This window comes from Emergencia timonensis (assembly GCF_900086585.1).
GTDB lineage: Bacteria > Bacillota > Clostridia > Peptostreptococcales > Anaerovoracaceae > Senimuribacter > Senimuribacter timonensis.
Genome location: NZ_FLKM01000008.1, coordinates 1 through 230,686 on the forward strand (window position 1 = coordinate 1; position 230,686 = coordinate 230,686).

222 protein-coding genes, 2 tRNA genes, 2 pseudogenes, 3 riboswitches and 1 other annotated feature (1 of these 230 cut by a window edge) are annotated in these 230,686 nt (G+C 45.6%); of the genes and pseudogenes, 38 read left to right on the top strand and 188 right to left on the bottom strand.

The features are described 5' to 3' along the window. Window positions 1-996: 996 nt before the first annotated feature. The 35 genes from rplQ to BN6539_RS01410 form a co-directional block, all read right to left on the bottom strand. Window positions 997-1,338 carry a 50S ribosomal protein L17 gene (rplQ, locus tag BN6539_RS01245; RefSeq protein ID WP_067532771.1) on the bottom strand — a complete coding sequence of 114 codons (342 nt, stop codon included), beginning with the start codon at window positions 1,336-1,338 and terminating at the stop codon, window positions 997-999. 23 nt (window positions 1,339-1,361) lie between these two features. Beyond that, window positions 1,362-2,306 (bottom strand): DNA-directed RNA polymerase subunit alpha, encoded by a 945-nt coding sequence (locus BN6539_RS01250; RefSeq protein ID WP_067532774.1) that lies wholly within the window; start codon window positions 2,304-2,306, stop codon window positions 1,362-1,364. Window positions 2,307-2,356: 50 nt separating this feature from the next. Next, complete coding sequence (rpsD, locus tag BN6539_RS01255) at window positions 2,357-2,977, bottom strand: 30S ribosomal protein S4 (RefSeq protein WP_067532776.1); 621 nt, start codon at window positions 2,975-2,977, stop codon at window positions 2,357-2,359. A gap of 22 nt (window positions 2,978-2,999) precedes the next feature. Beyond that, the gene (rpsK, locus tag BN6539_RS01260) at window positions 3,000-3,398 is read right to left on the bottom strand and encodes a 30S ribosomal protein S11 (RefSeq protein ID WP_067532779.1); all 399 of its coding nucleotides are present in this window, start codon (window positions 3,396-3,398) and stop codon (window positions 3,000-3,002) included. Window positions 3,399-3,415: 17 nt separating this feature from the next. Then, window positions 3,416-3,784 carry a 30S ribosomal protein S13 gene (rpsM, locus tag BN6539_RS01265; protein WP_067532782.1) on the bottom strand — a complete coding sequence of 123 codons (369 nt, stop codon included), beginning with the start codon at window positions 3,782-3,784 and terminating at the stop codon, window positions 3,416-3,418. 124 nt (window positions 3,785-3,908) lie between these two features. Continuing rightward, window positions 3,909-4,022 carry a 50S ribosomal protein L36 gene (gene rpmJ / locus BN6539_RS01270; protein ID WP_022155406.1) on the bottom strand — a complete coding sequence of 38 codons (114 nt, stop codon included), beginning with the start codon at window positions 4,020-4,022 and terminating at the stop codon, window positions 3,909-3,911. Window positions 4,023-4,142: 120 nt separating this feature from the next. Next, on the bottom strand, window positions 4,143-4,361 hold the full coding sequence (gene infA / locus BN6539_RS01275; RefSeq protein ID WP_067532786.1) for a translation initiation factor IF-1: 219 nt from the start codon (window positions 4,359-4,361) through the stop codon (window positions 4,143-4,145). Window positions 4,362-4,381: 20 nt separating this feature from the next. Then, the gene (gene map, locus BN6539_RS01280) at window positions 4,382-5,128 is read right to left on the bottom strand and encodes a type I methionyl aminopeptidase (RefSeq protein ID WP_067532789.1); all 747 of its coding nucleotides are present in this window, start codon (window positions 5,126-5,128) and stop codon (window positions 4,382-4,384) included. 1 nt (window position 5,129) lies between these two features. Then, window positions 5,130-5,777 (bottom strand): adenylate kinase, encoded by a 648-nt coding sequence (locus BN6539_RS01285; protein WP_067532792.1) that lies wholly within the window; start codon window positions 5,775-5,777, stop codon window positions 5,130-5,132. Between the two features lie 13 nt (window positions 5,778-5,790). After that, the gene (secY, locus tag BN6539_RS01290; RefSeq protein ID WP_067537956.1) at window positions 5,791-7,065 is read right to left on the bottom strand and encodes a preprotein translocase subunit SecY; all 1,275 of its coding nucleotides are present in this window, start codon (window positions 7,063-7,065) and stop codon (window positions 5,791-5,793) included. A 7-nt stretch (window positions 7,066-7,072) separates the two neighbouring features. Continuing rightward, window positions 7,073-7,513 (bottom strand): 50S ribosomal protein L15, encoded by a 441-nt coding sequence (gene rplO / locus BN6539_RS01295; protein WP_067532795.1) that lies wholly within the window; start codon window positions 7,511-7,513, stop codon window positions 7,073-7,075. Between the two features lie 20 nt (window positions 7,514-7,533). Beyond that, on the bottom strand, window positions 7,534-7,716 hold the full coding sequence (rpmD, locus tag BN6539_RS01300) for a 50S ribosomal protein L30 (protein WP_067532798.1): 183 nt from the start codon (window positions 7,714-7,716) through the stop codon (window positions 7,534-7,536). Between the two features lie 13 nt (window positions 7,717-7,729). Beyond that, window positions 7,730-8,233, bottom strand: a complete 504-nt coding sequence (rpsE, locus tag BN6539_RS01305) for a 30S ribosomal protein S5 (RefSeq protein WP_067532801.1) — start codon at window positions 8,231-8,233, stop codon at window positions 7,730-7,732. A gap of 16 nt (window positions 8,234-8,249) precedes the next feature. Beyond that, window positions 8,250-8,615: a 50S ribosomal protein L18 gene (rplR, locus tag BN6539_RS01310; RefSeq protein WP_067532803.1), complete on the bottom strand. Its 366-nt coding sequence runs from the start codon at window positions 8,613-8,615 to the stop codon at window positions 8,250-8,252. 17 nt (window positions 8,616-8,632) lie between these two features. Beyond that, window positions 8,633-9,175 (bottom strand): 50S ribosomal protein L6, encoded by a 543-nt coding sequence (rplF, locus tag BN6539_RS01315; RefSeq protein WP_067532806.1) that lies wholly within the window; start codon window positions 9,173-9,175, stop codon window positions 8,633-8,635. A 12-nt stretch (window positions 9,176-9,187) separates the two neighbouring features. Beyond that, complete coding sequence (rpsH, locus tag BN6539_RS01320; RefSeq protein WP_067532808.1) at window positions 9,188-9,586, bottom strand: 30S ribosomal protein S8; 399 nt, start codon at window positions 9,584-9,586, stop codon at window positions 9,188-9,190. A gap of 174 nt (window positions 9,587-9,760) precedes the next feature. Then, window positions 9,761-9,946, bottom strand: coding sequence for a type Z 30S ribosomal protein S14 (locus BN6539_RS21715; RefSeq protein ID WP_074038054.1), 186 nt, complete (start codon window positions 9,944-9,946; stop codon window positions 9,761-9,763). 14 nt (window positions 9,947-9,960) lie between these two features. Continuing rightward, window positions 9,961-10,503: a 50S ribosomal protein L5 gene (gene rplE / locus BN6539_RS01325; RefSeq protein WP_067532811.1), complete on the bottom strand. Its 543-nt coding sequence runs from the start codon at window positions 10,501-10,503 to the stop codon at window positions 9,961-9,963. A 17-nt stretch (window positions 10,504-10,520) separates the two neighbouring features. After that, complete coding sequence (gene rplX / locus BN6539_RS01330) at window positions 10,521-10,826, bottom strand: 50S ribosomal protein L24 (protein ID WP_067532815.1); 306 nt, start codon at window positions 10,824-10,826, stop codon at window positions 10,521-10,523. A 14-nt stretch (window positions 10,827-10,840) separates the two neighbouring features. After that, window positions 10,841-11,215, bottom strand: coding sequence for a 50S ribosomal protein L14 (gene rplN / locus BN6539_RS01335; protein ID WP_067532818.1), 375 nt, complete (start codon window positions 11,213-11,215; stop codon window positions 10,841-10,843). Between the two features lie 14 nt (window positions 11,216-11,229). After that, entirely contained in the window at window positions 11,230-11,490 is a 261-nt protein-coding gene (gene rpsQ, locus BN6539_RS01340) for a 30S ribosomal protein S17 (RefSeq protein ID WP_067532820.1), read from the bottom strand. A 19-nt stretch (window positions 11,491-11,509) separates the two neighbouring features. Beyond that, the gene (gene rpmC, locus BN6539_RS01345) at window positions 11,510-11,713 is read right to left on the bottom strand and encodes a 50S ribosomal protein L29 (protein WP_067532823.1); all 204 of its coding nucleotides are present in this window, start codon (window positions 11,711-11,713) and stop codon (window positions 11,510-11,512) included. Continuing rightward, complete coding sequence (gene rplP / locus BN6539_RS01350; protein WP_067532826.1) at window positions 11,713-12,144, bottom strand: 50S ribosomal protein L16; 432 nt, start codon at window positions 12,142-12,144, stop codon at window positions 11,713-11,715. Before rplP ends, rpmC begins: the two co-directional genes overlap by 1 nt. A gap of 26 nt (window positions 12,145-12,170) precedes the next feature. Next, window positions 12,171-13,076, bottom strand: coding sequence for a 30S ribosomal protein S3 (gene rpsC, locus BN6539_RS01355; protein WP_067532829.1), 906 nt, complete (start codon window positions 13,074-13,076; stop codon window positions 12,171-12,173). 17 nt (window positions 13,077-13,093) lie between these two features. After that, the gene (gene rplV / locus BN6539_RS01360) at window positions 13,094-13,429 is read right to left on the bottom strand and encodes a 50S ribosomal protein L22 (RefSeq protein WP_067532832.1); all 336 of its coding nucleotides are present in this window, start codon (window positions 13,427-13,429) and stop codon (window positions 13,094-13,096) included. A gap of 16 nt (window positions 13,430-13,445) precedes the next feature. Continuing rightward, window positions 13,446-13,724, bottom strand: a complete 279-nt coding sequence (rpsS, locus tag BN6539_RS01365; protein WP_067532835.1) for a 30S ribosomal protein S19 — start codon at window positions 13,722-13,724, stop codon at window positions 13,446-13,448. Between the two features lie 16 nt (window positions 13,725-13,740). Next, window positions 13,741-14,574: a 50S ribosomal protein L2 gene (rplB, locus tag BN6539_RS01370; RefSeq protein WP_067532838.1), complete on the bottom strand. Its 834-nt coding sequence runs from the start codon at window positions 14,572-14,574 to the stop codon at window positions 13,741-13,743. Window positions 14,575-14,592: 18 nt separating this feature from the next. Beyond that, the gene (rplW, locus tag BN6539_RS01375; protein ID WP_067532841.1) at window positions 14,593-14,883 is read right to left on the bottom strand and encodes a 50S ribosomal protein L23; all 291 of its coding nucleotides are present in this window, start codon (window positions 14,881-14,883) and stop codon (window positions 14,593-14,595) included. After that, on the bottom strand, window positions 14,883-15,506 hold the full coding sequence (gene rplD / locus BN6539_RS01380) for a 50S ribosomal protein L4 (RefSeq protein ID WP_067532844.1): 624 nt from the start codon (window positions 15,504-15,506) through the stop codon (window positions 14,883-14,885). Before rplD ends, rplW begins: the two co-directional genes overlap by 1 nt. A 29-nt stretch (window positions 15,507-15,535) precedes the next feature. Continuing rightward, window positions 15,536-16,171 carry a 50S ribosomal protein L3 gene (gene rplC, locus BN6539_RS01385; RefSeq protein WP_067532847.1) on the bottom strand — a complete coding sequence of 212 codons (636 nt, stop codon included), beginning with the start codon at window positions 16,169-16,171 and terminating at the stop codon, window positions 15,536-15,538. Window positions 16,172-16,294: 123 nt separating this feature from the next. Next, window positions 16,295-16,606 (bottom strand): 30S ribosomal protein S10, encoded by a 312-nt coding sequence (gene rpsJ, locus BN6539_RS01390; RefSeq protein WP_067532850.1) that lies wholly within the window; start codon window positions 16,604-16,606, stop codon window positions 16,295-16,297. A 616-nt stretch (window positions 16,607-17,222) separates the two neighbouring features. Further along, a complete protein-coding gene (locus BN6539_RS01395) occupies window positions 17,223-18,809 on the bottom strand; it encodes a putative polysaccharide biosynthesis protein (RefSeq protein ID WP_067532854.1) in 1,587 nt (528 codons plus the stop codon). Window positions 18,810-18,825: 16 nt separating this feature from the next. Beyond that, a complete protein-coding gene (locus tag BN6539_RS01400; protein ID WP_067532857.1) occupies window positions 18,826-19,371 on the bottom strand; it encodes a DUF2284 domain-containing protein in 546 nt (181 codons plus the stop codon). A 399-nt stretch (window positions 19,372-19,770) separates the two neighbouring features. Continuing rightward, a complete protein-coding gene (gene rbr, locus BN6539_RS01405; protein WP_067532860.1) occupies window positions 19,771-20,307 on the bottom strand; it encodes a rubrerythrin in 537 nt (178 codons plus the stop codon). 27 nt (window positions 20,308-20,334) lie between these two features. Then, a complete protein-coding gene (locus BN6539_RS01410) occupies window positions 20,335-20,736 on the bottom strand; it encodes a Fur family transcriptional regulator (RefSeq protein WP_067532864.1) in 402 nt (133 codons plus the stop codon). A 163-nt stretch (window positions 20,737-20,899) separates the two neighbouring features. On the opposite strand from BN6539_RS01410, the gene BN6539_RS01415 reads away from it, so the two are divergent. Beyond that, entirely contained in the window at window positions 20,900-21,277 is a 378-nt protein-coding gene (locus BN6539_RS01415; RefSeq protein ID WP_067532867.1) for a desulfoferrodoxin family protein, read from the top strand. A 63-nt stretch (window positions 21,278-21,340) separates the two neighbouring features. Here BN6539_RS01415 and BN6539_RS01420 read toward each other — a convergent pair whose 3' ends face one another. Further along, a complete protein-coding gene (locus BN6539_RS01420; RefSeq protein ID WP_067532870.1) occupies window positions 21,341-22,252 on the bottom strand; it encodes a carbohydrate kinase family protein in 912 nt (303 codons plus the stop codon). Window positions 22,253-22,266: 14 nt separating this feature from the next. Then, window positions 22,267-23,931 (bottom strand): nucleoside kinase, encoded by a 1,665-nt coding sequence (locus BN6539_RS01425; protein WP_067532873.1) that lies wholly within the window; start codon window positions 23,929-23,931, stop codon window positions 22,267-22,269. 108 nt (window positions 23,932-24,039) lie between these two features. On the opposite strand from BN6539_RS01425, the gene BN6539_RS01430 reads away from it, so the two are divergent. Continuing rightward, on the top strand, window positions 24,040-24,237 hold the full coding sequence (locus BN6539_RS01430) for a DUF378 domain-containing protein (RefSeq protein ID WP_067532876.1): 198 nt from the start codon (window positions 24,040-24,042) through the stop codon (window positions 24,235-24,237). 238 nt (window positions 24,238-24,475) lie between these two features. Here the strand turns inward: BN6539_RS01430 and BN6539_RS23375 are convergent, their stop codons facing one another. The 5 genes from BN6539_RS23375 to BN6539_RS01455 all read right to left on the bottom strand — a co-directional run bounded on the left by BN6539_RS23375 (window position 24,476) and on the right by BN6539_RS01455 (window position 28,435). Next, window positions 24,476-24,967, bottom strand: a complete 492-nt coding sequence (locus tag BN6539_RS23375; RefSeq protein ID WP_067532879.1) for a YdbC family protein — start codon at window positions 24,965-24,967, stop codon at window positions 24,476-24,478. A gap of 154 nt (window positions 24,968-25,121) precedes the next feature. Then, the gene (locus BN6539_RS01440) at window positions 25,122-26,768 is read right to left on the bottom strand and encodes a D-alanyl-D-alanine carboxypeptidase family protein (RefSeq protein WP_067532882.1); all 1,647 of its coding nucleotides are present in this window, start codon (window positions 26,766-26,768) and stop codon (window positions 25,122-25,124) included. A gap of 209 nt (window positions 26,769-26,977) precedes the next feature. Continuing rightward, complete coding sequence (locus BN6539_RS01445; RefSeq protein ID WP_067532885.1) at window positions 26,978-27,340, bottom strand: VOC family protein; 363 nt, start codon at window positions 27,338-27,340, stop codon at window positions 26,978-26,980. Further along, window positions 27,337-27,546: a hypothetical protein gene (locus BN6539_RS01450; protein ID WP_067532888.1), complete on the bottom strand. Its 210-nt coding sequence runs from the start codon at window positions 27,544-27,546 to the stop codon at window positions 27,337-27,339. Before BN6539_RS01450 ends, BN6539_RS01445 begins: the two co-directional genes overlap by 4 nt. Before the next feature lie 19 nt (window positions 27,547-27,565). After that, the gene (locus tag BN6539_RS01455; protein WP_067537959.1) at window positions 27,566-28,435 is read right to left on the bottom strand and encodes a metallophosphoesterase; all 870 of its coding nucleotides are present in this window, start codon (window positions 28,433-28,435) and stop codon (window positions 27,566-27,568) included. 92 nt (window positions 28,436-28,527) lie between these two features. Here BN6539_RS01455 and BN6539_RS01460 point away from each other — a divergent pair, with 92 nt between their 5' ends. Beyond that, complete coding sequence (locus BN6539_RS01460) at window positions 28,528-28,938, top strand: DUF3887 domain-containing protein (RefSeq protein ID WP_067532891.1); 411 nt, start codon at window positions 28,528-28,530, stop codon at window positions 28,936-28,938. A 49-nt stretch (window positions 28,939-28,987) separates the two neighbouring features. Here BN6539_RS01460 and BN6539_RS01465 read toward each other — a convergent pair whose 3' ends face one another. The 16 genes from BN6539_RS01465 to BN6539_RS01530 form a co-directional block, all read right to left on the bottom strand. Next, entirely contained in the window at window positions 28,988-30,979 is a 1,992-nt protein-coding gene (locus BN6539_RS01465) for an oxidoreductase (protein WP_067532894.1), read from the bottom strand. 446 nt (window positions 30,980-31,425) lie between these two features. Beyond that, window positions 31,426-32,331 carry a LysR family transcriptional regulator gene (locus BN6539_RS01470; RefSeq protein ID WP_067532897.1) on the bottom strand — a complete coding sequence of 302 codons (906 nt, stop codon included), beginning with the start codon at window positions 32,329-32,331 and terminating at the stop codon, window positions 31,426-31,428. A 521-nt stretch (window positions 32,332-32,852) separates the two neighbouring features. Next, complete coding sequence (locus tag BN6539_RS23075) at window positions 32,853-32,984, bottom strand: hypothetical protein (protein ID WP_276326612.1); 132 nt, start codon at window positions 32,982-32,984, stop codon at window positions 32,853-32,855. Window positions 32,985-33,080: 96 nt separating this feature from the next. Then, window positions 33,081-33,623 carry a flavodoxin family protein gene (locus tag BN6539_RS01475; RefSeq protein ID WP_067532900.1) on the bottom strand — a complete coding sequence of 181 codons (543 nt, stop codon included), beginning with the start codon at window positions 33,621-33,623 and terminating at the stop codon, window positions 33,081-33,083. A gap of 117 nt (window positions 33,624-33,740) precedes the next feature. Continuing rightward, on the bottom strand, window positions 33,741-34,466 hold the full coding sequence (locus BN6539_RS01480) for a hypothetical protein (RefSeq protein ID WP_067532903.1): 726 nt from the start codon (window positions 34,464-34,466) through the stop codon (window positions 33,741-33,743). 142 nt (window positions 34,467-34,608) lie between these two features. Then, window positions 34,609-35,523 carry an SIR2 family NAD-dependent protein deacylase gene (locus BN6539_RS01485; protein ID WP_067532906.1) on the bottom strand — a complete coding sequence of 305 codons (915 nt, stop codon included), beginning with the start codon at window positions 35,521-35,523 and terminating at the stop codon, window positions 34,609-34,611. Beyond that, window positions 35,520-36,050, bottom strand: a complete 531-nt coding sequence (locus BN6539_RS01490; RefSeq protein WP_317870629.1) for a protein-ADP-ribose hydrolase — start codon at window positions 36,048-36,050, stop codon at window positions 35,520-35,522. The genes BN6539_RS01485 and BN6539_RS01490 overlap by 4 nt, the downstream gene beginning before the upstream one ends. Before the next feature lie 17 nt (window positions 36,051-36,067). After that, window positions 36,068-36,277, bottom strand: coding sequence for a macro domain-containing protein (locus BN6539_RS23180; protein WP_317870034.1), 210 nt, complete (start codon window positions 36,275-36,277; stop codon window positions 36,068-36,070). Beyond that, on the bottom strand, window positions 36,267-37,067 hold the full coding sequence (locus BN6539_RS01495) for an ABC transporter ATP-binding protein (protein WP_067532909.1): 801 nt from the start codon (window positions 37,065-37,067) through the stop codon (window positions 36,267-36,269). The genes BN6539_RS23180 and BN6539_RS01495 overlap by 11 nt, the downstream gene beginning before the upstream one ends. A gap of 9 nt (window positions 37,068-37,076) precedes the next feature. Continuing rightward, window positions 37,077-38,612 carry an ABC transporter permease/substrate-binding protein gene (locus BN6539_RS01500; RefSeq protein ID WP_067532912.1) on the bottom strand — a complete coding sequence of 512 codons (1,536 nt, stop codon included), beginning with the start codon at window positions 38,610-38,612 and terminating at the stop codon, window positions 37,077-37,079. A gap of 3 nt (window positions 38,613-38,615) precedes the next feature. Continuing rightward, window positions 38,616-39,227, bottom strand: coding sequence for a 4Fe-4S binding protein (locus BN6539_RS01505; RefSeq protein ID WP_067532915.1), 612 nt, complete (start codon window positions 39,225-39,227; stop codon window positions 38,616-38,618). Between the two features lie 388 nt (window positions 39,228-39,615). Next, window positions 39,616-40,425 (bottom strand): Rpn family recombination-promoting nuclease/putative transposase, encoded by an 810-nt coding sequence (locus BN6539_RS01510; protein ID WP_067532918.1) that lies wholly within the window; start codon window positions 40,423-40,425, stop codon window positions 39,616-39,618. Between the two features lie 136 nt (window positions 40,426-40,561). After that, complete coding sequence (locus BN6539_RS01515; RefSeq protein ID WP_067532920.1) at window positions 40,562-41,311, bottom strand: exodeoxyribonuclease III; 750 nt, start codon at window positions 41,309-41,311, stop codon at window positions 40,562-40,564. Window positions 41,312-41,337: 26 nt separating this feature from the next. After that, entirely contained in the window at window positions 41,338-42,252 is a 915-nt protein-coding gene (locus tag BN6539_RS01520) for a pseudouridine-5'-phosphate glycosidase (RefSeq protein ID WP_067532923.1), read from the bottom strand. A gap of 39 nt (window positions 42,253-42,291) precedes the next feature. Next, entirely contained in the window at window positions 42,292-43,068 is a 777-nt protein-coding gene (locus BN6539_RS01525; protein WP_067532926.1) for an EFR1 family ferrodoxin, read from the bottom strand. Window positions 43,069-43,923: 855 nt separating this feature from the next. Continuing rightward, entirely contained in the window at window positions 43,924-45,159 is a 1,236-nt protein-coding gene (locus BN6539_RS01530; RefSeq protein ID WP_187375440.1) for a pyridoxal phosphate-dependent aminotransferase, read from the bottom strand. A 282-nt stretch (window positions 45,160-45,441) separates the two neighbouring features. Here BN6539_RS01530 and BN6539_RS01535 point away from each other — a divergent pair, with 282 nt between their 5' ends. Further along, window positions 45,442-46,131 (top strand): M23 family metallopeptidase, encoded by a 690-nt coding sequence (locus tag BN6539_RS01535; protein ID WP_067532929.1) that lies wholly within the window; start codon window positions 45,442-45,444, stop codon window positions 46,129-46,131. Window positions 46,132-46,156: 25 nt separating this feature from the next. Here the strand turns inward: BN6539_RS01535 and trmB are convergent, their stop codons facing one another. Genes trmB through BN6539_RS01555 form a run of 4 tightly spaced genes read right to left on the bottom strand, consistent with a single transcriptional unit; the run spans window position 46,157 to window position 49,276 of the window. Beyond that, complete coding sequence (gene trmB / locus BN6539_RS01540; protein ID WP_067532932.1) at window positions 46,157-46,795, bottom strand: tRNA (guanosine(46)-N7)-methyltransferase TrmB; 639 nt, start codon at window positions 46,793-46,795, stop codon at window positions 46,157-46,159. Continuing rightward, on the bottom strand, window positions 46,792-47,592 hold the full coding sequence (locus BN6539_RS01545) for an energy-coupling factor transporter transmembrane component T family protein (protein WP_067532935.1): 801 nt from the start codon (window positions 47,590-47,592) through the stop codon (window positions 46,792-46,794). The genes trmB and BN6539_RS01545 overlap by 4 nt, the downstream gene beginning before the upstream one ends. Continuing rightward, on the bottom strand, window positions 47,592-48,452 hold the full coding sequence (locus BN6539_RS01550) for an energy-coupling factor transporter ATPase (protein ID WP_067532938.1): 861 nt from the start codon (window positions 48,450-48,452) through the stop codon (window positions 47,592-47,594). The genes BN6539_RS01545 and BN6539_RS01550 overlap by 1 nt, the downstream gene beginning before the upstream one ends. After that, window positions 48,437-49,276, bottom strand: coding sequence for an energy-coupling factor transporter ATPase (locus BN6539_RS01555; RefSeq protein WP_067532941.1), 840 nt, complete (start codon window positions 49,274-49,276; stop codon window positions 48,437-48,439). Before BN6539_RS01555 ends, BN6539_RS01550 begins: the two co-directional genes overlap by 16 nt. A gap of 605 nt (window positions 49,277-49,881) precedes the next feature. On the opposite strand from BN6539_RS01555, the gene BN6539_RS23080 reads away from it, so the two are divergent. After that, window positions 49,882-50,004, top strand: a complete 123-nt coding sequence (locus BN6539_RS23080; RefSeq protein WP_264473651.1) for a hypothetical protein — start codon at window positions 49,882-49,884, stop codon at window positions 50,002-50,004. A gap of 112 nt (window positions 50,005-50,116) precedes the next feature. Here BN6539_RS23080 and BN6539_RS01560 read toward each other — a convergent pair whose 3' ends face one another. Together BN6539_RS01560 and BN6539_RS01565 are read right to left on the bottom strand one after the other, a co-directional pair. Further along, window positions 50,117-50,974 carry a YitT family protein gene (locus BN6539_RS01560; RefSeq protein WP_067532944.1) on the bottom strand — a complete coding sequence of 286 codons (858 nt, stop codon included), beginning with the start codon at window positions 50,972-50,974 and terminating at the stop codon, window positions 50,117-50,119. Window positions 50,975-51,153: 179 nt separating this feature from the next. Continuing rightward, window positions 51,154-52,266 (bottom strand): GGDEF domain-containing protein, encoded by a 1,113-nt coding sequence (locus BN6539_RS01565; RefSeq protein ID WP_067532947.1) that lies wholly within the window; start codon window positions 52,264-52,266, stop codon window positions 51,154-51,156. Window positions 52,267-52,543: 277 nt separating this feature from the next. On the opposite strand from BN6539_RS01565, the gene BN6539_RS01570 reads away from it, so the two are divergent. Further along, on the top strand, window positions 52,544-56,035 hold the full coding sequence (locus tag BN6539_RS01570) for a M14 family metallopeptidase (RefSeq protein WP_067532950.1): 3,492 nt from the start codon (window positions 52,544-52,546) through the stop codon (window positions 56,033-56,035). A 42-nt stretch (window positions 56,036-56,077) separates the two neighbouring features. Here BN6539_RS01570 and BN6539_RS01575 read toward each other — a convergent pair whose 3' ends face one another. From BN6539_RS01575 to rpsL, 6 genes are all read right to left on the bottom strand, one after another. Next, window positions 56,078-57,316, bottom strand: coding sequence for a dicarboxylate/amino acid:cation symporter (locus BN6539_RS01575; protein ID WP_067532952.1), 1,239 nt, complete (start codon window positions 57,314-57,316; stop codon window positions 56,078-56,080). A gap of 197 nt (window positions 57,317-57,513) precedes the next feature. Further along, on the bottom strand, window positions 57,514-60,237 hold the full coding sequence (locus tag BN6539_RS01580; RefSeq protein WP_067532955.1) for an InlB B-repeat-containing protein: 2,724 nt from the start codon (window positions 60,235-60,237) through the stop codon (window positions 57,514-57,516). A 146-nt stretch (window positions 60,238-60,383) separates the two neighbouring features. After that, window positions 60,384-60,471: riboswitch (cyclic di-GMP riboswitch) on the bottom strand. A gap of 520 nt (window positions 60,472-60,991) precedes the next feature. Continuing rightward, complete coding sequence (gene tuf / locus BN6539_RS01590) at window positions 60,992-62,185, bottom strand: elongation factor Tu (RefSeq protein WP_067532960.1); 1,194 nt, start codon at window positions 62,183-62,185, stop codon at window positions 60,992-60,994. Between the two features lie 17 nt (window positions 62,186-62,202). After that, window positions 62,203-64,272 (bottom strand): elongation factor G, encoded by a 2,070-nt coding sequence (fusA, locus tag BN6539_RS01595; protein ID WP_067532962.1) that lies wholly within the window; start codon window positions 64,270-64,272, stop codon window positions 62,203-62,205. Between the two features lie 44 nt (window positions 64,273-64,316). After that, on the bottom strand, window positions 64,317-64,787 hold the full coding sequence (rpsG, locus tag BN6539_RS01600; protein WP_067532963.1) for a 30S ribosomal protein S7: 471 nt from the start codon (window positions 64,785-64,787) through the stop codon (window positions 64,317-64,319). Window positions 64,788-65,294: 507 nt separating this feature from the next. Then, a complete protein-coding gene (gene rpsL / locus BN6539_RS01605) occupies window positions 65,295-65,711 on the bottom strand; it encodes a 30S ribosomal protein S12 (RefSeq protein WP_067532965.1) in 417 nt (138 codons plus the stop codon). 244 nt (window positions 65,712-65,955) lie between these two features. Between rpsL and BN6539_RS01610 the strand changes: the two genes are divergently transcribed. Further along, window positions 65,956-66,819 carry a hypothetical protein gene (locus BN6539_RS01610; RefSeq protein ID WP_067532968.1) on the top strand — a complete coding sequence of 288 codons (864 nt, stop codon included), beginning with the start codon at window positions 65,956-65,958 and terminating at the stop codon, window positions 66,817-66,819. Between the two features lie 140 nt (window positions 66,820-66,959). On the opposite strand, the gene BN6539_RS01615 is transcribed toward BN6539_RS01610, so the two are convergent. From BN6539_RS01615 to rpoB, 3 genes are all read right to left on the bottom strand, one after another. Then, the gene (locus tag BN6539_RS01615) at window positions 66,960-68,189 is read right to left on the bottom strand and encodes an IS256 family transposase (protein ID WP_242869361.1); all 1,230 of its coding nucleotides are present in this window, start codon (window positions 68,187-68,189) and stop codon (window positions 66,960-66,962) included. Window positions 68,190-68,775: 586 nt separating this feature from the next. Further along, window positions 68,776-72,477: a DNA-directed RNA polymerase subunit beta' gene (rpoC, locus tag BN6539_RS01620; protein WP_242869397.1), complete on the bottom strand. Its 3,702-nt coding sequence runs from the start codon at window positions 72,475-72,477 to the stop codon at window positions 68,776-68,778. Window positions 72,478-72,584: 107 nt separating this feature from the next. Further along, window positions 72,585-76,259 carry a DNA-directed RNA polymerase subunit beta gene (rpoB, locus tag BN6539_RS01625; protein ID WP_067532977.1) on the bottom strand — a complete coding sequence of 1,225 codons (3,675 nt, stop codon included), beginning with the start codon at window positions 76,257-76,259 and terminating at the stop codon, window positions 72,585-72,587. 241 nt (window positions 76,260-76,500) lie between these two features. On the opposite strand from rpoB, the gene BN6539_RS01630 reads away from it, so the two are divergent. Then, window positions 76,501-77,361: a LysR family transcriptional regulator gene (locus tag BN6539_RS01630; RefSeq protein ID WP_067532980.1), complete on the top strand. Its 861-nt coding sequence runs from the start codon at window positions 76,501-76,503 to the stop codon at window positions 77,359-77,361. A gap of 51 nt (window positions 77,362-77,412) precedes the next feature. On the opposite strand, the gene BN6539_RS01635 is transcribed toward BN6539_RS01630, so the two are convergent. Continuing rightward, the gene (locus BN6539_RS01635; RefSeq protein WP_067532984.1) at window positions 77,413-78,783 is read right to left on the bottom strand and encodes a Na+/H+ antiporter NhaC family protein; all 1,371 of its coding nucleotides are present in this window, start codon (window positions 78,781-78,783) and stop codon (window positions 77,413-77,415) included. Between the two features lie 224 nt (window positions 78,784-79,007). Here BN6539_RS01635 and BN6539_RS01640 point away from each other — a divergent pair, with 224 nt between their 5' ends. Further along, on the top strand, window positions 79,008-80,207 hold the full coding sequence (locus BN6539_RS01640) for a pyridoxal phosphate-dependent aminotransferase (protein ID WP_067532987.1): 1,200 nt from the start codon (window positions 79,008-79,010) through the stop codon (window positions 80,205-80,207). Further along, window positions 80,204-80,896, top strand: coding sequence for an RraA family protein (locus tag BN6539_RS01645; RefSeq protein WP_067532990.1), 693 nt, complete (start codon window positions 80,204-80,206; stop codon window positions 80,894-80,896). Before BN6539_RS01640 ends, BN6539_RS01645 begins: the two co-directional genes overlap by 4 nt. 417 nt (window positions 80,897-81,313) lie before the next feature. Here the strand turns inward: BN6539_RS01645 and rplL are convergent, their stop codons facing one another. The 30 genes and pseudogenes from rplL to BN6539_RS01800 all read right to left on the bottom strand — a co-directional run bounded on the left by rplL (window position 81,314) and on the right by BN6539_RS01800 (window position 103,827). Continuing rightward, a complete protein-coding gene (gene rplL, locus BN6539_RS01655) occupies window positions 81,314-81,676 on the bottom strand; it encodes a 50S ribosomal protein L7/L12 (RefSeq protein WP_067532996.1) in 363 nt (120 codons plus the stop codon). A gap of 144 nt (window positions 81,677-81,820) precedes the next feature. Continuing rightward, window positions 81,821-82,327 carry a 50S ribosomal protein L10 gene (rplJ, locus tag BN6539_RS01660; RefSeq protein WP_067532999.1) on the bottom strand — a complete coding sequence of 169 codons (507 nt, stop codon included), beginning with the start codon at window positions 82,325-82,327 and terminating at the stop codon, window positions 81,821-81,823. A gap of 48 nt (window positions 82,328-82,375) precedes the next feature. Beyond that, window positions 82,376-82,500, bottom strand: a sequence feature (ribosomal protein L10 leader region). Window positions 82,501-82,509: 9 nt separating this feature from the next. Beyond that, entirely contained in the window at window positions 82,510-83,205 is a 696-nt protein-coding gene (gene rplA / locus BN6539_RS01665) for a 50S ribosomal protein L1 (protein WP_067533002.1), read from the bottom strand. Between the two features lie 85 nt (window positions 83,206-83,290). Next, the gene (rplK, locus tag BN6539_RS01670) at window positions 83,291-83,716 is read right to left on the bottom strand and encodes a 50S ribosomal protein L11 (protein WP_067533006.1); all 426 of its coding nucleotides are present in this window, start codon (window positions 83,714-83,716) and stop codon (window positions 83,291-83,293) included. A 27-nt stretch (window positions 83,717-83,743) separates the two neighbouring features. Next, a complete protein-coding gene (gene nusG, locus BN6539_RS01675; protein ID WP_082907298.1) occupies window positions 83,744-84,319 on the bottom strand; it encodes a transcription termination/antitermination protein NusG in 576 nt (191 codons plus the stop codon). 21 nt (window positions 84,320-84,340) lie between these two features. Continuing rightward, the gene (secE, locus tag BN6539_RS01680; RefSeq protein WP_067533009.1) at window positions 84,341-84,583 is read right to left on the bottom strand and encodes a preprotein translocase subunit SecE; all 243 of its coding nucleotides are present in this window, start codon (window positions 84,581-84,583) and stop codon (window positions 84,341-84,343) included. Window positions 84,584-84,595: 12 nt separating this feature from the next. After that, window positions 84,596-84,745: a 50S ribosomal protein L33 gene (gene rpmG / locus BN6539_RS01685; RefSeq protein WP_067533012.1), complete on the bottom strand. Its 150-nt coding sequence runs from the start codon at window positions 84,743-84,745 to the stop codon at window positions 84,596-84,598. 130 nt (window positions 84,746-84,875) lie between these two features. Then, on the bottom strand, window positions 84,876-86,348 hold the full coding sequence (locus BN6539_RS01690) for an LCP family protein (RefSeq protein WP_067533015.1): 1,473 nt from the start codon (window positions 86,346-86,348) through the stop codon (window positions 84,876-84,878). A 138-nt stretch (window positions 86,349-86,486) separates the two neighbouring features. Further along, window positions 86,487-87,812 carry a hypothetical protein gene (locus tag BN6539_RS01695; RefSeq protein ID WP_067533018.1) on the bottom strand — a complete coding sequence of 442 codons (1,326 nt, stop codon included), beginning with the start codon at window positions 87,810-87,812 and terminating at the stop codon, window positions 86,487-86,489. Window positions 87,813-87,816: 4 nt separating this feature from the next. Then, window positions 87,817-88,332: an RNA polymerase sigma factor gene (locus tag BN6539_RS01700; protein WP_067533021.1), complete on the bottom strand. Its 516-nt coding sequence runs from the start codon at window positions 88,330-88,332 to the stop codon at window positions 87,817-87,819. Between the two features lie 809 nt (window positions 88,333-89,141). Continuing rightward, the gene (gene tuf, locus BN6539_RS01710; protein ID WP_067532960.1) at window positions 89,142-90,335 is read right to left on the bottom strand and encodes an elongation factor Tu; all 1,194 of its coding nucleotides are present in this window, start codon (window positions 90,333-90,335) and stop codon (window positions 89,142-89,144) included. 41 nt (window positions 90,336-90,376) lie between these two features. Beyond that, window positions 90,377-90,453 (bottom strand) — tRNA-Thr (locus BN6539_RS01715). Between the two features lie 114 nt (window positions 90,454-90,567). After that, window positions 90,568-91,077, bottom strand: a complete 510-nt coding sequence (locus tag BN6539_RS01720; RefSeq protein ID WP_067533026.1) for a GNAT family N-acetyltransferase — start codon at window positions 91,075-91,077, stop codon at window positions 90,568-90,570. An 88-nt stretch (window positions 91,078-91,165) separates the two neighbouring features. Continuing rightward, window positions 91,166-91,786 carry an RNA polymerase sporulation sigma factor SigH gene (gene sigH, locus BN6539_RS01725; protein ID WP_067533029.1) on the bottom strand — a complete coding sequence of 207 codons (621 nt, stop codon included), beginning with the start codon at window positions 91,784-91,786 and terminating at the stop codon, window positions 91,166-91,168. Next, window positions 91,776-92,513, bottom strand: coding sequence for a 23S rRNA (guanosine(2251)-2'-O)-methyltransferase RlmB (rlmB, locus tag BN6539_RS01730; RefSeq protein ID WP_067537969.1), 738 nt, complete (start codon window positions 92,511-92,513; stop codon window positions 91,776-91,778). Before rlmB ends, sigH begins: the two co-directional genes overlap by 11 nt. 153 nt (window positions 92,514-92,666) lie before the next feature. After that, on the bottom strand, window positions 92,667-93,155 hold the full coding sequence (locus BN6539_RS01735) for a dihydrofolate reductase (RefSeq protein ID WP_067533032.1): 489 nt from the start codon (window positions 93,153-93,155) through the stop codon (window positions 92,667-92,669). An 81-nt stretch (window positions 93,156-93,236) separates the two neighbouring features. After that, window positions 93,237-94,067, bottom strand: coding sequence for a thymidylate synthase (gene thyA, locus BN6539_RS01740; RefSeq protein ID WP_067533035.1), 831 nt, complete (start codon window positions 94,065-94,067; stop codon window positions 93,237-93,239). Window positions 94,068-94,072: 5 nt separating this feature from the next. Further along, the gene (locus tag BN6539_RS01745; RefSeq protein ID WP_067533038.1) at window positions 94,073-94,462 is read right to left on the bottom strand and encodes a Mini-ribonuclease 3; all 390 of its coding nucleotides are present in this window, start codon (window positions 94,460-94,462) and stop codon (window positions 94,073-94,075) included. A 1-nt stretch (window position 94,463) separates the two neighbouring features. Then, entirely contained in the window at window positions 94,464-95,864 is a 1,401-nt protein-coding gene (gene cysS, locus BN6539_RS01750) for a cysteine--tRNA ligase (protein WP_067533041.1), read from the bottom strand. Continuing rightward, complete coding sequence (gene cysE, locus BN6539_RS01755; protein WP_067533044.1) at window positions 95,851-96,522, bottom strand: serine O-acetyltransferase; 672 nt, start codon at window positions 96,520-96,522, stop codon at window positions 95,851-95,853. The genes cysS and cysE overlap by 14 nt, the downstream gene beginning before the upstream one ends. 74 nt (window positions 96,523-96,596) lie before the next feature. Further along, window positions 96,597-97,073, bottom strand: coding sequence for a peptidylprolyl isomerase (locus BN6539_RS01760; RefSeq protein ID WP_067533047.1), 477 nt, complete (start codon window positions 97,071-97,073; stop codon window positions 96,597-96,599). A 3-nt stretch (window positions 97,074-97,076) separates the two neighbouring features. Beyond that, complete coding sequence (locus tag BN6539_RS01765) at window positions 97,077-97,541, bottom strand: NUDIX domain-containing protein (RefSeq protein ID WP_067533050.1); 465 nt, start codon at window positions 97,539-97,541, stop codon at window positions 97,077-97,079. Continuing rightward, complete coding sequence (locus BN6539_RS01770; RefSeq protein WP_067533053.1) at window positions 97,532-98,056, bottom strand: chromate transporter; 525 nt, start codon at window positions 98,054-98,056, stop codon at window positions 97,532-97,534. The genes BN6539_RS01765 and BN6539_RS01770 overlap by 10 nt, the downstream gene beginning before the upstream one ends. Continuing rightward, the gene (locus BN6539_RS01775) at window positions 98,053-98,640 is read right to left on the bottom strand and encodes a chromate transporter (protein ID WP_067533056.1); all 588 of its coding nucleotides are present in this window, start codon (window positions 98,638-98,640) and stop codon (window positions 98,053-98,055) included. The genes BN6539_RS01770 and BN6539_RS01775 overlap by 4 nt, the downstream gene beginning before the upstream one ends. Window position 98,641: 1 nt before the next feature. After that, window positions 98,642-99,250: a trimeric intracellular cation channel family protein gene (locus tag BN6539_RS01780; protein ID WP_082907300.1), complete on the bottom strand. Its 609-nt coding sequence runs from the start codon at window positions 99,248-99,250 to the stop codon at window positions 98,642-98,644. A gap of 20 nt (window positions 99,251-99,270) precedes the next feature. Further along, window positions 99,271-101,001, bottom strand: coding sequence for a proline--tRNA ligase (locus BN6539_RS01785; protein WP_067533059.1), 1,731 nt, complete (start codon window positions 100,999-101,001; stop codon window positions 99,271-99,273). A gap of 28 nt (window positions 101,002-101,029) precedes the next feature. Beyond that, window positions 101,030-101,506, bottom strand: coding sequence for a 2-C-methyl-D-erythritol 2,4-cyclodiphosphate synthase (ispF, locus tag BN6539_RS23295; RefSeq protein ID WP_227142497.1), 477 nt, complete (start codon window positions 101,504-101,506; stop codon window positions 101,030-101,032). 9 nt (window positions 101,507-101,515) lie between these two features. After that, window positions 101,516-102,169: pseudogene (ispD, locus tag BN6539_RS23300) on the bottom strand (2-C-methyl-D-erythritol 4-phosphate cytidylyltransferase); the annotation flags it as partial. A 1-nt stretch (window position 102,170) separates the two neighbouring features. Beyond that, a complete protein-coding gene (locus BN6539_RS01795) occupies window positions 102,171-103,289 on the bottom strand; it encodes a PIN/TRAM domain-containing protein (RefSeq protein ID WP_067533065.1) in 1,119 nt (372 codons plus the stop codon). 64 nt (window positions 103,290-103,353) lie between these two features. Then, a complete protein-coding gene (locus BN6539_RS01800; protein WP_067533068.1) occupies window positions 103,354-103,827 on the bottom strand; it encodes a CarD family transcriptional regulator in 474 nt (157 codons plus the stop codon). Between the two features lie 238 nt (window positions 103,828-104,065). Between BN6539_RS01800 and BN6539_RS01805 the strand changes: the two genes are divergently transcribed. Together BN6539_RS01805 and BN6539_RS01810 are read left to right on the top strand one after the other, a co-directional pair. Then, window positions 104,066-104,743: a response regulator transcription factor gene (locus tag BN6539_RS01805; protein WP_067533071.1), complete on the top strand. Its 678-nt coding sequence runs from the start codon at window positions 104,066-104,068 to the stop codon at window positions 104,741-104,743. 118 nt (window positions 104,744-104,861) lie between these two features. Beyond that, the gene (locus BN6539_RS01810; protein WP_207645067.1) at window positions 104,862-106,202 is read left to right on the top strand and encodes a sensor histidine kinase; all 1,341 of its coding nucleotides are present in this window, start codon (window positions 104,862-104,864) and stop codon (window positions 106,200-106,202) included. Window positions 106,203-106,293: 91 nt separating this feature from the next. Here BN6539_RS01810 and radA read toward each other — a convergent pair whose 3' ends face one another. The 26 genes and pseudogenes from radA to BN6539_RS22065 form a co-directional block, all read right to left on the bottom strand. Further along, window positions 106,294-107,673, bottom strand: coding sequence for a DNA repair protein RadA (gene radA, locus BN6539_RS01815; RefSeq protein ID WP_067537975.1), 1,380 nt, complete (start codon window positions 107,671-107,673; stop codon window positions 106,294-106,296). Window positions 107,674-108,019: 346 nt separating this feature from the next. Next, window positions 108,020-108,586, bottom strand: a complete 567-nt coding sequence (locus BN6539_RS01820; protein ID WP_082907301.1) for an anthrax toxin lethal factor-related metalloendopeptidase — start codon at window positions 108,584-108,586, stop codon at window positions 108,020-108,022. 113 nt (window positions 108,587-108,699) lie between these two features. Then, window positions 108,700-108,782: riboswitch (cyclic di-GMP riboswitch) on the bottom strand. Between the two features lie 80 nt (window positions 108,783-108,862). Then, window positions 108,863-108,945, bottom strand: a riboswitch (cyclic di-GMP riboswitch). Window positions 108,946-109,332: 387 nt separating this feature from the next. After that, on the bottom strand, window positions 109,333-110,637 hold the full coding sequence (locus BN6539_RS01825; protein ID WP_067533077.1) for a Sapep family Mn(2+)-dependent dipeptidase: 1,305 nt from the start codon (window positions 110,635-110,637) through the stop codon (window positions 109,333-109,335). Then, window positions 110,621-112,168, bottom strand: coding sequence for a M20/M25/M40 family metallo-hydrolase (locus BN6539_RS01830; protein ID WP_067533080.1), 1,548 nt, complete (start codon window positions 112,166-112,168; stop codon window positions 110,621-110,623). Before BN6539_RS01830 ends, BN6539_RS01825 begins: the two co-directional genes overlap by 17 nt. After that, the gene (locus BN6539_RS01835) at window positions 112,165-113,163 is read right to left on the bottom strand and encodes an ABC transporter ATP-binding protein (protein ID WP_067533083.1); all 999 of its coding nucleotides are present in this window, start codon (window positions 113,161-113,163) and stop codon (window positions 112,165-112,167) included. Before BN6539_RS01835 ends, BN6539_RS01830 begins: the two co-directional genes overlap by 4 nt. 1 nt (window position 113,164) lies before the next feature. Then, window positions 113,165-114,121, bottom strand: coding sequence for an ABC transporter ATP-binding protein (locus tag BN6539_RS01840; protein ID WP_067533086.1), 957 nt, complete (start codon window positions 114,119-114,121; stop codon window positions 113,165-113,167). Between the two features lie 5 nt (window positions 114,122-114,126). After that, on the bottom strand, window positions 114,127-115,005 hold the full coding sequence (locus BN6539_RS01845) for an ABC transporter permease (RefSeq protein WP_067533089.1): 879 nt from the start codon (window positions 115,003-115,005) through the stop codon (window positions 114,127-114,129). A gap of 10 nt (window positions 115,006-115,015) precedes the next feature. Further along, entirely contained in the window at window positions 115,016-115,984 is a 969-nt protein-coding gene (locus BN6539_RS01850) for an ABC transporter permease (RefSeq protein WP_067533092.1), read from the bottom strand. A gap of 14 nt (window positions 115,985-115,998) precedes the next feature. Beyond that, the gene (locus BN6539_RS01855) at window positions 115,999-117,621 is read right to left on the bottom strand and encodes an ABC transporter substrate-binding protein (RefSeq protein WP_067533095.1); all 1,623 of its coding nucleotides are present in this window, start codon (window positions 117,619-117,621) and stop codon (window positions 115,999-116,001) included. Between the two features lie 17 nt (window positions 117,622-117,638). After that, the gene (locus BN6539_RS01860; RefSeq protein WP_067533098.1) at window positions 117,639-118,586 is read right to left on the bottom strand and encodes a S66 peptidase family protein; all 948 of its coding nucleotides are present in this window, start codon (window positions 118,584-118,586) and stop codon (window positions 117,639-117,641) included. A 210-nt stretch (window positions 118,587-118,796) separates the two neighbouring features. Continuing rightward, window positions 118,797-120,746, bottom strand: a complete 1,950-nt coding sequence (locus BN6539_RS01865) for an elongation factor G (RefSeq protein ID WP_067533101.1) — start codon at window positions 120,744-120,746, stop codon at window positions 118,797-118,799. Window positions 120,747-121,114: 368 nt separating this feature from the next. Beyond that, a complete protein-coding gene (locus BN6539_RS01870) occupies window positions 121,115-122,083 on the bottom strand; it encodes a diguanylate cyclase domain-containing protein (protein WP_227142493.1) in 969 nt (322 codons plus the stop codon). A 179-nt stretch (window positions 122,084-122,262) separates the two neighbouring features. Further along, a complete protein-coding gene (locus tag BN6539_RS22220; RefSeq protein WP_156524165.1) occupies window positions 122,263-122,421 on the bottom strand; it encodes a hypothetical protein in 159 nt (52 codons plus the stop codon). Window positions 122,422-122,434: 13 nt separating this feature from the next. Beyond that, window positions 122,435-122,869, bottom strand: coding sequence for a hypothetical protein (locus BN6539_RS01875; protein WP_067533107.1), 435 nt, complete (start codon window positions 122,867-122,869; stop codon window positions 122,435-122,437). A 177-nt stretch (window positions 122,870-123,046) separates the two neighbouring features. Beyond that, entirely contained in the window at window positions 123,047-123,211 is a 165-nt protein-coding gene (locus tag BN6539_RS22225; protein WP_156524166.1) for a hypothetical protein, read from the bottom strand. Between the two features lie 175 nt (window positions 123,212-123,386). Beyond that, entirely contained in the window at window positions 123,387-124,016 is a 630-nt protein-coding gene (locus BN6539_RS01880) for a hypothetical protein (protein ID WP_067533110.1), read from the bottom strand. Between the two features lie 12 nt (window positions 124,017-124,028). Then, on the bottom strand, window positions 124,029-124,733 hold the full coding sequence (locus tag BN6539_RS01885) for a flavodoxin family protein (protein ID WP_067533113.1): 705 nt from the start codon (window positions 124,731-124,733) through the stop codon (window positions 124,029-124,031). A 30-nt stretch (window positions 124,734-124,763) separates the two neighbouring features. Continuing rightward, window positions 124,764-125,723, bottom strand: a complete 960-nt coding sequence (locus tag BN6539_RS01890; RefSeq protein ID WP_067533116.1) for a lysine exporter LysO family protein — start codon at window positions 125,721-125,723, stop codon at window positions 124,764-124,766. 475 nt (window positions 125,724-126,198) lie between these two features. Beyond that, a complete protein-coding gene (locus BN6539_RS01895) occupies window positions 126,199-126,915 on the bottom strand; it encodes a type III toxin-antitoxin system ToxN/AbiQ family toxin (protein ID WP_242869362.1) in 717 nt (238 codons plus the stop codon). A 278-nt stretch (window positions 126,916-127,193) separates the two neighbouring features. Then, entirely contained in the window at window positions 127,194-128,588 is a 1,395-nt protein-coding gene (asnS, locus tag BN6539_RS01900) for an asparagine--tRNA ligase (protein WP_067533122.1), read from the bottom strand. A gap of 495 nt (window positions 128,589-129,083) precedes the next feature. Further along, complete coding sequence (locus BN6539_RS01905) at window positions 129,084-129,689, bottom strand: PDDEXK nuclease domain-containing protein (RefSeq protein WP_242869363.1); 606 nt, start codon at window positions 129,687-129,689, stop codon at window positions 129,084-129,086. Between the two features lie 12 nt (window positions 129,690-129,701). Beyond that, a pseudogene (locus tag BN6539_RS23380) lies at window positions 129,702-129,962 on the bottom strand (DUF1016 N-terminal domain-containing protein); the annotation flags it as partial. Between the two features lie 269 nt (window positions 129,963-130,231). Beyond that, window positions 130,232-132,193 carry a lysine--tRNA ligase gene (gene lysS, locus BN6539_RS01915; protein ID WP_067533128.1) on the bottom strand — a complete coding sequence of 654 codons (1,962 nt, stop codon included), beginning with the start codon at window positions 132,191-132,193 and terminating at the stop codon, window positions 130,232-130,234. A gap of 16 nt (window positions 132,194-132,209) precedes the next feature. Beyond that, on the bottom strand, window positions 132,210-132,689 hold the full coding sequence (gene greA / locus BN6539_RS01920) for a transcription elongation factor GreA (RefSeq protein WP_067533131.1): 480 nt from the start codon (window positions 132,687-132,689) through the stop codon (window positions 132,210-132,212). A gap of 71 nt (window positions 132,690-132,760) precedes the next feature. After that, complete coding sequence (locus BN6539_RS01925) at window positions 132,761-133,852, bottom strand: alanine/ornithine racemase family PLP-dependent enzyme (protein ID WP_067533134.1); 1,092 nt, start codon at window positions 133,850-133,852, stop codon at window positions 132,761-132,763. Then, the gene (locus tag BN6539_RS22065; protein WP_187375442.1) at window positions 133,852-137,409 is read right to left on the bottom strand and encodes an AMP-dependent synthetase/ligase; all 3,558 of its coding nucleotides are present in this window, start codon (window positions 137,407-137,409) and stop codon (window positions 133,852-133,854) included. The genes BN6539_RS01925 and BN6539_RS22065 overlap by 1 nt, the downstream gene beginning before the upstream one ends. Before the next feature lie 325 nt (window positions 137,410-137,734). Between BN6539_RS22065 and BN6539_RS01935 the strand changes: the two genes are divergently transcribed. Next, complete coding sequence (locus tag BN6539_RS01935; protein ID WP_067533136.1) at window positions 137,735-138,088, top strand: helix-turn-helix domain-containing protein; 354 nt, start codon at window positions 137,735-137,737, stop codon at window positions 138,086-138,088. Between the two features lie 256 nt (window positions 138,089-138,344). On the opposite strand, the gene BN6539_RS01940 is transcribed toward BN6539_RS01935, so the two are convergent. From BN6539_RS01940 to BN6539_RS01960, 5 genes are all read right to left on the bottom strand, one after another. Next, window positions 138,345-138,887 (bottom strand): beta-class carbonic anhydrase, encoded by a 543-nt coding sequence (locus tag BN6539_RS01940; protein ID WP_067533139.1) that lies wholly within the window; start codon window positions 138,885-138,887, stop codon window positions 138,345-138,347. A gap of 90 nt (window positions 138,888-138,977) precedes the next feature. After that, window positions 138,978-139,463 (bottom strand): GNAT family N-acetyltransferase, encoded by a 486-nt coding sequence (locus BN6539_RS01945; protein WP_242869364.1) that lies wholly within the window; start codon window positions 139,461-139,463, stop codon window positions 138,978-138,980. An 85-nt stretch (window positions 139,464-139,548) separates the two neighbouring features. Then, entirely contained in the window at window positions 139,549-140,256 is a 708-nt protein-coding gene (gene deoD / locus BN6539_RS01950; RefSeq protein WP_067533145.1) for a purine-nucleoside phosphorylase, read from the bottom strand. A 61-nt stretch (window positions 140,257-140,317) separates the two neighbouring features. Next, complete coding sequence (locus BN6539_RS01955) at window positions 140,318-141,379, bottom strand: fibronectin type III domain-containing protein (RefSeq protein ID WP_067533148.1); 1,062 nt, start codon at window positions 141,377-141,379, stop codon at window positions 140,318-140,320. 10 nt (window positions 141,380-141,389) lie between these two features. Beyond that, on the bottom strand, window positions 141,390-142,481 hold the full coding sequence (locus BN6539_RS01960) for a fibronectin type III domain-containing protein (RefSeq protein ID WP_148484441.1): 1,092 nt from the start codon (window positions 142,479-142,481) through the stop codon (window positions 141,390-141,392). Window positions 142,482-142,801: 320 nt separating this feature from the next. Here BN6539_RS01960 and ansA point away from each other — a divergent pair, with 320 nt between their 5' ends. Both ansA and BN6539_RS01970 read left to right on the top strand, forming a co-directional pair. Then, window positions 142,802-143,815, top strand: a complete 1,014-nt coding sequence (gene ansA, locus BN6539_RS01965; protein ID WP_067533154.1) for an asparaginase — start codon at window positions 142,802-142,804, stop codon at window positions 143,813-143,815. A 45-nt stretch (window positions 143,816-143,860) separates the two neighbouring features. After that, complete coding sequence (locus BN6539_RS01970) at window positions 143,861-145,243, top strand: hypothetical protein (protein ID WP_067533156.1); 1,383 nt, start codon at window positions 143,861-143,863, stop codon at window positions 145,241-145,243. 69 nt (window positions 145,244-145,312) lie between these two features. Here BN6539_RS01970 and BN6539_RS01975 read toward each other — a convergent pair. Together BN6539_RS01975 and BN6539_RS01980 are read right to left on the bottom strand one after the other, a co-directional pair. Continuing rightward, window positions 145,313-145,388 (bottom strand) — tRNA-Thr (locus tag BN6539_RS01975). A gap of 35 nt (window positions 145,389-145,423) precedes the next feature. Next, window positions 145,424-148,723, bottom strand: a complete 3,300-nt coding sequence (locus BN6539_RS01980) for a PD-(D/E)XK nuclease family protein (protein WP_067533159.1) — start codon at window positions 148,721-148,723, stop codon at window positions 145,424-145,426. Window positions 148,724-148,973: 250 nt separating this feature from the next. On the opposite strand from BN6539_RS01980, the gene BN6539_RS01985 reads away from it, so the two are divergent. From BN6539_RS01985 to BN6539_RS02000, 3 genes are all read left to right on the top strand, one after another. Continuing rightward, window positions 148,974-150,365, top strand: a complete 1,392-nt coding sequence (locus BN6539_RS01985) for an APC family permease (RefSeq protein WP_067533162.1) — start codon at window positions 148,974-148,976, stop codon at window positions 150,363-150,365. A 23-nt stretch (window positions 150,366-150,388) separates the two neighbouring features. After that, a complete protein-coding gene (locus BN6539_RS01990) occupies window positions 150,389-151,153 on the top strand; it encodes a serine hydrolase (protein ID WP_067533164.1) in 765 nt (254 codons plus the stop codon). 1,137 nt (window positions 151,154-152,290) lie between these two features. After that, window positions 152,291-153,511: an MFS transporter gene (locus BN6539_RS02000; protein ID WP_002584949.1), complete on the top strand. Its 1,221-nt coding sequence runs from the start codon at window positions 152,291-152,293 to the stop codon at window positions 153,509-153,511. Window positions 153,512-153,591: 80 nt separating this feature from the next. Here the strand turns inward: BN6539_RS02000 and BN6539_RS02005 are convergent, their stop codons facing one another. Together BN6539_RS02005 and BN6539_RS02010 are read right to left on the bottom strand one after the other, a co-directional pair. Next, window positions 153,592-154,392, bottom strand: a complete 801-nt coding sequence (locus BN6539_RS02005) for a helix-turn-helix domain-containing protein (protein ID WP_002575858.1) — start codon at window positions 154,390-154,392, stop codon at window positions 153,592-153,594. Between the two features lie 78 nt (window positions 154,393-154,470). Continuing rightward, entirely contained in the window at window positions 154,471-154,734 is a 264-nt protein-coding gene (locus BN6539_RS02010) for a hypothetical protein (protein ID WP_002575859.1), read from the bottom strand. A gap of 228 nt (window positions 154,735-154,962) precedes the next feature. Between BN6539_RS02010 and BN6539_RS02015 the strand changes: the two genes are divergently transcribed. The 7 genes from BN6539_RS02015 (at window position 154,963) to BN6539_RS02045 (ending at window position 161,408) form a co-directional block, all read left to right on the top strand. Next, window positions 154,963-155,376, top strand: coding sequence for a cysteine-rich VLP domain-containing protein (locus BN6539_RS02015; RefSeq protein ID WP_002575860.1), 414 nt, complete (start codon window positions 154,963-154,965; stop codon window positions 155,374-155,376). Between the two features lie 111 nt (window positions 155,377-155,487). Then, window positions 155,488-155,883, top strand: a complete 396-nt coding sequence (locus tag BN6539_RS02020) for a replication initiator protein A (RefSeq protein WP_002575861.1) — start codon at window positions 155,488-155,490, stop codon at window positions 155,881-155,883. A 173-nt stretch (window positions 155,884-156,056) separates the two neighbouring features. Next, complete coding sequence (gene mobV / locus BN6539_RS02025; protein ID WP_002575862.1) at window positions 156,057-157,001, top strand: MobV family relaxase; 945 nt, start codon at window positions 156,057-156,059, stop codon at window positions 156,999-157,001. Beyond that, window positions 156,985-157,197 (top strand): hypothetical protein, encoded by a 213-nt coding sequence (locus BN6539_RS02030; protein WP_002584948.1) that lies wholly within the window; start codon window positions 156,985-156,987, stop codon window positions 157,195-157,197. Before mobV ends, BN6539_RS02030 begins: the two co-directional genes overlap by 17 nt. Window positions 157,198-157,291: 94 nt before the next feature. Beyond that, entirely contained in the window at window positions 157,292-158,803 is a 1,512-nt protein-coding gene (locus BN6539_RS02035) for a recombinase family protein (protein WP_002575864.1), read from the top strand. A gap of 75 nt (window positions 158,804-158,878) precedes the next feature. Beyond that, window positions 158,879-160,648, top strand: coding sequence for a sigma-54 interaction domain-containing protein (locus BN6539_RS02040; protein ID WP_067533166.1), 1,770 nt, complete (start codon window positions 158,879-158,881; stop codon window positions 160,646-160,648). After that, window positions 160,629-161,408, top strand: a complete 780-nt coding sequence (locus BN6539_RS02045) for a serine hydrolase (RefSeq protein ID WP_067533169.1) — start codon at window positions 160,629-160,631, stop codon at window positions 161,406-161,408. Before BN6539_RS02040 ends, BN6539_RS02045 begins: the two co-directional genes overlap by 20 nt. 99 nt (window positions 161,409-161,507) lie before the next feature. On the opposite strand, the gene BN6539_RS02050 is transcribed toward BN6539_RS02045, so the two are convergent. From BN6539_RS02050 to prfB, 3 genes are all read right to left on the bottom strand, one after another. Then, on the bottom strand, window positions 161,508-162,149 hold the full coding sequence (locus tag BN6539_RS02050) for an HAD-IA family hydrolase (protein ID WP_067533172.1): 642 nt from the start codon (window positions 162,147-162,149) through the stop codon (window positions 161,508-161,510). Between the two features lie 17 nt (window positions 162,150-162,166). After that, window positions 162,167-164,338 carry a Tex family protein gene (locus tag BN6539_RS02055; RefSeq protein ID WP_067533174.1) on the bottom strand — a complete coding sequence of 724 codons (2,172 nt, stop codon included), beginning with the start codon at window positions 164,336-164,338 and terminating at the stop codon, window positions 162,167-162,169. Window positions 164,339-164,352: 14 nt separating this feature from the next. Beyond that, window positions 164,353-165,451, bottom strand: a protein-coding gene (gene prfB, locus BN6539_RS02060) for a peptide chain release factor 2 (protein ID WP_187375444.1) whose coding sequence is annotated in 2 segments (ribosomal slippage) — window positions 164,353-165,384 and window positions 165,386-165,451 — 1,098 coding nt in all. Because the reading frame shifts where the segments join, the coding sequence is not laid out codon by codon here. Window positions 165,452-165,670: 219 nt separating this feature from the next. Here prfB and hcp point away from each other — a divergent pair. Next, a complete protein-coding gene (hcp, locus tag BN6539_RS02065) occupies window positions 165,671-167,266 on the top strand; it encodes a hydroxylamine reductase (protein WP_187375446.1) in 1,596 nt (531 codons plus the stop codon). Window positions 167,267-167,365: 99 nt separating this feature from the next. Here the strand turns inward: hcp and BN6539_RS02070 are convergent, their stop codons facing one another. The 7 genes from BN6539_RS02070 to BN6539_RS02100 all read right to left on the bottom strand — a co-directional run bounded on the left by BN6539_RS02070 (window position 167,366) and on the right by BN6539_RS02100 (window position 176,975). Then, window positions 167,366-167,998, bottom strand: a complete 633-nt coding sequence (locus BN6539_RS02070; RefSeq protein ID WP_067533180.1) for an ATP-binding cassette domain-containing protein — start codon at window positions 167,996-167,998, stop codon at window positions 167,366-167,368. A 13-nt stretch (window positions 167,999-168,011) separates the two neighbouring features. Beyond that, window positions 168,012-169,298, bottom strand: coding sequence for an ABC transporter permease (locus BN6539_RS02075; protein ID WP_067533183.1), 1,287 nt, complete (start codon window positions 169,296-169,298; stop codon window positions 168,012-168,014). An 11-nt stretch (window positions 169,299-169,309) separates the two neighbouring features. Next, window positions 169,310-170,677, bottom strand: coding sequence for an ABC transporter permease (locus BN6539_RS02080; RefSeq protein ID WP_067533186.1), 1,368 nt, complete (start codon window positions 170,675-170,677; stop codon window positions 169,310-169,312). Window positions 170,678-170,749: 72 nt separating this feature from the next. Then, window positions 170,750-172,099, bottom strand: coding sequence for a sensor histidine kinase (locus BN6539_RS02085; protein ID WP_082907305.1), 1,350 nt, complete (start codon window positions 172,097-172,099; stop codon window positions 170,750-170,752). A gap of 13 nt (window positions 172,100-172,112) precedes the next feature. After that, window positions 172,113-172,814 carry a response regulator transcription factor gene (locus BN6539_RS02090; RefSeq protein ID WP_082907306.1) on the bottom strand — a complete coding sequence of 234 codons (702 nt, stop codon included), beginning with the start codon at window positions 172,812-172,814 and terminating at the stop codon, window positions 172,113-172,115. Between the two features lie 110 nt (window positions 172,815-172,924). Next, window positions 172,925-175,687, bottom strand: a complete 2,763-nt coding sequence (gene secA, locus BN6539_RS02095) for a preprotein translocase subunit SecA (protein ID WP_067533189.1) — start codon at window positions 175,685-175,687, stop codon at window positions 172,925-172,927. Between the two features lie 4 nt (window positions 175,688-175,691). After that, window positions 175,692-176,975: an HlyC/CorC family transporter gene (locus BN6539_RS02100; RefSeq protein ID WP_067533192.1), complete on the bottom strand. Its 1,284-nt coding sequence runs from the start codon at window positions 176,973-176,975 to the stop codon at window positions 175,692-175,694. 199 nt (window positions 176,976-177,174) lie between these two features. Here BN6539_RS02100 and BN6539_RS02105 point away from each other — a divergent pair, with 199 nt between their 5' ends. After that, a complete protein-coding gene (locus BN6539_RS02105; RefSeq protein ID WP_067533195.1) occupies window positions 177,175-178,149 on the top strand; it encodes a biotin--[acetyl-CoA-carboxylase] ligase in 975 nt (324 codons plus the stop codon). A gap of 74 nt (window positions 178,150-178,223) precedes the next feature. Here BN6539_RS02105 and BN6539_RS02110 read toward each other — a convergent pair whose 3' ends face one another. The 10 genes from BN6539_RS02110 to BN6539_RS02155 all read right to left on the bottom strand — a co-directional run bounded on the left by BN6539_RS02110 (window position 178,224) and on the right by BN6539_RS02155 (window position 189,259). Continuing rightward, window positions 178,224-179,243, bottom strand: coding sequence for a DmpA family aminopeptidase (locus tag BN6539_RS02110; protein WP_067533198.1), 1,020 nt, complete (start codon window positions 179,241-179,243; stop codon window positions 178,224-178,226). 282 nt (window positions 179,244-179,525) lie between these two features. Further along, complete coding sequence (locus BN6539_RS02115; protein ID WP_067533201.1) at window positions 179,526-181,082, bottom strand: ABC transporter substrate-binding protein; 1,557 nt, start codon at window positions 181,080-181,082, stop codon at window positions 179,526-179,528. 22 nt (window positions 181,083-181,104) lie between these two features. Continuing rightward, on the bottom strand, window positions 181,105-182,082 hold the full coding sequence (locus tag BN6539_RS02120; protein WP_067533203.1) for an ABC transporter ATP-binding protein: 978 nt from the start codon (window positions 182,080-182,082) through the stop codon (window positions 181,105-181,107). A 4-nt stretch (window positions 182,083-182,086) separates the two neighbouring features. Further along, a complete protein-coding gene (locus BN6539_RS02125; RefSeq protein WP_067533206.1) occupies window positions 182,087-183,058 on the bottom strand; it encodes an ABC transporter ATP-binding protein in 972 nt (323 codons plus the stop codon). Window positions 183,059-183,072: 14 nt separating this feature from the next. Beyond that, window positions 183,073-183,918: an ABC transporter permease gene (locus tag BN6539_RS02130; protein WP_227142489.1), complete on the bottom strand. Its 846-nt coding sequence runs from the start codon at window positions 183,916-183,918 to the stop codon at window positions 183,073-183,075. A 1-nt stretch (window position 183,919) separates the two neighbouring features. After that, window positions 183,920-184,912, bottom strand: a complete 993-nt coding sequence (locus BN6539_RS02135) for an ABC transporter permease (RefSeq protein ID WP_456318614.1) — start codon at window positions 184,910-184,912, stop codon at window positions 183,920-183,922. Further along, a complete protein-coding gene (locus tag BN6539_RS02140; RefSeq protein ID WP_067533212.1) occupies window positions 184,887-186,296 on the bottom strand; it encodes a serine hydrolase domain-containing protein in 1,410 nt (469 codons plus the stop codon). The genes BN6539_RS02135 and BN6539_RS02140 overlap by 26 nt, the downstream gene beginning before the upstream one ends. Window positions 186,297-186,806: 510 nt before the next feature. Next, window positions 186,807-187,520, bottom strand: a complete 714-nt coding sequence (locus BN6539_RS02145; protein ID WP_067533215.1) for an aspartate/glutamate racemase family protein — start codon at window positions 187,518-187,520, stop codon at window positions 186,807-186,809. A gap of 12 nt (window positions 187,521-187,532) precedes the next feature. After that, window positions 187,533-188,327 (bottom strand): M55 family metallopeptidase, encoded by a 795-nt coding sequence (locus BN6539_RS02150; RefSeq protein ID WP_067533218.1) that lies wholly within the window; start codon window positions 188,325-188,327, stop codon window positions 187,533-187,535. Between the two features lie 14 nt (window positions 188,328-188,341). Next, complete coding sequence (locus BN6539_RS02155) at window positions 188,342-189,259, bottom strand: S66 peptidase family protein (protein WP_067533221.1); 918 nt, start codon at window positions 189,257-189,259, stop codon at window positions 188,342-188,344. A gap of 445 nt (window positions 189,260-189,704) precedes the next feature. Between BN6539_RS02155 and BN6539_RS02160 the strand changes: the two genes are divergently transcribed. Continuing rightward, window positions 189,705-191,690: a sigma-54 interaction domain-containing protein gene (locus BN6539_RS02160; RefSeq protein ID WP_067533224.1), complete on the top strand. Its 1,986-nt coding sequence runs from the start codon at window positions 189,705-189,707 to the stop codon at window positions 191,688-191,690. Here the strand turns inward: BN6539_RS02160 and BN6539_RS02165 are convergent. After that, window positions 191,685-192,710 (bottom strand): DmpA family aminopeptidase, encoded by a 1,026-nt coding sequence (locus BN6539_RS02165; RefSeq protein WP_067533228.1) that lies wholly within the window; start codon window positions 192,708-192,710, stop codon window positions 191,685-191,687. The two genes, BN6539_RS02160 and BN6539_RS02165, sit on opposite strands and share 6 nt — an antisense overlap. 590 nt (window positions 192,711-193,300) lie before the next feature. Between BN6539_RS02165 and BN6539_RS02170 the strand changes: the two genes are divergently transcribed. Next, the gene (locus tag BN6539_RS02170) at window positions 193,301-193,675 is read left to right on the top strand and encodes a helix-turn-helix transcriptional regulator (RefSeq protein WP_067533231.1); all 375 of its coding nucleotides are present in this window, start codon (window positions 193,301-193,303) and stop codon (window positions 193,673-193,675) included. 39 nt (window positions 193,676-193,714) lie between these two features. Here BN6539_RS02170 and BN6539_RS23190 read toward each other — a convergent pair whose 3' ends face one another. From BN6539_RS23190 to cobT, 5 genes are read right to left on the bottom strand one after another with little or no spacing between them, the layout of a single operon-like run. Beyond that, window positions 193,715-195,436 (bottom strand): aldo/keto reductase, encoded by a 1,722-nt coding sequence (locus BN6539_RS23190; RefSeq protein ID WP_082907309.1) that lies wholly within the window; start codon window positions 195,434-195,436, stop codon window positions 193,715-193,717. 2 nt (window positions 195,437-195,438) lie between these two features. Next, window positions 195,439-195,819, bottom strand: coding sequence for a bifunctional adenosylcobinamide kinase/adenosylcobinamide-phosphate guanylyltransferase (locus tag BN6539_RS02180; protein ID WP_067533233.1), 381 nt, complete (start codon window positions 195,817-195,819; stop codon window positions 195,439-195,441). Window positions 195,820-195,857: 38 nt separating this feature from the next. Continuing rightward, complete coding sequence (locus BN6539_RS02185; RefSeq protein WP_067533236.1) at window positions 195,858-196,613, bottom strand: adenosylcobinamide-GDP ribazoletransferase; 756 nt, start codon at window positions 196,611-196,613, stop codon at window positions 195,858-195,860. 24 nt (window positions 196,614-196,637) lie between these two features. Further along, complete coding sequence (locus BN6539_RS02190; RefSeq protein WP_067533239.1) at window positions 196,638-197,180, bottom strand: bifunctional adenosylcobinamide kinase/adenosylcobinamide-phosphate guanylyltransferase; 543 nt, start codon at window positions 197,178-197,180, stop codon at window positions 196,638-196,640. After that, window positions 197,180-198,313 (bottom strand): nicotinate-nucleotide--dimethylbenzimidazole phosphoribosyltransferase, encoded by a 1,134-nt coding sequence (gene cobT / locus BN6539_RS02195; protein ID WP_067533242.1) that lies wholly within the window; start codon window positions 198,311-198,313, stop codon window positions 197,180-197,182. The genes BN6539_RS02190 and cobT overlap by 1 nt, the downstream gene beginning before the upstream one ends. A 154-nt stretch (window positions 198,314-198,467) precedes the next feature. Here cobT and BN6539_RS02200 point away from each other — a divergent pair, with 154 nt between their 5' ends. Together BN6539_RS02200 and BN6539_RS02205 are read left to right on the top strand one after the other, a co-directional pair. Further along, window positions 198,468-199,403 (top strand): DMT family transporter, encoded by a 936-nt coding sequence (locus BN6539_RS02200; protein WP_067533245.1) that lies wholly within the window; start codon window positions 198,468-198,470, stop codon window positions 199,401-199,403. Between the two features lie 63 nt (window positions 199,404-199,466). After that, the gene (locus BN6539_RS02205; protein ID WP_067533249.1) at window positions 199,467-200,036 is read left to right on the top strand and encodes an HDIG domain-containing metalloprotein; all 570 of its coding nucleotides are present in this window, start codon (window positions 199,467-199,469) and stop codon (window positions 200,034-200,036) included. Window positions 200,037-200,110: 74 nt separating this feature from the next. On the opposite strand, the gene BN6539_RS02210 is transcribed toward BN6539_RS02205, so the two are convergent. Together BN6539_RS02210 and BN6539_RS02215 are read right to left on the bottom strand one after the other, a co-directional pair. Continuing rightward, window positions 200,111-201,328 (bottom strand): GGDEF domain-containing protein, encoded by a 1,218-nt coding sequence (locus BN6539_RS02210; RefSeq protein WP_207645068.1) that lies wholly within the window; start codon window positions 201,326-201,328, stop codon window positions 200,111-200,113. Window positions 201,329-201,334: 6 nt separating this feature from the next. Next, on the bottom strand, window positions 201,335-202,552 hold the full coding sequence (locus BN6539_RS02215) for a GGDEF domain-containing protein (protein ID WP_067533255.1): 1,218 nt from the start codon (window positions 202,550-202,552) through the stop codon (window positions 201,335-201,337). Between the two features lie 188 nt (window positions 202,553-202,740). On the opposite strand from BN6539_RS02215, the gene BN6539_RS02220 reads away from it, so the two are divergent. Beyond that, a complete protein-coding gene (locus BN6539_RS02220; RefSeq protein WP_067533258.1) occupies window positions 202,741-203,292 on the top strand; it encodes a phosphoribosyltransferase family protein in 552 nt (183 codons plus the stop codon). A 130-nt stretch (window positions 203,293-203,422) separates the two neighbouring features. Beyond that, on the top strand, window positions 203,423-204,289 hold the full coding sequence (locus BN6539_RS02225; protein WP_067533261.1) for a MerR family transcriptional regulator: 867 nt from the start codon (window positions 203,423-203,425) through the stop codon (window positions 204,287-204,289). A gap of 63 nt (window positions 204,290-204,352) precedes the next feature. Here the strand turns inward: BN6539_RS02225 and BN6539_RS02230 are convergent, their stop codons facing one another. Both BN6539_RS02230 and srtB read right to left on the bottom strand, forming a co-directional pair. Beyond that, a complete protein-coding gene (locus BN6539_RS02230; RefSeq protein WP_067533264.1) occupies window positions 204,353-204,712 on the bottom strand; it encodes a hypothetical protein in 360 nt (119 codons plus the stop codon). After that, complete coding sequence (gene srtB / locus BN6539_RS02235) at window positions 204,712-205,461, bottom strand: class B sortase (protein ID WP_074038056.1); 750 nt, start codon at window positions 205,459-205,461, stop codon at window positions 204,712-204,714. Before srtB ends, BN6539_RS02230 begins: the two co-directional genes overlap by 1 nt. Window positions 205,462-205,580: 119 nt before the next feature. Between srtB and BN6539_RS02240 the strand changes: the two genes are divergently transcribed. Next, window positions 205,581-205,949, top strand: coding sequence for a putative ABC transporter permease (locus BN6539_RS02240; RefSeq protein ID WP_067533267.1), 369 nt, complete (start codon window positions 205,581-205,583; stop codon window positions 205,947-205,949). A 14-nt stretch (window positions 205,950-205,963) separates the two neighbouring features. Beyond that, entirely contained in the window at window positions 205,964-207,490 is a 1,527-nt protein-coding gene (locus tag BN6539_RS02245; RefSeq protein ID WP_067533270.1) for a phosphohexomutase domain-containing protein, read from the top strand. Window positions 207,491-207,744: 254 nt separating this feature from the next. On the opposite strand, the gene BN6539_RS02250 is transcribed toward BN6539_RS02245, so the two are convergent. The 3 genes from BN6539_RS02250 to BN6539_RS02260 all read right to left on the bottom strand — a co-directional run bounded on the left by BN6539_RS02250 (window position 207,745) and on the right by BN6539_RS02260 (window position 210,378). Further along, window positions 207,745-208,353, bottom strand: coding sequence for a hypothetical protein (locus BN6539_RS02250; RefSeq protein ID WP_067533273.1), 609 nt, complete (start codon window positions 208,351-208,353; stop codon window positions 207,745-207,747). Window positions 208,354-208,448: 95 nt separating this feature from the next. After that, window positions 208,449-209,519 carry a butyrate kinase gene (gene buk, locus BN6539_RS02255; RefSeq protein WP_067533276.1) on the bottom strand — a complete coding sequence of 357 codons (1,071 nt, stop codon included), beginning with the start codon at window positions 209,517-209,519 and terminating at the stop codon, window positions 208,449-208,451. Next, entirely contained in the window at window positions 209,509-210,378 is an 870-nt protein-coding gene (locus BN6539_RS02260; protein ID WP_067533279.1) for a deoxyribonuclease IV, read from the bottom strand. Before BN6539_RS02260 ends, buk begins: the two co-directional genes overlap by 11 nt. An 88-nt stretch (window positions 210,379-210,466) precedes the next feature. Here BN6539_RS02260 and BN6539_RS02265 point away from each other — a divergent pair, with 88 nt between their 5' ends. From BN6539_RS02265 to BN6539_RS02275, 3 genes are read left to right on the top strand one after another with little or no spacing between them, the layout of a single operon-like run. Continuing rightward, entirely contained in the window at window positions 210,467-210,835 is a 369-nt protein-coding gene (locus BN6539_RS02265; RefSeq protein WP_067533281.1) for a YkvA family protein, read from the top strand. Window positions 210,836-210,865: 30 nt separating this feature from the next. Next, entirely contained in the window at window positions 210,866-211,216 is a 351-nt protein-coding gene (locus BN6539_RS02270) for a transporter (protein ID WP_067533284.1), read from the top strand. Between the two features lie 12 nt (window positions 211,217-211,228). Next, window positions 211,229-212,263, top strand: a complete 1,035-nt coding sequence (locus tag BN6539_RS02275) for a DUF2804 domain-containing protein (RefSeq protein ID WP_067533287.1) — start codon at window positions 211,229-211,231, stop codon at window positions 212,261-212,263. 16 nt (window positions 212,264-212,279) lie between these two features. Here BN6539_RS02275 and BN6539_RS02280 read toward each other — a convergent pair whose 3' ends face one another. The 16 genes from BN6539_RS02280 to BN6539_RS02355 form a co-directional block, all read right to left on the bottom strand. Next, entirely contained in the window at window positions 212,280-213,434 is a 1,155-nt protein-coding gene (locus tag BN6539_RS02280; protein ID WP_067533290.1) for a M20 family metallopeptidase, read from the bottom strand. After that, the gene (locus tag BN6539_RS02285; RefSeq protein WP_067533293.1) at window positions 213,421-214,107 is read right to left on the bottom strand and encodes an aspartate/glutamate racemase family protein; all 687 of its coding nucleotides are present in this window, start codon (window positions 214,105-214,107) and stop codon (window positions 213,421-213,423) included. The genes BN6539_RS02280 and BN6539_RS02285 overlap by 14 nt, the downstream gene beginning before the upstream one ends. Before the next feature lie 42 nt (window positions 214,108-214,149). Next, window positions 214,150-215,706 carry an alanine/glycine:cation symporter family protein gene (locus BN6539_RS02290; RefSeq protein WP_067533296.1) on the bottom strand — a complete coding sequence of 519 codons (1,557 nt, stop codon included), beginning with the start codon at window positions 215,704-215,706 and terminating at the stop codon, window positions 214,150-214,152. A 22-nt stretch (window positions 215,707-215,728) separates the two neighbouring features. Continuing rightward, the gene (locus tag BN6539_RS02295) at window positions 215,729-217,465 is read right to left on the bottom strand and encodes a M28 family peptidase (protein WP_067533299.1); all 1,737 of its coding nucleotides are present in this window, start codon (window positions 217,463-217,465) and stop codon (window positions 215,729-215,731) included. 126 nt (window positions 217,466-217,591) lie between these two features. Beyond that, window positions 217,592-218,293, bottom strand: coding sequence for a FadR/GntR family transcriptional regulator (locus BN6539_RS02300; RefSeq protein ID WP_067533302.1), 702 nt, complete (start codon window positions 218,291-218,293; stop codon window positions 217,592-217,594). Between the two features lie 203 nt (window positions 218,294-218,496). After that, window positions 218,497-219,585: a dipeptide epimerase gene (locus BN6539_RS02305; RefSeq protein ID WP_067533305.1), complete on the bottom strand. Its 1,089-nt coding sequence runs from the start codon at window positions 219,583-219,585 to the stop codon at window positions 218,497-218,499. A 28-nt stretch (window positions 219,586-219,613) separates the two neighbouring features. Further along, complete coding sequence (locus tag BN6539_RS02310; protein WP_067533308.1) at window positions 219,614-221,563, bottom strand: OPT family oligopeptide transporter; 1,950 nt, start codon at window positions 221,561-221,563, stop codon at window positions 219,614-219,616. 25 nt (window positions 221,564-221,588) lie between these two features. Then, complete coding sequence (locus BN6539_RS02315; RefSeq protein ID WP_067533311.1) at window positions 221,589-222,359, bottom strand: serine hydrolase; 771 nt, start codon at window positions 222,357-222,359, stop codon at window positions 221,589-221,591. Window positions 222,360-222,650: 291 nt separating this feature from the next. After that, window positions 222,651-222,980, bottom strand: coding sequence for a DUF3870 domain-containing protein (locus tag BN6539_RS02320; RefSeq protein WP_067533314.1), 330 nt, complete (start codon window positions 222,978-222,980; stop codon window positions 222,651-222,653). A gap of 110 nt (window positions 222,981-223,090) precedes the next feature. Then, window positions 223,091-224,416, bottom strand: coding sequence for a Sapep family Mn(2+)-dependent dipeptidase (locus BN6539_RS02325; protein WP_067533317.1), 1,326 nt, complete (start codon window positions 224,414-224,416; stop codon window positions 223,091-223,093). Between the two features lie 305 nt (window positions 224,417-224,721). After that, window positions 224,722-226,134: an amino acid permease gene (locus BN6539_RS02330; RefSeq protein ID WP_067533320.1), complete on the bottom strand. Its 1,413-nt coding sequence runs from the start codon at window positions 226,132-226,134 to the stop codon at window positions 224,722-224,724. Window positions 226,135-226,209: 75 nt separating this feature from the next. Then, on the bottom strand, window positions 226,210-227,007 hold the full coding sequence (locus BN6539_RS02335) for a M55 family metallopeptidase (RefSeq protein WP_067533323.1): 798 nt from the start codon (window positions 227,005-227,007) through the stop codon (window positions 226,210-226,212). Window positions 227,008-227,310: 303 nt separating this feature from the next. Next, complete coding sequence (locus tag BN6539_RS02340) at window positions 227,311-227,739, bottom strand: Lrp/AsnC family transcriptional regulator (RefSeq protein WP_067533326.1); 429 nt, start codon at window positions 227,737-227,739, stop codon at window positions 227,311-227,313. A gap of 93 nt (window positions 227,740-227,832) precedes the next feature. Beyond that, window positions 227,833-229,068 carry a pyridoxal phosphate-dependent aminotransferase gene (locus BN6539_RS02345; RefSeq protein ID WP_067533329.1) on the bottom strand — a complete coding sequence of 412 codons (1,236 nt, stop codon included), beginning with the start codon at window positions 229,066-229,068 and terminating at the stop codon, window positions 227,833-227,835. 9 nt (window positions 229,069-229,077) lie between these two features. Then, complete coding sequence (locus tag BN6539_RS02350) at window positions 229,078-230,475, bottom strand: oxaloacetate decarboxylase subunit alpha (protein ID WP_067533332.1); 1,398 nt, start codon at window positions 230,473-230,475, stop codon at window positions 229,078-229,080. 13 nt (window positions 230,476-230,488) lie between these two features. After that, window positions 230,489-230,686 carry the end of a sodium ion-translocating decarboxylase subunit beta gene (locus BN6539_RS02355; RefSeq protein WP_067533335.1) on the bottom strand. Its footprint extends 927 nt past the window's final position, so 198 of the gene's 1,125 nt are visible here — the last part of the coding sequence; its start codon lies off the right edge, out of view; it ends in the stop codon at window positions 230,489-230,491.

The following is a 230,686-nucleotide window of genomic DNA, read 5'->3' on the forward strand; positions in this document are numbered from 1 at the left end:
GCACGCCGCCAGCGTTCATCCTGAGCCAGGATCAAACTCTTAATTAAATGGTATATCATAACCCGCTAGGGTTCTGAAATCTAATTAACAGATCCGATTCGGATCAAACGCTTCTGCGTTCGCAATTCATTTCTTTCGAAATTATTGTTGTTTTGTTTAGAATTGTCGGAAACTAATCATGTACATCTTGTTTACCAATCTGTGTTGATTGTTTCTTACTTTTTAGTTTTTTGAGGACCGTGGTCCTCTCTGACTAAATTTCTACACTATGAAGTTTTCTAGGTTCTTGGCAGCCCCTGTGAGGCTGCTGCCGCTGTCCGTGATGTCCGTCATCAGCTTGCCTTCCGTAAGACAGCTTGATTATTATATCACCTTGGATCCGCTCTGTCAAGCACTTTTTTCTGCAGCTTCCTGCCCGTGCCTGCCGCCTCTCTCTGACAGCTTGATTATTCTACCATCTTTTCCTTACTCTGTCAAGTGCTTTTTTCGTTTATTTACTAAAATGCACTTTTCATCGAAGGCGGATAGTTTTTACATTATACCATCTCTCTGACAGCTTGTCAACTCATTTTTCCTGTCCCCAGGTTTTGTTGACACTCTCTATTTGAGACAGCTTTAATATAATATCATTCACTCAGGGTTTTGTCAACTCTTTTTTCGACATTTTTCGCGTCATTTTAAGAATCATCCCTTTGCCCTGTCAAGCAATGGCTTATGCGCATTAATCCACATGCCTATTAAGGCTCCACAGCCCTATCAGAGGCATTTAACGTCACATCGTAGTTTTACCTAAAATATTCCATAAATGTCGTAAGAGAGGCTGTCAGCCCTTTAATATTCTCTTTCTTCTGCACCCTGCTGCTCATAGTTAAAAAGATAAGTTCTTTGAAGCTTACGTTAATTCATCCTGTGAACGCAATTTCCTATGAATTAAAAAATCCCATGGTATTCAGTTTGAATCCATGGGATTGATCCTATTTACTATCTGCGTAGGAATTATACTAACTCTAAGAATACGACCTCAGCGTTATCGCCTCTTCTAGGTCCTAATTTCAGAATTCTTGTATATCCACCATTTCTATCAGCATACTTAGGAGCTATTTCATCGAATAACTTTGAAACTACGTCTTCGTCATAAACGTAAGCCAATACCTGTCTTCTTGCGTGAAGATCGCCACGTTTAGCAAGGGTAATCATCTTTTCTGCTTCTCTTCTGGCTTCCTTCGCTCTGCAGTCAGTCGTTGAGATTCTTCCGTCTCTGAGCAAGTCAGTGACCAGATTTCTCAGCATTGCTTTTCTGTGAGCAGTCGGTCTGCCCAGTTTTCTATATCCTGGCATATCAATTCTCCTTTCATTAATACTTAATCGTCACTAGGTTTTAGTCCAAGTCCCAGTTCTTCTAATTTTGCTTTCACTTCGTCAAGAGATTTCTTACCAAGGTTTCTAACCTTCATCATATCCTCTTCGCTACGTTCTGTTAATTCCTCAACAGTGTTGATAGCTGCTCTCTTCAGGCAGTTAAAGGAACGAACGGAAAGTTCTAATTCCTCTATTGTCATCTCCAGAGCTTTTTCCTTCTGGTCTTCTTCCTTCTCAACCATGATTTCCATTCCGTCAGTGGAGTCATCCAGCTGGATAAAGAGATTCAGGTGTTCCTGCATGATCTTTGCTCCAATTGATACGCCTTCTTCTGGTGTGATTGATCCGTCAGTCCAGATTTCAAGATTTAATCTATCAAAGTCAGTTACCTGACCAACTCTCGTATTCTCTACTGTATAGTTAACTTTTCTCACTGGTGTATAGATTGAGTCAACTGGAATCACTGAAATCGGGGTGCTCTCCGTCTTGTTCTGGTCAGCAGGCACATAGCCTCTGCCTCTCGCGAGGTTGATCTCCATAACAAGGGTAGCGTTCTCCTCAAGAGTTGCGATGTGCAGTTCTGGATTGAAAATCTCCATCTCCGAATCGCCGATGATATCAGCAGCAGTGACCTCTTTTGGTCCTACAGCGTTGATAATCACTCTCTTCGTGTTCTCGCCATTCAGTCTTACAGCAAGTTTCTTTAAGTTTAAGATGATTTCTGTTACGTCTTCTTTGACACCTGGTATAGTTGAAAACTCGTGAAGTATTCCGTCGATTTTTACAGATGTTACAGCTGCCCCTGGTAATGAACTGAGTAGGATTCTCCTCATACAGTTTCCAAGAGTCGTACCATAACCTCTTTCAAGAGGTTCTACGACAAATTTGCCATAGGTACCGTCTTCATCCACAAATTTAGTTATTGTTGGTTTTTCGATTTCTATCACTAAAAAACCCTCCTTCTTCTTCCAAGTAATACCGGTTTCACGCCGCTATATTATTTGGAGTACAATTCGACGATTAAGTGCTCTGCAACAGGAGTATCGATGTCCTCTCTTCTCGGCATAGCAACAACTTTACCTTCTAGCTTTTCAACGTCTACTGTCAACCATGAAGGTACTGTGATTGACATTTCTTTGATTTCTTTAAACTTCGGTGAGTTTGTGCTCTTTTCTTTCACTTTGATCACGTCTCCAGCCTTCAGTTCCATTGCAGGAGCTGTCGCTTTCTTTCCGTTAACCGTAAAGTGTCCGTGTACGACGAGCTGTCTTGCTTCTTTTCTTGAAGATGCAAATCCAAGTCTGTAAACAGCATTGTCCAGTCTTGTCTCTAATAAGATAAGTAAGTTATCACCTGTCTTACCTTGTCTTCTTTCTGCTTTATCAAATAAATTTCTGAACTGCTTTTCCTGCATTCCATAAAATCTCTTTGTCTTCTGCTTTTCTCGTAGCTGCAGTCCGTAGTCGGAAGTCTTCTTTCTGCCCTGACCGTGCTGTCCAGGAGGGAAATTTCTCTTTTCGATAGCGCATTTGCTGCTATAGCATCTTTCACCCTTTAAGAAAAGCTTTTGGCCTTCTCTTCTGCATAGTCTGCAGTTAGCATCTGTATATCTTGCCATTTTATATTACTCCTCCTTTCAATTAGACTCTTCTTCTCTTTGGCGGTCTGCATCCATTATGTGGAATTGGCGTAATGTCTTTAATCATAGTGATTTCAAGACCAGCAGCCTGAAGCGCTCTGATAGCAGCTTCTCTTCCGGATCCCGGACCTTTTACATAAACTTCAACTGTCTTTAAACCGTGCTCCATAGCAGCCTTTGTTGCTTCTTCAGCAGCCATCTGTGCAGCAAACGGTGTGGATTTCTTAGAACCCTTGAATCCTAAAGAACCTGCACTTGACCATGAAAGTGCGTTCCCGCTCATATCTGTAAGAGTAACTAAAGTATTGTTAAAGGTGGATTGGATATGTGCCTGGCCTTTTTCAATGTTCTTACGTTCTCTTTTCTTTTTTCTAACTGTCTTCTTTACAGTCTTAGCCATTGTTTCCTACCTCCTTCTTATTTCTTTTTTCTTCCTACAGTCTTTTTAGGACCTTTACGAGTTCTAGCGTTTGTCTTTGTCTTCTGACCTCTTACTGGAAGTCCTCTTCTATGTCTGATTCCTCTGTAGCTTCCGATTTCCATAAGTCTTTTGATGTTCATGGAAACTTCTCTTCTCAGATCTCCTTCTACGAGGTAATCTTCGTCGATAATCTTTCTGATTTTACCAGCTTCATCCTCCGTCAGGTCTTTCACTCTAGTATCAGGGTTTACACCTGCTTTTTCAAGGATTGCTAGTGATGTTGGTCTACCGATACCAAAAATATAGGTTAAACCAATTTCTACTCTTTTCTCTCTTGGTAAGTCGACACCGGCTATACGAGCCATACGTTTCCTCCTTCTCCTATCTTCCGTCACGTTTCCAGGAGTGATATAGACAGGCGTTCTGCATATGCAATAATTTAAATGGATTCTGCGGTCCTGGTCCATGCAGTTCCGTTTTACTAACTAATTAACCTTGTCTCTGTTTGTGCTTTGGATTTTCACAGATAACCATTACTTTTCCGTTTCTTTTGATTACCTTGCACTTTTCACAGATTGGTTTTACGGAAGCTCTAACTTTCATTTCTGTTCCTCCATTCTGTTTGGTCTCGCTTATAATTTTCGAGCGCAGCCGAGAAAATTATATAAAATCTTCCTTGCAGCAACGCTGACGAACCGAAGGTTCACTATAATCGAGGATTTTCTACTTATCTCTCCATATAATTCTTCCTCTTGTCAGATCGTAAGGGGAAAGTTCAACCTTTACCTTATCGCCTGGGAGGATCCTTATATAGTTCATTCTTATTTTTCCTGAAATGTGTGCAAGCACTTCAAAACCGTTTTCAAGTTTTACCTTGAACATTGCGTTTGGTTGAGCATCCACAACGGTTCCCATTGCTTCGATGACGTCTTTTTTCGCCATTAATTACACCTCTCTCTTTACTATAGGGTAAGCAGCTCTGGCTCACCATCATTTATTACAACAGTATTTTCATAATGGGCTGCCAGACCGCCGTCCACTGTGACAACAGTCCAGTCATCCTGCAAGACATCCACTTCATAAGAGCCTTCTACGATCATCGGCTCAATGGCCAATGTCATACCCGTCTGAAGCCTCGGTCCTTTTCCAGCTTTGCCGTAGTTGGGAATCTGCGGTTCTTCGTGCATCTCGCTGCCGATACCGTGACCGACAAAATCTCTGATGACGCCAAATCCTTCTCCCTCAACCTTCTGCTGAATTGCGTGTGAGATATCATAGAGGCGATATCCTTCCCTCGCAAATTTTATCCCTTCAAAAAAGGCGGCTTCAGCAGTATCAATCAGGCGCTTTGCTTCTGAGCTGATTTCGCCGACGCCGTAAGTTCTTGCGGCGTCAGCCATATAGCCTTTGTACTCGACGACCAGATCGACACTGACAATATCTCCTTCCTGCAAAATCCGTTTTTTGCTTGGAATACCATGGACGACTTCTTCATTGACAGAGACGCAGGCACTGGCAGGATAATCGCAATACCCTTTTTCGGAGGCAATCATCCCGTGCTCTTTCACTGTTTTTTCAACGAACTGGTCGATATCCATCGTAGAGATACCTGGCTTTATGATATTCTTAAGCTCTCTTAAGATCAAGCTGTTCACCTTGCCGGCCGTTCTCATCATGTCAATTTCCTGCTTAGATTTGATGATGATCATACTATTCACCTATAGATTTTACTATCTCAGCAAACACTGTCTCAAGTGGAAGTGCACCGTCAATGGTAACGATATTGTCTGCTCTTTTATAATAGTCCACAAGCGGCATAGTCTGTTCGTTGTAAACTTCGATTCTGTTTTCAACAGTCTCAACAGTATCGTCAGCTCTTTGGAATAGCTCGCCTCCGCAGATATCACAAATGCCTTCTTTTTTAGGAGGAATATTTACGACGTGGTAGGATGCGCCGCATTTTTTGCAGACTCTCCTACCTGTCAGTCTTGTAATCAATTCTTCCTTCTCAACTTCGATATCAATCACCTTATCCAGCTTCATGCCGTGAGCTGTTAAAAACTCATCCAGCTTTTCTGCCTGATAAACGGTTCTCGGGAATCCATCTAACAGAAATCCGTTCTTGCAGTCGTCTTCAAGCAACCTTGAAGTGGCGAGGTCGATGACCAAATCATCGGGAACTAATTCACCTTTGTTCATATATTCCTGGGCCTTTTTACCGAGTTCGGTTCCGTTTTTGATGTTTTCTCTAAATATGTCACCAGTTGAAATGTGTGGAACGTTATACTTTTCCACAATTCTCACTGCCTGTGTACCCTTGCCAGCACCTGGAGGGCCTAACAAAACTGTTCTAAGCATTTGCTCATCTCCTCTATTTTAGAAATCCTTGATAGTTTCTCATAACCATCTGATTTTCCAGTTGTTTCATTGTGTCAAGTGCAACGCCCACTGCGATCAGAAGGGAAGTACCTCCAAATCTCATGTCAAGACCAGAGAACTGGCTGACAAGTGTAGGCATCGTTGCGATTACAGCCAGGAAGATTGCACCTACAAATGAGATTCTTGACATAACTTTGTTAAGATATTCAATTGTAGCCTTTCCCGGTCTGATACCTGGGATGAATCCGCCGTTTGCTTTCATGTTCTGTGCAACTTCTACCGGGTTAAAAGTAACCGCTGTGTAGAAATAGTTAAAGAAGATGATCAGCAATACGTTGAGTACCGCATATACCCATACTCCTGGATTTCCGGCAGGGGACAGCCACTTTGTGATAAAGTCGGTGAAACCTGAATCGGGGAAGAAGTATGTGACTGTCAGCGGGAACTGCAGGATGGACAGAGCAAAGATGACTGGAATAACTCCCGCCTGATTTACCTTTAGAGGAATATGTGTAGACTGGCCGCCATACATCTTTCTTCCTACTACTCTCTTTGCATACTGAACCGGTATTCTCCTCGTTCCCTGCTGAACCTCGATAACACCTAAAATTACAACGATTGCAAATACTGCAAACAGTAACAATGTGATGATTGAGAGGGTTCCGTCAGAGTACTGTGTCCACAGGCTGCGAAGTCCGCTCGGCAGCCTCGCAACGATACCACCGAAGATGATCAGTGAAATACCATTACCGATACCTTTTTCGTTAATCTGTTCTCCTAACCACATCAGGAATGCAGTACCAGCAGTCAACACCAAAATGATTACAACAAAGGAGAACCAACTCTGGTCGACGACTGCCTGCCTGAACAGACCAACGGTAAGGCCTAAAGCCTGTATTACTGCCAAGACGATGGTCAGATAACGAGTGATCTGTGCCATCTTCTTTCGCCCCTCCTGTCCCTCTTTTGCCAGCCTTTCGAAATACGGAAAGGCGATGGTCAAAAGCTGAATAATGATGGAAGCAGTAATGTACGGCGTAATACTCAGGGCGAATATGGTGAAGTTGCTGAATGCGCCGCCAGAGAACAAATCGAACAGGTCGAAAAGTCCTGTGTCACCAGCAAACACCTGGGCCAATGCGGATCTGTTGATTCCCGGTACAGGAATGTTGGATCCGATTCTGAATACTACCAGCATCAATAAGGTGAAAATGATCTTACTTCTTATTTCGGCGACTTTAAAGGCCTGCGAAATAGTCTTAAGCATCTCCATCTTAGATCACCTCTGCCTTTCCTCCGGCAGCCTCAATTTTTTCAACCGCAGACTTTGTAAATTTGCTCGCTTTTACTGTCAGGCTATTTTCTAAAGCTCCGTCACCCAGAACTTTGATTCCGTCTTTTACCTGTTTTACCAGTCCTGTCTCTTCCAGCAATTCTGGTGTAACTACAGTTCCTGCTTCAAATCTATTTAAATCTTTTACGTTGATTGTCGTATATTCTGTTCCAAAGATATTTGTAAATCCTCTCTTTGGAAGACGTCTGTATAGTGGCATCTGTCCGCCTTCGAAGCCGAGTCTTACTCCGCCGCCGCTTCTGGATTTCTGACCATTCATACCTCTGCCGCCAGTTTTACCCTGGCCAGTAGCTGTACCACGGCCTCTTCTCTTGCGGTTCTTAGTTGAACCTTCTGCCGCTCTTAATTCATGCAGTTTCATTATACTTTGCACCTCCTATCTTACAGTTCTTCTACAGTAACAAGATGCGCTACCTTTGCAACAGCACCACGAGTCTGAGGTGTGTCAGCCATTTCAACTGAATGATGCATCTTTTTGAGTCCTAACGCTTCGACAACTTTTCTCTGTTTAGGGGAAGCGCCAATCGTACTTTTTGTCAAAGTGATTTTTAACATTTTAGCCATTTGCGTATTCCTCCTATCCTAAAATCTCTTCAGGGGCTTTGCCTCTCAGCTTAGCAACCTTTTCAACAGTCATCAGAGATCTGAGACCCTCTAATGTTGCATAAGCCATGTTGCCTGTATTGTTTGAACCAATTGATTTTGCTCTAACGTCTTTGATTCCAGCAGCTTCCAGTACGGTACGTACAGACGAACCTGCGATTACTCCAGTACCCTGTGCAGCCGGCATGAGAAGTACTCTGCCTGCGCCGAAGATACCGATGTTTCTATGTGGTATAGTTGTTCCTACAGTTGGAACATATATTAAATTCTTCTTTGCATCTTCTGTCGCTTTTCTTACAGCTTCAGGAATTTCCTGTGCTTTTCCAAGACCAACGCCTACATATCCGTTGCCGTCTCCGACTACTACAGTTACGCTGAATCTCATGTTTCTACCACCCTTAACAGTCTTAGCAACACGTCTGATGTTAACGATAGTTTCTTTTAAGTCAAGCTTGGATGCATCAATGATATTACGCATTCCTTATCTCCTCCTGTTAGAATTTTAATCCGCCTTCACGAGCGCCGTCAGCTAATTCCTTAACTCTTCCGTGATAGAGGAATCCGCCTCTGTCAAAAGTAACCACTTCGATTCCCTTTGCAAGTGCTCTCTTTGCAATAGCTTCTCCAACTTTCTTTGCAGCTTCCTTGTTTCCGCCGTAACCGATCTCGGCTTTCAAGTCTTTATCAAGTGAAGATGCGGAAGCTAAAGTAACCATGTTTACATCGTCGATGATCTGGCAAGAAATGTTCTTGTTCGATCTAAAAACGCAAAGTCTCGGTTTCTCAGGAGTTCCAGATAAATTTTTTCTAACTCTTTCGTGTCTTTTCACACGTCTGTCGTTTCTGCTTTCTTTTGCCATTTTACTTCACTCCTTTCTTATTTAGCTCCAGCTTTTCCTTCTTTTCTGCGGATTACTTCGTTCTCATACTTGATTCCCTTGCCCTTGTATGGTTCAGGTTCTCTCCAAGCTCTGATGTTTGCCGCATAGTTTCCAACGACTGCTTTGTTGATTCCTTTTACCACAACTGTTGTTGCATCAGGCACTTCAGTTGTAATTCCTTCAGGATCTTTCATTTCTACAGGGTGTGAATATCCCAGGCCCATAACTAATGTATCGCCCTTCTTTTCAGCTCTGTAACCTACGCCTACTAACTGAAGCTTCTTCTCATATCCGTCAGTCACACCGATAACCATGTTATTTACCAGTGTTCTTGCCAGTCCGTGCTGTGATCTGTATTCTCTCGCATCGGATTCTCTGGTGAATACGACTTCGTTATCTTTGATTTCTATATTGATTAATTTGCTAACCTGTTCCTGCAGCTGACCCTTCGGTCCTTTTACTGTTACTACGTTGTTTGCATCAACGGTAACTTCTACACCGGCAGGAAGTGCCACAGGTCTATTACCTATTCTTGACATATCTATTTCCTCCTACCATACATAACAGATTACTTCTCCGCCGACACCAAGCTGTCTAGCCTTCTTGTCGCTTACAACTCCCTTTGAAGTGGAGATGATTGCGATTCCCAGGCCACCTAGTACTTTAGGTACATCGCCTGCTTTTGCATAAACCTTGAGTCCCGGTTTTGAAATCTTCTTGATTCCAGTAATTACTCTTTCTTTGTTAGCACCATACTTCATCTGAACTTTGATTGTGCCCTGTTTGTTATCATCTATAACATCAAACCCGTTAATGTAGCCTTCTTCAACTAAGATTTCTGCGATGGATTTTTTAATCTTTGACGCAGGAATCTCAACTGTTTCATGACCTACAGTATTGGCATTTCTGATTCTTGTCAGCATATCTGCTATTGGATCTGTCATTGTCATTACAGTATTTCTCCTTCCTCTTGTGCGGTATCGAGTAGCTAACGCTGTCTCTTGAATGGCTGTCTTGGCGGTAAGTTGCCACGGACTAAAGTCCTGCAACTCTCGCACGAGACCTACTCGCCAAATCAGAGATTTGGGTTAGGGCTTCGACCTACACACTGATTTAACTTAATTTTACCAGCTAGCTTTTCTTACGCCTGGGATTTCTCCTTTGTAAGCAAGCTCTCTGAAACAAATACGGCATATACCGTATTTCTTTAATACGGAGTGTGGTCTTCCACAAATTCTACATCTTGTATATGCACGTGTTGAATACTTTGGTTTTCTCTGCTGCTTTACTTTGAGAGATGTCTTAGCCATATTTTCCCTCCTACCTATTTCTCAAACGGCATGCCGAGAAGTTCCAGTAATGCTGCAGCTTCTTCGTCTGTCTTAGCCGTTGTTGTAAATACTATATTCATACCTTTGATAGTGTCAACATCATCATAGTTGATTTCAGGGAAGATTAACTGCTCTTTAACGCCCATGGAATAATTTCCTCTGCCGTCAAAGGAGTTCTTGCTAACACCCTTAAAGTCTCTTACTCTAGGAAGAGAGATATTGAAGAACTTGTCAACAAATTCATACATGTTATCTCCTCTCAGAGTAACTTTTGCTCCAACTGGCATTCCCTGTCTTACTTTGAAGTTCGCGATGGACTTCTTTGCTTTTGTAGTGACAGGTCTCTGGCCGCTGATCAAGCCCAATTCTTTTACTGCAACTTCCATGATCTTAGCGTTTTCCTTCGCTTCGCCCAGACCCATATTTATTGTAACTTTCACAAGCTTCGGTACTTCCATCACGTTTTCGTAGTTGAACTTTTCCTTCAATGCTGGGAATACTTCCTTCTTGTAAGTTTCTCTTAATCTTGCTGTCAAAATCGTCTCCTCCTTTCTTAGTCGATTACATTTCCTGTTTTTCTGTTTACTCTTACTTTTCTGTCGCCGTCAACCTTGTAGCCAATCTTGATCGCTTCTTTCGCTTTTGCGTCATAGAACATCACGTTGGAAACATCGATCGGGCCTTCGATATGTTTGATCTCAGCTTTTTCCGTTCTCGTCTGTTTCTGGTGCTTCGTCTGAACGTTTACGCCTTCAACGACAACCTTGTTTTCTTTCGGCATCGCTCTGAGAACTTTCCCAGTCTTGCCCTTATCTTTACCAGTAATTACGATTACTGTATCGTCTTTTTTAATACGCATCTGTCAACACCTCCCTATAATACTTCTGGTGCCAATGACACAATCTTCATGAAGCCTTTATCTCTGAGCTCCCTAGCAACAGGTCCGAAGATACGTGTTCCCACTGGGCTCTTGTCTTCTTTATCTTTAATGATTACTGCAGCGTTCTGGTCGAACTTCACGTAGCTGCCGTCTGCTCTTCTGGCACCTTTCTTCGTTCTAACCACTACAGCCTTGACAACGTCACCTTTTTTAACGACGCCGCCTGGTGTTGCTTCTTTAACAGCACAAACGATGATATCACCAATGTTCGCGTACTGACGGCTTGTTCCGCCGAGGATACGGATACATAAAAGTTCTTTTGCACCTGAATTGTCAGCAACTCTCAATCTTGTTTCTGTTTGAATCATGATCTGGTGCCTCCTTATTTAACTTTTTCAATGATGTTGACAAGTCTCCATCTCTTATCCTTTGATAGAGGTCTTGTTTCCATAATTCTAACTTTATCTCCGATATTGCATTCGTTGTTCTCATCGTGAGCCTTGACCTTTTTGGTTCTTTTTACAGCTTTACCATAAAGGGAATGTCTTACGAAGTCTTCGATTGCAACAACTACAGTCTTATCCATCTTATCGCTCGTTACGATGCCGACTTTCGTCTTTCTTCTATTTCTTTCAACTGCCATTAGAGCATCCTCCTTTCAATTAAGCCTGAACCTTTTCAAGTTCTTTTTCTCTTATAATAGTTTTAACTCTTGCAATATTTCTCTTAACTTCTCTCATCTTTACAGGGTTCTCAAGCTGTCCTGTTACATGCTGGAATCTCAGATTGAAAAGTTCTTTTTTCATCTTTTCCAGTTCTGTAGTAAGCTCGATATCTGTCATCTCTCTCATCTTGTTCAATTCCATTATGCTTCACCACCCTTTGCTTTTTCTTCTTTGATGGCAAACTTTGATTTGACTGGTAACTTGTGCATTGCAAGTCTCATAGCTTCTCTTGCCTGTTCTTCTGTTACACCCTCAATCTCAAACATTACTCTACCCGGTTTTACAACTGCTACCCAGTACTCAGGAGCACCTTTACCGGAACCCATACGTACTTCTGCAGGTTTCTTCGTTACTGACTTGTGTGGGAAAATCTTAATATATACTTTACCACCTCTTTTGATAGATCTTGTCATGGCAATTCTGGCTGCCTCGATCTGATTTGAGGTGATCCATCCACATTCCTGTGCTACAAGGCCGTACGCTCCGTAAGTGATGGTGTTACCCTTGGTCGCTACGCCTTTCATTCTACCTCTGTGAACTCTTCTGTGTTTAACGCGCTTTGGCATTAACATGGCTGTGTTCCTCCTTTCTCTAGTGCTTATGCTTCAGTTTCAGCAGTTTCAGCTGGTGCTGCTGCTTCTACCTGTGGTTCGCTTGCTTTTGGTGCTGCTTTCGGTGCCTTTCTGACTCTCGGGTTTACTGCAGGTGCAGCTTCAGGCGCGGCATTGCGATCGTTTCTGTTGTTTCTTCTGTCGTTCCTTCTGTTGTCATTTCCGTTTCTGCGATCGTTTCTTCTTCTGTCGCCGTCTTTTCTGCCCTTGCGGCCGTCTCTCTTGTCGCGTTTTTCTTCACGAACCGGGCTCTGCAGTCCCTTGTCTAGGATTTCACCGTGGTTAATCCATACTTTGATACCGATCTTGCCGTAAGTTGTATCTGCTTCTGCAAATCCATAATCGATGTCAGCCCGGAGAGTGTGGAGAGGAACATTACCTTCGCTGTACTTTTCGTTTCTAGCGATTTCTGCTCCGCCAAGTCTTCCTGAGCAAAGAACTTTGATACCTTTTGCATTGGCTTTCATTGTTCTGCCGATAGCCTGTTTCATTGCTCTTCTGAAAGACACACGTCTTTCCAGTGCCTGGGCAATGCTTTCAGCTGTCAGCTGTGCATCAAGTTCCGTTCTTCTGACTTCTTCGATAGAAATCTCGACTTCTTTGCCTGTCATTTTTACCAGCGCAGCCTTCAGCTGGTCGATTCCGTCTCCGGATCTTCCGATAACCATTCCCGGTCTGCCAGTTAAAATGATGACTCTGATTTTATTCTCAGCTGCTCTTTCAATTAACACCTTTGAAACACCAGCTGCATATAATTTTTTCTTAACGTACTCTCTGACTTTATTATCTTCAATCAGCATGTCTGCGAAATTGTTCTTATTTGCATACCACTTTGAGTTCCAGTCTTTGATTACGCCCACTCTCAATCCATGTGGACTTACTTTCTGACCCATTCAATGAACCTCCTATCTTAGTCTCTTTCCTTCAGAGTCACGCCAATGTGGCTAGATCTCTTCAGGATGATTGATGCTCTACCTTGTGAACCGGCTCTCCATCTCTTCATTGTAGGGCCTTGATGAGCATATACTTCTGCAACGTATAAATTATCCGGATTCATATCAAAGTTGTTCTCTGCATTTGCAGCAGCAGATTTTACAACTTTCTCGATTATTTCTGAACCTTTACCAGGTGTGAACTTCAGAATTGTAAGCGCCTCGTTTAAATCCTTACCTCTTACAAGATCTGTAACAGGCTTCAGCTTGATAGGAGACATTCTTACATATTTTGCAATTGCTTTTGCTTCCATTTTTTATCTCCTTTTCTTATCTAACTTTTGATGACTTATCTGCAGCGTGGCCTCTGTAGGTTCTGGTTGGAGCGAATTCTCCAAGTTTGTGTCCTACCATGTCTTCTGTAATATATACAGGAACATGTTTTCTACCGTCATGGACTGCAATTGTGTGACCCACCATCTGTGGGAATATAGTGGATGGTCTTGACCAAGTCTTGATAACTTTCTTTTCGTTCGCTTCGTTCATCGCTTCAATCGCTTTCAACAGCTTCACGTCTACGAAAGGACCTTTTTTAAGTGATCTACCCATTATCTATGCTCCTTCCTTATTTTTCATTTCTTCTCTTTACGATATACTGATTGGAAGCTTTGTTCTTCTTCCTTGTCTTGTAGCCAAGAGCAGGTTTACCCCAAGGAGTAACTGGACTCTTACGTCCAACTGGCGCTCTACCTTCACCACCGCCGTGTGGATGGTCGTTAGGGTTCATGACGGAACCTCTTACAGTAGGTCTCCAGCCCATGTGTCTCTTTCTACCTGCTTTACCGATCTGGATGTTGGAATGATCGATGTTGCCAACTTCTCCGATGGTTGCTCTGCACTGGATCAGAACTTTTCTTACTTCTCCGGAAGGCAGTCTTACCTGAGCATATTTATCTTCTTTTGCCATCAGCTGTGCGCCGTTACCTGCTGATCTTGCAAGCTGTCCGCCTTTGCCTGGCTTTAACTCGATATTGTGAATCATGGTACCAACTGGAATGTTGGCGATTGGAAGTGCGTTTCCAACTTTGATGTCTGCTTCAGGACCTGAGTAGATAACATCTCCTACTTTTAATTTGTTCGGAGCGATGATATATCTCTTTTCGCCGTCAGCGTAGAAAATCAATGCGATATTTGCGCTTCTGTTTGGATCGTACTCGATTGTCTTAACTGTTCCTGGAATGTCGTCTTTTCTTCTCTTAAAGTCGATGATTCTGTACTTTGGTCTAGTACCACCGCCTCTATGTCTTACAGTGATCTTACCTCTGACATTTCTTCCTGAGTGTTTCTTTAAAGTTTCCGTAAGAGATTTCTCCGGTTTGTTCGTTGTAATCTCTTCGAAAGTAGAAACCGTCATACCTCTTAAGCCAGGAGTAGTCGGATTATATTTTTTAATTCCCATTAGTGCCTACCTCCTATATTACAGACCCTGGAAGAACTCGATTTCCTTGCTTCCCTCAGTCAGCGTAATGATCGCTTTCTTGTAAGCAGGAGTCTTACCCATGGTTCTTCCCATTCTCTTCATTTTTCCGTCAACGTTCATAATGTTTACTTTTTTTACTTCAACACCAAAGATTTCTTCAACTGCTAATTTAACCTGTGTCTTGTTAGCGTCTGTTGCAACTTTGAATGTGTACTTCTTTTCTTGCGCTTGATCCATGCTCTGCTCTGAAATGACAGGCTTGATAATTACGTCGTATGCAGATCTCATTATAAGTACACCTCCTCAATTTTTTCGATAGCTTCTTTTGTTACGATGAAGCTGTTGTAGTTTACGATTTCGTAAACGTTCATGGTTCCTACAAGAGCAGTTCTTACTCCTGGAATGTTGGCTGCTGACTTTACGATGTTGTCGTCTTTTTCAGCAGTGATAATCAATGCTTTCTTATTTGCTTTGACGTTCTCTAAAACCTTTACCATTTCCTTAGTCTTAGGAGCATCAAACTTTAATTCGTCTAAAACGATGATTTCGTTATCCTGTACCTTTGCAGAAAGCGCTGACTTCATAGCCAGTCTCTTTAACTTCTTAGGCACTGTATATCTGTAATCTCTTGGCTTTGGAGCGAAAGCGATACCGCCTCCTACCTGTGAAGGGTCCGTCGTGCTTCCCTGTCTGTGGCGACCAGTTCCTTTCTGTCTAAAAGGCTTTCTTCCGCCTCCTCTGACTTCGCCTCTCGTCTTTGCTGACTGAGTGCCCTGTCTCTGGTTTGCCAGATAATTTACAACAACTGCGTGAACAGCGTTAGCATTTGGCTCGATACCAAATATTTCGTCTTTAAGCTCAATTGTTCCGGCTTCAGTTCCGGCCATGTTAAGCATAGTTACTTTTGCCATTGTGTGCTTCCTCCTTTCTGAAGTCTCTTCTATTTGTCCTGACCTTTGACAGCGTACTGGATTCTTACCAGACTGCCTTTGCCGCCGGGAACTGCACCCCTGACCAGCATCAGATTTCTGTCAGTGTCAACTTTTGCTAAAACTACGTTCTGTACTGTAACAGTTTCGCGGCCCATTCTACCTGGTCCGGCATTACCCTTGAATACTCTTGAAGGATAAGTACCAGCGGCCAATGCGCCAGCTAATCTCTTGTGTTTTGAACCGTGAGTCATCGGGCCTCTGTGGTGACCGTGTCTCTTGATGTTACCCTGAGTTCCTTTACCTTTTGAAGTACCGGTGATGTCTAACTTCTTGCCTTCTTCGAAATCAGCAACAGTGATTACCTGTCCTAATTCGTAAGTTTCACCATCTTCTACTCTGAATTCAGCTAAGTGCTTCTTCAGCGGAGCGCCGCTCTTTTCGAAGTGTCCAGTCAAAGGTTTGTTAACTCTGTGCGCTTTCTGGTCTTCAAAACCAACCTGCACTGCATTGTAACCGTCAGTTTCAACTGTCTTGATCTGTGTTACAACTTCAGGACCAGCCTGAATAACTGTTACAGGAATTACTTCTCCTGTTTCTGCGAAAATCTGAGTCATCCCGATTTTCTTTCCAAGTATTGCTTTCATATGTTTTCCTCCTAATTCTTACAGCGGATTGCCCTGGTATGGTCTGCTTTCATTCACACAGGAGAATCAAAGCACTGCCCTCTCATGCAATCTTACTAAGGGGAGTACCCTTAATACCATAATTTACAGCTTAATTTCGATGTCTACGCCTGCAGGTAAATCAAGCTTCGTTAAAGCGTCTGTCGTCTGCAGTGTAGCGTTTGTGATGTCGATCAATCTCTTGTGTGTTCTCTGTTCGAACTGTTCTCTGCTGTCCTTGTATTTGTGTACAGCTCTTAAGATTGTAACAACCTCTTTTTCTGTCGGCAGTGGAATTGGTCCGGAAACGTCTGCGCCAGTTTTCTTAGCGGTTTCCACGATCTTTGCTGCTGACTGGTCTAATAACGCGTGGTCATAGGCCTTAAGCTTAATTCTGATTTTCTGTAATTCGCTCATTTTCTTCCTCCTAATTTTTTGTACTGTTTGCGCTATGCTTGTACAAGGGGTTCTCTCATGATCGGGACATTCCGATCAAGTGCCCACTTTGTAACGTGTGCGGTGGTTTGCTTACTTTGCACACGGCTCCGTGCGTTTCTTTATTTTTTACACAGAACAAAAGCCGGCGAACACCTTCGCCCTCATCTAGTGGGGACAATTCTCCGTAGAAATTACCTGATAGCTCAGCAACTTCCTACTTCATCGCCTTAAGCAAGCCTTTTAAGTATATATGATGTTTGTCAATATTGCAAGACTTTTTTTCAAAAAGTTTCCCTGCTTTTCAAACTTTTTTACTCATCTAACAGTGTAATTGCAAGCGCTTTACTTCGCTACATCTACACACGTATCCTGGCGTTTCTAAATAAGTCGTGAAAAAAGCGGAACCGACATGACCGCTGTTTCCGCTTGCATTATAATTTTTCTGATGACTTCTTACGTATTTTTTAATAATCATCAATCAATACATCTTCCTAAATAGTTTTCTTTACATTGCTTGCACAGCGACGAAATTTTCAAACCTTTTGCAAAGGGGTTATCCGCAAAAAAGAAAACAGTTCAGCACGGGAACATCGTATTAAAGCCGAAAAAGTTTTATCATAATTTCTCCGCAAGGTACCAGTTTTAATTCATCCACCGAAATCGCTCCCAATCGGATCACCGTCACTGCATAGACTGCAATCCCTGCAAAAATACTTACTATCGTGGCAATATAATCTTTTGTATAACCCAAGAGTAATATATAGGAGGCGTAGACGCAGATTCCCATAATCAGAGATGCCGCCATCGGTTTCACATAGGTCAATACGATATCAAATTTCACACCCGTACTCTTTTTGACGGATCGCATATTGAGAAACAGAGCAATGAGATAAGCCGCGTTGGTTCCAATTGCTGCTCCCTTTACATTGATTGCTGCAACACCTACCAGCAGATAGGTGATCACTACCTTTGCGCAAGCGCCTATGGCCAGATTTTTCACCGGATTCATCTGCCTGTCGATAGATTGCAGAGCCCCGGTGGTCGTCTGCGATATGGCTAACAAAATTACACCGATGGTCATGACTCTCAACGTCGGCACAGCTGCGATAGCGCTTTCCAACTGTTCCGGATACAGCATGGTAAGAATCGGACGTGCCAATACATACAAACCTACTGCACAAGGGCAAGCCATAATCATGGTCAGCCGCATGCTGACTTTGATATTCGCATTTACCTTTTCGATTTTATTTTGCCAGAAAAATGCAGCAATAGACGGCACTAAACTTACCGCGATGGCCTGGGTAAAGGTCTGCGGTAGCGAAATCAGAGTATCACAGTAGGCGCCATATTGGCTGTAGAGGTCCAGCGCCTCGTCAGCGGTCCACCCCGTAGCCTGCAGTCTGGCAACGATAATCGTAGTATCAATGGTGGACATAATCGGCATAATCTCCGCGCCAATAATAATCGGTATCGCAATCCAAGCAATCTTCTTTAAAATTGAGCGCTGAGACTCTTCTTGTCCTGAAGTTCTGAGCAATCTCACTTCACGTCTGCGCGCATCGAGCGCATAAATGATGACAATAATCAGAATGCCTACCAGCGCGCCTGCTCCAGCGCCAAACGTAGCCCCTGCCGCGGCAACATCAAGTCCTTGGCGGAAAAGGAAGAATCCAAGGCCTAGTCCTACGACTACACGCACCACCTGTTCTCCGATTTCCGATATGGCTGTAGGCGCCATATTTTGCCGCCCCTGGAAATATCCTCTGAAAGCAGACAGCATCGGTACGATACAGAGGGCCGGAGCAATGGCTTTCAAAGATATTTCAGCATCCGGAATTTTGATTAATTCCGAAATCACGCCTGCGCCAAAATAACAAATCGCAAAAGATCCTAATCCTATGACCAGCATCAACTTCAGTGCCGTGGTAAAAACTCTATGAGCGCCTTTTCCGTTTCCCATGGAAATTCGTTCGGAAACCAGTCTGGAAATTGCGACAGGAATTCCCGCTGTTGCCAACACCAAAAAGATGGCATATATAGTGTAAGCAACATTATAATATGCCATTCCTGCTCCAAGTTTATTTGCAAGTGGGATTCTCAGGGCCGCCCCCAGCAGCTTTACAATAATGCCCGAAATGCTTAAAATCGCTGCGCCCTTGATAAAAGTTCTCTTTTCCGACATGAATTCTTGTCCCCGCTTATATTTCTCCCATCATATATATTGCAAAAAATCCGACTTTATGTACACCATAGTCCCAGGGAATACCGCACGTTTCGCACAATTTTGCCACATTGATTCCATAAGCGGACAGACAGGACGCGACGCGATGCGGAAATCTGCAGGGTTCCCCTTCTGCCTTTCCACAGATCTTGCACTGGCTGCAGGGTCCCGCCATTATCGGCAACCCTTTTATTCCCGCTTCAGCCAACTGATCCATGAATCGTCTGACCACTGCATTGTGTTTCTTTTTTAACGGACCTGTTTCCGAAGCGTCTGTGATGTCTTTTACAGGCTGTATGGTCTGCAGTACTAAAGCTTTCTGATATTTGCGCGCTTTTTGTTCCATTTCCGCCGGCGTTCCGCAATCCGGCGGACAACCGTAATTCTTCCCATAGTTTCCGCAGTTATTCATCTCACAATATTTTCTAAATTCGTATTCAAACACCAGATCATCTGCGTCCACCATTGCCGCCTTGTCGATGCCAGCGGCTGCAGCCACTTTTAAAATTTCGTTGTCTGTCACCTTCTACCCCTCTTTTCTATTTTATCAGTTATTGGAATATGCTCTTGTCATTTTCACGTTTGCATCTTCTGACTTCATTTCACTGCGTTGTGTCATGATTTTATGATAGTCTTTATCAGCCTTGTTGTCAACCGTGGTGAAAGTATTGAAAATATATCACCTTTAACAGTTGGCATCATCACGTTCGTTTTGTACTTTTGGGGTGGATTGCCCCTCTCCTGCACAAACAACCCTTCGCTGATTATCATAAAGCGGGACTCAGACGAAAGCAAAGAAAAAGGGACGCACTCTGCTCAAAGTCCATCCCTCTTTCTTTTGTGTCGATTAATTTATTTTTGGATACTAGTCGGCTTGCTTAAATAGACATACTGATTCCTACCGAAATAGGCACATCTTAGATTAGTAATTCTCAGATTTGATCTGAAAGTATGCCTGTGGGTGCTTACATACTGGGCAGATCATCGGAGCTTCTTTTCCAATTACCTGGTGTCCACAGTTGCTGCACTGCCATAATACTTCTTCGTCCTTCACAAATACTTTGCCCTCTCTTACATTCTGGGCTAATTTATTGTATCTTTCCTCATGTTCTTTTTCTACTGCTGCAACGCCTTCCATCTGAGCCGCAATTTCCGGAAAACCTTCTTCTCTTGCGGTCTTAGCCATCTCTGCGTACATCTCAGTCCACTCATAGTTTTCGCCTTCTGCTGCTGCAATCAGGTTTTCTTCTGTAGTTCCGATGCCTACAGCCAATTTAAACCAAAGTTCCGCATGCTCTTTTTCGTTAGCTGCAGTTTCTTCAAAAATTTTCTGAATCTGTACATATCCATCTTTCTTTGCCTTTGATGCATAATATGTATATTTGTTTCTTGCCTGAGATTCTCCAGCAAATGCGATCATTAAGTTTTCTAATGTTTTTGTTCCTTTTAAGTCTTTCATTGTTTCTCCTCCATACATTTCAATTAACTAATTCTCAGTGTCCGCGCACTGGTCGCACACACCTTGTAACAAAGTCGTCGTTACAGTAATGTTTTCTCCGGTCACATCAAAGGTAGTGTTAATTACCTTGCGCAGTTGTTCTACGGCCGCCGTGTCTTTGGCTTTCAGGTCTATCAATCTACCACACTTGCAACACTGCATATGATAGTGCTCTGCAGCATTACCATCGAATCTATCAATTCCATCATTTCCAGAAATTCTCTCAATCTCACCAATACTGGTCAGTGCATTCAGGTTCCGATAGACAGTTGCAATACCGATAGAAGGCATTTTTTCGCGAGCCTGCTGGTATACCCACTCCGCAGTAGGATGAACAGGATTTGATTTTACAATATCCAGAATCAGTCTACGCTGTCTCGAGTATTTCATACTAGCCCCTTTCTCGCAATATCAATAATGATTATCATTATTATAATTCTCTTTCCTCTAGTTGTCAAGCCAAAAATTGTTAATTTATTATGTTTAATTTCTATTTTTAGAGGTATAATAAACATAATCAGATATACTTAAGACAAATTGGAGGAAATTAAAAATGATAAAACTATATAAATGTAATCACTGCGGAAATATTGTTAAGATGGTAGTAGATAAGGGCGTTACACCAGTATGTTGCGGAGAACCGATGCATCTGCTTGAGCCAAACACGACAGACGCAGCAACAGAAAAGCACGTTCCACTCGTTAAAATCGACGGAAACAAAGTGATAGTTAATGTAGGAAGCGCCGAACATCCTATGTCAGAGGAGCATCATATCGCTTTCATCCTTTTAGAAACAAACAAGGGTGTACAAGAAAAGCATTTAGATCCAACCGGAAAGCCAGAGGCAGAATTTGTACTTGCTGAAGGCGAGAAAGCAGTTGCTGCTTACGAATACTGCAACCTGCACGGATTCTGGAAAGCAACAATCTAACTTAATTACGCATAGAAAAAAGCAGCTCGTTCAATTGAACGAGCTGCTTTTTATTTCTATCCATCATATGTTCATTCGGCTTATGGCTTCCTGCCAGCAAATCGCCGGGTTCACCGCGGTCTTTACTTCTAGGGCAATCGAAGCACAGGCGATGCCAAGACGCGCCGTCTCCTCTGCGTCTAAACCTTTGATGTGACCTACTAAAATCGCAGCTGAAAATGCATCTCCGGCTCCAGTGGCGCTGACGATTTCTACCGGGCTTGTCCCCACGATGCCCTCACCGTCTTCGTCCCGGTAATAAGCGCCTTTATCGCCTAAGCTAATAAAGACGCGCTTTACCCCTTGTTCACAGAACCAGGCTCCGATCCGCGTCAGCGATGCGTCATTCTCAATTTTAATGCCGCTCAAAAGTTCCGCTTCGATGCGATTTGGTTTTATGGTGTGAAAGCGCCCGATGATCGGTTTTACTCTTTCCGCCTTTGACGCAGAAACCGGATCGAGGAACAATGGCACATGCAGTCTGCTTGTGATATAATCCAGGGTCTCGAAATCCAGGTTGCAATCGAGACCGACTATGCGGGAAGAGGATAGCTGATCGAGTTTATCTTCCAAAAAAGCCGGCGTTACACGTTCCAGAATGTCCATATTGCAGATTGCTACGGCCATATCATTCTCTTGATTAAGAATAGACAGATACATTCCCGTGTTGCAGTCATTCACATGGACGATGCCCGTAACATCCACTCCCAGACCAGCGAGATGATCCCTGGCGTTATTGCCCAAAAAATCATCGCCTGTTAGTGAAATCAGCCCAACATCTGCGCCCAACCGTGCTCCATTCTCAACGATATTTCGTCCGACCCCGCCGAAAGAAATCGATATATCCCCCGGGTTAGAGTCCGATGGCAGCAAAGCCTTTCGCGGACAGCCTTCTATATCAATATTAATACCTCCGATTACAGTAATATCTGCCATGCTTCATGCCCTCTCTACTCGACGAAAATACTGCCGCCGATAAACTCTCTAATGATTGAATTGTTGACAATCACATGATCGTCATCGATCGTTTTGAAGAATCTTAAGAATTTCAGCATTCTGATTGCCTCTGCATACTCCGGCTCTTCCGGTGTTATCTGTCTGAGCAAAGGCTCAGCATACTTCTTTAAGACTGCTATTTCATAAACGTGATAGGAATTGAACAACACATCTGCCTCGCTGTTGTAAGGGAAGATGTTAACATCCTCACCAGCTCTAACCTTCGGCCAACTGTTGATGGTACTCTGCGCGTTATGTCCTCTGTAAAGATTATCTCTCACCATTCTGCGGAGCATTCTCTCATCAGTGGTGGGAATTCTGTTGTGAGCATCGATATTCAGCTGCGTCAGCGGACTAATATAGATTTTAAACTTCTCTTCCTTTGGAATGTATTCGGTCAGCTTCTCATTGAGGGCATGAATCCCTTCAATGACAATTGGCTGTACTGGTTTAATCGATGTAATTCTTTCACCGAATACCTTGTGCCCAGTCATAAAGTCGAAGGTTGGAAGATCGACTTCCTTTCCCGCCAGAAGATCATTCATATTGTCATTAAACAGATGAATATCGAGAGCACGCAGATTTTCATAATCCTTCTCCCCATGTTCATCTAAGGGTGAATTTTCTCTTTCTACAAAGTAATCATCTGTACCCATATAAAGCGGATTGAGTCCGTTGACCTTCAATTGGATGCAGAGCCGTCTGGCAAAAGTAGTTTTACCAGATGAAGAAGGACCGGCGATGAGAATAATACGCTTATGCTGTTTCTTAATCATATCGGCGATTTCAGCGATTTTCTTCTCGTGCAGCGCTTCAGATAGCTGGATTAACTCCTTGTACTGACCGTTTTCAATCTTGTCGTTGAGATCAGCAACATAATTGACATCCAGAAGCTTATCCCACTTCGTCTGCTCTCCAAAGGCCTGATACATCTTCTTCTCATCTTCATATTCCGGAATGACGTTAGGGTCAGACGGGTGCGGAAATCTTAATAAGACGCCGCGACGGTATTTCATCAACTCAAAGTATTTAATATATCCGGTGGATGGAACCATAAGTCCATAAAAAAAGTCTCTGACTCCGTTCAATGAATAGAACTTCACTTGATTCAAATCCAAAGATTCACTTAAAATGCGCTGTTTTTCTTTCAGCCCGTCTTGCGCAAGGATGTCCATCGCTTCCTCGCGAGAAACGACTTCCTTGACGAAAGGGATATCCTCTTTGACGATTTCAGTCATCCTCTTTTCGATTGCATGGACCTGTCTAGCCGTTACAGGTTTTTCGGTTTTGATTTCTGTATACAGTCCTTTGTTGAGGGAGTTTTGAATTTCTACTTTCACATTTCCCAAACAGTCGTACACGGCTTTCAAATATATCAAAGACAAGCTGTACTGATAAATCAAATTCGCAGCTTGTGTACGCATATCTAATAATTCTAAATTACAATCCTCGAAGAGCTCGTATGTAAGATCTTCAAATTTGTTGTTTACTTTCGCCGCTAAAATCGTATACGGCAAAGTTTTCTCATACTGTTTATATATTTCTTCAATCGTCGTTCCTTGATTGACTTCAATTTCTTCAAAATTTCCCCGCAGTGCGGTTCGTAACTGTATTTTCATAAATGCCTCCTATTTTGGCTAATTTGTTGATACTATTTAACATTGTACCATATTTACCGGATATTATAAATATTATTGGTTAAAATACAAGTTGAAAGGAGTGATTAGATGAAAAAATTAATCCTGGCCCTCCTGATCATCGGAGGCCTCAACTGGGGACTTATTGGTTTCTTTAAGTACAACCTTGTCGACAGCATCTTCGGTGCGGACTTATTCGTAGTTTCAAGAATTATCTATGCATTAGTCGGACTTGCCGCAATATGGGCGATTTCATTTTTGTTCAGTGACAATACAAGAGAGGGTTAAAACCCTCTCTTGTTTTACCTTAGCAACATGTAGGTTCGCATGGATCACAGCAGTCGTTATTGCCGCATCCCAAAAATCCTGAATTACAGAATAACAGAACTAACAGTAAAAAGAAAAACAGCAGACTATCGTCCATACCGCCGCCTCTATTAAAACATGACATATATTTATTCCTCCTATACTTAAATTGGGTTTGATATATAATATGTCTGCAGTTTCATTTTGGTTCATAAGCAAATTAAAAAGATTCTGCCAGCGAGGTTTCCTGCCGTTTTTCGGTTTGGTATTCTGTCAGAGGTGCAGACGGCTCTGATTCTATGCGCGATGCAGCGTCTAGGGAGTCTTCTGCAGATTCTTCCTCTGGCGGCAACGCACCTTCCAAGGCGTCTTTTTCAACCGCTTCTATGGTAGTTTCCTGCTTTTTCTCTACATAAGCTTTTCGAAATTCTGCTTGTCTTTCTCGTTTTTTCAGTTCCTGATTCTGGCCTTCTTCTACTGTCTTCCTGTTGTTGCTGGCAAAATAAAGGTCTACTAACTTTCTCATCTCTCCTGGGTGCAGCGTAATTCCCCTGCTCATTCTTTCATGATGCGGATCCCAATCTCTCAGATCGTACTTGGGTGACTGACCGTTCCAAGATATGATATTGAGTTCCTTGTTCCAGCCGGAGTCATGCTGTGAAATTACCCCTAAGTATTCCCTAATTTCAAATGTGATATTCTTGTCTGGCATGTGTAAAAATCTCCTTTCTGTTTTGATTATTCGTTATATCCATATATTACCATCTATCAAATTATTTGTCAATATTTTACTGTATATTTTTTACATAAAAATAGATCCGCAATGAAAGGCTATCGAGCCAAATTGCGGATCTTTTATTTACTTATTATTTTGCCACAGCTGTCACAACATTCGACCAGCTTGAATAAATCTTATTGCCATTTACCAACTTATAGGCTTTCACCTTATAATAGTATCGCTGTCCCTTTTTTACAGAAGCGTTCACATACGACGTTTTCGTCGTTGTCTTCTTTTTACCGTAGCCAGTCGCCTTCTTCAGCGATCTGTAAACTTCATAGCCGTCAGCATTGCCAGTGGTTTTCCATTTTACTGTAACAGAGCCTTTCTTTACCGATGTGCTCGCTTTGACTGTAATGGCCTTTGCTTCATTGTAGGAGGCGTAGTAGTTCTGCGCATACTTCAGCAGCACCGCTGATTTCTCTCCTCGCTCAGCGCTGGTCTCCGCCCCTAATTCTACTGCAATAATCATCTGCGTCTTATTTCCGACCTTCAGCGGAATCGCTGATACCAGACAGCAGCCGGCTCTATTGGTGGTTCCAGTCTTCAATCCGATAACCCCTTCCATGTTGTAGAGCAGCGGATTTGTATTGCTGGTCTGGAAGTCCAGAGACTTCAGGTCTATGGACTTCTTTGAAGTGATATCTGTGATCTTGGGATATTTTTTGACAACGTAGCTGGCTAACGTAAATAAATCCATCGCGCTCATACTGTTCTGACGTTTTGACGTCACTGCACTTGCGGTGTAATTTGGCAAACCATGTGGATTATAAAAGACAGCGGTCGTTAATCCCATTTTCTTTGCCCTTGCGTTCATCATTTTAACGAATGCTGCTTCAGATCCTGCCACATGTTCTGCCAAAGCGAGAGCCGCCTCGTTGCTGGATGGTACCAGCATCGCCTCCAAAAGATCTGTCATCGTCGCCTTCTGTCCTTCATGCATGTGGATAACATAGTCTTCAGAATATGATTCTTCTTCTACAGCTTTTGACAGCACGACGATATCATCCATGGAGATTTTTCCTGCATCTATCGCTTCCATTACCAGCAGATAAGTCATCAGCTTCGTCGTGCTGGCAATCGCCGCTTTGCTGTCCTTTTTGCTAGAATAAAGAATTTTCCCCGTGTCTCCATTGCCTAGAACGGTACCGTGTAAAAAGCTGAAATATCCGTCTTGATCAAGCTGGTCGATGTCAACGACAAAACCCTTCGCTGTATTAATCTTCAAAGTATTCTTTGCCGAATAATCGGCGTCAATATCCAAAGCCAATGAAAAGTCCACGATTTTGATGTAAAAATCATTGTCGGCTCCAGCCTTATAGCCATAATACTTAACGGACTTCCCGTCAATGGTCATCTTGGCCATCTGAAAAGAAACGTTTCCCACTTGTCCATCTCCCGGCTCATTTTCGCCTCCAACAGGCGTATATGCCTCACCTGTTTCAATAACCATCGTTCCGCTTTCTTCATCAAAGGTCATTGCAAATCCTTTCGCCGTCCCGCTGAGCGCTTTGGCCATGTCTCTCATAGACACATAGGTGTTGTAGGTATAAGATGCATTATACGCCTTGACCGTTACAGGATCTTTTGCGTCCACAATGATCTTCATATCAACAGGGTTTAGTTGGTCTCCTGCAAAGCTGATGCCAGGCATGCCGAGGCACATGGTAACGGTCACTGCCAGAATTAAAAATAAGCTGGCAAATCTCTTCCTCATGCTGTTTTGGTTTTTCATGTTTCTTTTTCGTCCTTTCTCTTCTAGTTTTCATAGGTTATTGACCTAAAGCTTTTCCTAATTAAATTAGCAAATTACATGCCATTCCAAAACTATGAAAGAAAGCCTTTAAGATTACTGAAATTTCCAAATTTATGAAGATTGCAGAGTTATGCCAGCTCTTCTATTTTCCTGTTTTCGGGATGAGTTTTCCCGATTTACGTATTCCTTTACTCTTCTACAAACTGAATATCGATGCCATTGGGGTCCTTTACGAAAAAAAACCGGCTCTTTGGGTTAGGGCTGATGACATCGCTGACTGCATACCCCTTTGCCTTTAGCTCTGCCATTTTTCCGTCTAAATCCTTCGTTTCAAAGCCCAGGGATAGGGCGGCATCCTCTCTGCGTCCGTCAAAATCAGCGCGGCATAGCAGCTCCACCTTCGTTTCAGTACCCTCAGACTTCATAAAGGCAATTTCCGTGCCCGGTCCTGCTGGAAATCGGTGTTCCAGCTGAAGTCCAACAACTTCTTCATAAAAAGCGATCGATTCTTCCAAATTCTTTACATGCATTGTCGTCCATAAATACTTCATTTTTCATTATCCTCCTCTTTATGATCCTCTGCTTTCTGACAGCAGCTTTCAATCTCTGCTTTTTCGTCTGCCTGCTCATAGGCTTTTCTTTCTGCTTCATCACAGAAATGATCGACAAACTGTCCGGCAGATGCCGCTCCCAGTGTGCCAGTCGTTTTCAAAACAGTTCTGGCTCGGTCCAAAATCGACGATTTTCTTTTCATCATTCGAAACACCCTCCTTACCTCACGATCCGCGATTCAGATCTACGACAACGATTTCCGGTCTGTTCAAAAAGCGAAAGGGAAACACGCTGTTACCCAATCCCCTGCTGATGACCATGGTCGTACCCTCTTTTTTATGCATGCCGCTGGTCAGCTTTGGCAGGGTGCCCTGTCCAGGTGCAAACAGTCCTTCTGTAAAAGGCAGTCTGATCTGGCCGCCGTGGGCATGACCGGCAAAAACCAAATCCACCTTATCATCGGCATAAGCATCGAGGAATTGAGGTTCGTGTGTCAGCATGATGGTCAATTCATCCGTTCCAATGCCCTCTGTCAGTCGATCAACCATATCGGTAATCACCGATGGATCGTAAGCAGTCGCCGTTCTCCCTATTGACGTCTTGCTCGCATAAAGGGTATATTCCGAAATGCCAATCAGATGAATCTGCTGTTTGCTTCTTTGCACGGCCGTCGTCTCATCAAAGAGAACGTTGACACCCATCTGCCGCAGTTCATCATAAAATGCCTTCATTCTTTGCTCTGGCAGGGCCAATTCGTGGTTTCCGTTCACATAATAAACCGGTGCAATTTCGACTAACCCCCTGATTGCTTCCAGACTGGCTTCGTAGCTGGTATGATTTCGATCAAGCAGATCCCCTGTAAAGACAATGATATCCGGCTTCGTCTCCGCCGTTTTGTCCAGAAGTTTCTTCTGATGCTGGCCAAAGTACTCACTTTGCAAATCAGAAATCTGTGTGATGCGAAATCCCTCAAATTGTTCCGGCACCTGCTTGTTTCGGTATTGATACTTTGTCACGACTAGAGACTTGTTGTTCCAGCAGACAAAGAGCGCCAGTGCCAACAGCACAGAAAACACGATTAAAATCTTTATCATAGTTTTATTAATTCTCATCTTTCCCCTTTTCTAAACTTGATAACATTATAAATTAAAGGTATAATGATGGCAAGACAGAAAGGGTGAGAAATATGAAAAAGAGATATATCGTGGTACCGGCCGCTATGGCTCTCCTTCTGGGGATCTGCGCCAGCTGCGCGTCAAATGAATTGCCATCGGGATTTGACAGAGATCAGGTTATTAAAACATCAGAGGGATTTATCGATCAGTTAAACGCTAAGGATTATGCGCGCTGTTACGACCAGTTCAGTGACGTGATGAAGGAATCCATGAGCCAAAAGAAGCTAGAGAATACGTTTACGTCCATCTTCGAAGGACTGGGAGGGTTTGTCCGATTTAAGTCCATATCCCTTTCCTCTTCTAAATCACTTGGTGTAGAATATGCAGTATGCATCGTCAAATGCCAATACGAAAACGAAGCCGCCACCTTTACCATATCTTTGGACAAGGACATGAAAGTCGGCGGATTATATATCAAATAAAGAAGAAGCTGCATCAGGAGAAATCATTTCCGACTGCAGCTTCTTTTGTTCATATATGATTTGCTACTTCAAATGCATCCCAGATGCCGTACATAATGTTGGACACTTTCTTTGCATCCCCCAGCAAATAAATCTCCGGAACATCAAACTCCAACTCGTGATACAGCGCATTTTCTTCTTTGTACCCTACCGCCAGGATTACACTGTCCGCTGGGATTTTCTTTGTTTCACCGGCGCTTTCTGCCGTTAAAATCCCATTTTGATAGTCTGTAACCCTTGCAGAGGTTATCACTTCTACTCCACGATATGGCACCAATTTCTCCAGCATGTCTTTATTAGCATGGCACAGCGGTCCGTTGACGGCCAGCAGCTTATCTAAAGCTTCGACGATGGTAACCTTCTTCCCTTGCTGGCTGAGCCAGAGTGCTGTTTCGCAGCCCACCAGGCCGCCGCCGATGACCACCGCCGTTTCACCACAGTCCGTTTCTTTGTTCAGTACATCTGCCGCTGTGTATACGTGCTCATCCTCTCCTAAAGAGAAAACCTTCGGTGACGATCCCGTAGCGATGATGACCGCATCAAAATCTGCTGCCAGCACGTCTTCTCGGCTGATCTTGCAGCCATAATGAACAGGAACCTCCAGTTTTGAAAGCTGTCTTTCGTACCACTTGGCAAGGGCAATGTCGTCCTCCTTAAAATCAGGCGCTCCGCCGGGAATCAGATTACCGCCCAGCTGCCGGCTCTTTTCAAATAGCTCCGGCCTGTGTCCACGAATAGCCAATACTCTGGCCGCTTCACAGCCTGCAACACCACCACCGACGACCATGACCTTTTTGCTCTTGCAGATCGGTTCATAGGCCGTCACCCGCTCTCTGGCAGCCTGCGGATTCACCGCACAGTTAATCATGGAATACTCCTGGATTCTGCCCATACAGCCCTCATGGCAGGAGATGCAAGGTCTGACATCTTCCAGCCTGCCTGACCGCAGCTTGTTGACATAGTCTGGATCGGCTAATAGCGGTCTGCCCAGACTGATGACGTCACATTCCCCATTTTCCAGAGATGCTGAAGCCATTTGCGGATCGTCCATACGGCCTGCACAGAGCACCGGCACGTCCACTACATCTTTTACCATCTTGCAGTATGGCCGGTAGAGGCCTTTTTCCTGATACATAGGCGGATGGTTCCACCACCATGCATCGTAGGTTCCAACGTCGGTATCCAGAGCGTCGTAGCCGTATTCTACCAGCAGCCTGGCCGCTTCCAGCCCCTCTTCTATATCCCGGCCTTTCTCTTCAAACTCTTCACCTGGCAGTGCACCGTCGCGCCAGTCTTTAATCATACTTTTGACGCTGAATCTGAGCGCAACAGGAAAATCGTCTCCGCAGCGCCTCTTAATTTCCTCTACCACTTCTCTGGCAAAGCGCAGGCGGTTTTCCAAACTGCCGCCGTACTCATCGTCCCTTTGATTGAACATTGAAATCGCAAACTGGTCTAAGAGATAGCCTTCGTGAACCGCGTGGATTTCCACCCCGTCAAAACCGCCTCGCTTGGCGTTGTATGCGCCGTCGCCAAAGGACTTGACGATGCTGTGAATTTCCTCTTTTGTCAATGGCCGGCAGGTCTTGTCCAGCCATCTGTGCGGAATGGGGGACGGTGCGACTGGCGGAAATTCTCCCAGGTTTGTAGGAATCGTCACTCTGCCGAACCCTCCGGACATCATGAGAAAGATTTTGCTGCCGTATGCATGTACCCGCTCCGTCATCTCTTTGCTGGTTCTGATAAAGTGTACGGGATTGAAGGTCGAGTTGGGACAATTGGGCATGCTCTGCTGTTCCACTTCGCAATCAGAAAAAGTGACCCCGGTAATGATCAGTCCAGTGCCACCCTTTGCTCTTTCTGTATAATAATCGATCCCTCTCTGGTTGAAGCCTCCCTGCGCGTCAGAAAGCCCCAGTGGTCCCATAGGCGCCATAGCGAATCGATTTTTGATTTCCACCGAACCGATTTTGATCGGTGTGAACAAGTTCTTGTACTTCATGTTAACCTCCCCAGTTCATATTCTAGTAATAGTATATGCCCTGCCTTTGTGGGAGCGTTATCAAGAATCATCTGTTACGTAGAAGAAGATTTTTTCTATGATGTTCCGTTTATTGTATTCGCACAAAGATTCTATTTTCCGTCAGTTCCTCCCGATACGCATGCCCAAATTAAAATAGATTAAAAATCGGCATATTTTCGCAAGACAGCCTCTTTATGCGCATGGCAAACAAACACATACAGCAAAATCGGCGCATTCGTGTGATTTCTAGCCGGAAATCTCCTTGCCTTGAACAAACGCGCCGATTTTTTTCTGTTAAAAGCATTACCATACGTTTTTGATTGGTACTGTCAAAAATATGCCGATTTTAAAGTGCATAGTGCCCTATCACGGCGATTAGCAGAGCAAGCGTTAAGAAAATCCCTGCCAAAACGCCCACGCTTTGGTTAGTTGCCGTTTTTGTCTGAGCAACACTCCATTAAGAAGTCCTTTTTTATGAACTCTTCAAACTTCTGAATCAGTCTGTAGGAGCCGATGGCCTTTCGATAGACGCCGTAAACTTCCCATTTCAGTTCCTCTTCAAAGGGTATTGCACGAATGCCATTCATCTGCACGTCTTCCAGAGAAAAAGCAGTCACGACAGCCAGGCCGTACCCCTGTCTGCACAGCTTATGCTGGAAGTTGGCATCTGCCGTCTTCGCAATAATAGTTGGCTCAAAACCCCTCACCTGGCAGGTTTTCTTAAAATCATGGTACAAATTGAAATGTTCATTCAAAGTGATCAGCGGCTCGCCTTCCAGCATGTCGATGTTTACTTTCTCCTTCTCATATAGAGGATGTCCTTCGTAGGCAAGGAGGTATACGTCGTTTTCTGCCAGTTTTCTGACCATGTTGTCTTCGTTGTCCCAACCGCCGACGATAAAACCGTACTCGATTTCAGATGCGTCGATCATCGCCTTCACCTCTGAATTCGCATACTCACACCACTCCACTTTCACTGGCGTATTTTCCTCAATAAAGTCCTGTATCAGCTTAAAGGGAATGACATTGAACACCCCACAGGCGCAACCGATCCGCAGCACATCTTCTCTATGGGAAAGCTGCTGCACTTCGTTTCTGATCTGTTCAAATTCTTCAATCAGAAGACCTGCCCGTTTATATAGAAGCTGCGCGCTTTCTGTCGGCGTCACGCCCTGTTTTGCCCGTTCAAACAAAACCGTGCCCAGCTCATTCTCCAGGGACCTGATGTTGCTGCCAAGGCCCTGGGGCGTGATATACAGCTGCTTGGCAGCCTTGTTGATGCTCTTCTGCTCATATACCGCCTCAAAGCACTTTAAATCCTTAATGTTCATCCTGCACCTCATTTATTTTCGTCTATTATCATGCTACAATAGTACGACAAAAAATACAAGAGGTGGAATCTGGGATTCAAAGAAAGCCGCTTCTCTAAAATCATTTCCAGCGGCTGTGTTCTTACTCGCTGACGTATTCTCTTGCAGCTTCTCGACTGAGCTGATATTTTTCTATCAATTTATCTTGAATCTGCTCTTCTGCCAGGCCCAGTTCATGGCAAACGCATGAAGTAAAATACGACCCTTGCTTTAAATCAGGCAAAAGTGCCTGAAACGAGCAATTCTAGGTGCATTTATGGCAAATTACAGCTTTCAGCAGTCTCTTCCGGGAACAAAATAGCTCAAATTTGACTGAATAAAGCTTAAAAACATGTTTTAACACAAAAGATTCCCACTATATAGATTTCTTGTCCATTCGCACTTTTTACATTTTATGGTATAATATCCAAAAAACATCTTACATTTTTCAAAAAAGTGCCTAAACTGACCAAAAAACAAGAATTTATGGCGGATTACTTGGTTCATGCGCATTTATCTGCACCATAGTCCGTATCTTCCAGTGCGTTAAATAGCGCTAAGGCAGATTCCTTATCAGAAAAAAGCATACAAAATACCGAATCCTGGTGGTTATGCAATGGCTTTCGTTCTTCCATAATATTTCCTCCTCACAAATATGGATAATTATGGCAGCATAATATCGCGCTTCATCCAAGAAATTAATGCTTTAATGTAATTTATTTGCATCATCTTTATTGTATCGTTTTCCCCATTTCAAAGGCTTCCTGCAGCGCTGGATTGTCCTTGATGTCGCCGATGGCATCGACGCCGCCGGCAAATACGCTTCCCGCCAAGCGGGCTTTCGGGAAGCATCTGATCCAGCCTTCTAACCCGTGCACCGCATACTCTGGCGTGTCAGCTCCCTCTTCCGCCGCAGCAGTCAGCATATACACATTCCGAAACTGATAATCCGCACTGTACAGCGGGTTTGCCCGGTCAAGCATGGTCTTCATCTGCCCGCACATTTCAAAATAGTAGATTGGTGTGGCAAAGGCGATGACATTGACATCCTTCATCTTCTGGGCAATCATATCAGCGTCGTCGTGGATGATGCACCTCTTTGTCTCCTGGCAGGCAAAGCATCCCTTGCAAAATCCAATCGTTTTGTCGTAGAGACAGATTTTCACAACTTCGTTCCCCGCTTCTTTTGCACCTTTTACAAATTCCTCTGCTAAAGCGTCGGAGTTGCCGCCCTTCCTCGGGCTGGTGGAGATTACTAAAACTTTTTTACTCATGGCTTTCGTTTCCTTTCATATGTATAATGTGCAGTCTTTGCTTTGTTTAAATTATTATATGTGAAGAGTATAGATATCTCAAAAGCATATCAAGTTTTCGCAGGATCAATCGTCAGGTCAGGTGAGAGGCGGTATAGCTTCTGCCTCATCGCTCTGAATCATCAGATAAATCCCATCCAGAAATCCGGCATCATTGACGCAAGGATAATGGTAGGTCAAAGGCTCTCCCTGATACTCGCCTGTAACAACTGAGACCTTCGGGATAAACAGAATCGCTCCATATTTGTAGTCTTCAGACGGCACAAGGCCTTCACCAGCGTAGGATGTCCCCTTTTTCTGCAGTCCATATGCCTGCTCGACCGCCGCATCCACATCTGACTGGTCAATTTCCTTTTCTGACAGCTCCCCGTGCGCAGTCAGCCTCCGTGTAAAATCCATGCTGCCACTGATGCCGATCAGAGACGCACGCTCAAAGAGCGCCGTAATTCTCCCGGCATAGACTTTTGCAAACTGCTCTGTCAGACCCATCGGCACAAAGTCACCGCCTTCAAACTCGCCAGTCTGCTCTTTCTCCGTTTCTCTCGTAACGATCTGCAGGAACTCTTTTTCTGTCAACGCCGTTATCACTCCATCTTCCATCAAAACAGCCTCTGTGATATGGCAGCCTTCCTCCTCCATATCAAAGACCGGTACATCTGGCAAGTCCTCTTCATTCATAGGCACTTCCCATTTGACTGCGGGCTTTTTGGGCGCTTCTGCTGAAAGCTTCTCTTTGTTACATCCGAAGAGACCAAAAATCAAAGCTGCACACAGCAGATACGTTAGCAGATGTCTTGGTTTCATGATTTCTCTCCTTGCTTTTCTTTTCCTAATTACTCTACGAATCCTTATATTTTAAATATACTTCTAAAAGGCATGTAGGTCAATCAGATTTCTAAATATTAAAAATAATTTAAAAAATGAAAATCAAGAAATTCTATGCTCTTTAAACGTGTTCACCGTCAGCTAGCGTCTTTAACACTTCCCCAACATCTCCATTAATGCAAACTGACTTTGCACCCAGCTCCGCCGGCGCATAAGCCTCCCCTAAGTTTATACAAGCATAAAACGCCTTCGGGCGCCTGCTGACCATCCGCCAAAAGCTGTACTTGATAATGGCCGGCGTATTGTACCCTGTGCCCAGTTCCAGAAACAGCGTCCGTTGGTGCTGCGCCTCGCGCAAAAACGCTGTATAACGCTCTGATGCTGTCTGCCAGCCCGCATCTTCTACAAACGTATCGTCTGCTCGCAAGTTCATAGTCAAAGTTTTACCGCACCGCGGGCAGTATGGCACCAGTTCCGTTGGAATGGACATTGCGGGACGGACACCCTGAGGCAGCGTCAACTGACCCTTTCCATCTACGGCAAAACCTTGCGCTTCTATCATCTTCCGTACCTGCTCTTCATTATCGTAGGTCAGATTATGGCAGGGCTTGCTGCACTGACAGAGGCCGTAGTCCCCCTGGGTGTAAAAGAGCCGCTCTTTATCAAACCCCGCCCTCTGAAATTGGTGATCCACATTGGTGGTCAATACGAAATACTTTTTTTCCTGCATCAACTCCAAAAGCGCATTGTAGACCGGCTTCGGCGGATTTTGATAGCGATTGATCCAGATATAACGGCTCCAATAAGCCCAATATTCTTCCAGCGTTTGATATGGATAAAATCCGCCGGAATACATATCATCAAAGCCGTACTTATCTCCGAAGTCTTGAAAATATCTGCTAAATCTCTCTCCCGTATAATCAAAGCCTGCAGAGGCTGACAAACCTGCTCCTGCGCCAACGATGACAACCTCCGCTGCAGATAGCTGTTCCTGCAGACGGCTAACTTTATTTTCTTGATTCCCTAATTTCCTCATTGTCTCTCACCCAATAGTTCCTCATAAATCTGTCGATCCAGATCTTTGAACACATTAAACACGACCTTCAGATTACTACTCTTCTGATACTCTCTCACCGTCTCCACAGCAATCTCCGCTGCCAGATGATTAGGAAAGTGAAATTCGCCAGTGGAGATACAGCAGAAGGCCACAGACTCCAGTTCGTACTGCTCCGCCAAAGCCATGGAAGACAGATAGCAGGCGCGCAGCGCGCGTCGGTCCTTTTCTTGAACCGCATCGGCTATAATCGGCCCCACCGTATGAATCACATATCTCGCAGGCAAATTATAGCCCGATGTAATCTTTGCACTGCCGGTTTGCTCCAGATGCCCCTGCCGTCTCATGATTCCTGCACATGCGTTTCTGAGCCCAACACCTGCAAAGGTATGAATGGCGTTGTCGATACATCCGTGACAGGGACAAAAACATCCCAGCATTTGACTGTTGGCTGCATTGACGATGGCGTCGATTTTTAAAGCTGTAATATCCCCCTGCCAGAGATAGATCCCATGCTCCTTCTCCTTTAAATCGTGAAATCAACGAGACCTTTATTCTCTGCCATAGTCTGCAGAAGCTGGTTTTCTTTTTTCATGTAATCAGGCGGCATTTCCCCTGGCATTTTCACGTTGACCAAAGAGCGGTACAGCCGCCAACGCTGCGTCAAGTCAGTCGGTATCTCGATCTCTGGATCTAGGCGCCTGATCAGATACTCCAAGTCTGACTCAATGTTCATGGTTCATCACCCCGCAATACTCACAAGTCAAAAGCTTCTCCTCTGGTAAACCGCAGGTACGCCGCTCTTTAGCAACCAATTGTCTGACAAAGTCTGTGGCAGGATAACGCAGCAGCGCCGTCGGCTCAGCAAATTGCTGAATCTGACCTTTGTCCATGACCAGCACTTTCGTTCCCAGCTTCAAAGCCTCTGAGATATCGTGAGTGACAAACAGAATTGTGATTCCAGTCTGTTCATAAATCTTCCGCAATTCTTCCTGCAGCTGCACGCGAGTAATTTCGTCTACTGCGCCGAAAGGTTCGTCCATCAGGAGAATGTCCGGCGATGCCGCAAGGCTGCGGGCAATACCCACTCTCTGCTGCTGTCCGCCAGATAACTCGTCTGGAAAACGTTTCAGCATCAACGGGTCAAGGCCGACGATCTTCATCCACTTCTCCACTGCTGCTCTGGTTCTGGCCTTATCGTCTTTGTTTAGCAGCTCAGGTACATAAGCGATGTTTTTTTCCACCGTCATGTGAGGAAACAGAACGCTGCCTTGAATGGAATAACCAATATTTCTGCGAAGGGCAATCAGATCTTCGTTTTTAATGTCCTTTCCTTCTACATATACCGTGCCTTCATCTGGCGCAATCAAACCGTTAATCATTTTTAGGATAGTCGTCTTGCCGCAGCCAGAGCTGCCGATAATCGTCACAAACTGCCCCCTTTCAATAGTCAAGTTGAAATGCTCCACGATTGTCTGTTGGCCGTAGGCCTTTTTAATATCTTTAAATTCGATTACTGTATTCATTCTATCCCCCTATCTGACAAAACCTTTGGCCTTCAAAAACTCATGGGCAACGTCTTTTGGTTCTTTTCCTTTGCCCTCTACCTGATAATTCAGATCTGCCATCGTTTTATCGTCTAAAATTCCCTCTAGGCCCTTGAGGACCTCTTTCAGCTCTGGATGCTTTTCCAGTGTATCCATGCGCACCACATTACCACACATATATGATGGGTAAAATTGCTTATCGTCGATGAGTACTGCAATATCTGAGACGCTCAATTGGCCATCGGTGGTGAAGATCGTCATCACATCTACTTTTCCCTGGTTGATGGCTTTGTATTTGAGACCGATATCCATGTCAGATGTTTTCTGGAAGCGAAAATCATAAGCATCGCACAGGGCGTCATAACCATCCTCCCTTTCATAGAAATCGTACTCAGCGCCGAAAGTCAAGAAATTGGATACTTTTGCCAAATCGGAATAGGTCTTCAGATGATACTTGTCTGCGATTTCTTTTCTCACTGCCAGGCCGTAGGTATTGTTAAAACCGTACATCCCGCACCAAGTTAAGCGGACATTTTTTTCGTAAGATTCTTTTAAGCTGTCAAACATGCTTTCATCATACAGGCTTTCGTTTTTCAGCACCATATTCCAACCTGTACCCGTATATTCGGGGTACAGGTCAAAGTCGCCTTTTTCAATAGCCGGCTCTATGTTAGACGTACCGCCTCCCACTCCCTGGGTCAAAACCACTTTTAAATCCGTATCCTGCTCTACGAGTTCTTTCAGCATTTCTCCAAGGATGTACTGCTCTGTCATAGGTTTTGTTGCAATCTGTATAGTCTTGTCGCCCGCGCCGCCTAATACATTACTGCCAATCAAGGCCACGCAGGCCAGAACCGCGACCATTGCAGCAAACCCTTTTCTATGCCTTTTCTCTGATTTCCTCTTTGTCAGCTTCTCGACGATTCCCAGCAAAAGATCGACGACAACTGCCAATAGGGCAATCAGGAGACTGCCAGCGATGGTCATAGCAGCGTTGTTTGTCGTAATTCCTCTATAAATTGCTACCCCTAAGCCGCCGGCGCCAATGAAAGAAGCAATACCGGCCAAAGCGATAGTCATGGTCGCCATATTACGCAGTCCAGACATGATGACCGGCATCGCGAGAGGCAGCTTGATCTTAAACAGAATCTGACTCTGGGTGCTGCCCATTCCTTTCGCAGCCTCGATAATCTGTTCGTCAATGTTGGTCATTCCTGTATGAGTATTCCTGACCATGGGCAGCAAAGCGTAGATTGTCAGGGCGATAATCGCCGTCGTATTTCCAATTCCTGAAAACGGAATTAAAAAGCCCAGCAGCGATATGGAAGGAATCGTATAAATAAAGTTGACAAACCCCAACACGTATTTAGAACTTTTTTGGTATTCGCTGATAAAGACACCCAAAACAAGACCGGCAGCAAGGGCGATCAGGATAGATACCAGCGAGATGAACAAGTGCTCCGTCAGCAAGGACAGAAAAAAAGTCCTCTTTTCAATCAATAATGAAAATATATCGTTTATCATCTGTTAACGTCCTTTCTTTTCGACTGCACCTGCCGGGCACGTCTCCATACACAATCCGCAGTGAAGACAATTTTCTTGTTGTATTCTATAAGGCTCACCTGAGCAGATACATTTTTGAGGGCAATTCTCTGTACACTTTCCGCAGCCAATGCAGGCGTCTGTAATGCAGAAGCCTTTTTTCTCCTGCCTTGCACTGCCAAACGGAAAGCTTTCCCTATGTATCGGCGTACATCCCAGATTAAAGTATTCCACAGTTCCTTTATCAATACAAAAAGGTTCCAGAACATACCTGCTGTCACCAGGATATACATCATTCATGACCGGGTTATACTCAAAAATCTTGTCAATCCAATATTTTTGTTCTTTCATTTTTATGATATCCCCATTGAGACGAATCATCTCGTAATCTTTTGTCATCGCACAGACAGCTATTTGAGCGTGCTCCGTCAATTCCTGATAAAAGTCTTTCCCCCTAGCTGTCAGGAAATACAATTTCTCCCCTTCTGCCAGCATGATATCTATGATTCGCACTTGCGGATGTCCATGTCGGTCAACCGTTGCAAAGCTAACATCCTTGATTTCTCTCAATACCTTAAAACAATCTCTTGCATCCATAATTTACCTCCTTCATGTATATAGTAGTACTATACAGCCTCATCAGGTCTTTGTAAAGAAGGCACATTTTTGTGACCTAGTATCCTTGACAAAGGAACTGCAGAATCTGTTGGCTTTGATACGACTTGCATAATTTAAAAATTAGAAAAGACTGTTCACAATCAGCTGATTCTATTTCAATCATGCAAACAGTCTTTTTTCTTTTTCTGTAGTCAATCCATTTCCTGGCAAGCTGCTTCCGCTAAAAGCATTCTGCATTTTTTCTTTTATATTTCAATATAAAAAACAACGAGCAATTCTTACAACTGGACTTACATCCTATAAGAATACTCGTTGTATTTCTACTGTAACAGATTTTTTCTGACCATGTAAGTGATTATATTGACCCTTATAGTTTTCCAATCTTCTCTGCAGAAAAACCTGTAATTCGGCAGATTATTTCAATGTCAATGCCCTCGGCCTTCATCTTTTTTGCATCCTCCAATTTCGCCTTTTCTTCACCTTTCGCTTCACCTTCTGCAAAAGCCATATCTTTTTCTATTCTCATCTTTTCTTCCAATGTCATCAACCTGCGCCTCCAGTCTGAAGTGTTATACTTCTCCACCTGTTTATGTAAAGCCTTAATGAATGTGTCGTCCTCCGGTACTTTCATATTGTTCACATAGTCAAAAAATGGGACTAATTCAGGCGGCGTGTTTTCTTTAGGACTCCTTGTATTTACTATTATTTTACGGGAATTGTCTCCGTATGGCAAGTTGTTTTTGCAGTCATAGTTTTGGAAATGATAGATTGCCTGGCCACGATTGTAGTAATCAAAGGTACAGATAAAAATAACATAATTGTTCTTTAATTGATAATAGTGACTGCCTTTATTAATCTGATCAATATCCATAGCTGCCCCATAGTAACGGCCACGCATAGGGAGATATGGGTCAGAGACATTCTGCATCTCTAAATTGTACCAATCGGGGTCATCGGTAAATAGTACGTCCAGGCGAACGCACTTAGATATAATGCCAGTGATAATTGTCTTCTGCAGGTTTGTATTAGAAGCGTCACAAACTTTCAATTCTTGAATCTTCCTTCCTGGAAGGATACGTTCCAGTAGATCTTTGCATAAAACCTGATTCTGCATGACTAAGCCAAACATCAAATCATTGTTCAGAGGATATTGGATATTCGTAGTTTGATTGCTCATAGGTTTCCTTTCGACAAACTTCATTTGTTATTTGTAATTATTTTACTGTAAATATCTTACATCACATTATTTAATTTGTCAATACCTGCCAAGAAAAAAGATGGCATTCCCTTGCCATCTTTTTATCGTTTTTCTATTATAAATTTATTTCCAGTTCCACCGGGCAATGGTCGCTGCCCATAATATCCGTATGAATTTTGGCATCTACAATCCTGTCTTTCAGACGTTCGCTGACGATAAAATAGTCAATACGCCACCCTGCATTATTCTTGCGGGCATTAAATCGATAAGACCACCAGCTGTAAATCCCGGTAGCATCTGGATACAGATATCGAAAAGTATCTACAAAACCTGCATCCAGCAATTTTCTCATCTTATCGCGTTCCTGATCAGAAAATCCAGCGTTATTTCGATTTGTCTTTGGATTCTTCAAATCAATTTCTTCTTTTGCTACATTCATATCTCCGCAGATAATGACAGGTTTTTTGTCATCCAGCTCTTTAATAAAGGCTAGAAAGTCCTCTTCCCATTTCATTCTGTAATCAATACGTTTCAACTGATCCTGCGCGTTGGGCACATAGACAGTTATCAGATAAAACTTCTCATATTCTAAAATTATGGCTCTGCCCTCATCTTGATGATCCCCAAAGTTTTTTTGTATCGCCAATGGTTTTTCTTTCGCAAAAATCGCCGTTCCAGAGTACCCCTTTTTCTCTGCGCTACAGAAGAATTCTTCATATTCCGGTAAATCAACCTCAGCTTGTCCTTCCTGCATCTTCGTCTCCTGTATGCAGATAAAGTCTGGCTCCAATTCCCGCATAGATTCTATAAAGCCTTTTCCAAGACATGCCCTCAGTCCATTCACATTCCACGATATTAATCTCATACTTCTACTCCTGTTCCTTTACAGATTTACAAATTACAAAGTTCAACCGCTGTCTGTGCCGCAATTTTGGCATTGTTATATACCAGCTGAATATTGGCTTCAAGGCTGTCGCCTCCAGTAATGTCTTTCACTTTTGCCAGCAGAAACGGCGTCGTTTCTTTGCCATGAATTCCTTTTTCAGCAGCCTCTTTGATAGCTTCGTTGATGGCTCCGTTTATTGCCTCGCCGTCCATGGAATATTCCTCTGGAATCGGGTTTGCAACCAGCATACCTGTATGCAAACCACTGCCGCGCTGTGCTGCAAAAGCCTCTGCAAGTTCCTTTGGTGTATCCAATTGGTAATCTACGCGAAAACCGCTTCTTCTTGTGTAGAAGGCCGGCAGCTCCTCAGTACCATAACCGATAACAGGAACCCCTTTTGTCTCCAGATATTCCAATGTCAAGCCTAAGTCAAGTATTGCCTTGGCGCCTGCACAAACTACCATAATTGGAGTCTGGCCCAGTTCCTCCAGGTCAGCTGAAATGTCCATAGTCTGCTCTGCTCCTCTGTGAACGCCGCCTATTCCACCTGTTGCGAAGATTTTTACACCTGCCATATTTGCAATTATCATCGTGGTTGCTACTGTTGTCGCTCCATCCAATTTTTTAGAAATAGCGACTGGGATATCACGCCTGGAGCACTTGACAATGTCTGTCCCCTTTTTTCCCAAATACTCGATTTCCTCTCTTGTCAGCCCGCATTTCAGCCTGCCTCCGATAATAGCGACTGTGGCCGGAACTGCACCATAATCTCTGATAACCTGCTCTACATGAATAGCCGTCTCTACGTTTTGCGGATAAGGCATGCCGTGAGAGATTATCGTCGACTCAAGGGCGACGACTGGCCGCCTATTCTCAAGCGCCTCTTGCACTTCAAGTGCAGTATCTAAATACTTATTCATCTGTCTTCCTCCTTGCTGGTCAATCTTTTAGAATATATGTCATACGAATAGTTCCGGCTCCTTACGTTTGCTGCAAGCGCTGGCAAAAGTTTTTGACGCGACGGCGTATTTCGGCCCGCCAAAAGACCGTGCTTTTGCTGTACAGCTTGCGATACAAGCGGTACACATAATGCACTTCTTTTTATCAGTCTTTCTTGGCGTTTCACTGTTAATCGCATGCACAGGACAAACTTTGACGCAGGTTCTGCATTTGGTACAGTTCTTATCGGCTTCCGGAGCCATAGACGGCTTCATGTGAGCCCTATATGGTCTGTTCCCCGGCAATAACAATTTTTCATTATTGTCTGGATCAAAGTCTTCCAATTTAGCGCTGCATTTCTGTATGAATTCCTCTATGTACTTTTTGTCCTCTTCATCAGGACGTCCGGCCGCCACATGATTAAAAACAGAGTGCTGCGCAATAAACGCGGCGGCGCCAATTATCCTGAAACCAACATCATCTACCAAATCTTCCATTTCAACTAAAGCGTCTTCATACTCTCGATTACCATAGACTGCTATGACGATTGCCGGTGTGTTCATTCCACGAAGATGCTTAATTGAAGAGAGGCAATATTCCGGAATTCGGCCGCCAAATACGGGCATGGCTAAAATTAGCAGTCCGTCTTCAGCGATATTGACTTTCTTCTCTATTCTGTGCTCTAAAATATCGTGATATTCCTTTTTTCCAGCAAAACCTTCGCTGATTTTTTCAGCGATTTTTTTCGTGGTCCCCGATGGACTGAAATATACGACACTTACTTTATTGACCTGCATAATACACCTCCGTAATGTTTTCTTCCTTGCGGCAACGCCGTGAGATTGTGAAAACATTATACCATGTGCATTCCGCTGAAATATAATCGCAGTACATGATTCAATGTTTTCTTCCTTGCGGCAGCGCCGTGAGATTGTGAAAACATTATACCATGTGCATTCCGCTGAAATATAATCGCAGTACATGATTCAATGTTTTCTTCCTTGCGGCAACGCCGTGAGATTGTGAAAACATTATACCATGTGCATTCCGCTGAAATATAATCGCAGTACATGATTCAATGTTTTCTTCCTTGCGGCGATGCCGTGAGATTGTGAAAACATTATACCACAATTACCTTTTTAATTACATACTTCTTCCACCCTTTTATGCGGCAAACGCAGGAAAGATCATAATACCTTCTTTGCCCTGTCCCTGGTGCCGCACGTGATCTTGCCGTCAATAGCGCTGAAGATGATATCCGGCAAGATCGTGCTTTATTAGAATACCGCTAAAATCTGAGGCCCCGTTCTAACTGTATTTTTACATTCTTACTTTTCTTGAATTTGCCATGTAATGCAGATTGCACCTCACGATGCTTTTGTACTTTTTGAGTGTTTCTGCTCATCCTGCACAAATTTCTCAAACATTTTTTGTGCAGGAAATTGAAAATAGTAGCAAAAAGTACAAACATATTGTAGCGACAAAGACATAAGGGTGACAAGGCGCCAAGATGCCCATACGCCAATGGCGATAAAGTCCCATTGTCAATATGCACGGCTCAGCTTTCTTACCCTTGCCGTACACCCATTTACACATGAAAAAAGACACGAAAAAACATTTAAAGTTCTAACGTGTCTTAGCAAATCTATTTTCTACTCTTCCATAGCGCGCTTAATTTCGGCTGGAATTCTTCTACATTTCTCCTCTGAAATCGAGGCAATGGATACTCGTAATCCCATCGCAAGAGGTACTAGGAAAATCCCTTTTTTCTCCAGCTTCGCACTGATTTCATCAGGATTATCACAAGGGATAGAAGCAAAGAATCCGGCATCAAAAGGCACGATTTTCAGCCCTGCTTTAATGGATTCCTCTTCAAATGCCTTTCCTCTGCTGAGCAGCATTTCCCGAATGTCTTTTCTCTCCTGCGTCACTTTTTTCAAAAGTTCTTCATCTGCAAAGATATTCGCAATGATGCTCTGACCAGCTTTGGCGCTGTTTGACCAAGTACCTCTCGATGAAAATTCGCAGACGCGCTTAAACTCTTCAGCGATTTCCCTTGTCGGTGCCAGACAAATCATAGCGCCGCATCTCATTCCGTAGATTGTAAAAGTCTTTGACATGCTATATGCGATAATCGGCAAAATGTTTGCCGGCAATGTTTCTAAAATCGGTAAAAATTCTCTATATTTATTCTCATCTCCAGCGAAATCAATGTAGGCTGCGTCCACCAGAAGGGCAATACGATTCTCTGGCGCAACATAACTCAGACAATCTACTACCTGCTGCCAATCCTCATTGCTGAGCGCATAACCAGTAGGATTATGTGCCGGCGTGTTGATAATGATAACCAACCGATCCTGAATTTCTAATATTTCATGCACTTTTTTAGAAAATGCCTCAATGTTAAACTGCCCGTCTTCAGTGAACAGTTGATAAGTATCAATGCTTCTGCCAATCTCTGAGGTAATTGTTCTATAAGGTGCCCAATGCCAGTCACTAGTCAAAACTTTATCACCCGGGCACGAATAATTTGCTATTGTATTTCTGATCGAACCGGTGCCGCCTGGTGTCGCTACTGCTTCTACATAACCTTTCGGTTCATATTTGCCGAGGGCTGCTTTGATTGCAGCTTTTTTATAAGCCGGCGTACCGCCAATTGGCGCATATGCCGCATATTCTTCTGGTTCCAAACCCATATAGGTATCGTCTACGGAAGAAAGAACCATTAAATCTCCATCGTCGTCCAGAAGTGTTCCTATGGTGGCATTGACAACCGCATCAGGTCCTTTTTCATTTATCATTTCGTTCGCCCTGCGACTGATCCCAAAAATCTTATCCTCTGTGGGAATGTTTCTTCCATTCTGTGCTGCCATTATAAATTCAGCCATATTGTCACCTCCAAATTGATAAAAAAGACATCTTTCATATATAATGCCTAAATGCATACGATAAATTCGCCAAACACTAATCGGACAAAATACCATACGACAAATGCCATACCAGCCATAGGCTGAGGCGTTTCAGCATAAATTCTGTCACGCAGCTCGATGAACCTCTCGCTGGACAGAATGTCATGAAAACATTCTACTATGAACTCCTTAATTTTACAAGTTAATATTAGTATGAATACACGTTTTAGTGGTGATAATAGATGACAGGAGGTGAAGAAAATGCGACAAGTTGAAAGAAAAAAAGGGAAAGACAAGGTTGCCGCTGTTTTGATGCTTTGCTTCTGTCTCATAGCTCTGACATCTATTTTCACAATAAAGGCTAGTATTAACAAAATCTCTAATAGTGCGAATGATGTGCCTGTTACGAAAAAGACCACCACTGATCAGGATAAGGACGCAGATGATCAGAAGAAAGGACAGGAAAGTGATAAGTCAGAAGAAGCATCCGCTAGCGTACCCATTGTAGATAGTAATAAGCAGTCATCAAAATCGAATTCGTTCAAACTGCCTATCGATGCAGACAAAGGTAAGGTATCAAAGAAGTATTCTATGGACATGGTTATTTACAACTCGACTCTCGATCAGTACATGACCCACCCAGGTATGGATATCGAGGCTCCTCAGGGAACCAGTGTCAAAGCGATCGCAAACGGAACAATTACGGACATATATACAGATGATGCCTATGGAATCACCATCGAGATCACTCACAGCAATGGCTATATCTCCAAATACAGCAATCTCTCCACAGATAAGCTGGCTGAAAAAGGCGATACGGTAAAACAAGGCCAAGTAATCAGCAATGTGGGTCAGACAGCGCTCTATGAATCCATGGAACCGACCCATCTGCATTTTGAACTGATGAAGAACGGTGATCTCTGCAATCCTGCTAAATTTATCAAGTATTAATTTCCCAAATAGTAAAGAGCCTGTATCAGGCTCTTATCTTTACATAATTGATATTCTTCCCCGTACTGGCGAATTTATCTTCGTACTCTGTGGTAATATTTGCATCTGCAAATTCTGATGCGTGAAGATCTCTTGATATTTCCAAAATTTTCAATCCGGCAGTCTCAATTTGATCTAAGGTAAAATCAAATAAACTTTCATTGTCAGTCTTGAATTGGATTGCTCCCCCTTCACGTATCACGTCACAATACTGTAAAAGGCGTTTACCATAGGTCAGCCTGCGTTTTGCATGGCGGTCCTTTGGCCACGGATCGCTGAAATTTAAGAAGATTCCTGCAAGTTCCCCTCGATCAAAGTAATCACGGATATCCTTAATATATTCCAAGAGAAATTTGATGTTGCTGGACTCCATTTCTGTCGCTTTTTCCAAAGCTCTGAGAACTACACTTTGATGTCCCTCTATAGCGATAAAATTCCACTGGGGATATTTGGCCGCATATGTCGTAATAAACTGTCCCTTTCCACAGCCAATTTCTAAATAAATAGGGTGGTCATTGTTAAAAACCGTTTTCCATTTCCCCTTTAAATGTTGAGGATCGTTTATGGTAAGTGCGCTGAAATCATTTAGTCTTTCTTCTATGTTCTTTATTTTTCTCTGTCTCATAGGTATATCCTCTCCAAAATAATCACCACTAAAAATACACCTAAAGTGATCATCGCAGCCACATCTCTACCGGCAAACTTCATCTCGTGCATTCTGGTCCGTCCTTTTCCCCCGCGATAGCAGCGGGCTTCCATAGCCATAGCCAGATCCTGGGCAATACGAAATGCACTGACAAACAAAGGCACGAGAATGGGAATCAAGGATTTCGCTCTACTTAAGATGTTTCCACTTTCAAAATCTGCGCCCCTGGCTTGCTGAGCTTTCATAATTTTGTCCGTCTCCTCTAAAAGCGTAGGAATAAATCGGAGCGCAATAGACATCATCATGGCAATTTCGTGTGTGGGTACGCCGATACGATTCAAAGGCCTCAGCAGCCTTTCAATAGCATCGGTCAGGCTGATCGGCTTTGTCGTCAGTGTCAAGAGAGAAGAACCGATAATCAGAAGCACTAATCTTAAGCCCATAAACGCCGCAGTGTAAAGCCCTTCTACTGTGATTTTCAAAAAGCCCCATTGCCAGATGATTCTGCCGTCCACCATAAAGATATTGAGACAAAAAGTAAAAATGATGATTAAAAGGATTGGTTTCAATCCCCGCAGGATAAAGGCCGGCGGTACCTTTGACACGCCTACAATGATGGCCAGAGCTGCTCCGCAGAATGCAAATCCAATAAAGTCATGGACGATAAACAGCTCTGCGATAAACAGAATGGTCCCTATAATTTTGATTCGTGGGTCCAATCGATGAATGACGGATTCCCCCGCATAATATTGTCCAAGTGTAATGTCTCTTATCATTAAATCATTTTCCTCTGCAGATAATTATATAATTCCTCTTCCGCCTCTTTGAGGGTCAGCACGTTTTCGTTGATGGAGATACCACCTGCTTTTAACTGATACATCAAATTTGTAACAGGCGGCACATTGAGTCCGATAGACTCCAGACGCTGCTTTTGGGAAAAAACTTCCTGAGGCGTTCCCACCATAACCAGTTTGCCATTGTCAAGCACCATGACCTTGTCAGATAAACTGGCTACATCTGCCATATTATGTGAAACAAAGATGATGTTGTTGTTCTGGGCCCCATGTACTTCTTCAATCATTTCGAGGATATCCTGATGAGCGCCGGGGTCCAATCCAGCAGTCGGTTCGTCTAAAATCAAAACGTGAGGTTTCATGGCGATGACGCCTGCAATGGCTACTCTCCTCTTTTGCCCTCCCGAAAGGTCAAATGGAGAACGATCTTTAATGTCCTCGTAATCCAGTCCAACTAATTCCAGCGCTTCCTCTACTCTATCCGCTATTTCTGCTTCAGATAATCCCAGATTTTTCGGACCAAAGGCCACATCCTGCGCTACAGTTTCCTCAAATAACTGATATTCAGGATATTGGAATACCAGTCCCACACGCCGCCTGATCTCTTTTAAGGCGACGCCAGGTGCTGTAATATCTGTATTTCCTATCATAATCGTGCCGCTGTCAGGTTTTAAAAGACCGTTGAGATGCTGCAGCAATGTGGATTTTCCCGATCCTGTATGACCGATAACGCCTACAATTTCGCCGTCATATATATCAAAGTTAATATTGGAAAGTGCCAATTGCTCATCTGGCATCCCTTTTGAATAAATATGTGATAAATTTCTTACTTGTATTGACATACGAATGCTACCAATCCTTCGCTTGTGATTATATTCTGCGGAATTTTAATGCCCCTCTTTCTCAGTCTTCCGGCGAGTTCTACAGCTAGAGGCACGTCCAGATTGGCTTCTTTGATTGTCTCACCCTTAGAAAACACTTCTGAAGGAGAACCATCGAGCAGGATAGTTCCTTCGTTCATAATGATGACACGTTCTGCACGTACCGCTTCATCCATAAAGTGGGTGATTAAAATCACGGTAATGCCTTCTTCATGGAGTTCGCTGATGATCTGCATAATCTCATCTCGACCTTTAGGATCCAGCATTGCTGTCGGTTCGTCAAAGATGATGCATTCTGGCTTCATGGCCACAACGCCGGCAATCGCAATTCTCTGCTTCTGTCCGCCAGATAATAAATGAGGCGCCTTTTTCTTGTATTTACCCATATTGACAGATTCTAAAGCTTGATCGACTCGCTTTCTGATTTCCTGAGGTTCAATTCCCAAGTTTTCAGGACCAAAGGCTACGTCATCTTCTACGATGGAAGAAACCAACTGGTTATCGGGATTTTGAAAGACCATTCCCGCCGTCTGCCGCACATCCCAAATATGATTGTCGTCTTTCGTGTCCCAGCTTTTCACATAAATAGTGCCTCCGCTGGGCAAAAGCAATCCGTTAAGATTCTTGGCCAAAGTAGACTTTCCCGAGCCGTTTTTGCCAATGATGGCAGTAAAACTTCCTTTTTCTATTTCCAAGGAAATCTTGTTAATCGCTTTGATCGGAGTTTCCTCTTCTCCCTGGGTATATTCAAAAATTAAATTGTCAATTCTTATGATCTTTTCCATATGATTCACTCCATAGGATTTTTATTCCTTGTTATTATATCATCGCAAATTGCGTTTCAATGAACGCTTCCACTCGGCAACGCCGTCAAAATCGATGCGTTCATTATAACATGACGCTTCCTTTGAAATAATAATCAAACGTCATGTTTCAATGGTTCCTACCTTGCGATAAAATCGTAAGATCGCGGAACCATTATAACACAATTATTCCTTTGATTATACAATTGCAAATTGTGTTTCAATGAACGTTTCCACTCGGCAACGCCGTCAAAATCGATGCGTTTATTATAACATGACGCTTCCTTTTAAATTATAATCAAACGTCATGTTTCAATGGTTCCTACCTTGCGATAAAATCGTAAGATCGCGGAACCATTATAACACAATTATTCCTTTGATTATACAATTGCAAATTGTGTTTCAATGAACGTTTCCACTCGGCAACGCCGTCAAAATCGATGCGTTCATTATACTACAACACGGCTAAAGACGCAAATGAAAGCATCTCCAACTATTATTCCCGAAAATAATTAACAGTCGATTTTATTTTATCATCAGAATGTTGTTCTGTCATCCGGTAAATACTATAAAAGGAGGTGATAGAAATGTATAACGATAAATTGGCAGAACTTTCTCCGGAGGATCTAAAAATTATCAGTGAGGCAGAGCATAAGCTTGCTGCAAAATGCGGCTGTGATGTAGCACTGATTGCGTACGACGTAAAATAGCTCCTCAACAAAAAAATGCTGTCCAGTGCTTTATCTGGACAGCATTTTTATCATCAAAGAGAATGCTGTTTTAGGATACTGAGGCTGCAATACTGCAAAAACATCAGTGTTCTTATTTCGTTTTAAACCCTGATCCGACTACTTCATTGGACTCCATGATGATAATAAACGCTTCAGGATCGACTTCCTTCACCACATTTCTGATGCCGTACATCTGTTTCGTACTGCAGGCGCACATGACGACATCCTTTTCTTCTTCCGAATAGCTGCCTTCTGCTTTTAGGAAAGTGGAGCCTCTGCCCACGGTTTCGTCAATGCGGTCAGCCACATCGTGGGCATGATCTGTTACAATCAAGGCCATTTTGCCGGCAGAAATTCCATACATGACTTTATCCACCATGATGGAAAGGATAAAGCTGATAATCATCCCATAAATCAGCCCTTCGATATTCTTTGATACGAAAACCGTTCCTGCAACAATCACCAGAGATTCCATGGCAAACGAAATCTTGCCTAATGACAGGTGCGGGAAATACTCTTTGATCGACAACATGATGAAATCAGTGCCTCCAGTAGAGGAATCCCTCATATAAATCAAAGCATATCCTAAGCCTGATAGTACGCCTGTGCAAATAGCCGACAACATTAAATCTCCTTCATAGACTGGAAATCTTGGCGCAACCAGGTCCATAATTACGGAAGTAATTACAATGGTCCGTATCGATCTGATAAAAAAATCTCTTCCTAATATTTTAAAACAGGCGATTGCAACTGGTATATTCAGCACAAAGGCCACGGTACCGATAGGCATACCAAACAGGTGATACAGAATCAAACCGATCCCATTGAAGCCCACCATTGGAAACTCTGATGCCGCCGCAAAATTATAGGTTCCTATGGCAATCAGGATTCCTCCAATGATATCCATTAGTATATCTATGCTGACTTTCTTTACATTTAAATTCTTCATACAAATCTCCCCCTTTACACACAAAACTGAAATTCTTCCTCAAAAAAACATCTGCTGACGCGCTTGGCATCTGCAAATGCTTTCATTTTAGTATATCGCAGTGGACAATCCTTTGTCAACACCGCGGAAATAAGTCCCCCAATTCTGTGAATTCAAAGGGTTTGCTACTTTTCTCCTGTTCAAAAAACCGTAATCTGGTTCTTGCCGTTTTCCTTCGATTGATACATGGCTTCATCTGCCTTCTGCAAAATCTTCTCGGCGTCCCATCCCTGCCGCAGCATGGCCAAACCGATACTGACGGTAATTTTTTGTTTTGAAAAACCATATGTCTGCTGCTGAAATTTCTTTTGAATCTGTTCCAACAAAGAGTAATAGAATTCCAAGTTTCCCTCTGTAAACAGTATGGCAAATTCGTCTCCTCCAAATCGTCCTGGAAGCTGATCCCTGCCACAGATTTCTTTGATCATTGCTGCCAGACACATTAGTACTTCGTCTCCTGCAGTATGCCCATAAGTATCATTTACGTATTTAAAATCATCAATATCTAAAAAGGCCAGCGCCAGATTATCCAAACTGCCACGATCTATTGTGCGGCTCAAGCTGTTGCTAAAGGCTGTAGAGCCATAGATGCCCGTCTTCTGGTCATAGTTCAACAGCTCCTTCATTCGCAATTGCTCCTGATAACCTTCTGCCAGAGCGTCATTTTTCTCCTTTTGATAGTCTATGAGAATTTGAGAAAACTTATGGGCTGTTAAGAGAATGCTTAATGCGACAATAGATTCAGGAATTAAATAAGAGTCCTCACTTGTAGATAATAACACGTTGACAAGTGAACTTACTGCAATACCGACAACACCGATAAAAGTGATGAAGCGCGTCATCTTCCGGTCGCTGAAGATAATTGTCACAAACACAGGTATTGTATATACGGCCAAGGTTACTGCAAAGACATAATGTGTGCAGGATACTACGATGCAAAGCAAAGTCATGAGTACAATTGGGACATAGTTCAGAAGATGAGGATTATCTTTATATCGTTCAATGCCGATAAACCCTATGGTCAAGAGCGTAATGTTGACAATGGTCGGTAAAATTAAAAATCTGGTAAGATATACTGGGATTGGCTGAAAGATTAAATCATGAGAACGCAGAAGAAAAAACATGACGATTTCAACTATAAATACTGCAATTACGCTGATAATGTCTGCTTTAAAAATTAAAGCGCGCCATTTGCGGTAAGTGTCCTGAAAGGCTTCTTCTTTATCTATCACGTCAGGTGATGCCCCTATCATAACGTCTCTCCTCACAATCTCAATTTTTATCTTGATTATTCTACCACAATTTTTTTCTCTTGCATAGAAGAATACTTCGTTTTCTCTTTACCTCTGTCCAAATTGTATTCCAATCAGAACATAACCAGCGTTATTGTATATATTATTGTATTTTTGGCAATATTTTGACAATTATCACCTGACTTATTGACAGCCCAAATTGCATCTGTTACTTTAACACTGTAAACGTTTACAATAACAAACCACATCTCACCGTTTAACAATTACGGAGGTAACCATGAGTAAACTAATGCGAAGGAGAACAGCCAGTCTCCTCTTTGTGAGCATTCTTTCACTAGCACTAGTTGCATCATCCTTTGCTGTCCCGACCATCTCCTTTGGAGATACCGCGGCGGGCAGCGAGGCTGTCATCTTAGACAATACCGGAGAAGGCGAAGATGCGATATCTTTAACTCAAGAACGTTCCTTTATTGCAAAAGTAAAAGTCGATATGACGAAAGAACAACTGGAAAAAGCCATAAAAGATAAGACAATCCGTTGGAATCTCTCTCGTGACAAGGGCATGCAGGATCCAAGCGAATTTCCATACCAATATCTAGGCGGACCAATAGAGGAATGGAAGACTGTAGCGACTACTGTAGAATCCGGCGGGCAAGAGGAAATCGCCATGTTCCAGAACATCACTAACGCAGCAGTGACAGAAGGCGATGCGGTGTATCTGCAGATGAAGTTTGACAGCAAAACTTTGTTTGGATACAACGGTATAGACAACCGCGACCGCGTTTTAGTCAGGAATACCATCCTTGACTATACCGGGCAATATGATTTAACTTGCTATCACGGCAAATCTGCTCTAGGAAGCACCTCGGTCTGGGTACGACCTTACGACTCCTTCCATACACAGAACCAAATAGATGAAGAACTTGCCGAACTAGCGGCAAGAGCCAACTCAGCGGGTCTTTACGCCAAGGTAGAAGCTATCGGTTATTCGGTAAAAGGCAAGCCTATCAATGCACTATTCCTTTCAGCAAAATCTAGCGATCTTTCTAATCATCTCTCTCAAACAGAACGTGCAGAAACAGACCCTGCCCAGGTGAAGAAAGAAGTTGAAGCGGGAACTTTAGATTACAAGGTTCCGGTCGTCTACAGCAATATCCATTCCGATGAAATCATCGGCGCAGACGGCTGCCTTGATTTTGTCGAAGCTGTCGTAGAAGCCGCTGAAGGAGACGGAAAAATCCCTTATAACAAAATTACCGGCCTCACAAGCACCGGGAAGGCGACCCTTCAAGCGGAGATGTCAAAGGACGGTAAGGTCTGGTCAGAATTAATTAAAGATAAGGTCACCGGCGTAGGATTTATTCAAGGGGAAGGCAAGTTCGAGCCATCTAACCCAAAACATACTTCCGACGCAGTTTCCAATATGACTGACGAGGAAATGAAGAAGTATTACAATATATCGAAAAAAGAATTGGACGTAGATGAGATTTTAAGCGATATGTTTTTCATCGTCGTACCATCAGAAAACGTGGATGGCCGTGAAGCTATGACCCGTACCAACGATAATTACTTCGACTTAAATCGAGATAACTCCTATCAGACACAGCCAGAAACGCAGGCCATGACGCAGTTAATTGCAAAATGGAACCCGATTACGCTGTATGAAATTCACGGCTATTATGATGAATTCGTCGTTGAGCCATGCACACCTGCCCATGAGCCAAATGCGGAATACGATTTGTATATCGATACTTCCATAGAGCAGGGAGAAAACTTCGGTGCGGCGGCCATTGCCAATAACGATTCCATCAACAGCTTCCAGCTGACACTGCGCGATTATCTCTCAGTGGACAGCAGCGGAAAGAAGAAGTGGGGCGCCTGGGAGGATATTTCCCCAAGTTACACCCCGATCTACGCATTTCTCCACGGCTGTAATGCCTATACTGCCGAATTCCCTTATGGAAGCCACGACGCACAGCAGGCAGTCAAATACGGCCTAATCGGAAATGTGGATTTTGTTGCAGAAAATAAAGACAGGATGTATCTGAACCAGTTGGAATTCTTCAGGAGGGGTTTGGAAAATATCGATGCAGATACGATTTCGCCTTACTTTGTGAGCCAATATGACGATATCGGCGCAGAAGCGGATAAGTTCCGTAAAAAGTATGAGGAGAACAACAACTTCTTCCCTGAATACTACATCATTCCAATTAGCAGTTCCGATCAAAAGAATACGCAGGCGGCGAAAGACATGGCCGCGTATTTATTGAGAAATGATGTCAAACTGAAACAATTGACAAAGGATGTCACCATACACGGTAAGACTTACAAAAAGGGCTCTATCGTGGTGGACATGCATCAGGCTAAGCGGAACATGGCAAACTCAGCGCTTTACTCCAACATGGTCATCGACACCTGGGATGCCCTTTACTCAGAGCCTTTGACGGCATTTCCGCAGCTTCGCGGATTCGACGCTCATGTGATTACGAAGGTTGGCGCGATCAAGGCTGCAGACACAAGGAAGATTACGAAAGTACCATCAATTAAGACGACTACATCTGGAAGCGGCAGCTATATAATTCTTTCAAACAACAGCGTTGACGCTATTCAGGCTGTCAACAAATTACTAAAAACCAGCAAGACGGTGGGAATGATTACCACTGGTACGAATAAGGGTGACTTCCTGGTGAAGAAAACTGACTTTAACACGGTAAAGAACGATTATGTTCTAGTCGGAAAGGCCGTCTCAAAGATGCCTGCCGCAAGAGTGATAAAAAAAGCCGTCAAGGTCTATATTCCTGGCAGAACCGCCTCTGCCTTTACAACGACGAAGGATGGTAAGGAATACGGCATCAAGAGGTATCAGGACAGGCTCAATACTGCCTTAGGCTGGGATATCTTCGCCTTTGAGAAGCAAATGGGCTTCCAGGTAGTCGATCATCCAGAGAATGCCGACGTGATTGTAGGAAGCCGCACTCTGGGCGAAAAAGAACTGGATCTGATTAAAAAAGGCAAGCCATATATCGGCTACACAGCTAATGCACTGAAAGCTGCAAAAGATCTGGGAATCGACATCGACTATCAGACTGGCGGCAGTTACGATGCATTAACTACGGTGACTTATAAAACAGACAGTTTGATCACTGCAAAATATAAGCAGCAAAAAGATAATATCATGTACGGCTATGGTGGAAACTACATTACACAGGCACCAAAGGGCGCTGAAGTTTTAATCAAGACGACTACAGATTACCCTATCGAAGGCTTTATGGCTGCAGATTACATTGAAAAATACAAAGATACCATTCAGGCAATTGACTACAAGCAAGGCGGCTATCAGATGACCTTATTTGCCAACACCATGACCAACAAAGCCCACCAGCTGGACGACTATCGCTATCTCTCCAATGCCATCTATTCTAAGATGCTGGGAAGTACCTTCAAAAATGCAGATATCATCAAAGGCGTTCAAAAGACTAAGATTACGGCTAAGTCCGCTCTCGCTAAGAAGGGAATCAAGGTCTCGTGGAAGAAGTCTGGAGGCTACAAGGTCGATTATTATGAGGTGTTCAAATCGACGAAAAAGTCCCCGGGATATGGCACAAAGGCTTACTACAAGACGAAAAACGGCAAAACGACTTCCTTTACCGACACTAAAAAGTTAAAAAAAGGAACTCGCTACTATTATAAAGTACGCGGCGTGAGGATCATAGAGAAAACGAAATATTATACCTCCTGGTCCAACAAGGCCAATCGTACGATAAAATAACACCAAATAAACAGGGGCTGCAAGTAGCAGCCCCTTATATTTTTATGCATTTGCTTTTTTTCTTCTCGCCTCTTTCCGCTCTTCCATTTTGCTCACAACGATGGAGCATACGGAGTCTCCAGTTATATTTACGGTCGTCCTTCCCATATCAAAGATACGGTCTACGCCTGCCACCAGAGCAATTCCCTCTACTGGCAAACCGACACTCTGTAAAACCATAGCCAGCATAATCATACCCGAGCCAGGAACACCTGCAGTACCAATTGAAGCCAAAGTGGCCGTTAAGACGATGACTACCATCTGCGACAGTGTCAAATCGATGCCATAGCATCTGGCGATGAAGACTGCACAGACACCTTGATAAATCGCTGTTCCGTCCATGTTGATGGTAGCGCCCAGAGGCAGAACAAAGCTTGCAACCTCTCTCTTTGCGCCCAGCTTTTCGGAACATTCCAGATTAAGAGGCAGGGTTCCTACGGAAGATGCACTGGAGAATGCGAACATCATAGCCGGGGCAATACCTCTGAAAAAAGTTAGCGGATTCACACCTGCAAGCCCTCTGACGGCACCTGAATATACGATGACGACGTGCAGTATGTAGCAGATATAAGCAGCCAGCAATACCATTGCCAGGGAGCCCAATATCTTTGGTCCGTTAGTCGCAACAACCGGCGTAATCAGGCAGAAAACACCGATTGGTGAAAGCTTTAGAATCATCTCCATGATGCGTAAGGATACATCAGACAGGCTGACAATCATCTTGGCAAAAGGTTGTCCCTTCTCTCCAGATAAAATGATGCCAAAGCCAAACAGCAAGGCGATGACGATGACCTGCAGCATATTTGCCTCTACCATCGGCGCCACTGCATTTGATGGGAAAATATTGACCAGCGTCTCCATAAAGCTGACCGGTTCAGTAGCCTCATAGGTCAGGCCGCTTGTTTGAAGCACACTAAAGGTGCCTTTAAACAAGTTCGCAAAGGTCAGGCCGATAACAATCGCTACCGCTGTCGTGCACATATAAAAGACGATTGTCTTTCCGCCAATAGACCCTACTTTCTTGATGTCCTTCAGAGATATGACTCCTGAAATAATCGATGTCAGTACAATCGGCACTACAATAAACTTAATCAGGTTCAAAAAGATAGTCCCAAAGGGCATGATATACGAATCAGCCCACTGCTCTTTGCCAACAGCTATAAATACTAATCCAGCGATGATTCCAAGACCTAAGCCGATAAAAATCTGTATGGCAAGAGATAATTTTCTCTTTTCTTTCATTACGTTCCTCCATATCGCAAATATTCCACTTCGCAGATTTTACTAAATGTCACTGAATTTGTCAATAGTCTTTATGATACCTCTAAGAAACGAGCGGATAGGAAATACGTCCTGCAGACGATATTTCCCGTGTTATAAAAAACAGGCGGTGGAAGGCCGCCTGTTATCATGATACTGTTCACTTATGATTGCACATACTATATTGCGACTCTATAGGCTTTATTAGACCATTTGGTATAGAACTTTGTTCCTCCAATCGTTCTATATCCCCTCACTTTGTAATAATATCTGGTCCCTTTTCGCAATCGCTTTGTATTTTTATATGACCTTTTCGTTGTTTTATAAAAAGGCTTTGTTCCATATCCGCTGTTTTTCTTGGTAGATCTGAAAACCTCATATCCATCGACTTTGAAACCTTTTGATTTGACCCATTTCACTGTAATCGAGCCATGTCTTCGAGAGGATGACAGTTTTAACGTTGTCGCTTTTACGCCTTTTGCAAGACGGGCATTTTTCATAGGATCTTCCTCCCTATAAACAAGCGTATACACCGAAAACAGGTCGGTTTCTACTGTAACCGTAGCTGGGTCATCGTCCAAATCAGGTAGCAAATCGGTCTTTATAGCGCCATTTTCCAGCTTGTGCAGACGTATCAGTGAAAACTGGCGCAAGCCTGACTCGTCGAGAAACGTCTCTGGAATCTGCACTATGACTCTTACTTTCTTTGCCGCATTGGATACTTTGCTTTCCACATTGTCTTTCACTTTTATCAGATTAATATCCAGATTTGCGGCAACCGTTTGACCACTGTCTTGGAGATGCGCCTCCAGCGCTTTAGAAATCACTGCATCCAAATCTTTTTCCGGCACGACAGTCGCTTCCAGTTTAAAAGACACCTTGCTGCCATTTTTGATATCCTGCAAATCCTGATCGTCTAAAAGGCTGTCAGTAACCTCCTTGGAAGCCTCCATGCTCACTGTCGGCGCCTCTATATCGGGAGTTGGCGGAGCTGGCGGAATATAAGGCGGTGCAGGATTGGCTATTGTTTCGAATTCCGCATGAATCCGGTGATCCTCTTTGACATCAGTAAATCTATACGTTCCATCACTAAGCTCCACAGTCTTTCCATCTACTTCCACCGTTAAGATTCTGTAACCACTATCAGGCGTTATCTTAAACTCTGCATCTTCCCCTTGGTTGACGGTACAGGTACCAGATGGACTGATGGCGCCATGTTCTCCTGCGGTTGCCGTGATCGTATTCGTCAAGTTGCCAATTTTCCATATTGAAGCGGATTCTCCCACTTCATAGGATAAAGTCCCATTCTGCAGAGAAAACCAGTCTGCGGCTGAATCAGTGTCGTCACAAGTGATTAAAATATCTCCTTGTGAAAAACCTTGGGCAATTAGCTGCGTTGGCCGATTTTCCCCTTTATACAAGAAAGCCGTTAAATGTTGCGGTTGGTTCAATGTTATGGTGTCAAAGCAGGTAATTGTATTTGTAACTTTGCTTTGGTACAACAGCAGATCAGATTCGCCAGCGATAGACTCTGGATTTTTATTGCTGACAATCATTCCGCCCCATACATTTTCCAAAATAGAATCATTGATTTCTACTCTACAGGCGTCTGCCGTTGCCGTACTGCCTTTCCCGCTATCTACATCTCCACCTGCATAGATGGTAGCGTGAAAAGTTTCTTCATAACCCGCATAGTTACATCCTTCGTAGTCGGTAATATTTATCTGTGATTCTCCTGTTACTGCACTTCCGCCATCAGAGGCCTCGCCGCTGCCATAGATATTGCCGGCGCCGGAGCCGCCGCTTATGCTCAACTGCACCGGGCCGCTTATGTCTGCATTTGCACCTTCTCCAGAGGCAGAACCGCCGCTGATGACCGATCCGGCCACCAGACTTCCAAATTGTTCATCTATTGGTATTATACAGTTTTCTATTTGCAGCTCTACAGATCCGGTTTTAGCGGAACCTCCACTAGAGGCATTGCCGCCGCCATGGACATAGCCGTATAGGTTAGAACAGTCCTTCAAGTGTATCTTGGCACTGCCTGCTACGTCAGCCTGACCGCCATCATTCGCACGGCCTCCGCCGATGAGGATCATAACTTCTGAATCATCTACCTTCGTTTCAACGGAACCTACATGAGCAGTCGCATTAGGACCGCTGGCATATCCGCCGCTGTAAACTTCTCTTATATCTGCCTTCTCGAGCTGAAGAGAAACCGATGATTTCACGACAGCTTCTGCGTTTCCAGTAGCTGTTTTGTCTACAGTCGCAGAGCCGCCGCCGTTAACTTCGCGTATCCTTCCTATAGCATGAAGGCGAACCTGACCTACATTGGCCGCAGCATCATACTTGCCTGTCACCTGCGCAGAACCGCCGCCATAAAAAAATTCATGGTTACTCTTTGGCACAGCCGGTACATTCACTGTCACGGTCCCACTGACGTTGGCGCTGGCGTTTCCGTTTTTTGCGATGGCGTAACCGCCGCCATAGATAGTATTGGCATTGGTATTTCCTTTGACGGTAATAGAAACGTTTCCCTGGACGTCAGCGGCTTTTGAACCGTCGGACCAACCGCCTCCGTAAATCCTGCTGTAAGATGCACCATCCACGGTGATACTGACGTTTCCAGTAATGGACTCATTCTTTCCGCCGCCATAGATGGTAAGATTCCCTACTTTTTCTTTCAGTAACTCTTGACTGCCGTCATCGCGGTAAACATTTGTATCTCCTGCTTTATCCTTTTTTATCAAAATGGGAACACCATAGGTGTATAAAGTATTATTTTCCAGCTTAATCTGCGGTTCTGTCTTGCTGTCCTCTACCGCATAACTGATACTACTGCACCCTGTAATGAGTATCAGAATCATGAGAATCGATAATAATTTGTAGCAACTTTTCATTTTTACCTCCAAAAAAGCACCTTATTCATGTTATGATTGTCTTCTCCACATGTATCATCTTCAAGCCGAAAATGTAAGGAAACATAAAAAAACCCGAAAAGCAATCGGGAATATAAAACCATATAAAAAGACTTTGTCTTTTCATTAAGTGCAACCGGCTGCCATCCCATCTATGATAGATTAGGCCCTTTGGCTTTGCGTCACCAGATTTCCCTGATTTTGCCAAATATTAAAATGTTGGAAGTCATAACCATTTCTACATAAATTATATGCTTCTACATTGATTCAGTCAATGGTAATTATACCCAATACTATAGAATCTAAATAGCACCGTTACGGCCTGCTCCATCACCCTGGTTCCGCCCACAACAAAACCCGCGGTTTCCCGCGGGTTTCCTATTGTTATTATATTACCAGAAATACGCAGAATAATCAATCCGTGGCTAGGCGCAAGGGCTTTGCGTCCCGGAGCGTACACGGGGTACGTGGCGGTAAAACGCACCAAATCACAGATTTGGGAGTTTCTCGCATGAGACCTGCCATCGATTTGCACCCGCAAATCGGGCTAGGGCTTCAAGGAAACGAAAAGCCCGCAGCAACAACGCCACGGGCTGATTCAGCAAGTATGGCCGTAGAGTGCCACGCGCTGAAGCGCTGCACTCCTCGCGGGGGACCTGCCTACAATCTGACTGCACATCAAAACAGGGACGCACATGCGTCCCTGTTGATGTTTGTCATATCGGGCTAGGTCTCCCTATTCGATGATCTCAGTTACTACGCCGGATCCGACTGTCCTTCCGCCTTCTCTGATGGCGAATCTCAGCCCTTCCTCGATAGCGATCGGTGTGATCAGCGCGATCTCCATCACTACGTTGTCTCCAGGCATGCACATCTCTGTGCCTTCCGGTAACTGCAGGTCTCCTGTTACGTCTGTCGTTCTGAAGTAGAACTGCGGTCTGTATCCGTTGAAGAACGGCGTATGTCTTCCGCCTTCTTCTTTCTTCAGTACGTATACCTGTCCCTTGAACTTTGTATGCGGATGGATGGTTCCTGGTTTTGCCAGTACCTGTCCTCTTTCGATCTCATCCCTCTGCACGCCTCTCAGCAGTGCTCCGATGTTATCTCCTGTCTCTGCTTCGTCTAACAGCTTTCTGAACATTTCCAGTCCTGTTACGACGACGCTTCTCTTCTCTTCTGAAAGTCCGATGATCTCTACTTCTTCTCCGACCTTCAGCACGCCTCTCTCTACTCTTCCTGTCGCTACGGTTCCTCTTCCTGTGATGGAGAATACGTCCTCTACAGGCATCAGGAACGGCTTGTCGTTTGCTCTCTCAGGTTCAGGGATGTATGCGTCGATCTCCTCGAACAGTTCCACGATCTTGTCTCCCCATTCGCCTGCAGGGTCTTCCAGTGCCTTCAGCGCGGAACCTCTGATGATCGGTGTGTCGTCTCCAGGGAATTCATACTCGGAAAGCAGCTCCCTTACTTCCATCTCTACCAGGTCCAGCAGTTCCTCGTCATCTACCATGTCGCACTTGTTCAGGAATACCACGATGTACGGTACGCCTACCTGTCTTGACAGCAGGATGTGCTCCCTTGTCTGCGGCATCGGTCCGTCCGTTGCTGCTACTACCAGGATCGCTCCGTCCATCTGGGCTGCTCCTGTGATCATGTTCTTTACATAGTCGGCATGTCCCGGGCAGTCTACGTGGGCATAGTGTCTGTTCGGTGTCTCATATTCTACGTGGGCTGTGGAGATGGTGATTCCTCTTTCCTTCTCTTCCGGTGCCTTGTCGATCTGGTCGAAGGCTACCTTCTCTCCCAGTTCATATCTCTGATACAGTGTCGTCGTGATCGCTGCTGTCAGAGTTGTCTTTCCGTGGTCTACGTGACCGATTGTTCCGATATTGATATGCGGTTTATTTCTCTCAAATTTCTGCTTTGCCATTTTTATTCCTCCTGTAATTATTTATTACCAATCTTTTCAACTAAGCTGTCTGGTAATTTTTCAAAGTGGTCGAACTGCATTACATAAACGCCACGACCCTGGGTCTTTGATCTCAGGTCAGTTGCGTAACCGAACATCTCGGACAGAGGTACCATACCTCTTACAGCTACTGCACCATTGTTCATATCTGATCCTTCAATTCTGCCTCTTCTTGAGGAGATGTCGCCGATAACGTCGCCCATATATTCTTCTGGAACATTCACTTCAACTTTGAAGATTGGTTCTAGGAGAACTGGCTTCGCTTTCTTGGCAGCTTCTCTGAATGCCATGGAAGCAGCAACTTTGAAGGCCATTTCAGAGGAGTCGACTTCGTGGTATGAACCGTCATACAGTTCTACACCAAGGTCCACAACCTGGTATCCCGCCAAAGGACCATTTTCCATCGCTTCTTTGATACCATCTTCAATCTTAGGGATATATTCTCTAGGAATAGCACCACCGACGATTGAGTTGACAAATTCAAAGCCTGAACCTGGTTCTCTCGGATAGATTTTAATCTTAACGTGACCGTACTGACCGTGACCACCAGACTGCTTTGCATACTTGTGATCCACATCAGCTGTCGTTGAGATTGTTTCTTTATAGGATACCTGCGGCTTACCAACATTGGCTTCTACCTTGAATTCACGCAGAAGTCTATCTACGATGATTTCCAGATGAAGTTCGCCCATTCCGGCGATGATGGTCTGCCCAGTGTCTTCATTTGTATAAGTCTTAAAAGTCGGATCTTCTTCTGCCAGCTTCGCAAGGGCAATACCCATCTTCTGCTGACCAGCTTTTGTCTTAGGCTCGATTGCAATTTCAATAACAGGATCTGGGAATTCCATGGATTCCAATATAATCTCGTTTTTGTCGTCGCAAAGAGTATCTCCTGTAGTCGTATCCTTCAAGCCTACTGCTGCCGCAATATCTCCAGAATAAACCTTTTCGATTTCTTCTCTTTTATTTGCATGCATCTGCAGGATTCTTCCGATTCTTTCTTTCTTGCCCTTTGTTGAGTTGTAAACATAGGAACCTGATTCCAAAGTACCGGAATATACTCTGAAGAATGCCAGCTTACCTACAAATGGGTCGGCCATGATCTTGAAGGCCAATGCCGAGAAAGGCTCACTGTCGCTGGACTTTCTGACATCTTCTTCACCTGTATCAGGGTCAACACCTTTGATAGGCGGAATGTCAATTGGTGCCGGCATGTAGTCAATGACTGCATCGAGCATCATCTGAACACCCTTGTTTCTATACGCGGAACCACAAAGCATAGGTACCATCTGGCAGGCAATCGTCTGCTTTCTGATGGTGTCCTTCATTTCCTCTATGGTTATTTCTTCACCTTCCAGGAACTTCATCATCAGTTCTTCGTCACATTCTGCAACGGATTCAACTAACTTCTCTCTCCATTCCTGTGCCATATCCATCATGTCTTCCGGAATATCTGTAACTTCATATTCCTTACCAAGCTCGTCCTTGTAAATCTCTGCTTTCATCTCTACCAGGTCGATAATTCCAACGAAATTATCTTCCGCACCGATTGGCAGTTGAACAGGTACAGCGTTCGCTTTTAGTCTGTCCTTCACCATACCGACAACTCTGAAGAAGTCAGCTCCCATGATGTCCATCTTGTTGACGAAAATCATTCTAGGAACTCCGTACTTTTCAGCCTGTCTCCAAACTGTCTCGGACTGTGGTTCTACACCGCCCTTTGCGCAAAGCACAGTTACTGCTCCATCCAGAACTCTGAGGGATCTCTCTACTTCGACTGTAAAGTCAACGTGTCCCGGAGTGTCGATGATATTGATTCTATGGCCTTTCCATTGTGCTGTAGTAGCAGCAGAGGTAATTGTAATACCACGTTCCTGTTCCTGTTCCATCCAGTCCATCGTAGCAGCACCTTCGTGGGTTTCTCCTAACTTATGAGTTCTTCCTGTATAGAAAAGGATACGTTCTGTGGTAGTGGTCTTACCGGCGTCAATATGCGCCATAATACCGATATTTCTAGTTTTCTCTAACGGAAACTCTCTACCAGCCATTCACTTTCCTCCATTTCTGCTTTTCTAAAGTTGAACAAAGTTGACTACCATCTGAAGTGAGCAAATGCCTTATTCGCTTCTGCCATCTTATGAGTATCTTCTTTCTTCTTTACGGATGCACCAGTACTATTTGCAGCATCCATCAATTCTTTTGCCAGTCTTTCAGACATCGTCTTTTCGCCTCTGAGTCTGGTGTATTTCGTTAACCATCTCAGTCCTAAAGTCTGTCTTCTCTCTGGTCTGACTTCAATAGGAACCTGGTAGTTTGCACCACCGATTCTTCTAGCTTTTACTTCTAATACAGGCATGATATTGTTCATAGCCTTTTCAAATACTTCCAATGGTTCCTCGCCAGTCGTCTCTTTGATCTGATCAAATGCTTTGTAAACGATGGACTGTGCGGTACCTTTCTTTCCGTCTAACATGATGCTGTTGATAAGCTTCGCTACAACAACACTTCCGTATACTGGATCTGGAAGTACTTCACGTTTTGGTACGTTACCTTTTCTTGGCACTTCTCTTCCCTCCTCGCTTGCTAATTTTGTAAATTACTGTGTCAGCGTTCGTTTTGGCTCGCTTTCGTACTTTAAGTACGCGGCGCGTCGCCTGCAACTTCCGCTTCCTTGTGCTTCGCAAAATTAGCGGCGCGAGTATATATCATTTCTCGCATATAACCTCCATTTTACGAATTACAATAATCCACCAAATCAGCTGCACAATTGCTTTAACTAATTTTGTAATTGCACATTTCTCTTCACCCTGTATTCGGAATACAGGATTACTCTGGATGGTCCTGCAATTAAATAGCCCTTCCAGTCTTGTTCAGGGGTACTCGACAGCCTTTCTATACAGGCCGCCGCGAGCGCTTAACATTCTGTCCCGCAAATAAAATGTGCGATTTGACAGAATTTATGCTTAAAATGTCCAAATTTTTATTTGGCTGCATTTTGTCGTACAACATAAATATATATTAAGGGCTCTTTTCATTCCCGATAATTTCTAGTCAATAATAAAGGTTGGTGTTATTTTTTCTTAGGTCTCTTAGCACCGTATTTTGAACGAGCCTGACCTCTGTCGTTAACACCAGCAGTGTCAAGTGTACCTCTAACAATGTGGTATCTTACACCTGGAAGGTCTCTTACTCTTCCGCCTCTGATCAGCACAACGCTATGTTCCTGTAAGTTGTGTCCGATGCCTGGGATATAAGCTGTTACTTCGATACCGTTAGTCAGACGTACTCTGGCAACCTTTCTAAGAGCTGAATTCGGCTTCTTAGGTGTAACTGTCTTTACTGAAGTGCACACGCCTCTCTTCTGTGGTGAGTTTGTGTCAGTTGCAACTCTTCTTAAAGAGTTCATACCCTTACCAAGAGCAGGAGCGGTTGACTTCTTAACAGCACTAGTTCTGCCTTGACGTACTAATTGGTTAATAGTAGGCATTTGTTTCTCCTTTCCTTTTAGGATTAATTTATTCTCACAGTCAAATTAACCCTAAATCATTTATTAGGGTCAAATTAACTCGAAACTAACAAATAGTTTACCACATTTCCCTGCTCAATGCAAGGATTATCAGGCGCTAGAAAGGATTTTTTCAATTTTTTTCAGGCTCCATTTGCTTTCCACTTGATTTATGCCGAAGTTTTTTGTAATATATTTACAAATTTAGAATTAAAAGGAGTTTACCATGAAAAATCTTATCGCTGCGCTTGAATTTGAAATTACCAGAGAAAAAAAGCTGATCTCAACTTGTCAAAATTTCTTAGACACCGCTCCAAAGGGTTTTCTGACGGTGAGAGAGCGACGTCACGGCAAGACTTACTACTGGACCTTTGAAGATGGAAAGGGCGCCGACCGCAAGCAGAAGCAGGTCAATATCACGGGGAATCACGATTTAATCCTTCAATTGACAAACAAAATGATCTGTCAGGAAATCCTCGATCGATGTTTCAAAAACAAAAGGCCCTTGGAAAGTTTGCTTAACAAGTATAAGCCTGTGGATCCATTTTTTGTAATGAAGAGTTGTTCTACAAAATACCAAGACGTTTTTTTACTGCGCAAAAAACAGCTGTTAGAAAAGCGACTGACTGCGCCTTATAAAAAATGCCCTTACAACCCCAAGTTCCACGTTCACGAAACGGATTACGGTGAATTGGTTCGTTCCAAGTCGGAGCAGCTTCTCGGAAATACACTGTTCGCTTATGGAATCCCCTTCCATTATGAAGAAGCCTTTGAATGTGCAAACGACGTTACACTATTCCCCGATTTTCGGATTCTGCTTCCCGATAACAGTTGGAAGATATGGGAGCACTTAGGTCTTTTGTCAAACGAGGGCTATTGCTCAGATAATGCAAAAAAGCTGAATCTTTTCCAACAAAATGGCCTCGTCATCGGCGGAAATTTAATCCTGACCATGGACGACAACAAACAGGATTTCAGCAGCGCAATTATCAATCAAATCATCAATGATCAAATTCTGCCCCTGCTCCACGGTATACGGGTTGACAAAGCCAAAATCATTGAAGGTGTTCAGCAGCCTTACATGAAATAACTTTAAGTCTATCTCATCTAACATTGCTGCACAAATTGGGGGGGCAGAAGAGACCAACAGTCAAGTCCAAATTTGTGTGTAAATTAATATCGGTATATGCAGGCGGCATTTGCCGCCTGCGAAGTTAACAACACTACAGCTTATCGGGCTGTAAGCTTCTTCATTTCATAATACTCCGTCATATCAAAGAGCTTCTGCGATGATGACCAGTCATTGTGGTCGTCAAGCAGGACGGCGCCTATCAGCCTGAGGGCAGACTCACGATTCGGGAAGATCCCGATGACCTTCTCCCTCCTGCGTATCTCCCGGTTCTCCCTCTCGATGATGTTGCTCGTCCTCAGTGAAACCCTGTATTTGCTGGGGAGGTTCATCACCGCCATCGCGTCCTCGAAGCCCTCGCTCAGCAGCTCCACTGCCTTTCCTGCCACATCCGCATAATCTGCAATGATCGAGTCCCTCTTCCCGCGTGCCATCTTTATGCTGGGTGCGGTGAACATCTCGCGCAGCTCGCTTGACAGGCCCTGCTGGTATTTCTTTGGCGTGGCGTCCATCAGGCTGCGTAGGAAATGGACCTGGCACCTCTGCCACGTGCTCCCCTCGAAGCTTTCCCCGGCAGCCTTCCGCAGCCCCTTGTGCGCATCGCAGACCACCATGTCCACCCCCGACAGGCCCCTGTCCTTCAGTCCTGTGAAGAAGTCCCTCCATGTCCCTTCCGTCTCCGCCCCGCATACGTCAAATCCCAGGACCTCCTTGCGGCCGCCCGGATTGATCCCCACTGCGATGAGCACCGCCTTGGAAACGATGCGCTGTTCCTCCCGCACCTTTATGTAGATTGCATCCGCCATGACGAACGGGCAGCTGGTGCCAAGGGGCCTGTCACGGAATTTCTTCACTGGCCCGTCAAGCTCCCGGCACATTTCCGAGACGGCTGATTTTGAGAAGGATTCGCCGCACAGCTGCTGGGTTATCTTCTGCACGTTGCGCGTCGAGACACCCTGGACCACCATCTCCATCATGGAAAGGATCAGGCCCTGCTCATTCCGCTTGTACTGGTCAAAAAGGACCGTTTTGAAGGGGAGGTCCCTGTGCCTGGGCACTTCCAGCTGGATCTTCCCGATCCTTGTCGTAAGGCTTCGTATACGGGTCCCGTTCCTGTAATCACTGCGTCCGTCGCTGCGTTCATAGCGCTCAGCGCCCAGCTGCTGCCTTGATTCGGCCAGCAGGGTCTGGTTCAGGATTTCCTCCATGATTTTTGCAAAGGCCTCTTCCTTCGAATCTTTAAAAAGCCCTACCAAAAAATCGTATTCTAGTGTAAAATTAATCTGAGCCATATCTATTACCTCCGGTTTTGTTTTTGTCGTTATTAACATTTTAACCGATTTAATAGATATGTGCTCTATTTTTTTAATTTACACCATTATACAGACTCTATCGAGACCAACACGTCAATGCGCCTTCATTTTGCATAAAATGCTGTTTACTTGCACAAAAGTCTCCTGCCGAGTCCAAATGCGCCTTCATTTTTGATTTTATTAAATTTACTTGCGCCACTCCCTTTGCAAAACGGCGTAGAACAAGTGCATGTGCCCTTTTCAATGATACTTCAGCCATATTTAACACTATTTATCACACTTTATTTTCCATTTTTAGCATTATAAGTAAATTCGCTTGCGTTAAACAAGATAAATGTGCAAGTAATCAACAATAATTTGCAAATGAAGGCAGATTGGTTTACAATAATCAAAAAATGTGCCATTAAGGATTAAATAATTGAAAATGAAGGCGCGCACGTGAGGGCGTGCAGTAACAAAGAACCATGGCAAGGCGCGCACGTCCGGGTGTGCGGCAGCAAGATGTCATGGCAAGGCGCACGTGAAAGCGTGCGGCGACTGCATTCAAAAAGAGGCGGATTGAAAAATCCGCCTCTTACTCTTTATGTGATTGCCTTGCACTCGATTAGTCTAATTCTACGATTTCAGGTTCATTTACCTCAAAGACGCTGGCTGTTTCCACTTCGTATTCGTCTTCACGCGCTTCAACAACAGCCTCCTCTGCATATTCGTCCAGCTCGTCATCCTCTTCCTGATATCTTTCGTACTCTCTCATAAACTCTTCGTTTACACCGTAATCGAGATTGATGTTCTTATATCTCTTCATTCCGGTTCCGGCAGGTATCAGCTTACCGATAATAACGTTTTCTTTCAGACCCATGAGTTTGTCGTTTTTCCCCTTAATTGCCGCATCAGTCAGGACTCTTGTAGTTTCCTGGAAGGATGCTGCTGACAGGAAGGAGTTCGTTGCCAGGGACGCCTTTGTAATACCGAGAAGCATTTGCTTACCTTTAGCGATTTCTCCGCCATCAGCAAGGGCTTCTTCGTTTGCGTCTTTGATTTCAAATTTGCTGTATAATCCGCCCGGCAGCAACGTCGTGTCGCCTGCGTCTTCAATTTTAAACTTCGAAAGCATCTGGCTAACAATTACTTCAACGTGCTTGTCGTTGATGTCTACACCCTGGTTCTTATATACACGCTGAACTTCCTTCAGCAGGTACTGGTATACACCTTCAACACCGTTAAGTCTCAGGATGTCATGCGGATTCAGCGGACCACTTGTGATGTTTCCGCCGGCATAGATGTAGTCGTCTTTCTTGACTGCAAGTCTTGCACCGTAAGGAACTACATATACCTTGTCTTCTCCTTCGTCACTTCTGACAGTAACTTCCGTCTTGTTGTCTGATCTAGGCTGAATGTCAATGACTCTGCCGTTCTCCTCACAGATTTCGGCAAGTCCCTTTGGCTTTCTGGCCTCGAACAATTCCTCTACTCTCGGAAGACCGTGGGTGATGTCGGATCCGGCTACGCCTCCGGTATGGAAGGTTCTCATGGTCAGCTGAGTACCCGGTTCACCGATGGATTGTGCAGCAGTGATACCGACTGATTCGCCGATGTTAACTTCCTCTCCCGTTGCCAGGTTTCTGCCGTAGCATTTTGCACAGATTCCCGTTTTGCTGTGGCAGGTCATAACAGATCTGATCGCAATGGACTCGATGCCGCAGTTTACCACTTCCATGGACTGCTCATCGGTGATTTCTTCACCCTGCTCTACGATGACTTCACCAGTCTGCGGATTGACGATATCCACGAGAGCCGTTCTGCCAGCAATACGCTGATTGAGCGGTTCAATGACTTCTTTGCCATCGGTAAAGGCTCTTACTTCCACACCTTCATCGGTTCCGCAGTCAAATTCTCTGACGATGACGTTATGAGAAACGTCAACCAGTCTTCTGGTCAGATAACCAGAGTCAGCTGTACGAAGGGCTGTATCGGCCAGACCTTTACGAGCACCGTTGGAGGAGATAAAGTACTCCAAGATGGAAAGTCCTTCACGGAAGTTCGCCTTGATTGGAATTTCTACGGTCTTACCAGTTGCGTTGGCCATCAGACCACGCATGCCTCCGACCTGTCTGATCTGGTTCTTACTACCTCTGGCTCCGGATGTCGCCATGATGTTCAGATTGTTCTTTGGTTCCAAGGACTCCATCAGAGCATCCGCTACATCGTCAGTCGTCTTGTTCCAGATTTCAATAACCTTATCATATCTTTCAGAATTGGACATCAGACCCATTCTGTAAGCTTTTTCGTATTTGTCTACTTCTTTCTGTGATTCAGCGACGATATCCCACTTGTTGTCAGGAATCTTCATGTCGTCGATACCGATGGTCACAGCGGCCTTTGTCGAATAATGGTAGCCCATGTCTTTGATGTAGTCCAGCATGATGACAGTCCCAGTATTTCCGTGGGTCTTGTAACACTTGTCGATAATCGCGCCCAGCTTCTTCTTGTCGCATAAGAAATCGACTTCCAGTGAGTATGGATCCATATTTCTGTCGACGAAACCGAGATCCTGCGGAATCTGCTGGTTGTAGATGAATCTGCCTACGGTAGATTCTACCAGTCTTCCTCTCTTGTCGTTTTCATCCAGATACATTCTCACCTTGACTTTGGCGTGGATGTCTACGATTTCATCCTGATATGCCATCAGCATCTCGTCAATATCTGTAAAGACCTTGCCGTCGCCCTTTTCAGGCACCCTCTCAAAACCTGCGGCTCTGAAAGCTTCAGCTGACTTTTTGTCGTTAAACTCGTCTCTCTCGTAGAATACTTTCTCTCTGCCGTCAACGACTTCCACTTTTTTGCATGTTCCAGGATACGTCAGATAGTATGCCCCCAGAATCATGTCCTGCGTCGGTGTCGTAATCGGAGAGCCATCCTTCGGCGCCAAAATGTTGTTTACGGACAGCATCAGAAATCTGGCTTCTGCCTGTGCCTCTACAGAAAGCGGTACGTGAACGGCCATCTGGTCTCCGTCAAAGTCGGCGTTGAACGCTGTACATACCAATGGATGCAGCTTGATCGCTTTGCCCTCTACCAATACTGGTTCAAAGGCCTGGATACCCAGCCTATGCAAGGTCGGTGCACGGTTCAGCATGACAGGATGCTCTTTGATAACGCCCTCTAATACGTCCCATACTTCCGGTCTTACCTTCTCGACCATTCTCTTGGCATTTTTGATGTTGTGGGCATAACCCTGTTCCACCAGCTCTTTCATGATGAAAGGTTTAAACAGTTCAAGCGCCATCTTTTTAGGAAGACCGCACTGGAAGAACTTCAGCTCTGGTCCTACTACGATTACAGAACGGCCAGAGTAGTCAACACGCTTACCCAGCAAGTTCTGTCTGAATCTTCCCTGTTTACCCTTCAGCATATCAGACAATGACTTCAGAGGTCTGGAGCCAGGACCTGTAACCGGTCTGCCTCTTCTTCCATTGTCAATCAAAGAGTCTACCGCTTCCTGCAGCATTCTCTTCTCATTTCTGACGATAATGTCAGGAGCGCCCAGTTCGAGAAGTCTGTTCAATCTGTTGTTTCTGTTGATCACTCTTCTATACAAGTCGTTGAGGTCAGAAGTCGCAAATCTGCCGCCGTCCAACTGAACCATCGGTCTCAGATCTGGCGGTATGACTGGGATGACCTCAAGAATCATCCACTCCGGTTTGTTCTCAGACAGTCTCAGCGCTTCGACGACTTCTAGTCTTCTGACGATTCTGATCTTCTTCTGGCCAGTAGCTGTCTTCAATTTCTCTCGCAGATCCTTTGAAAGTGCTTCTAAGTCAATCTGTGACAACAGTTCTCTCACAGCCTCTGCCCCCATAGCAGCCTTAAAGTCACTTCCATACTTGTCTTTCGCTTCTCTATATTGCTGCTCTGTGAGGATCTCTTTATATCCGAGATCAGTCTCGCCTTGGTCCGTTACGATGTATGCAGCAAAGTAAAGGACTTTCTCCAGGTTTCTCGGCGTGATATCGAGAATGAGTCCCATTCTGGAAGGGATTCCTTTGAAGTACCAGATATGAGAAACTGGGGCGGCCAGCTTGATATGCCCCATTCTCTCTCTTCTTACTTTTGCTTTTGTCACCTCTACGCCGCATCGGTCACAGACGATGCCTTTATATCTGATTCGTTTGTATTTTCCGCAATGACATTCCCAGTCCTTCATAGGTCCAAAAATCTTTTCGCAGAACAGACCATCTTTTTCTGGCTTCAAAGTCCTATAGTTGATTGTCTCCGGTTTTGTAACTTCACCGTGGGACCATTCCATAATCTTATCTGTTGAGGCCAATTTGATCTGTAAAGATTCGAAGTTATTAAGTTCGAAATTGTTCGCATTTTTATTTACATTCTCAGTCAAAGATTTTCTCCCCTTTCTTATAACTGTTCATCATCTGCAAAGTTACTGCTCGTCATGTCATCGTCGGGGGTTTCTTCGGTAAAGCCCTCTGCAAATAATTTTTCTTCGCTTTCCTCAAGCTCTGTATCAACGGTCATGATTCCGTCAATGCCGGAAACATCCTCATATTCGGATACTTCTTTAATCTGGATTTCCTCATTGTCCTCAGTCAGGACTCTGACGTCCAAAGCAAGGGACTGCATTTCTTTGATCAGTACCTTGAAGGATTCTGGAATTCCAGGTTCAGGAATATTTTCACCCTTTACAATTGCTTCGTAAGTCTGTACTCTTCCCACGATATCGTCTGACTTTACTGTGAGAATTTCCTGCAGAGTGTATGCCGCGCCATAAGCCTCCAGGGCCCAAACTTCCATCTCTCCGAAACGCTGCCCGCCAAACTGGGCTTTACCGCCGAGAGGCTGCTGCGTTACCAGAGAATAAGGTCCGGTACTTCTGGCATGAATCTTATCATCAACCAAATGGTGAAGTTTCAGCATATACATGTAGCCTACAGTTACCGGGCTGTCGAACCATTCTCCGGTTCTGCCGTCTCTCAAATTCAGCTTTCCAGTTTCTGAGTATCCTACATCTACTAAAAGTTCACGGATGTCTTTTTCCGTCGCGCCGTCGAATACCGGCGTCGCAATATACCAGCCTTTCTTCTTGGCTGCCAGACCCAGGTGTACTTCCAATACCTGCCCTACGTTCATTCGGGAAGGTACGCCCAGCGGATTCAGCATGACCTGCAGAGATTCGCCATTTTCCATAAACGGCATATCCTCTTCCGGCAGAATCCTGGAGATAACACCCTTGTTACCGTGTCTTCCGGCCATCTTATCACCGACATTGATTTTTCTCTTTGTCGCAATATAACATCTTACTAATTTGTTGACGCCTGGAGGAAGCTCATCGCCGTTTTCTCTGGAGAAAATTCTCACATCGACTACGATTCCAGTTTCTCCATGAGGAACTCTCAGGGAAGTGTCTCTCACCTCTCTGGCTTTTTCACCAAAGATTGCACGGAGCAGTCTTTCCTCAGCGCTGAGGTCGTTCTCGCCCTTAGGTGTAACCTTACCTACCAGAATGTCTGTGGATTCAACCTCTGCACCAACTCTGATAATACCTTCTTCGTCCAGATCCTTCAGCGCATCGTCACCCACGTTCGGGATGTCTCTGGTGATTTCTTCTGGTCCCAGCTTGGTATCTCTCGCTTCTGCTTCATATTCTACGATGTGAAGAGAAGTCAGAACGTCGTTCATCAAAAGTTTCTCGTTGAGGATGATCGCGTCCTCGTAGTTGTAACCTTCCCAAGTCATGAATCCAATCAAAAGGTTCTTTCCGAGGGCGATTTCACCCAGTTCTGTAGAAGGTCCGTCAGCGATGACTTCTCCTTCTTCTACGTGCTCGCCGTGACCAACAATTGGTCTCTGGTTGATACAGGTACCCTGGTTGGATCTCTTGAACTTGAGCAATTTATATTCGTCTAATTCATTATTATCGTCTCTTCTGACTGCAATTCTTTCCGCATCGACAAATTCAATGGTTCCGGCATGACTAGCCAATATTACGACACCGGAGTCTCTTGCAGCCTTAAATTCCATACCTGTTCCCACGTATGGCGCCTCCGTTACCAGCAGAGGTACAGCCTGACGCTGCATGTTAGAACCCATCAGCGCACGGTTAGCGTCGTCGTTTTCCAGGAATGGAATCATGGCTGTCGCCACGGACACTACCTGCTTTGGCGATACGTCCATCATATCTACCACTTCTCTTGGGAACATGGCGATTTCTCCGCCCACACCCCTGGCAGCAACCTTTGCGTTGATAAAATGTCCTTCTTCATCCAGCGGCTCGTTGGCCTGCGCGATAATGAGAAGTTCTTCTTCATCAGCTGTAATATATCTGATTTCCTTTGTTACAAGGCCTGTTTCTTTTTCTACGACTCGGTACGGCGTTTCGATGAAGCCATACTCGTCTACGATACCATAGGTAGTCAATGATCCGATCAGACCGATGTTCGGACCTTCCGGCGTCTCGATCGGGCACATACGTCCATAGTGGGACTGGTGTACGTCTCTGACTTCGAAACCGGCTCTCTCTCTGGAGAGACCTCCCGGTCCCAGGGCGGACAGTCTCCTCTTGTGTGTTAACTCAGCAAGAGGATTATTCTGGTCCATGAACTGGGACAGCTGGGAACTTCCGAAGAATTCCTTGATGGCCGCCGTTACAGGTCTGATGTTCATCAGCGCCTGCGGTGTCGTCACTTCGATGTCCTGTATGGTCATTCTCTCTTTGACAACTCTCTCCATTCTTGCAAGACCAATTCTGAACTGGTTCTGTAACAATTCTCCAACGGTTCTAAGTCTTCTATTTCCTAAATGGTCAATGTCGTCGGTATTTCCGACTCCATAATTCAGATTCAGAATATAGCTGACTGACGCAATAATATCTTCCATAAGAATATGCTTTGGCGACAAATCGTGTTTTCTCGCTACCAGCATCTCTTTAATTTCATCTTCATCTTGACACTGCTCCAAAATTTCCATCAGGACAGGGTAGAATACCTTGTCTGCGACTTTCAAATTGGTCGTGTCAAATTCCACATACTGATTCAGGGCGACAAATTTATTTCCGATTACCTTCGTAACCCGACTCTCGTCGTCTTTTCCATATGCCATTACAAATTCCACGCCTGCATCTTCAATTTGCCTTGCTAATTCACGGCTGATCTTCTGGTCTGCCTCCACCAAAATCTCGCCAGTATTAGGATCGATAACATCCTCTGCTGCAACTGCTTCTGCCAATCTATTGGAAAGACCCAATTTCTTATTGTATTTATATCTGCCCACCTTTGCAAGGTCGTATCTCTTTGGATCAAAAAACAACGAATTAAGCAGGGACTTAGCGCTTTCCACTGTCGGTGGTTCGCCTGGTCTCAGCTTTTTGTAGATTTCTTTTAGACCGCTTTCGTAGTCGTTTGTCGCATCCTTTTCCAAAGTTTTCAGCAGTCTGCTGTCCTCTCCGAAAATGTCGAGGATTTCCTGATCAGATCCAATCCCTAAAGCCCTGAGAAGGGTAGTCAAAGGCTGCTTTCTGGTTCTGTCGACCCTGACAGAAATGATTTCGTTAGAGTCCGTTTCATATTCCAGCCAAGCGCCTCTGTTCGGGATAATCTGTGTTGAATATAATTTGTTGTTCGATTTATCAGTTTCAACGCTGTAGTAAGGTCCAGGTGAACGAACCAGCTGAGTTACGATAACTCTCTCCGCTCCGTTGTAAATGAAAGTTCCCTTCTCTGTCATCAGAGGGAAATCTCCCATGAATACTTCCTGTTCCTTTACTTCGCCTGTTTCTTTATTAACGAGTCTTACTCTGACTTTTAGTGGAGCTGCGTATGTTACATCTCTTTCCTTACACTCCTCCTGCTCGTACTTCGGAGGATCATTAAGGGAGTAATCTATAAATTCTAATATCAGATTATCCGCATAATCTCTAATAGGGGAGATGTCTTCGAAAACTTCTCGGAGACCCTCTTTTATGAACCAATCATATGAGCTGGTCTGAATCTCAATCAAGTTTGGCATCACGCCGACTTCATTGATCTTTGAGAAGGTCATACGTTCTTTTCTACCTACTTTGATAGGTTTTGGCATATTTATCACTCCTTATATCTTAACAGTTTACATTTGCGTGGCAGTCTATTATGATACCATATGCTTGTCAAACAGTCAAGCTTTTTTAAAAAAATACTAGCAAATTTTTTCCATTCCCTTTATTCGAGTATTGTAATATTAAGCATTTCTTATACTTCTCTTGGGAAAAAAGAAATTCTTTTGCGGTCATGCCGCTTATATGGTACTATGAATTTATATCGATACGAATGGGAGAATCGAAATGGAGTATAAGCAAATTGAGGCATTTATCGCCATCGCAGAATTAAAGAATATTACCAAAGCCGCAGATACACTATTCGTATCTCAGTCCGCATTGAGTTACCGGCTCAAGACGTTAGAAGAGGAGGTGGGCGTAACTCTGGTCACGCGCAACAAAGGAATCGCCAGCATCCGCCTTACCGCAAAGGGTGAAGAATTTCTTTCCATCGCCAGAGAATGGCAGGCGGTGTACCGCAAAGCGCTTGCCTTCAGCACCCTGTCGGAAGTCACTACGATCAGAATCGCTGCCCCGGCCAGTGTCCACGAACAGTATTTCAAACTCTATACACAGATTACAGAAGAGAGCAGCAAAGCACGGTTATCGGTCAGCACTTACAACTCCGATGCCATTCCATCAGTCATCGAAAACAGAGACGCCGATATCGGATTTGGTTTCATCTACAGAAACAGTCCTAAGCTTTTGGTGCGTGAGATTCACTCCACTCCCATGGCGCTGGTGGAACGATCAAAATCTGCCCGCCCCGCGGACGTTGTTGACCCCCGAACATTGGACTCTGCAAAAGCAGTCTTGGTAAAAGGCATCGCCTTGGACAACCCTGACAGTGCCGCCTTTTACAAATCTTGGTTCGGAGGCAATATGCCATTCCATATGTATGTGGATTCCCCCTCGCTCCTAGTCAAAACGCTGCCAGAGCAAGGCTGGTGTATTCTTCCCGAAAATCATGCAAGGCGCTTACGAGAAGAACCCGATTTTCACTTCTATGAACTGGCCGATACCAATTTTACTCTTCCTCTCTATTTGTTTCTTCACAAAGAGGCTGAGGAGACCTTAAAAATCCTGGTAAAAAAATACTTCGGCTGACACGACAAAATCCTCCCTGCAGCAGGGGAGGATTTTTTATGATTGAGATATTTACGCTTCGCCGTCTTTCACGTATCGTCTTCCCACACCGGTGAGGATGCTGAGTACAAACAACACCAGAAGCAGAATTCCGTGGAAACTGTACGGCACAATGTCAAAGTACCCGAAATCAGCCGGAATTGCAGCAATTTCTGCAGTGAACCCCAGGCACAGCATGACCGGAGTTCCATAAGGAAGGATGGAGCAAATCCCGCAGGCCGTTCCGTCCAAAATGTTGGCTCCACGGGTTCGCTCGATCCCAAAGTCCTTGGTCACTTTGCGCACCATCGGTCCAAAGAACAGCACTGCCGGCGAACTTCCACCTGCTGCCGCAGTCCCCACAGCCGTACCCAGCATACAGACCAGTTCTGCAGAACGAGCTGATTTGCAATTCTTCGTCAGCCCTTGCACCAATGCGTCAAAGGCGCCGCTGCAATTGAGGATTTCCAGGAGGATAAATAGCAAGATGCAGTACATGACCAGATTGATCATACCGGAAAGTCCCGCCACGATCGGACCTTCGTTTGAAAGCATCGCGTCCAAATTGATGGTTCCCAGGACCAGATTCAACACGATGCCCATCGCATCGCAGACCAGCAGTGTCGCAACCAGATCAAAACCTTTTTTGATCATGATAATCATAATCACTGGCAGAACCAGAAGAAGAAGAGACTTTAAATCGGCTTCTATGGCAACGCCTTCCATGCTGCGGCTTGCAGTCGTTACATTGCCCAGCACAGCAAAGAGAACAGCTGAAATTCCGCCTGCTATGAGAGAATACGGCAGCCTCGTTCTGACCACATCTCCCACCTGCGCTTCCTGTGTCAAGGCCGAACCGATGGTGGTATCTGAGATCGGGGCCAGATTGTCCCCGAAAATCGCCCCACTGATAATAGCGCCGCATACAAGCCCTGGACTGCATCCCATACCGACTGCCAGAGGCAGCATTACTGGTGCCATGGCAGTGATGCTGCCTGAGGACGTTCCACAGGAAGTGGATATAATGGCACAGATAACGAAACTGATTAAGGGAAGAAATCCAGCATCAAAATTTACTGAGCCGGCAGTATGTACCAGGGCTTCAATCAGTCCGCTCTGTCTCAGCAGCTGTCCTAAAACACCTGCTGACAGAAATGCGATGATGATAATTGCCAGCATGCTGTTGGTCAATCCGGAAATCGCGACTTTTCCAAAATTCTTTTTGTCCTTTGTTAGAAAAAATCCTGCGATGACGGCCAAGAAAGTAATCAGCGAAAACCGCAGGATTCCACCGCCGCCGATCTTCGTTCCCACGATCAGTCCGATAACCATCAGAATAATAGGAATCCATGGCCCCATCTTACCGAGGTAAAAACCTCCTGTGTATTTGTTTTTTAAGTCCATTTTTGTCTCCTTTGTCATTAAGTGTTTGATCCGTTTCTTTTATATGGCTCATTATATGCGAACATGGCCGCGCTTGTAAAAGTCAGATTTTCGCTATTAAATATAAAAACGTTTTCTAATTCAAATAGAAAGGGAATTCATATTTAATAGACAAAGGTTCCATTGGACAGTCACAGGCTTTCTCATATAAACTGTAGTCATACAAAGGAATAAGGAGGAGAACCATGAATTATAAATTCAATGAAACATTGCTAACTATCCCTCCTTCAGCATCTCTGGCCGTCAGTGAAAAGGCTAAGAGATTAAAAGCTGAGGGAATTGACGTCATTACTCTGGCTACAGGAGAACCAGACTTCGATACGCCCGATGCTGCCCGTATTGCCGGAATCGCCGGAATCGCAGAAGGCCATACCCACTACAATGCAGCCCTCGGCCTTCCGGCTCTGCGCCAGCGCATTGCCAGAAAACTGTGCGAAGAAAACGGCATTGACGCATCCGAAGAAAATATCATCCTGACTCCCGGAGGAAAATATGCTGTATATGAAGCGATCCGCACTTTCATTACGCCCGGTAAAGAGGAAGAGGTTATGATTCTCAACCCGGCGTGGGTCTCCTACGGACCAATCGTCATGGCAGCCGGCGGAATTCCTGTAAATGTGGAGCTTTCTTTTGAGACTCATTACAAGATTACGAGAGAAGCCTTGGATAGCGCGGTTTCCAAGCAAACACGAGCGGTCATCGTCAACTACCCTAACAATCCGACCGGCTGCATCCTATCCCAAGAGGAAGCAGAGATCCTGGCTGATTTTGCCCTGACCCATGACCTGATCTTGATTTCTGATGAAATCTACGAGCGCATCACCTATGACAAAAAACAAAGTGTCAGTCTGGCCTCTCTTCCGCAGATTGCCGACAGAGTGATCACCCTCAACGGCTTTTCAAAAGCTGCAGCGATGACCGGCTGGCGTTTAGGTTACGCCTGTGCGCCAAAAGAAGTCATCGGTAAAATGTCTATCCTCAGCCAGCATACGATCAGCTGTCTCAGCCAGTTTTCCATGGAAGCGGCTCTTGCAGCATTAGACTGTCAAGAGGATATTGCAAGAATGGTTGCAAGCTACGATGCTCGCCGCGGCTTTTTTGTCAAGGGACTCAATGACATTCCCGGAGTCACATGTCTTGTCCCTCAGGGCGCATTCTACGCCTGGGCGAAAGTCGATCTTGCCGAAAAAGACAGTTTTGAAATTGCAGACTATCTCCTCGATGAAGCCCGTGTAGCCGTAGTTCCAGGCGATTCCTACGGGAAGGGCGGCAGCCGCTGCATCCGCATGTCTTTTGCCACTGCCGAGGCAGATCTGCGTGAAGCGCTCGAGAGAATGCGGGCTGCAATTTGTAAAATCAATGGTTCTTCGGAGGTAAGAAAATGAGCAATGTAAACTGTATTGTATATAAGGATTTTAAACGCCCGGACAAGCAGCTGATAGAAAGGTTCCGGGGCATCCCAGCTGCCAATCTGGATGATTGTATGGGGAGACAAGCGGCAGCAGACGCTGCTATCAAACCCATCGGAAAAAGCGGCCTTATCGGACCAGCACTTACGGTAAAAGTGACGGAGGGCGATAATCTGATGTTCCACTATGCGATGGATCTTGCAAAAGAGGGTGACATCATCGTTATAGACGCAGGCGGCGACACCAGCCGTTCCATCTTTGGAGAAATCATGGTACACTATCTGCTGAAAAAGAACATCGGCGGTATTATCGTGGATGGAGCGCTACGAGATAAGGAAGACATTGCAGCCACAGGGCTTCCTGTCTACGCAAAGGGCGTAACGCCCGACGGCCCGTGGAAGAACGGTCCTGGCACAGTCAATACGCCGGTAGTCTGTGGGGGAAGAATTGTCAACCCTGGCGACATCGTCGTTGCGGACGGTGACGGTGTTGTCTTTATCAATCCTGACGAGGCAGAGGAACTGCTACAGAAAGTCAGCCTCCTCATGGAAAATGAGAAAAAATCTATGGATGCTATCGATAAAACAGGTCAATTAAAACGTCCTTGGGTCATGGAGAAGCTCACCGCCTTAAACTGTGAATTCCATGAATTCTACGAAAAATAAAGTTTAACTGACAGACACATCTTTTGAATGAACCCATTCTCAAGATGTGTTTTTATTTCCTTATGAGGTACCTGTGATTGATCTGATCATCCCAAGGTTTACTCGTCTTCAAAGAAAGGGCACCATATACACAGGCAGCATCAAGATATCCTGATTCTTTGTCAGATCTTTGGTATACAAAATCTACTTTTCTAAAATTATTGGTCCCAGGGAACTCACTCACAGTCTGCGGCATGCCGCCAACCAGCATATACAATTTTAGACTTCTCAGAAGTTTCCGATCAAGCTTCTCCCCCAACGGTCTCTTGCTCTCATGAAGATCCACTCTATATTGCGGCTGAAGCTATAAAAACACCCTGTGCATCAAATGCACAGGGTGTTTGGCTTGATTGTTTAATCCGATGTCACTTAAGGGAACTATTTCAGTTCAACCTTAGCTCCAACTTCTTCCAGCTGCGCTTTGATAGCATCAGCTTCGCCTTTTTCAACGCCTTCTTTGATTGGGGAAGGAGCTCCGTCTACAACGGCTTTTGCTTCCTTCAGACCCAGGCCAGTGATTTCTCTAACTGCTTTGATAACCTTGATCTTTTCTGCACCAACTTCAGCAAGAACTACAGTGAATTCAGTCTGTTCCTCTTCTGCTGCACCTGCTGCTGCACCTGCAACTGCTACTGGAGCTGCTGCTGATACTCCGAATTCTTCTTCACATGCTTTTACTAATTCGTTTAATTCTAAAACTGACATAGCTTTTATAGCTTCAATGATCTGCTCTTTATTCATTTTCTTTTCTCCTTTTTCTAAATTATATCTTGGATTTTAATTTCGTGTTTTCACGCCGGTCTATGCGGCGCAGAAATTTTCGGTCGTCACTGGGCGGCAAATAAATGCAGCCAACAATGTGACAGACGGAAATGGCAAACCGGCTTACGCCTCTGCACCATCCTGCTGATCATCAGCAATAGCCTGCAGAGTTCTTACGAACTTGCTGACTGGTGACTGGATGCTGCCCATGAACTTCGCGATGAGTACATCTCTTGAAGGGATATCGGCAATCTGCTCAATACCTGCCTTATCATAGTAAGTGCCTTCAACGACACCTGCTTTGAATTCCATTTTTTTGTACTCTTTGATTATTCCATTTAAGGTTCTTGCTGGAGCTGTGGCGTCTTCTGTACTAATTGCGACAGCGCTCGGTCCGTCAAGTACCTCTGCTAGAGGAGCATAATCTGTTCCTTCGATGGCTCTCTTGATTAAAGTGTTCTTGTAAACAGTATAATCAACATTTGCTTCACGAAGCTTTTTTCTCATCGCGTCAGCCTCTGCAACTGTAATTCCCATGTAGTCGATTACAACTGCTGACTGCGCGTTTTCTAGCTTACCTTTTATTTCGTCAATGATTACTTGCTTTTGCTGTTTTGCTTCTACTGACATAATCTGTTCTCCTTTCTGTAAATTGCGTCAGGGCAATCTACGAATCTGGTACTCAATAAAATAACCCCGTCACGGTAGACAGGGTCAATATCTATATATTGTACCTCGGCGGGGAATTAAGCCTTGCGCTTTCGCGCTGCACCCGCTGTCTACGGTTAAATCTCAAAGTTATAAAGTTTTTGTTAGCCAATCAGCGCTGGATTAACCTTTACTCCAGGACCCATTGTTGACGCAAGCGTAACGCTCTTCAGATACTGACCTTTTGCAGTAGCAGGCTTTGCTTTTACGATTGCTTCCATCAAAGCTTTGAAGTTCTCTTCTAACTTTTCTGGACCGAATGAGCTCTTTCCGATTGGTGTATGGATGATGTTCTGCTTGTCAAGACGATACTCAACTTTACCAGCTTTGATATCGGCTAACGCTTTTTCAAGATCCATCGTTACAGTTCCTGATTTAGGGTTTGGCATCAATCCCTTAGGTCCTAATATCTTACCCAGTCTTCCGACAACACCCATCATGTCCGGTGTAGCGACTACTACATCAAAGTCGAACCAGTTCTCAGACTGAATTCTCTGAGCCATGTCTTCAGCTCCTACGTAGTCAGCGCCAGCCTTCTCAGCCTCTTCAGCTTTAGGGCCTTTCGCAAATACTAAAACCTTTACACTCTTACCAGTTCCGTGCGGAAGTACAATTGCACCTCTAACCTGCTGGTCTGCGTGTCTTCCATCTACGCCAAGTCTAACGTGTGCTTCTACAGTTTCGTCAAACTTCGCTCTTGAAGTCTCACAAACTAATTTCATAGCTTCTGTTACTTCGTGCAGCTGTGACTTATCGAATTTTTCAGCTGCTGCTTTGTAATTCTTGCCTCTCTTTGGCATATCTTTCTACCTCCTCGTGGTATTAGCGACGTCGTCCCGCTCTCTCTTTAGATCAGTTATCGCGGGCGGGCAGTCTCCCATCTCATTAGTCTTCAACAACGATTCCCATGCTTCTTGCAGTTCCCTTGATCATGTCTGTAGCTGCTTCAAGTGTTGCTGCGTTTAAGTCTGGCATCTTTGTCTTAGCAATTTCTTCTACCTGCGCATAAGTCAGAGTAGCAACTTTCTTTTTGTTTGGTTCTCCAGAAGCCGCATCTAATCCTGCTGCCTTCTTCAGTAAAACTGCTGCTGGCGGTGTCTTGCATACAAATGTAAATGATCTGTCTGCATAAACAGTGATTACTACTGGAATAATCATACCAGGCTGGTCCTGAGTCTTAGCATTGAACTGCTTACAGAAGTCCATGATGTTAACACCCTTCTGACCTAGTGCAGGTCCAACTGGAGGTGCTGGAGTAGCATTACCGGCTGCTATCTGAAGTTTGATATAACCTTCAACTTTCTTAGCCATTGTTCTTCTCCTTTCTCTATAGATTGACTATAGTTTATCTACCTGACCGAATTCTAATTCTACAGGCGTATCTCTACCGAACATCGAAACTTTGACCGTCAGTACCTGTTTCTCTTTGTTAATTTCGAGAACCTCTCCCATGAAGCTCTCAAAAGGACCGCTGATTACACGTACTGTATCTCCAGTTTCAACATCCAGATCGATGTAAACTTTTTCGATTCCCATTCTAGCCACTTCTTCATCTGTCAGAGGAATCGGTTCGGAGCCATGACCTACGAACCCGGTAACACCCTGCGTATTTCTTACGAGGTACCAGGATTCATTGGTAACAATCATCTTTATAATTACATAACCGGGAAACATTTTCCTGGTCTTTATCTTACGCTGACCGTCTTTAATTTCGACTCTGTCTTCTGTCGGCACGATGATGTCCAAAATCAAATCCTGCATGCCACGGTTCTCAACCATCTTTTCGATATTCACTTTTACTTTGTTTTCGTGACCCGAATAAGTATGAACTACATACCACTTGGCCTGGCCATCACCTCGAATACCCTCTCCTTCTAATGGAGATAACGTATTGTTGTTTTCAATATCAGACATTTTCCGTACCTTCTTCTTTAATTAGTTTAGTTTGATATCCAGCACTTCTCTTAAAACTGCCAAGAAGCCTGTATCAATCAGCCAGAATCCCAGTGCGAATACAGCGCATGTCGCAATTACAACAGCTGTAAAAGATCCCAATTCTTTTTTTGTAGGCCATACAACTTTGCTCATCTCGAGCTTGATGCCTTTGAAGTATTCTTTGGCACCGCCGCCCTTTTTCGCTTTCGCTGTGGCTTTCTTTACTTGGTCTTTGTTTGCCATAAAAATTTCTCCTTATTTTGTCTCTTTGTGAAGAGTCTCTTTCTTGCAGAATTTGCAATACTTCTTAAGTTCGATACGATCAGGATCATTTTTCTTGTTCTTCATCGTATTGTAATTTCTCTGCTTGCAATCAGTGCATGCTAATGTAACTTTTACTCTCATTTGATTGTCCTCCGTTTTTAAACTCAAAATTCAGAGCCGGAGTGACCCAGCTCTGTCATAATAATCATAAAGTTGCCTATTAAGTGTACCAAAGCAGCCTGTCAATGTCAATGATTTTTTAACTTTCTTATTATTTTTTTTCACCTTCCATGACGGCTACGATTTTGTCCACGGCAGAGATCACACTTTTTTGATCTACGTCTACGACGGCCACATAATAATCACCTGTTGAAAAACAGATTTTACTGTCCGGCGTACCGGTGATGCTCTGTTTTTGAATATTCCAGGACGGCATACCGTCCATCTGCATCTTGATCAGTTTCTGCATGTCTTTCTGAGACATATTGATTTCAACATTATCCTCCACAGCATTGAGGAGACTGGTGTACTTTGTCAGAATGGTAGTACTGGACAACGCCTTCTTTAAGACCCCTTCTAATACGATCTGCTGATTTTTATTCCTTTGGAAATCCCCGTCGCTAAAAGATTTTCTTTCCCGGGCAAAGGCTAAGGCCATCGAACCATCCAAATGATTTTCACCCTCGTTAAATGCATAATATACGCCCATTCCGTGGGTAGTGAAAGCGTAGTCCGAATTGATATCGATACCGCCGATAGCGTCGACCATCTTGGTTACCGTCGTATAGTTCACTTTCACATAGTAGTTGATGTCGATTCCCATCAGCTGTTCTACAGAGGCTATGGTCTCTTCAATTCCGTAGAGCCCCGTATGAGTCAGCTTGTCCAGCACATTTTGTTTGCTTGGCAGCTTAATCTCATAATCTCTCGGTATGGAAGTCAGGAGCACCTTGTGGGTTTTCGGATTGACAGTTACAATCATATTCACGTCGGATCGCGAAACCGTGCTGATACTGCCTTCCGTATCCAGCCCACTGATATACACGTTGAAAGGCTCTTCCGTCACATTTACATCTTTTACGATATCTTTTGTCTCTTTCTCCACCTCCACGGTGTATATAATTTTAGTATCACTTCTGAAATTTTTCTTCTCGCTGCAAATCGTCGTGTAATGGGCTTCACTGACGAATATCGTATCATAACTCTGATCGATGAGCCCGTCGGCAAGTTCAGATAAACTTTCGGTCATCTCGTATTTGACATCAACTACCTCTTTCAGTTTGTTTTTAGCTTCTGAGTAGTTGAGTTCATTGCTGAGATAAGTCTGTACCGTTTTCCCTTTAATGCTGTTTTCGTCTTTGTAATCGCTGTCTTTTCTCGCTACGACATAATACTCTTCCATCTGCACGCCAATTTTGGTAATCTTAGAAAAGAAATCAATCGTGCCGCTCATATAGACAATGCCCGCGCCGTAAGCCAGCATCAGCAGTATGGAAAGCACCAATGAGATGATCTTCCGCGACTTCTTAAAGTTTCTAAAAAACATAGCCGGAAAAATAATCAAAAGGAGGACCGCTATGATCCCAATAGCCATACAAAGGTATTTGAATGGCAGCAAATCCATATAAACCAGAATACCAGCAAAAGCAATTGTCACTAGTAAATATAGTATAGACCATACTTTTGTAAACTTATGCAGACTGCTGCTCTCTTTATTTTTCTTATGATGTTTATCACTTCTCATATTATCCTCTTAATTTTTATTTTATTGAGTCAACTGACTGTAACTATGACATTTTACTATTTATGTAGAATTTTGTCGATAGTTCTGAAGAAAAATTAAGATTTTGGAGGCTTACATTTTTGTAAGCCTCCCCGCCGATTATTTGAATTTGAACCTGAATACATCCACTGCATCGCCGCAATTCACAGCAGTTATTTCAGCAATTACAGAAACCCTTTTGCCATTTTTCTTTATCACGGTTATTTCTATTTCCAGATTTTTCATCTTCTGCAGTTCTGCAATTCCGCGCAAAGTTTCCTCTGGATACATCTTTTCTGTCAAAAGGGAATGATTGATTTGAATTGTTTTAGCGGCGTTTTCATAATGCCAAGCCCGATAGATACCCTCAGAGCTGTCCAATCCCATATGACGCCGGGAATCCTTATTATTCATTTCCGCCCTCAGTCGTTCATATTCCTTTTTTGTGATTCTTTCCGCCTCCAAAAGCTTCCCTGCGCTGGCGGTTAACTGCACCGATTTGATGCCGTCCCCCTTTAGGAAGATATTGATCGGATATTCAGATTCTCCTTCCGTAACGACCCCCATCTCATCTTTGATCATAAAAGTGACACCCTGTTTTTTTACACTGTCCACTTCCAGCGACAGTGTATCATCATTGGCATCGTCGCCCTGCCGTCTCGCTTCCTTCTCGGCAATCCACTTCTCCGCAGCCTTTTGATTGACTTTGTTCTGATCCGCCTCGATTTCAAAGAGCAGGTTCACTTTTTCATAATCTTTGTTTTCCGATATGGTTCCCGTCTTCTCACTGTAATGAAAAAGTGCTCTCGACGGCAGAAAACTATCTTCCATTACTGCGATATACATCTTTCGATAGCCAAACATCTCTATATCAGTCCAGTCTGCAATGCAGTAAAGCACGCCGTCTACAATCTGTTTCTCCCATTTATTGTCAAAGGCTGCCGCATTCCAACGCATTGGGTCAAATCCCTCGATCAGTGGTGAAACCGAAATACCTGGTTCGTCATAGTCCTCTATCGGTTTCCCATCACTGCGCTGCACGGCCAACGCCACGTAATTTCGCTTCGCAGCATCCTCAGCGTTAAGATCAAATGCATCTAGCTGTCCCCCTGATACCATCCCCAAAAGGCTCACTGTATAGTCTCCGTCAGTTTTTGTGACAATGTCTGTCGTCTCCTTATCAAAGACTTTTGCCAGTTCCTCTCGTTCCATGAGCAAAGCGGCATCGGCGGGGCTCAGCAGCCTAAACGCGGCGTATACGCCAGCTGGGACAGCCAGCACCAATATCAGGAGCAAAACAATCAGCCGCCTGCCTGCCCATCTTTTACTAGTGTGCGTCCGATTTTGTGCAGCCAGTGCCCTTGTTTTCTCTGCCCAGGACTCCGGTGTTCTTGCATTTCCTCGTAGTGCTACGTTAAACAGCTTTTCTTGTTTCTTTTCGTCCATCTTCTCAATCCTCCAATCCTTTTCGGAGCATCCCCCTGATTTTGTAAAGGCGGCTTTTTACCGTACCTTGAGGAAGTTTTACGATTCTCGCAATCTCTTTAATCGGCATGGATTCGCCATAATAGAGAGAAGCTATCATCTTATACGACGGGGCCAGCTCCTGCAAATTCTCTCTTACTCGTACAATCTGCTCCTTTTCAATAAAGCTGTCCTCTATACTTTTTTCGTCCATAGCGACCGCTTCCAAGATATCGCTTTCTCGATCAAACCCTCTGGCTTCTGGCGCAATTTCCTTATGTCTGGCCTTTTTCCGCCGATTGTTTTTTTCCAGTTTTATGGCGATTCCAATCAGATAGCTTTTCTTATTTTCTGCCGCCATCACTTTGGCTTCGATTTCCATCGCTTTCAAAAACGTATCCTGAAACAGATCCTCCGCCTCATAGAGGTTATCCGCTATATTGCAGCAGAAACGATAGATACAGTCGCTGTACTCTTCAAATAGTTTTTCAAAATCGTTCATCCCGTCCTCCTCCCAGATTATAAAGGCCTTCACTTATATAGTGTCCTCACAAACGATTTGGTTCATTAAAATCACGAAGTAATATGTGCTCACATATAGAAGGAGTGCCCTATCCGTTACGCAGAAATCACCAAAAATGCCTAAACGGTTAAGCAGCACTGCACTCAGACAGGCCCTGCTGCGTAATTCTACCTTCCCATGCCTGCCCCGGTTACGCAGAAATGTGCCAAATGGCCAAAATCGTTAAGCAGTGGGAGCGGCAGCACTCTCGCTTGCGTAACCGGCTCCTCCCCATCTGAGGTCAGTTACGCAGAATCATCCTAAAATCGGATTCCCGTTAAGCAGGCGCCCCGTGGGGAAGCCCTGCTGCGTAACTGCTCACGCACCGTTACGGCCTGCTGCATCACCCTGGTTCCGCCCACAACAAAACCCGCGGTTTCCCGCGGGTTTCCTATTGTTATTATATTACCAGAAATACGCAGAAAAATCAGTCCGTGGCTAGGCGCAAGGGCTTTGCGTCCCGGAGCGTACACGGGGTACGTGGCGGTAAAACGCACCAAATCACAGATTTGGGAGTTTCTCGCATGAGGCCTGCCATCGATTTGCACCTACAAATCGGGCTAGGGCTTCAAGGAAATGAAAAGCCCGCAGCAACAACGCCACGGGCTGATTCAGCAAGTATGGCCGTAGAGTGCCACGCGCTGAAGCGCTGCACTCCTCGCGGGGGACCTGCCTGCAATCTGACTGCACATCAAAACAGGGACGCACATGCGTCCCTGTTGATGTTTGTCATATCGGGCTAGGTCTCCCTATTCGATGATCTCAGTTACTACGCCGGATCCGACTGTTCTTCCGCCTTCTCTGATGGCGAATCTCAGCCCTTCCTCGATAGCGATCGGTGTGATCAGCGCGATCTCCATCACTACGTTGTCTCCAGGCATGCACATCTCTGTGCCTTCCGGTAACTGCAGGTCTCCTGTTACGTCTGTCGTTCTGAAGTAGAACTGCGGTCTGTATCCGTTGAAGAACGGCGTATGTCTTCCGCCTTCTTCTTTCTTCAGTACGTATACCTGTCCCTTGAACTTTGTATGCGGATGGATGGTTCCTGGTTTTGCCAGTACCTGTCCTCTTTCGATCTCATCCCTCTGCACGCCTCTCAGCAGTGCTCCGATGTTATCTCCTGTCTCTGCTTCGTCTAACAGCTTTCTGAACATTTCCAGCCCTGTTACGACTACGCTTCTCTTCTCTTCTGAAAGTCCGATGATCTCTACTTCTTCTCCTACCTTCAGCACGCCTCTCTCGACTCTTCCTGTCGCTACGGTTCCTCTTCCTGTGATGGAGAATACGTCCTCTACAGGCATCAGGAACGGCTTGTCGTTTGCTCTCTCAGGTTCAGGGATGTATGCGTCGATCTCCTCGAACAGCTCGACGATCTTGTCTCCCCATTCTCCTGCAGGATCTTCCAGTGCCTTCAGCGCGGAACCTCTGATGATCGGTGTGTCGTCTCCAGGGAATTCATACTCGGAAAGCAGCTCCCTTACTTCCATCTCTACCAGGTCCAGCAGTTCCTCGTCATCTACCATGTCGCACTTGTTCAGGAATACCACGATGTACGGTACGCCTACCTGTCTTGACAGCAGGATGTGCTCCCTTGTCTGCGGCATCGGTCCGTCCGTTGCTGCTACTACCAGGATCGCTCCGTCCATCTGGGCTGCTCCTGTGATCATGTTCTTTACATAGTCGGCATGTCCCGGGCAGTCTACGTGGGCATAGTGTCTGTTCGGTGTCTCATATTCTACGTGGGCTGTGGAGATGGTGATTCCTCTTTCCTTCTCTTCCGGTGCCTTGTCGATCTGGTCGAAGGCTACCTTCTCTCCCAGTTCATATCTCTGATACAGTGTCGTCGTGATCGCTGCTGTCAGAGTTGTCTTTCCGTGGTCTACGTGACCGATTGTTCCGATATTGATATGCGGTTTGTTTCTCTCGAATTTTTGCTTTGCCATTTTTGCGTTTCTCCTTTAAATAAATAACAAATTAAATTTTTTGGAGCTGTTGAGCAGACTCGAACTGCCGAACCTCTTCCTTACCAAGGAAGTGCTCTACCAACTGAGCTACAACAGCCTGTCACATCTTTAGTAATCGTACTATATTTTTCACAGATTGTCAACAATTTGAAGTCATCAATCCGTAGATATTTTGTGATATTTTTATGAAAAAATACGGCTTCCGCCGTATTTATCTAAAAAACGCCTCATATTCCCTTCGTAACATGGAATAAATAATCTGATCCAGATAGCCTCTTTCTGCTTTATAGTTCTGACGCAGCACCCCATCTCGATGCATACCCAGGCTCTCATAAAGTTTGATCCCGATTAAATTGTCAGGATATACGTCCAGCCAGAAGCGGTTCGTCTCCGTTTCCTCAAAAGCGAATTTCAGCAGCGCCTCCATGGCTTCTCTGCCAAATCCGACGGCCTTCTCAGAAATTGCAATTCGTCTCAGTTCGAAAATAAACGACTTGAAGTCCAACCTGATCAAGGCATATCCTACCACAGCATCGTCCTCTTTCCGTCTAAAAACCAGCAGAAGATGATTTGGATCTGCAATCTCCGCTACATGCTCCTCATAAGTGCCAATCCACAAATAATCCCGATTTTCCGGATGGGACTCCAGCATGATAATTGTATCAATATCCTTCTCACAGGCCTCTGTTATAACCAATCTTTTTGTTTCTATATCTTTCATGAGCGCACCTCCTAATACGTCCTATCATATCACAGTCCGCCTCACCTGTATCCAGCCAATCTCACGAAAAGTCACCCAACCAAAACCGTCATATTTCGAGATAGCTCTGTATCTTCTTCTTAATTCTCTGCATTGCATTATCGACTGTTTTCGTCGGTCTGCGCAGCCTAAAAGCGATTTCCCTGTAAGTCTTTCCTTTCAGCATCTCATTCCAGACCTTATTCTCAAAGGGGCTGAAGATATCCTGCTCATTGGCTTTGAGATAATCAACAACCTCCTTCATCAGCATCATACTGACCGGATCTGTCTCCGGACTGGTTGCCGCTAATTTTTCTGAGAGAGATTGAATCTCATCACTGTCAGTTTCTTCTCCCGCGCTGAGAGATACCGACTCATTCAAAATCTGGTGTTTTTGCCGATTTGCATGTTTGATCGCCGTTATAATTTGTCGGTTCACACAGAGCTCTGCAAAGGTTCGAAAGGATGCTTCGCTCTCTTCATCAAAGTCACGAATCGCTTTGAAAATGCCAATCATCCCTTCCTGAATGACGTCCTCATTATCTCCTCCGGCAATAAAATAAGTCTTTGATTTGATCTTCGCCAGTTCCTTGTATTTATCAATTAAATACTCGTAAGCCGTGCTGCTGCCTTCCTGGGCCATTTTCACGATGGACTCATCAGAAAGCAGATTCAGTTCCTTATTTTCCATCTCTCTGTTTTCTTACCTCATACATCAAAATCGCCGCCGCGTTGGATGCGTTTAATGATGTTATTTTTCCAACCATAGGCATGGATACGATATAGTCACACTTTTTTCTGACCAGTTGGCTGATACCAGTACCCTCACTGCCGATTACCAGAGCAATTTTGCCAGTCAGGTCCTGATTGTAATAATTTACGCCGCCCATATCGCAGGCCGCAATCCACATACCGTCTTCCTTCAGTCGGTCAATCGTCTGTCCGATGTTGGAGACTTTTACACATGGAAGATATTCAATTGCGCCTGCCGAAGCTTTGGCGACTACCTCCGTCAATCCGCAGGAGCGTCGCTTTGGAATAATAAGGCCGTGCGCTCCAGCACACTCGGCCGTTCTCATGATGGCGCCTAAGTTGTGCGGGTCTTCTAAATTGTCCAAAATGATGATAAAGGGTTCCTCACCTTTTGCTTTGGCCAAGGCGTAAATATCTTCAAGTTCTGCATAACTGTATGCAGAAGCATATGCGACGACCCCCTGATGATTTCCGCCGGCAGCAATCCTGTCGAGAGTGATTTTATCACTCTGATAAATAGGAATCTGCTTATCCTTTGCCATACCGATAATCTTCGTAATAGAACCTTCTGCCCCCTTCCCAATCAAAAGCTTTTCAATTTCTCTATCGTTCTTCAGGGCTTCAATCACAGGATTTCTGCCGATAATGACATTCTCTGAAATCATTTCCTCAAATGCCGCAGGCGCCTCCTGCCTCACAGTCCTTGCCGGTCTAACCGGCCGCTGGCTTCGTTCTTCTGCTCTTGGAACATAACGTTTCCCCTTGCGTCCGTTAATTTCTTCCCAGTTTCTCTTGTTTTTTTTCTTTTCTGCCATAGCTTACTTTCTCCTATATTCAAAAAACTGATAGCGGATACCTTTTTCTTCCTGCACCTCGCTTTGCCATACCACTTCAAATTCGGCCATCTCGTCTAAGTTCACAAACCAGGTATCTGCCTCGAATTTCTCATAGATCTTTGTTATGTAGCATGTGTCGCATTTGGACAAAAAATCCCTGTAAACCTTGCCGCCTCCAATAATAAAGACATCATCACTATGATAGCGGTTCAAAGCTTTGTCCAGCTCACTCTCAGAGTGTGCGACCAAAACCCCCTGGGGGCTGTAATCCTCTCTGCTGGTTAAAACGATGTTATCTCTGCCCGGCAATGGTTTGCCGCCAGGCAGGCTTTCCAAAGTCGGCCGTCCCATCACTACGGTCTTTCCCTTCGTTCGCTCTTTAAAGTACTTCAAATCACCAGGGATGTGACAGAGCAGACCTCCGTTCTTTCCAATGGCCCAATTTTCATCTGCTGCAAGTATGAGTTTCATCTATCCGTCCTTTCTATCCTTCCTGCTTTCATGGCTCCTGCCCCAAAAGTTATCAAGGTTAACTTTTGCGCGTCAGCGCCCTTATATGGCTATCGGTATATTTTTAATCTGCGGGTTTTTCTGGTAGTTCTCGATCACCAGATCGTCTGTCGTAAAATCGTAGAAGTCCTTTATATCCGGATTCAGTCTGAATTTCGGCGCCGGATACTGGGGCCGCTCTATCAGTTCTTCAATAATCGGGATGTGTTTATCGTAAATATGAGCGTCAGCAATGACGTGAACCAACTGGCCCGGTTCAAATCCACACACCTGTGCCAACATATGTACCAAAACAGAATACTGCACCACATTCCAGTTATTAGCCGCCAAAATATCCTGAGAGCGCTGGTTTAAAATCGCGTTCAGCTTGTTCCCTGTCACATTAAAGGTCATACTGTAGGCACACGGTTCCAATCCCATTTCCATCAAGTCACTGAAGTTGTAGATATTAGTCATAATCCGTCTCGATTGAGGTGTATTTTTGAGCTGCCAGATGACGTTATCCACCTGGTCCATCTCGCCCTGCTTAAACCTATAGTTCACACCCAGCTGATAACCATAGGCTTTGCCGATGGAGCCATTTTCGTCGGCCCATTCATCCCAAATGCGGCTCTTCAGGTCTTTGATGTTGTTGGATTTTTTCTGCCAAATCCAAAGCATCTCATCAACTGCCGATTTAATAGCAGTTGGACGCAGGGTCAAAGCAGGAAACTCATCCTGCAGATTGTAGCGGTTAACTACACCGAAAGTCTTAATCGTATAAGCCGGAGAGCCGTCTTCCCACCTAGCACGAACCTCCTGGCCTTCGGTAGAAAATCCGTGATCCAAAATCTCACGGCACATATTCACAAATAATCCGTCTGCTTTACTCATCGCTATCACTCCTCAATTCTCTTCAATGCTTCAAGTACCACTTCTTCAAGACGCTGCGCCTGTCCGTCTAAATAGAGAAATCCCATCAACGCTTCAAAAGCCGTGGCTAACTTATACGTCACCGCATCGGCACTTCTGGCTTTTGAGGCCGTTTTTCGGTTCCGCGCCCGCTTAATAAGGCCGACTTCTTCTTCTGACAGAAAGTCCGCCATCAAAGATTTGACAGCTTTTGCCTGTCCCGCGGCGCAAACGTATTTGATGGCCGCCTTGTGCAACCTGTCCGCATTTTGCTGTCCGCTGTCCATTACATATTTTCTTGCATATATTTCATAAACGGCATCGCCTAAAAAAGCCAATGCCGTTGTATTAATTTCCCTTGGATTCAATTTTTCCATATTATTCTTTTATGATCTGCACACCCTGCGGCGTATCCTTCAAAGTAATACCTTTTTCTTTTAACAGGTCTCTGATTTCGTCAGCTCTGGCAAAGTTCTTCGCCTTCCTGGCTTCCTGTCTCTCATCAACCAGCTTTTGAATTTCCGGGTCCACTCCCTCGTCAGCTTTGCCCTGCAGCAGTCCCAGAACATCAGCAAATTCCATCAAAGTCTTCAGAGACTTCTGAGCGAATTCCTTTGTGGCCCCGTCTTTGACTGCGGTGTTGATCGCCGTAATCAATTCAAATACGGCACTGATCGCATCTGCTGTGTTGAGGTCGTCGTCCATCACTCTGATGAAGTCCTGGCGATACTTGTCATAACCGGCCAGCTGTTCTTTTTCGCTGTCTGTCATGGTCCCGTCCGTACCTGCAGTGGTCAGGTATACCAGGTTTTCCTTGCAGTTTTCCATTCTGGCAAGACCATTTTTCGCCTGATCCATCAAAGCGTCGCTGAAATTGATTGGACTTCTGTAATGGCCTGACAGCAGGAAGAATCGGATCACTTCGCCGTCATACTCCTTCAAGATATCTCTTACGGTAAAGAAGTTGCCCTTTGATTTTGACATCTTCTCGTTATCTATGGTAATATAGCCGTTATGCATCCAATAGTGGGCAAAAGGCGAACCATTGCAGCACTCTGACTGAGCGATTTCGTTTTCATGATGCGGAAACTGCAGATCCTGCCCGCCGGCATGAATGTCGATGGTCTCCCCTAGGTGTTTCTTAGACATGGCCGAGCATTCGATATGCCAGCCTGGTCTTCCCATTCCCCAAGGAGATTCCCAGGCGATCTCATCCTCTGTCTTTCTCGCCTTCCAGAGAGCAAAGTCGAGAGGGTCCTGTTTTACCTCGCCAACTGCAATTCTTGCGCCTGACTCCAAATCGTCAATATTCTGTTTAGACAGTTTGCCGTATTCAGGAAACTTTCTGGTGGAGAAATACACATCGCCGTCGGCTTCATAGGCATAACCTTTTTCCACCAAAGTCTCAACGAACTTGACGATATCCTGGATGTGTTCTGATACCTTCGGGTGGACGTCAGCTTTTCTCACATTAAGCGCCGCTGCATCTTTGTAGTATTCTTCAATATACTTCTCTGATACTTCCGGAGCAGTGCTTCCTTCTTCTCTGGCCTTGTTGATAATCTTGTCGTCAACGTCGGTAAAGTTCTGGACAAATTTTACCTTATTTCCTCTGTATTCCATATACTTTCTCAAAGTGTCGAATACGACAAAGGGTCTCGCGTTGCCTATATGAAAGAAATTATATACGGTAGGGCCACAGACATAGATAGAAACTTCCCCTTCTTTAATCGGTTTGAATTCCTCTTTTTTTCTAGTCAGTGTGTTATATATTTTCATCTTCATTCCCTTTCTGGTTTTGCTTATTTAACTGATTGAGCTTGTTCTCCAGCATAACAATTCTTCTGCGCAGACATTCCAGCTCAGTAGCGACAGGGTCCGGCAGGTTAACCTGGTTTAAGTCCGCTGTGCTTTCCCCGTATCTTTTAACGATCTTCCCCGGAATACCTACGACAGTACATCCCGGTGGAATTTCATTGAGCACGATGGAGCCCGCACCGATTTTCACATCGTCGCCGACCTTAAACGGACCGAGGACTCTCGCCCCGGAACTGACAATCACTCTGTTCCCGATGGTAGGATGCCGCTTTCCAGTATCTTTTCCCGTGCCGCCCAAAGTGACACCCTGATACAGGGTTACATCGTCGCCGATTTCGGTCGTCTCGCCGATGACCACCGCCATCCCGTGGTCGATAAAACACCTGCGGCCGATGGTCGCACCTGGATGAATTTCTACACCAGTCAGCCATCTGGCGAACTGTGAAATAATTCTGGCAAGCAGTTTTACTTTGTGTTTATACAGAGAATGGGCCGGTTTATGGAAAATAAGCGCCCAAACACCCGGATAACACAGCAAAACCTCTATGCTGTTTCTTGCTGCCGGGTCTTTTTTGAGTACTGTCTGAATATCTTCGTGAACGTCCCTAAAGAATGCCATCTCGATTCATCCTTTCATAGATAAAAAATTAGTGCTGTATTTATACCCAAAATTTCCCGCTTCACGCAAATAAATTATTCAACTGTCACAGTTTTTATAACGACTGGTTTAATTGGATCGTCCATTCTGCCTCGCGGAACGTTGGCGATTTCAAGAGCTACCTCGACACCCTCCGTAATCTTTCCAAATGCGGCATATTCGCCGTCCAGGTGTGGTGCATCTGCAACCATAACGAAGAACTGGGAGCCTGCTGAATCCGGAACCATAGTTCTAGCCATGGACAAAACGCCAGTTGTGTGCTTCAGGTCGTTCTTCACGCCATTGGAGTTGAATTCCCCTTTGATGGTGTATCCCGGGCCGCCCGTGCCGTTGCCTTGCGGGCATCCGCCCTGAATCATGAAACCTGGAATCACTCTGTGGAAGGTCAGTCCATCATAGAATCCATCTTTCGCTAACTTTTCAAAATTTTCTACTGTGATCGGCGCGATGTCTTCATATAATTCACCTGTCATAACGCCGCCGTTTTCCATTTCAATGATTACTTTTTTCATTTTTTATTCTCCTTTGTATCTCAATTTATAATAGGTCATTCCATTGTGTTCCTCTTCAAGTATACCCCAAATCTCATCATTAAAAAACTTCGGGTATACGTGCTCCAACTGTCCGATTTCATCTCTGGACAGAAACTTGACTTCCCGCAGTACCTGTTTGCCTTCCTCCAGCTCTGGATCACTGCCCAAAGCCAGTTCTCCGCCTACGATCTTTCCGATCATATAATTGACAAACCGCTGTCCCCGCTCTGGAGAAACCTCTTCAATATGCCATGCGACACCGTGAATTTCAACGTCGAGGCCCGTCTCTTCCTTGCTTTCCCTTACCGCAGCTTCGATGGAGTTTTCCCCTTCTTCAATGCCGCCGCCGGGCACCATCCAGATATCGCGGTTCTCGTGATGCTGCTTCACCATCAAAATTTTGCCCTCTTCGTTCTGCAGTACAACTCTTACGCCACCTACCCACATAATATTGCTCCTATCACGCCCGCGGCAACGACAATTGCAATCGGGCTTACTTTAAATTTTCCTACAAGGATGACGGTTCCCAAAGTGATCAGACATGGCACCAGGCTGATCGTTTCAAAGGCGCTCTGTCCCATAAAAATCACTGCGGCGCCGATGAGGCCTACCGTTACCGGCCTGATACCTGCAAAAGCACCTTCAATGGCCTTGCTCTCCTTAAATTTGCTGATAAAGTAGCATGCCAAGGTAACAAGGAGAAAGGAAGGCATAGCAACACCAAGGGTGGCAGCAAAAGCGCCGGCATAACCTGCGCAGTTAAATCCAACATAGGTTGCCGCATTGACGGCCATAGGGCCAGGCGTCACCTGGGATATGGCTACGAGATTGGAGAACTCATCGGCTGACATGAGCCCAAAGGACTGCGCTCCCTGATAAATCATAGGAAGCATGGCCATTCCCCCTCCAAACCCGAAAACGCCGATCTTGGCAAATACTAAAAACAGTTTCAGGTAAATCACTGGGATTCACCTCCGTTTCCATTCTTTTTCTCTTTGACTGCAGTATAAATCAAGCCTGCAAGAATGCCGGCCACGATAGCCCATACCGCATTGACGCTAAAGACCGCAATGGCTACAAAAGACAGCAGCGCAAGAACCCACTGAAAAGGTCCTTTCAGGACCTGTCTGCCGACTTTATAGGCAGAATATGCGATCAGTCCTGTGGCAGCGGCTTTGATGCCTGCCAGGGCCCCGTTTACATATCGGTTCTCGCCAATACCAGCGAGAACTTTGATGACCAGAATGATGATGATAAAGCTGGGCAGGATGACGCCGATGGTGGCGACGATCGCACCCAGTATGCCTTTCTTTGTCTGCCCGATATAGGTCGCCATATTGATTGCGATGACGCCAGGCAAGCCCTGACTGACTGCGATGCAGTCCACAGCTTCTTCCTCGGTCATCCACTTCTTTTTATCTACGACGATATCTTGAATCAGAGGGATCATAGCCATCCCTCCTCCTATTGTAAACAGTCCTAACTTAAAGAAGGTCCAAAAAAGCTGTAAAAACAGATTGTTTTTTACTTTTTCTAATTTACTCATTCTAATCCAGCTTCACTTTTCCTAAATGCAAATTTTTGAATATCGCTACCAGTCTGATTACCAGCGTCACACCAAAGCAGACGTACATAGCCAAACCAGTGCCAATATATTTATATGATACAGCAAAGGCGATTGCCCCTAAAATCGACGCCACTGCGTAAACTTCTCGTCTGAAGCAGCGAGGGATTTCCTGTACAAAGACATCCCGCAAAACGCCTCCAAAGGTGCCCGTCAGCACCGCCAGGGCTATGATGACATAAATATCCCCGTGTCCGCTGCGGACCGCGACCTGCGAACCGATGGCGGTAAATGCCGCCAAACCGAAACCGTCAGCTACCGATACCAGATGAGAGATCTTGTCGATCTTTTTATAAAAAAAGATGACCGCAGCTGCCGTCAGCAAACTGACGATGGCATACATGGGATTAGCCAGGGATGCCGGCAGGCTTTGGTTAATCAAGACGTCTCTGATGATGCCTCCTCCGATAGCGGTAATGATTGCCATAAAACAAATGCCATAGTAGTCAAGCTCCCTTTCGATGGCAACCACCGCCCCTGACACAGCAAAGGCGACGGTTCCGATCCATTCCATTACAGTTATAAAATCCACGTTTTCCTCCTGTAGATGGACTATTTCTCATTGGCGACAATCTCGATTGCTCTGGAAATTGCCTCTTCAATGGTGATTTCTTCTTTGTCCGCATCTCTTCTCAGCTTGTATTCCACCTTGCCTTCTCCGGCCAGCTTTCCAACGGTGATTCTCACAGGAATGCCCAGAAGATCGGCGTCCTTGAACTTGACGCCAGGTCTCTCTTTTCGATCGTCGAGAAGGACTTCCACTCTGGCATCCGCAAGGGACTGGTAGATTTTCTCTGCGACGGTGGCCTGCACCTCATCGTCCGGCTTCACCAAGGTGATAATCACATGGTAAGGCGCCACTGACATCGGCCAGATGATGCCGTTATCGTCGTGATGCTGTTCTACTACAGCCGCCAGGGTTCTCGTCACGCCGATGCCGTAACAGCCCATAACGATAGGTTGTTCTTTCTGATTCTCATCCACGTACATAGCACCCATGGATTCGGAATACTTTGTTCCCAATTTGAAGACCTGTCCCACTTCGATGCCTCTGGCATGCTTGACAGGCGCGCCGCAGATTGGACAAGGATCTCCTTCCTGCAGCACCTTCAGGTCAGTCATAATATCCGCTTTGTAATCTCTTCCATAATTGACGTTAATCAGATGGTGGTCTTCCTTACATGCGCCTGCGCACATATTCTTAAGACCTGGCAGCTCGCTGTCCACTACGATGGTACAGTCGTGCAGTCCGCACGGTCCGGTAAATCCTCCCACGCAGCCCGTTGCCGCTGCCATTTTCTCCTCGTCGGCAAACTCGATAGCATGTTCTGGAATATCCAGAGCATTGATCAGCTTGGTCATGTTCAACTCTCTGTCGCCCCTTACAAAGGCTGCCACGTAACCGTTTTCATTGCCCTCCTCGTCATAGGTGACGAAGAGCAGGGCTTTGATGGTCTGTTTTTTATCCAGGTTCAAGAAACCAGCAACTTCTTCTATGGTCTTTGTACCAGGCGTATGCACCTCTTCCATGGCAAGTTCAGATACGTCTGTCTGCGGCGCCGCATCGACACATTCTGCTCTTTCAGTCGTAGCTGCCATAGAACACTTCTCGCAATATGCGATTTCGCTCTCGCCGACCTCTGATATCGCCGTGAACTCGTGAGAATTGCTGCCGCCGATTGCACCTGAATCAGCTTCTACCGGTCTGCATGCAAGGCCGCATCTCTTAAAAATCCGGTCATATGCCTCGTACATCTCCTGATAACTCTGGTCAAGGCCTGCGTTGTCCTTGTCAAAAGAATAGGCGTCTTTCATGATGAATTCTCTGCTTCTCATCAGTCCGAATCTCGGTCTGGCTTCATCCCTATACTTCGTCTGAATTTGATACAGATTCATCGGCAGCTGCCGATAAGAGGAGATGTCGTTTCTGACGATATCTGTAAAAATCTCCTCGTGAGTCGGTCCCAGACAAAAGTCTCTGCCATTTCGGTCCTTCAGTCTCCACAGTTCAGGACCATAAGCGTACCATCTGCCTGACTCTTCCCATAGTTCAGCAGGCTGAACGGCAGACATGTGAATTTCTTGTGCGCCCGTAGCGTCCATTTCCTGCCTTACGATATCTTCAATTTTTCTTACGGATCTCCAGCCCAGCGGCATGAAGCCATATACGCCGGATACTAATTTCCTGATCATTCCCGTTCTAAGCAACAGGATGTGACTTGGGATTTCCGCTTCGTTCGGAACCTCCCTAAGGGTTTTGATATGCATCTTCGATAGTCTCATTTATGTTCTTTTCCTCTCTAATGTAGAATTATCGCGTTAGGAGACAGACCGCCTCTGCCGCTATTCCTTCGCCTCTGCCGGTAAAACCCAGCTTCTCTGTAGTGGTCGCTTTGATGCTGACTTTATCAATGGATACGTTTAAGACCTGTGCGATATTGCCTCGCATCTCATCGATATAGCCAGCGAGTCTGGGTCGTTGACAGATGACAGTAATGTCGGCATTTCCCAGGGAATATCCGGCGGCAGAAACGGCTTGTCCTGTCCTCGCCAAAAGCTCCAAGCTGGAGATATCCTTATAGCTGTCATCATTATCGGGAAAAAGGATTCCGATGTCCCCCAGCGCCGACGCGCCCAGCATGGCATCCATCAAAGCATGGAGCAGCACGTCTGCGTCTGAATGACCCAAAAGGCCTTTCTCAAAGGGAATCTCCACGCCGCCTAATATCAGTTTTCGATTTTCTGTCAGTCTGTGAACGTCAAACCCCGTTCCAATCCTGTTTTCCACGGTTAAATCCTCCGGCGTCGTAATTTTAATATTGCTGTTCTCTCCTTCGACAATGCAAACCTCCTGGCCGATACGTTCGACCAGACCTGCATCGTCAGTGCCATAAAATCCATCGCAGTAGGCTGTTTCAAAAGCCTTCTTCAGTATTGAGAATCTGAAAGCCTGAGGTGTCTGCACGCACCAGAGCTTACTTCTGTCCAAAGTCCCTGCATCAATCTGTCTAATTGTATCTTTAGGCTGTACTGCTGCTACAGCAGCGCCATTGACAGCAGCGCTCTCCGCCACTCGCCTGATCAAATCTCCACTGACGTAGGGGCGCACACCGTCGTGAATCAACACCAGCGAATCGTCCACTGCCCCCATATGCTCTAAGTATCTGACCGCTTCATAGACGGAGTCCTGTCTTTCTCGTCCACCGCAGATAATATAAATTTTCTCCTCGTTTAGCTGCTTATGAAAAAATTGGCAGCAAAGTTCTTGATAGTCTTCTGCTGTCACAATTATAATTTTATCTATAATGGATGAAGTTTCAAATTTTTTCACAGTGGTTTCCAGGATCGTCTTACCGCCAATTTTTAGAAATTGTTTGGGCAATGAAGCTGCCATCCGTTTGCCAGACCCTGCAGCTCCAATAATTCCATATACTTTTTTATCATATAACATATTAATTGTTCTTCAGCCTTCCAAAGATCATCCTTCCTGCCGAGGTCTGCAATACGCTGGTCACGTTAATGTTAGTCGTCTTGCCGATCATCTTTCTGCCATCCTCTACAACAATCATCGTTCCATCATCTAAATAAGCGATAGCTTGACTATTGTCCTTTCCCTGTTTTACCAGGCTGACAGTCATCTGCTCTCCCGGCAGCACTACCGGTTTCAAGGTATTTGCCAGTTCGTTAATATTGAGCACACTGACGCCATTGATCGCAGCAACCTTGTTCAGATTAAAGTCATTGGTTACAACTTTTCCATTCATAAGTTGTGCCAGTTTCAGGAGCTTGACGTCGACCTCAGGAATTTCTCTCAGCGATTTCTCATTGTCTGTATTGTATATTTCAATTCCGTAATCGCTCTGAATTTTGTTGAGGATGTCCAGCCCTCTTCTGCCCCTCGTTCTTTTAAGGGAGTCGGAAGAATCGGCGATATGACGCAATTCCACCAGAACAAATTCGGGGATTACAATGGGCCCTTCCAAAAAACCGGTCTTCATGATCTCTGCAATTCTGCCATCAATGATGACACTGGTATCAAAGATCTTAGGCACGCCTTCTGCCTTTTTCTTTGTTTTTGAAAAAATCGGCTCTTGCTGCACATTCTGTTTTTTATTAGCCACAATCATGCTGATCATCTCTTTGCCCTTCTTAGTGGCAATGACGACCCCCAAATAACCCAATACCAGATAAGTGATGATTGTTATCACAGTATAGAGGTATCTGTTGCTGATGCTGACATAAATCTGCGTAATCAGCAGTGCTATTAAAAGGCCTGTAATCAGGCCGATGACGCCGACGAACAAATCGTTAGCTGAAACGCCCCTGAGATCGTCTTCTATGTTATCAGCGACTTTTGCACTCTGTCTGCTGATTGCCGGTGTCAATCTGAAAAATATAATTCCAAAGATAATTGCAAAAACGATACCGATGCCAATCTGCTGCCCCTGGGTAAAGGTTCCGTTGATATCAACGCCGCTCTTTATGAGCCAGTAACCTATCAGCTGAAATACACCGTATCCAATGATTGCACCTAAAATAGTAACAACAATTCTAAGCATTTTCTTAAGCATAATCTCTCCTCCTTTCCTTTATTCAGTCATAGATAAATGGTAGTTCATCCTTCGAGGTAAAAAATCAAACCGCATCCTCTACTAGATGGTCTATCCGCTGTGGGTCTATATCGGCCGCGAGAATCAGTTCGCTTTCTAAAATCTGCTTCGCATTGGTCAGCATCTTCTTCTCTCCTGTAGACAGTTTCTTTAAGCGGCCTGCCCGGATCAGATTTCTGACAACCTCTGCTACCTCCATAATGTCTCCGCTTTTCAGTTTATCAAGGTTTTCTCTCTGCCGTTTGTTCCAATTGCATGACATCTGCGACGTTTCTGCGCGTAAAACAAGAAAGACCGCATCTACCTCGTTGGCGGATATGACCGGCCTGATTCCAATATCCATGCTGTTATCGACGGGAATCATGACACTCATATCGTCAAATGGCAATTTCATAATATAGTATTGCCTGGTTTCGCCTAAGATATCTCTGTCTTCAATCTCTTGAATCACTCCTGCGCCGTGCATGGGGTATAATATTTTGTCTCCAATTGTAAACATTTGATAGGACCCCGCTTTTATCTATATACGTACAGTATAGAGCAACTCATGAGATAATGTCAAGCCTTCAGAAAATACAATATCTTATCACAGACAATTTTTTCTGTCAACTAGGAAATGCTTTTTTCTTTTAATATGTAAGAAATTATGATAGAATTATACAGATAACATTCATGCAACCTACACAGATAGATTGTAGTATTGAAGAAGAAACTAATTCATTCGAAGGAGGATTACCATGTATAAACTTTTGGTAGTTGATGATGAACCTAAAATTCGTGAAGTAATAAGAGAGTATGCAGAATTCAATGGATATGAGGTCACAGAAGCGGCAGATGGAATGAGCGCCGTCGGGCTTTGTAAGCTAAACGAATACGACCTAGTCATTTTAGATATAATGATGCCGAAGCTAGACGGCTTTTCAGCATGCAAAGAGATTAAGAAAATTCAAGATGTGCCAATTATCATGTTATCAGCTCGAGGGGAGGAATATGATAAGCTCTTTGGCTTTGAGCTGGGCATCGACGACTATATCGTCAAACCGTTCAGTCCCAAGGAGCTGATGGCAAGAATCAACGTAGTCCTTGCCCGCAGAAACTCTTCTGCACAGAGCAAGGCCGACGTGGTGAAGTTTAGCGGTCTGGAAATCAACGTTGCCGCCCGAACGGTCACTGTCGACGGAGAAAGAGTCGAATTGACGCCAAAAGAATATGAACTGCTCTTCTATTTGATAGAGAACAAAAACATCGCGCTTTCAAGAGACAAGCTTTTATCAGACATCTGGGGATATGACTTTTTTGGTGACGACAGAACGATCGACACACACATCAAAAATCTTAGAAACAATTTAGGACCATATCGTGACTACATTGTCACACTCAGAGGGGTAGGGTACAAATTTGAGTTTGAAGAGTAAATTCGATTTTAAAAGTATTAGATTTAAGCTTTGGGTTTATTTTATCAGTTTTGCGATCATACTGATCAGTTTGATCTGGTTTTTGCAGATTTTTTTTCTCAATAATTTTTATCAGGATATGAAAATCCGCGAAACCACCAATTTAGCCGACGAACTTGTGCAGTATTACAACGATCAGAATCAGGATCTCTCAAAGCTGATGCAGAAAATTGACACATTATCCCTTTCAAACGAAAACGACTTATACATTCGTGTGGAAACAGCCGCTGGGGCAATTGTCATTCCGCCTACTTATGGTGCGCACGTACAGCTTTATCGATACAGCCTGCAGATTCAAGAGCTGCGGGCACAGCTGGAGATCAGTCCTCTGGGGAAAGCTTCAATCCTTTCACAAAAGGAAGAAAACGGAATGCGCATTTTCTCCTACGCCCGTTACCTGAGCAAAGTAACCAGCAGTTTTGACGAAGACGAAAATAAAGCGAACAGCTATATCGTCTACATCGTATCTCCACTATATCCAGTCAAATCTACGATTTCTATCCTGCGCGCACAGCTTGTGTACATCACTGTGATCGCAGCCCTCTTAGCTTTGACATTGGCTCTGTATCTGGCAAGCCGAATATCCAAGCCAATCAAGGAAATTACAAATTCTGCGGCAGAGATGGGAAAAGGGCATTACGGTGTCAAGTTCAAGGGCGGTCACTATTCGGAGATTACTGAACTTGCTGATACATTGACCAATGCGTCCAGGGAACTAGAAAAGACTGACATGTATCAAAAGGATTTGATTGCCAACGTCTCTCACGATTTGCGGACGCCATTGACCATGATCAAGTCTTATGCCGAAATGATTCGCGATCTTTCTGGCGATAACCCGCCGAAGAGAGAAGCGCATCTGGGCGTCATTATCGACGAAACAGACCGGTTAAACACTTTGGTCAACGACATGCTCAATATGTCAAAGATGCAGTCCAAGAGTATCAAGTTAGAGCGCTCCAACTTTGATCTCAAGAAGACAGCCGAAACGATCCTGGCATCCTTTGAGATTTTAGCAGAAAAAGAGGGTTATCACTTCAAGTTTCATTGCCCTGTCGCTGTCATCGTCAACGGCGACGAGACAAAGATAAAACAGGTGTTATCCAACTTGATTAACAATGCTGTCAAATATGGCGGGGAAGACAAAGAAATCATCGTCAACATTAAAAAGTCCAGTCGAAAAGTACGTTGTGAAGTCATCGATCACGGAGCCGGCATTGCACCCGACGAAATCAACCACGTATGGGAGCGATATTACAAATCCAGCACTCATCACGTCAGGCCTACGGACGGCAGCGGTTTGGGTCTCTCCATCGTCAAAGAGATATTGACCCTCCACAAAGCAAATTACGGAGTTAACAGCAAACTAGGCAAAGGCAGTACCTTCTGGTTTGAGATGGATACAGTAAAACTTAAAAAATAAGAATTCTGCCCGCGGCAGTCATCATAACATTGGTGAGTTCGATATTCCCTATGTTATGAAAAAGCGCGGCTTCATAGAGAAGCCGCGCTTTTTATTCTCCTTTAAAGGCATTGATGGCGTCATAGATGTTTTTTGCGCCGACAATCCTGCATTGTCCCTGCCGAACTTTCCCATCCAATTTATCTGCATTTTTCTTTGGCATGATAATCTGTTCGTATCCCATTCTCCCCGCCTCTGTTACAATCTTATCTGCATTCTGGACAGATCTGAGATCGCCTGTCAGTCCCACTTCTCCGATCACAATGGTTCTCTTCTGACAGGTGACGTCTCTGATAGAGGAATAGACCGCCAGAGCCACCCCCAAATCGACGGAAGTGCTGTCCGGCTTCATGCCGCCTACTACATTGACATAAACGTCTTGATTAATCATGGTCATGCCGACTTTTTTCTCTAAGACGGCGAGAATCATGTTGAGCCTCTGATAATCTACACCGACCGATGTTCTCCTGGCAAATCCCACGTTGGCAGGCGCTGTCAGCGCTTGTATTTCGAATAAAACCGGCCGGCTTCCTTCGTATACAGCCGTAATAATAGAACCCTCTGCGCTGGTCTCCGTACTCTCGAGAAAAGTTCCTGACAGATTTTCAATTTCGATCAGGCCGCCTTCCTCCATTTGGAAGGCTCCGATTTCGCTGGTCGTACCAAACCTGTTTTTATATGCTCTCAATATCCTCAGGTCATGGTCCCTCTCACCCGTAAAGTTGAGTACACAGTCTACCAGATGCTCAACAATTTTCGGTCCTGCCAGCTCTCCATTTTTGGTCACATGGGCCACGATAAAGATAGGGATATCATTGGTCTTTCCCAGCTTCATCAGCTGATTGCCGATATCTCTGACCTGGGATACGCTGCCAGGGACAGAATCCAGGGTCTGCGTGTACATCGTCTGGATAGAGTCGATGACTAGGAACTTGGGCTTTAAATTTTCGCACACTGCCGTAATGTTCTCCATATTGGTCTCTGCCAAAATATACAAATCTTCACTGAGATCAGGGCAGACGCGGTCTGCTCTCATCTTGATCTGTTCTTCTGATTCTTCTCCAGATACATAGAGGACGGTTCCCTGCGATTTGGCCAGATTCGCTGCCGCCTGTATAATCATAGTAGATTTGCCGATTCCCGGCTCCCCTGAAATCAAAGTCAGCGATCCACGGACTAGTCCTCCGCCTAAAACTCGGTTCAGTTCGCCAATCCCCGTGTCAATGCGGATGTAATCACCGGAGCCGACTTCTTTTAGCCTGGATGGTTTTGCCTCTGCGCTGGTCCGCCTCCTGGTATCGTTTTGCGGCGCATCTACCACTTTCTCTTCCACCATGGAGTTCCAGGCTCCACAGATGCACTGCCCCATCCATTTCGGGCTCTCGTAACCGCACTCCTGACAGACAAATACGGTCTTGCTCTTCTTTGCCATAATTGTTTTGATTTCCCCTTTCGTAAACATCCGTTCCTTACATTGAGTATAAAAACTCGGACGATATTTCCTTCATGATAACAAAACACTGTGGGTTTGTCCACAGAGTTTTAAGCCATACTGATTGATCGTTCCATATATCAAAGAAATCTTACGGTGATAGGTTATATTTTTATGGCGCTAAAAAACGCTAAATGACCGAATCAAAGATTCCTGTTTTCACATGTCGCCCACAAGAAACGACTCTTCGTAAGGTACGTTCTTTGCTATTTCCTCTATAATAAAAAAGCCGAGCAGAAATCATCTGCTCAACTTCAATTGTCATCATATCAATTTGCCTGTTCTCTTACCAAGCCCATCCATAAGCGCTGTACATATTGTCAACGTCCTGCTGCTCGATGGTGTCAACCTGCGTTTTCACATATTTGTAAGTCTTTGGTCTGCTTTTCTTCAGCTTACTTGGGTTCTGTGTGTATTCTGCAAAAGACTGTGCGAAGTATTCTTTGCTGTTCTTCGTTATATATGACTTTTGTGTGCCGTTGTACTTTTTCTTTTCGGATTTGTAAATCTTCACGAACTCAGATGTCTCATCTGCACCATTCTGCAGTCTGGAAACAAAATGACCCATCTCGTGAAGTGTATTCGTCTTGTTTCTCGTCTTTAGATGGATGGCATGATCTGCTACGCTGAATACACCGGCATAACCTAAGTTCTTGTTGTATTTGACGGTAAAGCCTAACTCAACAAATGCGTTGACGACTCTGCTGTCTGCCTTTGCTGAAGTAGCAGGAATCGTCTTCATGGATACTGTGGCAGCGTTTGCATCTTCTGTCATAGCCAATACCAAACCTGTCGTCAGGGCTAAAGTTAATATTATCGTTATGAAAACTCTCAGTGTTCTCTTTAACATCATTTCTATCCTCCGAATCATTCAAAATAAAAAAACTGCTTCGTCTAAAGCAGCCACATTCCGAAGGAGGTTCTGATGTTTGTAAGAACGCTCTCATACATTACATTGATCATCTCAATGGCAACTGGCTGTCATGCTTTTCGCTTTAGACCCTATAGCTTTGCGTCGCTGAGTTTCCCCAGGTTTGCTAATATTCTTTTAAATTAAAAAAATCATTCAGAGAATTCACTAAATGACCGTTGTTTATATATATTAGATATCGATACATATCATACATAATACGGCAACTGGCTGGCATACCTTGCGGCTTAGCCCCTGTAGCTTTGCGTCACCGTCTTTCAACGGGTTTGCTCTTGTGAATATCTCTTTTTACTTGTTATCTTAGTATATGCTCTTTTATTGCCTTTGTCAACGGTTTTGGGCAAATTTTCTGCGGCAAAGTCCTTTCAGTTATGCGCTTTCTTGTCTCAAATAGGTCACAGTAGAAATTCCCCAAAAGCACTATCGAGAAATGATTTACCTTTCATTTGATCAAAAACACCTAAAAAGCTCAGGCGCCAAGAGGCTGCAACATCGGTTTCAGCTAAACGCATAACGAAATTTCAACGGTTACAGCTCCTACCGCAGAGGGCGCTCTTTACGGTCATCGGATTTTTTAGGTGTTTTTGCATTTTTTACGGTAATAGAGGGTAACTGGATGATTCATGCAGTCCTGTTACGCATATCCGATCATCAGGCACCCTTATGATCTATCTGCGAAAAGACTTCTCGCACTGGGCGATTCCCTCAATCGCTCTATAATAAATTTCACAGTTTTTCTCCAGTGCCTTCAGCGGAATGTATTCATTTTCCTCATGGCAGCAATCCTTCATCCCCGGAAGGATCGGCCCAAAGCTGACGATGCCCGGCATGGCTTTCGCATAGGAACCGCCGTAACCGAGGACGAAGTCGGGGTTAAGCCCCGTCGCCTCCTCATAAGCCGTGGCTAATACCTCCAGGAATGGGGTATTTCTGCTGACGAAGACAGCGGGCAGCGAAGTAACGCAGGCAATCTCCCCTTCATATTCTTCGCATAATCGTCTGAAAGCACGCAAAAGCTCATCTTCCGTGGTCGTATATGCGAAACGGACGTTGATGCCCACCTCAACAAAACTTCCTGACGTTCTGATCAGCACAGGAGTAAAGACTGTTCGATGTATAAATTCACCTGCAAAATACTCTTCCTTCGTCCTCAGCCCCAATTTCGGCGCGGTGCAGTCAGAAAAGAACTCCGTCACCATTTCCAAAACTTGCGAAAACCCGTTGGGAGTCACACCTTCGAGCAGGTCCGGCATTTGAAAAATAGCGTTCTCTCCTTTTTCCGGTGCGCAGGTATGAACCGCCTTTCCCTCCGTCACGATCACCCTGCCATCTGAAAGCAATGCGCTGCAGCTGTCCGGCACGATATTAAATGCCGTACCGGCCTCAAGCCCGACAATCTGCGGAGACGCTTCATCCACCAAAGCGACAGGAAATCGCAGGGTGACATCCATGCACCCCTTCTCCACGTTTCCAATGGGGAAATCACCGTCAGGTGTAAACCCGTAGTCGGGCAGAGGATAGTGCTCCGTATAACAATCCATGTCGGTCCATTCCGTCTCTTCCTGGGTACCGACAATGAGCCTGACCGTCTTGTGAAAAGGCTTTCCGTTTTCCATGGCAGCGCCCATGGCATATAAGACAGCCACCGTCGGTCCCTTGTCATCAATGGCGCCGCGGCCATAGAGGTTTCCATCGCGCACTTCGCAGGCAAAAGGCGGACTTTTCCAAAGTTCCTCTCTGCCGGCATTCACCACATCCACATGGGTCAGGATGCCAAAGGTTTCGTCGCCCTGGCCGATTTCAATGATACCTACCTGCCCATCTGCGACTTTTTCACATCGCATGCCCATCTGCTCGCCCAGTTTCAGCACATAGTCCAAAGCCTCCTCTACAGCAGCTTTGTCCGAGGAGATGCTGGGGATGTCGATCAGTCCCTTCAAGTCTCTTATCATCTTATCACGTTCTAATGTCATTTGCTTTTTCCCCCATCTTTTCTGCCAGTGGGCCTAAGGAATAGGCCTTTGTCGTCGGATCTTTCTGTAAAAGTCCTGCCTTCTCCAAAGTGGACAGGTTTCGATAGACTGTCGTTCGATTCATGCCAGTCAGTTCCACCAGTCCCGGTACGTCGTAATGGTATGGCGGATCTGTAAACAGGCTCAGTAGGAACAATGCTTTCTCCAAGCTGGTCATCTTCTCCGCATTTTTACGGATGCCGCCGATGGGGCTTGCCATCGTGGCAATGTAGGTGGTGTAAATCTGGGTCGCTGTAATCATCGCCGTGATGCTCATCCTCTCATCTTCCATATGGGCACAGCTGGGTTCTGTCTGAAACACCGGGCCAAAGCTGACAAAATGTTCCATGGACTTTGCGTAGGACGTACCCAGAGCGCTCTGAAAGCTGCTCTCATATCCGTACTCCGCGTACACCTCTGCCATCACCTGTAAGAACTCCTCTTTCTCATCGACAAACATGGGTTCCAAAAAGTCATACAGTTCCATCTCAAAAGAATATTTTTCCTTTTGCCGCATAAAAGCTGCAATGACATCTTCTTTGCTGACACCGGTGCAAGATCGCACGTTGACATTGAGCAGCACCTTGTCACCTTCCCGCTTCAAAATCGTCGGCACGATGATGCTGCGCTGGGTCGGCGTCAGATCAGCATGCACATTTTTATCCATGCCTAGTTTTTCACCGTTATAATCCTTTGCCAGAAAATCGTTGAGGAAACGGATAAAGTTGAACTCTGTCCGATAGCCCAGCTCCACCGCCATTTTGGAGATGGCGTTGATGCCAATGGCCGGCGCCGAGCTGTGACAGGAAATCCCGTGAAAGACCAGGTTCTCCTGATTTCTGATCTTCACTTCCGCCCGGGAAGGAATGGTGTTAGGACTGTCCCCAGAATCCAGCTTTTCCAAAATGTCAATGCAGGGCTCCGTAAAGCGCATCTGCACATCGCAGTAGCCCTTTTCACTGTTATAAATCGGGAAATCGCCATCGGGAGAGAAACCGAAATCGGGCACAGGAAATTCTTTCTTAAAGCTGGCGATGTCGGTCCATTCTGCCTCTTCGGAAGTACCGACGATGAGCCAGACTCTCTTGTTCAGCGGGATTTCCAGCTCTTTAATCGCTTTCAGCGCATAGAGACACATGACCGCAGGGCCTTTGTCGTCCACTACGCCTCTTCCCCATAGGAACCCCTTGGCGACGCGCCCTTCAAAGGGCGGATAAGTCCACTTGTCCGTATCGCCGATACCGACCACGTCCATATGCACCAAAATTCCCAGAGTCTGGTCACCGCTGCCCAGCTCGACGATGCCCACATCGCCTGTGGAAGTTTTCATGGTCTTAAACCCCATGGCTTCTGCCTTCTGCAGAAACAGGTTCAGCGCCTCGGTGTTCTCCGCTGCGCACCCGTTGATGCTTTTGATTCTGATCAGTTCCAGGATGTCCTCTATCATCTCGCTGCGTCTGGCTTTGATGTAGCTGTCAATCTTGTTCCTCATAGACCTTGCCTCCCGCACTTCAGGCAGGCCGCAAAATGTCCCGCTTCTATCTCTTCCAGAACCGGCTGTTTCTCAAAGCATTCTTCCGAAGCTTCAGGGCACCTGCTGGCAAACTTGCACCCTGCTATTTCGATGCTGGCGTTAGGCGTCTCTCCCTGCAGCACTTCCCGCTTTCTATTCTTGTTGACGCCCGGTATGGGCATGATGGCCGTCAGCGCCTTGGTGTAGGGATGCACCCCGCCTTTGATGATCTGATCTGCGCTGCCGATTTCCATAATCTGCCCCAGATACATGATGGCGATTCGATCAGAAATCAGCCAGGCAAGAGAAAGATCGTGGGTGATAAAGAGATAAGAGAGTCCTTTTTCGTCCCGCAGTCCAAGCAAAAGTTTCAATATTCCCGTACGCACAGAAGCATCCAGCATAGAAATCGGCTCATCTGCCACCACGAACTTTGGTTCCATGATGATCGCCCCGGCGATGACCACACGCTGCCGTTGGCCGCCGGAAAGCTCGTAAGGGTAGCGGTACAGATACTCCTCCGCAGGAGACAGCCCCGCCTGTTCCAACGCCTGTTTCACTTTTTCCAGACGTTCTTCGGGAGAATGTACCAGATGATTGACATCCAAAGGCTCCGCTACCAAATCGATGATCCTGTTTCTCGGGTTCAGCGATTGATAAGGGTCCTGAAACACCATCTGCGCCTCCTTGCGAAAGGCTTTCAGACCGTTTTTGCTTCTGTCCAGAGGTCTGCCCTCGAAGAAAATCTCCCCGCCCGTGGCCGGTGCAAGATCCAGGATTGCCTTCCCCGTCGTGGTCTTTCCACTGCCGCTCTCACCAACCAGAGACAAAATTTCTCCTTCTCTGATGCCAAAGCTGACACCGTCCACGGCTCTGACCACCTTGCGGTCCTTCTTGGCAAATTTTCTCTTGTCGATATCAAAATATACCTGAAGGTCTTTTACTTCTACTATATATGCATTTTCTTTTGCCATTTTACACCTCCGCCAGATGGCATGCCACTTGATGGCTTGTGCCTGCCTTTTTCTGCTGTGGAACTTCCACCCTGCATTGCTCTACTGCCATTTCGCATCTCGGATGGAATGGGCAGCCTGCAGGCGGATGCAGCATATTTGCCGGCGCGCCTTTGATGCCGTCCGGAATCCGTTTCTCTTTTTCCACATTAGGGAAACAGCCGATCAGCTTCTTGGTATACGGGTGCTTGGCGTTTTCAAAGATATCAGCTACGGTTCCGCTCTCTACGATTTTTCCTGCATACATGACGGCGATCTTGTCACAGGTCTCTCCCAAAATGGAAAGGTCGTGAGTGATGAGAATCAGCCCCATGTTCAGTTCCTTTCTCAGCTTCTCCAACAGGTTCAGGATCTGTGCCTGCACCATGACGTCCAGCGCTGTGGTCGGCTCGTCTCCGATGACTACCTTGGGATTGCAGGCCAGGGCCATGGCAATCATAACCCTCTGTTTCATGCCGCCGCTGAATTCATGAGGATAGTTGGCAACGCGGCCTCTGGAGATTTCCACCAGTTCCAGAAGGTCCCCCGCCCTCTTCAGTGCGTCCGCCTTTAACAGCCCATCGTGAAGCATGACGGCTTCCGCGATTTGATCGCCGATGTTCATGACCGGGTTGAGGGCGTTCATAGCACCCTGAAAGATGACGGAAATATCTTTCCAGCGATGACGCCGGATTTCATCATCGGAAAGTTTCGCAAGATCACTGCCCTCGAGAAGAATCTCTCCGCCGCAGACCTTGCCCTCTTTCGGCAAAAGCCTGCAGATAGACAGGGCACTGGTGGTCTTGCCGCAGCCGGATTCACCCACCAGACCCAGGGCTTCTCCATAGTCTAAATCAAAGCTGACATCATCGACCGCTTTCAGCTGCCCTTTGGAGGTATCAAAATAGGTCTTTATATTCTTTACTTCTAATAGCTTCATCTCGTCTACCTCTCTTTCAGCTTAGGATTGAGGATTTCATCAAAGGCGTAACCCAGCAGTGTAAATGCCAGTACGACTGCGATGACGCAGATTCCAGGCGGCAGGTAATACCAATAAGCGCCAAGTCCCGTGGCGCCGCACTCGAAAGCGTAGTGGAGCATCATGCCCCAGCTGGCCGTGGTCGTATCGCCTAGTCCCAAAAAGCTCAGGGTAGTTTCTGAGGTGATGGCTGTCGCTGCAATGAGGACGGTATTGGCAAAGACCAGAGGGAAGACATTCGGCAGGATGTGTTTCCACATGATATGCCAGTTTCCCGCACCCAGGGATAGGGTTCGTTCTACAAACTGCCGCTCTTTGACAGACAGTGTCTGCGCTCTCACCACTCTGGCCGTACCTGCCCAACTGGTCACACCGATGACCAGTATGATATTCCAGATGCTCGTTCCCAGGATTGCTGCCAGCACCATCATCAGCGGCAGCCACGGTATGACCAGAAAGAAGTCGGTCAGACGCATCAGTACGTTATCCACAGCTCCGCCGAAATAACCGGCGGAAATGCCGACCAAAGTGCCGATTGCCATAGAGATAATCGTAGCCACGCCTCCGATCAGGAGGGAAATCCTCGCACCTGCCATCAGGTTCGCCAGGACGTCCCTGCCCATATCATCGGTTCCCAGAAGATGGTCGCCGCCGGGTGGTCTGAGAACGTCCCCCATGCCGCCAAACTCCTGGGTCGAAAAAGGCACGAGGATTGGTCCGAAGATTGCAATCAAGACAAAGACTGCCAGTGTAACCAGGCCCACCATAGCCATTTTGTTCTGCCGGACGGACTGCCAGATTTCTTTTGATTTTTTGTTTTTCTGTACATTGTTGCTCACACTCATGGTCCGCCTCCTAATTTCTTACTCTTGGGTCAATCCTGTCGTAGATCAAATCCGTGATCAGGTTCGCTAAGACGACACAGACGGTAACGAGAAGGAAAATCCCCTGCAGCACTGGATAGTCTCTGGCGGAAAGGGCCTCGTACATCAGGTTGCCGATTCCCGGCCAGGAGAAGATCGTCTCTATCTGTACTGCACCGCCGATGACCAGCCCCAGATTGATGGCGATAATCGTCACCATTGGCAGCATGGCGTTGGGCATTGCGTGTTTTCGCAGGACATATTTCTCCCGAAAGCCCTTTGCTCTCGCCGTCGTGATGTAATCTTCTGACAAAACGTCGATCAAAGTGTTCCGCATGGTCAGCGCATATTCGCCGATCAAAAGGATACTCATGGTGATAACAGGAAGAATCAAATGGGCTGCCATGTCTGCGATCATCTCCATGCTCGAGGAATAGACCATGCCGGCGGTGGTCATGCCGCTGATGGGCAGCCATCTGAGATTGACTGCAAAGATGACTACCATGATCATGCCCAGCCAGAAGGTAGGCATGGAGTAGGTAATCAGAGAAAAACTCAGAGTACCTACGTCCAGTTTTGAACCCCTCTTCCATGCCGCCATGATACCCAGGAAAATGCCGACGATGATGGCGACAATCTCCGCCAGTCCCAGCATCACCACGGTAGGCAGAATCTTGGCGCCGATAACTTCCATGACAGGTGCTTTGTAGACAAAGGACGTGCCGAAGTCTCCTGTAAACAATCCCTTCAGATACACTACAAATTGACTGTACCAGGGCAGATCCAGCCCGTAGGAAGCGCGGATGGCCTCGATAGAAGCCTCCGACGCTTTCGGATTTCTCATAATCATGGAGATCGGATCACCCGGCAGAACTCTGAAGAGAAAGTAATTGAAGATGATTACCGCCAAAATGGTAATCAGAGCATATAGTATCTTTCGAATTACGCTGCTGTTTTTCATTGTTTGCCTCTTTCTTATTTGACAGGCGCTGCGTTGATGTAGTTTTCGATGGTCATGTTAAAGTAGTAGGTGCCCTTTTCCGGAACCTGTTCGATGCCTGTCCAGCGATCACTTCTGTAGCCCTGGATATTGTTATCATATAAGAGGATGATGTACGGCGCTTCGTCGTAAGCGATTTTTTCCATCTCCTGAACCAGCGCGATTCGCTTCTCTTTGTCCATCTCTGTCTGCTGCTGTGCGTAAAGCTGGTCATATTTTTTGTTGGACCACTGTGATTCATTATTACTGCCGATCTGTGCTGTGGTCAAAATGCCCATCATGACGGTCGGATCATAATCTCCGCCCCAGCCCCACATGAACATGTCGTAATCTGCTGCCGTAATGGCATCCTGCAGGGCGCCGCTGTCCATGGTCTTCAGATTGATTTCGATACCGGCTTCCTTGCAGGTGGATGCAATCAGCTGTCCCGACTTTACCTCTGCACTGTTATCTCCGATGTTGATAAATTCGAAGGACAGCTTGTTGCCGTCTCCATCTTCTCTGATGCCGTCTCCATCGCTGTCTTTGTATCCGGCGTCATCCAGCAGCTTCTCCGCTTTCTTTATATTATAGCTTCTCAGTTCCTCGCCTTTAGGCGCATAGTGATATGGATCGCTGGCGTTGAGCATGGTCGTCCCTTCTGTTCCATGTCCCTGGTAGGCCATATCGATGATATTCTGTTTATCGGTAGCATATTCGATAGCTTTTCTAACCTCTGCATCCTTCAGCAGTGGATTTCCTTTTGAGGATGGATCTTCTGAGCAGTTGATGCCCACCTGCATAAATCCCTGCACTTCTCCAGAGATGACGGTTACGTTCTCTTCATCCTCAAGCTGTGAATACTGGGTTGCCGACAGGTTGACAGCAGCGTCTATTTCGCCTACCTTCAGCGCCTGTGCCAAGGAGTCCGTATTCTTGTACTCGACAAACACGTAGTTTTCTACTGCCGGTTTTTCGCGATAATATGCTTCGTTCTTGCTGACCTTTACAATGCCGTTTTCATTGGATACCAGTTTATAAGGGCCGCTGCCGATCATTTCTCCATTGTCCCAGGTTTCCAGCTCTTCTTTTTTCACCTTCTCCCAAACGTGCTTCGGCATAATCGGCGTGGTATTCATCAGCATGTTGGCCTTTGGCAATTTGGTCTTCATCACCACGGTCTGTTCATCTGGACAGGTAATGTCTGTAATACCTTCCAGATAGCTGGAATACATATAGCCCAGTCCGGTATCCAGCATCAGCTCGTATGTATATTTGACGTCTTCCGAGGTGACCGGCTCGCCGTCATGCCATTTGGCGTCTTTGTTCAGATGGAAGGTCCAGGTCTTCTCGTCCTTGCTGACTTTCCAGTCGTCGGCCAGTGCCGGAGACGGGTTCAGCTCTTTATCATATCTGACCAGGGGATCATATACCAGGGCGATGATCTCAAAAGACTGCTGCTCATAGGAAGACAGGGGATTCAGGGTATCCACGCTGGTGCTGGACCCGATGGTCATGGTTGACGCATCAAAGTCGCCTCCGCCGCCACAGGCGGAAAAACCTGCTGACATGGCCAGTACAAGTACCAGCGCCAATGCTAATTTGCTCATTCTTTTCATCGTTCTTCTCCTTTTTATTAAACAACTCCGTTTTCGAGAATGCGGAAGGTTTTCTGTCCGCAATCCAGTTCTGCCAGGACACCTAAGGGGATGGTGGCAAGGTCATCGGTATGACCTAAAGGCAGCCCGTATAAGACAGGGATGCCCAGAGGGCTGAGATAATACTCCAAAACATCTTCCAGGCTGGTATCTACAAGGAATCCTGGCTCATATTTGAATGGAACACAGTTCTTGCATTCCCCCACTATGATGCCCGCCGCTTCCTGCAGTTTGCCTGCATTTCTCAGATGACACAGCATGTGGTCGAAGATCCAGGGTTCCGTATCCACATCTTCGATGAGCAGAATACGCCCCTTCGTCTCGATTTCATAAGGCGTGCCCAGGCTTGCGCAGATCAGCGTCAGATTCCCGCCGATCAACGTCCCCTGGCACTTCCCCTTTCCTATGGGATTGAGCCACTTTTTCTCATCGGCTAAAGGGATCTCTCCCAAAGGTTCCGTACTTTCCAGCGCCTTAAAAAACTGCTTCTCCGTATAAGGCGTCAAATCCTCTTTGTTGAATCTCGCCATGCCCGGCCCGTGAAAGGTGACAAGTCCTGCCATTTTGTTCATCGCCAGATGCAGGGATGTGATATCACTGAAACCCGTAAAAATCTTCGGATTGCTGGCAATGGCATTGAAGTTCAGTTTGTCAAAAAGCTGGGCAGATCCATAACCTCCCTGGGTGACAAAGATGGCATCAACAGTGTCATCTCTGAACATCTGGTTGATGTCTTCGGCCCGTTCCTCTTCGGTGGCTGCAACAAAGCCCTTTCTCTTATTGACATTGCGCCCGACTTTGACTTGATAGCCCATCGCCTCCAGCGTTTCAATGCCTCTTGTCACCTCACTCTTATTTTCAGAAGGGCTGGCTGGCGACACAATGCCGATAGTATCGCCTTCACATAGTCGCTTTGCTTTCTTCATCAATTACCTCCTTCCCGTTTTACATCGCTGTTCATATTGTGAACGTTATGTTCCTATGGTGAATTTTGGCTATTATAAGCCAACCGATTTTAAAGGTCAAGATTTTTCTAACAATTCTCATAAATTACCACAGATTTCACAATATGAACAAGATTGCACGAAAAAAGGAGCTGCTGTGTAATACAGCAACTCCCTGTGTTTCGTTATTGATTATTCCGCCTGATGTTCTGCGATGATCTTATCTGCAATCATCTTAGGAACTTCTTCGTATCTATCGAATTTCAATTCAAAGCTTCCTCTGCCCTGGGTCATAGAGCGAAGTCCAAGAGCATAATCGAAAAGCTCTGCCTGCGGCGCTTCTGCCAGCAGCTTCTGTCCGCCGTTGGTCTGCGGCTCCATACCGAGAATCTTTCCTCTTCTCTTGTTCATGTCGCCCATGACGTCGCCCATGTAATCGTCAGGCACATAGATTTCCATATGCATGATCGGCTCTAACAGACACGGCTTTGCTTCTACGATACCTTTCTTGAAAGCCAGCGATGCAGCAATCTTAAAGGATACTTCGTTGGAGTCCACATCGTGGTAGGATCCATCATAGAGCACAGCTTTGACGTTTACTACCTTGCATCCTGCAAGAGGGCCTTTCTGCATGCTTTCAATCAGACCCTTTTCTACAGCCGGAACGTAGTTCTTCGGAATGGAACCGCCGAACAGCTCTTCTGAGAACTCGAATTCCTGCGCAGATGGTGAGAATTTGATATGTACGTCACCATATTGGCCGGCACCGCCTGACTGTTTCTTGTGTTTACCCTGTACGTCGGACGTGCCTTTGATAGTTTCTCTATATGCAATCTTCTGCGGAACGACTTTGACGTTAACACCGAATCTATCCTTCAGTTTCGCCATGATGATGCCAAGTTGGATGTCACCCTGTCCGCCTAAAAGCGTCTGATGCGTTTCTGCATTTCTTTCTACTACAAAAGACGGATCTTCTTCTCTCAGTCTTGAAAGACCTGAACCCATTTTCTCCTCGTCTGCTTTGTCAGCAGCTTCAATAGCAACGAAATAGGTTGGCGATGGGAAATCCAGCGGTAAATATCTGATTTCATCATTCTTATCGCAGAGGGTGTCTCCTGACAGAGTGTACTGTAATTTTGCCACTGCGACGATATCGCCTGCTTCTGCATAGTTCAGTTCTAACTGTTCTTTACCTCTGAGGAAGAACAGCTTGCCCAATTTCTCGGCTTTGCCAGTTCTCTCGTTGAGGACTTCTGTGCCCGAGTTGATCTTACCGGTAACGACCTTCATGATGGAAATCTTTCCGACAAATGGGTCGACGATGGTTTTGAAGACAAAGGCTGACATCGGTGCATCTGTAACGGACAATCTTTCAACTGGTTCATTGTCATCGTTGAATCCCGCATACGGTCCATGCTGCAGCGGTGTAGGAACATATGTAAGCAGAAGGTCTAAGAGGCCCTCGATACCTTCACCCAATTGGAACGCTGAAGAGCATACCGGAACGATGACACCTTCAGAAATGCCTTTTACCAATCCATTCTTTATCTCTTCATCGGAGAAATCGTCTCCGTTGAAGTATTTTTCCATCAGTTCGTCATCGGCCATAGCGATGGCCTCTTTCAGTTCTTCGTCAATCTCTGCTGACAGCGGCCAACTGAACGGAATCAGTGTTTCGCCGAATTTTGCCTTTAACTCATCAAAGGTCTTATAGAAGTCAAACTCATCTTTATCTCTTTTGTTGATAACGATGAATCGCGGCGTCTTGTATCTTTCGCATGCATCCCAAGCAGCCTCTGTACCTACCTGAATGCCTGATCCTGCATCTACCAAAATCACTGCGGCTTCTGCAGCTCGCAGTGCGGCGTTTACTTCTCCAACAAAGTCAAAGTAACCCGGTGTATCTATAAAATTGATCTTGCTGTCTTTCCATTCAATTGGAACGACGGAAGTATTAATTGAATATCCTTTTTCAATCTCCATCTTGTCATAGTCGGAAACGGTATTTCCATCTTCCACCTTACCCAGCTTCTTGATTACCCCTGTTGCCATGAGTGCTGATTCCAAGAATGTAGTTTTACCACATCCACCATGTCCAAGTAAAGCAACGTTTCTAATAGTTTCGCTTGTATAGCCTTTCATCAATAAGACCTCCTACTTTTAATTTACGGCAGCCACTTAATGGTTCTTCCCTTGCGGCGAAGCCGCCCGGACTGTTGAAACCATTATACTGCGACAATTCCTCTGAGCTTAAAATCGCACGCCGTAGTTCAATGGTTTCTTCCTCTCGGCGAAGCCGCCAAGACTGTTGAAACCATTATACTGCGGCAGTTCCTCTGAATTTAGAATCGCATGCCGTAATTCAATGGTTTCTTCCTCTCGGCGAAGCCGCCAAGACTGTTGAAACCATTATAACAAAAAAGCCACTGTCACACAATGGCTTTTTGAATAGTTAGAATATTCGGCTGTATTTTCCTGGCATACGTCATCTGTTTTTCGCAGCTCTTTTATTATTCCAGTCCTGCAATCTGCGCTTTCCCATTTTCTTTTGCCTGATAAAGAGCCTTGTCTGCTTTTTGCCAGACAGCTTCGTAGTTGTTCCCATCCTTTGGCACTTCGGCAATGCCAACGCTGATTGTCACTTGCTGTGGCAACGCCAAAACGCCTTGGCTTTCTTTCCAATCCTGGAGCAGCCTATCAATCTGTTCTCTAACTGTGTCTGACCTACCTGGAAGATAGACGATAAACTCGTCACCGCCAATTCGGCCAATCATCGCCTGCGGAAAGGACGTCTTCAGGCTTTGTGCGAAAAGGATCAAAACCTTGTCCCCAAAGGGATGTCCATAATGGTCGTTCAGACGCTTAAAATCATCAATATCCATCATCAGCATCTTGCCCGCCGCTTCTTCTGCCATAGCCCGATTAACGATTTCTTTCAAATAAAGTCTATTTAAAAGACCTGTCATCGTATCGTGACGCAGATTGTAGATAATCTGGCGGCTGCTCTCTTCAACCATGCGGTGGGGAAAGAATTCATCGCGAGCTTGGTTAGCGTCTGGCACAGACTGATGCACATGCAGCAGTTTCCAACCTGTCGCCGTTTTCCGTAAGACCATGGTAAAACGAAATCTCATATCATACAAAATGCCGTCTCCTCCATTTTCTTTCACTGCTAACTCACCGATTACCAAAAATAGGGACTTAGATAGTTCCGTTGCCTGATACCACTGATCTTTGATGATGAAAGCGCCGTCCCATTCCTGACTTTCCCGGGTGATGGAGGTTATAAATGACTCTACATTAGGGCACATTTCGTGAGCACCTGTTCCTATCACACTGATTTGTTCGTCAATCACTTCGTCCATTATGTCATATCTTCTCTCTACAAGATATTTTTGCCAGACATAGCGGCAAAATTCTTCTGCTGTCATGTTCACGTCCATCCGCTCAACCTCATTTTCTGTAGTATTTCTATTCATTGTACCTACAAAAAACAGCCGGGTCAATAGCGCGGCTGCATTCAATGGTAAAATATATATTCGCTCAGCGGCTTGTTCTAACCAATCATAAATCTCAGTTGGAAGAGGTCGCCTTTCTCTACACTTTGATAATCCTCTTTTTCCTCAATCTTTGCAACGACGCGATAAGGATCATAACGTTATGCTTCTGTACTCTCATTCTGCTCTGCCTTCTCTCTTGCAATCCTGATATCCCGCTCCAGCTTTACAAGTTCGTAAGCTTTGTAAGCATACACTGCCGCGATAATGGAAGCGACTAGTGGCGCAATCGTAAAAATAACTCCAAATAATTCAAACATTCATTAAATCTCCTTAAAAGGTTAAACTTGAGTAGCGTTCTTCGCCACTATCATTCCAGACAATACCAAGAGAACTGCCTTTCATCTTTTTAAATTTTGTCTCTTGAAAGGCGTACCCCTCTCTATTTGCGTTGCCAACTAACAGACTTTCAATGGGTCCCAAGTTGTGACTTCCCGCTTTGAGGAGGCTAGTCTCTCTATCTGTATTTGCCAGGCATTCAATACTGATTTCACCAATATCCCCCTGATGGTTGCCGTAATAAAATAGATAACCTTGGTATCCACCTGCAGGATTAACCCTGTCTTTCACGATATAGGCCTTCCACAACCCGTCTTTGCTCTCTGCAAAGAGGCCGTTGCTCTTCACTGACAGGATACCGCAGACAATCACACCAACAATAACGAGAACGAGAACCCCTGCTCTTATCAAAATCTTTCTCTTATCCATAGCGTATTACCCCTCTAAGTGAAGTCCAATTTATAATATTTAAATAGAACAAAGTCACACCTACTTTATTTATCAGTTTATTCCGATAATTCAGCTTCGTCAATAGGGGTAAGGCAAACTTAAGAATTATTAAGAATTTCGCGGGTTCGGTGCCTATCATTTCATGTCGTTTCGCCTCTATGAATGCAGCAGAACCAACGTCATCACGATGATTCCCATGGTGATGCTTGACAGGACAGTTCCAGCAAAGCTGTCATTTTTGATTGACCCGATCAGTGACAAAGGAAATACAAAACCTGACACCATCGAGGCGTACATCAAAACAGTTATAAAGTCGCCCATAATTTAACCTCCCTATTTCATTACATCAGTTATTCTGATTTCAGTTTATGCCCAAAGCATCATATAGTCAATATAGGTATTTATTTCTTAAGGATTATTAAGAAATATAATAAATATGCGGGTTCTGCTGCTATGACTTCTATCGTAGCTAAAGCTGTCTCCCGCATTCCTTATATCATTTAAAATGTCTAATATTCATTTTCTCAAATTCTTTATAATTTTCTTCCGTTATACCCATTGAAAAGCTTTGCTCATGAGAGCAGATACACATCCAGACATTTCCTTCCCAATCAGCAAAGGCCGGATCCTCAAACTCATATGCTCCCATGTACAGTGGACAGGCAAAGATATCTTTTCGCTGCTCCCTTAGATCTACCTGCTCTTTATCAAAATAGCAGAGATCCCAAATCGTTCCTGGACGATATGTCGTAAAGGACGATGTCGCAAACTCTCTTTTCACAAGGCCCCATTCAGCGAGGTCTTCCATCAGCGTGTCTTCTTTCTTAAAGCTGCCACGAATTTGCTGCAGTTCCTTGATTTCCTGTTTCGCATTTGACCTGATATTGTCGATACCCCACTGCCGCGGGCTCAGGGTTCTGATGTATCGGATCTGACGCTCGCTCCGCTGTTTAACTTCTTCAATCGCCTCGCGCTTCAGCTTCTCTACCACTGAGTCTTCTATCTTCTCCCTATGTTCTCGCGGCAGCACAATATACTTGCTTCTGCGCAGGCAAAATTGCACCAATGCCTTCGACTGTGCAGAATTTACCTTCCCCCAGGGAACACCTCCATCCAAATAGATCATTCGATTCTCCCTTTACTTATCTTTCCACGGCCTGGCGCTGCCTGTAGACCAGCCCTTTTCTTCCCAGTAAACCTTATCCGCAGGATTGAAGCCGCGTTTCTGCGCGATGCTCATGACCTTGAAGAGGCCTTTCGTCTTCAACGACGGTTTCACGCTCCTTGCTCTGTCTTTGATCTTTGCCGCCAATTGGTCGGTCTTCTTCTCGATCTGCTGCCGTTTCTTTGCCGATACCTCGCTCCACTTGATGGCGTGAACAGCCAGCCCATAGCGATAAATTTTGCCGATTCCCCAGAAGAAACAGCTGTCGGCAATATCCTTACAGGTCGGCTTCATGCCTGCCCCTGCCGCGGTAGAGATGACAACCGCCTGCTTGCCAAACATCTTCGCCTCAGGCCTGTGGACCATCCATCGGTAACCGTAGTGATCGAGAAATGCCTTCATGGAACCCGTCGCATGGTAAACATAAACCGGAGATGTAAAAATCAGCACGTCAGCTTCATCCATCCGCTCCGTCAGCGGCTTTATCGTCTCGTAGTGGGGACAAAGGCTTTCACCCTCCATAAAGCACCTGGCGCAGCCGCAACAAAAATGCGGCATATCCCTGGGGAGAAAGATCTCGTCGATTTCCGCAGGCAGCGTCAGCTTCTCCGCCAAAATCTTCCCTATGTGATATGTCGAACCCTTGTGGTTCTGACCGTTGATTAACAATACTTTCATCGAAATACCCCCTCTATATCATATGGCGGCCTACGCCATAACACTACACAATATAGGTAAAATCACTGGTACGCCAAAGGTCAGAACAATACCGACAATCAATGCCACCAGTCCCAACTCTCTGCCGACCACTTTTGTTACAGGCACCAGCATGGAATCCATATTCCCGGCAGCTCCGGATGCGATAGGTGCACTTTTACTTACCCGCCCCAAGACAGGCAGAAGAAGTACCGTAAAAAAGTCTCTGAACACGTTAATCATAAACCCATAGACACCTGCCTCAGGACCGAAACTAGACAGCATGGTCGCTCCCGTCATACTGTAATAGCCAACACCGCTTGCCGAAATCACAGCATATTTCAACGGCATGCCGGTTAGGAACGCTGCAACGGCACCGCCAGCCATGCTGCCGACCCAGACTCCAAGCACCAAATAGATGATCTTAAAACCTACCATTTTGATGTACCGAAATACGCTCTTGTTCTGTCCCATTCCGATACCGACGCTGGTATAGAGAATCACTAAAGACGTCCAAAGGGCGTAATCGAGAAGGAAAACCTTCGTCTTTGGCATGAAGAAATAACAGCCAAAAGCGCCCGCCAGGACGCTGACAGGGATCAGAATCAAAATCGGATCGATGCCCTTTTTCTCGTCTGAGTCGACGCTAAGCCTTGCGCTCCCTTCAGAATCGTCTAATTGCATTTGGCTATATTCCTCTAAAAGAAGAACGGTTTTTTCGATAAGCAGACAGAACAGGACACTGCCGACGATGGCACAAAGACAGGTTGCCAGGCAGTTAAACCCGACTGTACCGATTTCGGCAATCACTTCTTCGTCGGTTCCTACGTTTCCGCCAATGGTAATCATCAGTATAACCAGGGAAATCGTCGTCACCCAGTCTACCGCTCTATATGCTGCCTGTGGCAGTTTTTGAAATCCGATCAAAAGACCGAGCCCCATACAGGCAAAGGGCATGATTGTTGCCAGCATCAGGTGCCTCCGATTTTTAGTCTAATCCCACTTTTCTTTATCTTACCATATGTGCATCAGTAAAACCATCCCTTTCGAGGTAAGACAATCCCGCAAATACATCAAGGCACTGTGCCACGATACTTTTGTGCTTTTCTTGAAGGTTTAGGTAGTTTGACCTAAATGTCTACTTATAAATCAGCCGGTTATTAGACAAAACTTAGAAAAACCTGCAAAATAAAGGCTTTCAGGTTATTTTTTTCTGATTATCCGGTTTGTCGAGGCTGGAAATGCCCATCAAATATAACCGCAGACAAAAAACAAACAGAAACCTTCACCTATAGCGGATTTTGCAACGGGAGTTTTAGGTCAGAAAACCAAAATAATCGCTAAAAGCACAAATATATCGTGAGACGGAATCTCTGACCGTGCTGCACATCCATGCACTTAAGAAGGAAGCCGTCAAATATCAGTAAATTTGTTATTATCGTTGTGCTCATCCTGTTCCCTCAACATAAAGCTTACACTTTTCTTCTAACAATTTAAAATCACAGCAGCGTTTCTGCAGTGACTCAGGCGGTCTTTTTTCCATCAATTCATAAAGCCTCGCCGCTTTCTTCATGATACTTTCGCCGTTCTTCTGGCACCAGCGGTATTGATTCAAAAGAAGGTCCTTGTACTGCCTTTCTGTTACAGTTGAACAAGGCAGCGTATCAAATCGCAGAGGTCTTACGGCTGATCGAACTACTGGTATCATATTGTTTAAATTGATTGCGCCGTAAGCTCCACCGTTGATTTTCAAAAAATCGACTTGATTTTTCATATTTTGGTGTTTCTGCTTTGGGCTGGTCAACGGAGCATAATAATCAACATCGTTTATGGAAAGCAGCACGCCCACAAAAGGTCGGTGTGTTTTTGCATCATCGATTGCCATGATCCTATTGTCAAACTGCACAAGATAATAATAATATCTTTCATCCAAAGTGTAAAATTCTAATTTCTGATGCATTTCGCCCCGCCTTTCCTTCACAATAAACAAAGAGGAGCCAGCACCGTGATATGACCACTGCACTAGCTCCTCTGGCTTTTTTCGCTCCCACTTCCGGCTGGGTACACCGCTTTTTTCGCTCCCACTTTCGGCTGGGTACACCGCTTTTTTCGCTCCCACTTTCGGCTGGGTACACCGCTTTTCTTTATTATACGATTTCGCCAAAGAATATGCAAGGTGTTGCTTGGTTTTCTATATTTCCATTTTATTCCATATTTTGAGTTTTGTCAATACAAATTCAGTCTTGCTTCCGGGGAAAGGCACTTTTGGTTTCAGAACGGTTCCAGCAGACGCAGCATGGGCACTCCCTTTGCATTGTGCGGATTTTTTAGGCGTTATCGGCCTTTTTCGTGTCGATAGGGGTTAAAAAGCGATTGACAGGCGCCTCTTCCAACAACACAAAAAACAGCGAAACAAAAATGTTTCGCTGCAATGCTTATTTTTTAAAATTCTGCTGTTTTTGGCGTTCTTGGGAACGGCAGCACGTCTCTGATATTGCCCATACCTGTAATATATAGGACGATTCTCTCAAGACCCAGTCCGTAGCCTGCGTGTTTCACTCCGCCGTATTTGCGAAGATCCAAATACCACCAGTAATCTTTCTCATCAAGATCCAATTCTGCCATTCTCTGTGTCAGAACATCCAGTCTCTCTTCTCTCTGGCTTCCGCCAATGATTTCACCAACACCTGGCACCAGCAAATCGCAGGCTGCCACGGTCTTGTTGTCTTCGTTGAGCCTCATGTAGAAAGCTTTGATCTCTTTTGGATAATCCGTGACAAAGAGTGGTTTCTTGAAAATCTCTTCTGTCAGATAGCGTTCGTGCTCTGTCTGCAGGTCGATACCCCACTCAACAGGATACTGGAATTCTTTGCCGGATTTCTTCAGCAGTTCCACCGCCTCCGTGTAAGTCACCCTGCCAAAATCGGAGTTCACAATATTGTCCAGGCGTTCAAGCAGTCCTTTTTCCATGAACTTGTTGAAAAACTCCATCTCTTCCGGTGCATGCTCCAGAACATAGTTGATGATGTATTTGACCATAGCCTCTGCCAGCTCCATGTTATCCTCGAGGTCTGCAAAAGCGATTTCCGGCTCAATCATCCAGAACTCAGACGCATGTCTTGCAGTATAGGAGTTCTCGGCTCTGAAAGTCGGCCCGAAGGTGTACACGTTTCTAAACGCCAGGGCAAAAGTCTCCGCTTCCAGCTGTCCGCTTACGGTCAAGCTAGTTTCCTTGCCGAAGAAGTCTTCACCGTAGTCGATCTTGCCCTCTTCTGTTCTCGGCGGATTCTCCATATCCAGGGTGGTGATTCTAAACATCTCTCCAGCGCCTTCACAGTCGCTGCCCGTTACGATCGGCGTGTGGACATAGACAAAGTCGTTATCCTGGAAGAACTTGTGAATAGCATAAGATACCAGAGATCTGACTCTGAAGACAGCAGAGAAGGTATTGCTCCTCGGTCTCAGGTGTGCGATCTCTCTCATGAACTCCATGGAATGTCTTTTCTTCTGCAGTGGATAATCTGCCGCCGAATCCGCTTCTATGACGACCTCCGCAGCTTTGATCTCGAAAGGCTGCTTTGCCTCCGGCGTCAGAGTGACAGTTCCGCGAACCATCAAAGCTGAGGAAATCAGCGCCTTGGCAATCTGGTCGAAGTTGTCGATTTTGTCAGCTTCATAAACAATCTGAACGGACTTAAAAAAAGTTCCGTCATTAATCTCTATAAATCCAAACTTATTAGAGCTTCTATTCGTTCTAACCCAACCTCTGACCACGATCTCTTTGTCAGCGTACTGTGCAGTGTTTCTGTGAAGCTCTCTAAGCTGTATATCTTTCATTCTTTCTACCTTCCTTTCGTAATAGCTTATTTTTGGCCGGTTTGCATCAGCCCGAAGATTCCGAAAAATCATTAATGAACTTATCATACCATGCCTATTAAAAATGTTCAAGTGGGGAATTTACCTGTAAAAGGTATTTTGCCCAGTATCGGGTAATTTACCCATCGCTGTCAGCACAAATCCTCAATGTTCTTTGAATTGATACTTGCCTTTCCCGTGACAGGATATTGGTTCGATGACCTCCGCCTGTAACAGTTTGGAAATCAATTTGGAAGCATCTACGCTTTTCAATTCAAGAAGTTCCATAACAGCACTTCTGCCAAAGACTTCATCATAGCCGAACTCCTCAAATGGAAATATATGCGTTAGGCGAAAAGGAAAAGGCTGTTTCAGGGAGAATCTCTGCTATCCACGAAGATACCTTGTCCGCTTCTGACTCTTTTAAATATTCCTTGAACGGGTCTTGTTCCATATCTACCACCTTTCTTAACTCATTTATTGTGGACTACTTTCGCTCTTCTCCTTCTGCTGCAGATAGAACATTGCCTTCTGTGTTTCGATTTCTGCTTTCAGTTCCTCTTTCGTCGGCAAGTATAATTTGTATTTGGACGCAAAGAGCTGTTCATTGCCATGCATAATAGAATAGCGGGCGATGCCCTCATCAGTATCAGCACACAGAACGATGCCAATAGTGGGGGTGTCTCCTTCGCTCTGTTTCAACTCATCATACATACGAATATACATATCCATCTGCCCCACATCCTGATGTGATATTTTCTCTGTTTTTAGGTCAATCAGGACAAAGCATTTCAGTATGTAATTGTAAAACACAAGGTCTATATAGTAATCTTGTTTTTCGGTATGGATGTGCTGCTGTCTCGCTACAAAAGCATATCCTTTTCTGAGTTCCAGAATAAAATTTTGCAGATTGGAAAGTATACTTTTTTCAAGATCGCTTTCTGTAAAATCGGCGTTCTGTGAAAACCCCAAGTACTCTGCGATCACTGGAATTTTGATAAATTCCAACTTGTCGTTCTGATACGATGTGGCCAGTTCTTTCATCTCTGTTTCAATAAGCTCCTGCTTCTGAGTCTTCAGCATACGGTAATAATACTGAGATGAAATATTCCGCTGTAAGGTACGAACACTCCAAGTCTGTTCTTTAGCTTCTCTCTCATACCAGTCACGAGCTTTCTTGTCGTTTACCTGCAAAAGAACACGATAATGCGTCCAAGAAAGATATATTTCAGATTTTCCACTCGGTGAGTGGAAAATCTCAGGGAAGCATTTGTAGAACGCATAAAAACTATATAAATTTGTCTTAGTAAAACCCTTCCCATATTTTTCTGTAAGAGTTTTAGACAGTTTTTTGATGACGTTCCCTCAAGGGTTCTATAATTCCGCACATATCTTTTAACAAATCATCTGTTTTAACAAAATTAGCATAAGACTATTTTGACCATTTTCCTCTAATTTACTCTCCATAGCATTTGCCCCTCCGATATCGTTTCCGTTTTTTGCCGGTTCTATAGCCAAAATGGGCAATCCCTTTTGGAACTGCCCATTCATATTGTCAATTATGCAATTTTTATCCGCGACACGTATTTCTGTATCCGCTCGTGCGGTCGCAGAGTACATCCCGTTTAGTACAACTTTGCGCCTGCTGGAATCTGGTCGTCTACAATCAGAAGGTTCAGTCCTTCTTCGCCGTCATTCTCGTAGACTGCGGAGATCAGCATGCCGCAGGAGTCGATGCCCATCATCTTTCTAGGCGGGAGATTGGTGATTGCAATTGCAGTCCTTCCAATCAGCTCTTCCGGCTCGTAATACTCGTGGATGCCGCTTAAGATAATGCGGTCTGTATCGGTTCCATCATCAAGGACAAACTTCAAAAGCTTCTTGCTCTTTGGCACAGCTTCACACTCTTTGATCTTTACCGCTCTGAAGTCAGACTTACTGAATGTATCGAAATCGACATCCTCTTCAAATAAAGGTTCCACCTTTACCTTTGAAAAGTCGATTTCTTCTCTCTTTAATGGAGCCTGTGGTGCGGCTTTCTTTGGGCTGTCGCCTTTCTCTGGTTTCATGGTCGGGAAGAGAATGATGTCTCTGATTGACGGTGCATCGGTGATGAGCATGATGACTCTATCGATGCCTACGCCCAGTCCGCCTGTCGGCGGAAGTCCGACTTCCAATGCATTGACAAAGTCCATATCCATCGGATGTGCCTCGTCGTCCTCACCGGAATCCAGCTGCGCCTGCTGCGCAGTAAATCTCTCGAACTGATCGATCGGGTCGTTGAGCTCGGAGAAGGCATTGGCGATTTCCCAGCCGTTGATATATGCTTCGAATCTCCTGGTGATTCTAGGATCTTCTGGATCTCTCTTTGACAGCGGTGAAATTTCAACCGGATGGCCTACGATGAATACTGGTCCGTCTAAGTATCCCGGAACGTCTTCGCAGTAATCTTCAAACATCTCAGCGATGATCTTTCCTCTGGTCCACTTATTAGCATCCTCTGGATCCATGCCGTATTTGATGGCCGCTGCTCTCGCTTCTTCATCTGTGTCAATCTTGCTGAAGTCAATGCCTGTGATCTCCTTTACGGCATCTGCCATGTTCAGTCTTCTCCAAGGCGGTGTCACGTCAAATTCTTTGCCCTGGTATTTGATAATCGGAGAACCGTTGACAGCCATGGCAGATTTGTACACGACCTGCTCCGTTACGTCCATGACGCTTTCCATGTTTCCGTATGCCATGTAGCATTCCATGGAAGTAAATTCAGGATTGTGGTTTCTGTCCATGCCTTCGTTTCTGAACATCTTGCCCATTTCGTAGACACGATCCAGACCGCCGACAATCAGTCTCTTCAAGTAAAGTTCGTTGGAAATACGCAGCTTCATGTCGATGTCAAGGGTATTGTGATGGGTATTGAACGGTCTTGCGTTAGCTCCGCCTGCGATGGTGGTCAGAATTGGCGTATCCACTTCCAGGAAGCCGTAGTCCTCTTCCAATACTCTCTTAATTTCGTGTATGATGACAGATCTCTTGATAAACATCTCCCTTACTTCAGGGTTCATGATCAAATCCGTATACCTCTGTCTGTATCTGATGTCTTGGTCCTTCAGTCCATGCCATTTGTTAGGCAGCACCTGCAGCGATTTTGATAAGAGCACCAGCTTCTTTACCTGAATTGAGATTTCTCCAGCCTTTGTTTTAAATACAATACCTTCAACGCCGACGATATCTCCGATATCGTAAGTCTTGAACCAGTCGTACTCTTCGGAACCAATATCGTCTTTTTTGACCACACCCTGGATTCTGCCCTGCTTATCCTGAATGTCGATAAAGGCCATCTTCCCCATTCTTCTGAAAGCCATGATTCTGCCTGCGCAAGAAACTTCCTGGTCTTCCATCGCGTCAAAGTTATCTTTGATGTCCATGCTGTGGGCAGTCACATCCCAGGTTTCCTGAAGAAACGGATTCCTGCCAGCCTCCTGCAGTTTCTTCAGCTTTTCTCTTCTAATCTGTCTCTGTTCATTTAACTTTTCTTCCGAAAGTTCTTCTTCCGGTTGCACATTTACATTGTTATCTTGTGTACTCATTTTAACCACCCTTATATTACTTGCTGATTTCTTCTATTGTATAATGTAAAGTTCCATCAGGAACTAATATTTCAACTACTTCTCCGATTCGTTTTCCCAGAAGGCTTCGACCGACCAATGACTCGTTTGAAATCTTTGCCGGTGTTGCAAAAGGATCTGCTTCTGTGGAACCGACGATAACGAATTCCTGCTCCTCACCGTTGCTTTTATCCTTGACTCTCACTTTGAGGCCGACGTTCACCTGGTCGCCTGAAACCTCGTCTTCGTTGATGATCTTTGCATTTCTCATCATGGTTTCCAGCTTGTGAATTCTCTCTTCCAGTTCAGCCTGCTCATTTTTAGCCGCATCGTATTCCGCATTTTCAGAAAGGTCTCCATAGGAAATTGCTTCCTTTAATCTTTCGGAGACTTCCTTTCTTCTGACGGATACGAGTTCATCTCTCTCCGCTTCTAGTTTATCGTAACCCTCCTGGGTTAGAAGTATTTCTTCTGACATATCTTAATCTCCTTTCAGGTAATGCCCTTTGTCCCGCGTATTATATCCTACAAATGGGCATTTGTCAATGTTTACACGTATACTATCTGTACATTGCGGCAGTTGGTCACATAAACCACCGACGCGTAATTAATTCCAAAGGAGACAATATCTCCAACTTTGAAATCCCGTTTTGCATCTTCAATATCTAAAATCGTGTGATCGCTGGAAGCGCCGAGGATTTCCACACCTTCATCCTGGGGAAAAATCTCGTCGATGCTGCCGTAATCCACTTTGCCGATAGCCAGAAGCGCCCGTCTGCGAATTCCTCTGTCCACATATTCCGGCGTATGGCCAAAGGCGTCCACCGCAATTTCTCCCACTGGGTGAGAAGGCTTATCCTTGACTTCTATAACTTCCGCCTTCAAGGTGTAAACGTCCTGATGCATCTCACTCATATCGTAACCGTAGAAAAGTTCCAGGTCCCTTGCCAGAAGAATGCCTTCTCCGATTCGAAGAAAGTTAACGCGCTCCGGAATGTCTCCATCGATGACTCTCATAAAACTGGATGTGGCGCCGCCAGAAATCAGTTCAAGCTGTCTGCCGATACGCCCTTCGATCTGTTCTGCAACGGCAACTAACTCGTCAAGTTTTTCTTCTGTCGCTAAGATAGAACCGTAACAGCCCACATTGGTGCCAACGCCAGCAAGTTCCAGATGTTCCAGTTCCTTTTCTACCTTGACTGCGGCTTCTGTCATCTCTTCTTTATCCCAAAAGCCCTCTCGCAGGTCTCCCAGGTCAGCCATCAAAATGACTTTGTGTTTCTTGCCCTGTTTGCCGGCCTCGGCATTTAGGGCTTCTAACACCTCCATTTCACTGTTCAGCGAAAGCTCCGTCAGTCTGACGACATCTTCTATTTCACTGAGCATCGGGATTCTGATCAGCATCAACGGTTTTTCGATGCCAAAATCCTTCGCATCCTGCAGTTGTTCTAATCTGGATGAAGCGATATATTTGACGCCGCCGTCAGCGAACTGTTCGACACACTGCGGAATGCCAGTGGTGCCTTTGATGACGCCGGCAACTTCAATCCCTTTTTCGGCACACTTGCCGACCACATATTCCACGTTGTGCTTCAAATAGTCCAAATTAATTTCAACTCTCGGATAACCCTGCTTTTTCATCACTTGTTCTCCTCCTTGTTGGAATCCACAAATCGTTTGATCTTCTTCCCTGTAGTCTTCTCAAAGTCTTCTTTTCTAATCTTTACTCTTTTGACTTTTTTATAGTATGGGAGTTCTTCGTTGATCTTGTCTACTTCTTCCCAGATCAAGTCCCTCGCCTGTTCCTCCGTATAATCCTCACCAAGGGTTTCTACGACTTCTTCTGCATCTAAGGTTACTGTTGCGACGATGGACGTATCGTTAGAGCCGTCTTCGCCGTCCGCTCCCCATACCATGCTCTCTGCAATGTATGGGATTTTGCCGAGAAGATATTCCAATTCTTCCGGGAATACATTTTTGCCGTTCTTGGTGATAATGACGTTTTTCTTTCTTCCTGTAATATATATGAAGTCTTCGTTATCTACATAACCCAGATCGCCGGTGTAGAACCAGCCATCCTTCAGAACTTCTGCGGTCGCTTCCGGATTCTTGTAATATCCCATCATGACGTTGCCGCCTTTGAAGCAGATCTCACCGATGCCGTTTTCGTCCTTGTCCACAACCTTTACTTCCATGCCAGGAAGCAGATGTCCTACGGAAGCATTTCTCATATCCTTTGGCACATCCGGATTCAGTGCTGCCATCGGCGAGCACTCCGTCAGACCGTAACCCTGCACGGCGATGATGCCGATATCGTTAAAGAACTGCAGAATTGCCGGATCAATGGCTGCGCCGCCAGAGATGATGACTCTCATTCTGCCGCCGAACACTGCCAGAATCTCTTTCGTGAACGGTTTGCTGATGTCCAGGCCGATTTTCTTGGTCTTTCTATTCATAGCCAGAAGCCTGGTCAGAAGCTTTTCCTTGCCCTGTGCTCTGACATTTTTCCAAATCTTCTTATATAGCGTCTCGATCAGAACCGGTACGCCCAGAATCATGGTCGGCTGTACTTCCTCCAGGTTCTTTGTGATATACTTGAGCCCCTGGCAATATGCGATGGCTGCGCCTTTGTACAGCGGCATCAAAAATGCACAGGTGCATTCGTAAGTGTGATGAACTGGCAGGACTGAGAAGAAGATATCCCAGGTATTCACGTTGAGGATGGTCGGTGCCGCCATCAAATCTTCCGCCAGGTTTCTGTGGGACAGCATGACCGCCTTGGCCATACCCGTCGTTCCAGAAGTGAAGAGCAGGACACTCATGTCGTCTGCAATAATCTCTGCGTCGAGGAATTGTCTGTCGCCCTGGGCTACCTGATTCTTACCTTCCTCTACCAGAGCGCTCCATGAAAGCACGTCTTCCTGATGTTCCTTTGTATCAAAATTGATGAGAACCTCCAGCGGTGTGTTGCCGCCGTCCTTCATCTCTTTAAAGGTCTTCTCAAATTTCTTGCCGAAGATGACGCAGGATACTTCTGCTTCGATAATCAGATGTTCCAGTTCTTTAGCGCTCAATTCCTTGTCCAGAGGCACGACAATGCCCGTTCCATTGAGTGTTGCCAGATAACTGGATTCCCACTGATAACAGGTCTCTCCGATGATGCCGATCCGCTTGTTCTTCAGACCTCTGTTGATCAAAGCAGTCCCCAGCCCGTTGACATCGGCAAGGGCCTGTTTATATGTGATAGAGCTGTATGGCTGATCTTTCTCAAACTTCTGCATGAAAGCCACATTATCGCCATATGCTTCTACGCTGGTCTCAAACATGTGCTTGATATCCGTTATCGGCCTGCTGGTCTTGTATCTCACATAAGGGTCTTTACTATCTTCCAGTGCTTTGGCAAAAGCCTTGGCACGTTTCATCTCCATGTTTTTTATTTCCTGATAATTCATTGTCTCCTCTTTCCCGGTGTTATGTTCTGTATTTGCTCCATAGCGTTTGATTTTACCGGTGGTTGTCTTGTCAAATTCTGTCTCTCTGATATTGATTCTTTTTACATTCTTATAGGCAGGCATTGTCTTGTTGGCATCGTCCACGATCTTCTTATAGAAATGATAGACGTCGCTGCTGTTCATTTCGCCCTGCTGCTCTTTGAGCAGCGGATAGTTTGGATAGATGTCCGCAGTCACCATCACGTTGCCCACCTTCTGATCTGCTACGCCATAGACCACCACTTCCTGAATCAGCTCATTTTCCATCAAAACGGCTTCTACTTCTTCTGGGAAGATGTTCTTGCCGCCTTTGGTGACGATGACCGTCTTCTTCCTGCCGGTCAAATAGAGGAATCCGTCCTCATCAAAATATCCCAGGTCACCGGTATAAAGCCAGCCGTCCCTGAGCACTTCTGCTGTGGCCTCTGGATTGTCGTAATAGCCCATCATCACGGAAGGTCCCTTGCAGGCTACTTCCCCGATCCCGTCTTCGTCCGGGTCGACAATTTTGACTTCTGTCTGCGGCATCGGTTTACCGACGGAAGCTGCTTTGCTGTATCGGTCCTGATTGACCGCAATGATCGGCGCATTTTCGCTCATGCCGTAGCCTTGCATCATCGGCAGACCCATGGCCTCGAAATCCTCGATGACCTTTGGATCGATGGCTGCGCCGCCAGCGATAAACAGAGTAATGTTGTTGCCGAAGTTCTGATGAATGGCTTTGAAGAGCTTCTTCATCAGTTTCTGGTTGTTGTACAGTTTCAGTTTTCTGGACAGGTCGATCGCCTTGCGCAGCTTCTCTGCCTCGCCTCTGCTCTCCGCCTGCTTCCACATGCCCTTGTACATCTTTTCAAATACGAGAGGCACGCCCAGCACGATGTTCGCCTTTGCTTCGATCATATTCTTCTGAATATATTTGATACCTTCGCAGATTGCCACCGTCTGTCCCTGGTAGAACGTCGTGCAGATGCTGCAGGTAAACTCGTATGCGTGATGGATCGGCAGAATGGACAGAACGATGCCGCCCTCTGGAATATGAACCAGCTTTGACATGTTGTAGACGTTGGCTACGATATTCTTGTGGGACAGCATGACCCCCTTGGATAGGCCCGTGGTACCGGAAGTATACATCAAAGTCGCCATCTGATCGGGGTCGATCTCCGCATCTACAAAGTCACGGATTCCCTCTTTCAGAAGTTTCTGGCCTTCTTGAATCAGCTTATCCATAGACAGATATTCGTCTGTGTGCTCGTCTTCCCCCATAGAAATAAAGTATTCTAAATCAAAACGCTCCTCGAAGAGTCCTTTGATGCTCTTTTCTGAGCGTTTCGTGTAGATCAGCGCGCTGGCGCCGGATCTCTTTACCAGGTTTTTCAATTCTTCTGCCGGAAGATTCTTGTCTAGCGGTACGACAACGCCGACACCGCACACCGTTGCAAAATAGGACAAAAGCCACTGGTAGCAGCTTTCACCAATTACCGCAATCTTCTTTCCTGCCAGCCCTAAGTCCATAAGCCTGGTTCCGAGGGCATCCAGCTTTTCCTTGAACTCGCCATAGGTAAGAGGCTGAAATGTCCCGCCCGGCTTGTCTTTCTGCAGGTAAGCAGGTCGGTCTTTGAACAGCTCTGCGCTCTTCACAATCATATCCTTGAGATCAGAAACCTCTCTCACCGGATAATACACACCGTCATATTTTACATTATTCATGATTAATTCTTCTTTCCTTTTGATCATTAGTCGTTAATAATATATTTTACCATTTTTGCGGAATTTTATCAATAGTTCGTTGTACGGTATTCCAGGCAAATACAGGTCAGAGCCATAAAGCAGATTCTGCTAAAAAATTATTTTTATTTTTTTAATAATCGTTTCATAATTCATTCTTTTCTAGCAGTTTTTCAATGAAAAACCACCCGTTTTTTATAGGTCAAATTACCCTAAATTAGATGTATGAATTGTATAGACTTAAACTAGTACATTGTTACAGAATGCCCCTCTTTTTCTTAGAATGGGGGTAACGAGGTGAAGGCGGATGAAAAAGGAAAAGAAAAGAATCAATAAGCAGATCGGGGCTCGCATCAAAGCTGCCCGGGAAGCATCCGAGTATACACAAGAACAATTTGCCGAGAAAGTTGATCTTTCTATACAACACGTATCAAACCTGGAAAGAGGCATTGCCGGCCCTTCTATTGACGCCGTGATCAAGATGTGCAAGGTGCTGGGTGTATCCTGCGATTACCTTCTCTTAGGACACTCCGGCAAGAAGGATGTTTCAAAGGTCGAGTCAAAGCTGGATAACTTGACGCCGGACCAATTGCTTATCGTAGATAAAGGGATTCGTATTATATTGGAAGCGTTCAGTTTGACGGATGAGGACGAAGAATAACCATCCGTCATAATAAGCTCCTGCCATAAAGGTCAGGAGCTTTCGTCCAGTTGTTTAAAATTCATTACAGCGGGAAGATGCTATGATAACAGTCTTCATGACAGAGTCACTTCTTTCAATTCCTTTCATCCCTTGAATTTGAGCAGAACCATCCAGATGTCTGTCATTCCCAAAAGGGTGCAGCGCCCTTGCAACGAATCATATTTGCCCATGGCATCGTACTGATACATATCCTGCTGATTTGCCTTCCTGCACCTTATTCCACGTCCATCAGTTTTCCCGTGGCGGTATCCATGACATACCCATAGATGGTGACGTTATCGGGAATCAGCGGATGATGTTCCAGCAGCTCCACGCTTTCGCCTACGGCGGTAAACACGTCTTCGAAGCCTCCCAGCCACTTGTCAAAGTCCACTCCAAAATAATTCAGATTCTGGATAACCTCCTCGCCGATGCCCCTGGATTTCATCTTGTTAATCATGTCCTCTACGTCCATATGCTGCACGCCGCAGTCGGTGTGCCCGATTACCATGATATCCTCCACACCCAGTTCATAGATTGCTATCAGAAGACTGCGCACTGCACTTCCAAAGGGATGCACGATAGTTCCGCCGGCATTTTTGATAATCTTGGCGTCGCCGTTTTTTATGCCCAAGGCCGCAGGAAGCAGTTCAATCAGACGGGTGTCCATACAAGTAACAATCGCTAGCTTTCGGGCAGGATACTTGCTGGCCTCGTAAGGTTTATATTTCTCTTTGTTTACAAATTCTTCGTTATGCTCTAAGATTTTATCAATCATACTGTCACCTCCACGAGGAACAGTATACCATAAAAACTAGAAAGCGGACACCATTTCCGATGCCCGTTCTTCGCCTTCTATCACAAAAAATCACTCCTGATTTTTCACCATCATGTACTCCCCTTTGGTGTCTCGTTCGCCGTTAAACGCAAAGCCGAAATCCCTGTACAGCTTTGCCGCCTGGTCGTTTCCTTCTACGACGCTGAGGTAGATCTGCTTTTTCTCGGGATACTCCCTGTGGATCCGCTCAAGCAGCATCGCCACCGCCTCTCGTCCGTAGCCTCTGCCCTGGAACCTTTGATCGATGAGCAGCCGGTCGAACCACAGTCTGCCCACCAGGTATCCATACATGGCAAAGCCCACGGCCTGATCCCCGACGTATAGACCCACTGGGCGCCACTGGCGCCACTGCCCGGCTTCTTCCAGGCACTCTTCCACGCTCTCAACAAAGCCTTCCTGTCCACAGGCAGCTTCTAACTTTAAAACGTCCTTTTGATTCTCTTCCGTAATCGGCTCAATACGGATGCGCATAATTTCACTCCTCTGCTGGTCTGTTTTCTTTCTATTATACACCATGGGACGGCGGTATCGTCAATGTCTGCCTTGTGAAGATTTTGAAAAAAAGGACCTGCGCAAGGCAAGTCCCATTCTTGTCGTTGATTTATGCAGTTTCCAGAGCAATCTCCATCATCTTTGTAAAGGAAGTCTGTCTCTCTTCTGAGCTGCAGGATTCGCCTGTCACCATGTGGTCAGAAACGGTGCAGATGCAGAGGGCATTTTTGCCCGCTCTTGCCGCTTCCATATACAGGGCCGCCGCTTCCATTTCTACGGCTTTGACACCCATGGCTCTCCATTTGTCGTAGTCTCTCGTGCTGTCGTAGAAAACGTCTGAAGAGAAGATGGTGCCGATGTGCGGCGTAACGCCCAGGTCCAGTGCACTTTTCTCCGCCTTCTTCAGAAGCTCGTAGGAGCAGACTGCCGGAATAGATGCGTTGATCTCGTACTGCGCCGCCCAGTTGGAGTTGGTCACACAGGCCATGCCCATGACGATGTCCTTGACTTTGACTTCTGACATCAGCCCGCCTGCAGTGCCGATTCTGATGATGTTCTTCACGTCGTAGAAGTTGAACAGTTCGTGGGAGTAAATGCCGATAGCCGGCATACCCATGCCCGAAGCCATGACGGATACTCTCTTACCTTTGTAAGTTCCGGTGTAGCCCTGAACGCCTCTGACATTGTTGACCAGGACAGGGTCGTCCAAAAAATTCTCAGCGATGAATTTTGATCTCAGCGGATCCCCCGGCATGAGCACGGTTTCAGCAAAATCACCCAGCTTTGCAGAAATGTGTGGTGTAGGTATATTAGACATGTTTTCAATCTCCTTTGGTTTCAATTTACTAATTATATATAAGCAGAAAATGCGCCATTTGTCAAAGGTTATCTAGCATAGCGGCGTTTCCATCGTACAGGCAGTGGATGATAATGCGATTGGTCTCGCCGGTTCCTACAGAAACAGGATCGCTGCAGGAAGCTTTGATATAAATCGTTTCGCCGCCGCTTGCGGTAACAGAGCCGTCCTCTGTATAGGTGATGCCGTCTTTGCTGAGGCCGCTGATGTGCAGGAAGGTCTCCCGCAATTCCTCTGCGTCTCCGTTCTTCCAGCTCTGCTGCAGCGTAACCTGCCGCTGTTCCTTTTCGACCGTCAGATCTGTGCTGACCGCAAAGACGGTATCGTAGCTGAAGGTCTCCATGGTGACTTTGAAGATCAGTTCATTTGACGCCTTCCCATTAATCAAAGAGGACTTCGCCGCTACGGGCTGGTTATAAATGGCAGAAGCCGACAGGGCTTTGCTCATCCTGCCCTTCACAAGGGTTCCCTTGCAGTCTGCATAGGGCTGCACTTTGTAGAAATAGGTTTCTCCGCCTTTCACCCCATCATCCGCGTAATTCCAGTAGCTTTCTTCTTTTCCCGTGACGTTATCGATCAGCGAAAAATCGCCGTCTTCACTTTCGCTGCGATAGATATAGCAGCCGTCCGCCTTACCGTCATAACTCCAGTAAAAGTCGATGCCTTTTTCTCCGGATGCCTCCAGCCATGGACCTTTTACCTCTTGCGGCAGACCGGCGTCGCCCCTGACGGACCAGGAATACCTGCCATAGACCTTCTTGCCCTTTGTCACCTTGTACGCCTTTAGCCTGTAGTAATAGGACGTATTGCTCTTTCGGTCCTTATCCGCATAGGTTAATGAAGATGCAGATTTCACCGTTTTGATCTTCTGAAATGCCTTGCCTGGCAGCGCGCGATAAAGCTCGTAGCCTTTCGCCCCTTTGACCTTGGTCCAGCTGACTTTGATCGTCCTCTGACCTGTCGTTTCTGCTTTGATGACCGGGCGGTCAGAAAAAGACACGGAGGAAGCGCCAAATGCCGCCTGCGGAAGGAGGGCAAAGGTTAATGCCGCTGCTGTCACGATTATCAATAGTTTTTTCTTCATCACAATCCTCCTAAATGTCATAATCGTCCGTATAGCGTCCGGTGCCGTCCCCATTCAGATGCAGATGCCCTTCTATCATCGGAAGCCCTGCAAAGGATACACTCAGCCCCAGACCGCAGTCTTCATAATACATCACCTTATCTCTCGATAAGAATTTCAGATATACTGTTTCTCCAGGTTCCACTAGATAGTCCTCAGTCATTTTGACAAAGCGCTTGCCGTCGGCAGAATAGCTGTACAGATAGAGGACTGTGCTGCCGGTCCAGTGTGAACTTTCCGTCTCCTTCTGTCCAGACCATATGAAACCGCCTTGGTTTTCCTCAAACAAAATCGTTACCGGAGCGCTCTTCTCCGCCATCGTCAGCTTGTAAACAAAGGTGTCCGTCTTCTGGCCCGGCTGATTCAGGTCTTCTACAGCGATGCTCACACTGATATTGGAAGCCCGGGCGCTTGCCGTGCTGCTCCACGTGCTGGTATAGGTCTTACCGCCCAGCGTCCGGGCCGACTTTGCTTTGTAATAATAGGTCTTGTCCGCTTTCAGATTCTTGTCCAAATAGGACAATTGACCGTTCGCTTTTTTTGCAATGATTTTCTTGTACTTACCATCTTTTGCGGTGCTGCGATAAAGTTCGACTTTTTCATCCTCCGTCTTGCAGTTCACCGTGATATCAATCTTTCCTTCGCCTGCCGGCCAGACAACTACCTTAGGCCGCTGCACGCCCGCTACTTCAGATACCCAGTCGCTCTCTCCGTAGACGCGTTGGCCGTTTTCGTATTTGAAGGCAAAAACCTGATAGCGATAAGAAGTATTTTTCCTGCAGTTCTTATCGACAAAGCTGGTTTTCAAAACGCCGTACAGGGTCTTTACCCGTCTGTAGTCCTCTCCTGTCCTGCTTTTGTAAATCACATAACCTTTTGCCCCTTTGACCGCCTTCCAGCTCACTTTGACAGAGGTCTGGCTGAGTGCTTTTACCGTCACTTGCGGCATGCCAACTTCCCCACTAGGTCCCGGATTCACATCTCCTGCAGCAAAACCAAAGGACGTTGTCAGCATCAAAACTGCAGTCAGTACACCAATCATTGTCTTTAGGTTTCTTTTCAAATCCAATCACCTGCCCTTCATAATTAACAGAATATTTAGTTATTATATATTGTAACATATTTCCTCCCATACAGCAACTTAACCTGGGTACGTTCTTTGCCTTTTTTTACAGGCTTTATCTGGCTTGGCGAAACGGACAGTGAAATAGAGCCTGTTTGAATTTTATATACTCAATTTTATAGAATAATCATATGCAGTACAATTCCCCTGGTAGCTGAATCGTCTTCGGCTATGTTCGAAATTTCCTGGATTCCCCATTCTAATTTACTCTTCAATGTGTTAAAATAACTCCATAAAAACCTTGAAAGGACAATAATACTATGAAGAAAAGAATCTGCATTTTATATACTGGCGGCACTATCGGCATGGTTCCAACGGAGAATGGCTACGCGCCAAAGAAAGGTTACTTCTACGATGCAATCGCCGCTATTCCCGATTTGAACAGTCACGATATGCCCGAGTGGGATATGATTGAGTTCGATCCATTGCTGGATTCATCCAATATTGCCGTTGAACAGTGGAACCAGATTGGGCGCGCCATCCGTGATAACTATGAGGCCTATGACGGTTTCGTGGTTCTTCACGGAACAGACACCATGGCTTACACCGCCTCTGCACTCTCTTTTATGTTAGAAGGCCTGTCAAAGCCTGTCATCTTAACAGGATCGCAGATTCCCCTCTGCAAGCTGAGGAGCGATGCCCGCGATAATTTGATTACCTCCACGCTCATCGCAGGAGCAGGCAATGTGAAGGAGGTATGCCTCTATTTCGGCGGAAAATTGATTCGGGGAAACCGCTCCACAAAATCATCAGCCGACGGGCTCATCGCCTTTGATTCCCCCAATTATCACTTTTTGGCCGAAGCAGGCATTGACATTCGATACAACGTCGCCTCTTTGCTGACGCCGCCTCTAAATGCGGATTTCCATCTGACAGAATTTAAGCAAATTTCTATCGGCGTCCTAAAGGTATTTCCCGGAATTCAGTTCAGTCTTTTTGAGTCCATTATGACCGAGAGTCTGAAAGGAATTGTCTTAGAGACTTTTGGAGCCGGCAATATCCCCAGCTATGACGATGCCCTGCTGCCAATTATCAGAAAAGCTTTCGAAAATGGGACGATTGTCACCGTCTGCTCCCAATGCCAAAGCGGTACTGTCACGCTGGGCGCTTATGCAACCAGTTCTGCTCTGACAAAAGCCGGCGCTGTCAGCGGCTACAATATGACCACCGAAGCAGCTGTCGCTAAACTCTACTATCTCTTCAGCCTGGGTCTTCCTCGAGATGAAATCAAGGTCAAGATGGAGCAAGACCTGCGGGGGGAATTGACAAAGTAACAATTAGAATATTTATAATCACACCAAAAGAAAAGAGGTATTTTTATGAAAAAGAAAACGTCTGTCATCTTCTTAGCTATAATTATGGCCTTGACTATAATGCCGCTGTCGGCTACGGCCGCGTCGACGACTACAGTCTCCAAGGGCTTAATTACTTCAAAAGATGCCAAAGGGCCAGGTTACAATTGGGATGCATCTAAACATACGCTGACACTGAATAACGCCAATATTTTGAACAAATCCAGAAGCATGATTACTTTGAACAACGACTATCATGTTACAATTATTGTGAAAGGCAACAACACCTTGACGGGAATTGACAGTATCAGTTCTCTGATCGACCGTCGAAAATCCACCACATCGGGTGTCGATAATAACAGTAAATATAGCTTGACTCGTCAGAGAAATTTAACGATTAAAGGGGATGGGACATTAACTATAAATGGGATTATCTATCCTCACTATACGAATCTTATTGTAAACGGAGCAAAACTCAATATTATTACACCGCAAAATGTCAATTGGAATTCCATTAATTTTACAAGAGGTCTGGTTTTAAAAAATGGCGCTAAGGTCTATGTGAACAAGGGCATCAATAACGATAAGGATTTGATTATTGACAACAGCACGCTAATTGCGGCGTCTGCCTTAGAGAACACCCCTGGAAATCCTATAGACAATACTGGAGATATCACCGTAGAAAATAAAGGAATTCTTAAAGCCTATACCACGGGTGAAAAAATAGCTTCTGCAGGAGATCGCAGCGCAATCCTCTGTAATAATATCATAGCCGACGATACAACGATCTTTGAGGCCCGCTGTGAAGGGCCGATTGCAATAGATTCCCTCCAAGGAAAGGTTTCTATACTTTCAAGAAAAATTAACATTTCAGCAGAAGAACAGGCCGTTCGATGCGGTCAAAAGCAGAATCCTGCATTGCTCAACTTACAACTGCCAAAACAAAGTCTTGCGGCCAACGGCGGAAAATACACGATTGGCACTTATACAGTAGAGTCTGGTAATGACATCCGTTATTATTGTACGGTCTATAACGGTGACAATATGGCTAAATCCGTGATTTATGAAGATCCACAGGTGACTGCTGCTGAGAAAGCTATGGCGGCTGTACGTCTGAAGGCTTATTCAAAATCCTATGCTAAGACAAAAACAAAGCCGCTGCGCATGAAAGTTTGGTGGGAACAGACGCAAGGCGAAAAGCAGAAAGTCACTGGTTATGAAATCGCGAAGTCTTCTAAAAGGAATGGCACCTACAAAATCATGTTTTCTGCATCTAAGACGCAGTATATCAATACCGCAGGTCTCAAGAAGGGCAACCGTTACTATTATAAAGTACGAGCATATTCGAAAGTTCGAGGAATTCGCTACTATAGCAGTTGGTCTAATATTACATATAAAATTGCTCGTTAAACCGCCAATTGATGGCAAGACAAAACCCATTCGCTATGTTGTTTCAACATTCTGCGAATGGGTTTTTTGTGGAGCTCCCTGCCGGACTCGAACCGGCGACCTGCACGTTACGAATGTGCTGCTCTACCAACTGAGCCAAGGAAGCCTATTGCGGGCAGTATTATCTGCCCATATATTCAATTATTTGATAATCTCGTAATGACACCCTGGAAAACTCAGGTCAAATCTGCAGATGCCTTTGTACTCGCAATAAGTACACGGCGATTCTTTAGCCGTCTTCTTCGGCGTGATAGAAATCTTCCCATCTGCCAACTGGCGGCAGAGCCTTTCTATCTGCTGGTCTACAGCCTCCTGCAGTTCTGCAAACTCCTCTTCATTTAAGAGAAAGCCGTCCGACGTAGCCTTGATGCCTTCTTTGCCTTTCCGCAATGGAACAATGTCGGAATAGCCGTCGAACTCACCTGCAATCCCGCTGATAATTGTATCATCGTTGACCATTATACCATTTAATCGAAAAAATTTCCTCATTTCTTTTGAAATTTTTTCGGAAATTTTTTCTCTTTCGGTTCCGGTCAAATCGACACGCGGATCGCCGATTAAGAAATAAAAAACACCCGCTGGTTTTTTATCTGTTTCTTGAGCCGCTTTTAAGTATAACATAAGTTGAAGACGATATCCACCCCTAGCTTCTTCTTTATCAAAATTTTCTTTGCCTGTCTTGTAGTCGATAATTTTGACTCGATCCTGGTCCAGAACATCCAGCCTGTCAATCTTACCTTCAATGTAGACTTTTTCGTCGCCGCATTCTATCTCAATTGGCGCTATTTTCTGCTCTTTGCCAAAAGGCACTTCATAAAGACTCTCTTTAATCTTCCCCGCTCTGATCTGTTCCACTAAGGCCCAGCATACATAAAAACAGGTATCTTCTATACGCTTCGTCTTATATCGTTCTTCATTGCTAAAATGAAAAACCCCTTCCCGGTAATTGGACGTTTCTTTTTCAACAATCTGCGAAACAAACGTCCTGCATTCTTCCTCTGTGATCTGGTGCCAGGTCTTTTCCTTTGTCAACGTCTCCGACAGCTTCATGAGACATCTATGGTAGATATCCCCGATTTCACGCCCGGCTGCTTCAAAAATCCGCCGCTCCGCGGGCCGCAGTCCATAAGCCACAAAATGGGAAAAAGGACAGCGGCTGAAGCGCTCCAGCCTCGATGGACTCAAAGTCAAATCTCTCTTTCCCTCTCTGACGTACAAGTCCCTCATCAGCCGCCCATTTAGCTTCCGTTGATCGTTGGTAAATTCCAATCCCTTCTTCACCTTGTCCAAGTCAACTTTGTCATTGGCGGCAAACCACTCCATGACAGGTTTCCAGGTTCCGTCTATCTTATCGCCTCTTTTAGCTGTCTGCAGCGCCGCTGTCAGATGACGCAGGGTGCTCAGCCTGCCGCCCACCAAACTTTTTACGTCTGACCTATTTAAGACGTCATTTTCTACTGGCAAGTTCGGAAAAATACGCCTAATATTATCCACAATTTCTGAAGGGCGTGTCTCTTTGCCCTCCTCGTCGCTGGCAGAATAGCTAATCCACAGATAGTCAGAGGGTTTTGACAGATTGCGGTAGATCGCTAACTTTTCCTCTAATACGCGGATGCGCTCCACCTTACAGATCTCCTTGCCCGATTCTGTCAGATAGTCCAGTTCTTCCAGGCTGAAAAGCCCTTCCTCCGGCGCGCCTGACGGAAGTACGCCTTCATTGGCGCCGATGACCACTGCCGCTCTCACCTGTCCGCTTCTGGTTCTCTGCATAGTGCCCATCAAAATATCGTCAGCCGTCGGCGGCAGCACACCTACTTCCAATTCAGAAAGTCCCGTAATAAGCACGCTGACAAACTCTTTTCCATCAAAGGCGTCTTCACCGGTCAGCTCCGCAAGCTGATCAAAGAGGCCGACGATCTGCCGCCAAATTTGTGAGGTCTCTTCTGCCAAATCCAGCATACCCTGCGCTTCCTGCTCTTCAATCAACGTCAAAATCTTATCGCCCAGACCCGCATATTCCATCAAAAAATCATAACAGTCTTCTATAAATCCCCTGTTATTCTCTGCCTCACGATAAATGATTTCAAACCTGTCGAAGAGTTCCATGGCCTGTCCCCGAATTTGGTTCATATGCTCCAGACCATCGTCCCCATACTCCAACTGTCCTTTTACAAAGGGTTTCTTCCACATGGAGCCTTTGATTCGATATTTGATCGCATAGTTTTCAAGCAGCTCAATATCCTCATCTGACAGACTGGTAAAACCCGTCTTCAGCACTTTAAAAATATCTGCCGTCCTGTAGCGGTATGCTATGGTTTCAATCAGAGAAACTACAAAAATAGCGATAGGCGACGCCAAAATGCTGCGCTTTTTGTCATCAAAGAGACTGATACCGCACTCATCAAATATGCGGCTGATAATAGATCCGCGGACCGCCTGATCGTTACAGATGACTACGATATCACGGTAACGAAAGCCTTCATCCCGCAGCAGATGCAGAATAAATGCCGCCGCCGACTCCGCTTCGTTATACATGTTGGCCGCTTTCACCAAGGTAATGCCACGGTGAGCCGCAGGCTTATGAATACCGACAGCAAACAGCTCTTCTTCCAAAACCTTGATGGCCTGACTATTCTTCTGGCTCTTATATCGATCCGATACCTGCAGTCTTTGGTGGTCAACACCAAAAAGTTCTGCCTGCTTCACCAAGTTCTCCATGACGATACCGGTCAGCTGAAAAATCTCCTCATCCCGGCAGTTCTGATCGTAAGTCAAAAACACGTTGACATCCTCTGCCGCCTCCATCAAATGCCCCAGAACGTCCAGAGACTTCGGTGCAAAGCTGTCAAAACCATAGACCCAGATCACCGCGCCTTGTACAATGGATGACGATTTAATCTTCTCTGTGTAGAGGCTGATGTAATCCTCTGAATCCGTGTATTTACCGTCGATGCGGTTTTCATATTCTGCGAAAATCAACTCCAGATCAGACAGCTTTTTCTTCAGCAGGCTGTCCGCTTCTAAATTGTCAGCCAACAGAGCTAAGTCCCCCGGTCCCACGTTATATTGCTTCATCTCTGAAATAAAGTTATTGGTCATCTCAATAAAAGAATTTTTGCGGCGGCTGTCCTTAAAGACCTGCAAATCCTCTTCGAGCTTTGCAGTAATCTGAGAGAGCAGCATGTGCCGTCCATACTTGTCAATGAAAGTTTTCTGACCGCCGCCTTGTTCCGCCAGCAGTTTAAATCCCAAACGAGACATGCTGACGATTTCCACGTCCATAAGCCCCTGCGCCTGAAGCAGACGAAAAGCCTGCTTTTCCGCCTCCAAGGTATACTGATCCGGCACGATGACCAAAGTGCGCCTTTGACTCTTATCTATCTGTTCATATATAAATTGTTCTTTATCGATACTTTCTCTGCCATAAAAGATGTTCAGCATGAAATCTCCTTCATCGTAAAACTGATTATGTAGAGTATCATAACACAAAAAGGCATTTCCGTAAACGGCGTCACCCTGCACCTTCTGATTTAGATATGTTGTTCACATTTTCGAACATGTCATTCAAGATATCGAACACAGTATCGGCATTTTCTGCAAAAAATCCACTCTTTTCGTCAAAAATAGGCTTGGTACGCTTCTTGCTCTAATATACTGTGAAAGTAATCATTGTTTTATTATGGAGGTTTCTATGAAGAACGAAAAAAACACAAATAACTCCACAGCACATTTCAGAAAGGACATCGGTCTCTTTGGCGGCATCAGCCTGGTAGCAGGTATGGTAATTGGTTCCGGAATCTACTATCTGGGCACCACTGTTTTGGAGCGATCGGGCATGAGCATGGGGCTGGCATTATTGTGCTGGATTGTCGGCGGCATCGTCTCTATACTAGGCGGTCTTTGTTTTGCAGAGCTGGGCGCTTCCATGCCGGTGGCCGGCGGTCAAACGGTATATCTGAGCAGAGCGTATCATCCCCTATTAGGATTTATTAACGGCTTTAACCTGTTCTGTATCAACGGCTCAGGATCTACTGCGGCGCTGGCAATTGCATCAGTGGCATTTCTTGACGGCGTGATGCACCTCAGCAGTCTTACATCAAAACTGCTGGCAATTCTTCTCATTGCAGCGTTTACCCTGATTAACCTGGTTGGCGTGAAAAAAGCCAGTTATCTGCAGAATTTCACCATGGTCTTCAGGCTGCTGCCAATTGTCCTAATCATCGTCTTCGGCTTTGCTATGGGCGATGTCACACCGGACTTGTCTCTGCGCCATGCCTTTGATGGCCACAGCGGAATCACCGGTGCAATTTCGCTGGTCGCCTTTGCCACTTTTGCCTCACTATGGGCCTTTGAAGGATGGACCAATATGAACAGCGTGGCGGAAGAATTGCGCAATCCAAAGAAGAATCTGCCGCTGTCCATCATCATATCTTTGGGGACCATCACCATCATCTATACCATCTTCAATCTGGCAATTTACAAGGTTCTGCCTATGGATACTATTTCTGCCATGATGGCAAAAGGAGATCTTTACCTAGGCAGTGAAGTGGCAGTGCGCCTGATGGGCAACGTGGGATATTCTCTAGTCCTGGCGGGAATGATCGTCGGTGTTTTAGGCACGTTAAACGGCGGCATCCTAGTCTTCCCGAGAACCTACTACGCTATGGCCAAGGACGGCTATTTCCCAAAATCCTTTGCTAAACTCAACAGTAAAGGCGTACCGGCCAACGCCATCATCGCATCCTCTGTTGTGGCCTGCATCCTGGTATGCTTGCGAGATCTGGACGCCTTGGTCAATCTGGTTATTTTCTTCCAGGCGGCGCTGAACATGCTGACCGTCATCGGGGTTCTGATCTGCCGCAAGAAGTATCCGGATATCGAACGGCCATATAAAGTACTGGGCGGAATTCCAATCATCATGATCACGGCAGCCCTGTTTGCTATTCTGCTGATTAACCAGCTGATAACCGACCCGTTGAATTCCCTAATTGGTTTGGTCATTCCTGTCATCGCGGTTCCTGTTTATTTCTTCTTCAAGAAAAGAAACGGCGGGCAGGACTATAGCGCAGACAATTTAGAATAGCGGCATAGAAGGAGGAAGAAAACTTGGATAAAATTCTAGTTGATTCAATCATAAATAAGTTAAAAAATTGTACAGGAAAGGTCGGATTCTATTACAAGAATCTGATCACAAAAGAAAAACTGGCTTATCAGGAAAACGAGAGTTTTATCGCGGCCAGCATCATCAAACTGCCTATTTTCGCTCAGGTGATCAAAGTGTCCTCTGAACACCGTTTGGATTTAGGCAAAGAGGTTCAGATCAGAAAAGAGGATATTCTGCCCAGCTGCGGTGCGATCAATCTCTTCTCTTCTGAACCCAGGCTGGACCTGCGGACAATCTGTAATTTTATGATTGCCCTCAGTGACAATACTGCCACCAACATTATGATTCGAGAATGCGGCATTGCCGCACTGAACGCCGGCTTTCAGGAGATGGGACTTATGAAGACCCGTCTGGAAAGACCCCTTTTTGACGAGACTGCCTCTATGGCAGGAAAAGATAACTACTTTACGCCGGCGGAAATCGCAATGCTGCTGGAAAGCCTGTATGAAGAACGGTTCGTCAGTTCGGCAGTTTCTAAGGATATTCTACAGACGCTGAAAATGCAAAACATCAACTACAAGATACCCGGACTGATGGCGGAACGCTTTGAGGTCGCTCATAAAACCGGAGAAGACGACGGGATCACCCATGATGCCGGCATCGTATACTGTGACCAGCCATTTATCATCGTATTTGCATCTAACGGCACTGACGTCGGCCACTTTGAAAATCTAATCAGAGAAACATCCCTGCGGCTTACTGAATAAGGCTGTTTCGGGCAGGCATATTTTGCCTGCCTTTTGTCGTATACAAGTAATAGCAGCTGTGATAAAATAATTTATACTTTCTTTTAGGTCAGTTTACAAGGAACTACACGCAGACCGTGAAACGGGCTGCTGACAACAAACGGCGCTATGCTCCCGGCTGGGTGCATAGCACCTGTTTGTTGCGGGGGTTTCCAAAGGGGGCAGCGCCCCATTTGGCACACGACTTTGCGGAGCAAAGTGTAGTGTGTTATACGCTCTGTCGGCGTTGCCCTGAAAATACCGTTGCCGCCGGGGAGGGCAAGGGCATTTGACGCGGCAGGAAAGCAGGGCTTTGTTTGGGGCTGGTAAGCCGGAAACAAAGGGCTGATTTCAGCAGCAGACAGGGCGTATTATGAAAGCCCCCGTCCCTCGTCCTCCGCCCCCGGCCTATGGGACAAAAAGTCCCAAAGCTCTGGACACCGTGACCAGATGTGTGGCCACACTCCGGGAAAAGTAGCAGGACGGCAGGAAACCGTCAAGGCTGAAATGAATGGGCTGACGCCCGGCCTTGACCGTTCCCCGCCGCCCCGCTGGATGGGTGGACAAGGTGGCCAATCCCTAAAAGTGTTTGGCCGCACTCGTTCATTTTGGGGCCTTTCTTCTCCCAAAATTGAAATGGGCGGGAAAGCCCTAAAATGGCTTTCCCGCCTTGATTACCCATTAGCAAAGACGGGCGAGACTGTCAACGGCGGCGCTGAAAGCGCCGTTCATCTTGACCGTTGACTGGCTCGCCTGGCTTTGCTACTGCCCGTAAGAGATGGAAAAACAAGATGGAAAACAAGGTTAAAAATGGTTGACAAGTCTATCGGATGTGTGTTATACTGTGCGACAGTTTGAGATTGGAAGGAGGCTTACGTGTGTTAATTTGTGTACGCTAATAAGCAATAAAAAGTAGAAGTACCTTTCCACATGATGGTGGGCTTTTTTTGCGTGCGTATGCAAAGGAACACGTAGGTTTGACACGAGCAGTCTTTGAACTGTATCGTGGTGTTTTTTCGTGCTTTGTTGTTATGCAGGCGTCTGCCCTCTCTGTGGGACAACGCCTGCTTTTTATTGCAGAAACAAAGGAACAATGCAATAAAAAAGGAGGTTCGCATTATGACCCAAAACAACAATTCATGGAGAAAAACTTATTTTACACTTCTTGCCGGACAAGCAATATCCTTTATTAGCAGCGGTATTTTGCAAATGGCCATTATCTTTTATTTGGTTGCGAAAACTAATTCTGCAATCATATTGACGGCGGCAACACTGATTGGATTTTTGCCGCAAGCCTGTTTAGGCCCGTTTGCAGGTGCTTTTGTTGACCGGCACAGCCGTAAAAGCGTAATGATTGGTGCGGATTTGATAATTGCCGCCGCTGGCGGTATTCTGGCGCTGGTGGCGTTTTACATGGAATTGCCCGTATGGTCTATTATGGTTGTCCTGTTAATCCGAAGTGCGGGAACTGCTTTTCATTCTCCAGCATTCAGCGCAGCAACACCTATGATTGTGCCAAAAGAGGAACTTACAAAATGCGCTGGTTACACGCAGACCATGCAAGCAGTAAGTGCGATTATCAGTCCAGCTGCCGCAGCGTTTTTATATGCTGTTTGGCCTCTTAATGCAATTATATTGTTAGATATTGTGGGTGCAATCCTTGCCTGTGTGACTGTTGCGATTTCGTCCATACCAACGCCTGAACTATGTCCAGAAACGAAAAGACAACAGTTTTTACAGGATATGAAAGAGGGGTATGTGGTATTAAAGCAAAACAGGGGCCTCTTTGCTCTGCTCTGGATTGGTGTAATTTATATGTTCTTTTATATGCCAATCAGTACGCTTTTTCCTCTCATCTGTATGTCATACTTCAAAGGAACACCGGCCCATGCCTCTGCCGCTGAAATTGCTTTTGCGGTTGGTATGCTGCTTGGCGGAGTCATTCTGAGCATTTGGGGCGGTTTTAAGAAACGGCGGTACACCATCGGTCTTTCCGTTCTCCTGATGGGCGTTAGCAATATGCTCTCCGGGCTTTTGCCGCCAGACGCATTTCTTGTCTTTGTTGTGTGCTGTACTGTTATGGGAATTTCCGCTCCATTTTACGGTGTGCAAAATGCGATTTTTCAAGAAACGGTCAAACCAGAATATCTGGGGAGAGTTTTTTCTCTACTGACAAGCGCCGCTTCCCTCGCCATGCCGTTTGGCCTTGTCATTTCCGGGCCTCTGGCGGAGCGGCTGGGAGTTGAGAAATGGTTTGTCATTTGCGGAATTGGCATTATCATCGTTGCGCTTGCCGTATTTTTACTACCCGGTTTGAGAGAGATTGACAATACGCAATAATCAACTGCACCTTTTTCTATTACTAAACAAAATGCCTGGATGGTGGTTCTGAAAAACCAGAACCGCCGTTCAGGCATTTTTTATCTTCGTCCTCTCTGCGGTTTTGGATTCTTCAGCAAGTCGGATTTTTCCGCAATCTTTTTCAGCCACTTCCGTTCTTCTACTGACAGCTTCCTAAAATTCAGCTTGAGCCGTTTGCAGATAAACGCCAAGTACGCTTGTTCCGTGTCGCTGTCCTGGCTGACGATTTCACCAGCAGTTTCCAGCATTTCTTTTAGCGGGTTATCCTCTGGGACGCTGAAAAAATCGTCCTTGTGTGTTTCCCGCAGAGCAAGGGCAATCCCGTTTATGTCCCGTTGTATCACATAGCGGCAAAACTCGTCCTCATCAATATGGGCGGTGATAAGCTGTCTTAACTGCGTATCACTCATGCCAGGATTATGCTTTTTTATAACAGTTGCGCTCATCGTGTCCACTATGGCGTTTGCACCCTGCGCCTGTTTCAGTGCCGTTCCGTTCACATAGATTTCAAGGTCAGCCATCAGCCGGGGGAAATCCGGGTGCGCCGCCAGCTCACACAGCAGGGTATTGTCTATCCTCCCGCTTTTCAGCAGGTCAATCATTTCATCACTCAAACGCAGGTCTGCAAGATCGGCGTTTGGGTGATTTTTCATTTCAGACAGCCCCAGCAGATAATCAGCGGTCACACCGTAAAACTTCGCCAGCCGGATAAGGGCATAGTGGCTGATGTCCTTGAAGTCTTCCGTTTCGTAACTGCCCAGCGCAGACTTGGAAAGCCCGGTCTGCTCCGCAAGCTGCCCCAGCGTCAAGCCACGCTCCACACGTAGGTCTTTTAATCGCTCTTGTATGGATAAAGACATATTCACCCTCCTTGCTAGCTCAACGAAAGAGAAGCCGTTATGCTATGTACTATGCTCATAGCATAACGGCATAGGCATTTACAGTTTTATTTTACCATTTGCTACATCTTCACGAAATTTATCAACAAGCTTCGCTGTCAGCTTGGATTTACCGTAGTGTTCAAGTACAAAAGTACGATAACTTTTTCCATCTACAAGCACATCACTTTTTCTGGTCAACAACCAATTTCCGTTACCTCCTCCCTGTTCTCTAATATTCCAGTCTTTCCCATATCTTTTATAGATTTCATCTTTTTTACCTTGAACAGACATTGATTCGCTTGGAATATAAACAATTTGCATAATAGCTCCTCCTTTATTTTGTGCAAGAAGACCAGAAACCTGAATTTGTCTTTTATCTTTTTTTGATTATATCACAAATCCGAGAGCGTGGAAATAGGGAGTTTTTCAGGCTGATTTCCTACCTCTTGGATATACGGCACAGGCGGTCAAAAAGGTGTAGACTTGGGATAGTTCATCGATGGACAAGCACCTTGGAAACAGAACACGCCAAAGAAAACGGAGGGACGCATGAGCAAAAGACCCTATCAACACCTGCCGCCGCTGGAACACAGGCCGGACGGCTCCCCCTACCGCATAACCCCGCCCCAGAAGAGACGAGCCAGCGGCCTGATACGCCGGGAGTGCTGCAACTGCGAGGACGGAAACTGCCTTGCGCTGGACGATGGCGACACCTGCGCCTGTCCGCAGATGATTTCGTTCTCCGTCTGCTGCAAGTGGTTCCGCTGGGCGGTCTTGCCGCTGGACAGGACGCTGGAAGCGGAGATTTACCGGGACAGGGACTTGAAACGCTGTGCGGAGTGCGGCGGTGTGTTCGTCCCGAAGTCCAACCGGGGCAAATACTGCCCGGACTGCGCCGCCAGAGTTCACAGGCGGCAGAAAACAGAAAGTGAACGGAAAAGGAGGTCTGCTGTGGACAGTTAAGAGCGGGAAAAGCCTTGATTTGCAAGGCTCCGCAAGCCCTCAACCGGGGCGGCTGGTATCATTTATCATTCGCCCCGGAAAACGGGCCTCTAACCGTCCACAAAACACGCTATGACAAACACGATTTATATTCACCAGCCGGAAAAGGCGTTCAGTTTCACCCGGCTCCCCAATTTCCTTTTTGAAGCACCCACATTCCAGCCCTTGAGCAACGAAGCGAAGGTGCTGTATGCCTTTGTCCTGCGCCGGGCGGAGTTGTCCCGGAAGAACGGCTGGGCGGACGAGTACGGGCGGGTCTACCTGTACTACCCCATCTGCGAGGTGGTCGCTTTGCTCCGCTGCGGGCGGCAGAAAGCGGTCAACACCCTGCGGGAGTTGCAGTATGCGGGGCTGGTGGAAATCCAGAAACAGGGCTGTGGAAAACCCAACCGCATTTACCCGAAATCCTATGAAGCGGTTCCAAACACCGACTTCAAGAAATCCGGTTATGGTACGCCGGAGGGCTGAAAACCGTACTTGGCGAGTACGAAAATCAATCCTCTTGAAGTACGGAAATCTGACGGTATATAGAAATACAGAGATTAAAACCATCTATTTACATTCATTCCATTCCAATCCTATCAGAGATATTTTCGGCGGGAAAACCCGCCGGAAAGGAATGGAATGGGGAAAGGAGTTCAATGGCACAACACGCAATTTTGCGATTTGAGAAGCACAAGGGCCACCCGGCGGGGCCGCTGGAAGCCCACCATGAACGGAAAAAGGAGCAGTACGCCAGCAACCCGGACATTGACACCAGCCGGAGCAAGTACAATTTCCACATCGTCAAGCCGGATGGCCGCTACTACCATTTCATTCAGAGCCGCATCGAGCAGGCCAGATGCCGCACCCGCAAGGACAGCACTCGGTTTGTGGACACGCTGATTACCGCCAGCCCGGAGTTTTTCAAGGGCAAGTCCCCAAAGGAGATAGCGGCCTACTTCCAGAGGGCGGCGGACTTCCTCATTGACCGGGTGGGCCGGGAGAACATCGTTTCGGCTATGGTACACATGGATGAAAAAACGCCCCATCTGCACTTGGTCTTTGTGCCGCTGACAAAGGACAACCGCCTGTGCGCCAAAGAAATTATCGGCAACCGGGCCAATCTGACGAAGTGGCAGGACGATTTTCACGCCTGTATGGTGGAGCAGTACCCCGACCTGGAGCGTGGGGAAAGCGCCAGCAAGACGGGCCGGAAGCATATCCCCACCCGGCTGTTCAAACAGGCGGTCAACCTCTCCAAACAGGCGAGGGCCATTGAAGCGGTTCTCTCCGGCATTACCCCGCTGAACGCCGGAAAGAAGAAAGAGGAAGCCCTCTCCATGCTGAAAAAGTGGTTTCCGCAGATGGAGAACTTCTCCGGGCAACTGAAAAAATACAAGGTCACAATCAATGACTTGTTAGCGGAAAATGAAAAGCTGGAAGTCAGGGCAAAGGCCAGCGAAAAAGGCAAGATGAATGACACGATGGAACGGGCGAAGTTAAAAAGCGAACTGGACGATATGCGGCGGCTGGTTGACCGTATCCCGCCGGAGATTTTAGCGGAACTGAAACGGCAACAGCGGCAGCATGGAAAGGAAAGGTGATCTTATAAGTAATATCAGATACAAAAAGGAAATCGAAATCGTGACTTTTCAGGGAAAGGAAATCACACTGGAAAATCTCTCCCCGGTGTTCACGCCGGAACAGGAAGCAGCCAAACGCCGGGAACTGGAACAGCAGCTTTATGAGGTGTTCCGCAAGTACGCCGACAAGCGGGAGAGTGAGGAAGCCGGGACATAAGGTTTTCCAAACCCATCATTGATTTGCGGGGCTGCTGGCGGTATAATAGAACTGTCAGCAGCTCCGTTTCTTTTTTAAGAAAAGGAGCGACAATATGAACAATCGGATAGACGCAATCTATGCAAGACAATCGGTAGACAAAAAGGACAGCATTTCCATTGAAAGCCAGATTGAATTTTGCAAATACGAGTTGAAAGGCGGTAACTGCAAGGAATACACAGACAAAGGGTACAGCGGCAAGAACACAGACCGTCCGAAGTTTCAAGAACTGGTGCGGGACATCAAGCGGGGCTTGATTGCAAAGGTCGTGGTTTACAAGCTCGACCGTATCAGCCGTTCCATTCTGGACTTTGCCAACATGATGGAGCTGTTCCAGCAGTACAATGTGGAGTTTGTGTCCTCTACGGAAAAGTTTGATACCTCCACGCCGATGGGACGGGCCATGCTGAATATCTGTATCGTGTTCGCCCAGCTTGAACGGGAAACGATACAGAAGCGGGTAACGGACGCTTACTACTCCCGCAGTCAGCGGGGCTTTAAGATGGGCGGGAAAGCCCCTTACGGCTTCCATACGGAGCCTATCAAGATGGACGGTATCAACACAAAGAAGCTGGTGGTAAACCCGGAGGAAGCGGCCAATATCCGGCTGATGTTTGAGATGTACGCCCAGCCCACAACTTCCTACGGGGACATTACCCGGTACTTTGCCGAACAGGGGATTTTGTTCCATGGCAAAGAGCTGATACGCCCCACGCTGGCGCAGATGTTACGCAATCCTGTCTATGTGCAGGCAGACCTTGATGTGTACGAATTTTTCAAAAGTCAAGGTACAGTCATTGTCAATGACGTTGCCGATTTTACGGGCATGAACGGCTGCTATCTGTATCAAGGGCGAGATGTAAAGGCCAGCAAGAAAAACGACTTAAAAGACCAAATGCTGGTACTGGCTCCCCATGAGGGTATCGTCCCCTCCGACACCTGGCTGACCTGCCGCAAGAAGCTGATGAACAACATGAAAATCCAGTCTGCCCGGAAAGCCACCCACACATGGCTGGCAGGAAAAATCAAGTGCGGGAATTGCGGGTATGCTCTTATGAGTATCTACAATCCCTCCGGCAAACAGTATCTCCGCTGCACGAAACGGCTGGACAATAAAAGCTGTCCTGGCTGTGGGAAAATCATCACTTCGGAACTGGAAGCGGTTGTTTATCAGCAGATGGTAAAGAAGCTGGCAAGCTACAAGACGCTGACAGGAAAAAAGAAAGCGGCAAAGGCAAACCCGAAAATCACCGCCCTGCAAGTGGAACTTGCCCATGTAGACAGCGAGATTGAAAAGCTGGTGGACAGTCTGACGGGGGCAAACAATGTCCTGTTCTCCTATGTGAATGTGAAGATAGCGGAACTGGACGGGCGCAAGCAGGAACTTCTGGCAAGGATAGCGGAGTTGACTGTGGAGGCCATCAGCCCGGAACAGGTCAGCCAGATTTCCGGCTACCTCGATACCTGGGAGAATGTATCTTTTGATGACAAGCGGCGTGTGGTGGATTTGATGATCACCACCATAGCCGCCACAAGCGACAGCTTGAACATCACATGGAAAATCTGACTGGCGGCACCCCTCCCGTCAGATACCTACCCTGTGTAGTCCCTTGTAAACTGTACTTTGGCGAGGACTAAAACTATGGACAAGAATTGCATGACGATTGATTTAAAAGGTTATATACGTGAAATGGGCGCTTCAGTGCTGGAATTTGCTGCAACAAGCCGGTTACTGCCTTTCGCATTCCCCTGCGGCAGCATTATTCCAGGAGATATCGTGCTCTATGTCAATACGAACCCTACAGGCCGCATTGAACTGAACCAATATAGCTCTGTCTTCCGTCTGCCGGAAACAGACTGCAAGAACCTCTTATATGCGTACGCATCGTCAAATAACAATGTTCAGAATATCGTAAAGTATAACTTTGATTTTAAAAGCAATCCATACATCTTAGATACGGTCTTTGACGGGAAGAAGATTGAGCTTACTGCCGATGCCCATGGATACATTACCAAAATCATTGCCGACGATTCTCGTTTTGCAGAGGAGCTTTTACCTATGACCGAAGTCCTCCTCGTCATCGGCAATGAGGGCCTGAAAATGATGCTGCACGACGATCATCAGAAAATCATCAGGGCGATTACGGAGAGAAGTTACGACGCTTATATTCAGCCTGATTACTTCCAAAAACATCTGGTCTCCATCACCGACCTCTTTGATTGCCAAATTGCCACAGCCATGCAGCAGATTCTCACATACAAAAACCTGGAAAAAGCCATAGTCATAGAGGAAAAACGTCTGGCAATCAAACCTCTGCTAATCGATGGCCAAAAGGCGATTCTCAAATTTTACGGACCCGAGGCCATTTATCAAGAACTTTCTCAGAATTTCAATTTGTATAAAGAGCTCGCTCGCTGCGGAGATGTCAACGAAGAGCACAATGTTCTCAATACGACCTTCAGCCTGTGGGGCAATGATGAGAAGATCAAAACCATTCAGTTTCTGCTGCAGAAGAGCTGCCGTACGGACGTGACCATCATGCTCACCGGCGAGAGCGGCACGGGCAAATCCTATCTGGCCAGGAAGATACACGAATCCAGCAGACGCAGTCAGAAAAAATTTGTGCCTGTGAACTGTGCGGCCATTCCCTATAACTTAATCGAAAGTGAAATGTTCGGTTACGAGGAAGGCGCTTTTACAGGTGCGCGCAAAGGGGGACATGAGGGTTATTTCAGAATCGCTGACGGCGGCACCCTCTTTCTCGATGAAATCACTGAAATACCGATTTCCTTGCAGGGCAAATTGTTAGAAGCCATTCAGAACAAGCACTTTTTCCGGGTCGGCGGGACGGAGAAGGTACAGGCGGATATCCGAATTATCGCTGCCACCAACAAAGATCTGAAGGAACTGGTCGCCGCTAAGGAGTTCCGGGAAGACCTCTATTACAGACTCAACGTATTTCCCATAGAAATTCCGCCTCTGCGCCAGCGGATCGATAGTCTGGAATACATCATCGCCGATATTCTGCCCGAACTCTCTTACCGCTGCAATGTGAATCCGCTGATTCTGGGAACTGACGCACTGCAAAAACTGAAAGCCTACGCCTGGCCAGGCAATATTAGGGAGTTATCTAACGTCCTCGAAAAGGCAATTATTCTCAGCGACGGCAAAGTGATTTTAGAAGAAGATATCATGCTGCCGGAAAATCACTGCATAGCAGAAGAGAGAACCTTAAAAGAACGCAAAGAGGCCTTTGAAAAGGCCCTCATTCTGGAAGCACTGCAAACGTGTAATTATGAGAGAAATAAGACGGCCGCCCTCTTGGGAATCGGCAGAACCAGCCTCTTCGAAAAGATGAGAAAATATGATGTTTTAACGGGGGAGGAAACAGATGATAATCGATCGTATTAAGGACAGGACAGGAAATTATACAGGCAAACTCGGGATCTACTATATCGATCTGAATACAGACATGGGCTGCTTTGTGGGCAATCAGGATGTCTTTCCTGCCTCCGGCATGGTCATGCTGATGACTTTGATCGAAGCGTTTCGGCAGATCTATGACGGCAAGCTGAGTAAAAACAGCATCTACAAGCTGAAGAAAAGCCAGGTATCCACTGGCGAAATCACATACGGCGCAATCGATTCCCTCCATGACGGCATCTCCCTGACCGTCGAAGACCTGTACCGCCTCTCCATTTCTGTCAGTGATAACAGCGCCTTCAATATTTTGCTCACGAAGCTGGGCATTACATCGGTCAACGCAACCTTCGCCCAGATGGGTTATAAGAATATGAGGATTAACAGACACCTCTTCGACGAAAAAAAGATTCGTCAGGGGATCGATAATTATATTTCTGTTGAAGAGGTCGGAACCATCTTCCAGCGGCTTTATAAAGGGCAAATTATTTCCGCTGACTCCAGTGCGGATATGTTAGAATGCCTGACTCACCATCAGCGCACCAACGTCATCCCCTATAATTTTTCAGAAGATATGAAAATCGCCCACATCTCCGGTTATGACGAGGGGCTGATCTTGGATGCCGGCATAGTATGCTGCGAGAATCCTTTTGTCATCTCCATGGCCGCTCATGACGGCGATACCCGCAAAGCGGAAGGACTTATGCGGGATGTCACACTGATCTGCTATCAAAATTCAATGCGTCTATAAGATACGATTACAGGTTCCAGTGCAACTTTCAATGCACTAAAAAAGCCGTACATGCGGGCATAATGCCTGTGCGTACGGCTTTTCTCATCGAATTTCCGCCTAGATGATTTCCAGCAGTTCTCCTGCCGTTTTAATGATATAATCAGGGCCGTCCGGTCCTTCCAGTTCCTCCTGGCTGACTGCAATGGCCCAGTCCACCAGGACGGCTCTGACGCCCGCGTTGTGGGCGCATTTGATGTCGAACATGCTGTCTCCCACCATGATCGCTTCTTCCGCTTTGATGCCGAAGTGTGCCAAAGAAATCAGTACCGGCTCCGGGTCGGGTTTATGCTTGCTGGTGTCGTCACAAGTAACGATATCATCGATATAAGACACCAGGCCGAACTTTTCAAGGCCCTGCATGGTGGTATTGCGCATGCGGGAAGTGACGATTCCCACCTGATATCCCTTTTTCTTTAAATCTTTGATCAACTGATCCATGCCCTCAAAAGGCTCGATCATCTCTTCGAAGTGACGAACCTGATATCCCCGGTAAATGGCGATGGCCTCATTTACCGGCGTTTCGGGAAAGGCCTTCTCCATACTCAGAGCCAGCGGCTCTCCAAAGGTCTTGATAATCTCCTCTTCCGGCGCCTCGTTACCCAGAATGGTTTTGTATGTATGCTGCCAGGAGTTGATAACCACTCCGTTGGTATCAGCCACAGTTCCATCAAAATCAAAAATGACTGTGTTTATTGACATTGTATCCTCTTTCTAACTCAAAATTTCATGGTAAGGGCGACTTTCTGCTTATCGTGGTCGATACTGAGAATTTTCACCTTTACGGTATCACCAACGGACACGACATCCATGGGATGTTTTACGTATTTGTTGCTCAGCTGTGAAATATGCACCAGCCCGTCCTGTTTGACGCCGATGTCGACAAAAGCGCCGAAGTCCACCACATTTCTCACGGTTCCCGTCATCTCCATATCCACCTTCAGATCTTCAAAACTTCTCACGTCGTTTCTAAAGATGATTGGCGGCGCATCCTCTCTCGGGTCTCTGGCCGGTTTTTTCATTTCCGCGATGATGTCGCTCAAAGTCATCTCGCCGATGCCGATGTCTTCTGCCATCTTCTTGATGCTCTCTGACAATTTATTTGCCGGATAAGCCTGCCAGATTTTCTCGTCAATATCCTTTGCTCCGCCCCTTGCGATATCCTCTTTGCTGATGCCGATTTTGCTCATCATCTCTTCTGCCGCTTTGTAGGACTCCGGGTGAACAGACGTGCTGTCCAGCGGCTCTTTGCCGTCGGCAATTCTCATAAAGCCGGCGCACTGTTTAAAAGCCTTCTCGCCCAGCTTGGATACTTTCATCAGCTCTTTCCGGTTATTAAATCTGCCGTTTTCCTCTCTAAAGGCGACAATGTTTTTGGCAATGCCCATATTGACACCGGCAATATATGACAGCAGTGATGGTGACGCTGTATTCAGGTCTACGCCCACTCTGTTCACGCAGTCTTCCACCACGTTGGTCAGGGCGCTGTCCAGCTGTTTCTGGTTGATATCGTGCTGATACTGGCCTACGCCGATATGTTTCGGATCGATTTTAACCAGTTCTGCCAAAGGGTCCTGCAGTCTTCTGCCCAGAGACATGGCGCCTCTCGTCGTTACGTCTAAATCAGGATATTCTTCTGTAGCAAGCTTTGATGCGGAATAGACGGAAGCGCCTGCTTCGTTGACGATGGTGTATTGAATATCGTAGTCGTGTTTCTTGAGAAAGTTAGAGACTACTTCTTCCGTCTCTCTGGATGCTGTTCCATTTCCGATGACGATGATATCACAGCCGAACTTTTCGATAATTTTCTGCAAAGTCCGCTCTGTCCCCGCGATATCGTTTTTGGGCTGCGTCGGATAAATCGTCGTGTATGCCGTCAGCTTTCCTGTCTCGTTGAGGGCAGCTACCTTACAGCCAGTTCTGTAGCCGGGGTCGATACTGATGACTTTCTTGCCCTTGACTGGCGGTACCATCAAAAGCTTCTCCGTATTCTTAGCAAAAACTTTTACCGCATCGGTCTCCGCCCGCTCTGTCAAAATATTTCTCATCTCACGCTCTACTGACGGTGCGATCAGCCGCTTATAGGCATCGGCGATGGTATCCTGCAAAAGCTCCGTGAAGATGGACTTGCCGCGGATGACCTGCTTTCCGATGAGACTGGTAATCTCTTCGCTGTCCATGGTCACCTTGACCTTCAGTTTCTTCTCTTTTTCACCTCTATTTACGGCTAATACACGGTGGTTGGGCATCTTGGCGATGGCCTCGCTGCTGCCGTAATACATGTCGTAGACGGTCTTCTCTTCCGGGTTCACCGCCTCTGTGGCGATCTGTCCTTTGTCATAGGTCTTTTCACGGATTTTTTCTGTCAGGTCTGCATCGTCGGCAATCATTTCTGCGATGATGTCCATCGCGCCTTGAACTGCCTCTTCCGCTGTTTCCACCCCTTTTTCCGGATTGACAAAGGCTTCTGCCTCACTCTCAGGCGTGCCGTCCTTCTTTTGCTGCGCATAAAAAATCATAGCCAGAGGTTCCAGCCCCTTCTCTTTCGCCTTTGATGCACGGGTTGCTTTTTTCTGCTTATATGGTTTATATAAATCTTCCACTCTCTGCAGGACTTCTGCCTTCTCGATTTCCCCTTTCAGTTCCTCGGTCAGCTTGCCCTGTTCTTCGATGAGTCTGACGACCTCTTCCTTTCTGGTCTCCAGATTGCGCAAATATTGAAGCCTTTCGTCCATATCTCTCAAAGTGACGTCGGAAAGTCCGCCCGTCACTTCCTTACGATAACGAGCGATAAAGGGAATGGTATTCCCTTCGTCAATCAGTTCCACCGTATTTTCCACCTGAGAGGTTTTGATCTTAAATTCACTTGCCAGTTTCTCTATAATGTTCATCTATATTCTCTTTTCTATTTCTGTTTCAATTTTTCGTTGATAAAGTAGTCGATATCGCCGTCCATGACTGCATTGACATTGCCTACTTCCGCCCCGGTTCTGTGGTCTTTGACCATAGTATATGGCTGGAATACATAAGACCTGATCTGAGAGCCCCATGTGATCAACGAAAAGTCCCCTTTCAATTCTTTCAGGTTTTCTTTGTGCTCCTGTTCTTTCAGTTCCATCAGCCTGGACATCAGAATCTTCATGGCCATCTCTTTATTTTGATGTTGGCTGCGTTCGTTCTGGCAGGTTACCACGATGTGGGTTGGCAGATGGGTAATTCTGATAGCCGAGTCCGTCTTGTTGACGTGCTGACCGCCGGCGCCGCTGCTTCGATAAGTATCGATGCGCAGATCTTCCGGATCAATATCGATAGACATATCGTCCTCTATTTCAGGCATCACTTCTAAAGCCGCAAAAGAGGTCTGCCGCTTTCCTGCCGCATTAAAAGGCGAGATCCTTACCAGGCGGTGGACCCCCTTTTCGTTTCTCAGATATCCATAGGCGTTTTCGCCTTCGATAATCAAAGTGGCGCTCTTGATGCCGGCCTCCGTATCGTCCTGCAGGTCGACCATGGTCACCCTGTAGCCTCGTTTTTCCGCCCATCTGGTGTACATGCGCAGCAGCATTTCCGCCCAGTCCATGGCGTCTACGCCGCCGGTCCCCGCGTGAATGGATATGATGGCGTTATTGTGATCGTATTTTTCATCGAGAAGTGTATCCAGCTTCAGCTCTTCCAGTTCTTTCGTCAGCTGTGCAAAGCTTGTGACGATGGCATCTGCTTCTTCTTCGTCTTCCATCTCTTCGGCTAATTCAATCAATTCTTCAATATCTTCAAAACCGGATTCTAATTTTTCGTATTTCTCTACTTTTGTCTCCAGGCTTTTTTTCTTTTTTAATAAAGTCTGCGCCTTCTCCGGGTCATCCCAAAATCCAGCTTTTTCTGTTTCTTTTGTAAGTTCTTTTAAATTCCCTCTAAGACCAGCCAGGTCAAAGGGACCCACCTACCTCTACGAGATTTGCCTTTGCTCCAGGCAGATCGATTTTTATCTGATCTAATTGAATCATCTTCTCACTCCCTTTTTTTCAATTTTAATACCTTTCTATCTTACCACAAATGCACTTCACAGTAAAATAAATGTTCTGCGGTATTTTGCAGATGATGGACAGTGCCGCAGTTCCGTTCGCAGATTAAACGTTTTCCGTTGCATCTGCAACATACTTTTGTCTGATCCGGCTGTATACTCAAGTCAAATCATAGGAAAAACTGAAAGGGGATCTAACTTTATGAATCATAAAATGTTTTGTTTTCAATGTGAACAGACTGCAGGCTGTACTGGCTGCACAGGAAATGCCGGCGTCTGTGGGAAGACTGCCAAAACGGCAAAATTACAGGATGAGTTGACCGGTGCTTTGGTCGGTCTGGCTCGTGCATGCAGCAGCAATCCAAAGACAGAAGCAACCGATAAGCTGATTTTGGAGGGGTTATTTACGACACTTACCAACGTAAGCTTTCACGATGAGACTTTACATGATTTATTAGCTCGTATCGATACAGAAAAAAACCGCATTGCGCCAGGATGTGCTGCCTGCGGCTCGCCTTGCGGGAATACGGACAATTATAATCTGGAATCGATGTGGGCGGCAGACGAAGATATCCGTTCGCTGAAGTCCTTAATTCTCTTTGGCATCCGCGGTATGTCTGCTTACGCATACCACGCCATGATTTTAGGTTATACCAGTGACAAAGTTAACAACTTCTTCTACAAGGCCCTTTACGTCCTGGCGGAAGACTGGGGCATGGAAGAATTGCTGCCTGTAGTCATGGAGGTGGGTGAGGTCAACCTCGTCTGCATGGAGCTTTTGGACCGGGCGAACCGTGAGACATTTGGCACGCCAGAACCGCAAGCCGTGCCGCTCCATGTGGAAAAAGGACCGTTTATCGTGATCTCCGGTCACGATCTGTATGATCTGAAACTTCTTTTAGAGCAAACAGAAGGTAAAGGTATCAATGTCTATACCCACGGAGAGATGCTGCCAGCTCACGCATATCCAGAATTAAAAAAATACACTCATCTAAAAGGCAATTTTGGCACTGCTTGGCAGAATCAGCAAAAGGAGTTTGATAACTTGCCAGCTCCAATCCTTTTCACTACCAACTGCCTGATGCCAGTAAAATCATCTTATGCCGATCGGGTCTTCACTACAGAAGTCGTTTCCTACCCGGAAATGATCCACATTGGAAAGGACAAAGATTTTACACCAGTCATTGAAAAGGCACTGGCCCTTGGCGGTTTTGCCGAGGACACTCCGTTCACAGGAATCAACGGTGGAACATCTGTAACTACAGGCTTTGGCCACAACGCAATTCTCGGAACTGCTGAGAAAGTTGTTAATGCAGTAAAGACAGGCAAAATCAGCCATTTCTTCCTGGTCGGCGGCTGTGACGGCGCCCATCCTGGCAGAAACTATTACACCGATTTTGTGAAATCTGCGCCAGACGATACACTGATTTTGACACTGGCTTGTGGAAAATACAGATTTAACGACTTGGATCTAGGCACCATCGGCGGTCTGCCGAGGCTGATGGATATGGGACAGTGCAGCGATGCCTATGGAGCCATTAAAGTAGCGATCGCCCTAGCTGAGGCCTTTGACTGCCAGGTCAACGATCTGCCGTTATCGATGGTACTCTCTTGGTATGAACAAAAGGCCGTCTGCATTCTCCTTACCCTGCTTCATCTGGGCATCAAAGGCATTCGTCTGGGCCCTACACTGCCAGCGTTTCTCTCTCCAGCGGTATTAGGGTTCCTGGTAGACAATTATGCGATTGCACCGATCAGCACTCCAGCGGAAGATTTAAAAACGCTTCTCGGAAAATAAAACAACTATAATCTCACAATAAAAGAGCTCCACATGAACGGTATTCTCAGCCGTTGGTGCGGAGCCCTTTTTGACATCTTTTATTCCCCTTTTGATCCCCTATTGCCTGATTTGCAAAGCGCCCTTCTTCAAGTGCATCACCACGTCCGCCTGTTTTGCCACTTCGGCAGAGTGCGTCACTACAACCACGCATTTGTCCAGCTGGTGTGCACTTTCTTTGAGAATCTCAACAATTCCCACTGCAGTATCTTCATCCAGATTGCCTGTCGGCTCGTCAGCAAGAATGACAGGCGCTTCAGAAGCCAATGCCCTGGCAAGAGCCGCTCGCTGCTGTTGTCCTCCAGACAGCTTTAAAACATTGCGATTTGCTTCTTCCTTTGTCAACCCGACCTTCTCCAGCACTGACAGCGGCGGCAGAGCAGAGGTCAGTGCCACATTCTCCGAAGGCGTCAGATAATCAATCAAATTATAACTCTGAAAAACGAAGGACACATGCTGCCTGCGATGTCTGATCAGACCTGTTTTCTCAATATCCTCTCCCATAAAGAATATCCTGCCGCTTTCCGGACTATCAAGGCCGCCCAACAAGGACAGCAGGGTCGTCTTTCCGCAGCCAGACGGGCCTACAATGGCATACAGCTTGCCTGTCTCCAGTTCTGTTGATATGCCACGCAAGACGGGTTTTCCCTGTTGATACGTGTATTTAACATCTCTGGTTTTCAATATAATCATGCGTTAATCCCTCCTAACTCATCTTCGATAAGATGTCCCTTGGTTTTAAACGAATTACAGTGTAAGATGCAATCGCAACACAACAGGTGATAATCAATATGCCAGCTCCATATACCAACAGCATTTGACTTGCCGCAATCGTCACCGTTAGTGGCTCCACTCCTTCACTCATACCGAGCACCAGGAATTTGCAGACTTTATCTGCGATCAGCATCGTAAGGAAATAGGATGTGATAAATCCCAAAACTGTCACAAGATAGTTTTCAGTCAGAAGCTGTCCCATGATGTTTCCTTTGCTTTTCCCTACTGCCAGCAAAATGCCCACTTCTCGTTTGCGGCTTCTCGTCCACAGAAACAGCAACAAAGACAGTATCAGCAAGCTGACGACCAAAATACCTTTGACCACGCTGCTTATCATATTCTGCATAGATTCCAGTGGGTTTGAAATAGATTCATAGTCCTCATTGGATATTTCCGCTTTTAATGTCTTTCCCTTTATCTCTGGCAAAGCTTTGATCTCTTCGCATACCTTCTCAATTTCGGCAGGATCATCGACATAGATATTGACTGTGGGATATCCGTCCAGCTCACGACCGAAATTTTCACGCATGGTGTTCATGTCGACAAATCCTGCATTCTCAGGCACATCTGATGCCAGAAGCGCATCTCCTCCAGTGCCGCCAGCTCCTGAATAGATACCGATTATTTTCAATTTCACTTCGGAGTTGCTGTCCAAGTTAAAAAGGGTAATTTTGTCGCCGACAGAAAGATTATTTCGCTTTGCTACCTCTTCTGACAGAATGATGACTCCCTTATCATCTTTGCGTATATGCCGTCCTTTTTCCAATGTAAACTTCCCCTTCTGAAAAGCAGAGCACTTCTCTGAGTCTATGACTCCCGTATTTGGAACGTTAGCATCCATATTGTATTGTCCGGGAATATAGTCAAAATCCACGCCCGAGCCCCAAAATCCGCGCTCGTTTTCGGAGTTAATACCCGATACCCCCTTTATTTTTTCCACAGCTTTCACGATCTCATCGGTTACATAGTCTCCCATATATGTACGGATAGTGCCCATGTCATTTTCTTCTTCGTCTATGGGCGCATTCTCATCATCGATTGTGAGACGGATGATGCCGCCCACCTCCTTACGCATGTTGCCTGCACTTTTGTCTGCGGCATCTAATATGGTCAACCCCGTCAGCGCAAAGGTGGACAGGCAGGTTATAACTAAGAACAAAATTAACGTCCGTACTCTTTGGCGCCTGCAGTACAGCACGCCTCTCTTTATAAAAGTCATTTTATTACCTCCTAACTCATTTTACTCAGTATTTCCTTCGGCTTCAGCGCAAAGATGCTGCTGCATGATGCGATTACTGTCAGAATCATAGCTGCCGCCTGATACAGGAAGACACGCAGAACAGAACTTATGTCTATATTCAAATACCCCTTTGAAAGCCCTGCAGTACTTCCTGTTTCAACAGCAGATTTATCTATATTGATTACAGGCAGTTTGCCAAAGACCAGATCTTCGATCCCCTGCTGTGCAAAATAGACCGCCGCTGCGGAGCATAAAAACGCTCCTATAAAGATCAAAAGTATCTCCAAGATGAATTGCCATGCAATTTCTCCCTTTGATTTTCCAATAGCCAGCAATATGCCTGCTTCTTGAACTCTTCCCCTCATTCGCATGATTAAGATCAGCACCAGAACCACCAGGCTGGCCGCACAGATACATAGAATCAAAATCCCCGTTAAATCTTGTATAGAAGTCAAAGACTTTGCTATTTTCCCGTACTGAAAATCATTTTTTCTGATGGAATATTGACCCCAGTCGATGGACTTATTGGTGTTCACTTTTTCAACAATATCATCCAGTTTCAGTGGATCAGAAACATAAAAATTTACTTCTCCCGTATACCGTCCTTTTTTCGCTTCTTTCAGTGACTCCAAAAATCCGTGATCGGAAAAGATACCATTGGCATCGATTTCTGGTGTCGGCACCGCTCCATCCCCCTGAGGAACAGATTGTTTATAGATCCCAACGATCTCTGCCTGTGCATAGACCGTCTTCTTCGGTATGGAGTCCACAAACTGTCCATTTTCCCGGGTAATACCGGCATGTGTAAAGCGGATTTTGTCCCCAGATTTCAACCCATTGGCCTGGGCCAGTTTATCACTGATCAAAATCTTATTACGATCACCTTTTTTAATGTGACGTCCTTCGGTGAGTTCTAATTTCTTTTCCATAAATTGATCCGCCAGAGCGGTATCGTTCATTGCCGATACCTTCCCCATGTTATTGTCTTCACTATGTCCCACTCCCGGCAGAAAGTCTACGGCATCACTTCTGGCGTAACCATAGTTCATTGCGTTGTAAGCCTTGACCTTCTCATAACCCAGAATGTCTTTGATATTTTCCTCCGTAATAACAGGCTGACCTTTTCCTCCTTTAGAGTGTTCAACGACCCCCTCATTGATCTCCAGATTGGAAGTAGGTCTCAGATAAAAAGCTCCTCCTACTGACCTGCGGAGCACTTTAGCCACCGCATCAGCCGAATCCAGAACGGACCAGCCTGTTACTAAGAATGTAGATACGATGCAGAATAGAAAAAATAAGACCGTGGTCTGTCCTCTTTTCCGACGCATATAGAGGACTGCTCGTCTATATACACCCATTTAAAAACCATCCTTTCATATTGATTGATTTCAGTATACAAAAGAATGGTTTCAACTTAGCTTTTCCTTGATTTAGTTATGGTTTAGCCAGATCGTAAAACATACACCCCCGGTGCTGTTTTTTATCTCGAACTTCATGTGGTGCAAATCCAAAATGTTCTTTACAATATATAGTCCCAGCCCACTTCCTCCCGTATTCTGATTACGGGACTCTTCAATGCGGACTAATGGCGTGAACACATCCGCTAATTTTTCCTCTGGTATATGGATACCAGTGTTTTCTACAGTCAGCGTGGAATCCGTCAAAATTGCTGAGACATTTTCTCCTTCCGGCGAATAGAACACTCCATTTCCTACGATATTAGAAATGGCTTTCTCTAGTAGCTTTTTATCCACTTCCAAAACCGGCTCTGCCAGAATTTCCAGATGGAGCGTTATGTTCCTCTTTGACGCCAAGGGCTGATAGCTAGTCAGGCACTCTTGAACGATCTGCTTTACATTCGAAGCCGTCCGCGTCAGTCTGAAGTCGTCAGATGTAAGTCTGGATATGGTCAAGATCTCTTTTACCAGATTCTCCATTCGCTCCACCGTATGAAGGGATAGCGGCAAATGCTTATCTCTGTCCTTATAATCACCAATCTTGTATATCATACTTTCCAGCTGCCCCCTCAGAATTGTAATCGGTGTTTTCAGTTCATGGGAGACTGCCGCAAAAAAAGCTCTGCGCTGCAGTTCCTGTTTTCTCTCCTTCTGGATATCCTCTTGAAGCTGACAGTTGGCCATCTCCAGGTCATTCATAGTGGTATTCAGTTTCTGTACCATGGTATTGAGGCTGGAGGCCAAAACACCCAACTCGTCTGTCCTGCTCACATCACAATGCCAAGTGGTATCTGCTTCCGACATTCTCTTTGAAATACGGCTGATCTCCAAAACCGGCTTGGCAAAGATAAAACTGCAGATATAGGCTCCAATAAACGATATGACCACGATCAAAAGCATGATCCAAGGCAACAGGCGCCAAAAGACTTCTGTAATTTGACTGACGACTTTCATTTTCTGTCCGATCATAATCGTATAAGGCTCGTCACTATCAGTGAATTTTAATGCAGAACCGATGGTCTTGGACATTCCCACCTGATCTTCTTCTACTGCTTCTGTCAGCGAAGTGTCGCCAAAAGTCTGCTTCCCCACTTTGCTTATCAAGGTAATGGTAGCATTATTTTTAAGGCAAAATTGGTCGATGATCGTCTCGCCCTCTTTGTATGTGCCTTTCTCCAGTTCCTCTATAAGCTGATCCACACCTACCGTAAAAGTACGATTACTTTGCGTCTTATAGCTCTGAGGCATGGCTACCATGACGATTCCATAGATAGCCAGACTTGATACCATCAGTATCAAAGCGATGCTCAGAAACATCTTCATAAAGATGCTGCTCTTAATCCTTTTTAGCAAATCTGTATCCCACCCCTCGCACGGCTTCAATATAATCCACGCCTAATTTCCGCCGCAGATTCATGATGTGAATATTGACAGCTTTTTCATAGCCGGTATAGTCATAGCCCCACACCAAATTCAGAAGCTCATCTCTCGTAAATACTCGTCCCTGATTTCTCATAAACAGATGTAGCAGATCCAGTTCCAATTTCGTAAGGGCAACTTCTTTGCCCGACACGTGCACCTGCATCCCCGTTATGTCAAGCTGTATCTCCCTGTAACAGAATACTTGTTTTTCCCCTTCATCAACCACACTCCCCCTACGCCGAAGCAGTGCCTCGACTCGCTTCAATACCAGCTTAAGAGAAAAGGGCTTAGTAATGTAGTCATCGGCCAGAACTTCAAATCCCTTTACTTGATCGTCCTCTTCGTCCAATGCTGTAATCATCAGTACCGGCACCTCCGATTCTTTTCGAATCATTTCGCATACCGCATAGCCGTCTATTTTCGGCAGCATCAGATCCAACAAAATCAAATCATAGGTCTTCTGTCTAAACGCCGTTATTCCCTCTAGCCCGTCACTTGCTGTATCCACTTGATATCCTGCATCCAGAAGAAGTTCCTTCAATATGGATTGTATTTCTATTTCATCTTCGACAATCAAAATATATTCTTTCAACGAAATTTCACCCCTTTTCATCATAACATGAAATGATTTATTTTTAATTTAGATCTCTCTATTTTTTGCTGATGATGAAAATTTATGACTCAATTACAAAAGCGCTGCCCGAAAGCAGCGCTGATAGTTGATTCTTATTCGTTTTTACCGCAGCAGTTCTTGTATTTTTTTCCGCTTCCACAAGGACAGAGATCGTTTCTGCCCACTTTCGGATGATTTCTTCTCACGGTCTGCTGTTTTGCCTCTCTCTCGGGAACCTGTGCTTCCTCTGGCAGTTCTCCGCCACCCTGCATCGCTCTTACCATATCGTCATCGATATACTCAGATTTCTTCGCTTCACCTGCTTCCAAAATCGCTTTTCTCTCGGTCTTGGTCTCAAGAGTTACGTTGTAGCAGTATTTGACGGTGTCTTCCTGAATCGCACTGATCATCTGCTCGAACATGTCAAAACCTTCTTTTGCGTAAGCTGCTGCCGGATCCTGCTGACCCAGCGCACGAAGGCCGATACCGGATTTCAACTGATCCATGGCATCGATGTGATCCATCCACAGATTGTCTACAACACGAAGGAGAATCATTCTCTCCACTTCTCTCATCTGTTCGCTGCCGATTTCTGCTTCTTTTTCAGCATAAATTTCATCGAACTCATCACATACTGACTGACGAAGGGATTCTTCTGTCATGCCATTGAGTTCTTCTGTGGTGTACTGTAACTTCCCTCTGTACTTATCAGAAATCTTCTGCAGATTCTTTGACAAAGTTTCAAAATCCCATTCCTCTGGGAATTTGGATTCAACGACAATCGGATCAACGATGGCATTGAGAATCGAATGTGCCATATTGATGATATAGTCGCGCAGATCTTCTCCAAAGAGAACCTTGCGACGCTCATCGTAGATGATTTCTCTCTGCTTATTCATGACGTTATCATACTGCAACACGTATTTTCTGATACCGAAGTTCTTACCCTCGACTTTCTTCTGGGCCCCTTCGATGGATTTTGACAGCATACCTGCTTCGATAGCCTCATCCTCTTCCAGTCCCATACGATCAACGATTTTTTGCATTCTTTCTCCGCCAAAGAGTCTCATCAACTCATCTTCCAGAGAAATAAAGAACTGCGTACGACCAGGGTCTCCCTGACGGCCGGAACGGCCACGGAGCTGATTGTCGATACGCCTTGATTCATGCCGTTCTGTACCGATGATATATAAACCGCCCAACTCAACAACCTTCTGCTGTTCTTCTTTTCGCTCTTCCTTCAGTTTCTCATGTAGTTCGTTAAATTTCGCTCTTGCTTCATTGAGCTCCGGATCCTTTGATTTAACAAAACTGGATGCAAAGGAAATGGCTTCGTCACTGTATTCCAACTTCTGCATTTCTTTCTTCGCTTCAAATTCCGGATTGCCGCCTAAGATAATGTCAGTACCACGACCAGCCATATTTGTAGCGATAGTAACCATGCCTAAACGACCTGCGTCTGCAACAATCTCAGCTTCTCTCTCGTGCTGTTTGGCATTCAGCACGTTATGCTTGACACCGCGTTTTTTCAGCATCTCACTGATCAGTTCGGACTTTTCGATAGAAATCGTACCTACCAGCACCGGCTGTCCAGTAGCGTGAACCTCTGCGACTCTGTTGGCAATCGCTTTGAATTTTCCTCTCTCTGTCTGGTAAACAGAATCCTGAAGGTCTTCTCTGGCAATCGGCATGTTGGTCGGAATGACAACAACGTCCATATTGTAGATATCTCTGAATTCATCTTCCTCTGTCTTGGCCGTACCGGTCATACCAGCCAGTTTCTGATACATTCTGAAATAGTTCTGCAGTGTGATGGTTGCCAGGGTCTTAGACTCAGATCTTACCAAAACACGTTCTTTTGCTTCGATAGCCTGGTGGAGTCCGTTGCTGTAACGTCTTCCAAACATCAGACGTCCTGTAAACTCATCGACGATGACAATTTCGCCGTCTTTGACGATGTAGTCAACATCTCGTTCCATCAGATTTCTCGCTTTCAAAGCCTGCAGAACGTGATGGTTGATTTCCATGTTCTCTGGATCGCCGTAGTTATCTACTTTGAAGAAGGCTTCCGCTTTTTCGACACCTTCGTCAGTCAGCGAAACCTGCTGATCTTTTTCTTCTACCGTAAAGTCTGCTTCTTTGGTCAGGGTAGTTACGAATTTATCTGCGGTCTTATACAAATCTGTAGACTTGGACCCACGTCCAGAAATGATCAGAGGCGTTCTAGCTTCGTCGATCAAGATAGAGTCGACTTCGTCGATGATGGCATAGTTCAGTTCCCTCTGCATCAGCTCTTCCTGATAAGTGACCATGTTATCTCTTAGATAGTCAAAGCCGAATTCATTATTTGTTCCATATGTGATATCCGCATTGTATGCAGCTTTTCTGTCTTCGTTGTCGACACCGTGAATCACGCAGCCTACAGTCAGACCCAGGAAGGAATACAGTTTTCCCATCCATTCCGCGTCACGCTTTGCCAGGTAGTCGTTGACTGTGATGACGTGAACGCCTTTGCCTTCCAGTGCGTTGAGATATGCGGCCAGAGTAGCGACCAAAGTCTTACCTTCACCGGTCTTCATCTCGGAAATCCTGCCCTGGTGCAGTACCACGCCGCCGATGAGCTGCACCCTGAAGTGCTTCATGCCCAGGCTTCGCCATGCGCCTTCTCTACAGACCGCAAAGGCCTCTGGCAGAATATCGTCCAAGGTCTCTCCGTTTTGCAGTCTTTCCCTGAACTCCGGCGTCTTCGCCTGCAGCTCCTCATCGCTGAGTGCCTGCATCTGCTCGTCCAGTGCCTCCACCTGATCTACAATTTTTCCTATTTTCTTTACTTCTTTTTCATTCAGATCACCGAAGATCTTTTCCATTAGCCCCATAGCACTAATTCCCCTTTCTATTTTGTTCCTCTTCTGGTTTTTGGGTCACCATCAGATTGATTTCTATCGCTTTTCTTTCATCGGCACTGATAACTCTGCCGTTAAATATCTTGTTCCCCGCTTCATACTCAAAAGTATCGCCGGCCTTTGGCAGTTTGTCCAGCTGCAGTACGACCCAGCCGTTGACGGTGGTCGCATCCAGTTCCACTTCTTCATCAAAGTAGTCGAACATCTTTTCCACATTGGTGCTGCACAAAACTCTATAGCTGCCGTCCTGCAGCTGTGTGATTTCCTGGGATTCTACTTCATCGTGCTCGTCGTAGATATCTCCCACCAGTTCTTCTATAATGTCTTCCATCGTAACGAGCCCTGCTGTACCGCCGTATTCATCCACAATGATAGCGATGTGACACTTGTTGACCTGCAGTTTCTTGAGCAGGTCGGCCGCTTTCATAGAACCTGCTACATAGATGACCGGTTTTACATAATCAGAGATGGTCTTCTTTGAACCGGAAATATAGTTGTGGAAGTCCTTTTGGTTCAGGACTCCCAGGATTTTATCCAGGTCGCCTTCGTAGACCGGCAGTCTGGAAAAGCCTGTCTCCATAAACATCTTTGCGACGTCTTTTTTTGTGGAATCAATTTCGATGGCTTTGACATCCACCCTCGGCGTCAGCACATCCCACGCTTCCAATTCATTGAATTCAATAGCATTTTGAATCAGCTCACTCTGACCAGCCTCGATACTTCCCTCCGTCTCCGCTTCTTCCACAATGGTCAGCAGCTCGTCCTCTGTAATCGCTCTGCTGTCCGCCACCTTAAAGAGCTTTGACAGCAGCTTTTTCCATTGGCTGAACAGATAATTGACTGGCGTCAGCAGCACCATTAACACTTTGATCATCGGTGCGGAGAACATCGCAAAAGCCTCTGAATTTTCTTTCGCAAGACTTTTCGGTGAGATTTCGCCGAATATTAAAACTACAATTGTAACAACGATGGTAGAAATCGATGCGCCGTATTTCGGATAAAGCGTGAGAAACAGCGCGGTAGCCACCGCAGTCATGCCTATATTAACTAGATTGTTTCCGATAAGAATCGTAGAAAGTAAATTGTCGTATTTTTCTTCTAACTCCAGTACTCTTTTCGCCCTCCTGTCGCCGTCATTGGCCAGGTTCTTCATTCGAATCCTGTTAATTGACGTGAAAGCTGTCTCTGTGGCCGAAAAATAGGCCGATAAGATTAGAAATACAACGATAATCCCTATTGAATACCCTATATGACTGTCCATATATTTTTTGTTTTCCTCCTCATTTTTTCAAGGTACTTGTAACAAGTTATTTTAGCATATTTCTTTTGAAAAATAAAGGTTTTCACAGAAACTCCAACTTTTTTCCTATTATAAAATCTGTGTATTCTTGTTTTTTTGTCTAAAATAGTCCATAATGAAAGAAATAACATCACTTTTAAAGATAAAGGAGGATTTCCTTATGTCAACGAGAACAGATTTACTGAAATTGCTCAGTGAAAATACAGGAATCTATCTGTCTGGTCAAAAAATCGGAGAAGAGTTGAAGGTTTCCAGAAATGCAATTTGGAAAGCCATGCAGCAGCTGCGTGAAGAAGGATACAATATAGAAAGCAAACCCAGCACAGGCTACCGTCTTAAATCAAAGACCAATATGCTGACCGTCGACGCCGTTGCTGGCGATCTGGCTTTTCCCTGCGACTTGCAGATCTTTGACACCGTAGATTCTACTAACAATGTAGCAAAGGAACTTCCTCTCAAAGACAAGCCGATGATGGTCATTGCCAACAAGCAGACTGGCGGACGAGGACGCCTTGGCAGATCCTTCGCCTCTCCAGCCGGTACTGGTCTCTATCTCACCATTGCTCTGCAGCCGGAGTTTGATCTGGACAAAGCACTTTACGTCACCATGGCCGCTGCCGTTGCCGTCTGCCGTGCCATCGAGACCGTTGCTGGCGTGAAGACAAAAATTAAATGGGTCAACGACCTTTTTTACAACAATAAAAAAATCTGCGGCATCCTTACAGAAGCGCAGACCAACTTCGAAAACGGCAAAATCGACAGTCTGATTCTCGGAATCGGCGTCAACTGTTTTCCGGGCAGTTTTCCTGAAGAACTGTCGGGTATCGCCGGCTGCCTGTCCCAGAAAAAGAATTCTTTTTCGAGAGGACGGCTTGCGGCCGAAATTTTTAACGAGACGATGACAGTTCTCGAAGATCTGCAAAGCAAAGCCTTTCTTCGCGAGTACCGCACCAAATGCTTCGTCCTCGGAAAAAACATTCTGGTACATCCTAATCTAAGCGATAATGCCATCAAAGCCCGCGCCATCGATATCGACGAAAACGGCGGACTCGTCGTCGAATATCTGGAGGGACGCAAAGCCCGCCAGATGGAAACTCTGACCACCGGGGAAGTATCCATTAAGCTGGATGTATAAACAAAAAGATCTAAATAAGAACACCCGAACAAAACGACCAGCCCATGTCATTGACACAGGCTGGTCGTTGGTTCTTACAGATATTCACTGAGTCCGCGGATAACCTTGCCGCGAATCCCTTTTACCGTGCCTGCGTGATACAGGGAACTGATTACAGCCTCTTCCACTGCCTCCGCAGTCCCTTCGAAGATCTTGTCCATAGCGTTATCGTGAAGCATTTTTGTCTCTAAAATATCTTCTTCACTGTAATGTGGTATGATATTTCCGTTGGAGAAGGCGATGGCGATGTCCCCGCTGCCATTACCCAGGAAAGAGCCTACGCGGGCAAGACCTACGACTGCGCGTTTGGCCACGCGTTTTAGCTGTCGGTCACTGAGGGGAAGATCTGTTCCGATCACCACGATGACCGAACCCTTTTCCGGCTTTTTTTCAAGCTCTGTTTCTATCAGTTTTCCGTCAATGCGCAGGTTCCCCCCTATGCCAAAATTGGACAATAAAAGCGCGCCGATCGTGTAATCTTTGTCATTACAGGATATCACCCTGGAGGCAGAGCCGATTCCGCCTTTGAGCCCCATACAGCACATACCGGTGCCTGCTCCCACATCCCCTTCTGCAAAATTCTCTCCAGCCACGGCAAGCGCCTGCAAAATATGCTGCTCTTTTACATGAAATCCTCGGATGTCGTTGAGTTCTCCATCGTTGCACTCGGTCACGACACAATTAACCGTACCGGTAGATACGCCGATGTCCTGATTGTGTTCGAGCATATACTTTGAAAGGGCGTTTAACGCAGTGCCTACACTCAATGTGTTGGTCATCAAAATGGGCGTTTCAACAGTTCCCAGCTCGTTTATCTGCAGCAGTCCCGCACTCTTTCCGAACCCGTTGATGACGCAAGTTCCAGCCATTACTTTCTGCTGGAATAGACTCCCCCCGTGAGGCAGGATTGCCGTAACACCGGTATGTATATTTTTATCTTCGTCTTTTAGAGTGACATGCCCGACCTTTACGCCAGATACATCCGTAATTAAATTCTTCTTTCCTTTTGGAAATTTGGCTCGCAAATTGACATTACAGTCATCAGGCAATCCCATATTTCAACCTCCTCTACCTAATTCGCATTTCATTTTATTGATATTGTGATATCTATTGACTTTTTCTCTTTGTTTATATTCATATTGCAAATATGATGCCAATGGGAAAACGGCGAAAACTAGCTGTTTTAGACAAAGGGGAGCAGAGATCAATTGAATTAATCTTATTTCATCTCATTGCATCACATTATTCCCATTACTAAGTAAAAAGGAATGATGGGAAAAGACACCATCTTTAAGCAGAACAGACTGCGGCGAATCGCCGCAGTCTGCCTTGTCAGCCTAATAAGCAATATCGTTCATCGGCGCAGTACCGTCCTTAAGTACGTTAAAGCCCTTTAAATCTTTATTGTACGCACTGAAGCTCAACTCTGCATACATCGGAATCATATTGACATTTTCAAAGAGATGCATCTGGATTTCTCCAATCTTCTTCGTTCTCTCATCCGTATCGACAGTCGTGGCCACATCTTCTACCATTGCTTTATATTCGTCCGTATTGCCGGGCGCATTTTTATCATAGTAGCAGCCGTTGAGTACCAGAATCGGTTCTGCCCAGGATAGCCATTCTATGCCAGCGTCATATTTGTCAGAATTAATCTTTTCATATACGTAGTTCCAATCGATCGCCTCGATCTTCATGTCAAAACCTACCTTCTTTAACTGTCCTGCCATCGCTTCAGGAATTGTTGTCGCGTCTGTCCATGCGTACCATGTAAAGGATAGCTTCTTACCGTCTTTCTCACGGATGCCGTCGCCGTCGCTGTCCTTCCAGCCCGCCTGATCCAAAAGTTTCTTTGCCTGCTCTGGATCGTTGGCCAAATTCTTCTCGAACCATTTCTTAGCATCAGGGGAGAAATTCTGCACAGTGTCATAAATCATCGAATATGCCGGCGCGATTAAACCATCCATCACTTCCACCAGACCGTCTCGGTCAATGGAGAGCGCCAACGCTTTCCGCACATTGATATCAGAAAAAACAGGTGAATCGGTGTTCATCTCAAAATAATCGATGTTCGGATAAGTGGTGTCCACCAGAACGACAGAATCTTCTCCTTCAAGGTCTATCTTCTGGTCGCCGTTTTCCAGAGACATGATGATGTCCACAGCGCCGCTCTTCAGCTCTTCTGTCTGTGTAAATGGTTCTACGTTAAAACGGACAGAAATCGTTTCAAAATGACCAGGCCCCTGATTCTCTACCAACGGATTTGCACACTTATAACCATCATTTCTCACCAGCTTGACTTCGGAACCAGACACATATCCGTCTTCCGCCAAAGCGTACATGCCGTAGGGATGACAACCCCACATCAGCTTCTTATCGCTCATGGAGTCCAGCTCGTCTTTGTCTATGACAGCGACAAAACCGGCACAAAGATAATATTGCATGTCAGATCGGAACTGGCTCAAGTGCAGTGTCACCTGTCTGCCCTCAACGTCCATGGACTTAATATTGCTGTAGCCGTCCGCATAAGGACTGACTTTCAGTCCGTGTTCGATAGAAGCAACCACATCCTCCGGCTCTACTTGTTCCCCGGTGGAATACTTCATTCCTTCTGGGACGTTAAAAGTAACCGTCTTTCCGTCTTTGCTGACGTTCCAGTCTGTACACACATTATCTTCTACCGTGTTCGTTTCAGGATTCCACTGGAACAGAGAACTGGCGTTCAAAGCCTGCGCCCCTGCCGTGCTGTCAAGCTGGAAGACATCCAGTCCATACCATTCGCCGTCAATAACGGACAGCTCCGTCTTTTCCGCCTTATCGCCTCCTCCGCCGCAGGCAGCCATGCTGAGCACAAACACGGCAATCAGACTCAGTATCAATAATTTCTTTTTCATTTGGTTCCTCCTTGTTTCTTTCCTAAAGATTTAACGGGTGAAAACATGCGACCTGATGATTTTCGCCGATCATGGTATCGCCAGGCGTTTTCTTCTCACATTCTTCCGTGGCATATTTACATCTGTCGCAGAATCTGCAGCCTTCACTGATGTTGATCAAACTGCCTGGATCTCCTTTCATGACATCTTTTTTCCGGCCGCGCTGTGTTGGATCCAAAATAGGCGATGCGTCCAGTAATCCCTTCGTATAAGGGTGTCTCGCATGGTCTGTAATTTCCTGTGCAGGCCCAAATTCGACCAGCTTTCCTAAATACATGACGGCAATTCTGTCGCTGATGTATCTGATTACATTGAGGTCATGAGTAATGACCAGATATGTCAAGTGCAGTTGCTCCTGCAGATCCAAAAGCAAATTGAGTATCTGCGCCTGAACAGATACATCCAAGGCGCTGGTCGGTTCATCGAGAATCATCACTCTCGGGTTTAAGGCTAAGGCTCTGGCAATAGCAATTCTCTGAAGCTGCCCGCCTGATAACTGATGAGGGTAACTGTCCAAATACCGCTGGTCCATTTTAACCATTTCCAAAACATCTCCCGCCTTTTTCTTGGCCTCTTCTTTGGGAACGCCGTGGATTATCATAGGGCGCATAATAGAACTTTCTACCGTCTGTCTGGGGTTCAGATTAGAGGCTGGATCTTGAAAAACCACAGCAATCTCGCTGCGCAGCCTCTTTATGTCGTCTCTGGAAGCCTTTGACAGATTGATACCGTCAATGAGGATGTTCCCGCCTGTCATTTTGGACAGATTCAGAATCACGCGGGCTAAGGTCGTCTTGCCGCTGCCTGATTCGCCGACCAGGCCGACTATTTCGCCCTCATGAATATTGAGAGTAATATCATCTACCGCCTTTACATAAGTAACCTTCTTTTTTACAAGCCCCTTCTCAATCGAAAAATATTTTTTCAGACCGTCTAATTCAATCATCACTTTTTGTTCCATAAGACTACGCTTCCTTTCCAGTGAGATGACAACGGCAGAAGTGATTTTCACTTACATGGACTACCGGCGGATCTTCGCAATAGCAATTTGTCAAAGCAAAGGGGCACCGGTTGGCAAACCGGCATCCAGGCTTTTTCTTCGTGATACGCGGTACAGATCCTTCTATGGTTTTCAGCCGCCCCTCAGCCTTGGTCTTTCTCGGCAGCGCCTCCATCAAAAGCCGGGTATAAGGATGGGTCGGCGCCGCAAAAATTTCGAAAACATCTCCGCTCTCCACCATCTCCCCGGCATACATGATACCGATGCGGTCAGCAATTTCCGCTACCAGACCAAAATTATGTGTAATCAGCATAATAGCCGTATTGAACTTTTTCTTTAGTTCTTTCATAATGTCAAGAATTTGTGCTTCTATTGTTACGTCAAGGGCAGTAGTCGGCTCATCTGCAATCAAAAGTTCCGGATTCCTGGACAGCATCATGGCGATCATCACCCGCTGCCTCATACCGCCCGACAACTCGTGAGGAAAACTGTTGGCTCGTTCCTCTGCATCTGGCATTTTGACGTCTTTAAACAGGTTAATCACCCGATTCCAGGCTTCCTGCTTATCCACTTTATCTAATAAAATCGCTTCTGCTACCTGTCCTCCTACAGTATAGACTGGATTCAAGGAGTCCAAGGGGTTTTGAAAGATCATGCCGATTTCCTTGCCTCGTATGGCCTCCATTTCCTTTGGACCATATCGGCGTAAATCCTCTCCCTTAAAAATAATCTTCCCTTTGATTTCCTCGTTGCCGTCAGGAAGCAGATTCATGACACTATGAGCCACAGTGGATTTTCCACAGCCGGATTCTCCTACTATGGCAAAAACCTCTCCTTTGTTGACAACACAACTGACATCATTTACTGCAGAAAGATAGCCGTCCTTCACTTTATAATCGATAGACAGATGGTCCAGCCTCAATAATTCTTCGTTCATAACCGCTCTCCTTTCTACTGTGATTTCATATGTGGATCCAGAAGGTCTCGGAGGCCTTCTCCAATCAGATTAAATCCAAAGGTCGTATACACCAGAGCGATCCCCGGAAACAGGCTGAGCCAAGGTGCTCTGCTGATATATTTAATGCCTGTGGATATCGCCAGCCCCCAATCTGGTGACGGCGGCTGCGACCCCAATCCTAGGAAGGACAGGGTGGTTGTAGACATAATCGTTCCCGGCAGATTCAAAGATACCATGACAATCAAGGATGGTATGATGTTGGGCAGTATATATCTTACCATCAGCGCAGTATTGGTCTCGCCAAAGGCTTTGCCTGTTTCTACGAAGGCCATATTGCGCAGAGAGAGCGTCTTCGCTCTCACCGTACGCGCGTAGCTGGCCCATGCTACAAGAGATATGGCAATTATGGTGTTGGTCAGCCCCTTTCCAATCATCGTAACCACTGCAAGAGCTAAAATCGTGCCCGGAATGCACCAGGTCAGATCTGTCAAAAAAGACAGGCCTCTGTCCACCCATCTGCCGAAGAAGCCACAGGCAAGGCCCACGGCTACGCCAATCAGGAGCTGAATCATCGCTCCCAGAAAGGCAACCCACAGAGCAATACGGGAACCATATATGACCCGGGAAAACATGTCTCGCCCCAAATCATCAGTACCAAACCAGAAGTCAGCATCAGGCGCCTGAAAGCGGCCGCCCACATTTTGTTCCGTATACTCGTAGGGTGCGATGATATCTGCAAATGCCGCTAAGATGATGACACTGAGAAGAATGACAAAGCCAATCATAAAGTTTTTATTCTTCCAACACTCATAGAGGGTTTCTTTCCATTTTTTATTCACCTTAGTTGTCACCTCCGCTCAAAGATAATCGGATTCTTGGATCAAGAAGGCCCATGACGATGTCACTGAGCAGATTGCAGACCACCGTCAGTATTGCAATGAGAAAAAGTACTGCCTGCACTACCGGTATATCCTGTACAATGATTGAGTTCAAAAGCAGATTCCCCATTCCCGGCAGACCAAAGATCTTTTCAATGACCACCGCACCGGAAATCAGCCATGGAATGGACATAAACACCAAGGTGGTGACTAAAATTAAGGCGTTGCGCAGCACATGCTTGATCATGACCGTCTTCTTTGGCAGACCTTTCGCATAAGCTGTCGTCACATATTTCTCATTAAATACTTCTAAAACTTCTGTTTTCGTGATACGGAGAGTTCCTCCCATACCGGCCAGCACCGTTGTCGCTACCGGAAGGATATAATTTTCGGGACTGGAATAACCGCTGATCGGCAGAAGGTTCAGCTGTACGGCAAAGAAAAGGATAAATAACGCCCCCAGCCAAAAGGACGGCACCGCTGTCAGAAGAAGTGAAAGATTCACAGTAAATCGATCGAACAGACCGTCTTTCTTCATGGCGCACAGCAGTCCCAGGGGCAGCGCGATGACCAGTTCCAGGATCAGCGACCAAACGCACAAGGTCAGGCTGTAAGGGATTCTTTCGCCCATCAGATCCCAGACATCACTTTTGTATCTGGTAGACGTTCCGAAATCACCATGCATGACCTCGCTGACCCAGTTCTTATATTGGGTCAGAAAAGGCTGGTCATAACCCATCTCATGGGCAATTTCCTCTTTTCTTTCCTCTGAAACCTTGCGGTCTACTACCATATCGATGGGATCGCCCGGCATCATATACATCAGGCTGAAAACCAAAAAAGATACGCAGACGACAAGAAGCAGGCCCTGCACGATTCGCTTAATAATATAATCTCTGATAATTACATCTCCCTTCTTAAAAAAGTTCTTAAACTCTCTGATAAATTCTGTTATAGCATCGCACAGCCCAGGCCTTTCCGTCTCTGATAAAGAACTGCAAGGTACTGACTCGCTGCTGTAAATCCTTTTCAGCTACTGCAGCAAAGATGGTGCCGCTGCAGTACTGCAGCACCGTCTTTACGCCGTTGTAATCCGCTTTCAGTGTTCCGTTTTCTACCGTCACGATGGTATGGGCAGGCAGCCCTTCTTCCGCCAAATAATCACCGCAGAGCGCTTCTGGCATAGAAAAATTTTTTCCACTGGGCACAGCCCAGTCATGCCGTTCCTCCAAAGGCAGACCCAAAATATAGTTGTAGCAGGCCCACTGGAACGGCTCTACATCAACCTCTCCCTCATTGCAGAGAACCGTGGCTGCGTAACCGCCTTCCAAAAATCCGCCCATGGACGACACACCGTGCAGACCGCCTGTATGCTGGCATACGCACCTATCTGCAAGCAGACTTTTGGTCAGACCCAGACAGTAATAAGGCTGCTTTCTGAGAGGAAACTCTTTCCCAATTAAAAGCTCGACGGCTTCTTCTGGGACGATTTGCTGTCCCTCCCACACACCTCGCTCTGACAGCATCTTATAATACCTGGTCATATCACTGGCTGTGGATTTAACGCAGGCACAGCCGCGAAACGGCGGCAGAACCGACCAGTTATCATCCTGTACCAGCTGGCCGTTCTCGTCTCTTTCAAAGAGGCTGGTGATATTACCGCCTGCCATGGCCTTGGCGCTTTCAGCGTCTGCGTCCAACACAGATCGTTCCATGCCAAGAGGCTTGAAAATACGTTTATGTAAAAACTTTTCCAGGGATATACCTGCAGCCTGATCTACTACGTAGGACAGCAGCGCATAACCTTCATTGGAATAACTCATGAATTCACCCGGCGCACCCAGCATTTTATAGCTTCCAGCTGCCAGATACTCCACAATCTGTTCTATATTGTTCATCTTGTTGGGAGCAGTTTTCAGCATATGACGATACCACAGACTATTCTCTTCAATGCTGTTCATAGCGATAGACCATTCCAAAGGCGGCAGCGGCGGTAAACCAGTCTGATGCATGGCGATAGTTTTCAGCGTCACACATTCGTCTGGGACTTTAGGAATGTGCAGCGAGGGAAAATACTTACGAATCGGATCTGACAAATCCAGCTTTCCCTCTATATGGAGAAGGCAGCAGGCAAGCGCTGTCAGGGACTTGCTCATGGAAGCGATGCCAAACATGGTATCCTGATCTGCCGGCTTTTCATTTTCTATATCTCTGTATCCAAAGCCTCTCTCAAAGAGAATCCCTTCGGGACCGCGAATAGAGATGGCCATGCCCGGATATCCCTTTTGCTGAAACAAGTTTTCTATATAATCTTGAAAATATCCGTCGTCTCTCGTCATGTTCTCACTCCCTTTAGTCGTTTTTTAAATAATCCGAATATTCATATATAAATATCGCAAAGTTTATGCCAATTGTTTGGAAGCCTAAATTCTAACATCTGTACGGTTCGAGTCCGGAAAATATTATGACGAATATATAATAAATCCTATTTCGCCCTATTAATTACATAAGAAGCGTGGAAATGAAGGAATCAAGCGGTTAAGTCTGCCAAATCAAGATTTGGGGACTTTTCCCATGAGACCTGCCAGCGATTTACTTAAAGTAAATCGGGCTAGGCTTCAAGATTCCTATTTCCACATGTCGCCCGCAAGGGGCGACCCTTCGCAAGGTACGTTCTTTGCCTTTTCGTCCCAGCTTTAGCTGGCTCGAGCGAAACGGACAGCGAAAGGCGCGTTAGCGACTGGAGGCGTGAGCGGAGCGAACGATGAAACATACGGAAATACGTCCTTTGGACGATATTTCCTATGAATTAAAAAAGACGGCTGCTTTTAACATAACCGTCTACTTCTTTATTTGATAAATTCTGCCCTCAACTTTTTGCCACTGAATTCAATGATTCTTGCTGCTAAAATCCGCATGGGATCTACGTAAAATTCGTCCAGGCCGCAGTCTGCTTTTATGACAGATAATTCAGTGCACCCCAAAATAGCTTTGTCACATCCAGCCACTTTGACGGACTTTTCGATCTGCTTCCAAGCTAGTGGGTCCCATGATCTGCCCTTTTTTATTCTGTCATAGATTTGATACATGACGAGAGCCTGTGTCTCTTTTTCTGGCGTATAAGGCGTCAGCCCCGCTTCCATCATGTATTTCTGGTAAAGTCCTGTTTGAACGGTTCCATCGGTAGCCAATATGGCGGCCTTTCCTGACGGGCATTCCTTCGCAATGGTCTTAACTGTTTCTCTGATCATGTGTATGAGAGGTACGTGAATTTCCTCTGCAATCATGTCGCCAAAGAAGTGGGCCGTGTTGCACGTAATACCAATAGCCTGACATCCACAGTCCTCTAAAGCCTTCGCATCAGAGAGCATTTTATCGTGAACTGCTTTATACTCCCCGCTTTGGATTGCGCTGGTGCGATCTGGCATGGAAGGATCACTATAAATAATCATGTTGACGTGATCCTGGTCGCATTGTGCATCGGTCATCTCTGTGACCATTTTATAAAAAAGCTGGCTTGCCATGGGACCCATGCCTCCGATCAAGCCGATTTTTCTGTCCATTCCTCCGCCTCCTTACAGCATGAACATTCTAGCCGTCATCATCTCCTGGATATCTGCCGCCGTATATTTTACCGTGTGTCCATCCAGGCGCACAGCTTTGGGATAATAGGACGCACGCAGAGCATTTGCAAATTCCTTGTAATTGATTTCCAACTCAAACTGTTCCGGCATCTGAATGCGGCAGGCCTGTAACTTTTTCAGCCCCTTCTCTGCGCCTGCTCGAATCTCTCTGCAGGCTGCATCGGGATTCATGTTGAAGGTAGCTTCACCCCACCCCCATTTGACACCGCAGGTTTCTATCTCCGGCACCAATTCTTTGGCGTGGCTGCAAAGCTGTTCATCGCCGCTGATAAAAACCACCGGGACGCCATAGTGGGCAGCCACATATGCATTCATATCAAACTCTGCCGCCGTTCTCTCATTTATTTTAACGAAGTTGTTACCTCCGTTCATGGTGTGAGCCAACGGATTTCCATCAAAGCCTGCACCGCTGTGATAGCCGATAAAAATAACCGCGTCAAAGCTCTCATCGATACCCGCCATCATAGATTCCGGCGTACAGGTCCACCCTCTAATCAACGTGACTTGATCCGGCAGTTCATCACCATTGATATTTCTGGCAGAATCATGGGCGTCTTTCACATAAATCTGCTCTGCGCCACAGGCCAGAGCAGCTTCACAGGCGCTGACAACTTCTCTAGTCATCTGCCATGCTGCTTTCTTGTGCTCCTCTTCCCCTAATATAGTCTCCTTCCAAGAAGTGACCCCTGTAACCCCTTCAATATCCGCACTGATATATACTTTCATAAAACACCTCCAAGTTATCGTACAACAGAAAAAAGGATAGATCGCTTGCCAGTATCCATCGTACACTCCGCTCCCATAGGCAGCGTAATCATCGGAAAATCGTGACCTGACTGTACATTGTACATGACAGGGATATCCAGACCTTCAGTCGCTTCCAGCACAACGTCGATAATCGTGTACGCCTCCTCATCTGTATCACAGCGGGCAAACTGGCCCAGCAGAATACCTGACGTTTCCTTCAGCTTGCCTGCATTGCGCAGTTGATAGATATGTCTGTCCAGGTTGCCGATGTGCTCCCCGATTTCCTCAATGAACAAGATTTTTCCTGCAGTGTCCATCTCATAGGACGTGCCGAGAGATGCGCACAGCACGGTCAGATTTCCGCCTGTCAAAACGCCCTTTGCCCTTCCCTCTCTGCCGATGCCTAAAGCAAATCCTTTCGGCGCTTTATAAGGATATTCTTCCTCGGCTGTCAATGCTGCGAAGAACGCATCTTTGCTGGCCTCATCGAATTGTTCCACCATGTTTGACGATACCATGGGACCGTGGAAGGTCACTAAATCACACTCTTGGTTGAACAGTAAATGCAGACTCGTCACATCACTGTAACCGACAAAAATCTTTTTGTTTTCTCTTATCGTCTCCAAATCTATGTAGTCCAAAATGCGATTTCCGCCGTCACCTCCGCGAATGCAGAAGATGGCCTCTACCTCCTTGTCAGCAAACATTTTGTTAATCCAGTCGGCTCGGCACTCTTCGTCTCCCGCCATGTAGCCGCCTTTTGATACCGCCAAATTATCAGCCATAATAACCTTAAAGCCCATGGCCTCAAGAACCGCTCTGCACTGCATTACTCTTTCTGAAGAGACCGGCGAACTAGGGGCAGCTAGGCCGATGATTGCTCCTTCTCTTAACTTTTTTGGATATTTCATCACTATCACCTCGTTTCAATTCGAACCACATAATATTGACGATCATTGTCGCCATAAGATGAGTTTTATGATATCGTACCTCCAAAAACACACAAATATAACGTCGATTACTGGGTTGCACAAATCACTAACGCAAGTATTATGCCATGACTCGAATCAACCTGAAAACAATGACATCTCAGGGTTTCCTAAGATCCAATAAAGAAAACCGCTCGGTGGAAAAAGCAAATAAATTCATTATATCTTGTTTCACCCTGTTTCTTTCACCTTATCAGCCGTCATTTACATCTGTTTCCTCATCTCTGAGAACAGGAGCAGACGGCCTGCATTTTCATCCAGGCCGTCTTGACTTTGCTAGGGCAGTGAACTTATAGAGCGCAGATGCACGTTGTAATTACGCTGATTTTATACTATACTGAGTTTATTATGAAGTAAGAGGTAAACTATGAAACAAGTAACCATTATATATCGTAATTGCAATAATCCCAATGCGATCAACTTTATTAAGAATAATTTAGAAGAAGTTTTTGGAGAGTATATCGCGTTCAGCAACTGCTACTTATGCGACGTAAAACCAGAAGAAAAGTTAAAGGCGGATGCCTTTTTAGCCCTCGGTGAAGACATCTTTCAGAGAGTCAAAGAGAGCGGCTACGTAGATGATTTCTCTAAAATCATCAAGATGAACCGCAGTCCAGATCGCATCGCCCTCAACAAGATTTCCGAAATCCCCCTTAATACCAATGTCCTCATCGTCAACGACAGCTACGAAAGCTCTCTCGATACGACCTATTCTTTCTATGAGGCGGGCATCGGGCATATCAATATGATTCCTTATGACAGCGCTTTAGAGCACACCGGCATCTACGACAAAATCGAAATCGCTATCACGCCTGCTGAAGCGCATCTGGTTCCCGTACAGATCAAAGAAATCATCGATATCGGCTATCGGAAGGTCAGCTTTGATACCATGTTTAAATTGATGAAGATGCTGGACCTGGACATCGGTATTATCAACCGCAACCTGTTCCGCCATATCCATTCGGTGGTGGAGTCCAACACGGCCTTTCATGCGAATTATGTTTACGGTTATCTGAAAAGCGAAATGCTCAGCCATATGGCAAGCTCCAGCAAAATCGGCATGATCCTCGTTGATCAGTTCTTTCAGATCGTATATGCCAATGATAAGGCGATACAGATTTTTCAGGAAGATGATAAAAACAAAATCCAAATAGAAAAATACATCGATCCTGCTATCTTGTCCAGCGACGATGCCCAAAATATGCCAATCAACATATTGGATTCCAATTACTACTACGATAGGTTTGCCATCACTCTGATGGATGAAATTGCCGGCTATTACATTACGCTGCAAGATGAAGCCGATGTGGCATTGTCCAATAACACGCTGCGTCAGAAAGGATTTTTTGCGAAGCATCAATTTAGAGACATCATTCATACTTCTGCCGATATGGACAAGGCCATTGACATCGCAAGGCAGATTGCCCTTACAAACCACACGGTTTTAATTCGAGGAGAAAGTGGGACCGGAAAAGAACTCATGGCGCAATCTATTCACAATGCGTCTTATCGCAATAAGTTTCCCTTTGTCGCTGTCAATTGCGCCGCTCTGCCTGACAATCTGCTAGAAAGCGAACTCTTCGGCTATGAAGCCGGCGCTTTTACAGGCGCTCATACCAAAGGCAAAGTCGGTCTCTTTGAACAGGCCAACCACGGTACCATCTTTTTGGACGAAATCGGCGATATCTCACCAAAGCTGCAGTCCCGCCTTCTGCGTACGATACAGGAGCATCAGATTATGCGAGTGGGAAGCGATCGTATGATTGAGATCGACGTCAGGTTCATCACCGCTACTAACCGCAATTTGGAGCAGGCGGTCAGAGAAGGCACCTTTAGAAGCGATCTCTTTTTCCGCCTAAACGTACTGCCCGTGGTAATCCCGCCTCTGCGTAAAAGGAAGGACGATATACTCGTTCTGCTGCAATACTTTTTGGGCGGTGATTTCAAAAACATCACCGCCCAAGATCTGACCCTGCTGTCCAAATACGATTGGCCGGGAAATATCAGAGAATTGGAGAATGTAGCCACCTACTACAAAACACTGCTTTCTCTGCCAGAATATATTACCGAGCAGAGATTTACAGATGCAGCTTTCACCACTGAAGTAGACATTCAAGAAACTGTCCTGAAACTGATTTACAGCAACACCGCGTTATCTCATGGAATTGGCAGGTCCAACCTGCTTCAGCAGTTGGAGCAGAAAGGCATCAGCATCAGCGATGGAAAGCTGCGCAACATATTAGATCAAATGCAGACAGCGGGGCTCATCGAAATTGGTAAAGGTCGGTATGGAACGAGAATCACAGAAAAGGGAAAGTTTCACCTAAATACCCCGCCGACAAACAATTTATAAGAATTCCTTTAGACTGCGTACGACCTTGCCTCGGATTCCTTTCACTGTCTTGGCATGGTAAAGGGAACTGATAACAGCTTCTTCAACCACCTCTGCCGTCGCTTCAAAAACCCGATCCAAGGTATCATCATGAAGCATCTTCATAGGCAAAATTTTTGTCTGGCTGTAATGCGGCACAAGATTCCCATTTGAAAAGGCAATGGCAATATCTCCGCTGCCGTTGCCCAGATAGGAACCCACTCTGACAAGACCTGCCACCGCTCGTTTTGCCGTACGTTTTAGTTGCCGTTCATTCAGAGGCAGGTCTGTACCCAGGACAATGACTACGGACCCTCTATCTTTCAATTCGTCGTCTATTCTCCTCGTTGCGATTGACTTGCCTTCAATTTTCAAATTACCCGCCGCTCCAAAATTAGACATCAACAGGCAGCCGATGGTGTAGTCACGATTGTCAAAAGAGAGGATTCTGGATGCGGAACCGATGCCACCCTTAACCCCCAGGCATCGCATGCCTGTTCCAGAACCTACGGCACCTTCTTCAAAGTCTTTTCCTGCACAAGCCAGCGCTGTAAAGACATGTTCTTCTTTGACATGGAGTCCTCTGATGTCGTTAAGTGTCCCGTCGTTGCATTCCGTTACTACGCAGTTGACCGTGCTGGTTGAAATGCCAATGTCTTCATTGTCGCGCAGCATATATTTAACAGAGGCATTGAGAGCCGTACCAACGCTGAGGGTATTGGTCATCAGAATCGGCGCTTCCAAAGTCCCCATCTCTTCTATCTGCACAAGACCTGTACTTTTGCCGAACCCATTTATAACCGCCGCTCCTGCCATCACTTTCTCTCTGAATAGATTGCCGCTGTGCGAAAAAATCGCCGTTACACCGGTATGAATGTCTTTCTCGCCGTCTTCCAATGTAACCTGCCCGACTTTTACTCCAGGCACGTCTGTAATTAAATTTTTCCCTCCCTTGGCAAATTTGTTCTGCAGCTTCACTGCACAATTATCAGGTAATCCCATGTTTACTCCTCCTCCATGAATCATAAGTATATCATAGCAACAACTTCAATTTGTGGCAACACTTAAACAGGTGTCATCTTTTATGGTTTGGCACACATAAAAAGAACAACGCTAGACCAATAGTCTGCCTTGTTATATAATTAGTTATAATTTGAATTAATGATGAAAATAAGCGAATCGGCATAGAACTTCAGTAGTTAGAAAAAATTGAAAAGAAAAGGAACTGCCAATAAACTTTAATTTCATAGTGCTTTATTTTGTGTGGGGTTTTGCTTTTTAGTCTGCGATTAATTGGGAAAAATTAAAAGTAACGCTAAGGAAAACCGTTGATAAAAGTGTTCTACAAATCGTGCCAATTAGCAGTTCCAAATATAATTTGGCAGTATAACGATATGATACCGCCAAAAATAAACAGTTTAGAAATTACAAGAATAATTTATCTGTTCCTGTCAATTATAGTCCTTATCTCCCCCTCTGTCAAATACAAATGTCAGTTTATGTAGTCATTATGCAAATAATGAGCCTTATGCGCGTATATGGATAATGCAATGCGGCTCTAAATATATTATAGTTTACAAGAGGTGGTAAAAATGGTATCTGAAAGAATCAAGGACTTAAGGGAACGTGACGGCTATTCCCAAACAGCATTATCAAAAAAGCTAGGGTTAACAAGATCCTCAATTAACGCCTGGGAAACCGGCATTAGTGTACCTTCGACACAATATTTGGTAGAGTTATCTCGTTTATTCAAAGTATCAACAGACTATATATTAGGTATGGACACATCAGAAAGCCTGCTCATAGGCAATCTCACCATTGAACAGAAAAACATACTCAGTGCTTTGGTCGAGCAGTTCGAGAGATATAACAAGTTTACTCAAGCCATGGACATGGACCCTGCTTCTGACACAGAAGAGACACTAGAATTAATGAAAGAATTTAAGAGAACAAAAGCTTCAGAGTAATCTACTCTGAAGCTTTTTTAGCATAAGAAAATAAAAACCTTATTCGAACATTTCTTTCGCTTTTTTAAGTTCTTTGATAATCTTGATATGTTGTGGACAGACATCTTCACAACTGCCGCATTCAATGCACTTAGAAGCAATTCCTCCCTCACGGGTTTCCCATTCGTAGTTGCCTTCAGCCCCCTCTTTATTGCCATAGATCATATAATTGTTCAACGCCCGGAAAATACCCGGAATTGCAATTTGCTGCGGACAGCCTTTTTCACAGTACCTGCACGCTGTACAAGGAACCTGAGGCATGGCATCCAAAGCGGCGGCGGCTTTCACAATCACCTTTTGCTCTTCTTCATTCAGCGGTTGGAAGTTCTCCATAGTCGCCAAATTGTCCTGCATCTGTTCTAAGCTGCTCATTCCGCTCAGTACAGTCAGCACCCCTTCCAGAGAAGCCGCATAGCGAATGGCCCAGGAGGAAAGGGATGCGTCGGGATCAGCCTCTTTGAAAATTCGCGAGATTCTTTCCGGCAGCACAGCCAGAGATCCGCCTTTAACCGGCTCCATGATGACGACCGGTTTATCATACTTTCTGGCAACTTCGTAGCATTTGCGTGACTCGACAGTCAAACTTTCCCAGTCGGCATAGTTAATCTGCAATTGTACAAAGTCCATCTCAGGGTGCGCTTGCAAAATTTCTTCTAGTTTTTCAGCCTTGTCATGCATAGAAAAGCCCAGGTTTACAATCTTACCTTCTGCTTTTTTCTCTGCTAAGAAATCCCAGATGTGAAACTCGTCAAAGGCAGCGGTCCTCGTGTCTCCCAGATTATGCAGCAGAAAAAAGTCAAAGTACCCTGCTCCTGTTCTGCTGAGAGACGTTTCAAACATTTGCTTGGCCTCTTCCTCTGTCGCCGCCGCCCAGGCTGGCAGTTTCGTTGCCAGCTGAAAGCTGTCTCTTGGATGCCGATCCACCAAAGCAATCTTTACCGCTTCTTCCGATTTTCCATCCAGATATCCATAGGCCGTATCAAAGTATGTAAAGCCTTTGGATAAAAATAAGTCTACCATTTCTTTCGTTTGGTCGATGTCTACTTCCTTTTCATTCATCGGAAGGCGCATGAGGCCAAATCCCAGTTTTTTAATATCTTCTATTCTTTCATACATGATCGCTTCTCCTTTATTAAATTCAATCATATATCCAAATCCCGGGTCAGGTATCCAGTCCCACATATTTCCGTTCACCTCCGGAAACAAGACCTGCATAATCGCCGAAATCACACCGCCATGGCAGACTACCACAGAAACGGCGTCCTTTCCGCTGTGGCGATGGGATAATTCCTTCAATTGGTGGTAACCGCGCAGTTCTTTCAGTCCTTCCGAAATGCGGGCATAAAATTCGTTATTTGATTCCCCGCCGGGAAGTCTGGCATCGCCGCTCTCATCGTAGCACCACTGGTCAAACAGTTCATAGTCTTTCAGTTCCTCGTAAGTCTGACATTCATACTCGCCAAACTCCATCTCCCGCAGCTTGGAAATCACTTTATGCTCTCTGTTTCCGAAGAGAATTTCAAAGGTCTGCTCTGTGCGGAGCAATCCTGTAGTATAGCAGTCTGCATCGGCCGGAATGTTTGGATAAATGCCTCTGGCAGCCAAATTTTTCAGAGTCTCTTTTCCTGTATCAGCCAGGGGCAGATCTGCTTTACCGTAAAACCACTTTCGCTGGTTGCCCTCTGTAATGCCATGTCTGATTAGATATATTCTCGATACCATTGCTATTTCACCTTGTTTCCGATTCCGCAAAATACTCGAATTACTTCATCTGCCTGTTGTCCCAGATAAGTCATACATCTTCCCGTCATTTCGCGCCAAGCCCTCTCTGTCTTGTAGATGGGTACGACACCTTGAGAAATATCGTCAAAAATGATAATTTTACCTTGTAATTTCTCTAAGTTGTCCTCTAAGCACTCTTTTGCATTGATCCCCTCTTTGACACATGCTAGGACAAACTTTTCAAGATCTGCGATAATTTTCTTGTCAAAGTTAATGACCATGGACTCCATGTCACAATGGTATACATCCTTTTCTACTAATTTGTAGGTACTCAGTGCATATTCCAGTTTACCCTGATATGCTCCCCCGAATATCAATATCATTCTACACCTCTACTTTTTCCTGTTTTATTAAACTCATATTATATAATTGCGAGGGCAATCATACCTGCCAGCTCACTGATACATATAGTGTATCCTGCGATGTCTCCGCTCATTCCACCAAGCTGCTTTCTCGCATATGCGCAGGCAAAAAAAGCTGTTATCGCAATCACAGCAGCGCAGATCAGTGTTTTAACGGCATGCCTGCCCAAAAAAATGACAACGCCGATGACGATGAGCATCTGCAATGCTACAGCCACTCTGTATTTCCCTCGTCCTGGTTCTTTATAATCCTCTACATACTGACTGTGTCCGATGGGCTTGTAAGTCAGAACGCTCATTCCCGCGACACCTCTGCTGACTACTGGCAGAATCAGAAGGTCCACATAGGTAATGTGATAAATGGCCTCCTGCACACTTGCAAACCAGCCCAGCAGCAGGAACGCCACTGTCACTACCGCAAAGGCGCCGACCGTTGAATCTTTTAGAATTCGCTGCCGCTCTTCTAATGGCCGGCGAGACAAAATCGCGTCGTTGCAGTCCATAAAACCATCCATATGCATGAACCCGCACACAGCGAAAATATAAAACAACATAGTGAAACTGATCAAAATCGGCGGCAGCTGCAGGTAGACCAACAGCCAGAAAATCGCCATCCAAAGCACGCCGATGACCAGTCCCACGGAAGGCAGAAAAGCAAGCATCATATTCTTTAGCTGCCCATCCCACTTCTTATATGGACATGGCAGGGTAATGAAATTACCCCATGCCATAAAAAATCCGGTTATAAACTTCATCCGTTCTCTCTTTCTCTGTTACCTTCAGTTGGCAAAGGTATAATAATATGTATGTCCGTAGGCCACTTCTATGACCTGATCGCAGACCTGCGCCAGCTGCCTGTCCACATAAGCCAATGATTCTCGATATTTCTCTGTATATGTGTCAAAAATTCCGGCATCAGAGTAGATGTAATCTGACACAAACACGGTGTTTCCTGTACCCTTCGCAAACGCCGACAGTTCTGCAGCAACTTTCCTGCCTGCATCCAGGTTGCAGGTGCCGTCACTTTTAAACATTTCGTTGGACAGAAGCGCCGTCACACTGTCTAAAAGAAAAGCTCCCTGTGGGTCTATATTTGTCTTCAGCAGATCACAGATGTTTATGCCCTGCTCCAGTGTCTTAAAACCCCAGCCACAGCGGTCATCAATATGTTTTTCAATCCGCTTATGATCCTCCTCATCCGTTGGAATCATCGTAGCTATATAGTAAAGCGCCCTCCCTCTTGCGTCGGCCATTTCCTTTGCCAGCTTTTGAGCGTACATCGATTTCCCGTTTTTGCAGCCTCCGCTGATAAAGATATTCATTAGAACAAGTTTTCCCTTCTAATTTCTTCCAGGTAATCGCCGTCGATAGACGCTTCTTCTAGTGTCTTCATCAGATTCATGGACGCTACTGCCGCTTCAATAATTTTGAAGGCGATTGGACAGCCGCTGCCCTCGCCCAGTCTCATTCCCAAATCGAACATCGGCGCAAGACCCAGGCGGTCCATGGCGATAACATAGCCAACCTCAAATGATTTGTGTGAAGCAAACATGAAGTCTACTACTCTCGGATTCAGTTCCTTAGCTACACAGGCTGATACAATTGAAATAAAGCCATCGATCACAACTGGAATTCTGTAGATACCTGCACCCAGGAAAGCGCCTACCATGGCACAGATATCATATCCGCCTACTTTCGCTAGTTTCTCAATAGGGTCGCCCATACACCAGCTATTGACAGCGTCATCTACAATTTTAATTTTCTTTGCCAGTCCTTCGTCGTTAAGCCCGCCGCCTCTGCCGACCACCTCTTCGGCTTTGACACCGGTCAAAGCGCTCAGCACTGCGGAACTGGTAGTAGTATTTCCGATTCCCATTTCGCCTATACCGAAGAGCTGTATGCCTGCATCCTTCATAGCTTTCACAGCTTCAATACCAGTCAGCATCGCGCGCACGGCTTCTTCTCTCGTCATGGCCGCCTCTTTAGCCAGATTTCGTGTGCCGTTAGAAATTCTTCTGTTTACTATTTTGACAGGAATCTTCTGCTCCTCCGTAACCATGGAATCGGTGTAAAGCTCCTCCGGTATCTCCATGGCCACGCCCACGTCTGTAACCAAAAGATCGATGCCAAAATATTTCGCCATGGAACTTACGCCAGTATATCTTCTCGTGAAGTTTATGGTCTGTGATAAAGTCACCGACTGCGGTGCAGAGGCAACCCCCTCTTCTACGACGCCATTATCCGCACACATGATGGCAACACATTGTCTGGTTACATCGTTGCCAACTGGTTTCCCTGTAATCCCCGCTATTTTGACGGCAATATCCTCAAGCCTTCCAAGACTTCCCGGCGGTTTTGCCAGATAGTCCTGCCGTTCCTTTGCAGCCTTCATTGCATCTTCGTCCAGCCCCTTTATTTCTCCAATTAATTCGAATAGTCTTTTTTCATTGCTCATCTTTGCTTATCCTCTTTTCTGGTTGTTCACTCGTACAATTATCTTACCATATTTTTGTACGAAAAAAAAGTTTCTTACCTTGTAAACTTTTATTAATTTTAATATAATTATTTGTGTAAGCAATATTTATTTTATTAGAAAAGGATATGATTTTATGAGCAAAAAACTAAAGAGCGACATTATGTTACTCATTACTGCAATTATCTGGGGATCCGCCTTCGTCGCCCAGAAAGCGGGCACGGTGTTAGAACCTTTTACCTACAACGGTATCCGTATGTTAATAGGCGGCCTCGTCCTGATCCCTGTTATCTTCTTGTTCAAAAAGATCAACAAGGAAGATCCCGATAGCGTTCCAAAGACAGAATTAGAGAAGCAGGCAGAAAAGAAAACGCTGATGATCGGCGGTCTCTCCTGCGGTGTTGTTCTCTGCATCGCATCCTCCCTCCAGCAGTTCGGTATGTTCTTTGACACCGATGCCGGAAAGACTGGATTTATCACTTCACTTTATATTGTTATCGTACCAATCCTAGGCCTGTTCCTACATAAGAAGGTAAAACCAGTTATCTGGTTCTGCGTTGCCTTAGGAGCCGTTGGCTTCTATCTGTTATGTATGGCCGGAAAAGGCGGCAGCTTCACTCTGACCACTGGAGATATGTTCGTGCTGCTATGTGCCTTTGCATTTTCTTGTCACATTCTGGTGGTAGACTACTTTGCACCAAAATGCGACGGTATCAAGCTATCCTGTATTCAGTTTCTCACTGCAGGCATTATCGGCATTGTCTGCATGCTGATCTTTGAAAGTCCTGTTATTGCTGATATCCTCGATTGCTGGCTGCCAATTCTATACTGTGGCGTATTTTCATCGGGAATCGCCTATACCTTACAGGTACTCGGTCAAGAACATGCAGAGCCTAGCGTGGCCTCTTTAATTCTCAGTCTGGAGTCCGTTTTTGCCGTACTTTTCGGTGTACTGCTGATTGGCGAATCATTGACCCTCTACGAAGGAATCGGCTGCGTTGTCATTTTCATTGCTGTCATCATTTCACAGCTTCCATCAAAAGAAGAAAGATTGCAACGAAAGAACAATTAGTGTACAATAGGGATTACCTACAGTAGATAAAGGTAAAATATGACAAGATGGGAAGTGATACCAATGATTAGTAGAGAAGAAGCGTTAGAACTTCTGAAAAAATACAACAAAGAAGAATTCCATGTTCATCACGGAATTACGCTGGAATGCGTGATGAAGTACATGGCAAATAAGCTGGGATACAGCGACGAAGCTGAGTTCTGGGGCATTTGCGGACTGCTTCACGATGTGGATTTTGAAATGTGGCCAGAAGAACACTGCAAGAAAGCCGTAGAACTTTTAGAAGAAGCCGGCGTCGATGAGAAAATCATCCACGCAGTCGTATCTCACGGTTATGGCGAATGTTCTGACGTATTCCCAGACCACGAAATGGAAAAGATTCTCTTTGCTATGGATGAATTGACTGGCCTGATCGGTGCTGCAGTCATTCTCAGACCTTCGCACAGCTGCAAGGATATGGATCTCAAATCGCTCAAGAAGAAATTCAAAGATAAGAGATTTGCCGCAGGCTGCAGCCGTGATATTATCCAGAAAGGCGCTGATCAGCTAGGCTGGGAACTGCCAAAACTCATGGAAGAAACATTGGAAGCCATGCAGGCTTGCGAAGATGAAATCATTGCACTAGAAGAATAGTTTCAACATACCTTGAAAGCAACGAAAAAGCATACCGACTGGTATGCTTTTTTTCTGTGCAGGTATCCTGGCTGCTATTCTTTTTTCATTTTCTTCTTATATTCATACATTCTGCGGTCCGCCTCTGTAATCATTTCGTCCACATCGTGGTAATCGGTGCTGTTGACCAGCCCAAAGCTAACTGACATGCGATAGGGATTTTCAAGAGATTCACTGCTTGCCCTTAGTTCTGCAGCTACTTCAGCCATCCTTTCTCTGACGTCAAGCGGATCAGTCTGATAGACCATAAGTATAAATTCATCGCCCCCATAACGAAACAATCGATCACTGTGTTTTCGAAAGTGGCTGCGCAATATTTGTGCTACAGTATATAAGTACTGGTCGCCAAAGGAGTGGCCCAATTCATTATTGACCGTCTTTAATCCATTGAGGTCGATAAAACACAGGCAGAAACGCTCTCCTTTTTCTAACGCTTCTGCCAAAACGTCCACAGCATGCTGACGAGTTCCGCAGCCAGTCAGTTGATCTTGATATGCGATAGAATAGAGTCTTTCTTCTTCTCGTTTGCCCATCTCAAGATTCAGTTTAGCCTGGTAATTCTCAGCGCGGAATTGCTCCAGCCGACTCATCCTATAGGAAAAAGACAGTGCGAGATAGTAACCAATCATCACCACTGCACTCGCTTTTAATTCCCAAAGTTTAAGAACCAGATAATCTCCCGGGGCATAATAGACCAGAAGATTGAGGCACAGGTATCCATACATCGTTAAAACGAGAATAAGGAAGAACTTCAGGCTTTTCTTGTCTTTTAAGACAACCTGCATTTTCATATTTTTCTGCTGGTGCGTTACCGTAAAAAGCCAAAGGCCGGCGCAGAGAAATCCTAAAGCAATGGGATATTGTTTTGCATTTCCCGGCAAAGAAAAATTATTATCAAACGCCGATAGAGGCACCTTCATGATGATCGCCGTGACATTTCTGAAAAAAAGATTCAATGCAAGACCTACTAAGACACCGCTGAGAGCTACCATGATATGCCTCTGGCGGTCGCCGCGGCAAAGCAGACTTACTTCTACAAACAAGCAAATAAAAAAGATATACCAATTTATAATCAGGTGAAGTTCAATTATGGTGCAGAGAATAAAAACAGCATAGTTGATTACAAAAGTAACTAAAATATAGCGTGTTTTTACACGAGGCATATCCATCACTATACTTACATAGCGAAAAAAATAGAAATTATAGAAAAAATATGTCAATGATACCAGCAGAAGAATTGTCACTGTTTTCACCTCCCGTCATCGTCTTCCTTTTTTATCTTCGTACATACGACGGTCTGCTTCATTTAGATATTCGGCAATATCACTTTTTGAATGGGCAGGCACCCAGACGACTCCATAACTGTAGCAAATTTTATAAACTTTGTCTTGTTCCATTCTCTCCCGTATTGCTTTCATGCGCCCTTCGGTTTCCTTCTCTGTACAGTCTGGCATCAAAATGAGAAATTCATCGCCACCAAGCCTTGATAAAGTGTCCAGGCTTCTTAATTGTGCTTTTAATTTGCTGACAAATAGTTTCAGATGAAGATCTCCCTGTATATGACCCTGCTCATCGTTAATGTGTTTTAACGAGTCTAAGTCTATATAGACCATGCAAAAAGAATATCCGTTATTCATCATCTCAGCCATCTGTTTCTGGGCATAAGTCCTGGTGAAAGCCCCTGTCAAATAATCGATATAGGCGTCCTTCTCCATCATAGCCGTCCGCAGACGCTGCTCTCGCTCTTCTGTCTTCAGACGGATTTTTTCTTCTTCCAGATATGCGTTTTCCGTAATATGATAGACATGGATATGAAAAAAAGCTAAAAGAAATAGAACCAGTACGTTACTGCCAATTAAAAACAGGGATACTAAATCGGCAGGCAGTCTGAACATAGAAGGAATACTGTCCACGAATACCACGATCAACCAGAACCACATAGAGTAACCCAGGAGCAGAAACTCTGGCCTTTCATATACAAAAAACAAGTTCTCCTGTCTATCGATGATACTGCGCATCAAATGGATTCCCAATGCGTTGGCCAGCATGGTCAAAATCAGACTGACCCCCTGAAGGCCAGGGCGCATAAGCACGATATTGATATCTGCACGATTTGCCAAAGCCATCGTTCCCAGAATAATCAGGTTAATTGATGCAAAATATACAAACTGCATATTTACAATATAAAAACTCTTTTTCCCATCTTGTCTGCTCAGCCCTCCGATGCAGAGGATTAAGTATAGCACGACAAAACACAGAGGAAGAGGTATATACCAAAATAGAACCGCAATGCCTCCGGCCATTACCAGCAAATAACAGCACAGTCTTCTGTATCGGGGAACCTCCGAGATTAGTTTTACGCTTTTTTGGAGCGCTTCAGCTTCATAACAATATATAATAGACGCCAAAATTGTCAGCAGTGTAATCATCGTCATTATGATAAAAATATTTTCCTTTCTGGCAATACCCCACGTCAAAGCCTTCCTCCAACCGGCTGGCATAGCTTTTTCCAGCGGGACTCCTTTTACAATCTACATGGGTACATTGTAACACCTGTCTATGAGAATAACAAGAAGAGGTCTTGATTGCCAGTTGAAACTGAAGCCTTGAAATAGTATAATAATTGATGTGGTTTTACAATTTGTTTGAGAAAGGAACAAGATTCATGTATTACGAAATGACAATAGCAGGGTTAAAGCGTCAACTACCATTATGCAAAATTACTGACGACCTCTATATCGGCGCCTTTATCATGTTCAGTGATGTGGAAATTACACGGGCATGCGCCAGGGAACTCCTGAAGGCTGCGCCAGAATTTGACGTCATCATCACTGCAGAATCAAAGGGCATTCCCCTTGCTTACGAAATGGCAAGACAAGCCGGCACAAACGACTACGTGGTAGCTAGAAAAGGAGCCAAGCTGTATATGGACAATATCATTACCACTGACGTCAACTCCATTACAACCGATCATGTCCAAACCTTGTGTCTTGGGCAGAAAGAAGCTGATCTGATGCATGGGAAAAGAATCCTCATTGTCGATGACGTAATCAGCACTGGAGAATCCCTCCGTTCATTGGAAGCCCTCGTAAGACAAGTAGGCGGAAACATCGTCTGCAGAATGACTGTACTGGCAGAGGGAGAAGCGGCAGAGAGAGATGATATCATCTTTTTAGAAAAGTTACCAGTCTTTCATGCCGACGGCACAATTAAATAATTAGAATGATAGTAAAGAGGCTTCTTGTACTGACCCTGGTGCGATGCCTCTTTTTTTACAAAAAAACAGTTGACTCCCACGTTACGTGATAATGTAGGATAGAGACATAGTTAATTAGGAGCTGATGATTATGAGAACAACAAGCCAAGTTGCAAAACTGACCGGAATAAGCGTGCGCACTTTGCAGTACTATGATGAAATCAATCTGCTCAATCCAAGCCAGCTTACTTCATCGGGCTATCGTCTATACGACGATGAGGACCTTAAAAAACTGCAGCAGATCTTATTTTTTAAAGAGCTGGATTTCAAGCTGAAAGAAATTAAGGCAATTATTGGGCAGCCGGATTATTGCCAAATTGAAGTCTATAAGAAGCAGAAAAAGCTGCTCTCTTTAAAACGCGACCGGCTCAACAGGCTGATCTCGCTTCTGGATAAGCTGGAGAAAGGAGAATCACGTATGAGTTTTACAGAATTTGATTTGAGTGAGTATATCGACGCATTAGAACAGTTCAAAACCTCTGAACCAGATCAGATCATAAAGTACTGGGGCAGTGTAGAAAGCTTTGATAAGCTGATTGAAAAGGTCAAGGAGGATGAACCTCATCTTGCCCAGCTTGCCGTCAAACAATTCGGCAGCGTGGAGAAATATACGGAGGCGATGAAGAATAACCTGGCACATTTCTCAGAATTGATGGAGCAGGCTGATGGGATGAGGGAAAGCATAGATACGCTGATGAAAAAAAATGACGATCTGCATGTACGTCTGACCGCCGATATGGACAGGGAAGTTTCTTCCCCAGAAGTACAACGCGCCCTGCAGGAAATTATCGAATTATCTCAGGATTCCCTCATGGGTATGGCTGTGGGAGACGGCTACTGGAATATGGTTATTGAAAGCTATGAAAACGAAATCAATAAAGCGATTACAGATCAAAAATATGGCGAAGGGGCATCGGACTATATTGCAGATGCGCTCAGGTACTACTTCCACAAGTAAATACAAAAAAGGCTGCGTTTCAATTTAAGGAAACGCAGCCTTTTTTATAATATGTACAGGTATTTATAAAATATCCAGCTTGCATGTCTCTGACAGGAATTTACCAATTCGTTCCTTCCGTTCCACCTCGTCTTTCGGCCAGGTGAACAAATCGACACCTTTCCAACTGGCATGATCGACACTGTAAGTTGGTATTTCATTTTCATATATCGCTTCGCTGGCGTCTACTCGAAAACCGTTAATGGACTTATGAGGGCCGCCGTTTAGAATAAACCCTTTGATTTCTCCCAGGCTGTCCAGGTCCTCCTGTGAAGCCTCATGACTGCAGATGACTGCCGGCACGCCAAAACTCTCGACATCCTCTTTGATCATCTGACAATTCTCATGTCCTAAATCTACGATTACAATTACTCCCGTTTCCATCACTTGTTCTCCTCCATTTCTGCAAGTTTCCCATACACGACCAGTCTTGCATCGTCAAATTCATAGGTACAGGTGCTCAACATCACAATTTTCTCTTCGCTGGAAGCTGTCACGCCTGTGTTGATTTCGCTATTTGCCATGATCCAGTCGAGATACGACTGCTTATCGTCTTTGCCGGAAAAGCTGTATTGATATTTATCACTATCTGCGGCAATCGTCACTACGCCAAAGACCTGGACATCGTATTTTTTCTCTGGTGTAATCAGCATCATCTTTTTGTGCTGATTAAAATACTCTTTATCTCGATATTTGGTCAGAGAGTTGAACATGCTGCCGTCCTTCATTCTGTGACCGTAGATGATGGTATTGAAATCTTCAAAAGGGTTCTCGCAACGGTAGTCTATAAAAATAGAACCTTTGCCGTTCCACTCACCGTTAATCATACGATACAGATAATACTGGTTGTCCTTTCCCTGTACGACAGGATAATTGATAACCGTATCTTTCGAATAAATCCAAGCTTTGACATCCTTGTTTTTCTTGACCAATGCGTCAAAATCCACTTCCCCAGTAAAAGAGTCCGCTTGAACTCCCGCCAACTGCTGTACGCTGTTATATTCTTTTGTTCCTTCGTAATACTCATATAAAATCGTTCCAATTTTGTAGAGACAGAACGCAATAATCAAGATCAAAACAGCAAGAATAATCCTGTAAAGGACGCCGCTTTTTTTCTTAGCTTTTTTTGTCATATCGATGAATTTCTCCTCTGTCACCTCAGGCTTGATTTATTTTTATTATTGTATCACATTTCCTTTTCTTTTTCATTGTTTTACGTATAAAAAAGAACGCGGATTCCAATATTAAAACCATGGAATTAATAGTATTTGTTTTGGGTGGAGCTTTTTACGGCCTTACAGAATTTATATATCGAGGCTGGACCCACTGGACCATGGTGCTGACAGGCGGCGCTGTCGTGCTTACGTTCTATCTTCTTGTTCCATTTTTATTTAATATGAATGTTTTTCTTGCAGCCATGACCGGCGCTTTGATTATCACCGCATATGAATTTTCAATGGGCGTCGTTGTCAATCTATGGCTGCACTGGGATGTATGGGATTACTCCTCTCGTCCTGGCAATGTACTGGGGCAGATTTGCCCGCTATATACAGCTTACTGGTTTGTAATATGCCTTGCCTTCTTCTCCTTGATAAAATATAATAAAGGTATACTTTTTTAGCAGGAGATGAAAATATGCCTAAATACGATTACAGCAAATTACAAAATGGCAGCGATATCAGAGGTGTCGCCATCGGCGGCGTCTCTGGAGAAATAGTAAATCTGGACAGGGAGACGACAGAACGCCTTGCTAAAGGTTTTCTGTACTGGCTGTCGTCAAAGACCGGAAAGGAGTCCGCTTCTCTAACCATATCTATTGGACGAGATCCGAGACTATCTGGTCCTGATTTAACAGATGCTTTCTGCCAGGCACTCTCGCCTTATGGCTGCAGACTTTTAAATGCGGGATTGTCATCAACGCCAGCCATGTTCATGTCAACAATTTTTGAAGAATATAAATGTGACGGCGCTATCATGGTGACAGCCAGCCATCTGCCTTTTAACCGCAATGGTCTCAAATTCTTTGACCGTGGGGGAGGGTTAGACAAAGGCGATATCACCGACATCATCACCTTTGCAGAATCAGACTCGATATTAAATTCCATACGGGGCCAGACGCCCGGAGAAGTGGCGGAAATCCCACTTCTCGATACATATTCTGCCCACCTGCGCAGACTGATTATTGACGGCACCAGACTGGGAGAAAAACCGCTGACAGGAATGAAAATCACTGTCGACGCAGGGAATGGCTCTGGCGGTTTCTTTGCCACAAAGGTACTAGAACCCCTAGGCGCTGACATCTCTTCCAGCCAGTTCTTGGTACCGGATGGAACTTTTCCAAACCATGCGCCAAATCCGGAAGACAAGAAAGCGATGGAGGCAATCTGTTCCCGCGTCAAGGATGCAGAGACAGATTTAGGTCTTATCTTTGATACAGACGTAGACAGATCCTCTGCCGTAGATGAAAAGGGCTGTGAAATCAATCGAAACGGCATCGTCGCCATGGCTGCTGCTTTGATTGCAGACGATAATCCAGGAACCACCGTCGTCACAGACAGCATCACCAGCAACCAGTTGACTTCGTTTTTAGAGAAGAAACTAGGGCTGAAACACCTGCGCTTCAAACGGGGTTACAAAAACGTAATCAACAAATCCATTCAATTGAATCAAGAAGGAACTGACAGCCAGCTGGCCATCGAAACTTCCGGCCACGCCGCATATAAAGAAAACTACTTCCTCGACGATGGCGCTTATCTCGCTACTAAAATCGTCATCAAAGCGGCAAAGCTCTATCAGGCTGGCCAGGGTATTTCCAAGGTCATCGCCGATATGGAAATGCCGGCAGAATCCGTGGAAGTGAGATTTCCGATTCTGGCAGCTAACTTTGCGGCTTACGGCGATCAAATTATTGAGGATTTACGAGATCTTGTCGCATCCGGTCAGCTCGAAGGCGCGACGCTCGTCACGCCCAACTACGAAGGTGTGCGCATCAATTTTGAGAGACCGTCTCTAAAAGGATGGTTACTGCTCCGCAAATCGCTGCATGATCCAATCATGCCCCTCAATATCGAGTCCGATACGGAAGGGGGCTGTGCGGCAATCCGGGAATTGTTAAAGCCCATCCTGGAAGCTTATGAGGAACTGGACATCTCTGCACTGTGATTGACTGTCCATGAAAGAGTCCAGCTCTGAGATTTATGGAATTGCTGGTGCGCAAATGATGAATGCATGCTGGCTTGGATTCCATACTTCGATGTCGAGATGGCTATAGACGACCTGATAGAAATTCATAAACAAAAATGTGCTGACCATAATTCAATATAATCCATCAAAAACCAACAGAGCACTTGTTTGCGATCAAATTCGCTCCAAGTGCTCTGTTTTTTCACCTAAATGCCGGAAAAGACATCTGGCTTTTATTTAAATTCCAATGATTTGTAGAATACCTCTACATCCTTCCATTCGTAGTCAAAGACGATAATCGTCACCGATTCAAACTCTCTGACCAGCGCCCCTGCGTATCTGTCATTGCGCAGTTCTTCAATGGTAAAACCCGGTACGGAAAGTCCAAATCTGCCAGCGTTAGCCATGATGCCAGCCTTCATATAGCTGACAAATTCCGCCCATTCCTCATCGCCCGTCATATCCGCCGCCTCTTGTTTGGCGGATAATTTGATACGATCTCTTTCGTTGGCATCCCCTTTCAGTCCCCTGACGGCAAAATAGTTAATCCACTTGTTGAGCATCTCATTATCCGCACACTTTTCAAACGCTTCCAGAATGTCTTCTTTCGGCACGGACACCCGATAGAAATATCGGTTGTCATAGGTATCGATCTTTTCCACGTTCTCAAAAGCTTCCTCAAGAGTTTCCTGATAGACCTCTGCCGAAACCTTTTCGTCCGACAGAACCGGAAAAGATACCACTAGATAGTCTGGCGCGGGGATGTATTGTGAATTCTTATATTCTGCTAAGGCATGCTGAATGCCTATATTCTCTGAAATAAGTTGTACAGCTCTGTTCATAATACTCACCTCGTTAATAATCCGTTCCCAATTTGCATTTTTCTGACAAATCTATTTTATCACATTTTATTTGTGACGCATAGTTAAAATATAGATTAATACTCTTTTGCGATTTCCTCCCCTTGCAGCATGCGCAGCGCACCGCCTGCCAGAGCTTCCATCTCACCCTCTCCTGCCATGACCTCAATCTTACCGATATGCCCGCAATATTCTGCAATCATGTCAGTCAGCATCTTGGAGCGGGCAATGCCGCCTGTCAGGATGATCACATCTACTTTGCCCTTTAAGACACAGGACAGTCCTGCCACAGACTTTGCCACTTGCAAAGCCATGGCCTCATAGACTAATTTGGCATACTCATCACCGCTCTCAATGCGCTTTTCAACTTCCAGGCAATCCTTTGTCCCCAAATAGGAATAAAGCCCGCCTTTTCCACTGATCAAGTCTTCCATGTCCTTCTCTGTGTGTCTGCCGTCAAAGCAAAGCTTTTTGAAGAGCAGAAGCGGGACGCCGCCAGACCGTTCCGGTGCCATAGGACCGTCATCATATGCTGCAGTATCGATTACCTTCCCATCTCTCCAGGCATTGGCTGTAATACCTCCGCCCATGTGGCAGACGATGAGCTGCATGTCCCTATAGTCTCTGCCAACAGACGCCGCATATTTGATAGCCTGCGCCCTCGAATTTAAAAGATGGGTTGCACCATACTTTTCCGCCCCGGCAATCCCAGTGAGTTTCACAACGTCCAGCAAATCACATCCCATGGTAGAATCGTAAATATATGCAGGCAGATTCAGAGGCTTTGCAATCATGTAAGCCAAAATCCCGCCCAGGCTGGATGCATGCTGCGGAATCGTGGAGCTTGCCAGTTTGTCACAGAGTTTTTTGTTCACCTTGTATCCGCCGCCTGCCAGGTCATAGACCATGCCGCCTCTGCCGACGACCGCGGAGAGATTGGACAGATCATAGCCGTCTTCTTGCAGCATCTGCAGGATCATGTCTCTTCTATATTCTCTCTGTGATGCCACATTGGGGAAAGATAGGATCTTATTCTCGTCGTGAACGATGGTTTCCTCAAAGAGCACGTCCTTGTTTTGATTGGTATAGACGGCGATCTTCGTCGTCGTGGAGCCTGGATTGATGACCAGGATATCTTTAATTTCCATATGTTTCACTCTCCTTCCGCAGCATCTTGATTTCTCTGGCATAACCCTCCAGGTCTTCCTGCGGCGTCTCCAGAATGCAAGGGATTCCCGCCAGTTTCGGATGGTTGATCACCTGCAGTATGGTTTTGAGCCCCAGATGACCTTCGCCGATACAGGCGTGCCGATCCTTGTGGGCGCCTCTTTCGTTCATGCTGTCGTTGATGTGCAGAGCTTTGAGCCTGTCAAGGCCGACCACCCGGTCAAACTCCTCAAGGACGCCGTCCAAATCATTGATAATATCGTAACCGGCGTCACTGACGTGACAGGTGTCCAGGCAGACGCCCATTTTTTCGTCATGGTTCACCCGGGAAATAATCTCAGCCAGTTCTTCAAATCGGCTGCCCACTTCGCTGCCCTTCCCAGACATGGTCTCCAGCAATATCACCGTCGACTGCTCCGGCGTGATAATCTGGTTCAGTAAATCACTGATCAGTTCGATTCCCTTCTCTATCCCTTGTCCCACATGGCTGCCGGGATGGAAATTGTAATAGTTGCCTGGAAGATATTCCATTCTCCTCATATCGTCTTCCATAGCCATATGGGCAAAGTTCCTCGTTTTTTCCGTAGCGGAACACGGGTTCAGCGTATATGGCGCATGGGCTACCAATTTTCCAAAATGCTTTTCTTCTAATATCTCTTTCAGCTTTTCTACATCCGCCTCGTCAATTTCTTTTGCCTTTCCCCCTCTGGGATTTCTTGTAAAAAAAGCGAAGGTATTGGCATCGATATCACATGCATTCTTTCCCATGGCTGCAAACCCTTTCACGGAAGAAAGATGGCAGCCGATTAATAATCTCTTGTTTTCTATTTTCTTATCCATAGCCTATATTGTACTACATTTGACGCAAAAATCCAAAGCCTTTGAAATATTTCCATGACATCCGCCCTAATTCGTGTATAATGAACTTATGGCACTAAAAGAGAACGCAAAAAAACTAAAACAGAATATCCCAGCCGTCTTTTTAGCGCTGAAGGATCAGGACACACCGATAGCCGCAAAACTCGTGGCTGCTGTCACAGTAGCCTATGCCCTCTCCCCCATTGATCTCATGCCGGACTTTATACCTGTCCTCGGATATTTAGATGATCTTATCCTGCTGCCCGCGCTGACAGCATTGACCATCAAATTGATTCCCCGAGAGGTGTGGGAGCGAAACCTGAAATGTGCGGAAAATATGTGGGCAGATGGGAAACCCAAAAAATGGTACTATGCAGTCCCCATCTTGATTGTCTGGATTTTGCTGTTCTGCCTCATCATAAAGGTCATCTGGTTTTAAAATCGTCTCAGGTTAAGAGGAGAATCATTTATGAATACCATACAACATATCTGTATCGCTTTATCAGCAGGTCTTGTCATCGGCTTTTTCTGCGGCGGGATCAAAGCCTCATTTTTCCGCAAAGAATACTCAGAAAAAAAGGTCGCTGCCACGCGCAGGTTGATAAACAAAGCTGCCGGTGTATTAAAATATTTCACATTCATGCTGCTGCTCATAGGGCTGCTGTGGTGCGTCTATTTTCTAGTTTTAGCAGTAGTGCAACCGGAACAAGTCGACTACGCGAATAACATGGCTGAACTGATTGTGGCCGGTTTAACAGTGATATCCATTTTATTTGCCTTCGTCGAGTTCATACGCGGAAAAGGTGATAAGAAAGAATAAGGAGGTCTGATTATGCAGCACGAAATCACAAAAGTCGCTCCATTACTGGATGCCAAGGGTCATTTAGCGGAACCGGGCTACGCAAAATCCCTGCTGCCTATCTACAACAGGAACGCCATCAAAGCTCCTGGATGGCGCATCAAAGAATGGGATTACTATTATATCGGCAATGACGATTACGGCGTCGCTTTGACCATCGCAGACAATTCCTACATGGGACTAGACAGCGTCACCCTTTTGGATTTCAGGATTCCCTGGCAGCAGACGACCAGCCCCATGTCCTTTTTCACGGGCGGCAAAGTAGGCTTTCCTTCCACCTCTGCATCCGGCGATGTAACGCATAGCGGAAAGCACCACGCCCTTTCCTTTCAAAAAGAAGGCGCGACCAGAGTCCTGTCCTTCCGTATGGATCATTTCTGCAAAGGAAAACCCATAGAAGGGCGCCTGGAATTGACGGAGCCGCCTGGAGACTCCATGGTCATCGTCACTCCTTTTGCCGGAGCGCCTGACCACTTTTATTTCAATCAGAAGATCAACTGCATGCCAGCAAGGGGCAGCGTCCGCTTTGATGGACAGGAGTATGTCTTTGATCCTGCCACGTCCTTTGCTGTGCTGGATTGGGGACGCGGCGTCTGGACCTATAAAAACACATGGTACTGGGGCAGCGCTTCAGGGCTTGTGGACGGCGTGCCATTTGGCTTCAACATCGGCTACGGCTTCGGCGATACCTCCGCCGCCACCGAAAACATGCTCTTTTACAATCACAAAGCCCACAAGTTAGACCAGGTGGCTTTCCACATTCCGACGGGTAAAGACGGTAACGAAGACTATCTCAAACCGTGGAAGTTCACCAGCAATAACGACCGCTTCGAAATGGAGTTCCAACCGATCATTGACCGCCATGCCGATTCCAACGTCCTTCTCATCCGCTCCAATCAGCATCAAGTTTTCGGCAGATTCTCCGGCAAAGCCGTTCTCGACGACGGCACTGAGATACAGGTGGAGAATCTGATGGGATTTGCAGAAAAAGTATATAACAAGTGGTAAACGAAAAGAGAACTCGTCATGAGTTCTCTTTTTTAAAGAATTTTTCGATATATTCCTCCAATATACACATATAGTTTCGAATGGTCTCTGCTACCACATATTCCCCTGCCTTATGAAAATTTACTCCTTGCGGACCGAATAAAACCACTGGAATGCCAAGTTCCTTGTTCAGGATATTCCCGTCGCTAACGCTCTGATTGATGCAAAGCGAGGGGACAAAACCGCCCACTCGTCCTGCGGTCTGCACCAGCAGTTCCAAGTCTTCATTTCTCAAATCCACAGCATAGGAAGGGTAGTAGGGAATTTCTCTGCTGATTTTGATTCTTCCTTCACCGACAGTTTGCTGATATAAATCCATAAGGTCTGTCATCAAGTCTGCTGCCGCTTCGCCGCTATCCAACTGTTTATTCAATAAACAGCTGCATCGATCCGGCACGCTGAGACTGTAACCTTCCCAAGGACTCTCAATCTGTAATACGCAGTGCGACGCTCCCCTTTTCTGTTTATATAGGCTCCCATATCTTTCATCGACAGCTTGAATCAATTTTGCCATACAGGAAACTGCATTGATGCCGTTCTCCGGTGTTGCTCCATGGCACGTACTGCCGATCACCTCTATTCTGAACAGCGCTTTCCCTGTAGCACCAACGACGATATGATCGTAATGGGGCTCAGCAAAAATACCAAAGTCTGCGATTTGTTCCTGGTGCTCCTGCGTCCAGTTTACATACTCAATTGCGCCTATGGAATGTCGTTCCTCGTCACATAAGCAGACCATTTCTATCTCTCCCTGAAAGGGAACCCCCTCATCGAGGAGTTTCTTGAGTACGGTAATCTGTGCAGCTAACCCACCTTTCATATCTCCGCAGCCCAGTCCGTAATATCGACCTTCCTCTTCTCTAGCAATGAGTGGATTGTCAGCCCATCCTTTGTCAGGTTTTACTGTATCCATATGACCACCCAAGAGAAGTTTTCTCCGTGGTGCTCCCTGTCCCTGTAGTTTTGCAATGACGTTATAACTATTCTCCCTCACCTGGTGAAGATGAGTTATAAGCCCCATTTCATGAAACAAGGTATCTAAGAAGCTGGCAATATCCTTCTCGCCTTGTGAATTACTAGGAATGGAAACGATTTTTTTCATCAAATCTATCGCAAAGTCAAAGTAGTCCATATTCTTTGCCCTTCTTATACTTTGGATAAACCTTCTGGTTATGTCTCAGACCGGTACGTATACTGGTCTCTGCGTAAGCCACTGCCAACGTTGACGGATCATAGATTGTAATACCGTACTTTTTTTCTATTTCCTCTCCGAATGCCGCCATGCCCAGACATGCCAGCACCGCCCCATCAATAGTTTCCTGTTCTATCGCTTCGCAGATTACTTTATCCAGATAGTCCTTCGTAACCTGAGGATTTCTCCTCAATTCTACTACCGGAATATTCAACGCTCTGACAGAGGTCATTTTATCCGCTAATCCACTGCCCTTCAGCCTGCGATAAGTTCTAGCTATATTGTCTTCCGTCGTCGTGATTACTGTAAAGCGGTTAGAAAGTAAGCCAGCCGCCGTCAGGGTCACCTCTCCCGGCCCAATAACCGGAATAGATACGTTCTCCCGCACAGCATCAATAGCCAAATCACTGAAGCAATAGATAATGATTCCATCAAAGCCCTCCTCCTCTGCTCTGATGCAGTCTTTAATCACTTCCGCAGCGGCCAGCACCTCATCAGTATGGGATTCAATGGCGTCAGGTCCCCGTCTTATGCAATCCACTGAAATCTGTATTTCTTTAGAGACAGCATGGGAAAGCATCTCTTCCCGCGCTGTCAGAGTATTTCTATCCATCCCACTGTTAGGGATAACGACCTTTATCTTTATCACTTTGGGTCACGCCCCTTTCTTGGATTTAGCAAAGTCCTTTGTCCAAATGCTGGTTTCTATACCGATCCGCTCAGAAACAAAGGGTTCGCCCTCGGTATCCACGTAATCCTTCAGAGCTTTTAGTGCGATTTTCCCGCCGATTAAAATGGTCGGCACGTTGATAAAGATAAACGTTACGTTGATCAGATCCGAAATACTCCACATGTTTCCCAGTTCTAAGCCGGATAACACACTGAGGCACCCGGCCGGTACCATGACAAAGACACTCATTATTCTGATTACTTTTGTCATCTTCGCACTGCCGGAAATTTTGCTGGCCGAAATCTCACAGAAGATGATACCGCCCAAAAGGGTTGTAAATCCAAAGAAGCCATAGGCCAAACACACGATGACAACAGCGGCGTTGTCGAAGGCGGTTCCCGGCATCAAAACTGCCACTGACTGCGTAAATACATCAATGATGGAATTGGAGATAGACTCCCAGTCATAAGCGGGATGAGACCATATTGCGCCCATCGTCACCATAAAGCCCGTCATAGTACAGATAATAAACGTGTCCAGGAAAACAGCAATAGATTGGATAAAGCCTTGTTCACAAGGGTGGTCGTTATCAGCAGAGGCTGCCGCCATAGTGGTGGTACCCATACCGGCCTCATTAGAGAGCAGGCCTCTTTTTATGCCCTGAATTAATGCTACGCCGAACATACCGCCGAAGATGGCATCTGGTCGAAAAGCACCTTTGAAGACAGAAACAAAGAAAACCGGTAGTTTGTCAATATTGACGACGACGATAAAGATAACTAATACAGAGTAGCCGATTGCCATGACGGGTACCATCTTGTCGGTCAGCTTTGTGACACGTTTGATACCGCCGAAAACGACAATGGCAAGAGTAATGACGATTAAAACTGCCAGAGAATAGTACAGAACAGAAGTCCGCTCCGCCGGATGTCCTGTCAGAGTTGTAACAATAGTGCCTGCCGAGGTGAACAGGTGAAAGGTATGTACTGGCATGCTGAGCATTCTATAAAGAATGAATGCAACACCAATTGCGACGCCGACCCAGTGGCGATTCTGATAAATCTTTTCCGCGTAATGAGTCAAGCCCCCTACATACTCGTCATTTTTCTGTTCCTTGAATATCTGTGACAGCGTCGCTTCAATAAAGGAGGTCGCCATACCCAGGAAAGCCGAAAACCACATCCAGAACAGCGCATCCGGTCCGCCGACAGCAATGGCTCCTGTAACACCTACGATATTTCCGGCGCCGATACGCATTGCGGCAGACAACATGAACGAGGCAAAAGGGCTGACGCCGATTTCTGCAGTTTTTTTCTTTGTCAAAATTTTAATGCCTTTTTTGAAATAGCGAATTTGGACGAATTTTGATCGCAGCGTAAAGATGATTCCCGCCGAAAACAACATGATTACGGGAAGTGTGAACTGTCCTAAAATTGGAATATTGTTCCACCAGCCGTATTGGGTAGGAAAGGCCCACAGGTAGTTGCTGATTGCCAGAAAATTTCCAAAGAAATCGTTGACGATACTTAATACATGTTCCATTTGTAACTCCTTTCTTCATTCTTTACAAAAGCACCTTTTTGTACACTTTGCCAAAATCAATTACCGTCTTCAGCCCGTCTGTAATTCTATTTTTATTTCTTACTACTAACGTCTCAATTAATCCGTACTCCAGAGAGGAGGGTTCCAGCTTATCTAACTGTTTGATTTCCGCAAGGAGTGGGATTGGTTCTGTTAAATTTGTGTGCCCATAACGGTCCTGGTCAAATTTTGATCCATAAGTCTGAAAGATATTTGTCAAACTGTGGGATACGATCTTAACGAACTCATTGTAATCACTCCTTTTCGACGGAGCAAGGCTGGCGCTATTATTCTGAATCCCCAAGACCAGTTCTTTCGCCTCTTTTAGATTGGCCAGCACATCGGTAAAATCCACTTTTTCCTGATACACCTCTGCCAGAGGATAAAGATTTTTTTCTATCTGATCAAACTTCCGTCTAAAATCGTAAGGCAATAGGTCGCTGTTGACGAAGTTGTAAATAAATTCAGCATGAATCAGCGTATCTTGATATAGAATCTGCGGGTCGCACTTATCGATACCGTCTTCTTTTGTATGGTTCCACCATCCTAAGGTCGCTCCGTGAGCTTTCTCCATATCCTCCTCCGTAAAGGAAATCCTCTGGCAAAGCGAGGGAATACCGATGCCCATAAAGCTTTGATCGCCAATCTTCTTCAGGGTCATGATTCGCAGTTCCCCCTCTTTCATCTGCTTTACATTATTGCGAGCAAAGGAATAGAGCTCATCCGATGATTTAATCTCCAGCTTTTTTGTCAATGCCACGCCTGTGGAATCAATGTGCATATACGCAATACACTTTTTATTCAGCAAATCCCAATAGTGATCTAAGAACCAGGTGGAGCCGGCTGCCTCTGCAATTTCATGTCCGTTCCAGAATACCACGTGAATATCGCGTTTGAGTTGTTTTCTGTGTCTGGTCAGCACCCGACAAAGTTCTAAAGTCGTCGCATTGCCTGTCGCATTGCAAGTCACGCCTGGCTGCCATGCATCCAGGTGTGATGCAACCAACATAAATTCATCACTCTCGCCATTTCCTCGAATAATGCCATAAGGTTGCCGCACTTTTGACCACCTTCTATCGGCAATGGCAGTGACTTTTGCAATCACTTTTTCTCCCCCTTGGCATAATTTTTTAATGCGAAGACCAGCGTGCCTTGTAATCCCCACGCCTATCAAATCGGGCATTTCTTTCAGAGATTGGGGGGTGGGGTTTCCCCATACAGATTTTAAGGCTCTATGGCAGATTACCTCTTCATCGTTGCCCCAGTTCATACACATTATCCCGGCAGCGCCCATCTGTGCAGCAATATAAGCCTTTTCCGGCACTGGCGGTGCATAGGAGACTTCCACAAGCACCATCTTGCCCCGAACATCCTTTTCCTCATAGGCAGAAATAGATCCATCAGCTACATATACAATTTCAAAATCCCTGCCATCTTTTCCTGTCGATCGAATGTGTCCGCAAGGCAGACTGTCGATTTGAAACTTTTCAGGTGAAATAATCTCAACCTTCGACTCCATAGGGGTGCTGTTGTATGCATCAAACTCCAGCGTCTCTGCTTCCATGCCATAGGATTCCATGACATTCGTTACATACCGTGCAGCTTTTTCCTCCGTTTCACTGCCTGAAAGTCTGTAGGGGAAGTTCTCTGTCATGTAGTGAATCCTGTCCATCATTTGATCCAGACTGATTTCTTCTAATATTTTTTTCAGATTTTCCATGTCTCCTCCTTTTACATGCTTGATTCTTGTTCTCTTGGTTACTTGGTCACCCAATTTATACAAACATAATAGCACTTAAAGGTGCTATTTGTCAATTATATATTTGTTCTGATAATTAAACGGATGCTACTGCAACATATCCATCGTATCTTGAATATGTTGAAACATCAGTTGTTTTGCCGTCTCTGCGTCTCGTTCCCTAATTGCAGAAATAATTTTCTTATGAGAGTCAATTTCTTTTTTGGGATTATGTATATCCAATACATCGTGAAATCTACTGTGCATCATATCTAAGATGCTGGATAAAACAATCTCCATTGTCTGTTCCATGAACAGACTTTTTGTTTTCTTCGCATAGAGTCTATGCAGTTCAAATTCTCCAATTGTACGCCTTGTCTCTTCAAATATTACTTCTAACTCTCTGCAGGCTTTTTCTAGGTCGTTGATATCGTCTTCGCTGGCATTTCTAACAATCAGTTCTACAGCTTTCATTTCTAATACTTGTCTAACTTCGTAAGCCTCTATCATGGAGCATCTTTCTAAGTTTTTGCTAAGGCTTTCATATTTCGTTGTCATGTCACCTGCCTTGGGCATGACTCTCAAAAACCTACCTTTTCCTTGATGTGAATTGATAATGCCCCTGCTCTCTAGTACATGAAATGCTTCTCTAAGCACGTTTCTGCTGATGCCAAGCTTTTCGGTCAACTCCCGCTCCGGTGGCAGCTTGTCTCCAGGCTGCAACTGGCTTTCATCGATCAAAGTATATAAATCATTTACTACATCCTCATATAATAATGTCCTCGAGGGTCTTCCGCCAATATTCCTCAATCAAAATGCCTCCGTTGTTCTTATTTACAGAATTAATATACCATAAAACCTACCATTGTTCAAATATGTATATTCTTTTTTTCATTTCCTATCAATTAAAAAGAGAACTTCTCCAAGTTCTCTTTTTATGTTGCTAAAAACGTGACATCAAGACCCGCCTCTGTTGGATGAGATTCATGCCAAAGCGCGGCGCCACTTCACTTTTATAATTCCAGCAGTCCCTCTATACCTGTAATGCCCAGTCCCGGCGCATCGGTCACAGAAAAGTGCGGAATATCCTTTTCGAATCCGCCCTGTACGGGGTCTTCTGCCAGCAAAATAGCTGCATCCAGATCCACGCGGGTGATATTCCTTTTGGCAGCGGCCAGATGGGCGGCAGCCGTCAGGCTGACCTTGCTCTCGATCATACAGCCCAGCATGCACTCTACTCCATAAGTCTCAGCAATCCCCGCTATCTTCAGAGCGTTATGAATCCCGCCGCACTTCATCAGCTTGATGTTGACCAGATCCACTGCCTCCATATGGAGCAGCTCTATGGCATCCTTCGGGGAAAACATGCTTTCATCGGCCATGATTTTGGTGTGAACATTGTCATGAACCCTTTTCATCCCTGCAAAGTCACGGGCCTTCACCGGCTGTTCCACGAATTCGATATCCAGGCCCATGTCCTCGAACCGGCGGATTGTGCGAACCGCCTCATCGGCAGTCCAGCCCTGATTGGCATCAAGCCGCAGTCTGATATCCGGCCCCACTGCCTCTCGTATCGCCTTTACACGTTTGATATCCAGGTCAGCGTCAATGCCCACCTTCAGTTTTAAGGCGTGAAAACCTTGGCCGATGGCGGCAAGAGCATCTTCCCGCATCTCCGCCGGCTCGTTGATGCTGATGGTCAAATCCGTCTCCAGGTCCTTCCGGTATCCGCCGAGCAGCTTGTACAGCGGCTGCCCGTAATTCCTGCTCCAAAGATCATAGACTGCCATATCACAGGCTGCCTTTGGGCTGGTATTGCCTTCTACAGAATGCTGCAGGCGGTACATGACGTCATCCAGATCTTCGATATCAAGGCCGATAATTGCCGGAGCAATGGAATTTTTGATGGCAGAAATAATCGTCTCATCGGTGTCGCCGGTAATTGCCGCGGTGGGCGGGGCTTCGCCGTAGCCCCTTGTTCCATCGTCAGCAGTCATGACTACAATGATATTTTCTGCAGTATCCACCCTGCGCAGCGCTGTCTTAAACGGCTTTTTCAAGGGGATACTGACACGCTTTAATTCTACCGATTCTATTTTCATTTTCTGTCTTACTCCTTTTATGTATTCTTTACATCATCAAGTCTCTGCCTTCCAGTTTGTCTTCATCTCTGTTGCTGAATATCTCATAGCAGAAATAGCCGATGACAAGAAGGAAGAATGCGAAAGATACCCACGCGTTGTCCGTTCCCGAAATCCAGGTATCTACACCTGTTCCGATGTAAATCAGGAAGGTCGCCAATACGCCCATCAAAGCGTCACCTGCGATATAACCGGACGCATACATGGTGCCCTTCTCAATTTTCTTCGCTCTCGTTCCTTCACTGTAAGATTTCTTGCTATCTACAATTCCTCTGATAGCGCCGCCGATCATCATCGTTACGCTGAGGTGAATCGGCAAGTAAAGGCCTACAGAGAACGGCAGCACAGAACCACCCATAAGCCATACGGCAACAGCAATGCCCATGCCGATCAAAATCAGAGACCAAGGCAGATTACCTGACATAACGCCTTCAGCAAGAGATTTAATCATTGTAGCATGCGGCGCCGCCAAGTCTTTGCTGCCTATGGTATATACATTGTTTAACATGATGATAACCCCGCCCATAACTAAAGCAGAAGTTAATACGCCAATCATCTGTCCATACTGCTGTTTCTTTGGTGTCGCTCCTAAGAGAAACCCTGTCTTCAAGTCCTGTGCCATATCGCCGGATACACCGATGGCAATGCAGATAATGGAACCCACGACGACGGTAGCGATTGTGCCGCTGGTTCCGTTAAAGCCCATGGTTCTGAACAGAATTGCTGTCACCAGCAGTCCGCCGATTGCCATCGCTACGATCGGGTTAGAAGAACTTCCCACATAACCTACCAGATGGGCAGATACCGCTACAAAGATAAATCCGAATATCAGAACCAATATTGCACCGATGCTTCCAGCCAGGACGCTCGGAAAAACTGGCAAAAATGCGATGATTGCAAGGATCACGATGATGCCGATGACCAGGACATTCTTAGCGATGTTTCTGTCGGTTCTCTTCACTTCACTTTCCTTTAGCTTGTAAGCTGCAAAGGTTCCTTTGAAAGATTTGTAGATAATCGGCGCTGCTTTGAACAGGCTGATAAAGCCTCCCATGACGACAGAGCCAATACCGATATATTTCAAGTAATAAGTCCACAGATCCCAGTGATCTAGCTGAGAGATTGGCAGATCAGCCAGGCCGATTGCCTCTGGCGCGTACTGTCCAATAAAGTAAATGGTAGGCAGGATGACAAACCAACCGATAACAGAACCAGCCAAGGACATGGCAGCAATTCTCGGTCCGACCAGAAATCCTGCACCCAGAAGAGACGGGTAGACGTCAAGTCCTACGCTGCCGCCTTTGAGCAGTCCTTTAAACGGCACATCAAGTTCCTCCGGGAAAATGCAAAGCCCGTTGGTGAGGAATTTGAAGCCAGCGCCGATCCCAAGTGACTTAAATAACATCTTTGATGTGGTCCCGCCTTCTTTGCCGGCTACCACGACTTCCGCACAGGCGGTTCCCTCTGGATACGGCAGTTTGCCGTGTTCATCCTTAATCAGGAACTTGCGCAGAGGCACCATCAGCAGGCATCCCAGCAGGCCGCCCAGGGCCGAAATGGCAAAAATCGTAACGATTTTGATGTCCAGATTCATCAAAAGCAGTGCCGGCAGGGTAAATGCAACGCCTGCAGCAAGTGCTTCGCCTGACGAGCCTACGGTCTGAATGATGTTGTTCTCCAGCACTGTTCCGTTCTTGAAGCACTTCAGTGCTGCCATGCCGATGACCGCCGCCGGAATCGACGCACAGATGGTCATACCGATCTTCATCGCCAGATATGCATTCGCCGCTCCGAAAAGACAGGCCAAAACACAGCCGATGACAATGGCACGCACGGTAAATTCTTTTATGTTCTCTGTCGCAGGAACATAGGGCTTATACTCGTCTCCGCTGACATTTGCGGAAAAGTTCGCCGTTCTTTTGGTTTCCTTGTTTTCCATTTTGTACCTCCAATTCATAAATAGCTTATTTGTCCTGAAAATAGTCGAAGACCAGCCTGGAAGTCTCTGCTAAGACTTTGCGGCCGCGGTTGTTGTCTCCTGTTTCCCAGGAAAAAAATACGTAAATATAATTTCGCTTTTCTGCGTAGACGATGGCTATATCATGGTCCAGCGCATCCAGTTCTCCGCTCTTGCGGGCGATGATAAGTTCATCAGGCAGATCACGACGCATGGCTTCCTCGTCTGCCTGCCCCTTCATAATATCCAACATTTGCGCATCAAAGGGCTGACCCAGCAGTTTTCCCTGATATAAGCGTTCAAGCAGGCTAGCCATATCTATCACAGAAGTGTAATTCTGTCTTCCTTCTTCTGCCGCTGCAAAATCCATCATCTTTCTCTGAATAACAGAGGTCTTGCATCCTATTTGCTGCATCAGTTCATTCAGAGATGACATACTGAAATAATCTACAAGCACGTTGGTTGCTGTGTTATCGCTGTAAACCACCATCAGGCGCAGCAGCTCTTCCAGACTGTAAATTCGCGGCCGCAAAAACTGCAGAACGCTGAAATCTACAAGGTCCTCCTTCTGAACCGCTATCTCTTCGTCTAAAGTAAGCAAACCGCCTTTGATGCGTCGAAACGCTTCAACAAGAATGTACATCTTAATCAAGCTGGCGGACGGAACTTTTAAATACTCGTTGTAGCAAAAAGTTTCTCCGTCCGATAGATCTTTGATCAGAAAAGCGCCCTGCACTTTCTCTATATTTAGATATGCAATCAATTGCTCTTTTAACATGTTATACCTCCACTGTGATAAAGTGTTGCTAGAAATAAAAAAGCGGTTGTGCCACTCCGCTAGGGAACCCTAGGTTCCCTTCGGCGCTTGCTACGCAAGCTGAGCACCCTCCTGAGGGCGGCGAGGGGATTCCCCTCTGCACACCCCTTTTTGTTTAATAGGAAATCGATATCTCCTATTAAACAAAAAACCAACACAAAACAAAGCGAAAAGGCTCTTTGTTTCATGCTGGATTTCATTCGTGGTATCGCAGCCTTGGTTATCGACTGCAACTAAACTGAATAAAGCAGCTCAGAGATAGTATTCTTCTTTCACTAACTGATATTTCTTGACCGCATCTTTGTAAGCCGTGATAATCGCTTTCTGAGATGAACCGAAATATCTGCGTTTAACCGTCTCAATCAGATTCTCGTCATATCGGCCCAGAGTACCGCCGCTGAACATATCTTTGACGAATCTGCTGGTAATGTCTATGGTTGCAGTACATTCCAAATCAACAATACGGTCGTCCCTGGTATCCACAACAAATCCGATAAAGAAAATATTGAATCTGCTAGTTATGGCGTTATCACAGCTGGTCTTTCCATGACCGATGACGTACACTGTGTTCTCATCATACATCGCAGTCATTCTCCTATTCTATGCGCAAAGTTGTTACATACGATTTATACATAATATAGCATAGATATTGTTTATTGTCTACAAAATGCGACAAAATTAGCCGTGTATACTTACCTCTCCGCACTTCCTGCCAGCTCGCACATAGCTCTAGTAATCATCCCGGCATCCTTCATCAGTTCGTCGACAGTGATAAACTCATCCGTTTCATGAATTCGGTTTTGACAGCCTGGGAAGATTGGTCCAAAAGCAACTGTGTTTGGCAGCGTCTTCGCATAGGTACCGCCTCCGATGGCAATCGGTGCGCAGCGTTCTCCTGTTTCCACTTCATAGACCTTTTGCAATGTCTCTACTAATGGATGATCTTTGGGCATGAACAGGCCCGGTTTATTTTTCACAACTTCAACTAGGATAGAGGATCTTTCTCCCGCCTCCTTCATTTTCTGCAAAGGTGTCTCTACATCTAGGGACGCTGGAAAGCGGCAGTCCAAAGTCAACTGTATTTTTTCTTCATCTCCATAGAGCAGCGCAGTATTAAACGTACTGCGGCCTAACTCTCTGTCATTGCAGCAGACATCAAAGCCTCTGCCATCCCAACTGGCATACAGATGTTCCATATAGAACGCAGCAAAGGCTTTCAACGTTTCCGAGCATTCTGCAAAGCAGGAATGTTGCGTTAGCTTTTTCATTAAATCGTCGATAGCGTTTTCACCGATTTCCGGGACGCTGCCATGGGCGGCCATACCTTTCCCCTGCAGATGAATCTGTTCCTCACCTCTTTGGAGCAGCAGCTGCGCACTGTCAGGCACTTGATTCACCACGTTTCCCCCCTTTGCCATTGCCAAGGTCCACTTTGCTGAATCTGCCTGCAGGTTTCGGGTCAGTTTAAGATTGACCAGCCGTTTTTCAGAAAAGATAACTGGATAATCTGCGTCTGGAGTAAACGCCATAACCGGTAGTTCTTCTGTCTCTTTATATCTGATCATATCGTGGCTGCCGGATTCTTCATCTGTTCCAAAGATTATACGGATTCTGCGTTTCAGTCTGATACCGGCATCCTTTATAGCCTTCAGCGCAAAGAGGGAAGCGATGAGCGGACCTTTGTCGTCGGTAGTTCCTCGTCCATAAATTTTTCCATCTGCTATCCGTCCTTCAAAGGGAGGATAGGTCCACCCATCGCCTGCTGGCACTATATCAAGATGTCCGAGAACGGCAATCATCTCGTCGCCCTCTCCATATTCCACATAACCTACGTGTCCATCTATATTAGCAGTCCGAAATCCCATTTCTGCCGCCAGGTTCAATACATATTCCAAGGCGCGGTACACTTCCCTGCCATAGGGCATTCCCGGCTCAGCTTTGCTTTTGAGGCTCCTGATTGCAATACATGCCTGTAGTTTTTCGATCATCGTCTGCTGGTCAATATATTCTTCTAACATATTTCTAGCCCTCCATCTGGTCAAGATTATATGTCGTCCACGATAGACGACTTTTGCTGCTACACGTTCTTAGATAATAAAAACGGACACGACAAATATGTCATGCCCGGCCTCATTTACGTTGAACCGCTGTACGCGTCTAAATAAATAAGTGTTCAGCAACTTTATTATGAACTCATTATAACAGGTGCTTTCCTCTGAATTTAGATTCGGGGCACTTGCTTCAATGAGTTCTACCTTCCGGCAACGCCGTAGGATTATGAACTCATTATAATACCAATTGTCTCAATTGTCTATCTTTTTTCCTAAATATCAAGGTTAGCCGCAGCGACGCCTTTTTTCTTCGTATAAATTCTTGATACGATGTAGATTGCCAGATAGCACGGCGCGCAGACATAAATGGCTACCGCCTCACTCGGATCAAGCAATGTAACGACCAGCATTGCTGCAAAGGCCAAGACACCCAGAATTGGAACCAGCGGGTAAGAGGCCACCTTAAAGTTCAGGTCTTCCAAACGGCCGCCTTCTGCCAGATATCTCTTTCGAAATCTGTATTGACAGATGCAGATGACGGAATACATGAAAATATTGCCTCCTCCAATGAAGTAGACAAGGAACAGATAGACAGTATCCTGGGCTACAAATTCTGCAATGATTCCAACCATTGCAAAGAGCATGCTGATGGTCAGCGCAACCACAGGAACGCCGCTTTTACTGGTCTTTGCACAAATCTTTGGCGCTTGATGGAACTTTGCCATGGACCACAGATATCTGCTGCAGGCATAAACGAAGTAGTTTCCAGACGTCAATGCGGAAGTCAATACGATGATGTTTACAACAAGAGCCGCGCTTTTTAGTCCTGCATTCCTGAAGACGTAAACGAAAGGACTGCCTAGCACTGATGCCTGGTTCCAAGGAAGAAGGGCCGCAACAATGGCAATACTCAATACCGTCGCTGCAATTAAAATTATGATCGTCAAATTGATTGCTTTCGGCATATCTTTTTCGTTTTCAATCTCGCCAGCAGTAGACGCTACCATTTCTGTACCTGCGTATGCGTAAAAAGATGTCAAAATGACTGCGCCGATTCCCGCAATTCCCATGGGAAAGAGTCCGCCGTTTCTTGTGTAATTGCTCAGCCCTACGGCTCCTCCTCCAGTAACTCCCAGCATCATTGCAATGCCGATAATGATAAATACGACCACCAGAATCATCTTTAAGCTGGATACCCAAAAGGAAATATTGCCAAATGCTTTCGCATTGAAGAAATTAACGCCAAACAACAATAACGAAAATACGACAATCCATAACCAAGTCGGCGTGCCTGGTATGATATCCTGCATAATAATAGCCGCTGCAACAATCTGCGCAGTAATCGTAGCCGCCGCTCCAATCCAGTTGACCCATCCGATGGTAAAACCCATGGCCGGTCCGATAAATTCCGTCGAATATGCCTGCAGGCTTCCTGAAACAGGCATAGCTGCCGACATTTCGCCCAGACAAGATGTCATCAGCCATGCAATAAAGCCGCCAATTAGGTATGCGACGATTGCCCCGCCTGGCCCGGCACTGGAGATAACATCTCCGGAACTTAAGAATAAACCCGTGCCAATGGTGCTGCCCACGCCAACCATAATAGCCGCTTTTGTTTTCATCGTGCGCTTGAGTCCGGTGCTGGCCGCCATGACCCTCTCTACAGAAGTCCTTTTCTCATTCATTTTTTTCACCTCCTGAAAAACCGTTGTTCCTTTGCAATAAGTAAGGCGTAAAAGTCACAATCCGGGTGTGAATTTTCAAATTCCGGTCATGAACATACGTCCAACCATCAGATCTCTGACATCTTTGGCTGTATACTCCACGATATTGCTGTCGATCAGCTTTGCGCCGGGATACCAAGACGCATTTCTCGCATTTTGATGTTCTTTAAAGTGAATCTGCAGGCTGTACTTTTCTTCTGGCGAAATCAAATCCGTCTTTTGCTGCAGCGCCGCTTTGACCCCTTCCCGAATCTGCTCCAAAGCATCCTGCGGATGAAGGTTCCATGTGGAATTACCTGTGCATGCCTTGGTTGCAACTGTAACAAGTCCCGGACAGACCTCTTTGCCATGGCTACAAATCCCTTCGTCTCCAGAGAGAAAAACCGATGGTACTCCATAGTATGCCGCCCAAAGGGCATTCATAGAAAACTCTGATGCCAGCTTACCATTAATCTTCATCCAATTAAACAGTTCGTGTTCAATGGTATGAGCCAAAGGGCTGCTGTTTGTGCCTTCTGCACTGTGATAGCCAAGGTACAGACAGGCGTCAAAGGTCGCGTCCAAACCGCCCATCATAGCTTCAGGGGAAGTCCTCCAACCCCTAATCAGCTGTACGCCTCTAGGCAGCTGCCATGGGTCCAGATTCAGCGCATCCTCATGGCCGTCTTTGACAACAACCTCATAACCCAGTTCTATCGCCGCATCGCATGCCGCTTTTACTTCAAGCCCCATCTGTCTGCAAGCCTCTTCATAACCCTGACCGCCATATCTCGTCTCACTCCAGGACGTCACACCTGTCACACCTTCAATATCTGCACTGATAAATACCTTCATTTCTTCACCTCCTGTTTCACATATAAGATATAATAAGCAACTTCTATGCCATCAGAATGTACGCTAAAAACCAACGTTTCTCGGTTTCTCACCATAGAAATCCTGTGCAAAGAATGGGGATACAATGAGATATAACAGGATAAATCTCGTTCCACTGCATAAAAAAGTGGCTGGCGCTACTCCGCTAGGACGGCGAGGGGATTCCCCTCTGCACACCCACTTTTTAATTTATGGGAAATCGTAAAAACGCAATTTCTCATGAATTAAAAAAACGCCTCTGAACAAGTCAGAAGCGTCGAGTCTTTAATGTCGTTCCAGCACGGTAGAAAACACCACCTGCGTCTCCGTCTTGCCAAAGACTTGCAGTTTGCCTAAAAATTCATCCAGCAGCGTCGTGGTGGAAAAGGTCACCTTAAGTATCATAGAGTAGGGCCCCGTGATATGGTTACACTCTAAAACACATTTCTGCAATCTGATAAATTCGTAGAACTTCTGACTGTCTTCCGGCTCCACGGTAATCATAATAAAGGCTTTGATACCGTAACCCAGTTTTTCCATGTCTAAATCTGCATGATATCCTTTGATAAATCCATCCTGCTCCAGTTTCTCAATTCTGGCAGAAACCGCCGGCGTGGTCAGATAGACTTCTGCCGACAGTTCCTTTAGCGGCATCCTAGCGTTTTTCTTCAGTTGATTTAAGATCTTAATATCTACTTCATCTAAGGTTCTCATAGTGTTCCTGCCTTTTTCAAGATTATCTTAAATATACCATATGAGGCAGAAAAACAAAACCCCCAATAATCATTTGCCACCTAGAGCATAACTCTATCGGGACTGTGCGATGGCCGTTTTTATCTTTGACGGCATCACCCTGCATTCTGCCACAGTATTAGAGGCCACTGAAATGCGGATGCCAGGCCCCAAAGGAATCGCAAAGATGTTGAAATCCTGCAGTCTTTTGCCTACGCCTTCAGGATCGTCACACGGTATGGTGATAAAAAAGCCTGCATCATAGGGGCAGGTCTTCAGGCCGACATGCCTGGCCTCCTCCATAAAGGCGTCTCCACGTTGGCAAAGCACCTCCAGCCAATGCTGGCGCTCCGCCTGTACCTTTGCCAGAAGTCCCTTATCCGCCAGAATCTTTGCGATGACTGCCATAGCTGCTCTGTTTCCGTTGGACCAGGATGCTCTCGACTCTACACGCATTACATCTTTAAATTCCTCTGCAATTGCAGAAGAAGGCGCCATACAGAGAATTGCCCCGCATCGCATGCCGTACATGGTGTAACCTTTAGATGCACTGAAGGCAATCAGAGGGAGTATGTGCTCTGGCAGCCCGTTTAGTTTTTTCAGAAAGGCGCGATTCGTTTTCCCATCTCCTGCAAAGTCCAGATAAGCGATATCCACTAATAAAGCGATTTTCTTATCTGGATATTTCAGTACTGCTGTCAGAAGTGCGTTCCAATCCTCGTCTGTAAACGTATAGCCAGTGGGATTGTGGGCAGGCGTGTTGACAATAATTAAAGTCTCCTCCTGCACTGCCAGAATGGCAGACAGCGCCGCCTCAAAAGACGCGGCATGAAACTTACCAGTTTCATCGAACAATGTATAGCAGCAGACGGTTCTGCCCAGCTCCTGGGCAATCAAACGATACGGGCTCCAGTGCCAGTCGGAAGTCAAAATTTTGTCTCCAGGTATTGTGTATGCGGAAATCGCGTTGCGGATAGCGCCTGTACCGCCAGGGGTATAACAGCTTTCTACGTAACAGCCCTCCGGCGGCTCCTCTAAGAAAACTGCCGTCTTGACGGCTTCCAAGTATTCTGGCAGCCCCAGAATAGGTGCATAGGCGGCGTAATCCTCCCGCGTCAGGCTGCGAACTGCTTCCATGACAGATTCTAATACCACCAGCTTCCCCTGCTCATCTAAGAGCACTCCAATGGTGGAGTTGATTACATTTTCTTTTCCTATCTGTGCAATCCTCTCTTTTGCCAGAGACGATACGCCAAATAATTTATCAGGCGCACCGATGGTTCTTTCATTCTGTTGTGCAAATATCATCATTCTCTCCTTTTAGACTGGATAGGCTTTGTTCTCATAGTCACAGCAATCTGGATTGATGCCGTTCACTCTCGCTGCCCTGCGTTTAAAAAAGTCAGCAGCTACCTGAGGGAACAAGGCATAGGACAAGACATCTTCTTCCTGCTCTTTAAAACCCTCCACTGCTTTTGCAAGCGTTTCAAGCTCTGGCGCAAGCAAGTCGGCTGGCCTGCAGGTAATCGGCAACGCCTCGCCAATGGCTTTTTTCTGTATTTCCCTGTTAAACGGTTTTACTGTACGGCCGTAGTCACCGTGCAGAATGCGCTTTGTCTCCTGAGACATCACCTTATATCTTTCACCAGTCAGAACGTTGAGCACCGCCTGCGTTCCCACAATCTGCGAGGAAGGCGTCACCAGCGGCGGTTCTCCCAGGTCCTCTCTCACAAGAGGGATTTCCTCCAGCACTTCATAGAATTTGTCCATGGCATTTTGTTCCTTCAATTGGGAAACCAGATTGGAGAGCATACCGCCTGGAACCTGGTACAAAAGCGTCTTCATATCGACGCTCAGCAGCTTTGGGTCTAAGGTACCGTCAGCAAAGAACCGATCTCTGACTGGCCTAAAGTGGTCAGCAATTTCAGCAAGAGTGCTCTGCTTTAGTCCCGTATCGAAGGGCGTCCCCCTCAAGGTTTCTGCCATGACCTCTGTTGACGGCTGGCTGGTTCCCAGGGCAAATGGCGAGATTGCCGTATCAATGCGGTCACAGCCGGCCTCTACGCCTCTGAGATAGGTAATGGGGGCAATCCCGCTAGTACAGTGACTGTGTAGTTGAATCGGAAGGCTGACTGCCTCCTTTAGTGCAGGGACCAGCTTTGAAACAGCATCGGGTGTCAAAATGCCCGCCATATCTTTGATGCAGAGAGAATCGGCGCCCATGTTCTCCATGTCTGTCGCCAGCTGTTTCCAGTAGTCTAAAGTATAGGCGCTGCCAGTAGTATATGCCATTGCCAATTGCACCTCCGCGCCTTCTCTCTTGGCAGCGCGGACAGCAGTCTTTACATTTCGCAAATCATTAAAAGCATCGAAGATGCGTAATATATCAATGCCGTCGGCAATAGACTTCTGCACAAAGTATTCCACTACGTCGTCAGCATAATGTCTGTATCCCAGCAAATTTTGTCCGCGAAGCAGCATCTGCAGCTTCGTGTTTTTTATATGCCTGCGCAATTGGCGCAGACGGTTCCAAGGGTCTTCTTCCAGAAAACGCAGACAAGCGTCAAAAGTTGCACCGCCCCAGCACTCGATGGAATAGTATCCTGCCTGATCCATCTGTTCCAGTATGGGAAGCATCTCTTCCGTCTTCATGCGAGTCGCTGCCAAAGACTGGTGCCCGTCTCTCAGCACCGTCTCCGTAATTTCTATCTTTTTCATGTCTACTCTCCTCTCATACACCGAAAATTGCCATAAAAACGCCTGCCGCCACAGCAGTTCCAATGACGCCGGCCACATTAGGTCCCATGGCATGCATCAAAAGGAAGTTAGTCGGATCTGCCTCTGCGCCTACCTTCTGCGACACTCTCGCCGCCATCGGTACTGCGGATACCCCCGCCGACCCGATCAACGGATTAATCTTGCCGCCGGA

What these genes read in the sequence shown, in the direction of transcription:
- rplQ (WP_067532771.1), bottom strand. Translation starts at nt 1,338, where the DNA reads ATGCCAGGATATAGAAAACTGGGCAGACCGACTGCTCACAGAAAAGCA.
- rpsD (WP_067532776.1), bottom strand. Translation starts at nt 2,977, where the DNA reads ATGGCAAGATATACAGATGCTAACTGCAGACTATGCAGAAGAGAAGGC.
- rpsK (WP_067532779.1), bottom strand. Translation starts at nt 3,398, where the DNA reads ATGGCTAAGACTGTAAAGAAGACAGTTAGAAAAAAGAAAAGAGAACGT.
- rpsM (WP_067532782.1), bottom strand. Translation starts at nt 3,784, where the DNA reads ATGGCTCGTATAGCCGGTGTCGACTTACCAAGAGAGAAAAGAGTAGAA.
- rpmJ (WP_022155406.1), bottom strand. Translation starts at nt 4,022, where the DNA reads ATGAAAGTTAGAGCTTCCGTAAAACCAATCTGTGAAAAGTGCAAGGTA.
- infA (WP_067532786.1), bottom strand. Translation starts at nt 4,361, where the DNA reads ATGGCGAAAAAAGACGTCATCGAAGCAATGGGAACCGTTGTGGATGCT.
- map (WP_067532789.1), bottom strand. Translation starts at nt 5,128, where the DNA reads ATGATCATCATCAAATCTAAGCAGGAAATTGACATGATGAGAACGGCC.
- BN6539_RS01285 (WP_067532792.1), bottom strand. Translation starts at nt 5,777, where the DNA reads ATGCTTAGAACAGTTTTGTTAGGCCCTCCAGGTGCTGGCAAGGGTACA.
- secY (WP_067537956.1), bottom strand. Translation starts at nt 7,065, where the DNA reads ATGCTTAAGACTATTTCGCAGGCCTTTAAAGTCGCCGAAATAAGAAGT.
- rplO (WP_067532795.1), bottom strand. Translation starts at nt 7,513, where the DNA reads ATGAAACTGCATGAATTAAGAGCGGCAGAAGGTTCAACTAAGAACCGC.
- rpmD (WP_067532798.1), bottom strand. Translation starts at nt 7,716, where the DNA reads ATGGCTAAAATGTTAAAAATCACTTTGACAAAAAGTACGATTGGCGCT.
- rpsE (WP_067532801.1), bottom strand. Translation starts at nt 8,233, where the DNA reads ATGCGTAATATCATTGATGCATCCAAGCTTGACTTAAAAGAAACTATC.
- rplR (WP_067532803.1), bottom strand. Translation starts at nt 8,615, where the DNA reads ATGGCAAAAGAAAGCAGAAACGACAGACGTGTGAAAAGACACGAAAGA.
- rplF (WP_067532806.1), bottom strand. Translation starts at nt 9,175, where the DNA reads ATGTCAAGAATAGGTAATAGACCTGTGGCACTTCCTGCCGGTGTAGAA.
- rpsH (WP_067532808.1), bottom strand. Translation starts at nt 9,586, where the DNA reads ATGACAATGACAGATCCAATAGCAGATATGCTGACAAGAATCAGAAAT.
- BN6539_RS21715 (WP_074038054.1), bottom strand. Translation starts at nt 9,946, where the DNA reads ATGGCTAAGACATCTCTCAAAGTAAAGCAGCAGAGAAAACCAAAGTAT.
- rplX (WP_067532815.1), bottom strand. Translation starts at nt 10,826, where the DNA reads ATGCGTATTAAAAAAGACGATACAGTAATCGTAATTACTGGTAAAGAT.
- rplN (WP_067532818.1), bottom strand. Translation starts at nt 11,215, where the DNA reads ATGATTCAAACAGAAACAAGATTGAGAGTTGCTGACAATTCAGGTGCA.
- rpsQ (WP_067532820.1), bottom strand. Translation starts at nt 11,490, where the DNA reads ATGGCAGTTGAAAGAAATAGAAGAAAGACGAAAGTCGGCATCGTAACG.
- rpmC (WP_067532823.1), bottom strand. Translation starts at nt 11,713, where the DNA reads ATGGAATTGAACAAGATGAGAGAGATGACAGATATCGAGCTTACTACA.
- rplP (WP_067532826.1), bottom strand. Translation starts at nt 12,144, where the DNA reads ATGTTAATGCCAAAGCGCGTTAAACACAGAAGAGTTCACAGAGGTAGA.
- rpsC (WP_067532829.1), bottom strand. Translation starts at nt 13,076, where the DNA reads ATGGGTCAGAAAGTAAGTCCACATGGATTGAGAGTGGGCGTAATCAAA.
- rplV (WP_067532832.1), bottom strand. Translation starts at nt 13,429, where the DNA reads ATGGAAGCAAAAGCAATTGCAAAATATGTAAGAATGTCTCCTATCAAG.
- rpsS (WP_067532835.1), bottom strand. Translation starts at nt 13,724, where the DNA reads ATGGGTAGATCACTTAAAAAAGGTCCTTTCGTAGACGTGAAGCTGTTG.
- rplB (WP_067532838.1), bottom strand. Translation starts at nt 14,574, where the DNA reads ATGGGAATTAAAAAATATAATCCGACTACTCCTGGCTTAAGAGGTATG.
- rplW (WP_067532841.1), bottom strand. Translation starts at nt 14,883, where the DNA reads ATGAGATCTGCATACGACGTAATTATCAAGCCTGTCATTTCAGAGCAG.
- rplD (WP_067532844.1), bottom strand. Translation starts at nt 15,506, where the DNA reads ATGGCAAAAGTAACTATGCTTAACATGGCCGGAACTGAAGCCGGAACA.
- rplC (WP_067532847.1), bottom strand. Translation starts at nt 16,171, where the DNA reads ATGAAAGCAATACTTGGAAAGAAAATCGGGATGACTCAGATTTTCGCA.
- rpsJ (WP_067532850.1), bottom strand. Translation starts at nt 16,606, where the DNA reads ATGAGCGAATTACAGAAAATCAGAATTAAGCTTAAGGCCTATGACCAC.
- BN6539_RS01395 (WP_067532854.1), bottom strand. Translation starts at nt 18,809, where the DNA reads ATGTCGGAAAAGAGAACTTTTATCAAGGGCGCAGCGATTTTAAGCATT.
- rbr (WP_067532860.1), bottom strand. Translation starts at nt 20,307, where the DNA reads ATGAAAGACTTAAAAGGAACAAAAACATTAGAAAACTTAATGATCGCA.
- BN6539_RS01410 (WP_067532864.1), bottom strand. Translation starts at nt 20,736, where the DNA reads ATGAAATACTCGAGACAGCGTAGACTGATTCTGGATATTGTAAAATCA.
- BN6539_RS01415 (WP_067532867.1), top strand. Translation starts at nt 20,900, where the DNA reads ATGATAAAACTATATAAATGTAATCACTGCGGAAATATTGTTAAGATG.
- BN6539_RS01420 (WP_067532870.1), bottom strand. Translation starts at nt 22,252, where the DNA reads ATGGCAGATATTACTGTAATCGGAGGTATTAATATTGATATAGAAGGC.
- BN6539_RS01425 (WP_067532873.1), bottom strand. Translation starts at nt 23,931, where the DNA reads ATGAAAATACAGTTACGAACCGCACTGCGGGGAAATTTTGAAGAAATT.
- BN6539_RS01430 (WP_067532876.1), top strand. Translation starts at nt 24,040, where the DNA reads ATGAAAAAATTAATCCTGGCCCTCCTGATCATCGGAGGCCTCAACTGG.
- BN6539_RS23375 (WP_067532879.1), bottom strand. Translation starts at nt 24,967, where the DNA reads ATGCCAGACAAGAATATCACATTTGAAATTAGGGAATACTTAGGGGTA.
- BN6539_RS01440 (WP_067532882.1), bottom strand. Translation starts at nt 26,768, where the DNA reads ATGAAAAACCAAAACAGCATGAGGAAGAGATTTGCCAGCTTATTTTTA.
- BN6539_RS01445 (WP_067532885.1), bottom strand. Translation starts at nt 27,340, where the DNA reads ATGAAGTATTTATGGACGACAATGCATGTAAAGAATTTGGAAGAATCG.
- BN6539_RS01450 (WP_067532888.1), bottom strand. Translation starts at nt 27,546, where the DNA reads ATGATGAAAAGAAAATCGTCGATTTTGGACCGAGCCAGAACTGTTTTG.
- BN6539_RS01455 (WP_067537959.1), bottom strand. Translation starts at nt 28,435, where the DNA reads ATGATAAAGATTTTAATCGTGTTTTCTGTGCTGTTGGCACTGGCGCTC.
- BN6539_RS01460 (WP_067532891.1), top strand. Translation starts at nt 28,528, where the DNA reads ATGAAAAAGAGATATATCGTGGTACCGGCCGCTATGGCTCTCCTTCTG.
- BN6539_RS01465 (WP_067532894.1), bottom strand. Translation starts at nt 30,979, where the DNA reads ATGAAGTACAAGAACTTGTTCACACCGATCAAAATCGGTTCGGTGGAA.
- BN6539_RS01470 (WP_067532897.1), bottom strand. Translation starts at nt 32,331, where the DNA reads ATGAACATTAAGGATTTAAAGTGCTTTGAGGCGGTATATGAGCAGAAG.
- BN6539_RS23075 (WP_276326612.1), bottom strand. Translation starts at nt 32,984, where the DNA reads ATGGAAGAACGAAAGCCATTGCATAACCACCAGGATTCGGTATTTTGT.
- BN6539_RS01475 (WP_067532900.1), bottom strand. Translation starts at nt 33,623, where the DNA reads ATGAGTAAAAAAGTTTTAGTAATCTCCACCAGCCCGAGGAAGGGCGGC.
- BN6539_RS01480 (WP_067532903.1), bottom strand. Translation starts at nt 34,466, where the DNA reads ATGAAACCAAGACATCTGCTAACGTATCTGCTGTGTGCAGCTTTGATT.
- BN6539_RS01485 (WP_067532906.1), bottom strand. Translation starts at nt 35,523, where the DNA reads ATGAGGAAATTAGGGAATCAAGAAAATAAAGTTAGCCGTCTGCAGGAA.
- BN6539_RS23180 (WP_317870034.1), bottom strand. Translation starts at nt 36,277, where the DNA reads ATGAACATTGAGTCAGACTTGGAGTATCTGATCAGGCGCCTAGATCCA.
- BN6539_RS01495 (WP_067532909.1), bottom strand. Translation starts at nt 37,067, where the DNA reads ATGAATACAGTAATCGAATTTAAAGATATTAAAAAGGCCTACGGCCAA.
- BN6539_RS01500 (WP_067532912.1), bottom strand. Translation starts at nt 38,612, where the DNA reads ATGATAAACGATATATTTTCATTATTGATTGAAAAGAGGACTTTTTTT.
- BN6539_RS01505 (WP_067532915.1), bottom strand. Translation starts at nt 39,227, where the DNA reads ATGGATGCAAGAGATTGTTTTAAGGTATTGAGAGAAATCAAGGATGTT.
- BN6539_RS01510 (WP_067532918.1), bottom strand. Translation starts at nt 40,425, where the DNA reads ATGAGCAATCAAACTACGAATATCCAATATCCTCTGAACAATGATTTG.
- BN6539_RS01515 (WP_067532920.1), bottom strand. Translation starts at nt 41,311, where the DNA reads ATGAGATTAATATCGTGGAATGTGAATGGACTGAGGGCATGTCTTGGA.
- BN6539_RS01520 (WP_067532923.1), bottom strand. Translation starts at nt 42,252, where the DNA reads ATGAATAAGTATTTAGATACTGCACTTGAAGTGCAAGAGGCGCTTGAG.
- BN6539_RS01525 (WP_067532926.1), bottom strand. Translation starts at nt 43,068, where the DNA reads ATGCAGGTCAATAAAGTAAGTGTCGTATATTTCAGTCCATCGGGGACC.
- BN6539_RS01530 (WP_187375440.1), bottom strand. Translation starts at nt 45,159, where the DNA reads ATGGCTGAATTTATAATGGCAGCACAGAATGGAAGAAACATTCCCACA.
- BN6539_RS01535 (WP_067532929.1), top strand. Translation starts at nt 45,442, where the DNA reads ATGCGACAAGTTGAAAGAAAAAAAGGGAAAGACAAGGTTGCCGCTGTT.
- trmB (WP_067532932.1), bottom strand. Translation starts at nt 46,795, where the DNA reads ATGAGACAGAGAAAAATAAAGAACATAGAAGAAAGACTAAATGATTTC.
- BN6539_RS01545 (WP_067532935.1), bottom strand. Translation starts at nt 47,592, where the DNA reads ATGATAAGAGACATTACACTTGGACAATATTATGCGGGGGAATCCGTC.
- BN6539_RS01550 (WP_067532938.1), bottom strand. Translation starts at nt 48,452, where the DNA reads ATGTCAATACAAGTAAGAAATTTATCACATATTTATTCAAAAGGGATG.
- BN6539_RS01555 (WP_067532941.1), bottom strand. Translation starts at nt 49,276, where the DNA reads ATGGAAAAGATCATAAGAATTGACAATTTAATTTTTGAATATACCCAG.
- BN6539_RS23080 (WP_264473651.1), top strand. Translation starts at nt 49,882, where the DNA reads ATGTATAACGATAAATTGGCAGAACTTTCTCCGGAGGATCTAAAAATT.
- BN6539_RS01560 (WP_067532944.1), bottom strand. Translation starts at nt 50,974, where the DNA reads ATGAAGAATTTAAATGTAAAGAAAGTCAGCATAGATATACTAATGGAT.
- BN6539_RS01565 (WP_067532947.1), bottom strand. Translation starts at nt 52,266, where the DNA reads ATGATAGGGGCATCACCTGACGTGATAGATAAAGAAGAAGCCTTTCAG.
- BN6539_RS01570 (WP_067532950.1), top strand. Translation starts at nt 52,544, where the DNA reads ATGAGTAAACTAATGCGAAGGAGAACAGCCAGTCTCCTCTTTGTGAGC.
- BN6539_RS01575 (WP_067532952.1), bottom strand. Translation starts at nt 57,316, where the DNA reads ATGAAAGAAAAGAGAAAATTATCTCTTGCCATACAGATTTTTATCGGC.
- BN6539_RS01580 (WP_067532955.1), bottom strand. Translation starts at nt 60,237, where the DNA reads ATGAAAAGTTGCTACAAATTATTATCGATTCTCATGATTCTGATACTC.
- tuf (WP_067532960.1), bottom strand. Translation starts at nt 62,185, where the DNA reads ATGGCAAAGCAGAAATTTGAGAGAAATAAACCGCATATCAATATCGGA.
- fusA (WP_067532962.1), bottom strand. Translation starts at nt 64,272, where the DNA reads ATGGCTGGTAGAGAGTTTCCGTTAGAGAAAACTAGAAATATCGGTATT.
- rpsL (WP_067532965.1), bottom strand. Translation starts at nt 65,711, where the DNA reads ATGCCTACTATTAACCAATTAGTACGTCAAGGCAGAACTAGTGCTGTT.
- BN6539_RS01610 (WP_067532968.1), top strand. Translation starts at nt 65,956, where the DNA reads ATGAAAAATCTTATCGCTGCGCTTGAATTTGAAATTACCAGAGAAAAA.
- BN6539_RS01615 (WP_242869361.1), bottom strand. Translation starts at nt 68,189, where the DNA reads ATGTTAATAACGACAAAAACAAAACCGGAGGTAATAGATATGGCTCAG.
- rpoC (WP_242869397.1), bottom strand. Translation starts at nt 72,477, where the DNA reads ATGGAATGGTCCCACGGTGAAGTTACAAAACCGGAGACAATCAACTAT.
- rpoB (WP_067532977.1), bottom strand. Translation starts at nt 76,259, where the DNA reads ATGCCAAAACCTATCAAAGTAGGTAGAAAAGAACGTATGACCTTCTCA.
- BN6539_RS01630 (WP_067532980.1), top strand. Translation starts at nt 76,501, where the DNA reads ATGGAGTATAAGCAAATTGAGGCATTTATCGCCATCGCAGAATTAAAG.
- BN6539_RS01635 (WP_067532984.1), bottom strand. Translation starts at nt 78,783, where the DNA reads ATGGACTTAAAAAACAAATACACAGGAGGTTTTTACCTCGGTAAGATG.
- BN6539_RS01640 (WP_067532987.1), top strand. Translation starts at nt 79,008, where the DNA reads ATGAATTATAAATTCAATGAAACATTGCTAACTATCCCTCCTTCAGCA.
- BN6539_RS01645 (WP_067532990.1), top strand. Translation starts at nt 80,204, where the DNA reads ATGAGCAATGTAAACTGTATTGTATATAAGGATTTTAAACGCCCGGAC.
- rplL (WP_067532996.1), bottom strand. Translation starts at nt 81,676, where the DNA reads ATGAATAAAGAGCAGATCATTGAAGCTATAAAAGCTATGTCAGTTTTA.
- rplJ (WP_067532999.1), bottom strand. Translation starts at nt 82,327, where the DNA reads ATGTCAGTAGAAGCAAAACAGCAAAAGCAAGTAATCATTGACGAAATA.
- rplA (WP_067533002.1), bottom strand. Translation starts at nt 83,205, where the DNA reads ATGCCAAAGAGAGGCAAGAATTACAAAGCAGCAGCTGAAAAATTCGAT.
- rplK (WP_067533006.1), bottom strand. Translation starts at nt 83,716, where the DNA reads ATGGCTAAGAAAGTTGAAGGTTATATCAAACTTCAGATAGCAGCCGGT.
- nusG (WP_082907298.1), bottom strand. Translation starts at nt 84,319, where the DNA reads ATGTCTGATATTGAAAACAACAATACGTTATCTCCATTAGAAGGAGAG.
- secE (WP_067533009.1), bottom strand. Translation starts at nt 84,583, where the DNA reads ATGGCAAACAAAGACCAAGTAAAGAAAGCCACAGCGAAAGCGAAAAAG.
- rpmG (WP_067533012.1), bottom strand. Translation starts at nt 84,745, where the DNA reads ATGAGAGTAAAAGTTACATTAGCATGCACTGATTGCAAGCAGAGAAAT.
- BN6539_RS01690 (WP_067533015.1), bottom strand. Translation starts at nt 86,348, where the DNA reads ATGAGAAGTGATAAACATCATAAGAAAAATAAAGAGAGCAGCAGTCTG.
- BN6539_RS01695 (WP_067533018.1), bottom strand. Translation starts at nt 87,812, where the DNA reads ATGGACGAAAAGAAACAAGAAAAGCTGTTTAACGTAGCACTACGAGGA.
- BN6539_RS01700 (WP_067533021.1), bottom strand. Translation starts at nt 88,332, where the DNA reads ATGAACGATTTTGAAAAACTATTTGAAGAGTACAGCGACTGTATCTAT.
- tuf (WP_067532960.1), bottom strand. Translation starts at nt 90,335, where the DNA reads ATGGCAAAGCAAAAATTCGAGAGAAACAAACCGCATATCAATATCGGA.
- BN6539_RS01720 (WP_067533026.1), bottom strand. Translation starts at nt 91,077, where the DNA reads ATGAAAGATATAGAAACAAAAAGATTGGTTATAACAGAGGCCTGTGAG.
- sigH (WP_067533029.1), bottom strand. Translation starts at nt 91,786, where the DNA reads ATGGAAAATAAGGAACTGAATCTGCTTTCTGATGAGTCCATCGTGAAA.
- rlmB (WP_067537969.1), bottom strand. Translation starts at nt 92,513, where the DNA reads ATGATTTCAGAGAATGTCATTATCGGCAGAAATCCTGTGATTGAAGCC.
- BN6539_RS01735 (WP_067533032.1), bottom strand. Translation starts at nt 93,155, where the DNA reads ATGAAACTCATACTTGCAGCAGATGAAAATTGGGCCATTGGAAAGAAC.
- thyA (WP_067533035.1), bottom strand. Translation starts at nt 94,067, where the DNA reads ATGAGTAAAGCAGACGGATTATTTGTGAATATGTGCCGTGAGATTTTG.
- BN6539_RS01745 (WP_067533038.1), bottom strand. Translation starts at nt 94,462, where the DNA reads ATGGAAAAATTGAATCCAAGGGAAATTAATACAACGGCATTGGCTTTT.
- cysS (WP_067533041.1), bottom strand. Translation starts at nt 95,864, where the DNA reads ATGAAAATATATAACACACTGACTAGAAAAAAAGAGGAATTCAAACCG.
- cysE (WP_067533044.1), bottom strand. Translation starts at nt 96,522, where the DNA reads ATGGCATTCTTTAGGGACGTTCACGAAGATATTCAGACAGTACTCAAA.
- BN6539_RS01760 (WP_067533047.1), bottom strand. Translation starts at nt 97,073, where the DNA reads ATGAAAAAAGTAATCATTGAAATGGAAAACGGCGGCGTTATGACAGGT.
- BN6539_RS01765 (WP_067533050.1), bottom strand. Translation starts at nt 97,541, where the DNA reads ATGTGGGTAGGTGGCGTAAGAGTTGTACTGCAGAACGAAGAGGGCAAA.
- BN6539_RS01775 (WP_067533056.1), bottom strand. Translation starts at nt 98,640, where the DNA reads ATGAGTAAATTAGAAAAAGTAAAAAACAATCTGTTTTTACAGCTTTTT.
- BN6539_RS01785 (WP_067533059.1), bottom strand. Translation starts at nt 101,001, where the DNA reads ATGAGACTATCGAAGATGCATATCAAAACCCTTAGGGAGGTTCCGAAC.
- BN6539_RS01795 (WP_067533065.1), bottom strand. Translation starts at nt 103,289, where the DNA reads ATGCTTAAGAAAATGCTTAGAATTGTTGTTACTATTTTAGGTGCAATC.
- BN6539_RS01800 (WP_067533068.1), bottom strand. Translation starts at nt 103,827, where the DNA reads ATGTTTACAATTGGAGACAAAATATTATACCCCATGCACGGCGCAGGA.
- BN6539_RS01805 (WP_067533071.1), top strand. Translation starts at nt 104,066, where the DNA reads ATGTATAAACTTTTGGTAGTTGATGATGAACCTAAAATTCGTGAAGTA.
- BN6539_RS01810 (WP_207645067.1), top strand. Translation starts at nt 104,862, where the DNA reads ATGAAAATCCGCGAAACCACCAATTTAGCCGACGAACTTGTGCAGTAT.
- radA (WP_067537975.1), bottom strand. Translation starts at nt 107,673, where the DNA reads ATGGCAAAGAAGAGCAAGACCGTATTTGTCTGTCAGGAGTGCGGTTAC.
- BN6539_RS01820 (WP_082907301.1), bottom strand. Translation starts at nt 108,586, where the DNA reads ATGATGTTAAAGAGAACACTGAGAGTTTTCATAACGATAATATTAACT.
- BN6539_RS01825 (WP_067533077.1), bottom strand. Translation starts at nt 110,637, where the DNA reads ATGACATTAGAACGTGATAAGATGATAAGAGACTTGAAGGGACTGATC.
- BN6539_RS01830 (WP_067533080.1), bottom strand. Translation starts at nt 112,168, where the DNA reads ATGAGGAACAAGATTGACAGCTACATCAAAGCCAGACGCAGCGAGATG.
- BN6539_RS01835 (WP_067533083.1), bottom strand. Translation starts at nt 113,163, where the DNA reads ATGGCAAAAGAAAATGCATATATAGTAGAAGTAAAAGACCTTCAGGTA.
- BN6539_RS01840 (WP_067533086.1), bottom strand. Translation starts at nt 114,121, where the DNA reads ATGAAGCTATTAGAAGTAAAGAATATAAAGACCTATTTTGATACCTCC.
- BN6539_RS01845 (WP_067533089.1), bottom strand. Translation starts at nt 115,005, where the DNA reads ATGAGTGTGAGCAACAATGTACAGAAAAACAAAAAATCAAAAGAAATC.
- BN6539_RS01850 (WP_067533092.1), bottom strand. Translation starts at nt 115,984, where the DNA reads ATGAAAAACAGCAGCGTAATTCGAAAGATACTATATGCTCTGATTACC.
- BN6539_RS01855 (WP_067533095.1), bottom strand. Translation starts at nt 117,621, where the DNA reads ATGAAAAGAATGAGCAAATTAGCATTGGCGCTGGTACTTGTACTGGCC.
- BN6539_RS01860 (WP_067533098.1), bottom strand. Translation starts at nt 118,586, where the DNA reads ATGAAGAAAGCAAAGCGACTATGTGAAGGCGATACTATCGGCATTGTG.
- BN6539_RS01865 (WP_067533101.1), bottom strand. Translation starts at nt 120,746, where the DNA reads ATGAAAGGCTATACAAGCGAAACTATTAGAAACGTTGCTTTACTTGGA.
- BN6539_RS01870 (WP_227142493.1), bottom strand. Translation starts at nt 122,083, where the DNA reads ATGAATAGAAATACTACAGAAAATGAGGTTGAGCGGATGGACGTGAAC.
- BN6539_RS22220 (WP_156524165.1), bottom strand. Translation starts at nt 122,421, where the DNA reads ATGTTTGAATTATTTGGAGTTATTTTTACGATTGCGCCACTAGTCGCT.
- BN6539_RS01875 (WP_067533107.1), bottom strand. Translation starts at nt 122,869, where the DNA reads ATGGATAAGAGAAAGATTTTGATAAGAGCAGGGGTTCTCGTTCTCGTT.
- BN6539_RS22225 (WP_156524166.1), bottom strand. Translation starts at nt 123,211, where the DNA reads ATGGGCGACTTTATAACTGTTTTGATGTACGCCTCGATGGTGTCAGGT.
- BN6539_RS01880 (WP_067533110.1), bottom strand. Translation starts at nt 124,016, where the DNA reads ATGATCTATTTGGATGGAGGTGTTCCCTGGGGGAAGGTAAATTCTGCA.
- BN6539_RS01885 (WP_067533113.1), bottom strand. Translation starts at nt 124,733, where the DNA reads ATGAAAGTATTGTTAATCAACGGTCAGAACCACAAGGGTTCGACATAT.
- BN6539_RS01890 (WP_067533116.1), bottom strand. Translation starts at nt 125,723, where the DNA reads ATGCTGGCAACAATCATGCCCTTTGCCTGTATGGGGCTCGGTCTTTTG.
- asnS (WP_067533122.1), bottom strand. Translation starts at nt 128,588, where the DNA reads ATGAAAGATATACAGCTTAGAGAGCTTCACAGAAACACTGCACAGTAC.
- BN6539_RS01905 (WP_242869363.1), bottom strand. Translation starts at nt 129,689, where the DNA reads ATGCTGAAGACTCAGAAGCAGGAGCTTATTGAAACAGAGATGAAAGAA.
- lysS (WP_067533128.1), bottom strand. Translation starts at nt 132,193, where the DNA reads ATGAGTACACAAGATAACAATGTAAATGTGCAACCGGAAGAAGAACTT.
- greA (WP_067533131.1), bottom strand. Translation starts at nt 132,689, where the DNA reads ATGTCAGAAGAAATACTTCTAACCCAGGAGGGTTACGATAAACTAGAA.
- BN6539_RS01925 (WP_067533134.1), bottom strand. Translation starts at nt 133,852, where the DNA reads ATGAAAAAGCAGGGTTATCCGAGAGTTGAAATTAATTTGGACTATTTG.
- BN6539_RS22065 (WP_187375442.1), bottom strand. Translation starts at nt 137,409, where the DNA reads ATGAATAATGTAAAATATGACGGTGTGTATTATCCGGTGAGAGAGGTT.
- BN6539_RS01935 (WP_067533136.1), top strand. Translation starts at nt 137,735, where the DNA reads ATGAAAAAGGAAAAGAAAAGAATCAATAAGCAGATCGGGGCTCGCATC.
- BN6539_RS01940 (WP_067533139.1), bottom strand. Translation starts at nt 138,887, where the DNA reads ATGATTGATAAAATCTTAGAGCATAACGAAGAATTTGTAAACAAAGAG.
- BN6539_RS01945 (WP_242869364.1), bottom strand. Translation starts at nt 139,463, where the DNA reads ATGGTGTATAATAGAAAGAAAACAGACCAGCAGAGGAGTGAAATTATG.
- deoD (WP_067533145.1), bottom strand. Translation starts at nt 140,256, where the DNA reads ATGTCTAATATACCTACACCACACATTTCTGCAAAGCTGGGTGATTTT.
- BN6539_RS01955 (WP_067533148.1), bottom strand. Translation starts at nt 141,379, where the DNA reads ATGAAGAAAAAACTATTGATAATCGTGACAGCAGCGGCATTAACCTTT.
- ansA (WP_067533154.1), top strand. Translation starts at nt 142,802, where the DNA reads ATGAAGAAAAGAATCTGCATTTTATATACTGGCGGCACTATCGGCATG.
- BN6539_RS01970 (WP_067533156.1), top strand. Translation starts at nt 143,861, where the DNA reads ATGAAAAAGAAAACGTCTGTCATCTTCTTAGCTATAATTATGGCCTTG.
- BN6539_RS01980 (WP_067533159.1), bottom strand. Translation starts at nt 148,723, where the DNA reads ATGCTGAACATCTTTTATGGCAGAGAAAGTATCGATAAAGAACAATTT.
- BN6539_RS01985 (WP_067533162.1), top strand. Translation starts at nt 148,974, where the DNA reads ATGAAGAACGAAAAAAACACAAATAACTCCACAGCACATTTCAGAAAG.
- BN6539_RS02000 (WP_002584949.1), top strand. Translation starts at nt 152,291, where the DNA reads ATGACCCAAAACAACAATTCATGGAGAAAAACTTATTTTACACTTCTT.
- BN6539_RS02005 (WP_002575858.1), bottom strand. Translation starts at nt 154,392, where the DNA reads ATGTCTTTATCCATACAAGAGCGATTAAAAGACCTACGTGTGGAGCGT.
- BN6539_RS02010 (WP_002575859.1), bottom strand. Translation starts at nt 154,734, where the DNA reads ATGCAAATTGTTTATATTCCAAGCGAATCAATGTCTGTTCAAGGTAAA.
- BN6539_RS02015 (WP_002575860.1), top strand. Translation starts at nt 154,963, where the DNA reads ATGAGCAAAAGACCCTATCAACACCTGCCGCCGCTGGAACACAGGCCG.
- BN6539_RS02020 (WP_002575861.1), top strand. Translation starts at nt 155,488, where the DNA reads ATGACAAACACGATTTATATTCACCAGCCGGAAAAGGCGTTCAGTTTC.
- mobV (WP_002575862.1), top strand. Translation starts at nt 156,057, where the DNA reads ATGGCACAACACGCAATTTTGCGATTTGAGAAGCACAAGGGCCACCCG.
- BN6539_RS02030 (WP_002584948.1), top strand. Translation starts at nt 156,985, where the DNA reads ATGGAAAGGAAAGGTGATCTTATAAGTAATATCAGATACAAAAAGGAA.
- BN6539_RS02035 (WP_002575864.1), top strand. Translation starts at nt 157,292, where the DNA reads ATGAACAATCGGATAGACGCAATCTATGCAAGACAATCGGTAGACAAA.
- BN6539_RS02040 (WP_067533166.1), top strand. Translation starts at nt 158,879, where the DNA reads ATGGACAAGAATTGCATGACGATTGATTTAAAAGGTTATATACGTGAA.
- BN6539_RS02045 (WP_067533169.1), top strand. Translation starts at nt 160,629, where the DNA reads ATGATAATCGATCGTATTAAGGACAGGACAGGAAATTATACAGGCAAA.
- BN6539_RS02050 (WP_067533172.1), bottom strand. Translation starts at nt 162,149, where the DNA reads ATGTCAATAAACACAGTCATTTTTGATTTTGATGGAACTGTGGCTGAT.
- BN6539_RS02055 (WP_067533174.1), bottom strand. Translation starts at nt 164,338, where the DNA reads ATGAACATTATAGAGAAACTGGCAAGTGAATTTAAGATCAAAACCTCT.
- hcp (WP_187375446.1), top strand. Translation starts at nt 165,671, where the DNA reads ATGAATCATAAAATGTTTTGTTTTCAATGTGAACAGACTGCAGGCTGT.
- BN6539_RS02070 (WP_067533180.1), bottom strand. Translation starts at nt 167,998, where the DNA reads ATGATTATATTGAAAACCAGAGATGTTAAATACACGTATCAACAGGGA.
- BN6539_RS02075 (WP_067533183.1), bottom strand. Translation starts at nt 169,298, where the DNA reads ATGACTTTTATAAAGAGAGGCGTGCTGTACTGCAGGCGCCAAAGAGTA.
- BN6539_RS02080 (WP_067533186.1), bottom strand. Translation starts at nt 170,677, where the DNA reads ATGGGTGTATATAGACGAGCAGTCCTCTATATGCGTCGGAAAAGAGGA.
- BN6539_RS02085 (WP_082907305.1), bottom strand. Translation starts at nt 172,099, where the DNA reads ATGAAGATGTTTCTGAGCATCGCTTTGATACTGATGGTATCAAGTCTG.
- BN6539_RS02090 (WP_082907306.1), bottom strand. Translation starts at nt 172,814, where the DNA reads ATGATGAAAAGGGGTGAAATTTCGTTGAAAGAATATATTTTGATTGTC.
- secA (WP_067533189.1), bottom strand. Translation starts at nt 175,687, where the DNA reads ATGGGGCTAATGGAAAAGATCTTCGGTGATCTGAATGAAAAAGAAGTA.
- BN6539_RS02100 (WP_067533192.1), bottom strand. Translation starts at nt 176,975, where the DNA reads ATGGACAGTCATATAGGGTATTCAATAGGGATTATCGTTGTATTTCTA.
- BN6539_RS02105 (WP_067533195.1), top strand. Translation starts at nt 177,175, where the DNA reads ATGTCAACGAGAACAGATTTACTGAAATTGCTCAGTGAAAATACAGGA.
- BN6539_RS02110 (WP_067533198.1), bottom strand. Translation starts at nt 179,243, where the DNA reads ATGGGATTGCCTGATGACTGTAATGTCAATTTGCGAGCCAAATTTCCA.
- BN6539_RS02115 (WP_067533201.1), bottom strand. Translation starts at nt 181,082, where the DNA reads ATGAAAAAGAAATTATTGATACTGAGTCTGATTGCCGTGTTTGTGCTC.
- BN6539_RS02120 (WP_067533203.1), bottom strand. Translation starts at nt 182,082, where the DNA reads ATGGAACAAAAAGTGATGATTGAATTAGACGGTCTGAAAAAATATTTT.
- BN6539_RS02125 (WP_067533206.1), bottom strand. Translation starts at nt 183,058, where the DNA reads ATGAACGAAGAATTATTGAGGCTGGACCATCTGTCTATCGATTATAAA.
- BN6539_RS02140 (WP_067533212.1), bottom strand. Translation starts at nt 186,296, where the DNA reads ATGACGAGAGACGACGGATATTTTCAAGATTATATAGAAAACTTGTTT.
- BN6539_RS02145 (WP_067533215.1), bottom strand. Translation starts at nt 187,520, where the DNA reads ATGGACAGAAAAATCGGCTTGATCGGAGGCATGGGTCCCATGGCAAGC.
- BN6539_RS02150 (WP_067533218.1), bottom strand. Translation starts at nt 188,327, where the DNA reads ATGAAAGTATATATCAGTGCGGATATTGAAGGGGTTACAGGGGTCACT.
- BN6539_RS02155 (WP_067533221.1), bottom strand. Translation starts at nt 189,259, where the DNA reads ATGAAATATCCAAAAAAGTTAAGAGAAGGAGCAATCATCGGCCTAGCT.
- BN6539_RS02160 (WP_067533224.1), top strand. Translation starts at nt 189,705, where the DNA reads ATGAAACAAGTAACCATTATATATCGTAATTGCAATAATCCCAATGCG.
- BN6539_RS02165 (WP_067533228.1), bottom strand. Translation starts at nt 192,710, where the DNA reads ATGGGATTACCTGATAATTGTGCAGTGAAGCTGCAGAACAAATTTGCC.
- BN6539_RS02170 (WP_067533231.1), top strand. Translation starts at nt 193,301, where the DNA reads ATGGTATCTGAAAGAATCAAGGACTTAAGGGAACGTGACGGCTATTCC.
- BN6539_RS23190 (WP_082907309.1), bottom strand. Translation starts at nt 195,436, where the DNA reads ATGGTATCGAGAATATATCTAATCAGACATGGCATTACAGAGGGCAAC.
- BN6539_RS02180 (WP_067533233.1), bottom strand. Translation starts at nt 195,819, where the DNA reads ATGATATTGATATTCGGGGGAGCATATCAGGGTAAACTGGAATATGCA.
- BN6539_RS02185 (WP_067533236.1), bottom strand. Translation starts at nt 196,613, where the DNA reads ATGAAGTTTATAACCGGATTTTTTATGGCATGGGGTAATTTCATTACC.
- BN6539_RS02190 (WP_067533239.1), bottom strand. Translation starts at nt 197,180, where the DNA reads ATGAATATCTTTATCAGCGGAGGCTGCAAAAACGGGAAATCGATGTAC.
- cobT (WP_067533242.1), bottom strand. Translation starts at nt 198,313, where the DNA reads ATGAGCAATGAAAAAAGACTATTCGAATTAATTGGAGAAATAAAGGGG.
- BN6539_RS02200 (WP_067533245.1), top strand. Translation starts at nt 198,468, where the DNA reads ATGAGCAAAAAACTAAAGAGCGACATTATGTTACTCATTACTGCAATT.
- BN6539_RS02205 (WP_067533249.1), top strand. Translation starts at nt 199,467, where the DNA reads ATGATTAGTAGAGAAGAAGCGTTAGAACTTCTGAAAAAATACAACAAA.
- BN6539_RS02220 (WP_067533258.1), top strand. Translation starts at nt 202,741, where the DNA reads ATGTATTACGAAATGACAATAGCAGGGTTAAAGCGTCAACTACCATTA.
- BN6539_RS02225 (WP_067533261.1), top strand. Translation starts at nt 203,423, where the DNA reads ATGAGAACAACAAGCCAAGTTGCAAAACTGACCGGAATAAGCGTGCGC.
- BN6539_RS02230 (WP_067533264.1), bottom strand. Translation starts at nt 204,712, where the DNA reads ATGGAAACGGGAGTAATTGTAATCGTAGATTTAGGACATGAGAATTGT.
- srtB (WP_074038056.1), bottom strand. Translation starts at nt 205,461, where the DNA reads ATGACAAAAAAAGCTAAGAAAAAAAGCGGCGTCCTTTACAGGATTATT.
- BN6539_RS02240 (WP_067533267.1), top strand. Translation starts at nt 205,581, where the DNA reads ATGGAATTAATAGTATTTGTTTTGGGTGGAGCTTTTTACGGCCTTACA.
- BN6539_RS02245 (WP_067533270.1), top strand. Translation starts at nt 205,964, where the DNA reads ATGCCTAAATACGATTACAGCAAATTACAAAATGGCAGCGATATCAGA.
- BN6539_RS02250 (WP_067533273.1), bottom strand. Translation starts at nt 208,353, where the DNA reads ATGAACAGAGCTGTACAACTTATTTCAGAGAATATAGGCATTCAGCAT.
- buk (WP_067533276.1), bottom strand. Translation starts at nt 209,519, where the DNA reads ATGGAAATTAAAGATATCCTGGTCATCAATCCAGGCTCCACGACGACG.
- BN6539_RS02260 (WP_067533279.1), bottom strand. Translation starts at nt 210,378, where the DNA reads ATGGATAAGAAAATAGAAAACAAGAGATTATTAATCGGCTGCCATCTT.
- BN6539_RS02265 (WP_067533281.1), top strand. Translation starts at nt 210,467, where the DNA reads ATGGCACTAAAAGAGAACGCAAAAAAACTAAAACAGAATATCCCAGCC.
- BN6539_RS02270 (WP_067533284.1), top strand. Translation starts at nt 210,866, where the DNA reads ATGAATACCATACAACATATCTGTATCGCTTTATCAGCAGGTCTTGTC.
- BN6539_RS02275 (WP_067533287.1), top strand. Translation starts at nt 211,229, where the DNA reads ATGCAGCACGAAATCACAAAAGTCGCTCCATTACTGGATGCCAAGGGT.
- BN6539_RS02280 (WP_067533290.1), bottom strand. Translation starts at nt 213,434, where the DNA reads ATGGACTACTTTGACTTTGCGATAGATTTGATGAAAAAAATCGTTTCC.
- BN6539_RS02285 (WP_067533293.1), bottom strand. Translation starts at nt 214,107, where the DNA reads ATGGATAGAAATACTCTGACAGCGCGGGAAGAGATGCTTTCCCATGCT.
- BN6539_RS02290 (WP_067533296.1), bottom strand. Translation starts at nt 215,706, where the DNA reads ATGGAACATGTATTAAGTATCGTCAACGATTTCTTTGGAAATTTTCTG.
- BN6539_RS02295 (WP_067533299.1), bottom strand. Translation starts at nt 217,465, where the DNA reads ATGGAAAATCTGAAAAAAATATTAGAAGAAATCAGTCTGGATCAAATG.
- BN6539_RS02305 (WP_067533305.1), bottom strand. Translation starts at nt 219,585, where the DNA reads ATGAAAATAGAATCGGTAGAATTAAAGCGTGTCAGTATCCCCTTGAAA.
- BN6539_RS02310 (WP_067533308.1), bottom strand. Translation starts at nt 221,563, where the DNA reads ATGGAAAACAAGGAAACCAAAAGAACGGCGAACTTTTCCGCAAATGTC.
- BN6539_RS02315 (WP_067533311.1), bottom strand. Translation starts at nt 222,359, where the DNA reads ATGTTAAAAGAGCAATTGATTGCATATCTAAATATAGAGAAAGTGCAG.
- BN6539_RS02320 (WP_067533314.1), bottom strand. Translation starts at nt 222,980, where the DNA reads ATGTATGATGAGAACACAGTGTACGTCATCGGTCATGGAAAGACCAGC.
- BN6539_RS02325 (WP_067533317.1), bottom strand. Translation starts at nt 224,416, where the DNA reads ATGTTAGAAGAATATATTGACCAGCAGACGATGATCGAAAAACTACAG.
- BN6539_RS02330 (WP_067533320.1), bottom strand. Translation starts at nt 226,134, where the DNA reads ATGAATGAGAAAAGGACTTCTGTAGAGAGGGTCATGGCGGCCAGCACC.
- BN6539_RS02335 (WP_067533323.1), bottom strand. Translation starts at nt 227,007, where the DNA reads ATGAAGGTATTTATCAGTGCAGATATTGAAGGTGTGACAGGTGTGACG.
- BN6539_RS02340 (WP_067533326.1), bottom strand. Translation starts at nt 227,739, where the DNA reads ATGAGAACCTTAGATGAAGTAGATATTAAGATCTTAAATCAACTGAAG.
- BN6539_RS02345 (WP_067533329.1), bottom strand. Translation starts at nt 229,068, where the DNA reads ATGATGATATTTGCACAACAGAATGAAAGAACCATCGGTGCGCCTGAT.
- BN6539_RS02350 (WP_067533332.1), bottom strand. Translation starts at nt 230,475, where the DNA reads ATGAAAAAGATAGAAATTACGGAGACGGTGCTGAGAGACGGGCACCAG.